This is a genomic window from Streptomyces sp. NPDC007991 (assembly GCF_042958445.1).
Taxonomy (GTDB): Bacteria; Actinomycetota; Actinomycetes; order Streptomycetales; family Streptomycetaceae; genus Streptomyces.
This window is the reverse complement of the sequence record NZ_JBIBJD010000001.1, coordinates 687321-915607: the sequence shown is the minus strand read 5'-3', so window position 1 is coordinate 915607 and position 228287 is coordinate 687321. Positions and strand designations below refer to the sequence as shown.

Here is a 228287-nt window from a genome sequence, read left to right as displayed (position 1 = left end):
GTCGTGGAAGGCGACCTGCTGCTGTTCCGGGCCGCCGACCTCGGCTTCGACCTGCGGCTGCGCCGGGTCGCGGTGGCCTTCGAGGTGACCGTGCCGGGCCCGGGCTCCCGTCGTGGCGCCCGGGCCCGGGACGTGGCGCTGGTCCGCTCCGAGTTGCTGCGTACGGTCCGCGACGTCTTCGCCGATCCGCAGGACATCGTCGCGGGAACGGCTCCCGGCTGGATCGGCGTCCTGCACCGGCTCCCGGCCCGGGCCCCGGCGGACGCCCCGGCCGCCGACTGCCGCCGCGTCACGGACGTCATCGCCGCCCAGGACGGGCTCACCGCCCGCGCGGGCATCGGCGAACCGGCCACGTCCGTCGACGGTCTGCACGACTCCTACCAGGACGCGTGTGACGCGCTGCGCCTGGGCGCCCGGGTGGACGGCGGCGCCGGCGTCCACGCCATCGGCGATCTGCGGGTCCACCAGCTCCTGGCGGCGGTGAGCCAGTCCGCCCGCACCCGGCTGCTCGACGTGACCGCCGCGCGGCTGCGGGAGCAGCCGGACTGGCCGGTCCTGCGCGACACGATCACCGCGTGGTGCGAGAGCGGCTTCAACCTCGTACGGGCCTCCGCGGCGCTGCACATCCACCGCAACACCGTCGTCTACCGCATGAACAAGATCGAGCAGCTCACCGGCCGCCCGCTGCGCGAGCACCGGACGGCCATGGCCCTGTACCTGGCGTGCCTGGCCGACCGGCTGGGCGGCCCGGACCGCTGAGGGTCCGTCTCACACCAGCCGCCTCGACGGCGGCTCGATACGCGCGCCGGTGCGGGGTCAGTCCCCGTGTCCGAGCTGGAGGTCCCGTTCGGTGCGGCCGCCTCCGGCCACCTGGAGCACGGTGGCGACGGGCGGGTAACCGGCGGCGATGACGGTGTACTCGCCGGAGGACAGGTCGACGAACCGGAACGTGCCGTCGGGACCGGTGGTGAGGGTGTCGACGACGTTGCCCGCCACGTCGAGCAGCGTGACGCGCGCGTCCTCCACGGGCCGGCCGCCGCCCGCCCGGACGGTGCCGCGCAGGATGGCGCCGCCGGCGAGTTCGATGTCCCGGCGGGTCTCGCGGGCGGCCTGGACGGTGACGGGGAGCGCGGCCGGGCGGAAGGCGGGGGCGCTGGCGGCGAGGGTGTACTCGCCGGCCACCAGATCGGTGATGAGGTAGCCGCCCTCGCGGCTGCTGCGGGTGGTGGCCACGACCTCGCCGTGCACGTTGGTGAGGGTGACGCTGGCGTCCCGTACGGGGGTGCCGTCGGCGGTGACCACGCTGCCGACGAGGTTGCCCGCGCCGCCGAGGACGATGTCCAGTTCGACGGGGCGCTCGCCGACGGTCACGGAGACCGCCTGCGGCTGGTGGCCGCCCGCGGCGGCGATCAGCACGTAGGAGCCGGGGCCCGGGGTGGCCAGCGCGTAGCGCCCGTCCTCGCCGCTCGCGCCGCGTCCGGTCTGCTGCCCGGTGACGTCGATGAGCGTGAGGGCCGCGCGGGGTACGACGGTCCCGTCGTGGTGCTGCACCGAGCCGCAGACGGGGACGCCGGCGGTGTGGGGAGCGCGGGCCTTCGGGATCGGGGTGCTCCCCGGCTCCGTGTCCGGGTCGGTGACGGATACGTGGTGGGACACCAGGGGTTTCTCCTTGAGGAAGAGGGCGATGACCAGCCCGAGGGCCAGCACCGGCACCAGGTGGAGGAAGATCCGCGGCATGGCGTCGGCGTACGCCCCGATGCAGTCGTCGCGCAGCCCCGGGGGCAGGGCGCGCACGAGCTGCGGAGTCAGGGACTCGGGGTCGGGGAGCCGGTCGCCCGCGCGCACGGGCGGGTGGTGGGCGAGGACGTCGGTGAGCCGGCCGGCGAGGAACGTGCCGAAGACGGCGGCCGAGACGCTGCCGCCGATCTGCCGGAGGTAGTTGTTGGCGCTGGTGGCGGTGCCCAGGTCGGCGGGGCGCACGGAGTTCTGCACGGCGAGGATCAGCACCGGCATCACCATGCCGATGCCGGCGCCGAGGACGGCCGTCCAGATGCCGAAGTGCAGCCGGGGCGTGCCGGCGTCGAGGCGGGACAGCAGCCACATGCCCACGGCGGACAGGGCGCAGCCCAGGATCGGGTAGGCCTTGTAGCGGCCGGTGTGGCTGATGAGCTGTCCGACGATGACGGAGGCGCCGACGATGCCCGCCGTCATGGGCAGCATGAGCAGGCCCGACTCGGTGGCGGAGACCCCGTCGACCATCTGGAGGTAGGTCGGCAGATAGCCGGCGGCACCGAACAGCCCGGCTCCGGTCACCAGGCCGACCAGGCCGGTGACGTTGAAGACGGAGTCCCTGAACAGCCGCAGCGGGATGAGGGGTTCGGCGGCGAAGTGCTCGACGACGAGGAAGAGGACGGTCGCCACGGCCGTTCCCGCGCCCAGGCCGAGGATCATCCGCGAGTCCCAGGCGTACTCGGTGCCGCCCCAACTGGTCAGCATGACCAGGCAGGTGGAGGCGGCGGTCAGCAGCAGCACGCCGAGGAGGTCCAGCCGGGCCTTGCCCGCCGGTTTCGGCAGCTTCAGCGCGAGCGCGACGACGACCAGGGTGACCAGGCCGAAGGGCACGTTGACGTAGAAGCACCAGCGCCAGGAGAGATGGTCGGTGAGGTAGCCGCCGAGCAGGGGCCCGGCCACGGAGGCGAGTCCGAAGGCGGCGCCGACCAGGCCCAGGTAGCGGCCGCGCTGCCGGGCGGGCACGATGTCCGCGGTGATCGCCTGGACACCGATCATGAGGCCGCCCGCGCCGACGCCCTGGAGGGCGCGGAAGGCGATCAGCTGGTCCATGGTCTGCGCCCGGCCCGCGAGCGCGGAACCGGCGACGAACACGACGATCGCGAACTGGAAGACGCCCTTGCGGCCGAGCAGGTCGCCGAGCTTGCCGTAGACCGGCAGGCCGACGGTCGCGGTGAGCAGGTAGGCGGTGATCGCCCAGGACATCTTGTCCAGGCCGTGCAGCTCACCGACGATCTTGGGGAGCGCGGTGGCGACGATCATCTGCTCCAGGGCGGCGAGGAGCAGGGCGAGCATGAGCGCGAGGAAGACCAACCGCACTCTGCGCGGGGTCAGTTCGGCGGCCGGGGCCGGCGGTGGCGCGGGGGGCTCGGGAGGCGCCACCGCCGGTTCGTCCTGCGCCAGAGTGATCCCGCCCACCTACCGCTCCCCTCGTCACGCTGCCGCACAAATCCCGCGTAAAAGCGACAACTACGAGCAAGCGCGACGAGTTACGGCACAGCAGCGAGCCGTAGGGAGATCACTCGAACCGGTGAGTGGCTCAACGGCCCCCGGTAATCCGAGTCTTGGGGAGGCTACTTCTCGACCTCGGCGGCGAGCCGGGCGAGCAGCGCGTCGTAGATCCGGCCGAGGCCCTTGGGCGCGAAGGTCTTCTCGAAGAAGCCGCCGATGCCGCCGGCACCGGTCCAGGTGGTGGTCACGACGACCCGGGACCTGCCGTCGCCGGCCGGGGTGACCCGCCAGGTGGTGACCATGGAGGAGTTGCGGTCCTTCTCGACCAGCTCGCCGTCGGTGGGCTCGGTGACCTCAAGGAGGCAGTCACGCACGCGCTTGCTGGTGGCCTGGAGCTTCCAGTGGACGAGGGTGCCCTCGCCGTCACCGCCCTCGCGGACCTCGTACTCGCTGAACTGCTCGGGCAGCAGCTTCGCGCGTGTGCCGCTGTAGTCGGCGAGGGCGTCGAACACCGTCTCCGCGTCCGCCGCGACGATCCGCTCCGTAGTGGCCTCGACCTGCGCCATCGCTTTCCTCCAGGACATGGTTTCTCGGGGGTTGAAGGCAAGCCAACCACCCCGCTGCCCGGCCCCCCAAATCGGGGTCGCCCAACCCGGTCGCACCCGTTCGGAAAACACCCTCGCACGATCAAGGGAACATGTGTTCTATTCTGTGGCCAGTGCTACCGAGGAGGCGTCATGCGCTGGGACAACCTCACCGAGGACTCCGAACACAGCCGGGCCGACGCCGCGCTGTTCGGCGCGGACGCCGTGACCACCCGCACCTTCGACACGCCGGAGTTCGCGGGAATCACCTTCCACGAGATCCGGGCCCGCTCGATCATCAACCGGGTGCCGGCGGTCTCCCGGATGTCGTTCCAGTGGACGGTCAATCCCTATCGCGGCTGCTCACACGCGTGTGTGTACTGCTTCGCGCGCAAGACGCACAGCTATCTCGACCTCGACACGGGCCTGGGCTTCGACTCCCAGATCGTGGTCAAGACCAACGCGCCGGAGCTGCTGCGCCGGCAGCTCGGCTCGCGCCGCTGGCAGGGCGAGCACATCGCGATGGGCACGAACGTCGACTGCTACCAGCGCGCCGAGGGGCGCTACCGCCTGATGCCGGGCATCATCGCGGCCCTGCGCGACCACGCGAACCCCTTCTCGATCCTGACCAAGGGCACGCTCATCCTGCGCGACCTGGACCTGATCAGGCAGGCCGCGCAGGTGACCGATGTCGGCATCTCCGTGTCGGTCGGCTTCACCGACTCCGAGCTGTGGCGCACCGTCGAGCCGGGCACGCCCGCGCCGGAGCGGCGCCTGGAGGTCGTACGGGCCTTCGGCGAGCGCGGCATCGGCTGCGGTGTGCTGATGGCGCCGGTGATCCCGTTCCTGAGCGACCAGCCGGAGCGGCTGCGGGCCACCGTACGGGCGATCGCTGACTCCGGCGCCACGTCCGTCACCCCCCTGGTGCTGCATCTGCGGCCCGGCGCCCGCGAGTGGTTCATGACCTGGCTGGGGCAGCACCACCCGCACCTGGTGCCCCGCTACGAGCGGCTGTACGCGGCGGGCTCCTACGCCCCGAAGTGGTACCAGCGCCGGATCACCCGTCAGGTGCACGAGCTGGCCGAGGAGTACGGCATCGGGCCCACGCGCGCGGGGATGCCGCGCCGGATCCGGCCGCCGGAGCCGGCCGGGGAACCCCCGGCGTCCGGGCCGACACAGCTCTCACTCCTTTAGGAGCGTTCGAGCGCATCCGAAGATCCATCCGGGTCATGGCAGTGACGGAATGAGCTCTTCCAGGACTCCTCTCCGGGACGATGCGGCGAGGACGGTGACCCCCGCGGTCCTCCATCCCGCCGTCCTGGGAGGACTCCATGAGAAAACGCGCAGCCGCGCTGTACGGCGCCGCCGTCGTCATGGCCGGCACCTTCACGGCCGTCCCCGCCGAAGCGAACGCCCCACACACCGCGGAGCCCGTGCACGCCGCGGCACCCACCTGGAGGAACTGCGCCACCAAGAAGTACCCGACGCTCCAGTGCGCGTCCCTGAAGGTGCCCCTCGACCACCGCAGGCCGCACGGACAGCGGATCACCCTCGCCCTGTCCCGCGTCCCGCACACCGCCAAGACGTACCAGGGCCCGCTGCTGGTCAACCCCGGCGGGCCCGGCAGCAGCGGTCTGGCGCTCGCCGGGTTCGTCGCGTCCGCGCTGCCCGGGAAAGTGGCGGCCCAGTACGACGTCATCGGGTTCGACCCGCGCGGGGTGGGCAAGAGCCGGCCCGCGCTGGACTGCCGCCCCGGCCACTTCGATCCGGTGCGCCCGGACTCCCTGCCGGCCACACCCGCGATCGAGCGGGCCAACCTCGCCCGCGCCGAGTCCTTCGCGACGGCCTGCGGCGGGAAATACGGCGGGCTGCTGCCCTACCTGAACACCACCAGCGCCGTGCGCGACATGGATGCGATCCGGCAGGCCCTGGGCGCGGAGCGGATCAACTACCTCGGCTACTCGTACGGCACCTACCTGGGCGCGGTCTACGCCAAGTTCTTCCCGGAGCGCGTCCGGCGCCTGATCCTGGACTCGGTCGTCGACCCCACGGAGGTCTGGTACGACGCCAACCTCAACCAGGACGTGGCCTTCAACGACCGCCACCGCGCCTTCCTGGCCTGGGTCGCCCGGTACGACGCGACGTACCGGCTCGGCACCGACCCAGAGCGGATCGAGGCCAGGTGGTACGCGATGCGGGCGGCCCTCGCGAAGAAGCCGGCAGGCGGCACGGTGGGGGCCGCGGAGCTGGAGGACACCTTCATCCCGGGCGGCTATCACAACGGCTACTGGCCGCGTCTGGCCGACGCGTTCGCGGCCTACGTGAACGACGGCGATCCCGAGCCGCTGGTCAAGGCGTACGAGGACCTCGGTGCGGTCGACGCCGCCGGCGCCAACGGCTACAGCATCTACACCTCGGTGCAGTGCCGGGACGCCGGCTGGCCGCGCGACTGGCGCCAATGGCGCGAGGACAACCGGGCGGTGCACGAGAAGGCGCCGTTCATGACCTGGAACAACGCCTGGTACAACGCGCCGTGCGCGTTCTGGCCGACGGAGTCGCTGAAGCCGGTGAACGTCGCCAACGGCGCGCTTCCGCCCACCCTGCTGTTCCAGGCGACCGGCGACGCGGCCACGCCGTACGAGGGCGGCGTCACGGTCCATCGGCTGCTGGCGCACTCCAGCCTGGTGGTCGAGGAGGGCGGCGGCAACCACGGCATCACACTGAGCGGGAACGCCTGTCTGGACCGGCATCTGGCGGCCTACCTCTCCAACGGCACGGTGCCGCGCGGCCACGGCGAGGCGGACGCGGTGTGCGAGGCGCTGCCCGCCCCGAAGCCGGCCACAAAGAAGGGGGCGCCGGCCGCCACGAAGGGCTCGGCACTGCACGGCCTGCTCGGCTTCCGAGGCTGAGAGCGGCCTCCCCTCTCGGATGCTCGGCCGACGTCGCTCACCTTGCACGTGAAAACCGATCGGTTTACGGTGATGCCGAAACCGATCGGTTTCTCGCTCTGGGGTGAGCCCGGACGAGACCCACCGAGACGACAGGAGTGCCGAATGACGACCGCGCGCGGGGCCGAGGCGAAGTCGGCGGATCGCAGGATTCCGGGGAAGCTGGCCGCACATCCGTCGGTGCGGGCCGTCCTCGCCCGGCGCGCGACGGGTGACGCCGCGAGCCCCCCGGCGGTGATCGACGCGGCCTGGCTGCGCGACCTGTGCCTGGCGGCCGGTGCGGACGACGCCGCCGCGGTCAGCCTCGACCACCCCGACCTGGCCGGCGAGCGCGAGCACGCACAGTCCGCGCTGCCCGGCACCCGCACCCTGATCGCGCTGGCCGTCCGGATGAACCGCGACAACTGCCGCTCCCCCGCCCGCAGCGTGGCCAACCAGGAGTTCCACCAGACCGACGAACAGGCCAACCACGCCGCCCGCAGAGTCACCCGGGCGCTGCAGGACGCCGGCCACCGCGCGCTCAATCCGTCGGTCGGCTTCCCTCAGGAGATGGACCACTTTCCCAGCGAGCGGATCTGGGTGGTGGCCCACAAGACGGTCGCGGTGGCCGCGGGCCTCGGTGTGATGGGCCTGCACCGCAACGTCATCCACCCGAAGTTCGGCAACTTCATCCTGCTGGCCACCGTCCTGGTGGACGCCGAGGTGAGCGAGTACGGGCAGGCGCTGGACTACAACCCCTGCATCGACTGCAAGCTGTGCGTCGCGGCCTGCCCGGTCGGCGCCATCAGCAAGGACGGGGCGTTCGACGCGCTGGCCTGCACCACGCACAACTACCGCGAGTTCATGAGCGGGTTCACCGACTGGGCGCAGACCGTGGCCGACAGCGAGGACGCCGCCGACTACCGCTCCCGGGTCACCGACTCCGAGAGCGCCTCCATGTGGCAGAGCCTGAGCTCTCCCCCCGGTTACAAGTCCGGCTACTGCATGGCCGTCTGCCCCGGCGGCGAGGACGTCCTGGGCCCCTACCTCGACGACCGCAAGACGTTCATGGACACCGTGCTGCGACCACTGCAGGACAAGAAGGAGACCCTCTACGTCCTGCCGGGCTCCGACGCGCGGGAATACGCCCGCCGCCGCTTCCCCCACAAGCCCGTCAAGGAAGTCACCGGCGGCTGGCAGCCGCCGGCGAAGCGAACGCCCTGATCCGCAAACCGATCGGTTTTCATTTCGTCCACCCCGGGTTAACCTCGCGGCATGACCACCGAAGTGAAGCCAAGCACCAGAGAGCGGCTGCTGGAGGCGGCGGCCACGCTCACCTACCGGGACGGTGTCGGCATCGGCGTCGAGGCGCTATGCAAGGCGGCGGGGGTGTCGAAGCGCTCCCTCTACCAGCTGTTCGAGAGCAAGGACGAACTGCTGGCGGTCAGCCTGGAGGAGCGGGCCTCCGCCTTCGTGGCGACCCTCCTGCCGCCGGCGGACGACGGCCGGTCGCCCCGCGAGCGGATCCTGCACGTCTTCGAGCAGGTGGAATCACAGGCGGGCGCACCCGAGTTCCGGGGCTGCCCGTACCTGGCCGTGCAGATCGAACTGAAGGACCGGAGCCACCCCGCGAGCCGGGTGGCCCACCGGATCAAGGCGAACCTGACGGGGTTCTTCCGTGCCGAGGCCGAACAGGGCGGAGCGAGCGACCCCGACCTGCTGGCCCGGCAGCTCAGCCTGGTCTTCGACGGCGCCAGCGCCCGTGCGGGGATCGGCGCCGACAGGCTGACGGGACTCATCGCACCCACGGTGACCACCCTGCTCGACGCGGCGGGCATGCGCTGACGCGGCGCCTTTCCGGCAGAGGGCCTTGCGCACGGAAACCGATCGGTTTACGGTAGGGGAAACCGATCAGTTTCTCAACGAGCACGGGAATCCATGATGACGACGAACCGGCCGGTGGCACTCGTGACGGGTGCGTCATCCGGCATCGGCAAGGAAACCGCGCTCGCGCTGGTCGCAGCAGGTTTCGACGTGGTCGGCACAAGCCGCGACACCTCGCGCGTCGCCCCGCTCGGCGGTGTGACGTTCCTCGACCTCGACGTGGCCGATGACGCCTCGGTCGCCGCCGCGGTCAAGCAGGTGATCGAGCGGTCCGGGCGGATCGACGTCCTGGTCAACAACGCGGGCGTCGGCTCGATGGGCGCGGCGGAGGAAACCTCCGTCGCGCAGGCCCAGGGAGTCTTCGAGACCAACGTCTTCGGGGTCATGCGCATGGTGAAGGAGGTCCTGCCGCACATGCGCGCCCAGGGCCGCGGGCGCATCATCAACCTCTCGTCCGTGGTCGGGCTCATCCCCTCGCCCTACATGGCCGTCTACGCCGCCTCCAAGCACGCGATCGAGGGCTACACCGAGTCCCTGGACCACGAGGTCCGTGAGCACGGCGTCCGAGCCCTGCTCGTCGAACCCGCCTACACCAGAACCGGATTCGAGGCCAACAGCGCCCGGCCCGACACCCCCCTGCAGGACTACGCGAAGCAGCGGCACACCTTCGACCGCCTGGTGGCGGAGGCGATCAAGGACGGCGACGCACCGGCCGTCGTCGCCAAGGTGATCGTCGCGGCGGCGACCGACGCGCGGCCGAAACTGCGCTACACCGCCGGCCCCGTGGCCGGACGCGTGAGCACACTGCGCCGCTTCGTTCCCGCCCGGGCCTTCGACAAGCAGATCCGCAAGCTCAACAAGCTGGCCGGCTGACCCCCGCCCGGAACCGAGTCCTCGACGTGGTCCACCATGGGCCCGTGCACGAGTCGACCAGGACACACGCGTTCCGGATACGTGAGATGACGCTCGCCGACTGCGAGCATGTCGCCGAGATCCGCGTCCGCGGCTGGCAGAGCGCGTACCGGGGGCTGATGCCGCAGTCGTACCTCGACGGGCTCGGTGTCGCGCAGGACGCCGAGCGCCGCCGCGGGCACCTGACACAGGCCGGCGCCGGCGTGGTGAACCTCGTCGCCGAGGACATTGGAGGCGAAGTCGTCGGCTGGGCCTGCCACGGTCCGTACCGGGACGGTCAACTCCTCACGTCCGACGCCGAGTTGTACGCCCTCTACGTCCACCCCGACCGGGTGGGCCACGGCGCGGGGCAGGCCCTCCTCGCGGAGTCCGTCACGCGCTGCGCCGCCGCGGGCCACGGCCGTATGCTCCTGTGGGTCCTCAAGGGCAACGGCCGGGCCCGCCACTTCTACGAACGGGCCGGCTTCCACGCGGACGGCGCCGAGGAGCCCTTCGAGGTGGAGGGCGTGATGGTCCCCGAGGTGCGGTACGCGCGCGCACTCCCCCGCTGATCTCACCTCTGCTTCGGAATCCGCCCCAGCGCCCGCACCGCCGCCTCCGCCAGCACCGGATGCGCGAGTGCCTCGTTCAGTACGGGTCTGGCCCGGGCGTCGCCCAGCGTGCCGAGCCCGTCCACACAGGCGAGGGCCACCCGGCGGTACGGGTCGTGCGGGCGCAGCCGCCGCTGGAGGGTGGTGATCAGGGCGGGCACGGCCTCCGGGGCGCGCAGTTCGACCAGGAGCCGGACCGGGTACAGGGCGTAGGCGACCCGCAGTTCGTTGGTGGCGAGGGCGGCGGCCGCGCGGGCGGTGCGCGGGTCGCCGAGGCGGGCAAGGGCGTGGGCGGCCGAGGCGCAGCGCGGCGGGTCACGGTGGTTGAGCAGCAGCACCAGGGACTCGAAGGCCCGCCGGTCCCCGGCGAGTCCCAGCCGGAAGGCGGCCAGCTCCCGCGCCCACAAGGGCTGCCCGAGTTCGGTCAGCACCGCGGCCAGGGCGTCGAGGTCATCGGTCGCCACGAGCCGCTCGAAGGCGGGCGAGGCCCCCGACTCCTGCCGTAAGCGCTCCGTGAGTGATCGCAACTCTTCGTCCATGACTGAGAGATTAGGGGCTTGGCGGAGCCGCGCGGGACGTACGTCACAAACACGAGGGCTGGCGCGCTCGTTACCCGCGAGTTAAGCTCAGACGAGCGAGTTACCCACTCGTATCCCCTCGCGGCGGTCTGGTGACGCGGCCACCGTGAGAGCAGTCGGTTCGGTACATCGGTACCGCAGTACGGCCCGGCCCCGGGACAGGGCCGGTCGGAACCGCCGTTCACCGGGCGTTGTGCACGCCCGGCCCGACGGCACCGGGCGTGTGCGTTCGCAGCCCGGCCAGCACCCGCATTTCTCACGCACCCGGTATGCCCGGGACCCGGCCCTGCCGGTCCGAAGTCGGCGCGCCCGGGACGCGTTCCCCGTCGTCACCCTCATCCTGGAGTCCCGCGATGGCCACTCCCCTGTCCGACCCGTCCCTGTCCCCGCTGCGCACCATCGCCGTCGTCGGCCTCGGCACGATGGGCACCGGCATCGCCGAAGTCCTCGCCCGGGCCGGCCGCGAGGTCGTCGGCATCGACATCAGCGAGGCCCAGGCCGCGAAGTGCGTGGCCGCCCTGGAGTCCTCCACCGCCCGTGGCGTCGAGCGCGGGCGGCTGACCGAGCAGGACCGCGCGCAGATCCTGGACCGCGTCCGTACCTCCACCGACCTGCGGGCCGCGGCCGACGCCGACCTGGTCATCGAGGTGGTGCCGGAGTCGTACGAGGTCAAGCAGCAGATCTTCCGCGAACTGGACGGGATCGTGCGCCCCGAGACGATCGTGGCGACCGGCACCAACGCCCTGTCGGTCACCCGGCTCGCCGCCGACTCGGCCCGTCCGGAGCGGGTGCTGGGCCTGCACTTCTTCAACCCGGCCCCGGCGATGCGGCTGGTCGAGGTCGTCTCCTCGGTGCTGACCGCGCCGGCCGCCGTCACGGCGGTCACCGACCTCGCCCTGGACCTGGGCAAGGAGCCCGTCGCGGTCGGCGACCGCCCCGGGTTCGTCGCCGACGGCCTGCTGTTCGGCTACCTCAACCAGGCGGCCGCGATGTACGAGGCGAAGTACGCCTCCCGTGAGGACATCGACGCCGCGATGCGGCTGGGCTGCGGCCTGCCGATGGGCCCGCTGGCGCTGCTCGACCTGATCGGTGTCGACACCGCGCGCACGGTCCTGGAGGCGATGTACGCCGCGTCCCGCGACCGGCTGCACGCCCCGGCGCCGATCCTCAAGCAGCTGAGCGAGGCGGGTCTGACCGGGCGGAAGGCGGGGCGCGGTTTCTACACGTACGAGGCGCCGGGCAGCGGCACCGTCGTGCGGGACGCGCTGACCCCGCTGGAGGGCGGGAACCCGGTCCCGGGCCGGGAGGTCCGCTCGGTCGGTGTCGCGGGCTCGGGCACCATGGCCTCCGGTATCGCCGAGGTGTTCGCCAAGGCCGGGTATGAGGTGGTCCTCGCCGCCCGCAGCGAGGAGAAGGCCCGGACCGCGAAGGCCCGCATCGGCACGTCCCTGTCCCGCTCGGTCGACAAGGGCCGGATGACCGCCGAGGCCGCCGCGCGGACCCTGGACCTCATCACGCCGACGGGCACGTACGACGACTTCGCGGGCGTCGACCTGGCCGTGGAGGCGGTCGCCGAGGACCTGGAGGTCAAGCGGCAGCTGTTCGCCGCGCTGGACAAGGTCTGCAAGCCGGGCGCGGTCCTGGCCACCACCACCTCGTCCCTGCCGGTCGTGGCCTGCGCCCGGGCCACGTCTCGCCCGCAGGACGTGATCGGCATGCACTTCTTCAACCCGGCACCGGCCATGAAGCTGGTCGAGGTCGTCCGTACGGTGCTCACGGCCGACGACGTCCACGCGACGGTCCGCGAGGTCTGCGGCCGGATCAGGAAGCACCCCGTCGACTGCGGGGACCGCGCGGGCTTCATCGTGAACGCGCTGCTCTTCCCCTATCTGAACAACGCGATCAAGATGGTGCAGGAGCACTACGCGTCGCTCGACGACATCGACGCGGCGATGAAGCTGGGCGGCGGTTACCCGATGGGCCCCTTCGAGCTGCTGGACGTCGTCGGGCTCGACGTCTCGCTCGCCATCGAGAAGGTCCTGCACCGCGAGTTCCGCGACCCGGGGCTCGCCCCGGCACCGCTGCTGGAGCACCTGGTGGCCGCGGGCTGCCTCGGCCGCAAGACCGGCCGTGGCTTCCGCGAATATGCCAAGCGCTGAGGGTCCCGGCGACTGGTTCCGGTCCGGCGCGGAGTGGGGCGGCCTGCTCGGCCCGGACCGGTGCCCGCCGCCCCGGGGCGGCGGCCGGGAACCAGGTCATGCGCACCGAGCTGCGCACATGCAGTACGTTCAGGGCATGTCCCAGCCCGCCAAGTCCTCACGTACACCAGCTACGGCCGACGCGCCGGAAAGTGCCGCAGGCTCTCGCGCCGCCGCCCAGCGGCTGAAGATGCGCCGGGAACTCGCGGCCGCCGCGATGGAGCTGTTCGCGACCAAGGGGTACGAGGCGACCACCGTCGACGAGATCGCGGCCCAGGCCGGCGTCGCCCGCCGCACCTTCTTCCGCCACTTCCGCTCCAAGGAAGAGGCGATCTTCCCCGACCACGACGACACCCTGGTCCGGGCCGAGGCGGTGCTCAACGCCGCGCCCGCGCACGAGCATCCGCTCGACACGGTGTGCCGTGGCATCAAGGAAGTCATGAAGATGTACGCGGCCCGGCCGGAGATCTCGGTCGCCCGCTACAAGCTGACGCGTGAGGTGCCGACCCTGCGCGAGGCGGAGATCGCGTCGGTGGCCCGCTACGAGCGCCTGTTCACCCGCTATCTCCTCGGCCACTTCGACGAGCGCGCGCACGCCGACGACGCCAACGACGACCCGCTGCTCGCGGAGGTCGCCGCGTCCGCCGTGGTCACCGCCCACAACCACGTCCTGCGGCGCTGGCTGCGGGCGGGCGGGCAGGGCGACGTGGAGGCGCAGTTGGACCACGCCTTCGCGATCGTGCGCAAGACCTTCGGCACGGGGATGGGGGCCGGGCGCTCCACGGAGTCGCAGCCGCCCGCGGCCACGGCCTCGGCGCAGGGCGAGGTGCTGGTGACCGTCGCCCGGACCGACGCCCCGCTGGACGAGGTCATGCGGACGATCGAGCAGGCGCTGAAAGAGCGCTGAGCGGCTCCCGCTCGCGTGATGACGGCCACCCCACGGGGTGGCCGTTTTGGCATGTCAGGGGTCGTTTTGCAGGTCCTTGGCGGGGCCGTTCGATCGATCATCGCTCATGTGTTACGTAAAGATTTCATTTGAGAGCAACTTCTGGCACTCAGTGCCTTGCGAGGTGACACGCGGTGTCATACGTTGAAGAGGTCCGGGCGATGTCCCAGCAAGCCCAGCGCCTGCCCGCCCGGACGCCTGCGTCACAGGCAACCTCCCGCGCCACCAGCGCTGCCGAACAGCACCACCGCCGAACCGACGGCACACCCCCGACCCTCAGCAGCACCGACGTAACCATCGGCGCCCCTCCCTCAGGGCGCTCACCGCCGGAGGCAACACCGTGACCGTGAAGGACATCCTGGCCGCGATCCAGTCGCCCGACTCCACGTCGGAGGACTTCGCCGCCCTTCCGCTGCCCGAGTCGTACCGCGCGATCACCGTGCACAAGGACGAGACGGAGATGTTCGCCGGGCTCGCCACGCGCGACAAGGACCCCCGCAAGTCGATCCACCTGGACGAGGTGCCGCTGCCCGAGCTCGGCCCGGGCGAGGCGCTGGTGGCCGTCATGGCCTCGTCGGTCAACTACAACTCGGTGTGGACGTCGATCTTCGAGCCGCTGTCGACGTTCGGCTTCCTGGAGCGCTACGGCCGCACCAGCGAGCTGGCCAAGCGCCACGACCTGCCGTACCACATCATCGGCTCCGACCTCGCCGGCGTCGTCCTGCGCACCGGACCCGGCGTCAACGCCTGGCACCCGGGCGACGAGGTGGTCGCGCACTGCCTGTCCGTCGAGCTGGAGTCCAGCGACGGCCACAACGACACGATGCTCGACCCCGAGCAGCGCATCTGGGGCTTCGAGACGAACTTCGGTGGCCTCGCCGAGATCGCGCTGGTCAAGTCCAACCAGCTGATGCCCAAGCCGGACCACCTCAGCTGGGAGGAGGCCGCCGCCCCGGGCCTGGTCAACTCCACCGCCTACCGTCAGCTGGTCTCCCGCAACGGCGCCGGCATGAAGCAGGGCGACAACGTGCTCATCTGGGGCGCGAGCGGCGGACTCGGCAGTTACGCCACGCAGTTCGCGCTGGCCGGCGGGGCCAACCCCATCTGCGTCGTCAGCAGCGAGCAGAAGGCGGCGATCTGCCGGTCCATGGGCGCCGAGGCGATCATCGACCGCACCGCCGAGGACTACAAGTTCTGGAAGGACGAGCACACCCAGGACCCGAAGGAGTGGAAGCGCTTCGGCAAGCGCATCCGCGAGCTCACCGGCGGGGAGGACGTCGACATCGTCTTCGAGCACCCCGGCCGCGAGACCTTCGGCGCCTCGGTCTACGTCACCCGCAAGGGAGGCACCATCGTCACCTGCGCCTCCACCTCGGGATACAACCACGAGTACGACAACCGCTACCTGTGGATGTCGCTGAAGCGGATCATCGGCTCGCACTTCGCCAACTACCGCGAGGCCTGGGAGGCCAACCGGCTCATCGCGAAGGGCAAGATCCACCCCACCCTGTCGAAGGTGTACTCCCTTGAGGACACCGGCCAGGCCGCCTACGACGTGCACCGCAACCTCCACCAGGGCAAGGTCGGCGTGCTGTGCATGGCCCCCGAGGAGGGCCTGGGCGTGCGCGACCACGCCAAGCGCGCCCAGCACATCGACGCCATCAACCGCTTCCGGAACATCTGAGGGCTGCTGGATGACAGAGCGTCAGAAGGACCGTCCGTGGCTCATGCGGACCTACGCCGGTCACTCCACGGCCGAGGCGTCCAACGAGCTGTACCGGCGCAACCTCGCCAAGGGCCAGACGGGTCTGTCGGTGGCGTTCGACCTGCCGACACAGACCGGCTACGACTCCGACCACATCCTCGCCCGCGGCGAGGTCGGCCGGGTCGGCGTGCCGATCGCGCACGTCGGTGACATGCGCCGGCTGTTCCAGGACATCCCCCTGGAGCGGATGAACACCTCGATGACCATCAACGCCACGGCCATGTGGCTGCTGGCGCTCTACCAGGTCGTCGCCGAGGAGCAGGGCGCGGACATCACCGAGCTCCAGGGCACGACCCAGAACGACATCGTCAAGGAGTACCTGTCCCGGGGGACGCATGTCTTCCCCCCGGGCCCCTCCCTCCGCCTGACGACGGACATGATCGCGTACACGGTCTCCCACCTGCCGAAGTGGAACCCGATCAACATCTGCAGCTATCACCTGCAGGAGGCGGGCGCCACACCGGTCCAGGAGATCGCGTACGCGATGTCCACCGCGATCGCCGTCCTCGACGCCGTGCGCGACTCGGGGCAGGTGCCGCAGGAGCGCATGGGCGATGTCGTCGGCCGGATCTCCTTCTTCGTGAACGCGGGCGTCCGCTTCATCGAGGAGATGTGCAAGATGCGGGCGTTCGGCCGCATCTGGGACCGGATCACCCGCGAGCGCTACGGCATCGAGAACCCCAAGCACCGCCGCTTCCGCTACGGAGTCCAGGTCAACTCCCTGGGCCTGACGGAGGCGCAGCCGGAGAACAACGTCCAGCGGATCGTCCTGGAGATGCTGGCCGTGACGCTCTCCAAGGACGCCCGCGCGCGTGCCGTGCAGCTCCCCGCCTGGAACGAGGCGCTCGGCCTGCCCCGCCCCTGGGACCAGCAGTGGTCGCTGCGCATCCAGCAGGTGCTGGCGTACGAGAGCGATCTGCTGGAGTACGACGACATCTTCGAGGGCTCGAAGGTCATCGAGGCGAAGGTGGCGGAACTGGTCGAGGCCTCGCTCGCGGAGATCGACCGCATCCAGGAGATGGGCGGCGCGATGGCGGCCGTCGAGTCCGGCTACCTCAAGGCGCAGCTGGTCGCCTCGCACGCGGAGCGCCGGGGCCGGATCGAGTCCGGCCAGGAGAAGATCATCGGTGTCAACGCCTTCGAGGGCACCGAGCCGAACCCGCTGACCGCCGATCTGGACACCGCGATCCAGACGGTCGACCCGGAGGTCGAGGCCCGTGTCATCGCCTCGCTCCGGAAGTGGCGCGACAGCCGCTACCAGCCGCCCTTCAACCACCCGCGGCCCTGCAAGGCCCTGGAGCGGCTGAAGGAGGCCGCCCGGGGCACCGAGAACCTCATGGAGGCCACCCTGGAGTGCGCCCGCGCCGGCGTCACGACCGGCGAGTGGGCCGGGGCCCTGCGCGAGGTGTTCGGCGAGTTCAGGGCACCCACGGGCGTCTCCTCGGCGCCGGTGGCCGTCCCCGCCGAGGAGGGCAGCACGCTGGCCCTGGTCCGCCGCACGGTGGATCTGACGGCCAAGGACCTGGGCGTGGGCAAGCTGCGCTTCCTGGTCGGCAAGCCGGGCCTGGACGGCCACTCCAACGGCGCCGAGCAGATCGCCGTGCGTGCGCGGGACGCCGGCTTCGAGGTGGTCTACCAGGGCATCCGGCTCACCCCCGAGCAGATCGTGGACGCGGCCCTCGCCGAGGACGTGCACGCGGTCGGCCTGTCCATCCTGTCCGGCTCGCACGCCCAGCTGGTGCCGGACGTGCTCGAACGGCTGCGTGTGGCCGGTGCCACAGACATCCCGGTGATCGCCGGTGGCATCATCCCGAACGGGGATGCCGAGCAGCTCAGGGCAGCCGGAGTGGCCGCGGTCTTCACCCCGAAGGACTTCGACATCACCGGAATCATCGGCCGCATCGTCGGCGAGATCCGGAAAGCGAACAAGCTCGACCCCCTGGAGGTCTCCGCATGACCACGGTCAACCGCCTTCGCCCCCGGCGTTCCTGCCTGGCGGTACCGGGCTCGAACCCCCGCTTCCTGGAGAAGGCGCAGGGCCTCCCCGCCGACCAGGTCTTCCTCGACCTGGAGGACGCGTGCGCGCCGCTCGCCAAGCCGGAGGCGCGGCACACCATCGTCAAGTTCCTCAACGAGGGCGACTGGACGGGCAAGACGCGCGTGGTGCGCGTCAACGACTGGACGACCGAGTGGACGTACCGGGACGTCGTCACGGTCGTCGAGGGCGCCGGCCAGAACCTCGACTGCATCATGCTGCCGAAGGTGCAGGACGCCCAGCAGATCGTCGCCCTGGACCTGCTGCTGACGCAGATCGAGAAGACCATGGGCTTCGAGGTCGGCCGCATCGGCATCGAGGCGCAGATCGAGAACGCCCAGGGCCTCAACAACGTCAACGAGATCGCCACGGCCTCCCCGCGTGTCGAGACGATCATCTTCGGCCCGGCCGACTTCATGGCGTCCATCAACATGAAGTCGCTGGTCGTGGGCGAGCAGCCGCCCGGCTACCCGGCGGACGCCTACCACTACATCCTGATGAAGATCCTGATGGCCGCCCGCGCCAACAACCTCCAGGCGATCGACGGCCCCTACCTGCAGATCCGCAACATCGACGGCTACCGCGAGGTCGCCCAGCGCGCCGCCGCCCTCGGCTTCGACGGCAAGTGGGTGCTGCACCCGGGCCAGGTCGAGGCGTCCAACGAGATCTTCTCGCCGTCGCAGGAGGACTACGACCACGCCGAGCTGATCCTGGACGCGTACGACTACTACACGTCCGAGGCGGGCGGCAAGAAGGGCTCGGCGATGCTCGGCGACGAGATGATCGACGAGGCCAGCCGCAAGATGGCCCTGGTCGTCGCGGGCAAGGGACGCGCCGCCGGCATGCGGCGCACCAGCACGTTCGAGATCCCGGAGGCCTGAGCGCGATGCAGTTCGGACGCACCTACGAGGAGTTCGAGGTCGGGGCGACGTACAAGCACTGGCCGGGCAAGACGGTCACGGAGTACGACGACCACCTGTTCTGTCTCCTGACGATGAACCACCACCCGCTCCACATGGACACGAACTACGCGGAGAAGACGACGGACTTCGGCAGGAACGTCGTCGTCGGGAACTACGTCTACTCGCTCCTGCTCGGCATGAGCGTGCCGGACATCTCCGGCAAGGCGATCGCCAACCTGGAGATCGAGTCGCTCAAGCACGTGGCGCCGACCTTCCACGGCGACACCGTCTACGGCCAGACGACCGTCCTCGACAAGTGGCCGTCGAAGTCGAAGAACGACCGCGGCATCGTGCACGTCGAGACCAAGGGCTACAAGCAGGACGGCACGCTGGTCTGCGTGTTCCGTCGCAAGGTCATGGTGCCGACCGAGACGTACATCAAGGAGCGCGGCGGCGAGCAGCCGGGCCGCCCCGAGCTCAGGGAGCAGGAGAAGTAGCCATGGCGCGACTCGCCCAGACCGCCGGTCTGACGGACATCCAGCAGGAGATCCTGTCCACCGTCCGGGACTTCGTGGACAAGGAGATCATCCCGGTCGCGACCCAGCTGGAGCACCGCGACGAGTACCCGCAAGCGATCGTCGACGGGCTGAAGGAGTTGGGCCTGTTCGGCCTGATGATCCCCGAGGAGTACGGGGGTCTGGGCGAGTCGCTCCTGACGTACGCGCTGTGCGTGGAGGAGATCGCCCGCGGGTGGATGTCGGTGTCCGGCATCATCAACACGCACTTCATCGTGGCGTACATGCTCAAGCAGCACGGCACGCAGGAGCAGAAGGACCACTTCCTACCGAGGATGGCGGCCGGTGACATCCGCGGCGCGTTCTCGATGTCGGAGCCGGGCCTCGGCTCGGACGTGTCGGCGATCACGTCGAAGGCGGTCAAGGACGGTGACGAGTACGTCCTGAACGGCCAGAAGATGTGGCTGACCAACGGCGGTACGTCGTCGCTCGTGGCCGTTCTGGTGCGAAGTGACGAAGGTCACCCCGAGGGCACCGCGCCCCACAAGTCGATGACGACCTTCCTCGTCGAGAAGGAGCCCGGCTTCGGCGAGGTCCGGCCCGGCCTCACCATCCCCGGCAAGATCGACAAGATGGGGTACAAGGGCGTCGACACCACCGAACTCATCATGGATGGCCTGCGGATTCCTGCGGATCGCGTACTCGGCGGGGTCACGGGCCGTGGTTTCTACCAGATGATGGACGGCGTCGAGGTCGGCCGCGTGAACGTGGCGGCGCGTGGCTGTGGCGTCGCTCAGCGTGCGTTCGAGCTGGGCGTGGAGTACGCGCAGCAGCGTCACACCTTCGGGAAGCCGATCGCCCAGCATCAGGCCATCCAGTTCAAGCTGGCGGAGATGGCTACCAAGGTCGAGGCCGCGCATGCGATGATGGTGAACGCAGCACGCAAAAAGGACTCCGGTGAGCGAAACGACCTTGAGGCTGGGATGGCGAAGTACCTCGCCTCCGAGTACTGCAAAGAGGTCGTGGAAGACGCCTTCCGGATCCACGGCGGCTACGGCTTCTCCAAGGAGTACGAGATCGAGCGCCTCTACCGTGAGGCACCGATGCTGCTCATCGGTGAAGGTACCGCCGAGATCCAGAAAATGATCATCGGCAGGCGGCTGCTCGAGGAGTATCGCTTCCAGGGCTAGATGTCCGGATACGGGGTGTTTTCTTGGAGAAGAAGATCACACCCCGTCAGCACTCTTCGGCCGCCGACTCGGCTGCCTGGCTTACCCAGTTAGGGCCCCGAGCCGCTACGATCGCCGGAAAGCCGCCGTCCCCCGTCAGAGTGCGGCATCATCCGCTACGAAGGTCATCCATGCCCCACAGCCAAACCTCTGCACCTCGCGACAGCCGGGCCGGCGTACGCCTCGCGCGCGGAGCATCGCCGTGGCTCCTTCCTACCGTCGCCACCGCAGCCCTCAGCCTGGCCCGCGCCCGCCGATCGGGCGCCGCCAAGGCCGTCGCCGTTCCCGCCACCGCGCTCGCGGCGGGGATGCTGTGGTTCTTCCGCGACCCCGAGCGCGAGATCACCCAGGGCCGGGTCATCTCGCCCGCAGACGGTGTGGTGCAGAGCATCATGCCGTGGAAGGACGGCCGCACCCGCGTCGCGATCTTCATGAGCCCGCTCAACGTCCACGTCAACCGCGCGCCGCTGGCCGGCACGGTGACGTCGGTCGAGCACGTGCCCGGTGGCTTCGTTCCCGCCTTCAACAAGGAGAGCGAGAACAACGAGCGTGTCGTCTGGCACTTCGACACCGAGCTCGGCGACATCGAGATGATCCAGATCGCCGGCGCGGTCGCCCGCCGCATCGTCCCCTACGTGCCCCAGGGCACCAAGGTCGAGCAGGGCGAGCGGATCGGCCTGATCCGCTTCGGCTCGCGGGTCGACCTCTACCTGCCCGAGGGTGTGGAGGTCGCGGTCGAGGTGGGGCAGAAGACCGTGGCTGGGGTGACTCGCATTGACCGTGATTGATCCTGACACCAAGGCCGGCTGGGTCCCGGAGGCCGACGAGGTCGACGAAGAAGAGGAGATGCCCCTCTCTTTGCGCCTCTCGATAGCGGACACCCTGACGCTCGGCAACGCCACGTGCGGCTTCATGGCGGTGTACTTCACCACCACCGGCATCCTGATCCCGGACCTCACCGGCAGCCAGGAGACCGGCATGGCGCGCAACAGCGCGGCCACGGCGGTCATCCTGATGCTCTGCGCGGCGGTCTTCGACCTGTTCGACGGCCTGGTGGCGCGCAAGCTGCGCTCCTCCCCCATGGGCGCCGAGCTGGACAACCTGTCCGACCTGATCAGCTTCGGCCTGGCGCCGGCGTACTTCGTCCTCGTCTACGGCATGGTGGCGGACGGCGCGTACCAGCGGGTCGCGGCGGTCGGGGCGATCGTGGTGCTCCTGGCGGTGGTGCTGCGGCTTGCGCGGTTCTCGTGCGTCACGGTGAAGGACGGCACCTTCCAGGGCATGCCATCACCGTTCGGCGCGCTGACGGTCGTGTCGATCGTGCTGCTGGAGCTGCCGTTCGTGGCGACGCTGCTGGCGATCCTGGGCACCGCGTGGCTCATGGTGAGCCGGGTCGAGTACCCGAAGCCGCGGGGGCGGCTCGCGGTGGCGATGCTGTCGTGGATCGTGCTGGGCATGGGCCTGATGGCGGCCTGGGCCTTCGACGCGCCGAGCGGGCAGCTGCTGCTGCAGACGGGATGCGCGCTTCAGCTGGTCATGGGGGCGGTGATCCCGCTGTTCGCGACGGCCCGGCGGGTGAACAACTTCCGTGACAACCGGCGGGAAGCCCGGGCGGCGCAGCTTCCCTGACCTCGTCCCACCACTGACGGGTGTGGCCCGAGCCTTCGAGGCTCGGGCCGCACCCGTTTCGCGTTCTGCCTCGCCGGAGCGGGCCACTGCCTGGTGTGGGAGCTTCACGAACGGCCAGGTGGAGGGCGTGAGCAGCGGCAGCTGCTCCAGGGACCCGGACGGTGAGCTGACACCCCCGCCGTGACGGCTCAGGTCAGGAAGTCCCGCCCGATCCGCTCCGCCACCCGCTCCAGGATCGGCCCCGCCTCGGCGATGCACTTCGCCACGTCCGGCTCCGCGTCCGTCAGGGGGTAGACCCGGCGGAAACCGGCCCGGCCCAGGGTCTCCGGCGGCAGGGCGAGGCGGCCGCAGACCGCGACGACCTCCTTGCCCGCCGCACGGGCCGCCGTGGCGACGCCCGCCGGGGCCTTGCCGTGGAGGGTCTGTTCGTCGAGGGAGCCCTCGCCGGTGATCACCAGGCCGGCACGGTCCAGGGCGGGGGCGAAGCCCAGGACGTCGAGCATGACCTCGATGCCGGGGCGGAAGCGGGCGCCGAGCAGCAGGGCGCCGTAGCCGATCCCGCCCGCCGCGCCCGCGCCCGGCGAGGCGGCGTACGCGGCGGCCTTCGGTCCGGCCGACTCCTCCAGCACCTTCGCGAAGTGCGCGAGGGCGGCGTCCAGGGCCGCCACGTCGTCCGGCGAGGCGCCCTTCTGCGGGCCGTAGACCGCGGGCGCGCCCTTCGGGCCGGTCAGCGGGTTGTCGACGTCGCTGGCGAGGACCAGTTCGATCTCCGTCAGGCGCGGGTCGAGGGCCGTCAGGTCGGCGGTGGCCAGATCGGCGAGGCCGCCGCCGCCCGGGGGGACCGGCTCGCCGTGCCCGTCCAGGAAGCGCGCGCCCAGCGCGGACAGCATCCCGGCGCCGCCGTCCGTGGTGGCGCTGCCGCCGACGCCGAAGACGATCGTGCGGGCGCCCGCGTCCAGCGCGGCCCGCAGCAGCTCGCCGGAGCCGTGCGTGGAGGCCGTGAGCGGGGCGAAGACCCCGGCGGGCAGCCGCTGGAGTCCGCTGGCCTCGGCCATCTCCACGACCGCGGTGCGCTCGCGCAGCGCGAACGCCGCCGTCACCTCGTCGCCGAGCGGACCGGCGACCCGTACCTCCCGGCGCTCGAACCCGGCCGCGACCGCCGCGGCCACGGTTCCGTCGCCGCCGTCGGCCACGGGCAGCGCCTCCACCTCAAGGTCCGGTACGGCCCGGCGCAGCCCGGCCGTCACCCGCGCGGCGACCTCCACGGCCGTCAGCGACCCCTTGAACTTGTCCGCGGCGACGAGCACCCGCCGCGCCTTCCGGGTATCACTCACTGCAGCGTCCGCCACTTGCACTCCCCTTGCTCTCCGGGCCCTCACGCACGTCAAGGCCAGTCGCGCCGCAGCGACCTTAACCGCAGGACGTGCCCGTCGTCAGCCTCTGCCCATCCCGTGGACCGGCTCAGGGGCGCGCCGAAAACGGGTAGACCATAACCATGCCCCCAGCGCACACCCGGACAGACCTCCCCGACCGCATCCTCGGCGGCTGGCAGGGCCGCATCGCGGGCAACATGCTCGGCAAACCGGTCGAGCAGGGCGAGGTCTGGACCCGCGACCGCATCGACCGCTACCTGCGCCAGGCCGCCGCCCTGCCGCTGACCGACTACCTCCCCGAGCCGATCAGCGAACACGACGGCTTCGAGCTGCGCCCCGAGTGGCGCCAGTGCGTGCGCGGCCGGATCCACGGCAGTTGCCGTGACGACGACGTCGACTACGCGATCCTCGGCCTGGACCTGCTGGAGACCCACGGCTTCGGTTTCAGCACCGAGCAGGTCGGCGACCTGTGGCTGCTGCGGCTGCCGTACCTGCAGACGTTCACCGCCGAGCGGGCCGCCTACCGCAACCTCGCGAACGGGCTCAAGCCGCCGCTGACGGCGACGTACGACAACCCCTACCAGGAGTGGATCGGGGCGCTGATCAGGGCCGACATCCACGGCTGGACCTGCCCGGGGGTGCCGCGCCGGGCCGCCTCGCTGGCGCGCCGGGACGCGGTGCTGTCGCACACCGGCAACGGGGTCTACGGGGCGATGTGGGCGGCGGCGCTGATCGCGGCGGCGTTCACGGCGCCCACCGTGCGGCACGCGATCGACGAGGCCCTGGCCGTGATCCCGGCGAGCAGCCGGCTGGCCCGCACGGTGCGCCGGGTCGCCTCCCTGCACGACACGCGGATGTCCTGGGAGGACACGCTCACCACGCTCACCGAGGAGACGGCCGGGATGGGCTGGATCCACACCGTCCCGAACGCCGCCGTCCTGACCGCCGGGCTGCTCTACGGCGACGGCGACTTCACCCGCACCATCGCCCTGACCGTGCGCGGCGGACTGGACACCGACTCCAACGGGGCGACGGCGGGGTCGGTGGCCGGGGTGTTCTGCGGGGCCGCGGCCATTCCGGAGCAGTGGACGGTCCCGCTGGAGGACACGGTCCGCAGCGCGGTGTTCGGCTTCGACGGGGTGCGGATCAGCGAGCTGGCGGAGCGGACGCTGCGGCTGGCGGAGCACCAGGGCTGACCGGATCGAACCGGCCATTCCCCGGCCGGGCGGGGTGCCCGAGCGGCTGTTTCCGGCCACCTGTCCGTGGTCCGACGATGTCGATCACAACCAAACGTAAGGTGATCTGGCCATTGCCCCGTCTGATCATTTCCAGTCACCTGGTTCGCGGCCCCGCGTCCCCGCGACCTCGGGTACCCGCGACCTCGCGTCCTCGCGCCCGACAGAAAGCGTCTGCTTGTCATGTCTCGTCTCAGAACCGCCCTGCGTGCCACCGCCACCGCGACCGTCCTGACCGCCGCCGTGCTCACCGCGCCGGGGGCCATGGCCGCCGAGCAGTCCGCCGCCTCGGCCTCCGCCACCGTGTGCGGCACGGGCTACACGCTGCGCAAGGCGATCCCGCTGCCTCTCGGCGTCGACCCCGACCTGCGCAAGGCGACCCTCTTCGCCTACGAGAACGGCGCCAAGGGCTGCGTCATCCTCGACAACAACGTCGGCCGCGCGCAGTACATGTCCGTGCAGATCTGCAAGGTGGACGGCACGGCCTGCGACCCCGACACGGGCACCTTCAGCGAGTACGCGGGCCCGGTGTACGTCTCCAGCTTCGCCTGCGCCCCGGTGACCGCCAAGATGGGCTCGTCCTCCGGCAGCCTCTACGTCAACTACAAGTCCAGCTACGTCTTCCCCTGCGGCTGAGCCGTCCTCGGGTGGCTACCCTGCCCCCATGACCACCTCTTCTGACTTCGCCGCCTACATCGCGTCCCTGCCCCGCGTCCTGGCCGGCGCCGCCGCGCTGTTCCGCGACGGCGAGGGCCGGGTGCTGCTCGTCGAGCCCAACTACCGGGAGGGCTGGACGCTGCCCGGCGGCACGATCGAGTCCGACGACGGCGAGACGCCGCGGCAGGGCGCGCGGCGTGAGACGGCGGAGGAGATCGGGCTGGACCGTGAGCTCGGCCGGCTGCTGGCGGTGGACTGGGTGCACGGCCCGGGGCGTCCGCCCCTGGTGGCGTATCTGTACGACGGCGGGGTGCTCGGCGAGGACGAGCTCAAGGCGATCCGCCTCCAGGAGGAGGAACTGCTGTCCTGGCGGCTGGTCCCGCGCGAGGAGCTGCCCGAGTATCTGCCGGGCGCCCTGGGCCGCCGTGTCCTGGCCGGCCTGGACGTCCTGGCGGACGGCTCGGGCACGGCGGAGCTGGAGAACGGGCACCGGGTGTCCTGACCGACCCCGCCCGTTCACCCGTCGGGACCCCGTTCGATAACCGCTCGCAGGCGTCGTACGGCCCGGCCTACCCTCGGGGACATGGCCGAGCCCCTCGTCGCGCTCCTCACCGGTGCCGGTATCAGCACGGACTCCGGGATCCCGGACTACCGCGGGCCGAACGGGCTCTGGCGGCGTGATCCGGAGGCCGAGAAGCTCGTCACGTACGAGTACTACATGGGCGACCCGGAGATCCGCCGCCGCTCCTGGCAGATGCGGCGCGAGAACCGGACCCTTCAGGCGGAGCCCAACGCCGCGCACCGGGCTGTGGCCGAACTGGAGCGGTCCGGGGTACCCGTCCGGGTGATCACGCAGAACGTGGACGGGCTGCACCAGCTCGCCGGGATGCCCGACCGCAAGGTTCTCGAACTGCACGGCACGGCCCGGAGTGTCGTCTGCACCGGCTGCCACGCCCGCGGCCCGATGGAGGACGTGCTCGCCCGGGTCGAGGCGGGCGAGGACGACCCGCCGTGCCTGGAGTGCGGCGGCGTCCTGAAGTCGGCGACGGTGATGTTCGGCGAGCGGCTCGACCCCGTCGTCCTCGGCGAGGCGGCCGCCATCAGCAAGGCCTGCCAGGTGTTCGTCGCCGTCGGCACGAGCCTCCAGGTCCAGCCCGCCGCGGGCCTCGCCGGTGTCGCCGCCGACCACGGCGCCCGCCTGATCATCGTCAACGCCGAGCCGACGCCGTACGACGACCGTGCGGACGAGATCCTCCGCGAGCCCATCGGCACGGCACTGCCGAAGCTGCTGCGCGGCCTCACGGCCGACGGGCCGCCCGCAGATCCTCCAGGCGCGTGAGTGCGTCTCGGCCCACCTCGCGCTCGGCCTCGGTGAGCCGGAGCGCGGCGGCCCGGGCGAGGACGGTCGCCGCCGCATCCTCGTCGCCGAGCCGTCCCGCGACGTCCGCGCGCAGGACGAGGAGCTGAAGCAGCTGCACGGGCGTCGGCGTCTCGTCCGCCAGGCGCAGGACACGGTCGACGACCTTGGCGGCGCCCGCCGCGTCCTCCTTGGAGTCAGCCAGGAGCGACGCGTGGTGCAGGGCCCGCGCGAAGGTCTCCTCTGGGGCCGGCCCGTGGTGTGGGTTCTCGCCGGTGCGCTGCCCGACCCGGACGCAGTTGCCGCCCGGGTCGGTCATGAGGAACTGCCGCACGCCGTACGACATGTCCTTCAGCTGTCCGACCCGCGGCAGGCCCCGGGTGGGGATCCTGCCGTACGCCGCCTTGAGCCCGGACCGGAACGCCTGGTACAGGCCGTCGACGTCGTCGGTCAGGACGTAGCAGGTGCTGATCGAGCCGGTCGGCTCGTAGTGCTTCATCGCGAAGAACTGCAGCTCGATGCCGCCGAGTTCGACGACCGCGTACGGGTTGGGGCTGCGCTGCTGGTACGTCACCTCGAAGCCGAGGGCGGTGTAGAACTCGAGGACGGGTGGGAGGGTCTGGCACGGCAGGATCGGGATCGTCTTCTCCGGCATGACCTCACTCTAGTCAAATTTGACCAATCGGAGGGCCTAAAAGAGTGCGGCTCCCCGCTCGAAGTCCAGCAGGCGCTGCTTGCGTTCCAGTCCGCCCCCGTATCCCGTGAGGCCGCCGTTCGCGCCGATGACGCGGTGGCAGGGGACGATGATGCCGACGGGGTTGCGGCCGTTGGCGAGGCCGACCGCGCGGGAGGCCGTGGGGGTGCCGAGGGCGTCGGCGAGTTGGCCGTAGGTGCGGGTCTCGCCGTAGGGGATGCGCCGGAGCCGGTCCCAGACGGCGCGCTGGAACGGCGTGCCCGTCAGGCGGAGTTCGACGGTGAACTCCTTGAGCTCGCCCGCGAAGTAGGCCTTGAGCTGCTCCTCCGTCTCGGCGAAGAGGGTGTCGTCGCGCGGGCCGAAGGTCTCCTCCGGGGGGCGGTGGCGCTGGCCGGTCATGTAGAGGCCGCACAGGACGCCGTCGTCGGCGACGAGGGTGAGGGGGCCGTAGGGGCTGTCGGTCACGCTGTGGTGCTTCATGGCACGTCCCTATACCGGTAGGAAGTTGATCGGGTGGCTGTCGGTCGCCCAGAGGTACTGGACCGCGTAGGCCCGCCAGGGGCGCCAGGCCGCCGCGCGGGCGGTGAGCCTGGCGGGCGTGGAGGGCAGGCCGAGTTCCTGAGCGGCGCGGCGGATACCGAGGTCGGTGGGGAGGAAGGCGTCGGGGTCACCGAGGGCCCGCATGGCGATGACGTCAACCGTCCAGGGGCCGAATCCGGGCAGCGCGAGGAGTTGGGCGCGGGCCTGCGGCCAGTCGCTCTCCACGCCCAGGTGGAGGTCACCGTCGGCGAGCCGGCGCACCAGGGTGGTGAAGGTGGTGCGGCGGGTGCGGGGCATCGCCAGGGTCTCCGGGTCCAGCGCCGCGAGGGCCTCGGGGGCCGGGAAGAGGTGGGTGAGACCGCCCTCGGGGTCGTCGACCGGTTCGCCGTGCGCGGTGACCAGCCGGGCCGCGTGGGTGCGGGCGGCGGCGGTGGAGACCTGCTGGCCGAGCACGGCCCGGACGGCGAACTCCGCCTCGTCCACCGTGCGCGGGACCCTCCGGCCGGGCGCCTTGTCGACCAGCGGTGCCAGGACCGGGTCCGTGCGCAGTTGCTCGTCGATCGCGACCGGGTCGGCGTCCAGGTCGAGCAGACGGCGGCAGCGGCTGATGGCGACGGTCAGATCGCGCAGGTCCCTGAGGGTGAGGCGGCAGGCGATGTGGTCGGGAGTGGGAGTGAGGGACACGATGCCGTGGCCGTACGGCAGGCGCAGGGTGCGGCGGTAGGAGCCGTCGCGCCACTCCTCCACGCCGGGTACGGCCGTGGCGGCGAGGTGGCCGAAGAGGTTGTCGGGGTTGAGCGGGGTGCGGAACGGCAGCCGCAGGGAGAGCGAGCCCGGGGTGCTCGCGCCCTGCCGCTTCGGGGCGCGGGCGCGCAGCTCGCTCGGGGCGAGGGCGAAGACCTCGCGAACGGTGTCGTTGAAGGTGCGGATCGAGGCGAAGCCGGCCGCGAAGGCGATCCGCGCCATCGGCAGGGCCGTCGTCTCGATGAGCAGCCGGGCCGTCTGGGCACGCTGGGCGCGGGCGAGCGCGAGGGGGCCCGCGCCCAGTTCGGCGACGAGCTGGCGCTCGACCTGCCGGGTGCTGTAGCCGAGGCGGGCGGCGAGGCCGGGCACGCCCTCGCGGTCCACGACACCGTCGCCGATCAGCCGCATGGCGCGGGCCACGAGGTCGGCGCGCTGGTTCCACTCCGGGGAGCCGGGGCTGGTGTCGGGCCGGCAGCGCTTGCAGGCCCGGAACCCGGCCTGCTGGCAGGCCGCCGCACTCGGGTGGAAGACCATGTTCTCCGGCTTGGGCGGCACGACCGGGCAGCTGGGACGGCAGTAGATGCCGGTCGTCAGGACTGCCGTGAAGAACCATCCGTCGAACCGGGCGTCCTTGGACTGGACGGCGCGCACGCAGCGCTCGGTGTCGGTGTGCATCCCCATCTGCATGCGTCCAGCATCGAGCACCCGACGGGGCGAGGCTGGCGAGAATCCGACATCGACGTGCCCGGCCGGCGCCGCGCGGAGACAGCCGGAACCAGGAAAGGTGAATATCTATTCATGTGTTCTTGGGTGACCGGTACGATGACGTCATGGGTCATGGAGCCGTCATCCCCGCGCAGGACGCCGCCGAGCGCGTACGCCTGGACGCGGACAACGTCGCGAAGGTCGCCACCACGCTCCAGGCCCTGTCCACGCCCTCCCGGCTGCTGATCCTGGCGCGGCTGCGGGAAGGCCCGCTGCCGGCCACCGAGTTGGCCGCCGAGGTGGGCATGGAGCAGTCGGCCTGCTCGCACCAGCTGCGGCTGCTGCGCAATCTGGGTCTGGTCGTCGGCGAGCGGCAGGGCCGTTCGGTCGTCTACGCGCTGCACGACCACCATGTCGCCGAGCTGCTCGACCAGGCGGTCTACCACGTGGAGCATCTGCGCCTGGGCATCAGCGACGCCGCCGACTGAGGCGGCGCCGCTGGCGCATCAGTCCGACTATTCGGTGGCCGTCGGCCGCCTCGACGCCGCCATCGCCTCGCTCACGCGCGTCAGCGGGCGCAGCCGGTAGGTGTACGCGTAGTCGCGGTTGGCGAGGAGCTTGAACTCGTCGTGGGTGTGGGCGCCCCAGCTGTTGTCGCCGCCCACGCCCATCTGGCGGTGGTTGACCCGGAGGACCACCGCGTCCCTGGGGTCGAGCTGGTAGTCGTGGCGGGCGCCGACCGACAGGTCCTCGGGGGTGACGTGCGAGGCGTTGACCTCCAGCAGCGGCTCACCGCAGACGAGCAGTCCGCGTCCGCTGCCGTCCGTCAGCGCGGCCCAGCGGACATCGGTCTTGTTGCCGTTCTCCTGGGGCCGCAGGTAGGAGGTCCACTGATCGGAGACGGTGCCGGAGTACAGGCCCACGTCGGTGGCGTTGTTGCGGTCCCACATGTTCTCCTCCGGGCCCCGGCCGTAGTAGTGCAGCCGGTCCAGGCGGCGGGGCAGGAACAGCAGGGTGCCGACCTCGGGGATGTACGGCAGGTTGGCCGCACCCGGGTGCAGGGTGTTGTCGACCTTGATCTCGCCGTTGCCGAAGACCGTGTACGTCGTGCTGTACGTGGACTGCGTGCTGGTGGGCAGCGTGCCGGTGACCCTGACCTCGACGGCCCGGTCGTCCAGCGGCCGGACCCGTACGTCCGCCACCTTCCGCTTGGCTCCCGCGTCGCGCCACGTCTGGTTGCGGGTGTGGTGGCCGTTGCCCCGGTCGTTGTCGGTGGGCGCCCGCCAGAAGTTCGGGACGGGGCCGGAGGTGATGAGCCGGGTGCCGCCCGCCTCGTACGAGGTGATGGTGCCGGCGCCCTTGTCGACGGTGACCGAGAAGCCCTTGCCCTCGACGGTGACGGACTCGTCCCGGTCGGTGTACCGCAGGGCGGGGACGCCGCGCAGCGGCAGGGGGGTCACGGCCGGGCTGTCCGTGTCGAGGGCGAGCTGCTGCTTGGCCACCTCGAAGCCGGCCTTCGCCCACCGGGTGGGCTCCTTGGTGGTGAAGGAGAGCTGGAGGAAGTACTCCGTGCCCGGTGCGGGCTTGGCCGGCAGCCGCACCGGCACCTTGATGTCCTTGCTGGAAAGCGGCGCGACGTTCAGCTGGTCGCGGGTGAGCCGGCCGCGCTGGACGACCTTGCCGTCGGCGATGAGGGACCAACGGCCGTCGAACTCGCGGAGGTGGGTGAAGAGGTACTCGTTGGTGAGGGTGACGGCGCCGGGGCCGCCGGAGGCCGGGGCGGCGTTGATCGCCTGGTAGATCTGCTTGACCTCGGCGGACTTGCCCGTGAGACCGCGGTCGGCGGTGATGAGGCCGTTTCCGCAGAAGTTGCCGTCGTTGGGGTTGTCGCCCCAGTCGCCGCCGTAGGCGTAGAACGTCTTGTCGCGCGGGCGCCGCTCGGCGACGCGGGCGGTGGCGGCGTCGAACCAGAAGCGCACGCCCTCGCCGTCCGGGCCGCGGCTGTCCGAGGCCAGCTCGGCGGCGCTCAGCGCGCGGGCGTAGACACGGGCCCGCCGGATGGTGCCGCTGAACTCCCGGGTCGGGTTGTCGACGTCGGTGGCGAGGGACAGGGACGCGGTGTTGTCGTCGGGGCGCCGCGTGGTGGTCCGGGTGCCGCGCACCTGGCCGTCGACGTACAGGGTGAGCGTCCCCGCGTCGGCGTCGAAGACACCGGCGACATGGTGCTCCTTGCCCGTCCAGCCGTCGGGCAGCGCCCAGCTCGCGCTGACCCACTGACCGCCGCCGTGGATGAAGAACTCCAGGTTCCTGTCGGCCTGTTTGAGCGCGTACTGGGTGTCGCCCTTGGCGAGGATGGGCTGGTGGCCGCCGGTCACGTGCGGGGTGACCCAGGCCTCCAGCGTGAGGGAGCCGGTGAGGTCCAGGCGGGGGTCGCGGGGGAAGACGGTGCCGCCGGAGACGCCCTTGGCGCGGTCGAAGGTGCCCGCGGGGGCCATGATCTCGCCGCGCAGTGCGCCCGGGCCGGACTCGGTGAGCAGCTTGCGGGCGGGGGTCGGCCGGCTCAGGGCCTGGTCGACGAAGTCCCAGATCCAGCCGCCCTGGAGGACGTCGTAGCGGCGGACGATGTCCCAGTACTTCTTGAAGTTGCCGTTGGAGTTCCCCATCCCGTGCGAGTACTCGATCATCACGTACGGACGGGTGTCGCTGGTGTCCTTGGCGCGCTGCTCGACCCGCTGCGGGCTGTCGTACATCTCGGAGCGGATGTCGCTGATGCCCGGGCGGTCGTCGCCCTCGTACTGGATGACGCGGGTGGGGTCGTAGGAGCGGATCCAGTCGTGCATGGCGTTGAAGGTGGTGCCGCCGCCCGCCTCGTTGCCGAGGGACCAGATGACCACCGAGGCGTGGTTCTTGTCGCGGTGGACCATGTTCTGGGCGCGGACCACGCATGCCTCGGTCCACTCGGGGTGGCCGCTGCCGGGGAACCTGTCGCGGATGCCGTGGGTTTCGAGGTTGGTCTCGCCCACGAGGTACAGGCCGTACTCGTCGGCGAGTTCCAGCCACAGCGGATTGTTGGGGTAGTGCGAGGTGCGGACGCTGTTGATGTTGAGCCGCTTGATGATCTCGATGTCCTCGATCATCTGCGCCCGGGTGAGCGCCGAGCCGGTCTCGGGGTGCATCTCGTGGCGGTTGGTGCCGCGGAAGGAGACCGGCTTGCCGTTGATGCGCATCAGGCCGTCCTTGAGCGCGAACTCGCGGAAGCCGACCCGGTGCGAGAGGGTCTCGACCACCTTGCCGGCCGGGTCGCGCAGCCGGAGCACGGCGGTGTAGAGGTTCGGGTGCTCGGCCGACCAGAGCTTCGGCGCGGGGACGGCTCGGGACGCCTCGGCGGTGGCCTCGTCGCCTCCGGGGACGTCGACCGGCTGGTTCAGGGGCCGGGGCCAGACGGCGTGGCCGCGCGCGTCGTACAGCTGTGTCTCGACCGTGTAGCGGCCCGCGCCCTTGCCGCCGTAGTCGCGGACGTGCGCGGTGACCTTCAGCTCGGCGGAGGTGTAGTCGTCGCCGAGCGGGGTGTCCAGCTTGAAGTCGCGCAGGTGCACGTTCGGGGTGGAGTACAGGTGGACCGAGCGGAAGATGCCGCTCAGCCGGATCATGTCCTGGTCCTCCAGCCAGTCCGCGTCGGAGTAGCGGTACACCTCGACGGCGATCTGGTTGGTGCCCGGCTTGAGGTGGGGGGTGATGTCGTACTCGGCGGAGGTGTAGGAGTCCTCGTGGTAGCCCACCAACTCGCCGTTGATCCACACGTAGTGGGCGGACTTGACGCCCTCGAAGTGCAGGAAGGTGCGCCGGCCCGACCAGTTCCGGGGGACGGTGAACGTGCGCCGGTACTGGCCGACGGGGTTGTAGCGGGTCGGGGCGGCCGGCGGCTGGGCCTCCTCGCCGCCACCGTTGGGGCCCCACCAGGGGTAGGTGATGTTGACGTAGATCGGGAAGTCGTAGCCGTGCAGCTGCCAGGCCGAGGGCACGGGGATGGTGTCCCAGCCGGAGTCGTCGACGTCGGTGCGGTGGAAGTCGGCGTCCCGGTCGTCCGGGCGGTCGGCGTAGGCGAACTTCCACGTGCCGTCGAGGCTCAGCCGGTACGGCGAGCGGGTGCGGTCGCCGTCCAGGGCCTGCTCCACGTCCGCGTACGGCATGAGCGTGGTGTGCGGCGGCTCGGTGCCCACGCGGTACACGGCCATGCCGTCGTTCCACTCCGGCGGGCCGTCCGCCGCCGGGCGCCGGCCGGCCGCGTGCGCGACGGCGGGCGACGCGGACAGGGCGAGCGCGCCGAGCACGGCGGCGCCCCCTTCGAACAGACGGCGACGGCTGACGACGGGCCGGTCGGCGGGGGACGGGAGCGGGTGCGGCATGACCGTGGCCTTCCTCGGTTCGACAGGGTGCTGCACGGACTGAGGGCACGTCAGAAAAGATCCCCAACTCCCGGAATGGGCGTTTCTGTTGGGACCCGTGCAACTGACGGTGACGGAGCAACTGCTGAGCAGGCACACCCTAGAACTCGAACACAACCGAAGCAATGATCCCGTCGGACTTTGTGCGGTCCTGGTGGTTCTGTCGTTACGCCGGCCGCACCGACCCGCGGGACCGACCCGCGATTGTTTGCCATTTCGGCGCGACAGTGTCGCTCCTCCGACCGTAATGTGACCTCATCGGACCGCCTGTGCAATGGATCTTGGCCGGACCTTTTGCCGCGCCGGAAGGAGCGGCTCGTGAACGGGTATGCGCCCTCGGACCGGGACGCCGTCACCGCCGCCCCCGGTGGGCTGCTGGACCTGCTGAAGGTCGCGGCCGTGGTCCTGGACGGCGGCGGGCACATCGCCCTGTGGAGCCCCGAGATCGAGCAGCTGCTCGGCTACACCGCCGAGGAGGCCCTGCACCAGCGCGCCGACACGCTCCTGGTCGCGCCCGAGGACCGCCCCCGGGGCAGGGAGCTGTTCGCCCAGGTCAGGTCGGGGGACCGCTGGGCCGGTGTCTTCCCGCTGCGGCACCGCGACGGCACGGAACGCGCCGTGGAGTTCCGCACGATGCGGCTCCTCGACAGCGAGGGCCGGCCCCACCTCCTGGGACTCGCCACGGACGCTACGACCGTACGGAGGGTGGAGCGGGACCTCGCACTCTCGCACAGCCTCGTCCACCAGACCCCGCTCGGTATCGCCGTCTTCGACAACGACCTGCGCTGGGTCGGGGTCAACCCGGCGCTGGAGCGCATGAACGGCGTGCCCGAGGAGGCCCTGCTGGGCCGGCGGCTCGGCGAGGTGCTGCCGGGGCTGGACGTCGAGGCGATCGAGGCCCGGATGCGGCACGTCCTCAAGACCGGCAGACCCCTGCTCGACCAGCAGACCATCGGCCGCACGGCGGCGGACGAACACGACCGCGCCTACTCGGAGTCGTACCACCGCATCGAGGGCACCGACGGCCGGGTGCTGGGTCTGGCGATGGCCGTGCTGGACGTGACCGAACGCCAGCAGGCCGCGGCCGAGGTCGCGCAGGCGCGCCAGCACCTGTCGGTGATCGCCGAGGCCGGGGTGCGGATCGGGACCACGCTGGATCTTCAGCAGACCGCCCGGGAGCTGGCCGACGTGGTGGTGTCGCACCTGGCGGACCTGGCCGCCGTGGACGTCCTGGAATCCGTCGTGGCCCGCGGCACGATCGCACCGGTGTCGGGCGGCGCGCCCGCGGAGTTCCGGGCACTGGCCGTCGCGGCGGCGTACCCGACCGACGCCATCCACGCGGCCGATCCGGTCGGCGAGCTGGCGACCTACGCCTCGTCACGGATCATCACACAGTGCGTCCGCACGGCCCGCCCGGTCCTGGTCGAGCGCGTGGACCCGACGATGATGCGGCGCATCGCCCGGGACGCGCGGGCCGCCCGGACCCTGCACGAGGCGGGCGCGCACTCCTACCTGGCGGTGCCGCTGGTGGCCCGGGGCAAGGTGCTCGGCACCCTCACCCTGTACCGCACGGTCGACGAACGCCCGTTCGACGACCGGGACCGGGTGCTCGCCTCGGAGCTCGCCGCGCGCGCCGCCATCTGCATCGACAACGCCCGCCTCTACGGGCGGGAACGCGGCACGGCCCTGACGCTCCAGCGCAGTCTGCTCCCGGCCACGCCCGCCGAGCGGGAGGGGCTCGACATCGCCGCCCGCTACCGCCCGGCGCTCAGCGAGGTCGGCGGCGACTGGTACGACGTGCTGCCGCTGGGCCCGGGACGCACCGGGCTCGTGGTGGGCGACGTCATGGGCAAGGGCGTCCAGGCCGCCGCGATCATGGGTCAGCTGAGCACGGCGACACGGGCCCTGGCCCGGCTGGACCTGCCGCCCGCCGAACTGCTGCGGCATCTCGACGACATCGCCGGCTCGCTCGGCGACGCGATCGCCACGTGCGTGTACGCGGTGTGCGACCTGCGGGCCGGGATCTGCTCGCTGTCCAGCGCCGGTCATCTGCCGCCGGTGCTCGCCGGGGCGGACGGCGGCGCGACGCTGGTCGACGTGCCCGGCGGCGTGCCGCTGGGGGTGGGCGGCGTGGAGTTCGGCACTGTGGAACTGGAGTTCCCGCCGGGCTCCCTGCTCGCCCTCTACACCGACGGGCTGGTCGAGAACCGCGGGGAGCCGATCGACACCGGCCTCACCCTGCTGACCCGCCTCCTGGAGAACCCGGGACCCAGCCTGCAGCGGGCCGGTGACAGCCTCCTCGGTGCGCTGAGCCCGGAGCCCGACGACGACGTCGCGCTCCTGCTGGTCCGCGCCCGCTCCTGAGCGACGGCACCGACGGCGACGGTACGACGCCGGGGTGCTGCGGCTGTCCGGACTGGCCTCAGGCCCTCTCCCTGCGCACGACGCACAGGGCCCAGATGATGAAGCCGGAGATCGCGATCATCACCACCGACCAGACGGGATAGGACGGCAGCGAGAGGAAGTTGGCGATGATGACGAGGCTGGCGATGCCCACGCCGGCGACCCGCGCCCACGTCGACACCTGGAACAGCCCCAGGCTGACGATCACGGCGACCACGCCCAGGCTCAGATGGATCCAGCCCCAGCCCGTGAGGTCGAACGCGAACACGTAGTTGGGGGTCGAGAGGAACACGTTGTCCTCGGCGATCGCCGAGATACCGCGCAGGATGCCCAGAATCCCGGCGACCATGAGCATGACGGCACCGAAGGCCATCAGGCCGACGGCGAACGGGCGATCGGCGGTCCGTCCGTGCGGAGGGTGTGTGGCGGTCATCCTTGTGCCTCGTTTCTGTCGGGTCCGTCGTGCTCCGCGACCGGGAGGAGGTCCGGCAATCCAGGCCCGGCTCGCTTCCCGGCTGCCCGTGTTCCCGCCCCGGGCGATGACGTAGGCGAACACCCCGGGGAAGGGCAGGACGACGCAGAACCGTCTCAGCGTGCCCGCCCACGGGACGGGGCCGCCTCACCCGCGGCGGGTGATCCGTAGCCCGCGCCGTGCCGGTGAGGTGGGGAGCACACCCCCGTAGAGACCGGAGAGAGCCGAGATGAACGATTCCGTACCGAGCCTCTCCCCGGCCTTCCGGTCACCGGCCGAGCGTGCCGCCGTGGGCCGAGCGGCGCGCCGGCGCGTCCCTCGGTCGTCCCAGAGCTGGTTCGAGGCGGGGCCGGAGCGGCCGGACCCGGTCGAGGTGGTGGAGCGGCAGTCGGCCACCCGTCTGCCGGAGCTGGTGCCGATCCGCTACGGCCGCATGCTCGAATCGCCGTTCCGCTTCTACCGGGGTGCGGCGGCGATCATGGCCGAGGACCTGGGGCGCGCCCCGGACACGGGGCTTCGGGTGCAGCTCTGCGGCGACGCCCACCTGCTGAACTTCCGGCTGCTGGCCTCGCCCGAACGCCATCTGGTCTTCGACATCAACGACTTCGACGAGACCCTGGCCGGGCCGTTCGAGTGGGACGTCAAGCGGCTGGCGGCCAGTTTCGCCGTCGCGGGCCGTGCGAACGGCTTCGGGGCCGAGGAGCAGAGCGCCGCGGTGGAAGCGTGCGTACAGGCCTACCGGCGGCGGATGCGGGAGTTCGCCGGCATGCGCAACCTGGACATCTGGTACGCCCAGGACGACGCCGACCGCCTACGGGAGCTGATGGCCGCGTCCATGGGCAAGGAGGCCAGGCACCGCACCGACGAGGCGACCGCGAAGGCCCGCACCCGCACCCACCTCCAGGCCTTCGCGAAGCTGACCCGGGTGACGGCCGAGGGGCGGCGGATCGCGCCCGACCCGCCCCTGATCACTCCGCTGCGGGACCTGGTGACCGACTCCTCGCCGCACGGGCAGGAGCAGGAGCTGCGCGCCGTCCTGGAGGGCTACGCCCGGACCCTGTCGTCCGAGCGCCGGCACCTGCTGCGCCGCTACCGGATGGTGGACATCGCCCGCAAGGTGGTGGGGGTCGGCAGCGTCGGCACCCGCTGCTGGATCGTGCTGCTGCTCGGCCGGGACGACGACGATCCCCTGCTGCTGCAGGCCAAGGAGGCGCAGGCCTCGGTGCTCGCCGCCCACACCGGGGGCGAGGGCTACGACAACGAGGGCCGCCGCGTGGTGGCGGGACAGCGGCTGATCCAGACGACGAGTGACATCCTCCTGGGCTGGACGCACGCCGTGGGCCTCGACGGACACGAGCGGGACTTCTACGTACGCCAGCTGCGGGACTGGAAGGGCATCGCACGGCCGGACACCATGGGCCCCGGCCTGTTCCGCCTGTTCGCGCGGCTGTGCGGGGCGAGCCTGGCGCGGGCCCACGCCCGCTCGGGCGACCCCATCGCCATCGCGGCGTACCTGGGCGGCGGCGACCGCTTCGACCGCGCGCTCGCCGCGTTCGCCCGGTCCTACGCCGACCGCAACGAGCGGGACTTCGCCGCGCTGGGCGCCGCCGCCCGCTCCGGCAGGATCCCCACGGCGACCGGAGCGAGCCCGGCTCACTCCGGCAGCTGACGCATCTCCACGACCCTGAGTCCCAGCGCCTGGAAGCGGGTCAGCAGCCCGTACAGATGGGCCTCGTCGACCACGGGGCCGTACAGGACCGTCTGGCCGGACATCAGCACGTGGTCCATCTCCGGGAAGGCCTTGGCCAGCGTCTCCGACATATGTCCGTCGACACGGATCTCGTAGCGCATGAACTGCTCTTCCGCCAAGGGCCTGGAACGGGCGGGGCACGCCCTTGTCCGGCGATGCTCCGCCCTGGGGGCCCGTGCGGCGTCACCCGGCGCAGGTGAACCTCACAGCAGCCGTCGTTCGCGGGCGCGGCGCACCGCGTCGCTGCGGCGGCTGACGGCGAGCTTGCGGTAGATGCTCTTGAGGTGGGTCTTCACCGTGTTCACGGACACGTGCAGGCCGGCGGCGATCTCCTCGGTCGACCTCATCTCGGCCAGGAGCCGCAGCACGTCGCCCTCGCGTGCGCTGAGTTCCTCGACGACGAGGACCGGGGGCCGGTCCGGTGTGGCGGGCCCGGGGTCCTGGTGGCCGGGGCGGGAGAGGAGCCAGCCGGCGGCCAGTTCCCGGAGCCGGCCGGTGCTCAGCAGGGGGCGCAGCCAGGGACCGGCTTCCAGGAAGGGCCGGCGCAGGTGCCCGCGCCGGCCGTCCAGCAGGGCCTGGGCGACGAGGCGGCGGGCGGTGACGGGATCGCCGCTCTCGTGGGCGGCCTGGGCGCGGACCAGGGTGGCCCGGACGGTGACCGCCGGGCCGGGCCGGTCGTCCTCCGGCAGGTTGGCGATCTTGTCGAGCGCCCCTTCGACCCGGCCCGCCGCGAGCCGGGCCCGCGCCGCCTCGACCGCGCAGGCCGTCCCGTGGTGCGCCACGCGCTCGACGACCTCCCGGGCCGCTTCGGGGTGCCCCTGGGCCAGGTGGGCGGCGGACGCGAGCAGGGCGGCGTGGTCCTCCGCCCAGGGTGAGCTCACCGCTGCCGGGACGGACGCGTCCGCCGCCGCCAGCGCGGCCCGGGCGTCCCCTCGGGCGAGGAGCAGCCGCCCCCGGGTGAGGGTCCGGCCGGCTTCCGTCACTGGGTCGTCGCCGAGGGGGCCGGAGACGGCCGCCGCGTCGAGGAGCGCCTGGGCGTCGTCGAGTTCGTCGCGGTCGATCAGGACGGCGGCCAGGACCAGCGGGGCGAGGCCGGACCCGGCCTGCGGGGGCAGGCTGTAGCGCTCCGCCTGGCCGGCCGCCGCCAGGGCCTTGTGCTCCGCCGGGCCGGGCCGGCCGTTCAGGTGGTCGATCAGCGCGAGGTGGCCGAGCGCCTCCCACCTGGGCAGCGCCATCGCCGCTGCGCCGGGGTGTCCGGCGACCGCCGACAGGACGTCGCGGGCGTCGTCGAAACGCCCGGCCCACAGGCGGGCGGAGCCGAGGTGGGTGAGGAGGAGGGCGGTGACTTCCGGGTGGTTCTCCAGGAGCTGTGCGGGGACGTCCTGGCGGAGGGCCCGCGCCTCTTCGACGGCTCGCTCCGCTCTGTCCGGAGAGCCGGTCATCCGGGCCGCCAGGGCCTCCAGCAGGGCGCGGCCGAGCAGGACCGGCGCCCGGTCGCGGCCGTTGCCGTCCAGCGCCTGCCCGGCCCGCCGCAGGTGGGGCAGGCCGTGTTCGAGATCGTGGTGGGCCAGTTCGCGGGCGGCGCGGACGAGGTCGGGTGCCGGGCCCGTGGTCTCGGGACTCATCCGTGCGAACAGGGCGGACAGCTCCTCGGAGTGCAGGCCGGTGAACAGCTGCCCGATCGCGAGGTCGTCGACGAAGGCGTCGGCGGTGAACTCCCAGTCGTCCGCTGCGGCGCCCTGGACGAGCGCTTCGTGCAGGGCCCCGGACCGCCGCAGCCACCGAGCGGCCCGGCCGCGCAGCTCCGGCTCCAGTCCGGGGCGGCGTTCGCGCAGGTGGGCGCGGAGGATCTCGGCGAACAGCGGGTGCAGGCCGTACCACGAGTGGCCGAGGTACTGGACGAAGGCGTTCTCCCGGTGCAGCGCGGCCAGGACCGGCTCGGCGTCGGTGCGCAGCGTGAGCGCGTTCACCAGGTCGGGGCAGCAGCGGTCCAGGACGCTGATGCGCAGCAGCAGGTCCTGTGTGCCGGGTGGCTGCCGGTCGAGCACCTCGGCCAGCAGGAAGTCGGCCACCGCGCTGTGGTCGGCCTCGAACTGCTTCACGTACAAGTGGGGGTCCGCGACCTGCCGAGCGGCCAGGGCGCACAGTCTGAGGCCGGCGGCCCACCCCTGGGTACGGTCCACCAGGGCCCGCACGGCGCTGTGGTTCAGGTGCAGGCCGTGCCGCGACAGCAGCTCCGCGGCCTCCCCGGCGGTGAACGCCAGCTCGGCGTCGCGGATCTCCGTCATCTCGCCCGAGGCCCGGTACCGGTGCAGCGGCAGCAGGGGTTCCGTGCGGGTGACGAGGACCAGGCGCAGGCCGCGCCCGGCGTGGTGCAGGACGAACTGCAACTGCTCCGCGATCTCGGGTGAGGTCACCCGGTCGAACTCGTCGAGCACGACGACGGTGGTGTGGTCCCGGCTCTCGAGGTCGGCGGCGAGGCGGGTCAGCGTCCGCCGGTCCACCCGGCCGGCCTCCGCCGGGCAGCCGACCTCGCCCGCCACGGGGACGCCGGCGGCGCGCAGTGCCTCCAGCAGATAGGCCCAGAAGATCCCGGGTGCCTGGTCGGCGGGGTCGGCGGTGAGCCAGACGACCGGTTCGGGCAGGCCGGCGGCCCAGTCGGCGACCAGGAGGGTCTTGCCCGCGCCGGCCGGCCCGTTGACCATCGTCAGGGGGGTCGTCAGCGCCTGGTCGAGATGGCTGACCAGGCGGGTCCGGCGCAGGAAGCCGGCGGGCCGCTTCGGCAGGGCGAACCGGGTACGCAGCATCGGGTCGCCCGTGGGGTCGGCGCCCGTGGACGCCGGCTCCGCACCAGTCTCCGCAGTCGTGGCCATGGGGCTCCCCACTGCCTGCAGTGCGCCGGATCATGAGCAGCGCTCGTGTCCTCAGGATCTCAGTGTTCACTCCCCCGCGCACACCGGCCCGGGCCCCGCCGCTCCCCCGGCAACCACCCGTGGCGGGGGATGCGGCCATCGCGGTGGCGGGGTGGGCTGGGAGCGCGCGCCGCGCCCCGGCGCGCGAGACATATCCGCACCGACACCTGGGAGCCGCACGGCATGGCCGAGGCGGCTCGGATCGGGGTGACGACCATGTGCCGCTGGCTCGCCTACTCGGGCACTCCCGTGCTGCTGGACGATGTCCTCTACCGGCCGCAGCACTCGCTGATCGACCAGAGCCTGCATGCCCGGATGGGGGTCGAGACCACCAACGGCGACGGCTTCGGCGTCGGCTGGTACGCGTGGCACCTGCGCACCCCCGCCGTCATCCGCGACACCGGCCCGGCCTGGAGCAACCGCAACCTCCGGGAGATCGCCGACCACGTCCGCTCGTCGCTGTTCTTCGCCCACGTCCGCGCCTCGACCGGGACGTCCGTGCAGCAGACCAACTGCCACCCCTTCCGGCACGGGCACTGGATGTGGATGCACAACGGGGCGATCACCGGCTTCAGCGAACTGCGCCGCGACCTCATGCTCGCCGTGGCTCCGGAGCTGTTCCCGTCGCTGGAGGGCACGACGGACTCCGAGGTGATGTTCCACGTGGCCCTCACCCTCGGGCTGGACGGCGATCCGCCGGGCGCGGTGGCCCGCATGGTGGGGCTCGTCGAGCGGCTGGGCCACGAGCACGGGGTGCCGGAGCCGCTCCAGATGACGGTCGCGGTGACCGACGGCGAACGGCTGTGGTTCTTCCGGTACTCCAGCGCGGCGGACTCGCGGTCGCTGTTCTACAGCAGCCGCGTGGAGGACCTGCGGGCCCTCCACCCCGACCTCGCGTTCCTGAACCACATCTCCGACGACACCCGGCTGGTCGTGTCGGAGCCGCTCGGTGATCTGCCCGGGGCCTGGAACGCGGTACCGGAGAGCAGCTACGGCGTCGTGCAGCCCGGCCGGGAGCTGCTGCGGCATTTCGAGCCCGAGCCGGTCTGAGCCGGTCTGAGCCGGTCGGAGCCGGTCCGAGCAGGCCGGTCAGAGGCGGTCGCGTCAGCGGAGCCGGCCGGCGAACGCCTGGTACGCCTGCTCGTCGAAGAGCACGAACCTGACCTCCTCGACCGCCGTGTCCGCTGCCCGTACGGTCTCCACCGCGATGCGGGCGCCGTCGTCCATCGGCCAGCCGTAGACGCCGGTGGAGACGGCCGGGAACGCGACCGTGCGCGCGCCGAGCTCGTCGGCGACGCGGAGGGACTCGCGGTAGCAGGAGGCGAGGAGGGCGGAGCGGTCCTCGGTGGCGCTGTGGACGGGGCCGACCGTGTGGATCACCCAGCGGGCGTCCAGGTCGCCGGCGGTGGTGGCGACCGCCTGGCCGGTGGGCAGGCCCTTGCCGTACCGCGAGGCGCGGAGCCTGCGGCACTCCTGAAGGATCGCGGGGCCGCCGCGCCGGTGGATCGCTCCGTCGACGCCTCCCCCGCCCAGCAGCGAGGAGTTGGCGGCGTTGACGATGGCGTCGACGCTCTCGCGGGTGATGTCGCCCTGGGCCAGTTCGATGGCGGTCATGGCTGCCTCAGTCGCTTCCAGACGGCCTTGGCCGCGTTGTGCCCCGACATGCCGTGCACGCCGGGGCCCGGCGGGGTCGCCGACGAGCAGATGAAGACGGCCGGGTGAGGCGTGCGGTAGGGGAACAGGGTCGGTTTGGGGCGCAGCAGGATCTGGAGGCCGGAGACCGCGCCGGAGGCGATGTCACCGCCGACGTAGTTGGCGTTGCGGGTGGCGAGTTCGGGCGGGCCCGCCGTCGCGCGGGCCAGGACGCGGTCGCGGAACCCCGGGGCGAACCGCTCCAGTTGGCGTTCGACGGCGTCGGTGAGGTCGCCGGTCCAGCCGTGCGGTACGTGGCCGTAGGCCCAGAAGACGTGCTTGCCCGCGGGGGCCCGGGTGGGGTCGGCGACACTCGGCTGGACCGTGATCAGGAACGGTTTGTCGGGGGCCCGGCCTTCCCGGGACGCCGCGCGCAGGGCCGCGCCGATCTCCGCACGGTCCGCGCCGATCTGCACCGTGCCGGCGACGCGGGCCTCCTTCGCGGTCCAGGGCACGGGGCCGTCCAGCGCGTAGTCGATCTTGAAGACGCCCGGGCCGTAGCGGTAGTCCGCGTAGTGGTTGCCGAAGCCGGCGATGCGGGCCAGGGCGGTGGGTGAGGTGTCGAAGACGTACGCGCGGGCCGGCGGCAGGTCGTCCAGGCGCTTGACCTCGTAGTCGGTGTGGACGCTGCCGCCGAGGTCGCGCAGGTAGGCGGCGAGGGCGTCGGAGATGGCCTGGGAGCCGCCGCGGGCGACGGGCCAGCCGCGGGCGTGGGCCGCCAGGGCGAAGACCAGGCCGATGGCGCTGGTGGCGAAGCCGCCGAGGGGTGCCATGACATGCGCGACGAGCCCGGCGAACAGCGCCCTGGCCGGTTCGTCGCGGAACCGGCGCGTCAGCAGCGTGGACGGGGGCAGGCCGACCAGGCCGAAGCGCGCGAGGGTGACCGGGTCGCGGGGCAGGGCCGTGAGCGGCAGGGACATGAAGTCGCGGACGAGCACGTCCCACTTGGGCAGGAAGGGCTCGACGAGTCTGCGGTACGCCCCGGCGTCGCGCGGCCCGAAGGATGCGGCCGTCTCGCCCACCGACCGGGCCAGCACGGCCGCCGAGCCGTCCGGGAAGGGGTGCGCCATGGGAAGCTCGGCGTGCAGCCATTCCAGGCCGTAGCGCTGGAGCGGCAGGGCGCGGAACGCGGGTGAGTTGATGGCGAGCGGGTGTGCCGCGGAGCACGGGTCGTGCCGGAAGCCGGGCAGGGTGAGCTCCTCGGTGCGGGCACCGCCGCCCACGGTGCCCTGGGCTTCGAACACGGCGACGGAGAATCCGCGGCGGGCCAGCTCCACGGCCGCGGTCAGTCCGTTCGGCCCCGCACCCACTACGACGGCATCGAGCATCGACGGCACCTTCGGACCCCTTCGTCAGCCGACGGCCACTGAGGATCAGGATAGGCCCGGGGACTGACGGTAACCGGCCGCGGGGGGATTCACAGGGGAAAGAGGCCCGGAGCGGCCCTTGAGCTACGGGGCGTGTACCCTCCGTGACCTTCAGTCTCCGCTCGCCAGCAGTGCCGCCACCCGGCGGGCGGTGGCCGCGTCGCGGGCCGCCGTGAAGGGGAGGTCGTTACCGCCGGTGATGCGGAACGGCTCGCCCGCGCGGGTCAGGTGGGCGCCGCCCGCCTCCTCGACCAGGAGCAGACCGGCCGCGTGGTCCCAGGCCGCTTCCCACGAGAAGGCGGTGGCGTCGGACTCGCCCCGCGCGATGGCGAGGTACTCCAGTCCGGCCGAGCCGCACGCGCGCGGGGCCACACCCTCGGTGCGCAGGCCGAGCAGGGCACGCTTCTGCTCGTCCGTCGTGTAGTCCGGGTGGGAGGTGGCCACGCGGAGGTCCCGGCCGGGCTCGGGCACACCGGCGAACAGCCGCTCCCCGTCGAGGTAGGCACCCTTGCCCCGCTGGGCGGTGGCGAGCTGGTCGCGGGCGGCGGCGTAGGTCCAGGACGCGAGCAGGGTGCCGCCGTGGGCCAGCGCGACCAGGGTGCAGAAGGTTGGTTCGCCGCGCACGAACTGCCGGGTGCCGTCGACCGGGTCGATGATCCAGACGGGGGCGTCGCCGCGTATGGCCTCGTAGGACGACGGGTTGGCGTGGACCGCCTCCTCGCCGACCACGGCCGAGCCGGGCAGCAGGGCGCCCAGCGCCTCGGTCAGGTGCAGCTCGGCCTTGCGGTCGGCGTCCGTGACCAGGTCGTGCGGGCCGGCCTTCTGGTCGACCTCGTGCGCGGCGAGCCGGCGCCAGCGCGGCATGATCTCGGCGGCGGCCGCGCCGCGGATCGCCTCCTCGACGTCGGACGCGTGCCGTGCGAGAAACTCTTCGATGGTTTCGGTGCTGTCGATCACCTCTCCATCACATCACGCGGCACTGACAATCCCCACCCGCCCGCTGCACTGCGGGTGGCCGCACGATGAACAGCGACGGGTCCGCGTGGGCTCCACAGCCGGGGGGACTGAGCGGGTTCACCGCCCGACGGCGTAGCCCTGCATGCCGCGCGGGTTCGCCGCCGCCGACAGGACGCCCGTCCGGGGGTCGCGCGCGACCGCGCACAGCCGGCCCTCCGACCAGGCGCCGCCGACGGTCACCTGGTGGCCGCGCCGCCGCAGCTCCTCGACGACGGCCGGGTCGGTGCGCGACTCCACGGTGACGCTCCCCGGGCGCATGCCGCGCGGGTAGAAGGAGCCGGGGAAGCTGTCGTTGTGCCAGTTCGGGGTGTCGATCGCGCCCTGGAGGTCCAGTCCGCCGCGCACCTGGGAGCGCAGCGCGACCGCCAGGAGGAAGTGCAGCTGCCACTGGTCCTGCTGGTCCCCGCCCGGTGTGCCGAACGCCATGACGGGCACGCCCTCGCGCAGGGCTATCGAGGGCGTCAGCGTGGTGCGGGGGCGGCGGCCGGGGGTGAGGGAGTTCGGCAGGCCCTCCTCCAGCCAGGTCATCTGGAGCCGGGTGCCGAGCGGGAAGCCCAGTTCGGGCACGACGGGGTTGGACTGGAGCCAGCCGCCGCTGGGCGTGGCCGCGACCATGTTGCCCCAGCGGTCGACGACGTCCAGGTGGCAGGTGTCGCCGCGGGTGGCACCGTCGTCGCCGACCTCCGGTTCCCCGGGCACGGGGGACGCCGGGCTCTTGGCGACGGTCGGTTCGCCGGTGCCCGGGGCGGTGGCCCCCTCAGGAGCGGTGGCCGCCACGCGCGCGTGCGCGGACAGCCGCGGGGTGCGTGCGCCGGGGCTGCCGGGCCGCAGACCGAGACCGGCCCGCTCGCCGACGAGAGCGCGCCGGCCGGTGTTGTACGCGTCGGACAGCAGGTCCTCCAGCGGCACGTCGGCGGCGTCCCCGTACCAGGCCTCCCGGTCGGCCATGGCGAGTTTGCAGTTCTCCACCAGCAGGTGGACGTAGTCGGCTGAGCCGTAGCGGGGCAGTTCGGGCGGGAGCAGGGCGAGTTGCTGGAGGAGGACCGGGCCCTGGCTCCAGGGGCCCGGCTTGCACACGGTCCAGCCGTTCCAGTCGTACGTCGCCGGGGTCTCGTAGGTCGCGGACCAGGCGGCGAGATCGGTGGCCGTGAGGGTGCCGGTGTGGTGGGCGCCGCTGGTGTCCAGGGTGGGCCGCCGGGCCTGCCGTACCAGGGCCTCGGCGATGAAGCCGGAGCGCCACACCTCCCGCGCGGCCTCGATCCGGGCTTCCCGGTCCCCGGCCCCCGCGGTCTCGGCGAGCAGGCGCTTCCAGGTGGCGGCGAGCGCCGGGTTGGCGAAGAGCTCGCCGGGGCGCGGGGCCTTGCCGCCGGGCAGGTAGACCTCCGCCGACGAGGTCCATTCCGTCTCGAACAGCTCGCGTACGGTCTCGACGGTCTCGCCGACGCGCTCCACGGGCGGGTGCCCGTGCTCGGCGTACCCGATGGCGTACTTCAGGACGTCGGCGAGGGACTTGGTGCCGTGGTCGCGCAGCAGCAGCATCCAGGCGTCGAACGCGCCCGGCACGGCGGCGGCGAGCGGCCCGGTGCCGGGGACGAGGTCCAGGCCGAGGCCCCGGTAGTGCGCGACCGTCGCCCCGGCCGGGGCGACGCCCTGCCCGCACAGCACCCGCACCTCGCCGCCGGCCGGGGCGAGCAGGATCGGCACCTCGCCCGCCGGGCCGTTGAGGTGCGGCTCGACGACATGCAGCACGAACGCGCCCGCGACGGCGGCGTCGTAGGCGTTGCCGCCGTCCTCCAGGACGGCCATGGCCGACTGCGAGGCGAGCCAGTGCGTGGAGGAGACCATGCCGAACGTGCCCTGGAGGGTGGGGCGGGTGGTGAACATGCGGTCTTTCACCTCGCTGTGCGAATCCGGGCCGGCCCAGCAGGCTATCGGTGCGGCGGGACCTGGGCCCTGCCGGGGCTTCGGTGATCCAGACGGGCTGGACCGGTTCCGAAGGGGAACGCGGGAGCGCCGCTCAGGGCAGCCGTCGTCCCGCCGTCAGCAGGTGACCGCTCGCGCCCAGCAGGGCCGGCTCGGACTCGATGCGCCGGGTCGCGGCCAGAACGGCCTCACGGCGCTCCGGGTCGTCCAGCCACCGCTCGACCCCGCCCATGAGCCAGGCGACGCCCTCGACGCCGTACTGACCGTCGACGACGAGCCCCGCCTCGGTGAACTCCCGTGGCGGCTCGTCCGGTCGGGCGAAGTACGCGGTGGTGAAGAGGCTGCCCTCCCACTGAGAAGGGTGCCGGCCGTGCTCCGAGACGGAGTCGGTCCGGGCTCGGTGGGCGGGCTCGAAGTAGCGCTCTTCACGCAGCAGGTCGTGCAGGGCCGCGTGCCGGTTGATGGTGGCCGCGACGACCAGGCCCCCGGGCCGCACCACCCGACGCGCCTCACTCAGTGCGCGGACCCGGTCGGCCCGCTCCGGCAGGTGGTAGAGCGGGCCGAGCAGCAGCACCACGTCGTACGCGCCGTCCTGCGCGGGCAGAGCCCGGGCGTCCCCGGCCCGGACCGCGACACCGGGCAGCCGCGCCGCCTGTTCCAGGTGCAAGGGCACCGGATCGACGAGTTCGACCTCGTGCCCGTCCTCGGCGAGCCACTCCGCGTGCACACCGCTGCCGCCGCCGACGTCCAGCACACGCACCGGGCCCTCGGGCAGGAGCCGCCGGAGCACGTCCTGAGTGCGCCAGAACTCCAGGCGGTTGGAGCCCTGCCGGAGGCGGGCATCCTCCTTGCCGAGGGCGTAGTAGGCGAGAATGTCCTCACCAACGACGGGATGTTGGGGCATGTCCCGACTTGTCCCCATGGGTGACGAAGGCATGACTCAAGGCTGCGCAGCGCGGCCACCCCGGCGCAAACGGTATTCCGGCCAGCGCGTTCCCGTGTCAGGCACAAACCGTTCACTCGGCTGCGAACCGGCCGAAACCCCGACCGGCGACAGTGAGTCACCGTCACCGCGCGGGCACGGAGCGAGTTCGCACTTCCGCGTCACAGGGAGTCATGTGAAACTGTCGTCCCGTCCGCCGTCCCCCACGAGAAGGGCGCCGTGCGTTCTCTCCCTCTGCCCCTGGCCCTGACCGCACGCATCTCCCCGGTGGCCGTGCTCGCCGCGGCGGGCTGGGCGCTGTCGTCCGGCCCGCTCGCCGCGCCGCAGGCCGCCGAGCACAAGCCGGCCGGCGAGAAGACCGAGACCCAGTCCGCGTCCGCCCCGTCGACATCGACGGTGTCGAAGGCCTACCCGGCCGCTCCGGCGCCGTGCGAGAGCGTCGCCAAGAAGACGGTCGAGTCGCTGGTGCCGGGTGCCAAGACGGCCGGGAAGGAGATCCCGTCCACGGACTCGAAGTTGCGCCGCACCTGCTCCTGGAACGCGCTCAAGGGGTACGACTACCGCTGGCTCGACGTGTCCTTCGAGTTGATGGAGTCGGACGAGGCCGCGGAGAAGGCGTACAAGGGACGCACCGAGGAGAACAGCGGCGGAGGCGCCGTCCCCGGGCTGGGCGACAGCGCGTACTCCATCGTCAACCTCACCACCGAGGACAAGCAGCAGACCCGCGAGGGCCAGGTGTTCGTCCGCGCGTCCAACGCTCTGGTGGTCGTCACGTACAACGGCAGCGACTTCGAGTCGAAGAAGGCGCCGAGCACGGAAACGATCAACAAGGGCGCCATCAAGGCCGCGAAGGAAGCGGTGGCCGCGCTGGAGGGCGGCAAGGGCTGACCGCCCTCCAGCGTCCGCGTCCGTAGCCGTCTCAGACGGTGGCCCGGTTGCCCCCCCGTGCCGCCATCAGCACCAGGTACAGCAGCATCGAGGTGCCCAGGCCCACCGCCCAGCCGTAGTCGGCCAGACCGGCCAGTGCCGGGATGGGGCGGCCGTCGATCAGCGGCTTGAAACTCGCGCCGCCGACGGCGAGGACACCGCCGCTGACGAAGGCGACGACGGCCCGCCAGTTCCAGCCGCCCTCGTACCAGTAGCGGCCGCCGGTGCGGTACAGGTCGGCCAGGTCGAGCCGGGAGCGGCGCAGGATCCAGTAGTCGGCGATGAGGATGCCCGCGACGGTGCCGAGCAGGCCGCCGACCAGGCCGAGCCAGGTGAAGATGTAGCCCTGCGGGTCGGAGTACAGCTTCCACGGGAAGATCAGCACACCGAGGACGCAGGTGGCGAGTGCGCCCGCCCGGAAACTGATCTTCCGTGGCGCGATGTTGGAGAAGTCGAACGCGGGTGAGACCAGGTTGGCCGCGACGTTGACGGACAGCGTCGCCACCAGGACGGTGACGAGGGCGAACAGCAGGCCCACCGTGTTGTCGGTCCTGGCCGCGAGCTGTACCGGGTCCCAGATCGCCTCGCCGTAGACGGCCTGCGAGCCGGAGGTGACCATCACGGACAGGAACGCGAACAGGGTCATGGTGGTCGGCAGACCGAGGGCCTGACCCCACGTCTGCGCCTTCTGGCTCTTGCCGTAGCGGGTGAAGTCGGGGATGTTCAGCGAGAGCGTGGACCAGAAGCCGATCATGCCCATCAGGGCGGGTGCGAACAGCTTCCAGAAGTCGGCGCCCCAGCCGAGCTTCGACGGCTGGTCGAACAGCGGGCCGAAGCCGCCCGCCTTGTCGCTCATCCACCACAGCATCACGAACGCGCCGACGAGCACGAACGGCGCCGCCCAGTTCTCGAAGCGGCGGATGGTCTCCATGCCCCGGTAGATGATGACGACCTGGAGCGCCCAGAAGATCGCGAACGACAGCCACATGGTCCAGGCGTAGCCGCCGACCTTCGCCGCGTCCGTCCAGCCGCTGCCGACGAGCTTGCCGGCCAGGAAGTAGATGGCCTCGCCGCCGATCCAGGTCTGGATGCCGAACCAGCCGCAGGCCACCAGCGCCCGTACGACGGCGGGCAGGTTGGCCCCGCGGATGCCGAAGGAGGCCCGGGCGAAGACCGGGAAGGGTATGCCGTACTTGGGTCCGGCGTGCCCGGTGAGCAGCATCGGTATCAGCACGATCACATTGGCCAGGGCGATGGTGAACACCGCCTGCTTCCAGTCCATGCCGACGGCGATGAGACCGGAGGCCAGGGTCCAGGAGGCCGTGTTGTGGGCCATGCCGACCCACAGCGCGGAGAAGTTGTACGTGGTCCAGGTGCGCTTGCCGACGGGGACCGGCAGCAGGTCCTCGTTGGCGTAGGGCCCGGTCGGTGCGGGGGCGCCCGGGGCGATCTCCACCCGGCCGTCGGCGAGGGTGACTTGGGTGGTCGGCGGTGCCGGGGGAACGGTGTCGGTCATGGGCCAGGCCAATCGGGGAGGCGGGACGGGAAAGGCCACGCGGGTGACGCCGATGGGGGGTGCGCTCGGGAGCGCCCTGGGCCCCCTTCCCGGTCCGGCGGGAAGGGGGAGATCAAAGGGGGTCGGCAGGCAGTGGCGCCGAGGTGGTCAGCCGTTGACGGCCGGGATGACCCGCGCTCCGTACGTGTCGATCACGGTTTCCTGCGCGTCGTGCATGTCGTAGACGGCGAACTGGTCCACGCCGAGCGCGCGCAGCGCGTTCAGCTTCTCGACGTGCTTGTCGACCGGCCCGATCAGGCAGAACCGGTCGACGATCTCGTCGGGCACGAACTGGGTGTCGGGGTTGTCGGCGCGGCCGTGGTGGGAGTAGTCGTAGCCCTCCCGCGCCTTGATGTACTCGGTGAGTTCACCGGGGACGGCGGCGGAGTGCTCGCCGTACTTGGAGACCAGGTCGGCGACGTGGTTGCCGACCATCCCGCCGAACCACCTGCATTGGTCGCGCGCGTGGGCGAGCGTCTCGGGCGAGTCGTCCTCGGTGACGTAGGCCGGGGCGGCCACGCATACGGTCACCGCCGAAGGGTCCCGGCCGGCGGCGACGGCCGCGTCCTTCACGGCCTTGACCATGTACTCGGTCAGATAGAGGTCGGCCAGCTGCAGGATGAACCCGTCGGCCTCCTCACCCGCCATCTTCAGGGCCTTGGGCCCGTACGCGGCCATCCACACGGGCAGTTCGGCGCCCGGCCTGATCCACGGGAACCGGACGACCGTGCCGCCGCCGAGGTCGGCCTCCCCGCCGCCGGCGAGGGCGCGGATGACCTTCATGGCCTCGCTGATCCGGGCCAGCGTGTTGGGCTTGCGGCCGGCCACGCGCATCGCGGAGTCGCCGCGGCCGATGCCGCAGACCGTGCGGTTGCCGAACATGTCGTTGAGGGTGGCGAAGGTGGAGGCGGTGACCTCCCAGGTGCGGGTGCCCGGGTTGGTCACCATCGGCCCGACCTTCAGTTTCGTGGTGTTGGCCAGGATCTGGCTGTAGATCACGAACGGTTCCTGCCACAGCACGGCGGAGTCGAAGGTCCAGCCGTACGAGAAGCCGTTCCGTTCCGCGCGTTTCATCAGGCTGATCACCCGCGAGGCCGGCGGGTCGGTCTGCAGGACGAGTCCGAAGTCCATCCGCACCACTCCTAGTTGAGGTACTGACAGGTGGAACGCGGGGTGAAGACGCCGTGCCCGGCGGTCCCGGTGTACTCCCGCTCGGTGATGACGGGCACGCCGCGCGAGAGGACCGTCTCGACCCGCCCGGTGACGCGTTTGCCCTCGTACGCCGAGTAGTCGACGTTCATGTGGTGCTCTGAAGCCGACATGACCTGCTCGGCCTGCGGGTCGTAGATGACGACGTCGGCGTCGGCGCCCGGCGCGATGGTGCCCTTCTTCGGGTAGAGGCCGAACATCCGGGCCGGGGTGGCGCAGGCGATCTCGATCCAGCGGCGGCGCGAGATGTGCCCGTCGAGCACGGCCTGGTGCAGCAGGTCCATCCGGTTCTCGACGCCCGGCAGACCGTTGGGGATCTTGGAGAAGTCGCCGCGGCCGAGTTCCTTCTGGCCGACGAAGCAGAAGGGGCAGTGGTCGGTGGAGACGACCTGGAGGTCGTTGGTGCGCAGGCCCCGCCACAGCGCGGCCTGGTGCTCCTTCGGCCTGAGCGGGGTACTGCACACGTACTTCGCGCCCTCGAAGTCCGGCTCGGCGAGGTTGTCGGTGGACAGGAACAGGTACTGCGGGCAGGTCTCGCCGAAGACGTTCAGCCCCTCGTCGCGGGCCCGGGCCAGTTCGGCGACCGCCTCCGTCGCCGAGACGTGCACGACGTACAGGGGCGCGCCCGCGACCTGCGCGAGCTTGATGGCGCGGTGAGTGGCCTCGGCCTCCAGCAGGGCCTTGCGGACCTCGCCGTGGTAGCGGGGATCGGTCTCGCCCCGGGCCAGGGCCTGTTCCACCAGGACGTCGATCGCGATGCCGTTCTCGGCGTGCATCATGATCAGGCCGCCGTTCTCGGCGGAGCGCTGCATGGCGCGCAGGATCTGGCCGTCGTCGGAGTAGAACACCCCCGGGTAGGCCATGAACTGCTTGAAGGAGGTGACGCCCTCCTCGATCAGGTGGTCCATCTCCTTGAGGGTGTGCTCGTTGACATCGGAGACGATCATGTGGAAGCCGTAGTCGATGGCACAGTTGCCCTCGGCCTTGCCGTGCCAGGCGTCCAGGCCCTCGCGCAGGCTGTGCCCGACGCTCTGCACGGCGAAGTCGATGATCGTGGTCGTGCCGCCCCAGGCGGCGGCGCGGGTGCCGGTCTCGAAGGTGTCGGAGGCGAAGGTGCCGCCGAAGGGCAGCTCCATGTGGGTGTGGGCGTCGACGCCGCCGGGGATGACGTACTTTCCGGTGGCGTCGATCGTCCGGTCCGCGGTGAAGGCCTCGGCGGCGGGGGTGCCGGAGGCTGCGAAGGCGGCGATTCGGCCGTCCTCGATCAGGACGTCGGCGTGGATCTCGTCGGATGCGGTGATGACGAGGCCGCCGCGGATGACTGTACGGCTGCTCATGTCGTGGTCGCTCCTCGCGGTGGATGCGTGCCGGTTGTCGGTGGTTGGTCGCGCCCGCGCGGCGGTAGCCGCATATCGAATACAGCCCCGCGCCCCTAGAGGTCCGTCAGCGGACCGTATGTTCCAGGCGCCCTGTCCCTGTAGAACTGCCAGCGGTCGCGGACCTCGCGGAGTTTGGCCATGTCGAGGTCGCGGACGACCAGTTCGGGCTCCTTGTCGCCGGCCACCTCGCCGACGAACTGGGCCTCCGGGTCGACGAAGTACGACGTCCCGTAGAAGTCGTTGTCGCCGTACTCCTCGACGCCGACCCGGTTGATCGCGCCCACGAAGTACTCGTTGGCGACGGCCGCCGCCGGCTGTTCCAGCTGCCAGAGGTAGCCGGACAGGCCGCGCGAGGTGGCCGAGGGGTTGAAGACGATCTCGGCGCCCGCGAGGCCGAGCGCGCGCCAGCCCTCGGGGAAGTGGCGGTCGTAGCAGATGTAGACGCCGACCTTGCCGACGGCGGTCTCGAAGACCGGCCAGCCGCTGTTGCCCGGACGGAAGTAGAACTTCTCCCAGAAGCCCTGCACCTGGGGGATGTGCGTCTTGCGGTACTTGCCGAGGTAGGAGCCGTCCGCGTCGATCACGGCGGCGGTGTTGTAGAGGACCCCGGGCTGTTCCTCCTCGTACATCGGCAGGACCAGGACGATGCCCAGTTCCCTGGCGAGGGCCTGGAAGCGGCGGACGATCGGGCCCTCGGGGATCTGCTCGGCGTACTCGTAGAAGGCCGGGTCCTGGACCTGGCAGAAGTACGGTCCGTAGAACAGCTCCTGGAAGCAGAGGACTTGGGCGCCCTGTGCGGCGGCGTCGCGGGCCGCCTGCTCGTGGACCTGGATCATCGACTCCTTGTCGCCGGTCCAGGCGGTCTGGAAGACGGCGGCACGGATCACTCGGCTCATCGGGACCTCCGGTCGCTCGGTGTGCCGTGAGCCTAGGAAGCCGGGACGCGGTCTTTGAGGTGCACCGTGTCACGTCTGCGGACGTGCGGCGTGTCACCGTGTCACTCTGCCGTGGACCCATGTTTCACCGCCGTTTTCCCAGGTGGTCGGGTGTTTCACTGCTGTTGCGCGTCGTGCGCGAGGAGTGCGATGTGCACCGAGGCGGCCTGCTCGAAGTCGTCGAGGTCCACCCCGAGGCGGGCCTGTATGGATTCCAGGCGGCGGTAGAGGGCGGGCCGCGAGACGTGGTGGAGCTGGGCGGTGCGGGACTTGTTGCGGCCGGTGGCGAGGTAGGTGCGCAGCACGGACAGCAGGTCCTCCTCGGTCTCGCACAGCAGCCCGTCCAGCTCCCGCTCCGCGAAGGACTGCACGTGCGGGTCGTCGCGCAGCAGGCGGATCAGGCCCCGCAGGTGGACGTCCCGCATGCGGACGACCGGCGGGAGGTCCAGAGCGGCGGCGGAGTCGGCGACGGCGTCCGCCACGTGCCGGGCCTCGCGCAGTCCGGCGGGGACGTCGTCCCAGGCGGCCCGGGGATCGGCCGCGGCGACGACCGTGCGGGCCGGTCCGGACTCGGTGCGCAGCCGGGTCGCGAAGTGCGCGGCGAGGGCGTCGGCGTCCTGGTCGCGCGGGAGGCTGAGCAGCACGGCGGTGGCTCCGTCGGCCAGTTCGGCGACCAGCCCGGGCAGGCCCAGCAGCCGCAGCAGCCGGTCGAGCCGGGCGGTGTCGCCGTCGCGGACGACCAGCGGCACGAACGTCCGCCGGTTGACCGGCAGTCCGGCCGCGCGCGCCCGCGGCAGCAGTTGCCGTGCCGGTACGACGCCGCTGACCAGGTCGGTCAGCAGGCTCTGCGCGGACTGCTCCTCCCAGGAGCAGGCGGCGCCGCCCAGCATGCGGTGCAGGACGAGGGCCTCGGCGGCGCGGTCGGCCAGCAGCCGCCCGGTGGCGGTGTCGCCCCGGTAGCCGCACAGCACGATCCGGCCCCAGCGCTCCCCGCGTCCGCCCAGTTCGGCCCGGATCCAGCCGTCGCCCTCGGTGCCTCCCCCAGTGCCTGAAAGGCCTGGGCGGTGCCCCCATGCCTGCCGGGCGATGCGCTCCCAGTCGCGCAGCACGTCGTCCAAGGCAGGACGCTCCCCCGCCGTGCCGAGGACGCGGTGGGCGAGGTTGGTGACGACGACCGGGCAGGCGCTGTGCCGGGCGATCTCGTCGAGCAGGCGTTGCAACGGGGCGCCCGCGGTGATGAGGGCGGTGAGTTCGGTGCGGACGGCCTCGGAGAGGCTGACGGCGGCGAACTTGCGCCGCACCAGCCGCGACTGGACCTCCTCGGTCAGCTCGGCGAAGGGGAAGGGCCGGTGCAGGACGACCATCGGCAGTCCGCACCGCTCGGCCGCCCGGCGCATCGCGGCCGGTGCGGCGGGGAAGGCGCGGCCGAGTCCGAGGACGACGGCGGCGGCGTCCGCGCGGTGCAGCGACCGGACGTACTCGGCCTGTTTCTCCTGGTCGCCGGCGAGCAGCACCCCGGTGGTGAGGACCATCTCGCCGCCGCTGAGCATCACGCCGACGTCGGCGGCCTCGGCGACGTGCACCCAGCGCACCGCCCGGTCGAGGTGGCTGGCGCCGGCCACCACCTCGGGCTCCCCGGCGAGGACCCGCTCCAGGGTGAGGACCTGCCGGACCGACAGCGCGGGTTCCAGGGAATCCAAGGTGATGGTCATGGTGCCGTTCCCTTGTTCAGTTCACTGCTACTGGATGCTCCTCAGAGCGTGCTCGAGGATCGCGGCGCCTTCCTCGGCCTCCGCGACGTTCAGGGACAGCGGCGGGGCGACGCGCAGGGCGCTGGTGTCGTGGCCGCCGCCCTTGCCGATCAGCAGGCCGCCCTCGCGGGCCGCCTCCAGGACGGCCGAGGCGGCCTGCGGGTCGGCCTCGTCGGTCCCCGGCTTGGTGATCTCGATGCCGATCATCAGTCCGCGTCCGCGCACCTCCCGTACGGCCGGCACGTGGGCGGCGGCGGACCGCAGCCGCTCGATGAGCATGCCGCCGACGCGCCGGGCGTTGCCCTGGAGGTCGTGTTCCAGCAGGTAGTTGAGGTTGGCGAGGCCCGCCGCCATGGTGATCTGGGTGCCGCCGAACGTGGAGATGCTGTTGGAGTCGAGGCAGTTCATGATCTCGGAGCGGGCGACGACACCGCCGATGGACATGCCGTTGCCGATGCCCTTGGCGAAGGTCATGAGGTCCGGCGGCCCGTTCCGCCCGTGGGCCTGCCAGCCCCAGAAGTGCTCGCCGGTGCGGCCCCAGCCGGTCTGCACCTCGTCGGCGATCCACAGGATGCCGCGCTCGTGCAGCACCTCGCGGAAGGCGGCGTACAGCCCGTCCGGCGGTGCGGTGAAGCCGCCGACGCCCTGGACGGGTTCGGCGATCAGCGCGGCCGGGGGGCGGGTGTGGCCGAGCAGGTCCTTCAGGTCGTCGACGCAGGCGGCGATGAAGTCGTCGTCGTCGAGGGAGGCGAACGGGCCGCGGGTGCGCACGCCGCCGTGGACGTACAGCGTCTGGAGCGGGGACAGGGAGGTCGGGGACCAGCCGCTGTTGCCGGTGATGCCGACGGAGCTGAAGGAGCGTCCGTGGTAGCTGTTGCGCATCGCCAGGATGGTGTTGCTGCGCCGGTACGCCGTGGCGAGCAGCAGGGCGGTGTCATTGGCCTCGGTGCCGGAGGTGGTGAAGAAGACGCGGGCGTCGGGGATGCCGCTGAGCTGGGCCACGCGCTCGGCGAGTTCGACCATCGGCCGGTTGAGGTACAGGGTCGAGGAGTGGACGATCCGCCCGGCCTGCTCGCTCACCGCCTTGGTCACCTCGGGCAGGGCGTGCGCGGTCATGGTGGTGAGGATGCCGCCGAAGAAGTCGAGGTACCGGTTGCCGTGGGCGTCCCAGACGTGGCGGCCCTCGCCGTGGGTGATCTCCAGGGGCTCCTCGTAGTAGAGGGCGAGCCAGTCGGGGAGCACGGCCCGGTGGCGGCCCAGCAGGTCGTTGGTCACGGCTGCACCAGTCCTTCGTAGGCGTCGGGGCGGCGGTCGCGGTAGAAGGCCCACGTCTGCCGCACTTCTTCGATGAGGTCGAGGTCCAGGTCGCGGATCACGAGCTCCTCCTGGCTGTCGCTGGCGACGTCGCCCACGAACTGCCCGCGGGGGTCGACGAAGTAGCTCGTCCCGTAGAAGTCGTTGTCGCCGTACTCCTCCTGTCCGACGCGGTTGATCGCGGCGATGTAGTACCCGTTGGCGACGGCCGCCGCGGGCTGCTCCAGCCGCCACAGGTGGGACGACAGGCTGCGGTGGGTGGCGGAGGGGTTGTAGACCAGCTGGGCTCCGGACAGGCCGAGCTGCCGCCAGCCCTCCGGGAAGTGGCGGTCGTAGCAGATGTAGACGCCGACCTTGCCGGCCGCCGTGTCGAAGACGGGCCAGCCGAGGTTGCCGGGCTTGAAGTAGAACTTCTCGCGGAAGCCCTTGAGCTGCGGGATGTGGTGCTTGCGGTACTTGCCGAGGTAGGTGCCGTCGGCGTCGATCACGGCCGCGGTGTTGTAGTAGAAGCCGGGCTGCTCCGCCTCGAACACCGGCGCGACGATCACCATGCCGGTCTCGCGCGCGAGGGCCCGCATGCGCCGCACGGTCGGCCCGTCGGGCACGGGCTCGGCCCAGCGGTAGTGCTCCGGCTCCTCGACCTGACAGAAGTAGGGGCTGTTGAAGACTTCCTGGAAACCGATGATCTTCGCGCCCCGGCGGGCCGCCTCGCGGGCGTGCTCCTCGTGTTTCGCCACCATGGACTCGGTGTCGCCGGTCCAGGTGGCCTGGACCAGAGCGGCACGTACGACGTTGGCCATGAGCTGCTCCTTCGACGCGACGTCAGCGCCTCTACGCCCGTAGAAGCGGGCCGTAGAGCCATGAACGTAAGCCTCTGGCACGGGCTTGCCAAGACCATCGTCGCCAACCCGCGGTACCGGGCGCCATTCGCACTCCGGTGGGTGAGTCGCCGGAGGTACGGCGTCGCCGGTCAGGCGGGGAATCCGGCGACTCGGAGGGCGTGCACGAGGTCCCGGCGGCGCTCGTCCGACATGCCCCGGGCGGCCTCCAGCAGAAGCGGTACGAGGGTCTGCGGGCCGGGCTCGGCGCTGTGGGCCGCCTCCTCGGGGGTGCGGGCCCTGACGTACGCGTCGAGCAGCACGCGCACCTCGCGGTGACGCCCCTCGGCGACGAGTCCGAGGACGGCCTCTCCGATCTCGCCCGGGGGCCGGCCGGCCCCCTGCCGCAGGATCTGCTGCCCGTCGCCCGCGCGTCCTGCCGCGCCCAGCGCGTCCGCCGCGGCGACCAGCCGACCGGCGGGCAGCGAGCCGGCCTCCCAGAGCAGGGTCTGCCAGTCCGCACCGAGCCCGGCCCGCTCCAGCTCCTGCGCGAGCAGCGGGAACCGGGCCGGGGCCCAGGACGCGGCCTCGACCAGCAGGGCATGCGCCTCGCCGCTGCGGCCCTCCTTCCGCAGCCGCGCGAGGGCCTCGACGGCCCGTACGACATCCCTCCGCTCCGCCGCACCGACGGCCGGGGGGCGCGGTTCCGCCCGCTCCTCCCCCACGTCTTCGGCGGCCCCGGCGAACCGCGCGCCCCGGGGCGTACGGCGACCGGTCACGGGGGCGGGATCAGGCAACTCGGGCACGACAGCGGACGGCACGACCACGGGTGCGGCGTCCTCCTCGACCATCCCGGCGAAGCGGGCACTGCCGCGGCGGCGTTTGCGTTGCTTGGGGACATGGGGTTCAGGGGCGGCTGACGGTTCGGGACCGGCTTGGGGTTCGGGTGTGGGTCGGGGTTGACCGGCGGCTGCTTGGTGGGCAGTTCGGGCGTGGTGGGCTCGGGGCTCGGATGCTCCTGGGGCCGGGGCGGCGAAGGCGCCGGGCGTACCGCCGGCTGCGGATTCCCGTGCGGCGGCCCAACCCGACTGGTACTCGGGGTCACGGGCATCCACGGCGCCCTCCGACGAGGCGACCCCAGCCCCCGGATACTCGCCGTCACGCCCATCAGCCCCACGATCCGAAGCCGCGAACACGTCGGGCGCACCGCCGGATGCGGCCCCCCGCGAGGCAGCCCACCGCGCCCCATACTCGCGAGCACCGGCCGCAGCCTCCCGCGAAGCGACCCCATCTACCGGATACTCGCCATCACGCCCATCAGCCCCACGATCCGAAGCCGCGAACACGTCAGGCGCACCGCCGGATGCGGCCCCCCGCGAGGCAGCCCACCGCGCCCGATACTCGCGAGCACCAGCCGCAGCCTCCCGCGAAGCGACCCCATCTACCGGATACTCGCCATCACGCCCATCAGTCCCAGGAACCGAAGCCGCGAACGCACCGGGCGCACCATCGGCCCCATCTTCCCGCGAGGCCGCACGCCCAGCCGAAAAATCGCCCTCCCGGCCCTCGGTCCGGCCCACCGCAGCCGCGAACGCGTCGGCGGCGCCGTCGGCCGTGGCCCCCCGCGAGGCCATACGCCTCACCGGAAATTCGCCCTCCCGGGCATCGGGCCGCCCGGCCGGGGCCGCCCCGGCCGCCGTATGCCGGGGGTCGTCAGGCCCGTCCGCACCCGTGACGCGTGGCGCCGGGTCGTCGTCGTGCCAGGGCGTGGCGGGCGTGCGGGGGCCGTACGGGCCGCCCGGGGCCGATCGCATACGGCCGCTGTCCGGTGCCGGGCCGTCAGGCGTGTACCCGTCGGCCCTTGCCGGCCGAGCACCGTCCGCCGCGGCACCAGAGTCTGCCCACCCGGCCGACGCTGCTCGCGAAGCCCCGTCAGCCGCCGCACCAGGGCCCGGCCCCCGGCCCGATCCTGCTCGCGAGGCCCCGTCCGCCGCGAGGCCTTCGTCGTCCGGCCTGCGGCGCCACGCGCCCGACCAGACACCGTCGTCGTCACCCGGATACCTGTGGCCGCCGCCTCCGCCCGACGCACCCGTGGGAGCCCCCGACGCGCCACCAACCCGCTCGTCGCCCCACACCTCATGGGACACACCCCGCTCACGGCGGTCCAAGTCGGCCATCCGGGCGCGGAGTTCCGCGCAGCGCGCCGTCGCGCGTTCGTGGTCGTCGTGGGCCCAGGCGAGGTCGAGGCGGAGGGAGTCGGCCTGTTCGCGGGTGGGGGCGGTGGCGAGGAGGCGGGTCAGTTCCGCCTGGCGTTCGGCCGCGTACTTCTGTTCGCGGAGCATGACGTCGAGCCGGTCCCCGAGGGCGTCACGGCCACCGGGCCGGGCGTCGTACGCGGCGAGCGCGGCGGCGTGCAGGGACCGGGCGCGTTCCGTCTCCGGGACCGCGCCCCCCGGGCCGTACTGCCCGGCGAGGTCCTGCAACAGCGCCTCGACCACGTCCCACGGCGGCAGCTCCCGTCCGTCGAGACAGGCCCGCATGCCCTCGGGGTCACGCTGCCAGAACACCGCGCACCAGCCCCCGGACGGGTCCAGGCGTGCCACCAGACCGTCCAGGTAATGCGCGAACTCCCGTACGTCACTCGGGAGTCGATCCGCCGCCATCACTCAACTCCCGCCCGACCGGAGCACTCCGCCCAGTAGGCAACACCAGTTGTGTTACAGCCGTGCTACGGGGAGTTTTCACACGGGGCGCAGGAGCCTCAGTGCCGCCTCGTCAGACCGGCACCAGCACGCACCGCCCGGCCAGCTCGTCCATCGAGAGCCCGAGCGTGCCCGCCAGCGCGGCCACGGTGAAGAAGGCGGGCGTCGGGGCCCGGCCGGTCTCGATCTTCCGGAGTGTCTCCGGGGAGATGCCGGCGCTCGCCGCGACCTCCGCCATGCTCCGGTCGCCACGCGCCGCCCGCAGCAGCCGGCCGAGCCGTTCGCCGCGTTCGCGCTCTTCGGGGGTGAGAGGGGTGCGCACCATGCCACCATTCTAATACCGGTATAGTAATTGGCATGGTTGAGCTGAAGACCGATGTGTCGATCGATGCGATGTACGAGGCGGGCCAGGTCGTGGCCCGCACCCTGACGGCCGCACAGAAGGCCGCTGACGTGGGCGTCTCCCTGCTGGAACTGGACGAGGTGGCGCACGACGTGCTGCGTGGGGCCGGCGCGACCTCGCCCTTCCTGGGCTACCGGCCGGCCTTCGCACCGACCCCCTTCCCCGCCGTCCTGTGCGTCTCGGTCAACGACGCGATCGTGCACGGCATCCCGACCCGCTACCGGCTGCGCGACGGCGACCTGGTCTCCATCGACTTCGGCGCGGAGCTGGATGGATGGGTCGGCGACTCGGCCCTCAGCTTCGTCGTGGGCACCCCGCGCCCGGCCGACCTGCGCCTGATCGAGACCGCCGAGCGGGCCCTCGAAGCCGGCATCGAGGCCGCCGTCGTCGGCAACCGCATCGGCGACATCGCCCACGCGATCGGCACCGTCTGCCGCGCCGCGGGCTACGGCATCCCGGACGGTTTCGGCGGCCACGGCATCGGCCGCCGCATGCACGAGGACCCCGGGGTGCCGAACGAGGGCAGGCCGGGGCGCGGGATGCGCCTGAGGCACGGCATGGCGCTGGCGATCGAACCCATGGTCATCGCGGGCGGTATCGACACCTTCCACCCGGCTCCCGACGGCTGGACCCTGATGACGGACGACGGCTCCCGCGCGGCCCACGCGGAGCACACGGTCGCGATCACGGACGCGGGGCCGAGGATCCTGACGGCACGCTGAGATCATCCTGACCGCACGCCGAGATATGCCGGGATTACCCAGGTGCGCCGCGAAGGTGCCCCTTGTCCGCGATCGTGCGAAGGTGTTCTAGGAGCGCGCCCCAGGTGTAACGGGCTGCCACCCGGGTTACCCGACCCCGGCACGTCGACCAGCGAGGGCGTCCCCCGCCCGCGCGCCGGGGACGCCGGGAACGGAAGGCCCATGAGCAGCGGCTTCAGCAGCCCGGAGGGCTACGGCTCGGATCCCTTCGGAGAATTCCTCGCACGCTTCTTCGGCGGACCGCGTCCCGGTCCCCGGCAGATCGACATCGGCCGGCTGCTCAGCCAGCCGGCCCGGGAACTCGTCCGCGGCGCCGCCCAGTACGCCGCCGAGCACGGCAGCCGGGATCTCGACACGGAGCACCTGCTGCGGGCGGCGCTCGCCACCGAGCCCACCCGGACCCTGCTCACCAAGGCCGGCGCGAACCCCGACTCCCTGGCGTCACAGATCGACGAGCGGTCGGGGCCGGCCCAGCACACCCCCGACGACACACCGCCGCCGACCGCGCTCTCCCTCACCCCGGCCGCCAAGCGCGCCCTGCTGGACGCGCACGACATGGCCCGGGCCCGGGGCTACGGCTACATCGGGCCGGAGCACGTGCTCAGCGCCCTGGCCTCGAACCCCGACTCGGCCGCCGGGCACATCCTCAACGCGGCCCGCTTCGCCCCCTCGGAACCCCCCGAGGCCCCGGAGGCCCCCCAGGCCGAGCGACCGCGCCCGACGAACACGCCGACCCTCGACAAGTACGGCCGTGACCTCACCGAGCTGGCCCGGCAGGGCCGTATCGACCCTGTGATCGGCCGGGACCAGGAGATCGAGCAGACCGTCGAGGTCCTCTCCCGGCGCGGCAAGAACAACCCCGTGCTGATCGGTGACGCGGGCGTCGGCAAGACCGCCATCGTGGAGGGCCTGGCCCAGCGCATCTCCGAGGGGGACGTGCCCGACGTGCTGACCGGGCGCCGCGTCGTCGCCCTGGACCTGACGGGCGTGGTCGCGGGCACCCGCTACCGGGGTGACTTCGAGGAGCGGATGAACAACATCGTCGGCGAGATCCGCACCCACTCCGACCAGCTGATCATCTTCATCGACGAGCTGCACACGGTGGTGGGCGCCGGTGCCGGCGGCGGTGACGGCGGCTCCATGGACGCCGGCAACATCCTCAAGCCGGCCCTCGCCCGCGGCGAGCTGCACATCGTGGGCGCCACCACGCTGGAGGAGTACCGGCGGATCGAGAAGGACGCCGCGCTGGCCCGCCGCTTCCAGCCGATCATGGTGCCGGAACCGACCGCGGCTGACGCGATCGAGATCCTGCGCGGCCTCCAGGACCGCTACGAGGCCCACCACCAGGTCCGCTACACCGACGAGGCCCTGGTCGCCGCCGTGGAGCTGTCCGACCGCTACCTCACCGACCGCAGGCTGCCGGACAAGGCGATCGACCTGATCGACCAGGCCGGTGCCCGGGTCCGGCTGCGCGCCCGCACCAAGGGCACCGACGTACGGGCCATGGAGCGGGAGCTGGAGCAGCTGACCCGGGACAAGGACCAGGCGGTCGCGGACGAGAGTTACGAACAGGCCACCCAGCTGCGCGACCGGATCATGGACCTGAAGCTGCGGATCACCCAGGCGGGCGGCGACGGCGAGATCGACGAGGGGCAGGACCTGGTCGTCGGGTCCGAGGCGATCGCCGAGGTGGTGTCCCGGCAGACCGGCATCCCGGTCAGCAGCCTCACCCAGGAGGAGAAGGACCGCCTGCTGCATCTGGAGGAGCACCTGCACGAGCGGGTGATCGGCCAGGACGAGGCCGTGCGGGTCGTCTCGGACGCCGTGCTGCGCTCCCGCGCCGGGCTGGCCAGCCCCGACCGGCCGATCGGCAGCTTCCTGTTCCTCGGCCCGACCGGCGTCGGCAAGACCGAGCTGGCCCGGGCGCTCGCCGAGGCCCTGTTCGGCAGCGAGGACCGCATGGTCCGCCTCGACATGAGCGAGTACCAGGAGCGGCACACCGTCAGCCGCCTGGTCGGCGCCCCGCCCGGCTACGTCGGCCATGAAGAGGCCGGCCAGCTCACCGAGGTCGTCCGACGGCACCCGTACTCGCTGCTCCTGCTGGACGAGGTGGAGAAGGCCCACCCGGACGTCTTCAACATCCTGCTCCAGGTCCTCGACGACGGCCGCCTCACCGACTCCCAGGGCCGCACGGTCGACTTCACCAACACCGTGATCGTGATGACCAGCAACCTCGGCTCCGAGGTGATCACCCGCCGCGGCGCCTCCGTGGGCTTCGCGTCGGGCGGCGCCGACGCGGACGAGGAAGCACGGCGCGAACAGATCCTGCGCCCCCTGCGCGAGCACTTCCGCCCCGAGTTCCTCAACCGCATCGACGAGATCGTCGTCTTCCGCCAGCTCAGCACGGAACAGCTCCGCCGGATCACCAACCTCCTGCTGGACCGCACCAGGTCCCTGGTGCAGAGCAAGGGCATCGCGGTCACCTTCACCGACCGAGCGGTGGAATGGCTCGCCGAGCACGGCTACCAGCCGGAGTACGGCGCCCGCCCGCTGCGCCGCACGATCCAGCGCGAGGTGGACAACGAGCTGTCACGGCTTCTGCTGGACGGCAGGGTCGAGGAGGGCGGCCGAGTGACGGTGGACGTGGAGGACGGCCGCTTGACTTTTCAGACGCCGGCAAGCGCAACGCCCTGACAGGGGCGCGGGGAGCTGCGCGACCAGCCCCCACGCACCGTCAGACGGCACTCAACGCACAGGCCGTACCACCATCGCCGCTCCCCCACCCCGCCGCACGGTCTCAGCGGCTGCCAGCCACTTCCCACCCGGCAACCGCTGAACCCCCGTGGCCGCACCGATCTCCGGGTTGGCCTTGAAGGAGTGGCCGATCGCTTCGAGCTGCTTCCTCACGCCACTGTCGAGCCCCGGTTCCAGCTCGGTCTGTGCGGCGTTGCGCTGACTGGCCCGCGGCGCCGCGATCGCGTCGACCAGCGGCAGCCCCCGGTCGAGGAACCCGACCAGCGTCTGCAGAACCGTCGTGATGATGGTCGCCCCACCCGGCGACCCCAACGCCACCACGGGCCTGTCATGCCGGTCGAGCACGATCGTCGGCGACATGGACGACCGCGGCCGCTTGCCCGGACCCGGCAGGTTCGGGTCGTGCACGGCCGGGTTCGCCGGGGTGAAGGAGAAGTCCGTCAGCTCGTTGTTGAGCAGGAACCCCCGCCCCGGCACGGTGATCGCGCTGCCGCCCGTCTGCTCGATGGTGAGGGTGTAAGAGACGACGTTCCCCCACTTGTCGGCCACGGTCAGATGCGTGGTGCTGTCGCCCTCGTACGTCGTCGGAGCGGCCGTACCACCGGAACCACACGCCTGCGGGTCGCGCGGATCACCCGGCGCCACCGGACTCTTGAGCACCGCGTCGTCCTTGATCAGGCACTCGCGCGAGTCGGCGAACCGCTGGGACAGCAGTTCCTTGGTCGGCACGTCTTCGAACGCCGGGTCACCGACCCACCTCCCCCGGTCCGCGAAGGCGATCCGGCTGGCCTCGATGTAGCGGTGCAGGTACTGCGCCTGGCTCGCCTTCGACAAGTCGGTCCGCTCCAGGATGTTGAGCGCCTCGCCGACCGTCGTGCCGCCGGAGGAGGACGGCGCCATGGAGTACACGCCGAGGCCGCGGTACGAGGACCTGGTGGGGGCCTGGAGCTTGGGGCGGTAGGCGGCCAGGTCCCGCTCGGAGAGGTCGCCGGGGCGGGCGTTCCAGCCGGAGGACGGGTCCACGGGCGGCTTGTTGACCGTGTCGACGACGTCCCGGCCGATGTCCCCGCGGTAGAGCGCGCCGACGCCCTTGCGGGCCAGCTCCGCGTATGTGCGGGCGAGGTCGGGATTCTTGAAGGTGGAGCCGACGGCGGGGAGCCGTCCGCCGGGCAGGAACAGCTCGGCGGTGTCCGGGAAGTAGCGGAAGCGGGTCTCGTTGGACGCCGTCTGCGAGCGGAAGGTCTCGTCGACCGTGAAGCCGTCACGGGCGAGCCGTTCGGCCGGCTTCAGGACGCTCGCGAGCCGCTTGCTGCCCCACTGGTCGAGCGCCGCCTGCCAGGTGGCGGGCGTGCCCGGGGTGCCGACGCTCAGGCCGCTGCTGACGGCGTCGGCGAAGGGGACGGGCTTGCCGTTCTCGACGAAGAGGTTCTTGTCGGCGGTCAGCGGGGCGGTCTCGCGGCCGTCGATGGTGCGGACGGTGCGGGACTCGGCGTCGTAGTAGACGAAGTAGCCGCCTCCGCCGACGCCGGCCGAGTAGGGCTCGGTGACGCCGAGCGCGGCGGCCGTGGCGACGGCCGCGTCGACGGCGTTGCCGCCCTGGCGCAGTACCTCGATCCCGGCGGCGGAGGCGTCAGGATCGACGCTGGAGACGGCGCCGCCGTAGCCGACGGCCAGGGGGGTCTTCTCACCGCCCGTGCGCTGCGCGGTGGGTGGCGCCGCGGCTCCCACCGACACCACCACGGCGGCCGAGACCGCCAGGACCGTCAGATTCCGTGCGACAGGGCGACGCATCCGCACCTCCAGTCAAAGGCCGTCCGCGCAGCTTAATTCATCGCCATGGCCGCGTCAGGGAGGCGTCGAACACCGGTGCGTCGGGCCGCTACCATGCGCGCCCATGAATGACGACGTGCGCAACATCGTCCTGGGGGTGGTCGCGGCGGGCATCAGCGCCGCGCTCGGCTGGGTGGCCCGCACCTACCTGTGGAGGCGCAAGCTCCGCCGGAAGCAGGCCTTCTTCGGACTGCCCGACAACTCGGAATCGCTGCTGGTGGTGAACCGGGGTGCCGGAGGGCCCGAGTTCGCCGTGATGCGCTACGACGTGTTCGCGCTGCTCGAACTCGCCGCGCTGATCAAGGACTGCAACGCCCACGCCCAGATACTCCCGCACGACACGGCACGTCAGGGATTCGGTGAGCGCACCGAGTTCTGCGTGGGCGGCCCGGCGTCCAACCGTCGTATGGCGGCGCATCTGTCCTCCCTGCTGCCGGGTGTGCGCGTGAACGTCGACGCCGAACCGAGCCCGGACCGGGGCTCGTTCCTGGTCGGCGCCGAGCGCTACCGCGTGGAGAGCGGCAAGGAGGAGTACGCGCTGCTCGCCCGGCTCACGGCGGAGCGGAGCCGGCACACCCGTCCCGTCTTCCTGTTCTGCGGCCAGACGTCGATCACCAACCAGGCCACCACCCGCTATCTCGCCCGCCATCACGAACGGTTGGCGCGCAAGTACGGCAACAACTCGTTCGTACTGCTGCTCAAGGTGATCAACTCGCAGGCGTACGGGCCGGACGTCGTCGAGATGGTGGCGGACGTGACGCGTGCGGCCCAGGCCCCGCTGCCCGCCGCGGCGACGGCGGATCCACGGGGCAGCCACCGCGCCTCCCGAAGTCCTCCACTTCTCAACAATCGTTACTGGCACGTAACTTACCGACGGGTTACCTCTGGTAAGGGGGCGAGGTTACCGTCTGGTCACTTTGCACTGACACGAGTGAGGAGTGACCCGTGGGACATCACCGCAAGGCCCTGCGCACCACCGCCGTAGGCGCCGTCTCGGCGACCCTGGTCGCCGGCACAGCCCTCGGGCTCGCCCCCACCGCACAGGCCGCGCCGAACCCGGTCCGGTTCTTCGACATCGCGGGCGACGGCGGTACCGTCCTCAAGGCCAACGTCGTCACCCCGGCCGGCGCCGACGGCACGCGCCGCTACCCGCTGCTCGTCATGCCCACGAGCTGGGGACTGCCCCAGGTCGAGTATCTGGCCCAGGCCCAGAAGCTCGCCGAATCCGGGTATGTCGTCGTCACCTACAACGTGCGCGGCTTCTGGCAGTCGGGCGGCGAGATAGAAGTCGCGGGCCCGCCCGACGTGGCCGACGCCTCGAAGGTCATCGACTGGGCGCTCGCCCACACCCCCTCGGACGCCGGGCGCATCGGCATGGCGGGCGTCTCCTACGGCGCCGGCATCAGCCTGCTCACCGCCGCGCACGACAAGCGAGTCCGCGCGGTCGCCTCGCTGAGCGGATGGGCCGACCTGATCGACTCGATCTACTCCGGGCGCACCCAGCACGTCCAGGCCGCCGCCCTGCTGGACGGCGCGAGCGTCGTGACAGGTCGGCAGAGCGCCGAACTCCGGCAGACCTTCGACGACTTCTACGCCTCCAACCTGGCCAAGGAGCCGGAGCTCGTCGCCTGGGGGAAGAAACGTTCCGCTGCGACCTATGTCGACCAGATCAACGAGAACGGCGCGGCGATCATGCTCGCCAACGCCTGGGGCGACACGGTCTTCCCTCCCAACCAGTACGCCGACTTCTACGAGAAGCTGACCGGCCCCAAGCGGCTGGAGATGCGGCCCGGGGACCACGCCACCGCCGAGCTGACCGGCCTGTTCGGGCTGCCCAACGACGTCTGGAAGGACACCGAGCGCTGGTTCGACCACTACCTGCGGGGTGAGGACAACGGCATCGACCGGGAGCAGCCCGTCCAGCTCAAGTCCCGCTCCGCGGGCGGCTACGAGGGCTACCCGGACTGGAAGTCGGCCGCCGCGACGCACCGGAAGATCGCCCTCGCCGGCACGACCACGATCCGCACGAACGTGAACTCGGGCGCCGACGGCGGAGTCGTCTTCCTGTCCAGCATCCTCGACCAGGTGGCCCAGTTGCCCCCGATGGCCTCGATCCCCCTGCTTCCCCGCCGCTGGGCCGCCGTGTGGCAGTCGGAGAAGTACGCCACGGCCCAACAGGTGCGCGGAACGGCGGCGCTGCACACGACCCTCACCCCGACCAAGGAGAGCGGCACCCTCGTCGCCTACCTGTACGACGTGGGGCCGCTCGGCCTCGGCAAGCTGGTCACCAACGCGCCGTACACCTTCCACGGGCGCACCCCCGGAAAGCCGTTCGGCGTCGACCTGGAGCTGTACTCCACGGCCTACGACGTCCCGGCCGGGCATCGCCTCGCCCTGGTCGTCGACACGGTCGACCCGCTCTACATCGAGCACAACCCGTCCGGCGCGCAGCTGACCTTCTCCTCGCCGGCGAACGACCCGTCGTACGTGTCGGTTCCGCTGCGCGAGCAGTGATCTCCGGCTGCCGCCGGACGGGCCTGGCCGATGTGAACCGCCGCCCCCGTGGCCCGACAGGGCCGTGGGGGCCGCACCCGGTGGGAATGGCCCGCAGGCCGGGCGGGCGGTCTGCTCATCCCGGGCGGGATCGGCGGAATTCGGCGAAGTCCCCCTCTCCGACAGGGATGAAGGGCACATCGTAGTCGAGGTCCGACACGATGAGCCGTCCGGTGCCTGCCCGTTCAGTGCTTGAGGATCTTGGAGAGGAAGTCCTTGGCGCGGTCGCTGGTGGGGTTGGTGAAGAACTCGTCGGGGACGCGGTCCTCGACGATCCGGCCGTCGGCCATGAAGACGACGCGGTTGGCGGCCGAGCGGGCGAAGCCCATCTCGTGCGTGACGACGATCATGGTCATGCCTTCGCGGGCCAGTTGCTTCATGGCCTCCAGCACCTCGTTGATCATCTCCGGGTCGAGGGCCGAGGTCGGCTCGTCGAAGAGCATCGCCTTGGGCTCCATGGCCAGGGCGCGGGCGATGGCCACGCGCTGCTGCTGACCGCCGGAGAGCTGCGCCGGGTACTTGTCCGCCTGGTCGGCGACGCCGACCCGGTCGAGCAGTTCACGGGAGCGCTTGTCGGCGTCCTCCTTCCGGCGCCCGCGGACCTTGACCTGCCCCAGCGAGACGTTCTGCAGGACGGTCTTGTGGGCGAAGAGGTTGAAGGACTGGAAGACCATGCCGACGTCGGCGCGCAGGCGCGCCAGGGGCTTGCCCTCGTCCGGCAGCGGCTGCCCGTCGAGGACGATCTCTCCGGACTCGATGGTCTCCAGACGGTTGATCGCCCGGCACAGGGTGGACTTTCCCGACCCGGAGGGGCCGATGACCACGACCACTTCCCCCCGGCCGACGGTGAGGTTGATGTCCTGGAGGACGTGCAGCTCCCCGAAGTGCTTGTTGACGTCACGCAGCTCGATCAGCGGATCGACGGCCATGCTCAGCCCTACTCACTCTCAGCTGTGTGGTGGTTGCCGCAACGTATCCAGGCAAGATCGGACTTGTCGGGCGACACGCACTTTTCGATCATTAGCCGTATTTACGGCGAACTTTGGGCCAAAGGTTGTGGCCATGGGGCTCACGACTCCGCGACTTCCGCGTACAGCTGGGACAGCTCGGGCACCCCGTTCGCGGCCCACTCCTGGCCGGAGTCCACGACATCGAACTCCCGGCCGGAGACGAGCCGCACGACGGGCTGCCCGTCGGGCCGGATCTCCCAGGCGGCACCCGGTACGGTGCGCACGATGACGGTGCCCAGGTAGAGCCCGGCGTCGTTCCCGAGCCAGGTCTGGGTCTCCTCGTCGTCCCGCCAGCGTGGCACGAGCTGGTCCAGCGCCTCCAGCGAGGCCGCCGAGTCGTCCAGCCGGACACCCGCCCGGGACGCCTGGGAGCGGAGCAGTTCACACTCGGCGAGGAGTTCCGCGATGCCCGCCGGGTCGGGAACCCCGAGCTTCCGGCGCCGGTTGCCCAGGAAAGGGATGTTCATACGTCCAGCGTGTCATTCGTACCGCCGTACGCACCACAGGCGCGCGGACCCGCGCTTCCTGACGAGTTCACGCCGAGTTCGCGCACGGCTCGTTGACGGGTCCCTGAAGTCTCCCTAGTTTCACCAGGCGTCGTGCGTCTCGGCTTTCGTCGTGTCTTCTGTTCCGTCCCTGCGTTTCGTCTTGGTGCCTCGTGTGTCGATGAGCGGGAGGAGTCGGCCGTGCGCCGATGTGTCCGGGGGATCCTGGTCGTCCTGTCCCTGTGCGTGTCCCTGATGCCGGCGGTCTCGGCACGGGCCGTCGAGGAGCGGCGGGCAGCGCCGGTGCCGCTTGAGCGGCTGTTCGACAACATCGCCGTCAGCGACGACGGCCGGCCCGCGCAGGCCGACTTCGACGGCGCCGGAGCCTCCCTGTCCGCGCGGGACCTCGCGGCCGCGGGCTGGACGCCCGGCCGCGGCCTCACCGTCCAGGGGACGCGGCTGACCTGGCCGCGGCGGCACCCCGGCGAGCCGGACAATGTCCGCGCCGCCGGCCAGGACGTCCGGGTCACGGGGCACGGGGACGCCCTCGCCTTCCTGGTGACGGGCACCGCCGGCACCGAGACGGGCGGCCCGGGCGTGATCACGTATGCGAACGGCACCCGCTCGGGGTACCGGCTGAACGCGCCCGACTGGCGCACCGGGCCGCTCGCCACGAAGGCGGTGGCCCTGCCGCACATCAACACACCCGGCGGGCAGCTCGCCGAGCGGGCCCGCCTGTACGTCGTGACGGTGCCGCTGGTCCCGGGGCGCCCTCTCGCCTCGGTCCGGCTGCCGGACGCGGCCGGGCTGCATGTCTTCGCGGTGTCGGTACGGACCGCGACGCGGGGCTGGACCGGCAGTTGGACGACGTCCACCGGCGGCTACACCGCCGTGGGGCCCTGGACGGACCGGACGCTGCGGCTGGTCGTGCACACCTCGGCGGGCGGGCCCCGGGTGCGGGTGCGCTTCGACAACACCTTCGCGGCGGCGCCGGTACGGATCGGCAGCGCGACCGTCGCCGTGCGGGCGTCGGGCGCGGCGGCACGCGGGACGCCGGTGCCGCTGTCCTTCGGCGGTGCTGAGAGCGTGGAGATCCCGGCCGGGGCCCAGGCGTACAGCGATCCCCTGGGCTTCGCCGTCCCCGCGGACACCGATCTGCTGGTGAGTTTCCACCTGCCCGGCACAGTGGCGGCGGCACCCGTGCACCGGCTCGCGCAGCAGCGGTCATACGTCAGCGGGCCGGGCGACCACGCGGCGGACGCCGCCGCCGACGCGTACACCTCGGTGATCACCGGCTGGCCGCTGCTCGCCGGGGTCGATGTGAGCGGCGGGCCCGGGTCCGTGGTGCTGCTCGGGGACTCCATCACCGACGGCGACAAGTCCACGGTGGACGCGAACCGGCGCTGGCCGGACGTGCTGGCCGGCCGGCTGCTGACGCAGAGCGCGGTTCCGCGCTACGGGGTGCTGAACCAGGGCATCTCGGGCAACCGTGTGGTCACCGACCGGTATCCCGGCGACGGGGTGTCCACGGACACGGCCGGGGTGAGCGCCCTGCACCGCTTCGACCGGGACGTCCTCGCCCAGCCGTCGGCGCGGACGGCGGTCGTCTTCGAAGGCGTCAACGACCTGCGGTGGGACACCTCGGCGGAGCAGGTGATCGCGGGCCTGCGGGAGCTGGCGGCACGCGGGCACGCCCGGGGCGTCAGGATGCTCGCGGCGACGATCCTGCCGTGCGAGGGCGAGGCACGCTGCACGGCCGCCGTCGACGCCGAGCGGGTCGCGGTGAACGCGTGGATCCGGGACGGCGGTGCCTTCGACGGCGTGCTCGACTTCGACGCGGTGGTCCGGGACCCGGGGCGGCCGTCCCGGATCCTGCCCGCGTACGACAGCGGGGACCATCTGCATCCGGGCGACGCGGGGCTGGCGGCCCTGGCGGACTCGGTCGACCTGCGGCTGCTCTAGGCGATGTCCGCGGAGTCCTCAGACATCGAGGTCCACGACGACCGGCGCGTGGTCCGACGCGCCCTTGCCCTTGCGCTCCTCGCGGTCCACGTACGCGTCCTTGACCGCCTTCGTGAACGGCTGGTTGGCGTACACCAGGTCGATGCGCATGCCGCGGTTCTTCGGGAAGCAGAGCTGGCGGTAGTCCCAGTACGTGAACGGGTGCTCGTACTTCAGGGGCCGCGGCACCAAGTCGGACAGGCCCGCCTCGCGCAGGGAGGCGAGGGCGGCGCGCTCGGCCGGGGTGACGTGGGTGGAGCCCTCGAAGGCCGCGCGGTCGAAGACGTCGTCGTCCGTCGGCGCCACGTTGTAGTCACCCATCACCGCGAACGGGCGGCTGCCGGACGCGTCACCGGCGACGGCGGCCTTGAGGGCCTCGAACCACTGGAGCTTGTAGGCGTAGTGCGGGTGGTCCACCTCACGGCCGTTCGGCACGTAGACCGACCAGACCCGGAGCGGGCCACACGTCGCCGAGATGGCGCGGGGCTCCACCGAGCCGTCGAACCCGGGGTCGCCGGGCAGGCCCTTGACGACGTCCTCGATGCCGACGCGGGAGAGCACCGCCACGCCGTTCCACCGGCCCGTCGCGTGGACCGCCGACTCGTAGCCCAGCTCGCGCAGCTGCTCCGCCGGGAACTGGTCCTCGGCGACCTTGGCCTCCTGGAGGCACAGCACGTCCGTGCCGCTGCTCTCCAGCCAGGACAGGAGCCTCGGCAGGCGGGCGGTGATCGAGTTCACGTTCCAGGTCGCGATGCGCATGTCCCACAACCTACCCGGCGGGTCTGACAACGCGGCCCGGTCCCCCGGAGCCCCGGATCCCGGGACTCCGGCCTCGGGCCTCAGACCTCGGCGGAGTCCCCCGGTGTCAGCCGCAGGTGCTCCGCGCCGCCGAGCTGCCCGATCTGGCGGTCGTAGACCGGCCGGGCCAGGTCGGTGAGCAGGGCGTCGTGGATGTCGTAGGCGCGCTGCGGCCTGACCTCGCGGACGTAGTCGATGACCTCCGAGATCTTGTTCCAGGGGGCCATCACCGGGAGCATCAGCGTCTCGACGCGGTGGCCGGGGACGGTGAGGGCGTCGCCGGGGTGGAAGAGCTTGCCACCGTCGACGAGGAAGCCGACGTTGGTGATCCGCGGGATGTCCGGGTGGATCACCGCGTGGAGCTCGCCGTGGACCTGGACGTCGAAGCCGGCGGCGGTGAAGGTGTCGCCGTGGCCGACGGTGTGCACGCGGCCGGGGAACGCCGAGGAGATCTTCTCGGCGACGGACTTCAGGGTCCAGATCCGCGCGGCCGGGTTGTCCTCCATCGCGGCGCGCAGCCGGAACTCGTCGAAGTGGTCGGGGTGCTCGTGGGTGACGAGGATCGCGTCCGCGCCGAGCGCGGCGTCCTCCTCGCTGAACCCGCCGGGGTCGAGAACGAGGGTCTGCCCGTCCTTTTCGAGGCGGACGCAGGAGTGCGACTTCTTCGTGAGCTTCATGATTCCATCCTGCCTCCGCACTGCCCCACCGGCTCACTCCTGGGGCGTGGTCTCCTCGCGGATGACCTGCTGGGCGACCTTGAACGCGCTGTTCGCCGCCGGTACGCCGCAGTAGACGGCCGCCTGGAGGAGGACCTCCTTGATCTCGCCCGGGGTGAGGCCGTTGCGCAGGGCGGCGCGGGTGTGGAAGGCCAGCTCGTCCAGGTGCCCGCCGGCGACCAGGGCGGTGAGGGTGACGCAGCTGCGGGTGCGCCGGTCGAGGCCGGGGCGGTCCCAGATCTCGCCCCAGGCGTAGCGGGTGATGAACTCCTGGAAGTCGCCGGAGAACTCGTCGGCCTGTGCCAGCGCCCGGTCGACGTGCGCGTCGCCCAGCACCTCGCGGCGGACCTTGAGCCCGGCGTCGTAGGGGTCGGGCCGTCCCTGGGGCTGTGGCGGCACGACCGGGGCGATCTCGGCGACGGGGCCGGTCTGGAAGGGCTGCGCGGGGGCTGCGGACAGGACCGGCTTGACGGCGGCCGCGGGCAGGGCGGTCTGACCGGTGGAGGTCTCGAAGGCGGGCTGCCAGGCGGTGGAGAAGTGCCGCACCAGCAGGTCGGTGACGGCCGCGGGCTGCTCCACCGGCACCAGGTGGGAGGCGCCGGGGACGACGGCGAGGCGGGCGTCCGGGATGCCGGCGACCAGGGTGCGGGCCTCGGCGGGGCCGGTGACCTGGTCGTCCGATCCGACGAGGACCAGCGTCGGGACGCCGACCCGCCCGAGCTCCGGCCGGACGTCGAACGAGGCGAGCGCCTCACAGGCGGCGATGTAGCAGCCCGGGTCGGTGGTGCGCACCATCTGCACGGCCCACTCGGTGATCGCGGGCTGCGCGGCGGCGAACCCGCCGGTGAACCAGCGCTCGGGCGCGGTACGGGCGATGGGGTCCAGGCCGTTCGTGCGGACGATCACGCCTCTCTGCCGGAACTCGTCGGCCGTGCCGAAGCGCGGCGAGGCGGCGATCAGCGCGAGGGAGGCGAGCCGCTCGGGGTGGCGCAGGGCCAGCTCGATGCCGACCGCGCCGCCGAGCGCGCAGCCTGCGTAGCCGAAGCGCTGCACGCCGAGCCCTTCGAGGGTGGCCAGCAGCCGGGTGGTGAGGTCGGTGACCGAGCCCGCCGGGTACGCGGGCGCGCCGCCGTGCCCGGGCAGGTCGAACCGGAAGACGCGCCACTGCTTGATCAGCTCGGGGATCTGGCGGTCCCACATGTGCCAGGTGGTGCCCAGTGAGGGACCGAGGATCAGGACGGGAGCCTCTTCCGGCCCGTCAAAGCGGTATTGCAAGGTGTTCGACGGTGTCTCACTCACGCCCCAGAGCCTCTCACGTATCACGTGATCTCACACGGCCGGGGGAAGCCGGCGGCTCTTGCGGCTGAGCCGGGGTGAGCGCGCGGTCGGGAACGAGTAACGGCCGCCCGCGCATGGTCTGCACCGCTTTCGACTTCTCGCGCCTGTCGCCCGGTCGCGTGTTGAAGCGCTTCGAAAGATAAGAACGGAAGAGGCTCGCATCGGGCCCAGCTACGAGTCAAGGACCTCTTCACATACGCATGAGCTGAATCGCTCAACACCTGGCCACAGAGGTTTAGTTGTGCCGCCTATGCGCCTTGTCGCGGAACGGCTTTGCTGTTAGCTTCAACGGTCGTTGGAGTCGAAGCGATTCGACAGAGCAGTCAAGCCGAGTCGACCGCGAACGGCCGAACAGTCATCGTGCGGCTGGAGTCGACGGCGCGTCTCACACCCGCCGCGACAGCGGTTCTCGAGAACGGCGTTCCTCACTCCTGCGCCGAACTGAGGGGGAGAGAGGACCACGTGACCACCCTTGCCGACGGGCTCCGCTTGTTGCGGACTCTCAGCTGCGCCAAGCGGTCCCACAGTTGGCTACTGGCCGTGCTGATGGGGCTGAGCAGCCTGCTCCCAGCCGCGACAGCCGTCGTTCTGGCGGTACTGGTACGGCGCTTCGAGACGGGGGGTACGACGCTGCCGCCACTGACCGCGGCCCTGGCCCCGCTGGCGGCGTTTGTCGCCGTCCTCCTGCTCGGGCACGTCATGGACACCGTTCTGGAGCCACTGGGCTTCCTGGTCCAGGCCACCATCGACGGCGTACACAGGGCGTCGATCACCGAGCTGGTTTCGTCCACCCCGACGATCGACCAGTTGGAGACGCCGCAGGCGCGCACCCTGATCCGCGCGGCCAAGGCGGATCCGGACAACTGGACCGAACACACTCCGGGTGAGGGCGCCGTGGCCGTCCTCCGCATCCTCACGGGCTTCCTCGGCGTCGCCGGATCCTGTGTGGTCCTCGCGGGGTATGCCTGGTGGCTCGTCCCTGTGGTGCTCGTGCCCGCTTTGATCAATTGGGCGCTGCGGCAGAGGCAGGCGCTGCGGTATGTCCGGACGTGGCGCTCCGGCACGGTGGAGGGCGCGAAGGCGCAGATGTGGCAGGACTCGGCGATCTCCCCGTCCGAGGGCAAGGACATCCGTGTCTTCGGGCTGGGTCGTTGGTCGGTCGAGCAGATTCAGCGGCACAGCCTGGCCATGGAGAAACCCATCTGGGCGGCGATCGGGCGGATGCTGCGCGCCGAGTGGAGCCAGCTTCTGTTGGTCGGCGTCCCGCTGTGCGCCGTGTACGCCCTGGTGGCGCACAGCGCGGTGCGGGGGGAGACGACCATCGCGGTGGAGACGGCGGTACTCGTCACTGGATGGACGGTGTTCCAGGCGCTTGGCTGGAGCGAGGAACTCAGGAGCGCGGTAGCTTCCGCCGAGTGCCTGCGCGCCACGCGGGAGCTGCGCGAGCTGCTCGCCCCAAAGGGAGCGGCGGTGCCCAGCCCCGACGGCCGGGGGGTACGGGAACCCGAGGACCGCGAGCGTCCACCGCTCATCCGGTTCGAACAGGTCTCCTTCGCCTATCCGAAGACGGAACGCCAGGTTCTGGACCGTCTGGATCTGGAGATCCGGCCGGGCGAACTGCTGGCCGTCGTCGGACTCAACGGAGCGGGCAAGTCGACCCTGATCAAACTGCTCTGCGGTCTCTACCTGCCGACAGGCGGGGCCATCACCGCGGACGGGCGGAACATCGCCACGCTTGACCCGGACGCCTGGCGCCGCCGGATCGCAGTGGCCTTCCAGGACTTCGTGCGGTACCCCCTGTCCGTCCACGGCAACGTGGTCATCGGCAGGGCGGGCGGACTCGCGGAACGGGCGGACGCCGAGGCCGCCTCCCGGGAAGCGGGGCTGGAAACGGTGCTGGCTGGTCTGCCGTCCGGCTGGGAGACCCCGCTGACCCGCGCCGCGAAGGGGGGCGTCGACCTTTCGGGCGGGCAGTGGCAGCAAGTCGTCCTGGCCCGCGTCCTCTACGCGGTGCGCCGGGGAGCGAGGATTCTGGTTCTTGACGAACCCACCGCCCACCTCGACGTACGGTCGGAGTTCGACGTCTTCGCAAGGCTCGGCGAGCGCAGGTCGGGTGCGAGCGTCGTCCTGATCTCGCACCGGCTGTCCACCGTGCGACAGGCCGACAGGATCGTCCTGCTGGAGGACGGCCGGATCACGGAGACGGGCACGCACGACGAGCTCATGGCGGCCGACGGCCGGTATGCGGCCATGTTCACGATCCAGGCCGCGAGGTTCAGTCGCGGCTTCGAGGACCGGCTGGAGGAGGACCAGTACCGATGACCGAGCTGGCCAGTGAGCAACCGATTCGCCGTCGGCGGTACTTCGCCCTCTGGTACGAATTGCTACGGCTGTCCTGGCGCCGTGCGCCGTGGCTGACGTCCCTGCAGTTCGTCATTCCCGCCCTGATGGTGGCCTCCGTCGCGGGCAACGCCCTGGCCCTGCGCGGCGCGGTGGACGCGACGCTGCGCGGAGAGGTCTGGCCCGCTGTGGCCTACGCGGCCGGGGCGGGACTCGCCGGCACCATGTTGATGGTGCTGGGGGCACTCGACTCCAACACCGCCGGCATCCTCATCGGCAAGGTCGCGGTGCTCGATGTGAATCCCGGTATCTACAGCGACATCGCGACCCTCGAAGGTCTGGAACACCTGGAGCGCACGGACTACCTCGACCGGCTGACCGTAGTACGCAACTCCGCGTGGGAACTCGTGCTCAGCCTGTGGTCGGCGACCGGTGTCCTCTTCATCGTCATCGAACTGGTCGTCACCCTGTTCCTGCTGGGCACGATCAACCCCTGGCTGCTGTTGCTGCTCGTATGCGCGGCGCTGCCGCTCTGGTTCGACCAGAAGGGCAGCAACGCCATCATCCGGGCCGAAACCGCCACGGCCGAACCCTTCCGTCTCCAGCGCAGACTCTTCGACCTCGGTACGGACGGAGCCGCGGGCAAGGAGATCCGCGTGTCGGGGGCGGGAACCGAGCTGGCCCGCAGACAGGCCGCCGCGTGGGACACAGCCATGGCCGGCCGTTACCGGGCGCGACTTGTCGCGGCGGCCTGGAAGCTCGGCGGCTGGACCATCTTCACGCTCGGCTTCGGCGCCGGTCTGGCTCTGATCGTCGTTCAGGTGCTGCGTGGGCACGGCTCGGCCGGAGACATCGTGCTGGCGATCACCGTGGCGAGCAGCCTGCGCCAGTCGGTGTTCACGGGCGTGAACTACGCGGCGAACGTCGCCCGGGCAGGACGGCTCATCGAGCCCTACTTGTGGATGCGCGACTACACCGCCTCCGCACGGTCCGACGCGGCCGGAACCACATCCCCACCCCAGGTCCTGCGCGAGGGAATCACCTTCGAGAACGTCACCTACCGGTATCCCGGCTCTCGACGCCCCGCCCTGCACGACATCAGTGTCCATCTGCCGGCGGGCTCGGTGGTCGCGCTGGTCGGCGAGTACGGTTCGGGCAAGACGACACTGGTCAAGCTGCTCTGCAAGTTCTACAGGCCCAGCGGTGGCCGAGTTCTCGTCGACGGCGTGGACCTCGCCACCCTGGACACGGAGGGCTGGCGTGCGCGGTCAAGTGCGGCGTTCCAGGACTTCGGCCGGTTCCGTACGACCTTCGGGCAGAGCGTCGGCCTGGGTGACCTGCCGCACGCCCAGGATGCCCAAAGGGTCGGCCGGGCCGTGGCGGCAGCCGACGCCGAGCAGCTGGTCGGGGCGCTTCCCGACGGACTGGAGACACAGCTCAGCCGGGACTTCGGGGGCGTCGATCTGTCCGAGGGACAGTGGCAGAAGGTCGCCCTCGCCCGGGCGTCGATGCGCCCCGGTCCCCTGCTGTTGATGCTGGACGAACCCACGGCATCTCTCGACGCCCCGAGCGAGCAGCAGATCTTTGAGCGCTACATCGCCCGTGCCCGGGAGGTTGCCGAGCGGACAGGCGCCATCACGGTGATCGTCACCCACCGGTTCTCGACCGCCACCGGGGCGGACCTCATCCTCACCCTCGACAAGGGCCGACTGATCGAGGCGGGCACCCACGACGAACTGGTCAGCATCGTGGGAGGCCGATACGCCGATCTCTACGGCATCCAGGCCGACGCCTACTCCACATGACCGACCGGCACACCGATGGAGCAGGAACCAATGACTTCTGTCAGTTCTTTCACCCACGGGGACTGCGGGGACACCTCACTGGGAACCGCGGAAGTGACGCCGGCCCCTTCGAGGCCGGCGCCCACTGCCGACGCCTTGCTTTGAAGGTCAGTAGCTCCCGTCCAGGCCTTCCTCGCCTTCGTGGTCCAGCTCTCCCAACGGGCGCTCGTTGTTGGCGACCATGGCGGTGAGCAGGTTTCGGTAGTACCGCGGAAGGCGCTCGACGAGGTCGGGATCGACGATATCGACTGCGGCATCGAATTCACACCGGAACCCGTCCGCACTATCCACGACGTTCAGCGCCAAGGGATTTCCGGTGTGTGTGATCGGCGACGAGTCGGCTTCTGAGACCGTGAGTCCGTCCATGGGGGGTACCACAACCTGGCGGTAAAACGACATTGCCGTTGTGAACAACGTGCTTCGCAGGCCCGCCCCCGGCGGCGCGAATTCCGTGATCAGATCCGCGAAGGTGTAATCCTGGCGCTCGAGCCCGGTGACCAGTTGCATCAACACGTCACCCACGTAGTCCGCGACCAACGTGTCCGCAGGTCGGCGAAGCACCAACGGCAGCAGATTCGAGCAGTATCCGACAGTCCGGTCCAGTTCCTGCGGGCGCCGGGCGGACGCGACCGGGACCAGGATTTCATCCTGCCCCGTCAGCCGCTGCAGCAAGGCCCCCCATGCCGCAACCAAGTAGGCGAAGACCGTGACCCCCTCATTGCGGGCGGCATCGCGCATCTGCCCGCAGAACTCGGGGTCGAGGAGAATACGGTGACGTACCGCGCGGTAAGGGAACTGGCTCGGCTGTCCCGACAACGGCAATTCCGGCGCGGGAACATCCTTCAGGTGAGAATGCCAGAAGTCACGGTGCTTGGCGGCGGTGGGGCCGGCAGTGACTCGCTCGTGCCAGGCGAGATAGTCCCGGAACTGCACGGCCGGGGGGAGTTCGGGACTCGTGCCGCGGCACCTGGCGTTGTACATCGCGACGAGGTCATCGAGCAGGACGCTGTAGGACCAGCCGTCCACTGCCGCGTGATGCACCGTTACCAGCAGCAGGTGCCGTCGCGGGTTGACCTCCACCACTGCGGCGCGGAACACCCCCCCGTCAACCGGGTCGAGCGGTCGTTCGGCCCAGGTCCGCAGGAAGCGGCCGAGGTCGTCCTCGTCCTCACAGGTGTACTCGGTCAGGACGTCGCTCAGAGGCATCTCCCCCACGGGATGGACGACAAGCGTGTCCCCGTCCGAACCGAACGTGGTCCTCAGAGTCTCGTGGCGGGCGACCAGGTCCTGCACGGCGGCACGCAGTGCAACGCGGTTGAGTGAGCCGTCCAGCCAGAACCCGACAGACATCTCGAAGGCGGGCACGCCGCCCCGGTCGAGGGCCCGTAGCTGCCGCTGCGCGCGGGTGCTGCGAGGCGCTGCCGCACGGGGCAGCGGACCCGCTGGTTCAGTACGGCTACCGGCGAGCATGCCGTGGTCCCGCAATTCTTCGATCGACTCACGCACCGCGGTGCGGATATGGTCAAGATCGGCCTGTTCATGCGCGGTGGAGAGGAAAAAGTTGCGCAACTCCCAGACGAACACGCCACGGTCGAGCAGATTGAAATAGAACGGATCCATGTTCGCCTGGTGTTCGAACTTGAAGATCGAGGAGAACCTGTGGGCTTCGATCGGCACTTCGAGCTCGCGGAAGTCGGCGTTCAGCTGGTCCGTGAACATCGCGGTCTTGCGGTCGAGGTTCCGTTGCAGATCAGGTCCCTCCGCACGGAGGTGGTCGAGGACCGCCTTGGCAGTCGCCATGGTGAGTGGATGCTGGTTGAACGTGCCGCCGAAGAAGGTGGATTCCACCCTCGGGCCGGTATCGTCACCGAAGTTCCAGACACCGCCGTCGATTGAGTCCATGACGCCGCCGCGTCCGGCAATCACGCCGATCGGCATGCCGCCTCCTACAATCTTGCCGTAGGTGGCCAGGTCGGCCTCGATGCCGTACAGCCCCTGAACGCCTGCCGGATGACAACGGAAACCTGTCACCATCTCGTCGAAGATGAGTTTCGTGCCGTGGGCCCTTGTGATCTCCCGGACCGCGCGCAGGAAATCAGGCTTCTGCACACCGGGAGTGCGCAGGGTCACCGGCTCGGTCAGAACTGCTGCGAGGTCCGCACCGTGCTTGTTGATGAAGTCGAGCGCCTCGTCCGTGCCGAACTCGAGTACGTACACGTTTTCCACCGCATGCGGGGAGATGCCGGGTGCGAGCGGCCGGGTGCCGAATACGCCGTTCTCATGGGCCGGCACAGCGAGCACACTGTCGAAGTGACCGTGGTATGCGGTGGAAAAGACCACGATCTTGTCGCGGCCGGTTGCTGCCCGGGCAAGCCGAACCGCAGTCATGACGGCTTCTGTGCCGCTGTTGAGGAAGGCAACGCGCTCCATTCCGGTGAGCTCGAGTACTCCGGCGGCAACTTCCTCGACCAGTTGAGTGCGCGGCCCGAGGCTGAAACCGACGTCCAGCCGCTCGCGAATAGCCGACATGACGGCCGGCGGATTATGACCGAGGAGGTGGACACCGTATCCCAGGGTGAGGTCGACGTACTCGTTTCCATCGATGTCCCACAGTCGTGAGCCCTGCCCGCGTTCGGCGACGATCGGGTACAGCATCTCTTTGATCGAGGGGCGAAAGCCGACAGTGGAACGGCTGTCCGCGACCATCGTCCGGAACCGTTGGGCAAATTCCTTCGAGCCCTTGGTGCGGGCACTGAGGCGGTCACCGAGTCTCTTCAGATAGCGGGCGCGCTCTGCCGTCTCCACGGGGCTGATCGCGCTGCTCCGGGCGCCGGGCGCGAGTGGCACCACCATTTTCGCCGAAACCGGCCGCGCCGGGGAGGGCACCACCGGCGGCGAAACACCGGCTCCGGACACGGACCCAATGGCCGGGTCAGCCGCGGCGACCGGCTCGCTGCCCGCCAGCAGCTGAAGCTGACGCTGCATGACCATGAGCTGTTCCTTGATCAGGCCGTGCACGGCCGTCGAGGCGCCTGGCGACAAGGCACTGTCCACCGACGACTCAGTTGATGGCCCTGCTGTGACCGTCGGCCGGCTGTCGATCGGCTCCGGCAGGACCGGGGCCGGCGCCGGGCTCGCTACGGCATCGGTGGTGGAGGCAGTGGTGGAGGGCGTTACGGCCTCTCCTCGCGGCAGCTTCTCCGTCGATGCGTGTGCGAGAAAATATGCAGCTAGATCAGGGAGGGTCTGGACGTCAGTGAAGAGTTGCCGTAGCGGCACTTTGCAGCCATAGCGGTCCTCCAAACGCTGCACCATGCCGAGCAGCGACATCGAGTCCCCGAGGTCCGCGAACACGAAGTCGGGGTACAGCTGTTCGGGCTGAACGTCGAAGTAGTCACCGACGATTGCGGCAATTTCCTGGAGCAGGGGTTCCACGGCGCTCTCCTCGTCCCTCGGGCTGCTGTGGACGGTCATGTGTTCTTGGCCCTTTCGTGATCGCCAGTGCGGTGCTGGCGGTGACATTCGGCGTGTACGAGGTGAAGAGTGCTTCCTGGTCCGTATCGCCGCGATGAAAAGGGCGCCCCGCCAAGACGAGAGAGGGGGCCGGCCCCGCAGGCCCCGGCCTCCCGTAACCCGGCGCCACTGACACGACAGGCGAGGCGCATGCCGACCTGGCCACCCCCACCGGGGTGAATGAAAAGGGCATCATGAGAAGGCACTTCGCAAGCCACCACCGTCAACGATCGAGACGGGGCCCAGGCTTGCCGCCAGGTGATCGATGGTCGGGTTCGCGAGGAGTTCGGCAGCCGACAGCGGCACACCAAGCTCTTCCTCGATTCGCCGGGCGAGCCTGACCACGAGCAGCTCGTCGCCACCCACGTCGAAAACGCTCACGTCGTAACGGTTGATCTCCGTCTGCAGCACTTCGGACCACAGTTTCGCCAGAGCCGCCTTCAGCCCATCCCCGCAGAGCTGCTGCCTGGGGGAGGCGAGGGCGGGGCGCACTGGGTCCGGGAGAGCCCACTGCCCCTGGATGCGGCGTTCCGGGTTGGTGAGGGACACCGAGAGCAGGGACGGCATATCGGAGCGCAGTACGAGGTCAAGGACATCAGCGCGCTGCCCTGGTGGCAGGGACTCGTCCCAGGTGACGGTGATCAGTCCGTCCACGCCCGACGCCTGTGCGTGAAGGAAGCCGTCGGCCGCCGAACGGCACAGGTCGCCTGCGCCCGGCACCGAGGTGAGTGAGGACATCATGACGCCGAAATCGACGGGGGTGCCGCCGAAGATCTCGGCCAGCACCAGCGCTCCGCGGACCCTGGGAGCCAGGGCCTGCCGCCAGGCGGCCCGGTCAGTGCGGCCGACCCGGCAAGGGGCCTGGTCGTGTGGTGCGTCGGCGCAGTGGAACCATCCGTCGATCCGGCCGAACCGCTGACGGGCGGTGTCGACCAGCCCCTGCATCGCTCCCGCGTCGGTGACGTCGGCGGATTCCGCCATGACGGTGCCGCCGAGACGTTCGACGTTGCGTATGGCCTCGATCTTTCGGCTGACCGGGTGGGCTGGTCCGTACTCGGTGATCCATCGGTCGAACTCGTCGGGTCGCGGAAGCGGGGAGTCGGTGGTGAGTACCAGCTTGGCCCCGGCGACGCGGGCCAGGTGGCCGGCGAGGGCCAGCCCCATCTGTCCAAGACCGCCGGTGACGAGGTACACGCCACCGGGCCGCAGCCGACTGGCGGGGATCGACGGGCCGGGAGCAGCCGCTGCAGGTACGAACCGTTGCGTCCAACGGCGCCCGTTCCGAAACGCGATCGGCGCCCTGGCCGGGGCGACGATCTCCGCGAGGAGGGCTTCCGGTACGAGGGCGCTCCCGCCGATGTCGATGCTTCGACAACGGAGCTCGGCGAATTGCTGGGAGATGACGTTCAGTGCGGCACCGGTCATCGCGGCGGCAGGGGAAAGGACTTCACCGCCTGTGATGTCGTGCACGTCACGGGCTACCACCCCGAGGTGCGCGCCTTTGCAGCCCGGACTGCGGCCGAGTTGCCCGGCGACGTCGAGAACGGAGAACAGCCCGAGACCGCAGGCGTGATCCAGGCGGTCGGTTGCAAGGTGCCCTGGAACGATGTCAAGAGACCAGAGGTGTACGACCCGCTCAGGAGTCAGCCCGTCCGTGGCCAGCGCTTCGAACAACTTCTCGTAGTCGCCGGAATCCATGGGATCGACGATGAAGGAAGTGGCGTCGGCTCGGCTGAAAGCACCGCCCTGACGTACCACCACCACCTCGGCGCCCTGTTCGCGCAAAGAGTTGGCCAGCGAGTCGCCGACCCCGCCGGAGTCCGCGAACAACAGCCATGGGCCGATGGGCAAGGCGCTCTGCGTGTACCCGCCCGCCCCTGGGTCGAGGCGCTGCCATGACGGTGTATACAGCCACTCGGAGGGGTTCTGCCCACGGCCCCGCTCTTCCTGGACGGAGGCAGACGGCGGTTCGAGACGGAGGAAGGTGCGCTCCAGCGGGTGCACCGGCAGGGGGACGCGGTACTGATGCCCTCCGTACCAGGAAGACCAGTCCACCGGCACGCCTTCGGTCCACAGCCGTCCCGCCGCGGTCAGCAGCCGATCCAAGGGTGCCAGGACTTGTTCATTGTCGAGGCCGGAGCCTGCCGGGAGCGCTGAGGGGTTTCCTATGGCCAACACGGCCGCACCCTCTGCTGCCCGGCCGGTGAACGCCTCGGCCAGCCGGTCGCCCTCCCATATGTCTCGGGTCCAGTGCAGCGGGTCGAGCACCCGCGACTGCGGCAGTTCGCCGCCCACGACGGCCGACAGGATGGGAATGTCTGGAACTCTCGGGCGTACCTCGGGGACGTGCGCGGCCGTTCCTGCTCGCCAGGACAGCAGTGCCAGCGCGTCAGACAGTTCGAAGACCCCGGCGAAGCAAGCTGCGAGGAGTTCACCCACCCCGGCTCCCCCGACCGCCGCCGGCCGAACGCCGGACTCCGTCCACAGCGTGGCGAGCACCCGGCTGGCGGTCAGCAGCGCCGCCGACGGGTCGTCTGCGCTCGGGACGGCACACCACCCGGTAAACCGTTCCGCTATGTCGGCGACAGCGGACAATCGTGCGGACAGCACACTGAATTCCTCGGCCGGGACGTCGCCGAACAGGAACGACACGGTCGGGGTGGCCTGTGCCACCCGTCCGCCGGTGCTCTTGCCCTCGGTGAGCGCACGCAATCCGGCCACGGCGCCCGCGTGGTCTGCCGCGGTGACGGCGTGGCGATGCGACGAGCCGCGTCGGCCGTGGCGCAGCGTGAAAGCCGCGTCCCCGAGGTCGGGCGCGTCCGGCTCCTCCAGTGCATCGGCCAACTGACGGGCCAGCTCGCGCAGCGCCGCGTCGCTGTGGGCACTCACAGCGAGTGTCTGCGGGCCGCCGGCCCTCGCCGGCCGGCCGGAGGGGGGAGGAGCCTCCTCGAGGACAACATGAGCGTTCGTGCCACCGATGCCGAACGAACTCACTCCGGCCCGACGGGGGGTTTCACCCTCGGGCCAGGCCATCGGCAGGGTGTTGATGTAGAAGGGGCTGCCCACCAGGTCGATCTGGGAGTTGGGCCGGGTGAATCCTGGGTGCCCCGGGATTTCCCGGTGCCGCAGCGCCAGCACCGCCTTGATGAAGCCGGCAATTCCCGCCGCGGCGGCGACGTGCCCGATATTCGCCTTTACCGAGCCCAAGGCGCACTGGCCCGGCCGGGCACCTCCTTCGGCGAAGGCCTCGCTCAACGCGGCGAACTCGATGGGGTCGCCCAGAGCGGTGGCGGTGCCGTGGGCTTCGATGTAGGTGATGGTGCCGGCGTCCACCTCGGCCACCGCCTGCGCTTCGGCGATCACGGCCCGTTGCCCGCCGATGCTCGGGGCGGTGTATCCGATCTTGTCGGAGCCGTCGTTGTTGATCGCCGAGCCCTTCACCACCGCGAGGATCTGATCGCCGTCCTCGATTGCCTCGGCCAGCCGCTTCAAAGCGACGAGACCAACCCCGTCACCGAATGTCGTCCCTGCTCCGTCGGCATCGAACGGTCGGCACCGCCCGTCCGGGGAGAGGATCATTCCTTCGCTGAAGACGTAGCCCGGATAGTCGTTGGCGATTACCGACACTCCACCTGCCAGGGCGATGTCACATTCACCGGTGAGAAGGCTCTGTATGGCCATATGCACCGCGACCAGTGACGTCGAACAGGCGGTCTGCACATTGACGCTCGGCCCGTTGAGGCCCAGTTTGTACGAGATCCTGGTGGTCAGGTAGTCCTTGTCGTTGGCGATCATGAGCTCGGTTCCGTCGTAGCCCAGCGGGTCACAGGAACGAGCCACGACATTTGTCAGATACGTGTTCATCGACGCACCTGCGAACACACCGATGTCCTGAGCGTCCGTTCCCCCGGAGTAGCCGATGGTCTCGAGCAGCTCCCATGCGACCTCGAGCAGGATGCGTTGCTGCGGATCGAGCAGCTTCGCCTCGCGCTTGGTGAAGCCGAAGAACTCGTGGTCGAAGTCGAACGCGTCCGGCAGGGATGCGGCTCGCTTGACATAGCCGGGATCGCGCAACACCTGCTCCGGCACCCCGGCGGCCGCGAGTTCGGCGTCGGTGAACGTGGTCAGCATGTCGTCTCCGGCACGCAGCCGGTTCCAGAACTGAGCGACACTCCCGGCGCCGGGGAACCGGCCGCACATGCCGATCACGGCCACATCATTCGGCCGAGCCGTCGGATTGACCATGCTCCCGTCAGTCATCGTTGCCCCTGTCGGTATCCAGCTGACGACGTGTCCGCGCGCGCAGGCGTGCGCTGCGGGCCGTTCCGCCCGCCAGCTGTGCCCGCCTGGTTGACGCCCGGCCTCGGTCAGGCGCCGGACCGACCCCAGTGGCGGTCTGGCCGAGGTGTCGGGCCAGACCGGCCACAGTCGGGTAGCGGAACAATTCGTTGATCTTCAGCGGAGTGCCCGTGTTTTCGTCGGCGAGCATCTCGTGCACTTGCACCAGCAGCATGGAGTTGCCACCAAGGTCGAAGAAGTTGTCATCCCGCCCGATCCCCTCGCGCCCGAGCACCTGCCGCCAGATGGCCGTGATCCGCTGCTCGATACCCCGCAGCGCAGTGCCGCTCCGAGGGGGCGCGCCGACGGACTCACGGACCGCGGCCCTGCGCCGATCGGTGCCGGGGGTGACTTCGGACGCCATCGGCAGTTCCGCCACACTGCGGCCAGGGTCAGCGAGCGCGGCTTGCAGCAGTGCCAGATAGTTCTCGGCCACCTGACGAGCCGCCTGAGCCGAGAAGACAGACTTGCGGTACTTGAGCAGCCCGACGAGCCGGTCGCCGTCGTGCACGACCTCGAGTACGAGCTCGAGCTGGTCGTCTTGCTGGTCCAGCCGGAACGGCACCGCGGTCAGCCCCGCCCAGCCGACCGGGGCCGCGCCATCGTCAGCCACGTAGAGACCGGCCAGCGCCGGGTACCGGCTGGGTTTCTGGTAGCTGAACATCGCCTGGAAGATCGGGTTACGGTCGTCCACCCGGCGCGGCGCCAGCTCGCCGACGAGCAACTCGAACGGGTAGTCCTGGTACTCGAGCGCGTCGATGACGTTGCGGCGGGTACGGTCCAGCTGCTCCCGGAACGCCACCGCGTCGCTCAGATCGGCACGCAGCACGACGGGGTTGACGAAGTTGCCGACGCACTCGGCCATCGCCGGACTGGTCCGGCCGGCGAAGGGAGACCCCACCAGGACGTCGTGCCGTCCGGTGTAGCGGCCGACGAGGACCTGAAAGACGGTCAGCAAGATGCCGTAAGGCGTGGCCCCTTCCTCCTTGGCCAGCGCGAACACACCGTCGGCGAGCTCTGGGGCGATGGGGAACACGATCGACCCGCCCCCCTCGGTATCCCGGCCGAGTTCGCAGGGGGGCCATTCGGCCGGCTCGAGCCGGCCGGCGAGCTGAGCATGCCAATAGGCACGAGCTCTGCTGCCCTTCTCCCCTTGGATCAGCTCCTGCTGATAGGCGACGAAATCGCTGTAGGGGACATTGCCTCCGGGCAGCCGGGACGGACTCCGTTCCGCCTCCGCCAGGTAGAGCTGCTCGAGTTCCGCCACCATGACACCGAGTGACCAGAAGTCGCACACCGCATGGTGCACAGCCAGCAGCACCACGGCCTCTCCTGGCGCCACCGAATACGTCCGCACCCGGACCAGTGGTCCGGTCGACAGTTCGAACGGAGCGAGATAGGCGCGGCGTATCGCGTCCTCGATCTGCTGCTGGTTCCACTGGCGGGCGTCCAGTTCGGCGACATCGGGTTCGAGCCACCCGTGCACTGTCTGGCCGTCGGTGCCCCTGAAGGTGGTGCGCAGGGCCGCGTGCCGCCCGACCAGCGACGCAACCGCGCTGCCGAACGTGGCGGAGTCGAATCCGCCGGTGAACCGGGCGGTGAACCCGACGTTGTAGGACGCGCTGTCCGGATTCATCCGATGCAGCAACACAAGCGGGCGCTGGGCGTACGAGAGAGGGTATTCGGTCCGTGCCTGACTGGCGCGCGACCGGAGTGTTGCCTCCAGCCTCTTCCGTAGGTCCCATTTCTGAATGTCGTCGGTCATGAGGGTCCGTCCTGATCGGCCAGCCAGGGCAGCAGTGCCTGGATCTGGTCCTCAGTCAGCGAGTCGAGGTTGGCCAGGAGGTGTTCCGCCTCCTCTGGTGAAAAGGGCTCCACGGCGGTCGGCGCCGCCGGGGACACGACAGCTTGGACCGGGGCGTCGAGCATCAGGCGTTCCGCCAGTTCATCGACAAGCAGGCGCAGGGCCTTGCCCTGGAGGAGACCAGTGAGCGGAAGGTCGACGTCCAGGTCGCGGAAGATCTGGCCGCGTACTTCGACAGCCACCAGGGAATCGAGCCCGGCTTCGTGGAGCAGGAGGTCCTCGTCGATGGCGGCCTCGGACATGCCAAGTCGCGTGGCCAGCATGGAGCGTAGGTATGCGAGCACCAGCTCTCGGCAACGTTCCGGCGTGGCGCCGGGCCAGTCCCGCCGCAGCCGTCTGCCCGCCTCTGCCCCGTCCCCGGCAGGCATTCCCTCGCCCATGACAACTGCTCGCCCGGTGGGAAACCGGTTCAGGTAGCGCGACCAGTCCACGGAGAAGACACCGTACTGACCACCGGGGCCGGCCAGGAGCCGGTCGAGTGCGGCGAATGCCGGATCGGCTTCCAGCGGAGTGAACCCGCCTTCCACGAGCCGGGTCTGCAGGCGTTCACTCAGTTGCGCCGCCATACCCGCCTCCCACGGCCCCCAGCCGACGCTGAGGGCAGGGAGTCCCAACCCGCGCCGGTAGTGGGCAAGTCCGTCGAGGAAAGCGTTGGCAGCCGCGTAATGGGCCTGCCCAGGCGCACCGAGCAGAGCAGCCGTGGAGGAGAAGAGGATGAAGTGCTCAAGGTCGAGATCCTCAGTGGCTCGGTGCAAGTGCCAACCACCGGCAACCTTCGGGTCCAGTACCGACCGGAAGCGGTCCCAGCTCAGCTGCGACAGCACCGCGTCATCGAGCACACCGGCCGCGTGGACGACCCCCTTGAGGCCGCCCAGTTCCCGGTGCACACGCTCGACGAGTTGGTTGACCGCGGCCTCGTCCGTGACATCCAGGCCTGCCAGGGTGACCTTCGCCCCTGACTGCTCCAGCTCGCGGATCTGCTCCTCGATCTTTGCCTCATGTGCACGCCGCGATGCGAGCACGATGTGACGTACTCCGCGCCTGGCCAGCCACGCCGCGGTACGCAGACCGAGCGCTCCGGTCCCCCCTGTGATCAGGTAGCACCCTTGGGTGCCGAGCCGGCCAGGGCGTGTCGGCAGCGCCGACGCGCGGTGCAGCGTGGGCCGGTAAAGCTGTCCGTTGCGGATCGCGGCTTCAACGCCGGGCCATTCGGGCGGGACACGAGGCGCGCCGGTGAGATCGCGTGGGTCCGCGTCGAGCAACCGCAGGTTCAGCTGAGGTGCTTCCATCGCAGTGCTCCGGCCAAGGCCCCACAGCATCGCCCCGTAAGGGTCGCTGACCTCCTCGGGCTCGTGCACGGCCACCGCTCCGCGGGTCAGCAGTACTACGGAATCAGGCGTCCAGTCCGCGCGCTCGGTGGCCTGCACGAGCGCGGGCAGGCTGCCACAGGCGGTGCGTGTGTTCTGTGCGTCCAGGCCGAGGCAATGCAGTACGCTCGCCGGCCCGGTGTCGCCGAACAGTTGCGTCAGGTGTTCCGCGTCGGCGGGATCCACCACGTATCGGTGATCGCCGAGACGGGTGAAGGCTGTTCCCACCTCGGCGATCACACACCGGCTGCCGCTTGCCTCCAGGGCTGAGACCGCGGGACGCCAGTGCCCCTGACGGTCGGCGAGCACGATCCACGTTCCGGTGGTGGGCGACGTGTCAACGGCCGCCTCGGCCAACTCCCATTCGTCCGCGTAGATCTCGGCCTCGGGCGAACGGAAGGAGACCGTTCTCAGCTGGAGGCCGAACAGCTCGAGCAGCGGGTTGCCCTCGTGGTCGGTCAGGGAGACATCGGCAAGTGCTCCCGAGGCATCGGCCTCGCGGTGCCGGATGCGCGCGACTCCTGATTCCACGGCGTTGCGGGAGGGGTGGAACACGGCCCGCTCGATCCGGAACGGCAGCAGCACGCCGTCCTCGGGGGCAGCACGGACGATCCGTGCCGCAATGGCCAGCTGAACGCAGGAGTCCAGCAGTGCCATGGTGCGCTCCCGAGGCGAGTCTGCCGCGAAGCTGAGGTCACCGGAGCTGTCCTCACCGTCCAGCCGCAGCTCTTCGATCCACCGGAACGCCGGGCCGAACCGGAAGCCCGCCACCTCGAACAGCGGGTAGAGATCAGCCGCGGAAACCGGTCGGCCTGCGAGGTAGGAAGCCGGGTCCATCGGCTGTGCGAGGGCGTCGGTCCGCTGGATCCGTCCCTCCGCGTGCACCTGCCAGGACTCGTCGGCCAGCGGATCGTCCGCGTGCGCCAGACTGAGCGATTGTGCGACAAACCTGTGGTCCCCGGCCGGGGTGAGCACAAGCTGGAGCCGGTGTGGCGCCTCGTCGACCTCCAGCGCTCGCGGGAAGACCAGATCCTCGACGATCGCAGCGGAGTCGGCGGCCACAGCCTCCACCAGGCAGGCGGTGTGGTAGGCCCCGGGCACGACGAGGCGGCCGGAAATCTCGTGATCGGCGAGCGCACGCGGAGCCCTCGCGGCCACTGTGGTCTCATAACGCCGCTGTGTGGACTGCGGCAACGCGAGTCGGCTCAGCTCGGGCAGGTCTCCGGCCGGTTGCGCGGGCAGCTCTGCGCCGGAAGGCGCCGGTGCTATCCAGTGCCGGGCCCGCGTGAAGGGATAGAGAGGAGCGGAAGCCTTGCCCGCTTGCAAGGGCGCGTAGTACTCCTCCCAGTCGACTGGTATTCCTGCCCTGTCCAGACGCGCCAGGTGGGCGAGCACCGTGACGGGATCCGGGGTCCTGCGCTCAAGCCCGGGCAACCAGACAACATCGCCGTCGGACTGAGTACGGCCAGCGGTGGTAAGCGTCCGGCCCGGTCCCATTTCGAGGAAGACCGTGCATCCCCCGCTGAGAAGTTCGCGGATGCCGGGCGTGAACTTGACCGGTGAAGTGAGCTGCCGTCCCCAGTACTCCGCACCGATCTCCGCACGGCCCGCCCACGTGCCGGTGAGGTTCAGTGCCATCGGCACGACAGGCTGCCGGTGGGTGATCCGGCCTGCGGCCTGGACGAGTGCGGGGACAGCCGGAGCGACCAACGGTGAGTGGAAGGCATGCGTCGTCTCCAGAGGGACGGTGACCCAGCCCCGCTGTCGGAACTCGGCTTCCAACTCGCCTGTCTCGGTGTCTGATCCAGAGACCGTGAACCGTTCCGGCGCGTTGTACGCGGCGACTGCCGCCGACCCGCCCTTGGCCTTGACCAGCCGTTCCAGCTCGGCCCCGTCGGTGCAGCCGACGGCGACCATCCGGCCGCTGCCAGGAACAGCCGCGAAGGCACGGCCGCGCGCGCAGACCAGCTCCAGTCCCTCTTCAACGCTGAACACGCCGGCCACGCAGGCGGCCGCGTACTCGCCGAGGCTGTGACCGACCACCGCGTCCGGCCGCACCCCGCACGAGGCCCAGAATTCTGCCAACGTGACCTGCAGGAGGAAAACCGCCGGCTGAAGCAGTTCCGCCCGCTGCTGCGCCGCGGGGTCGGCGAACACGTCGAGAGGGCCGACTCCGGTGAGGCGGCGGAAGGTTTCCGCGTGCCGGTCCAGTGCGGCGCGGAACAGCGGATGCTCACGGTGGAGTTCGACGGCCATACCGGCGTACTCGGAGCTTTGACCGGGGAAGAGGAACCCGACCCTCGGCTTGGCCCGCGCGGACTCCCCCTCGTCCGCTGCCCCGGTCCCCTGCCTCAGCCATGTTTCGACGCGCTCGGCTGCCGCATTCCCGGTGTCGGCGATCACGCTGAGCCGGTGTCGCAGCGCGCGGCGACCTACCTGACTGGTAAAGGCCAGGTCTCTCAGGGCAGCGTCCGGCTCGCGCAGGCGCTTCGCCCACCGGCCCGCCAGTTCCCGCAACGCGTCCGCGCTCTTGGCACTGATCGTGACGAGTTCGTACCCCGGACGCCGATCCGCCCGCGTGAGTTCCGGTGCCTGTTCCAGCACGGCGAAGGCATTGGTGCCGCCGATGCCGAGGGAATTGACCGCGACCCGGCGGGGAGATCCGGGCAAGGGCAGCGGCGACGTAGTGACGAACAAGCCCGTGTCGTCCAGCTTCAGCCGAGGATGCGGTGCCGTGAAATACGGGCTGGGCGGGATCTGTCCCCGATGCAGGGACAGAGCGGCCTTGATCAGGCCCGCTATGCCCGACGCCGCCTCCATATGCCCGATCAACGCCTTCACCGACCCGATGGCGCAGGGACCGGCTTGTCCGAAGACTTGCTTGAGCGCGCCGATCTCGGTGGGGTCACCGAGCGGTACCCCGGTTCCGTGCGCCTCGATGTAGCCGATCGTGGCGGGATCGACTCCGGATACCTGGAGCGCCTGACGCATCGCGGCCAACTGGCCGGACAGGCTCGCGGCGCCGTAACTCGACTTGCCGCCACCGTCGTTGTTGACAGCGGTTCCGAGGATGGTGGCGTAGACGGTGTCACCGTCTCGCAACGCGTCGGCCAGGGGTTTGAGGACGACGGCGCCCACGCCACTGCCGAAGATCGTTCCCTGCGAACTGACATCGAAGGGGCGGCAACGCCCGTCCGGCGAGAGGATGCCGCCCCGGCGGTGCCAGTACCCAGCGGCCTGGGGGAGCCTGATGTTCACGCCGCCGGCCAGGGCGGCGTCACACTCGCCGCGCAACAGGCTCTGGACGGCGAAGTGCACCGCGACCAGCGAAGTGGAGCAAGCCGTCTGCACCGTCAGACTGGGCCCGGTCAGATTGAGCTTGTACGACACCCGGGTGGCGAGAAAATCCTTGTCGGTCCCGAGCTGCTCCAGGGAGGCTGTGGGATCTTCCAGTGGCCCGGCGCTGTTCAATACCTCGGGAAGGTAACTGGTGAGAACACCGCCGCTGCCGGCAAAGACACCGACCGAAGTCCCGGTCTCGGCCGATGTGCGCAGACCCGCGTTCTCCAGAGCATGCCAGCAGGTCTCCAGGAAGATCCGCTGCTGAGGATCCATGACGGCGGCCTCGCGGCCGGAGATGTCGAAGAAGGCCGCGTCGAACAGGTCGACGTCGTCCATCGAGGCGGTCGCCTTCACGTAATCAGGGTTCTTCAGCCACTCCGGGTTCGCACCACCACGGAGCAACTCCTCGTGACCGAGGTCGCGTATCGTCTCGCGCCCGGCCAGGATTGCGTCCCAGAACTGGTCCACGTCCGTGGCTCCGGGGAAACGGGCGGCCATGCCCACGATAGCGACCGGTTGCCCGTCCGGTCCGTGCTGTGTCATGACGGCTCGCCGGCACCGAGGCGAGGCAGGACGACCGGGTCGTACGCCTGCAGCAGGTCACCGACCGTGCGCACACTGGTGATGGGCAACGTGTCGGAGAACGGGTCGGTGTCCAGCTCCATCTCCAGTACGGCGACGAGCCGCGCGAGGTGCAGCGATTCAAGACCGAGCTGATCGACGAGGAGCTGGTCCTCGTCCAGGTGCTCGACCGGGCCGGCCACCTCGTTCACGATCTCGAGCAGTGCGGCCTTGACCGTGTCCCGCTTGTTCATGGAAATCACACTCCGTTCATATGCACCACCCGGCCCCCGTAGCAGGGGTTCAGCAGGTGTAACCACCGTCGACGGTGATGGTCTGGCCGGTGATGAAACTCGCCCCGGGCGAGGTGAGAAACCTGATGACGCCGAGCACGTCCTCTACCGACCCGAGCCGGCCCAACGGCGTCCGGCGCACGATGCGGCGGCGTTGGGCCTGGCTGATGCCCGCAGTCATATCGCTGTCGAAATATCCGGGGGCGACACTGATCACCCGGACCCCGGCAGGGCCGACTTCACGGGCAAGACCCCGAGTGAGCCCGTCGAGTGCCGCTTTCGCCGCTCCGTACACGGTGACGCCGGTCTGTCCGCGCGACGCGTTGATGGAGGACAGATTGATCACCACGCCGGTCCGGCGGGCAAGCATCGGCTTGAGGCAGGCCCGAGTGAGCAGAACCGGCAGTGTCACGTTGGTCTGCAGTGCCGTGTCGATGGCCGTCGGGGCGGTCAGGGTCAGCAGGCCCTCGAGCCCGATCGCCGCGTTGTTCACCAGCACGTCGATGCGCCGGTGGCGGCGCACGGCTGCACGGACGAACTCTTCGACCGCCTCGGCGTTCGTTCCGTCGACGGAGGACCAGAACAGCGTGTCCGAAGCGGTCGACTCGGCAAGCGCGGTGAGCTCGGCGGACTCGGTCCGGCTGAAGGTCTCCACGCGGTAACCGCGCTCCAGGAAGTCGGTCACCAGAGCCAGTCCCAAACCTCGGCTGCCTCCGCTGATGACCGCCACCGGCCGCTGATCCACGGTGCGGTTCATACGGCACCTCCCATGCGCTTGAATCGCTCGCCGTGCAACGAAGCGTCCGAAACGGTGATGACGGCCGGAACTTTGTGGGGCGGTAGGTGTTCGGTACAGAACTTGCGCAGCCGACTGTTCAGTGCCCTCTTCTCCTCCGGCTCGATCAGCTCGACTGTGGCCGTGACGATCTGCCCGGTGACGGCGTTCGACCGTCCCGTCACGATGACGTCGGAGACATTGCCGGCCCGCAGCAGCACGTTCTCGACCTCGGCCGGAGACACCTTCTCTCCACCTACATTGATCAGCGTCGACAGCCGCCCGAGTACGCGGAGAGACCCGTCCTCGGCCACTTCGACCGCGTCTCCGGTATTGAGCCACCCTTCCTCGTCGAACGGGCTGGGCGCGTTGAGATACCCGAGCATGGCGCTCGGTGAGTTGATCCAGAGCACCCCGTCACGCACCTTCGTCCTGAATCCCCGCCCCCCGACGTCCATCTGCAACGAGTTCGACGAGATCGATCGCGTGGGCAGGATGCCGGTCTCGGTGAGACCGTAGGTCTGCTTGAACTGCACATGAGGGAACACTCTGGCCGCATGCGCGAGGGTGATCTCGCGCATGGGCTCCGTGCCGTAGGTGATCAGCTCGAGCGAGGACAGGTCGTAATTCCGATAAGCGCCGGAAAGCAGCAACATGTTGAGGAAGGTCGGCGTGGTCGGTAGAACCTGGACGCCATGACGGTGAATGGCCTCACACGCATGCTGAGGGGTACGCTGCGGCACGGTGACCACCGTGCCGCCGCCGACGAGCGAGCGGAACAACGTATTGACCCCACCGATGTGGTCGAGCGCCATGAACTGCAGCGTTCGCCGAGGGCGCGACGATGCGAGGAAGCCGTCGAGCAGCCGCGGAAGCGAGAGCAGGACAGCCTTGCTCTCGCCTGTCGAGCCTGAGGAGAACAGCAGCAGTCCGGCCTCTCCGCTTCTGGCGAGCTCGGCCAGAAGGCGTGGCCTTGGCGCGTCCGGATTCACTACGGTCCGAACAGTCCACTCATCAGGACCGCTGAACTCAACGACACGGGTCGCATGCGCAGCCGCGATCCGGCGTTCCCGCTGCTCCCTCGGCGGATCGGCGGGGGCGAGGGGAACCACGACAGCGCGTCGGACGGCGAGCGCCACGAAGAGCGCGACCATGTCCGGAGAGGCGTTCCCGACGATTGCCACACTCTCGCCTGCCGCTACTCCGAGCCGGGTCAGCTCGGCCAGCCAGCCTGTGGTCCGATCCGCGAGTTCGGCGTACGTGACCCTACCGCCGTGCCCGACCATGGCCTCAGCGTCAGATCGACCCTGAAGCTGCGACAACAGCCAATCCATCGCGCCTCCCCCATTGTAAATCGGAAACCTTATCTAAGCGCGTAATGGCTGCGGAGGCTACATGAAGCTGCGACTGACTCGATCACTGCAGATCAGGGCAAATCGAAATGCACACCTGCTTGACATCGGGTGGGAAACTCAACCGCTGCCGGTACTTGACGTCGGCACGCGGGGAAGCGGCATGCCGAGCCTGTCCCGCCGGCGAGACAAGCGATGAAGCTTTCCTGAGGTCATTCATCCTGCCATTGACAGGGTGCGTCAAGCCAACCCGCCGCCTGGCCGTTATAGCCCGATGGCTTGCTTCGCCTGACCCGCCGCGAAACAATCAGACTTACACGGACGGTGACTCGTCAGGCCTGGCACGCGATAAAAGACACTTCCCAGGAGAGTGTAGTGACTGACAAGGATAAGCGGCGGAACTTCCTCGATTACCTGGAAGTCCAGGAAGCATTCGACGCCAAGGTCGCCGAGATCGACCGGATCGACAAATTCGACACTTCTTTCGGGGTCGACACAAGCGCTCCCTTCGAAAGCTGGGACGCCGGCGAGGCCGACAATGTCGACTTGCTCAACAACTATCGATACTCCCCATCGCCTACCGGAACCCTAAAGGCGGTGATATCGCAGGTTCCCCTCAACTACGAGGAGGTGACGTTCATCGATTTCGGCTCCGGTAAGGGCCGTGTGCTTCTCGTGGCTTCCGAATTTCCATTCAAGAGAATTATCGGGGTCGAGCTTTCCGGACATCTCTGCAATATTGCCACACAAAATGTGACGCAATATGACTCCGCTTCAAAGAGGTGTCACAATATCGAGATACGCCACCAGAGTGCCGAAGAATTTGAAATCCCGGACGATGCAGGTGTATTTTACTTCTACGAGCCCTTCAGTTCGACTGTGGCAGAACGGGTGCTGGAAAATATCGAACGCTCCCTTCGGCGCGCCCCGCGAGCGGCCGTCATCTGCCTGGTGGGGCGGGCTCTCGTTCCCGTCGTCGAAGGCCGAGAGCTGTGGGTGCCCTTCGGCCCCGTGGTGCAATCACCAGATGACGACTATTTCGATGCGCGCCTTTTCGCGGTCCACGCCGGTGGCCCGTACCTACATGATCGTTAATCATTGGGGAACGTCAGTCAGCCGATGAACTCGACGCAGATCTCGCCGAGTTCACCAGCTACGTCTTCAAGTACCCAAGAGCGCCGGCGCCACCAGAGGCTTCGTGTGCCTGCCCAAGCGAAGGAAGTCTCAGCTCTGCGTCTTTGGCTCGTTCAGGAACAGTCGATGGCGCGCCGTAAAATCTTCGCCACCCAGGCCTCGACCGACTCACTGTCCCTCCTGGCGGCCCTCCCCATACCTGCCAGTTCATCGGCTGAGAAGTGAAGTATCAGCGAGCGAGCTTCGGCCGTGGAGGTGGCGTCACGCAGGAGCAGCGTCGAGGTGGACCCGGCTGCTGTGCGGGCGGTGCCACTTGACTCCTCGTTACTCCCGGCGCCTGACGGCGTCAACTCGCTCTGCCGCATGAGCAGACTGCTGCGAATTTCCCGACGCAGCTTGTTTCTGCTCCAGCCCAGTTCTTGCGCCTTCCGCAGCCAGTAGTCCTGTTCCGGTTCCTCCAGTGCCACAACTTCGAGGTGGTGACTGAAGCTCAGACCTTGATGCCTGCGGGACAACGGAAACGCGCGTGCAACCCAGCTGTAGTTGCGCAGAGTCTGGTAACTGAGCGACGTTCGCTTGATGGCTTCCTCGTAGCGGTCATGGAATACGGACTCTCCATAAACCAGCCAATCGGCGATCCACCAGGTGGAGGAGTCGGCAAAAGAGAACAGTTCGGTGCCGAGCTGTTCCCAGGTACTGAAGCTCTGCTTGGCCGTGAACAGCAAGCCAGACTTGTGCAGCTGAACACCTGAGCCTTGCGGCGGCCGCGCGGCTCCTGCTGCCATATGTCGCGCGGTCTGGCCTACCAAGCTGACGGTTTTACGCACTATTACCCCCTGGGCTCTCTCCGTACATCGTCCGAACTTCGGGTGTCATCCAGACCAGGGCGTTCGACCTCGCGTACAGGCAGGCGCCCCGCGCCTTCCGCCACTCGAGCTCCTGGGCGCCACCGAGCAGGCCGCCGCGAGCCGTCGACCACCAGCCCTCCAACGGCCTCGTTCTCCTTGGCCCGCAAGCGCTTGAATGCTGAATCGCAGCAAGATTCACACCGAGATTCAGGCTTGTCAAGGGAACATTGCAGGCTAAAACACCCAGTATTGCCCTGGAAGTTGAACGATACGAGCCTCAACTCTCGATCAGTGTCGAAGCGCTTCGACTACGGCATGAGAATGAGCGCTCGGACGACGGCAGCAGAGTGGCGACCGCCGCTGAAAGCTCCACCCGTCCTCCACCTGTTCGCCGAACATGCGCCGGATCCGCTGAAGGTCCACCCATCAACCGGGCCCTGGCCAAGGTACGGGCACCCGTCAATCGCCGAAGCCGTCCTCACCCTGGAGCGGCACCGCTGAAGAAGCTCAGTGCCGGCGGCGCTGCCGACGACGCGCGGCTGTGGCATTTTGCGCACGAGGGCTTGCAGGCCGACCGTCGGAGTAGTGACGTTCCATTTCCGGATCGAGAGTTTGAGCGAGTGACGAGATCGTCGGATAGGTGAAGAAGGAAGTCAGTGGGATATCGATGCCATGCCGATCACGTAGTTCCTGGCGTATCCGCACCACAAGCAGGGATGTGGTGCCGGCGTCGAAGATATTCTCCGTAGCGCTGACTCGAGAGACGTTCAGCACTTCACACCAGATCTCGTGCAGAAGATTTTGAACAGGTCCACTTGGAAGGACGTGATCCGTACTGGAAACCTGCTGTCGAGCGATGACCTTCAAGGCATTCCGGTCGGTCTTCCCGTTCGGGGTCAGAGGAAATTCCGGCAAGGTCAGCACCCGGCTCGGCACCATGTACTCGGGCAGGCTCTGCCGCAGGAAGGCTCGCGCACTGTGTTTCAGCACCTGCAGCCGAGCTCCCTGCCCAGGGTCGTTGGTCGTCGGCCCGTCGATCGTCGGCCGCTCGTGCATGAAGTGTCCGCTCCACCGGCTGCGGCGAGTGAAGCTCGTCCGAATGCGTCCTTGCTGCGGCAGGCGAGAGGACCAGGCATGCCGAGTGTCCCAGCCATGCCGAGCCGCCACTTCGTCAAGTTCCTCCGGCAAACACACGAAGTGGGGCATCTCCTCACCCGACGCGAGCTGGGCGAAGCGTGCGACGCGGGCATTCGGAATGCCGTCGACGACGACTGCGGCAGAACTCGACGCGCCGAGCAGTCCGTCCAGGCCCTCAAGGTCGGAGACCTCCTCCCAGCCGAGGTACTCACAGGGCTGCGGCCGATCCGGTACCTCCCCACCGATCTTCAGCAGGACGTCGTAGCGGAAGCGCGTCATCTCGTTGTCGTATCCGGGGGCCTTGAGCGATACCTGGATCCCGGTCACCGCAGGAAGCGCGTCTTGAAGCTCTGCGAAATACCCGGGGTCGATGAGGAGTTCATCGTCCTCCAGTGCGTGCCGAGCAGCGAGGGCGCGCAATTCCTCGACTCCCAGCCGGTCATCCATTTCCAGCACACCAATGTGGAACGCCTCTGCGAGTTTTAGGCTCCGCAGGTCGCCGACGTAAATATGTCCGCCAGGAACAAGGATCTTGCTCGCTTCGGTCAAGACTTCCGTGAGATAGTCCCGGCCAGGAAAATACTGGGCAACGGAGTTGATCACTACGCAATCGAAGCGTTCTCCGCCGGCGACGTCCCCGATCTCCAGGGCAGCTGCCGTGGCCAGCCGCACCTGGCCGGTGAGCCCTCGCCGGGCGACCGCGCTCTTCACATGGCCAATGGCTTCTGGGGAGAAATCGATACCCAGATAGCGGTCGGCCGCAGGAGCCAAGCGCAACAGCAGCAACCCGGTGCCGCAGCCGATCTCCGCGAAGGTGCGAGCGCCCGTTCCGGCGATTCTGTCAACGGTCTGCGTCACCCAGTCCCGCATCTCCGTCTCTGGCAGTGGCTGTTTGGAATAGCTGCTCTGCCAGCCCTTCAGATTCAAGTCGTCTTCTTCGGCGGGTTCGCCTTCGGCATAGGCGTTCTCCCAGATGGCACGCCAGTCTTCTGTGGTGTTATGGGCTTGATCCGCGCCCTTCTCCGGCGTCACGAAGGTGACCAACTGCTCCTCTCCTGCGGAGGTCGTCACGGCCAGCGTGCCGGCGTCCCGGACCCCAGGGCAGGCTCGGGCCACGGCATCGACTTCCCCGGGTTCCACTCGGTGCCCACGGATCTTTACCTGGTCGTCGAGACGCCCGAGATACTCGAGATTCCCGTCGGACCGCCACCTGACGAGGTCTCCGGTGCGGTAGACGGGCAACCCTTCGATCTCGACAAACCGCTGTGCGGTCAGCTCGGGGCGGCCGAGGTAGCCGAGCGCCAGCCCCGCACCGCCGATGCACAACTCTCCAGGTATCCCCATGGGGGCCTGCAGGCCGTCTTCATTGACGACGAACAGGCGAGTATTGGAAATGGGCCGCCCGATTCCGGTAACGTCGTCGAGCCGCCGCAGCACCGCACGCGTCGACCATATGGTGGTCTCCGTCGGTCCATAAAGGTTGTGCACTTCAGGCCCCATCGCGGTCAGCGCCCGGGCGAGCGAGTGCGGCAAGTGCTCGCCACCACTCCATATCTGCCGTAGCGCGGGCGGCGCGACGCGGTGGGAAGAGGCGTAGAGCTTCCAGGTCGCCGGGGTGGCCTGTACCACCGTGACCTTCTCGTCGGAGAGAAGTTTGTGCAGCCGCTCCGGGTCGCCGCCGACACCTGGCGGCCCGATGACCAGTGTTCCTCCGGCCAGCAGCGGGAGCCAGAGTTCCAGCCCTGCGATGTCGAAGGACAAGGATGTCAGTGCAAGCATCCGGTCGCGCGTACCGAACCCGGACTCGGACATGAAGTCGTCCAGAAGGTTCCCGAGGCTTTTATGGTTGACCATCACGCCCTTGGGGCGGCCGGTCGAGCCGGAAGTGTAAATCACATAGGCCACGTGGTCGCCGCATGTCACGGGGGTCGGCTTCTCGGCCGGGAGCGGGAAAGCAGGTTCGTCCAACACGAGCACTTCAGTATCCGCGGGCACGGGGATGCGGTCCGCGAGGTCGCGAGTGCTCAGCAGGACCTTGATGCCCGCGTCCTGCGTCATGTGCTCCAGCCGGGCTCTGGGGTACGCGGGGTCAAGTGGTACGTAGGATCCTCCTGCAGCCCAGACGCCGAGCAGACCTGCCGGCAGGTCGCGGCCGCGCGGAAGAGCTACGCCGACCAGATCGCCCGGCCGCAGCCCACGGGCCGCCAGCGCCGCACCGATCGCCTCTGCTCGCTCGATGAGCTGCGCGTATGTGTAGTTGCCGTCGGATGCCTTCACCGCGACGGCGTCTGGTCGACCGTGCGCGGTCTCGGACAGCCTGACAGGGAGCGCGCGGGGATCGACCGGGCGCGTGGGGCCCGTGCCCAGAGTGGAGAGCACGGCCCGCTCCTCCAGATCTGCCAGGTCGCTCCCTCCGACACTGGCATCTGGTCTGGCGGCGACAATCTCCCACAGCCGCCGCAGATGCCTGATGAACCGCTCCGCTGTGTCCTGGTCGAAGAGGTCGGTCGCATACTGAAGCCGGCAGTCCAGGCCGCCGTCGAGCGGGGTGACTTCGAGTACCAGGTCGAACTGTGAGGTTCCTGTCTGATTGTCGATCAGTTCCAGTTCGGCCTCGGGAAGTTCCGTATGCAGTACGGAGGCTTCTTCGAATGCCACCATCACCTGCACCAGCGGGTGGTAAGACAGGCTGCGCTCGGGCGCGATACCGTCGATAACATCCTCGAATGGGATGTTCTCTTCCGCTACTCTCCGGTGCACGTCGCGTACGCGCTCGAGGTACGCGGCGAAAGATGGGGCTCCAGCCATATCTGTCGGGATCACGAGGGTGTTCTCGAAGGGGCCAACCAGCCGTTCGGTCTCAGCCGACGAGCGGTTGGCTACCGGGGTCGCCACCAGTAGCCGTGACTGCCTCGACCAAAGACTCAGAACTGCCGAGAACGAAGCCAGAACCATCGTCTGGAGGGTTGCTTCGTGCTCTCGCGCCACCGTCTCGAGCTTGCGTATCAGAGATGATGGAGTACGCCAGTGCGAAGACGCCACCGCAAACGTCTGCACGGCTGGCCGAGGGCGGTCGGCCGGAAGGTCGAGCACAGCAGGGAATGCCGAAAGCTCGCGTATCTGTGCTGCCCGTCGTTCGATGGCCTGCGGCGTATTCACCCACTCACGCTGCCATGTCGCGAAGTCGACGAAGCGGGTCGGCGGCAGGTCAAGCAGGTCCGGGACGCCGTCTTCCCTGTCCTTGCGGTAAATCTCCATGACCTCACGTAGAAAGATGTCCAGAGACCGGACGTCAGCCACGACGTGGTGAAGCGCGAACACCAGAATTCTGGTGCCACTGCTGCCCTGCACCAGGCCTGCACGCACCAAAGGCGCGTCGCTCAGATCGAATGGCTCTCGGGCAAGTTCCGCTGCTTTGACGAAGACGGATTCTTCATCGGCTGCGTCAAGCTTTTGCACAGTAACTCGGGCCTCGTCCAGCACATCCTGGACGAGGGCATCATCCAGGATCCCGAATCTGGTTCTCAGGACCTCATGCCGTTCGATAACGTCGTTGACCGCGCGCTCGAGAGTCGGCACATCCAGCTCGCCGTGTACGACGAACTGCACACACAAGTTGTTCCTGGAGGTCCCGGGCAGCAACTGTTCAGTAAACCAAATCCGCTGCTGCGACAGAGAGGCCGGGTTTGCACTTACCTGGAACGTCATCAGCCGACCCGCTTTCCCGAAAGTTCCGCCGGGTCGATCCCGGGGCAATGCTCCAGCAGTGAAGGGTGCAAGTACGGGACCCGCCCGAAGGTCCGTGGCGCCATGTCGACCCGGAGTGCGTGATCGCGCTTGGCATAGGCCTGCCAGTTGATCCGCACACCCTGTTCCCAGAGAGTTCCGACAGCCTGGAGCAGCGAGCACCAGCCGTCTGAGGCTTCTCCATCGGATGCCAGGGCCACGGCAGCGTCTTCGGGTACTCCCCAACGCTGAGCGGCCTGAAGCAGATTCGTCCCGCTGTTCAGCTGCAGGTACACAGCCGCGGGATGCTCGGACACCACGGAGCGCAGGACCTCGTCGAAGGGGCCATGCTCACCCAGTTGCGCTCCCCAATACCCAGGATCACGCGCCTCCTCGCTGGTCAGCCATGCCCCCGAAACGCAGGAAAGCATCGGCGTGGTGGGAGAGTTCAGTCGTACGTCGCGCATCCGACGGGTGAAGCGGACAACGGCTTCGGCGCGTTCCGAAGCGTCTGCCATGGCCTGGCTGCGCCAGCACACCGCCCGCGCCGCTTCCTCGAACGAGAGGACACCGCTCAGCTGAGCGGCGGTGAGCTCGCCGACGCCGTGCCCCACGAGCACGTCCGGCCTGACTTCCAGGTCGCTGAGGAACGCGTGCTGTCCGAGGCCGAGCAGGTGCAGCACCGGCTGAAGCGCATTCGTCGCCATCGGATACCTACCGTGCAGGAACGCATCGCGCACGGCCGCGAACATCTCAGGAGCCAGCACTTGCTTCATGATTTCGAGGCCGTCGTCCACGGTCGACTGGAAAGCCGGCTCTGCCCGGTAGAGAGCGAGCGCCACGTCCGGCGCTCTGACCGCTTCGCCGGGAAGCACGAAGACGAGTGTCGGCGGCACTTCGGGAACCGTACGGAACTGCTCTGGCGCCGGCCACTTCCCACCCGCCGACTCGGCGTCGACTGGGATCAGCGCAGCTGCGCGTGTGGTGAGCTCCGGGCGACCGGTGCGCAGCGTGTGGCCAATGTCCTGGCGAACCTCGGCCGAGGTTCCGTCCACTGCCACACGCACAGCATCGACGGTTCCGGAAAGGCGTTCCGGGTCGTCCGCGGACAGCGGAAGCAGCTGCCAGTACCGCCCCTTGCGAGAGGCACGCCGCAACTCCCGCTCGGCATCGCCGATGATGACATGCGCATTCGTTCCGCCCAACCCGAACGAACTGACCGCTGCATACCGGCCCAGGTCCGAACGTTGCCAGGCCATCGGCGTATCTGCCAGCTTGAACGGTGTGCCTCGCAGATCGGTTGGCGGGGCTCCTTCCACCAGGGGAGCGTTGGGAGGAATCCGTCCGTGCTGAAGGGCCAGGAGACAGCCGATGATGCTTGCTGCGCCGGCCGCCGCGGTCAGATTCCCGATGTTCGCCTTGACGGAGTGGAGCCGACACTCTTCGGCACTGGCTCCAGTGGATCGAAAGGCCTGCATCGCGGCATCGATCTCCAGCGCGTCCCCGATGCTGGTGCCTGCACCGTGCCCCTCGAGCAGACCGATACTGGAGGCCCTCAACTCGGCGACGTCGAGGGCCTCTTCGATCAATTCGGACTGGCCGGCGACCCCTGGCGCCGTAAAGCCCGCACGCTCTCGGCCATCATTGTTCACCGCGGTACCGGCGATGACGCCAAGGATGGGGTTGCCCGCGGCCAACGCCACATCCAACCGTCGCAAGAAGAGGACAGCGACGCCATTGCCCTCCACGGTGCCGTCGGCTGAGGCCATGTACGGCTCGCACCGACCTCGTGGTGAGTAAATTCCGCCTGAGGTGAACGTATAGCCCGCGTCCGTTGCGTCCAAAGCGACACCGCCCGCCAGCGCCGAATCGCACTCGCCCGCAAGGATGGCCTGGCAGGCGAGATGCACTGCCACGCTCGAGGACGAACAGGCGGTCAGGACAGTCATCGATGGACCGGTAAGACCGTAGGTATAGGAAATTCTGCTGGACAGGTAGTCGGGATCGTTCCCTATGGCAAGCCGGGCGAGATCCACATTTCTGCCGGCTGAGGCTGAGAGGTATTCGATCTGTGTACCGTAGCCACTCTTCCGTGATCCAACGAATACCCCGACGCGATCAGGCAGTGACCCGATGAAACATCCTGAACTTTCCACTGCCCGGTAACAGGCTTCCAACACTGCGCGATGCTGTGGGTCGGTCAGCTCTGCATCAGATCGACCGAATCCAAATGCTTGGGGATCGAACCCGAGGGCATCTTCCATGGAATACGTGACAGGCACATACGCTGGATCTTCATATTTGCGACTCGGAACCCGTCGCCGCTTCAATTCCGAGGAGTCGATCTCACGCCGTCCGGAACGCCCTGTGATCATGAGACGCCAAAAGTCCGCCGCGCTCTGCACCTTGGCCGCGCGAATCGACATTCCGACCACGGCAACACGATCAGACATTGAACTGCCACCTCACACATAGCATCGACCAGATTGGCTATACGGACAACTGGTCCGTCCGGCTTGCGAGCGAGCCTGTCTCGCCAGCGAGACAAACGCAATAATCATCCCGCCGGGGAGCGCGGGTCGGGATAGCCACACCTGTGCCCCATTTCGACGCTTTGCCGCCATTGCGTCGCCGAGGTCACCGCACAGAAAGGCGTCGGGAACATGACGAACGACAACGAGTTCCGCAACCCTATGGACGCATTGGTGGTCGACAGCGTTCGGACCTTGACGGGCAACGCCGACATCGGCCTCGATGACAACTTCTTCGACGTGGGTGGCGACTCCATCATCGCCATCCGGCTCGCGCGCACCTTGAGCGAGGAGCTCGGGACAGGCCGTGACGTCCGCGTTGTTTTCAGGAATCCAGTACTCAGAGACCTCAGCGAAGCCCTGGGCAGGCACGGCGGGCAGGCGGCCACAGGAGCCGGTCAGGCCTGATGTGTGGGCCATGAGCAAGACGTTGATTCCTGTCGGCAGTACGTATGCGTTCCTCGCTGCGGTGTTGACAGTGTCTGCCAGGAAACGTTCCATGGTGCCTGAATAAATTCTTTCGCTAATCGACTGTCCACCCGTGATTTGGAGACCGACATGGAAGAACGTCACTCAGTTAACCTGCCCGACACGATCCGCACTTTCACGAAAGAACTCTGGGATCACGTACTGGCCAGCGACATATCGATCTCCGAGCTGTCCTCGAGTGTGCCACAGCTGACATATCTCATGGAGCTGGTCCATACAGCCGAGGTGCGCACCGTCATCGAGATAGGATTCAATGTCGGCTTCTCCAGCCACGCCTTCCTGTCCGCCTCGGACAACGTTCAGGTAGTGTCCTTCGATTTGCCGGACAACAAGGCGGCATTGATAGGAAAGGAATTCATCGACCAGCGGTTCCCCGGCCGCCATCAGCTGATCGTGGAGGACTCCCGCACCGCCTTGCCGAAATTCATCGCGGAGCACGGTGAGTCCCTGTTCGACCTTGCTTTCGTCGACGGCGGGCACGAGTACGACGCCGTCAAGTCCGACATCGACCACTGCCGTGTGCTGTGCCGCCCCGGAAGCCTCATCGTCGTGGACGACCTCACCCCCTGGGTGCCGTGGGGGACGGGCCCCACCCGCGCCTGGACCGAGGTGCTGGAGACCGGGGACATCAAGCAGGAGAAGATCTACCGGGACGGCATCCTGACCGACCGCATCGAAGGCCCCGGCGACCGTGTCTGGGCTCAGGGCCGTGTCAGGTAGGCAGGAGGCGCAAGAGTGGATTCGGCCGGCGGGGAGACATGGTGACTGAAACCGACAGCGACATCCGCGGCACCGTCGAGGAGGCGTGGTACGCAGCACTCGGAGCGCAGGCCGCCGGTGGCGAGGGAAACTTCTTCGCGCTCGGTGGCACATCGCTGTCCGCAGTCGAATTCATGACCCGTGTGGAATCGCGCCTGGAGATCGACTTCCCTCTGGAACTGCTGTTCCGCAGACGGGCCTTGTCCGAGATCATCGACGAATGCACGTGCAGATACCGTGACCTCCATTCCCGTCGTGGCTCCTCTTCCTGACGCAGAGTCTCGCCGACTGCCGGGGGCGCCCGATCTTGGGTGGACGCACACAGTCGGCGGGCCCCCGCCAAGCGACCGGCGGAGCGCCAACTTTTCCTGCAGTCAAAGCCTCGACGCCACGAAAGGAAGGTCATCCGGCTGTCGCGTCCGCCCGTGTTGCAGGGGTTCGTCAGACGACGGTGCTCCCGGGCCTCCGGCAGGGCCAGGACAGCGGTGGGGTCATACGCCGGGCCAGGTGGACTTGGTGGTACCGGTCAGAGCATGCAGCACGGCCTCCGTCAACGCGATCAGCCAGAGACCACCTGAGCCACACGGTCAGGCCACAGCAACACGGAGATTGCCCCCCCCATACCACCCTCCGGCTTCCAGTCACTCCTGACGGCGGTGCAACCGTCGGCCCAGACTGCGCAAGGACATCGGCAGGGTGAAGTCGTGCGGCCCGAGGCCGGTGTAGCCCTGTTCGGCGAGGTGATCGATGATCGCGGGGACGGCGCCCAGCGCGCCGCCGCTCTCCGCGTAACCCTGGCCTTCGTCGGCCGTGGACATCCCGTTGACTTCCAGGACCGCGGCGACCAGGGCGAGGACCGACGGCTCGGTCCGGCCGGCTCCCTCTTTCGCCTGGCCCTCGATCAGGAACCGATGAGGGGCCACCATCGCCGCCCCGGGCCGCACCTGGCAGAGCAGATGCTCCCTCAACTCGGCGTCGGTGAATGGCTCTCCGGCCCCAGGTTCGCAGATCACCCGGCACTCGAGCCCCACCGTGCCATCGGTGCCGGGGGTGACGGTGGTCGAGGAGGCCCGCACCGCGCGGTGCGAGACGAGCGCCTCGTCGACCCGCTCGGGCAGCACCAGATCGACCCCCACAGCGGGGACGGCGGGCGGCACCGGCGCGTAGGGGTCGCCGCTATGGGCAATCCGGCATATCCCTTCCCAGTCGAGGTCTCCTTGCAGGTGGGCGGCGAGCAGCTGTTCCGGGCCTATCAGCAAGGCCCGCATCTGCGGAGCGGTGAACACCGCGCCGTTGAAAGTGGCGGAGGTCACCGCGACGCCATCGCTGATCCGGGTCATGAGATAGCTGTCCAGCCCTCGGTGGTCGGGCATGGTTTCGTTACGGCCCATCAGCAGTTCGAGTTCACCGACGGCGCCGGCGGCCGCCGCCATCAACTCCTCCTCGGAGCTGCGCTGCAGAGACGCGAAACCTTCATCGAAGGAGAAATTGACAATGGTGCCATCGGCGATGGCAACACCTCGTCGACGTTCTTCCGCCGAGATGAGCTGTCGAAGGGTCAGATAACCGATCCGGTAACGGCTCTGAGCGCGCAGCGTCTGTATGGCCACCCGTCCGATGAGCGCGCCGAAACCGGGCCGGTCGGAGGTCGCCACGACCACGGGCAGGATGCAGTGAAAGCAGCCGATGGTCTCCGCCTCGTCCTCCGTCCGGCCGACGAAGTGACAACGCACGACACTGTGCGGGGCAGCGGAGAGCGCGGCGAGCAGCGCGTGCACGGTGGCGGCGTGGACGACGGCCGGGGTGGTCCGATGGCGCCTCGCGGCGAGTGCCAGTAGCGGTGCCAGGCGGTCCGTGCGGTACGTCGCCCCGTAGTGGTGCATCAGGTCGTCCTGGGCCGGGACGAACATACGGTTCGGTATCTCACGAACAGCCCTCGCCCAATGGGCAGTCGAGGCGGCTCGATGCTGCGTGAACGGTCCGCTCTGCTCGGCGAAGGCAGAGTCGAGCGGCTGGTGCCGAGGGCGGGACGCTGCCGGCTCCGCGCCCAGTGCAACCTCGCGGACGGCGAGCGCGAACTCCGCCTGGAGCAGCGGGATGCTGTGTCCGTCGAAGACACAGTGGGAGATCACAAAGAGGAGTTCGGTCACCCACTCCCCTGCGCGCACCGCCCCGACTCTCAGCGGGCCCTCCTGGGACAGGTCGAACTCGGTCTCGCCGATGGCGAGTTCGAGGCTCCTGCGGCCGTCGGCCGCTTCGTCCAGGACATGGAGCCCGTCCGGCGCAGGCGCATCGGTCCGCTGCTCGGGCATGCCGTCGGGGCCTCGGACGATCAGCGTACGGAAGGCCTCGTGGCGATGGACCAGAAGTTCGACGACTCGGCGGGCCTGGCCGAGATCAAGGGGGCATTCGGGCGCCAGCCAGACCAGGGCGTTCGACCCCGCGCGCAGGCGGGTATCCTGCATTTTCCACCATTCAAACTCCTGCGCGCCACCGAGCGGGCCCCTGCGAGCCGTCGACTTCCCACCGTCCAACGGTCCCGCTCCCCTTACCGCGCAAGCGCTTCAACAGTGAATCGGTGCAAGATTCACACCGAGATTCAGGCATGTCAAGGTGGAATTCCATGCCGCCCTCCCTGTTAAGGCCAGCAAGTTGACCGATAAAGGCCTCAATTATCGATCTGCGTCGAAGCGCTTAGATACCGGACTGTACGCCGCCGAGGGCCGAGAGCGGCGCGAGGCAAACGAGACACGTGATCAGGCAGGACACCGAGAGCGCAGCACCTCCACGCGGCCCCGCGGGAGAGGCGTGTGCACAGCCTCGATCGCCCAGTCCGTCACCCGCAGTTCGACGGGCGTGTGCCACCGGGCCCCGCCCCGGTCCGTGACGAGGTGTCCCGAACTCCACTGGTGCTCGACCGAATGCCATGCGGTGGCGCCGGGCTCCAGCAGGAACCGGCGGCCCCGGTTCTGCTCGTCGACGAACTGCATGGGGGCTCCGTCCGTACGGACTGCCTGCGCAGCTGGCCGGTGATCATTCCCCACATGGCGCCTCCATCGGCGTCACGCCGGGGAGCGGCCATACATGGGCGATAGGCGACGCCGGCGGCATCGGAATCTCGACGGGTGGGCGGAGCCGGACGGCGACGCTTCGTGGTGCGCGGCGCGCATGTCAGCCACCGATGAGTTTCCGGCGGTCGTGCGGTCTACCCGTCGACGAAGGGAGCGCACCATGCGCAAGATCATTGTTTGCACGTTCCTGACGCTGGACGGCGTCATGCAGGCTCCGGGCGGTCCGGACGAGGACACCGGAAGCGGCTTCGAGCACGGCGGCTGGCAGAAGCCGGCGACCGATGACGAGGTCGGCGCGGCCATCGCCGGCTGGTACGAGGACTCCGACTCGATGCTGCTCGGCCGCAAGACGTACCAGATCTTCGCGGCGTACTGGCCGAACGCCGATCCCGGCAACCCGTTCACCGAACGGATGAACAGCATGCACAAGTACGTGGCGTCTCGGACCCTGACGTCCGTCGAGTGGCAGAACTCCACGCTGCTGGAGGGCGACACCGTCGATGCGGTACGCGAGCTGAAGGCGTCCGACGGCGGCAACATCAACGTCGTCGGCAGCGGCGACCTCGCCCAGACCCTCATGGAACACGACCTCGTCGACGAGTACCGGCTGACCATCCATCCGGTGATCATCGGCACCGGCAAGCGGCTGTTCGCCGACGGAGCGGTCCCCACCGCGCTGGAGCCGGTCAGCGTCTCGACGACGAAGGGCGGCACCGTCGTCGGCGTCTACCGCCCGAAGGGCAAGCCCAGTTACGACAGCTACTAGGTGTGGGGCTCGGGCTGCGTCCAGGTGTGCCGCACTGTGCCGCACCTGATCCCTCAATCCCTCGGTGGCCTGTCCGTCGCGGGCCGCAGCGCGTCTGCCACGAGATCCAGCAGCCGTTCCGTCAGTTCCGGGCTGTTGCCGGCCGTCGTCGACATGAATACTCCGAGAAGCATCATGGTGGCTTCCTCCGGTTCCACGTCCGCCCGGAGGGAGCCGGTTTTTCGCACCGGCGTCGAGGATCTCACCGATCGCCGAAGTGATCCGTTCCCGGGTGGCCGGTGTCGCGATGGTGCCGCGCTTACTGACCTTCAAAGCGTGGTGTCGTAGGGGCTGACGCCTCATGATCCCTGCGGTACGCCGACCGTATGAGGTATACGCAAGGGGGCGGACTGACCGACGAACGGCGGGCCTTCCGCGAGAAGTTGAGGATGGAGGCGGCCGAGCGGTTCAGGCAGGGCGACGAGAACCCAGTCATCGCTCACGATCTGCGGGTCAGCGTCCGGTCAGTTCAGCGGTGGCGCAGAGCCTGGTCGCAGAACGGGTCCCGGGCCCTGGCCTCCAAGGGGCCGGCATCGCTGCCGCTGCTCAGTGACGAACTGTTCCCCGTGCTCGAGCGGGAGCTGGCCAAGGGGCCGGTGGCACACGGCTGGCCGGACCAGACTTGGACCCTGTCGCGGATCAAGACGCTGATCGGGCGCCGCTTCCACAAGAGCTACACCGTGCAAGGGGTGGCCGCCCTGCTCAAGCGGCACGGCTGGAGCTGCCAGGTCCCTGCCCGGCGGGCGATCGAGCGGGACGAGAACCTGGTGGCGGGTGAAGGAGACCTGGCCAAGCGTGGAAGGACCGTGGCGGCGCTCGACGCCTGGCTTGTCTTCGAGGACGAGGCCGGATTCTCGATGACGCCGCCGACCACCCGCAGCTGGTCCCGCCGCGGCCACACCCCGGTGATCCGCGTGCGGGGCCGCTCCCGCCGCCGCTTATCGGTGGCCGCCCTGGCCTGCTACAAGGCCGGCAAACCCTCGCGGCTGATCTACCGGGCCTGCCCGGACGCCCGGCCTGACGGGCGCAGAAGCTTCTCCTGGGAGGACTACCGCGACCTGATCCAGACCGCCCACCGGCAGCTCGGCGGCCCGATCGTGCTGGTCTGGGACAATCTCAACACCCACCTGACGGCCGGCATGCGCCGCTACATCGCTGACCGCGACTGGCTCACCGTCTTTCAACTGCCGCCCTACACACCTGACCTCAATTTGGTCGAAGGCATCTGGTCCGTCCTGCGACGCACCGCCACAGGCAACCGCGCCTTCGCCGACCCCGACGACCTCATCACCGCTGTCCGGCACGGCCTTCACCAACTCCAGTACCGCCCCGACGTCCTAGACGGCTGCCTCACGGGCACCGGACTCCGACGCCAGCCTCCATGACAACATCACGCATTCAAGGTCAGTAGCGACAGACGGTGCCCAAGCAGCCGCTCATGTGGGAGGCGAAGCAAGTGCCATGGAATGATGCGTCGTTGTGACTACCAACCAAGCCACGTCACGATCACGCTTTGACCAACTCACCCATGATCTGCACCGCCTGGGTGTGAACCGTCGGCCTTCAGGGCGTGTGCGAGTTGCGATCCACCGCCGCGCCCAACTGAAAGGCTGGTTTCTCCAGGTCACAATATCTATCACACTGGCTCTTACAATTTCGATCGTCTTGATTCAATTTATTGACGCCCCCACGCGTGAAGAAGTAACACGGATGAACGAAATGTTCCCTAAATACAAGCCCTCGGAAAGGGAAATCGAGTTCTGGACGACATTTCCGGATTGGCCCATGATTCCAATCCTGACCGCGTTCTTCATGCTTGCAACAGGTGAAATGTCGAAAAAATTGCGAGGAGGACACCCTTGGTTCATCAAAAACATCGACTCCTTTAGGGCTGCACGCCGCTATGCGCCCGTGATGGTAATCACAGACGCCATATCCGCTTGCGCGGACGCCTACGGGTCAGATCGCGAAGACAGGGCACCTGCTCTCCGCCAGGTGTCACGCCGTCTCGGCGCTGTCACTCGTTCACTGCGAACGGCCTATAAACACCGCAGCTCGGTCCCCCGCCGTTCTCACCGTCGCAAAATTCTGGATAGTCATGCCCGGCAAGTGATTGCGGCTATTCGCAAGTCTGAAGAGCGGCTGGACCGCGATCCACAAGCTGCCCTCCAAGAATTAGGTGGCATTCTATTAACTATTTCTGATCGCTACTGCGAGGCTCGTGTCGGTGCCCTACTAGACAATGAGCAGATCGAGGGGGCGCAACCCGGCCATGATTACGAGTGGCTGAGGATCGTCGCATGGGCAGCGCTTTCCGCTGGGGCTGTGATTTCCATTTCGAAGTTGGACCTTTCTGAAGGGCCCGAGTCTATCGTGACGATCTTCGCAGTTCTCGCTATTATGGCAATCATCTGGAACCGAAAGGTACGTCAAGCCTTCGACCTGTTGAATATCGTCACCGGCGGGCCCTGAGATTGTATAAATCTCCTGCTCTGCGTCCCGCACCTGCGCGCGGCCACCCCCAGCCCAATGTCTTTCCTCCAGCCTCGCGGAAGGCCCGCCGTTCGTCGGTCAGTCCACCCCCTTGCGTATACCTACGGTCGGCATACCGCAGGGATCATGAGGCGTCAGCCCCTACGACACCACGCTTTGAAGGTCAGTAGCCGCGAAAAACGCACTCGCCCAGCGCGTCACGGGTGGGGAAGTGACGGTAGAGCGTCGAGGGTGGCCTTGCCGTCGGTCGCGGTGAAGGCGTCGCGGGCGACGGTGAGCAGCCGTTCGCGGTTGCGCCGCGCATCGACACGGACCGGGGACTGCGCCGGGCCCTCCCGGCCGGCATCGCCTGCGTGCAGAACGCCTACCGTCTGGTGACGCGCGACGACGAGCACATGGCGCGGCTCTTCCTCGCCGAGGGCATCGCCTGGGTGCCGTACTTCCCGCTCGGCGGCGCCGCCGCGGGCCTGCCGAAGGTCACCGACGAGCCCGCCGTCATCGCCGCGGCGCGGGCACTGGGCGTCTCCCCCGCACAGCTCAGCCTGGCCTGGCTGCTCCACCACACGCCCCACACGCTCCTCATCCCCGGCACCGCCGACGCGGAGCACCTGCGGGCGAACGTCGACGCGGGCGCGATGCAACTCGACGCGGCGACGGTCGACTCCGTCCCCACGCACTCCGGCACCATCGAGGCCGACCGACTGCGCAACACGCCGTGACACTTCCGCCGGCGATATGACCCGTGCCCGGATCCGCGCCGAGTCGTGGATCACCACGTTCCGGGTGGACGGGCTGCCCTGGCGCGACACGCTTATGGCGGGCTTGGGCGGGAACACGGAGTCATGCCCGAAAAGGGCAACGAATGGAAGGAGTTGTCGTGTCGTTTCTGTGGGCGATCATCGCCGGGCTCGTCATCGGTCTGCTGGCCAAGCTCGTTGTTCCCGGACGTCAGCCCATCCCCCTGTGGCTGACGGTCCTGATGGGCATCGTCGGCGCCGTCGCCGGCAATGCGCTCGCCACCGCGTTCGGCGTGCGCGACACCGGCGGTATCGACTGGATCCGCCACGTCTTCCAGGTCGGCATCGCCGCCGTCCTCATCGCATTCGTCACCCCGCTGTGGGCCCGGCGACGCGCCTGACCGCGCCGGGGCACTGTGGTCGAGTCCGGTCGGTGTCCGGGCCTGACGAGGCGACGGCCCGCGGGTGCGCCCCAACGCTCGTGCCATGCGCGGGCGTTCGCCGGCACTCTGCCGCTCGGGCCCGTCAGAGGTCGCTCGGTATGCCCAGGCCCGTCAGGGCTCCGACCGGGTCGAGGTCGGGGGTGCCTCGGGGCCACCAGTCCTCGTGGCCCGGCTCGGACTCGTAGGCGTACCACAGGCCGTCGCGTCCCAGGCGGAGCTGGACATGGCCCTGGGGATGGGTGAGGTGGTTGCGCCAGGGGCGGAAGGCGGGCAGGTCGGCGGCGAGGAGCAGCGGACGGGCCCGGTCGAACCGGCCGGCCGGCGGATCCCACGGCTCCTCCAGTACGGCGAGGCCCTCCGGCCCGCCCTGGCGCCAGGCGGCGACCGCGCGGGCCAGGTCGGACGGGGTGCGGCCCGCCGCGGAGGCGAGGGAGGAGTAGAGAGCCCGGGTGCCCGCGGTGAGCCCCGAGCCGGGGCGGGCCGCGGCCAGGCGGACCGCGTCCTCCCAGAGCGTCAGCTGTCCGACCGGGTCACGGCCCGTCGTGAGCAGGGCGTGGGCCCGCGCGGCCGCGTCCGTGGCCAGTTGGTCCAGCGCGAACGGGTCCGGGCCGCCGGGGGCCGCCGGGTAGGCCGGGGGCTGCTCGGGGTGCGGGGGCGGAGGCAGCGGCGCCGGCAGGGGCGGGAGGGTGCGAGGGGTGACGACGTCACCGGCCCGCACGCCGGGGAGCCGCGCCGGTCCTCTGTCCTGGGCGGCGCGCGCCGCACGGGTCGCGCTCAGCCGGGACAACGCGTCGAGCAGCTCGCGTTCACCCCGGCCGCGCAGCAGGAGCAGGACGAAGGGGTCGGCGTCGAGGAGCCGCGCGGTCTGGTAGCAGAGGGCGGCGGCGTGCTTGCAGGGGTGGCCACGGTCGGGGCAGCTGCACCGCGGCTCCAGATCGCCCGGGCCCGGCAGCAGGGGCACGCCGCAGTCCGCGAGGGACTGGGGCATCTCCTTGTCGAGGAGTGCCGCGATGTGCCCGGGCCGGTCGGCGGCGGCGTCCAGGAAGCGCTCCCAGTCGGAGTCGTCGAGTGTGCGCAGCCGTACCTGCACGCGGTACGGGCGCGGACGGCTGCCCCGCACGTACGCCAGCACCAGGCCGGGCGTCACGGTGATGGCGTCGACATGCCCCTGTCCGGCGTAACCCCGCCCGCGCTCCAGCCGCTTGGCGTCCAGCGCGCCCTGCTCCAGCGCGGCGACCCATGCGTTGCCCCACCAGCTCTCGGCGAAGCCCTTGCCGTCCCCGCCTTCCCGGGGCGGGAACGCGGGGAAGGTACGGCGGAGCTCGGTGTCGCGGTCGGGGGCGGCCATGGACTGAGGGATCCGAGGTGTCTCGGGGCGGGTGGTTGCGGAAGTGGTGGTGGGGGTGGGCTCGGTGGGGCTTCGCCTGTGCGTGTGCGGCGAGTCGGGCATGCCCAGGGACGAGCGCTCCTGGGTGGCTTTGCCAGGACTCTCGGGTGCCGCGTCCAACTCGTCCGTGTCCGCGGGCATTCGGAAGGCGTCGGCCAGCAACTTCCGTACGTCCCGCACTCCCCCGCCGGCAGCGAACCCGCCGGTCTGCCGACCGGCCCTGGGCCGCGCGTCCCCACGGCTGCGCCGCGACCGGCGTCCCGCACTCTCGGCCTCCTCCCGGGCCCGCCGCGCGTCCTGCCGCGCCGCGCGCAGTGCCTCACGCGCGACGTCCGCCGCGCGCGGCCCCGGGCCTGTGTCGTCACCGGCGGCCGGGGTGTCCGCCGGTGCGGCGGAGGGCTGGTCCTGCGCGGCAGCGGGAGCATGGGCGGAGGTGATCCGGGCCGGGGACTCCCCCGGGGGTCGGGAACGGTCCGGCCCTGCGTGGGCGCCGGAGCCGTCCGGCCGGTCCGGGGCACCGGAGCCGTCCGGCTCACCCAGGGCGCCGGGCTCCTCCGACCGGCCCGGGGCGCCGGAACCCTCCGATCCACTCGCGGTGACGTCATCCGGACGGCCCGAAGCACCAGAACCCCCCAATCCACCAGGGGCACCGGCATCATCCGGACAGTCCGACGCACCAGAATGGCCCGCCGCACCGGAACCGCCCGACCCACCCAAGGCGCCAGAACCCTCCGACCAGCCCAGAGCATGGGAAGCGCCCGAATCACCCGAGGTGCCGGGACCCTGCACCCCACCCCGGCCGTCGACACCGTCTGACCCGGTCGAGGCGCCGGACCCCTCCGGCCCGCCCCGGGCACCGGCCCCGTCCACTACGTCCGGCTCACCGGAGACACCGGAGGAGACACCGGAAACGCCCGACCCACCGGCGGCGGCACCAGAGCCGTCCGGCCCACCGGCACCAGCGCCCCTCGCCCCGCCCGCCTCACCGGCCCCCTCCCCGGCCGGCCCCGCTCTGCCCACCGAGGTACCCGGCATCTCGCCGCCTCCCGCCGCGCCCGCGTCGCTCGCCGGTTCCTCGGCACGGCGGTGTTCGGAGATCGCCCTGCGCAGTGCCTCGCGGGCCGCGTCTGCCGGGCGGGGTGTCTCCTCCTGGCCGGTGGGCCGCTCGGCCGGTTGGGGAGCGGAGGGCGTGTCCGGGGGGCGGTGTGCCTGTGCCCGGGCCGCTCGTAGGGCCCGGCGGGCCTCGTCGGCCGGGCTGGGCGTCATGGTGTCCTCCGCAGGGAGACCAGGTCGGACAGCTCACGGTCCGTCAGTTCGGTGAGGGCCGACTCTCCGGAGCCGAGGATCGCGTCGGCGAGGGCGCGCTTGGCCTGGAGCATCTCGGCGATGCGATCCTCGATCGTGCCCTCGGTGATGAGCCGGTGGACCTGGACGGGCTGGGTCTGGCCGATGCGGTAGGCGCGGTCGGTGGCCTGTTCCTCGACGGCCGGGTTCCACCAGCGGTCGAAGTGCACGACGTGACCCGCGCGGGTGAGGTTGAGGCCGGTGCCCGCCGCCTTGAGGGACAGCACCAGGACCGGGGTCGAGCCGGCCTGGAAGCGGTCGACCATGCGCTCCCGCTCCGGTACCGGTGTGCCGCCGTGGAGGAGGTCGACCGGGACCGCGCGGGTGGCCAGGTGGGAGGTGATGAGTCGGGCCATCCCGACGTACTGGGTGAAGACCAGGGCGGATCCGTCCTCGGCGAGCAGCGTGTCCAGCAGCTCGTCCAGCAGGGCGAGTTTGCCGGAGCGGGCGGCGAGCCGGTCGCCGCCGGCCCGGGCGGGCTCCTCCTTCAGGTACAGCGCCGGGTGGTCGCAGATCTGCTTCAGCGACGTCAGGAGCTTCAGCACCAGGCCCCGGCGTGCCATGCCCTCGGCGGTCTCGATGGCGAGCAACGACTCGCGCACCACCGCCTCGTACAGCGCGCCCTGTTCACGGGTGAGCGGCACCGGGTGGTCGGTCTCCGTCTTGGGCGGCAGCTCGGGCACGATGCCCGGGTCGGACTTCTTCCGGCGCAGCAGGAACGGCCGGACCAGACGGGCCAGGCGCTCCACCGCCTCCTCGTCCTCGCCGTTCTCCACGGCCCGGGCGTGCCGGGCGCGGAAGGACTTCAGCGGGCCGAGGAGACCCGGGGTGGTCCAGTCGAGCAGCGCCCACAGCTCCGAGAGGTTGTTCTCGACGGGTGTGCCGGTCAGGGCCACGCGCGCGGGGGACGGGATCGTGCGCAGCGCCTTGGCCGTGGCCGAGTAGGGGTTCTTGACGTGCTGCGCCTCGTCGGCGACGACCATGCCCCACGCCTGCCCGGCCAGGACGGGGGCGGCGGAGCGCATCGTGCCGTAGGTGGTGAGGACGAAGCCGCCGTCCATGTCGTCCAGGCTGCGGTCCTGGCCGTGGAAGCGGCGGACGGGGACGCCGGGGGCGAAGCGGGTGATCTCCCGCTGCCAGTTGCCCAGCAGCGAGGCGGGGCAGACCACCAGGGTCGGTTCGCGGCGGGCCCGCTTCAGGTGCAGGGCGATGAGCGTGACGGTCTTGCCGAGGCCCATGTCGTCGGCGAGGCAGCCGCCGAGGCCGAGGGAGGTCATCAGGTCGAGCCAGGCCAGGCCCCGCAGCTGGTAGTCGCGCAGCGTGGCGTGCAGGCCGGGCGGCGGTGCGGCCGGGCGCACTCCCGCGGTGAGGCGGTCGCGCAGGGTGGCCAGCGCGCCCGCCGGTACGGCCTCGACCGTCTCGCCGTCCACGTCGGCGGTGCCGGTGAGGGCGACGGACAGCGCGTCGACCGGGTCGAGCAGCCCCAGGTCCCGCTTGCGGGCCTTGCGGACGAGGGCCGGGTCGACCAGCACCCACTGGTCGCGCAGCCGGACGACCGGGCGGTGGGCCTCGGCGAGGGCGTCCATCTCGCTCTCGGTGAGGGGGTCGCCGCCGAGTGCCAGCTGCCAGCGGAACTGGAGCAGGTCCTCGCTCTCGAAGAAGCCGGTGCCGTCGGTCGCCGAGCCGGGGGCCGGCCGGACCACCGCGGCGGCCGAGAGGTCCTGGGCCAGGTCACGGGGCCAGTGCACGGCGACACCGGCCGCGGCGAGCCGGGTGGCCGCGACTCCGAGCAGGTCGCTCAGCTCCTCCTCGGTCAGGGCCAGCACGTCGGGAACGTCCTGGTCGGCGAGCCGGTCGAGCGGAGGCCAGACGCGGGCCGCGCGGCGGACGGCGAGAGCCGCGTCCACCCGGGCGCGTGGGCCGAAGGCGTCGTCCGCCTCGCCCGCCCACAGCGCCGCCGCGTCGGCGACGAGGGTGGGGTCGGCGAGGCTGTGCACCTGGACGACCGCGGCGCCGGCGCTGCGGGCGCCGCCGTCGAAGGCGTCGTCGAACAGGTCGTACGCCGAGAGGTCCAGCCGGAGTGAGATCCGCACGCCGGCGTCCATGCCGGCGGCGACCTCGGCGGCCCAGTCGTGGGCCGCCGGCAGGTGCTGGGCGTCGCGGGCCGCGAAGGGCCTGCCGGTGGCGTGGGGTGCGGCCGGGGTGCGCGGCAGGGTGTCGGCGACCGCGTCCAGGAAGGCGCGCACCAGCGCTTCCGGTTCGGGGAGGCGGATCGGGCCCGGGCCGGTCAGCGGGACGGCGTGTCCCTCGTAGGGCAGGGCGGCGGCGACCGCGCGCAGGTGCGCGATGTCGTCCGGGTCCAGCGGGCCGGCGCGCCAGGCGTCGTGACCCGCGGGGGTCAGGCCGGGCAGCAGCCGGCCGCGCGCGGTCAGCCGCAGGGCGTGCAGGGCGGCGGCGCCCCAGCAGGCGGTGGCGGGGTGGGCCGCGGGGTCGTGCCGGGCGCGCACCAGGAGCGGCAAGGCCTCGTCCAGCGGGAGGGTCAGCGCCGGGGTGGTCCGCCGCCGGATCGCGGCGCCGTGCCGTCGAACGACCGTGAGCTCGGTGTCCTCCGCGAGTTCGGTGACCTCGGCGGGCAGGGGCTCGCCCGCGGGGTCCCAGAAGGCGATGCGTCCGTCGCGCGGGAGGGGGGCGGGCAGGAAGACGGCCGGGAGCCGGACCGGGACCGTCGCGTCCCCCGGCCGCTCGGCCACCGCAGCCATGTCACCCATACGTCCTGTCACCTCCCGCCCGCGTGTCGGATCAGTTGTCTCCGACTCTACGGGCGGGGTCTGACAACCGGCCCCGGCGGCCGGGCCGCCCGAGCCGGGCCGCGGGTCAGGGCACGGTCCGGGAGACGACGTACACCCAGGGGTACGCCGGGTTGGACAGGTCCACCACCACGTCGTGCGTGGGTGCGGGGTTCTTCTGGCGATGGACGAAGCCGTACCACCCGTCGCCCCCGGGGAACTTCCAACCGGTGATCTTGCGGTCGCGGGCGCCGATGGTGATGTGGTCCTTCTCCAGGTCGGCCCGGGTCACGCCCAGGCCCGTGAGATAGGCGTCCAGACCGGCCGCGTTGGTCTCGAACTGGGCGTACAGGCGGCTGGTCTTCCAGTTGTTGGTCTCGTAGTACGCCACGTGCCAGGCCGGGTGCGGGACGGGCACCTGGTAGATCCGGCGCTGGAGCTTGGAGGGCCAGCCCTCGGTCAGGCCGGTGGCCGAGTACTTCGCCTCCTTGTCCTTGCCGCTGTCCCGGCTCTGGTTCGCGGAGATCACCAGGTAGCCGGCCGGAACGCCGATGAGCAGCACGATGATCAGCAGGGTGAGCGCCCTGCGGCGGATCATGTGGCGGTGGTCCTCGGCCGGGCGTTCCTGCCCGTCCGGCCATGAGCCCTGGTGCGGCAGGGAGGCGGTCACGGCGTCTCCTGGGTACTGCGGAGGGACTGCGCGTAGCGCTCGTAGCGCTCGTAGCGCTCCACGCGGCGGCGCTTGGCGCGCCGGAAGCGGCGGGCGACCAGCCGGGCCAGGTCGGCGGCGCCGACCATGCCGGCCTCGGGGCCGAGCTGGGCCCGGGCGATACGCGCCTCGGGGCGGTAGCCGCGCCCGGTCAGATGCCTGCGGAAGGCGTCCCGCGCGGGGCCGATCAGCAGGTCGTCGGCGGCCGAGACGCCACCGCCGATGACGAAGCAGGAGGGGTCGAGGGCGGCCGCGAGGTTGGCGATGCCGACGCCGAGCCACTGGCCGATGTCCTGGAGCAGCTCGATGCACATGGCGTCGCCCTCGCGGGCCAGCTCGGTGATCATCGGGCCGGTGATGTCGGCGATGTTGCCCTTGACGTGCTCGATGATCCCGTACGCCACCGGCGAGTCGGCCGCGGCCAGCTCGCGCGCCTCGCGGACCAGGGCGTTCCCGGAGCTGTACTGCTCCCAGCAGCCGCGGTTGCCGCACGGGCAGCGATGGCCGCCGGGCACGACCTGCATATGCCCGAACTCGCCGGCGACGCCGTACTTGCCGCGCTTGACCTGCCCGTCCTCCAGGATGGCACCGCCGATGCCGGTGCCCAGCGTGATCATCACGAGGTGGTCCTCGCCGCGGCCGGCGCCGAAGCGCCACTCGGCCCAGGCGGCGGTGTTGGCGTCGTTGTCCACGAGGACCGGTACGGAGAGCCGGCCCGAGAGGCGGTCGCGGAGCGGTTCGTTGCGCCAGGACAGGTGGGGGGCGAACAGCACGCGGTTGCGGTCGGCGTCGACCCAGCCGGCCGCGCCGATGCCGACGGCGTGCACGTCGTGCCGGTCCGAGAGGTCCAGGACCAGCTCGGCGATGGTGTCCTCGACGACCTTGGGGCTCTTGGACTTGTCCGGCGTCTCCGTGCGGACCTTCTCCAGGATGTTGCCGTCGGCGTCGACGACGCCCGCCATCACCTTCGTACCGCCGATGTCGATACCGACCGTCGGTACGCGGGGTGCCGTCAGGTGTGAGCGGCGCTCCCGGGTGCCGACGGTGCGGAGCACGGTGGCACGGCGGGAGCCGATGGGGGCGGTGAAGTCGCGGTAGGTGCTCATCGCCGCCGATTCTGCCTCACGGGGAGGCAGGGTGCGGAGCGGGGGAACAACCCACCGTTGCCGTGTGCGGGTGCTTGGGGGCTGATCGCGCAGTTTCCCGGGCCCCCGGAAAACGCGCCGCCCTCAGGTCCTCACAAGAAGCTGGAACTCGAACGAGTAGCGCGTCGGGCGGTAGGTGTGTGTGCCGTATTCCACCGCGCGGCCCGTGTCGTCGAACGTGACGCGTTGCATGGTGAGCAGTGGGGCCCCTGCCTCTTCCGCGAGGCGTTCCGCCTCCGCCGCCGTCGCGGCGCGGGCGCCGATCGACTGGCGGGCGCTGTGGAGGGTGATGCCCGCCGCGCGCATCAGGCGGTACAGGCCCGTGGTCTCCAGTTGGGCGGTGTCGAGGTCGATGAGGCCTTGGGGCAGGTAGTTGCAGAGGTAGGCCATGGGCTCGCCGTGGGCGAGGCGGAGGCGTTCCACGCGGTGGACGTCGCTGTCCTCGGCGACGCCCAGTGCTGCGGCGACCTCGGCGGAGGCGGGGACGAGGGTGTTGACGAGGACCTTGGTGGCCGGGCGCTGGCCCGCCGCCTCCAGGTCGTCGTAGAGGCTGCTGAGCTCCAGCGGGCGCTTGACCTGGCTGTGCACGACCTGGGTGCCCACGCCGCGGCGGCGGACGAGGAGGCCCTTGTCGACGAGCGACTGGATGGCCTGGCGGACGGTCGGCCGGGACAGGCCGAGCCGGGCGGCGAGTTCGATCTCGTTGCCCAGCAGGCTGCCGGGGGTCAGCGTGCCGTGCTCGATAGCGGCCTCCAGCTGCTGGGACAGCTGGAAGTACAACGGCACGGGAGAGCTGCGGTCCACACTCAGCTCGAGCTGCACGGTCGGGTCCACTTCTGGTTTCGGCACGGGCCGAGCGTAGCTCTGTGCGTTGTTGACGGGAAGTTGTGTAGTCAGATTGTCCGGACATGCAGATTGACAGGGGCGGGCTGTGCACGCACTTTGTTTCCATGCGCATCGGCGTCATCGGTACGGGCCGCATCGGCAGGATCCACGCGAACACGCTCAGCCGGCACCGCGACGTGGGCTCCCTGATCCTCACGGACGCGGATGTCTCGCGGGCCCAGGAACTGGCGCACCGGCTGGGTGAGACGGCCGCGCCGGGCGTGGAGGAGATCTTCCGCTGGGGGGTCGACGCCGTGGTGATCACGACGGCGACGTCGGCCCACGCCGAACTGATCGGTCGGGCAGCACGCTCGGGCCTGCCGGTGTTCTGCGAGAAGCCCATCGCGCTGGATCTGCCGGGGACCCTGAGCGCGATCGCCGAGGTGGAGACGGCCGGGACGGTGCTCCAGATGGGCTTCCAGCGCCGCTTCGACGCGGGCTACCGGGGCGCCCGGGAGGCCGTGCGCTCCGGCAGGCTGGGGCGGCTGCACACCGTGCGGGCGCTGACCAGTGACCAGACGCCGCCGCCCGCGGCGTGGCTGCCGCTGTCCGGCGGGCTGTACCGGGACACGCTGATCCACGACTTCGACGTACTGCGCTGGGTGACGGGCCGGGAGGTGGCGGACGTCTACGCCGCCGGGTCGGACGCCGGTCCCGCGATGTTCCGCGAGGCGGGCGACGTCGACACCGGTGCCGCGCTCCTCACCCTCGACGACGGCACGCTCGCCACGGTCACCGGCGCCCGGCTGAACGGGGCCGGTTACGACGTGCGCATGGAGCTGGCCGGGGAGCTGGACCAGATCGTGGTCGGCCTGGACGACCGTACGCCGATCGCGTCCACCGAGCCGACCGGGCCGCCCGCCGCGGACAAGCCCTGGACCGGCTTCCTGGAGCGTTTCGGCCCTGCCTACGAGGCGGAGCTGAACGCGTTCGTCGAGGTCGTGCGGGGCGAGCGGGCCAACCCCTGCGACGGGCGCGAGGCCCTTCAGGCGCTGCGCGTCGCGGAGGCGTGCGAGGTGTCGCGCCGGGAGCGCAGGCCGGTGCATCTCGCGGAGATCCCCGGCGGGACCGCCTCCGCCTTCGGGTGACGGCGGGCCGGCAGGCCGGTCAGTGTCCCTCCTGTTCCTCCTCCAGGAGGCCGGCGTCGTACGCCAGCAGCGCGATCTGCACGCGGTTGTTGAGGTCGAGCTTGGCCAGGATGCGGGAGACGTGCGTCTTGACCGTGGCGACGCTCATGAAGAGGCCGGTGGCGATCTCGGCGTTGGACAGGCCCCGGCCGACCGCGACGGCGACCTCGCGCTCGCGGTCGTTGAGGGCGCCCATGCGTTCACGCGCACGTGCCCGGCGGGTGTCGGCGGCGGTGCCGACCGCGTGCCGCATCAGCTGCCGGGTGACGGTGGGCGACAGGACCGGGTCGCCGGCCGCGACCCGGCGTACCGCCGCGAGGATCTCGGCCGGCGGGGTGTCCTTGAGGACGAATCCGGCGGCGCCCGCGCGCAGCGCCCGCAGGACCTGTTCGTCGGCGTGGAAGGTGGTGAGGACCACCACCTGCGGGGCGTCCTTGCGGGCGCGCAGCAGCTCCGTGGCCGTGAGGCCGTCCACCGTCGGCATCCGGATGTCCATGAGCACGACGTCCGGGCGGGTGCGGTCCACGAGTGCCTCCACCTCGCCGCCGTCGGCCGCCTCGCCGACGATCTCGATGTCGCCGGCTCCGCCCATCATGAGGGACAGCCCGGCCCGCACCAGCGGATCGTCGTCGACGAGGAGCAGTCTGATCGCAGTCATGGACTTACGTAATCACGGTCGGGGCGGATGTGGGACGCGGACGCCAACGCCTGGTGAGCGGTGGTGAGTTGACGGGCCGCAGGCGGCCGGGCCGCGTCTCAGCCCCACGGCAGCCACGCCCGTACCTCGAACCCGCCCTCCGGCGTGTGGCCGTGCTCCAGGCGGCCGCCGGCCAGGGTCGCTCGTTCCGTGAGGCCGATGAGGCCCTGGCCGGAGCCGGGGACGTGCGGTACCTCGCCCTCGGGGGCCGGATTGTGCACGGAGACCGTGAGTCCGCTGCCCGGCGCGCCGGTGACGGTCACCGTGACCTCCGTGCCGGGCGCGTGCTTGCGGGCGTTGGTCAGGCCCTCCTGGGCGATCCGGTACGCGGTGCGGCCGACGGAGGGCGGGACGGCGGCGGCGTCGTCGACCCGATGGCCGAGGGCCACCTTCATGCCGGCCGCCCGCGACTCGGCGACCAGCGTGTCCAGCGCCGCCAGCGTCGGCTGCGGCCGCCCCGTGTCGTCCGGCTCCCCCGCCCGCAGGACGCCGATGATCTCGCGCAGGTCCTGGAGGGCCTCGTGCGCGCTCTCCCGGATCACACCCGCCGCCCGCGCCGTCTCGGCCCAGGGCGCGTCGGGCCGGAACTCCAGGGCGCCCGCGTGCACGCTCAGCAGGGTCAGCCGGTGCGCGAGCACGTCGTGCATCTCCCGCGCGATGGCCTCACGGGCGAGCCGCTGCGCCTGCTCGGCCCGCAGCCGCGCCTCCGTCTCGGCCCGCCGGGCCCGGTCCCTGAGACTCACCATGAGCTGCCGCTTGGACCGTACGAACATGCCCCAGCCGACGGTCGCCACGGTGAGCAGCACGGCGAACGGCACACTCACCAGGTAGGGGAGGTCCGGGTCCGGGCGCACCCAGTAGTACAGCGGGACCATGGCCGCGTTGACGCCCCCCACCCAGGCCACGTACCGGAAGGGGCGGTGCACGGCGAGGGTGAACAGGGCGATCAGCCCCGCCCCGCCCGCCGTGTCCGAGACGAAGGTGACGGCGGTCATCGCCACGGCCAGCCCCAGCGGCCAGCGGCGGCGCAGCCAGACGGCCGCGCAGGCCAGCGCCCCGATCAACTGGTCCACGACGGCCAGCCCTTCCGGGACATGGCGGTTGTGGCTGAGCGCGTCCGCGGCGAGCGCGCCCACGAGCACGGCCAGCAGGAAGCAGGAGAAGTCGACGACCCAGTCGCGGGCGGTACGCCGGGGCCGTCGCCCGGCCCGTGCGGCGTCGGGGTCGAGTTCGTGCAGCAGAGCGGAGGGGATGAACCATCTGCGCCCGGTGAACAGCGCGGGTGTCCCGCCCGTCGGCACCGGCGGGGCCTGCCCCGCGTTGTCACCACTCACGGTCGACAAATCTACGCAGGACAGGGCCTCTTCACCGCGCCCCGGCCGGAATCGTCGACCAAAGTCACCGCGGCGCGGACTTTCGACGGGGCCTACCTGGTCCGGACGGGGACTTCCGTCCGACGCGGGCTCGCCCCGCGGCCGATGTGCGTGGGGGGTGCGCGGGGCGAGGCTGTCGTCCATGAAGCAGGTGCTGGAGATTCTCGGCTTCCTCGCCCTCGTACAGGGCGTGGCGGGCCTGGTACACGAGTTCACCGACTGGAACTGGGGCGTCGTGCAGCGACTGGGGTTCCTCGACGGCTACGAGATCTACGCGAGCGTCGCCCTGCTGGTGCTGGGCGTCGCCCTGTTCGCGGCGGCCGGGAGCCGGAAGTCCGTCTGAGCACCCGGGCGGACTTCCGGCCGGCGTTCGCGCGGGTGGCCGCCCGGCTCAGCAGCCGTAGTCGACCAGGTCGAACGACTCGTAGTGGTCGGCCGTGTAGTAGTCCTCCCGGTTCTCCTCACCGGTGACGATGCGCCGCGCACCGCGCGTGGAGGAGCCCGGGGTGATGACCGTGTACTCGTGGTAGTAGCCGGTCGACTGGCTCGGCAGGATGCCTTCCCGGTTCTGGAAGACGGTGCCGTCCTGCTCGAACGGGAAGGGCCCGCCCTGTTCGATCAGGTCGAGCGTGTCGTGGGCCTGGGACGGCAGGTCGCCGTAACAGATGGTGCCGACGGCGGTGGGGGCCGCGTCGGCCGTGGTGGCGGAGACGGTACCGCCGACGAGGAGGGCGGACACAAGGGCGGCTGCTGCGCCGAGCCGTGAGGCGCGTGGGGGGAAATTCATGCGCCCATGATGACGCGCGTAGACAGTGGCATGTCAATGACAAGCTCGCAGATTTTCCCTTCAAGTCCCATGAGTTGGGGGGAAGTTAACCTGCCCTTCGGCGTCGCGGCTACGCGTTCTCCGGCAGCGTGTACTCGCCGTACTGCGGGCGGCCCGCCACGTCGTACGTCCGGATCGAGACGCCCTTGCCGGTGACGCTCTCCCCGGCGTGCCGGAACGCGGTCGGTACGGCGCCCTCCGGGAACAGCCGGAACCCGGTGCCGAGCACGACCGGGAAGGTCAGCAGATGGAGCGAGTCGACGAGGCCGAGCGCCAGCAGGGATCCGACCAGGGCGCCGCTGCCGTGCACCTGGATCTCGCCGTCGGTGCGCTCCTTCAGAGCCGTGACCTCCTTGCCGAGGTCGCCGGTCAGCACGGTGGTACCCGCCCAGCCGGGGTCCGTGAGCGTGGAGGACGGGACGTACTTCGGCAGTGAGTTGAGTTTCGAGGCGACAGGATCTGCGGGGTCGGTCACCTTCGGCCAGAACGTGCTGAAGATGTCGTACGTCCGGCGCCCGAGCAGGAAGGCGCGCGGACGGGCGAAGACCTCGCCGATGAACCGGCCGAAGTCCTCGTCGGCGTACGGGAAGCTCCAGCCGCCGTGGGTGAAACCCCCGCGGGTGTCCTCGTGCGGGCCGCCGGGGGCCTGGTAGACGCCGTCGAGGGTGACGAAGAGGGTGGAGACGAGCTTGCCCATGGCGGGTGCCCTTCTTCTGGGACGGTCGGGGTCTGTTGCCATCGGTTCAGACCCCGTGCGCACCCGCAACTCATCGCTCGGCCGTACGGCTCCCTCCGGCGCGCCCACCTCGACGTCCGTTCACCGCCAGCACCGGGGCCGTCCCGGCGCTGGGATGGACACATGACTTCTCAAGGAAATTTCGCTACTTCTCAGGGCACTCTCGACGGCAAGGCGGCTCTCGTGACCGGCGCGAGCCGTGGCATCGGCGCGGCGACGGCCCTGCGGCTGGCCCGGGAGGGCGCGGACGTGGCGGTCGGCTATGTGAACGGCAAGGAGGCGGCCGAGGAGGTCGTACGGACCGTGGAGGCTCTGGGGCGCCGCGCGGTGGCGGTACGCGCGGACGCGGCCGACGCAGGCGAGGCGGCCGGGGCCGTGACCGCGGCGGCCGAGGCGCTGGGCGGCCTCGACGTCCTGGTGAACAACGCGGGCGTGGGGGTGCTCGGGCCGCTGGAGACGCTGTCGCTCGCGGACGTGGACCGGGGCCTCGCCGTCAACGTGCGCGGAGTCTTCCTGACGTCCCAGGCCGCCGCCGCGCGCATGCCCAACGGCGGGCGGATCATCACGATCGGCAGTTGCATGGCCCAGCGCGTGCCCGGGCCCGGCGGGACGCTCTACGCGACGAGCAAGGCGGCCCTGGCCGGTCTGACCAAGGCCCTGGCCAGGGAACTGGGCGCGCGCGGGATCACGGCGAACCTCGTCCACCCCGGGCCGATCGACACCGACATGAACCCGGCGGACGGGCCCTACGCGGCCGGCCAGGCGGCGATGACGGCGCTGGGGCGGTTCGGGACGGCGGAGGAGGTGGCGTCGATGGTGGCGTATCTGGCGGGGGCGACGTACGTCACCGGCGCGGAGTTCGCCGTGGACGGCGGGCACGCGGCGTGAGGCAGGGGGTGTGAGGTCAGGGGGCGCACCGGTGCTGTCAGGCAGGTGCGCCCCCTCGGGCGGGGCCCGGCTCAGCGGCACGTACGCCTCCTCGGGCAGGGCCCGGCTCAGCGGCACGTACGCCTCCCTCGGGCGGGCCGGCCCAGCGGCGGCACCCCCTGGGGCGCGGCCGGCCCGGCGGACAGGCACGCCCCTTCGACGGAGGGCTGACTCAGCGGGCAGGTGCAACTCCTGGGACGCGCCCCAGCAGGCGGGCACACCCCCGGAACACGACCGGCGCACCGGCCGTACACCCCCAGGGGCGCACCCGCCCAGCATGCAGGCACACCCCTGGGACGGGAGTCGGCTCAGCCGCCCAGTTCCTGATGGCGTGCCGCGAGGCGTCGTGCGCCGTCCTCCGTCAGGGAACCGAACAGCCGCAGCCGGGAGATGCCGCCGTCAGGGAAGATGTCCACGCGCGCGTGCGTCCCGAGGGCCGGGGCCGGGAGGACGAAGCGGTGATTGGTGTCGGGCTGGAGGCGCGTGCGCGGCAGGATCTCCCGCCACTCGCCGTCCTCCCCATCGCGCACGGACACCGAGGCCCAGCCGGCGCTGTTGCCCTTGAGGTACGCGGTGTCGATCTCTATGGAGCGGATCCGGGACTGGGCGGCCAGCCGGTAGCTGATCCAGTCGTGTCCCTGGTCGCGGCGGCGCCGGGTCTCCCAGCCGTCGTCCATCTTGCGGGAGCGGCCCGGCTGGATGGTGTTGGTGGCGGGCGAGTAGAACAGGTCGGAGGCGTCCTCGACCTGGCCGCCGTTCTCCAGGGCGACGACGTCGAAGGTGCCAAGCACCTCCAGCCACACGGGGTCGGGGACGACCTCGCCGTGGACGCGCAGACGGGCGATGCCGCCGTCGGGGTGCTGGTTGACCCGCAGGTGCGTGAAGCGCTGCTCGACGGCGACGGCGAAACCGTTCGCCGCGTGGCCGCCGACCGGGGTCCGCGGCACCAGGGTCGTCCACTTCACGTCGTCCCCGAGGAGCCCCTCGGGCGACGGGGAGCCCGGCACGCAGGTGCCCTCGACGGAGACGGCCTGCGGGTAGTTGCCGCGGAAGTGCGCGGTGTCGACGATGATCCCCCGGACCACGCCGGGGGCGCCGAGGCGGACCAGCGCCCAGTCGTGGTCCTCGGCGGTCGGCCACGGGTGCTCGCCCGACGCGCCCCGGCGCCGCCGCGTCTCCCAGCCGTCCATGATCTTGCCCTTGTGCCCGAAGTGCTCGGGATCGAACTCGGCGCGCCCGGGCACCAGCAGGTTCTCGCGCTGGGCGAAGAACTCGTCGTTGGCGGCGATGACACCGGCACCGAGGCGCCGGTCGGCGAGGTCGGCGTACTGGGTGAAGGGGAAGTCGGCGGTGCGGTAGTCCGCGTACGGGTCGCCGCCTCCGTAGGGGTTCGCGTCGCCGGTGAAGCTGGGAATCGCCGTCACGATGATCAGATCTGCCTTTCGGGGTCCGGGTCGGGATTCAGTCGGTCCGGGTGAGGAGCCGCCCCTTCGGTTCGGTGAACTCGCCGTCCGCGACGATGCGCTGCCCGCGCAGCCAGGTGGACTTCACGACGCCGTACAGGGTCTTGCCGGCGTAGGCCGTGACGCGGTTGCGGTGCTGCAGGGAGGCCGGGTCGACGGTGAAGGTCTCGTCGGGGGCGAGGACGGCGAAGTCGGCGTCGCGGCCGGGCGCGATGGCGCCCTTGCGGTGGTCGAGCCCTACGAGTTGGGACGTCCGCGCGGACATCCAGCGGACCACGTCCTCCAGGCCGTGCCCGCGCCCGCGCGCCTCGGTCCACACCGCCGCCAGGCTCAGCTGGAGTCCGGAGATCCCGCCCCAGGCGGTCGCGAAGTCGTCGGTCTTCAGGTCGGCGGTGGACGGGGAGTGGTCGGTGACGACGCAGTCGATGGTGCCGTCGGCCAGCGCCTGCCAGAGCAGGTCCTGGTTGGCGGCCTCGCGGATCGGCGGGCAGCACTTGAACTCGCTGGCGCCGTCGGGGACTTCCTCGGCGGTGAGGGTCAGGTAGTGGGGGCAGGTCTCCACGGTGATGCGGACGCCCTCCGCCCGCGCCTCGGCGATCATCGGCAGGGCGTCGCTGGAGGACAGGTGCAGGACGTGCACGCGCGCGTTCAGCGCCTTGGCCTCGCGGATGAGCCGGGCGATGGCGGTGTCCTCGGCGTCCCGGGGGCGGGAGGCGAGGAAGTCGGCGTACCGGGGGCCGGGCCGCTGGGGAGCCGAGGCGAGGCGGTGGGGGTCCTCGGCGTGCACGATGAGGAGGCCGTCGAAGGCGGCGATCTCGGCCATGGCGCGGGCGAGCGGCTGTCGTTCGAGGTGCGGGAACTCGTCGACGCCGGACGGCGACAGGAACGCCTTGAAGCCGAAGACGCCGGCCTCGTGCAGCGGGCGCAGGTCCTTGACGTTGCCGGGCAGGGCGCCGCCCCAGAAGCCGACGTCGATGTGCGCCTTGTCGGCGGCGACCTGCTGCTTGGTCCGCAGGTGCGCGACGGTCGTGGTCGGCGGCAGGGAGTTGAGGGGCATGTCGACGAGGGTCGTGATGCCGCCGGCCGCGGCGGCGCGGGTGGCGGTCCAGAAGCCCTCCCACTCAGTGCGGCCGGGGTCGTTGACGTGCACGTGGGTGTCGACCAGGCCGGGCAGCAGGACATGGTCGCCCAGGTCCTCCAGGCGGGCGGTCTCCGGTACGGGTGCGTCGTACGGGAGGACGGCCGTGATCGTGCCGGCGGCGACCGCGACCGATGCGGCGCGGGTTCCCTCGGGAGTGATGACACGCGTCGAGCGAAGCACCAGTTCAGCGTCGGACACCCGGACCCCTTACTTCCACTTCAACTTTCTGTTGAAGGAGTCTTCACTCCCTCTCCCACCTCGTCAAGGGCACACTGGACTCGTGCGCCCGCCACGCGGCCACTCATGGACGTTTCCACAAAGCGGAATTACACTTCCAGCACGCAGAACGTAGCTACGTACAAGCGGGGAGTCAACCGACTGCCGGGTAGGCTTCAGCTCTTCCGCCAGTCCCGAAAGGAACGCGCCGTGCCGACGTCCAGCGCCAGCACCACCGACTCCGCCCGGTCCTCCGCCAACGGCGGGGTCCAGTCCCTGGAGCGCGCCTTCGACCTGCTCGAACGGATGGCGGACGCGGGCGGCGAGGTCGGCCTGAGCGAACTGTCCGCGAGCAGCGGACTGCCCCTGCCGACGATCCACCGTCTGATGCGCACGCTGGTGGCCTGCGGATACGTACGGCAGCAGACCAATCGCCGGTACGCGCTCGGCCCACGCCTGATCCGCCTCGGCGAGTCCGCCTCCCGGCTGCTGGGCACCTGGGCGCGGCCCTATCTCGCCCGGCTGGTCGAGGAGACCGGCGAGACGGCGAACATGGCGCTGCTGGACGGGGACGAGATCGTCTACGTGGCACAGGTGCCGTCGAAGCACTCGATGCGGATGTTCACGGAGGTCGGCCGGCGCGTGCTGCCGCACTCCACGGGCGTGGGCAAGGCCCTGCTCGCCGGTTTCCCGCCGGAGGAGGTGCGCGCCCTGCTGAACCGTACGGGCATGCCCGCCGCGACGGAGAAGACCATCACGACGCCCGACGGGTTCCTCGCGGCGCTGGAGGAGGTACGCCGCCAGGGCTACGCGATCGACGACAACGAGCAGGAGATCGGCGTCCGCTGCCTGGCGGTCTCGGTGCCCGACTCCCCCACGGCCGCGGCCATCTCCATCTCCGGCCCGGCGGGCCGGGTCACGGAAGCGGCGACGGAGAAGATCGTGCCGGTGCTCCAGCAGGTCGCCGGCGAACTCTCCGGGGCCCTGGCCACCCAGAGCCCCGCGTAGCGGCCTGACGCGCCTGCCCGGACGGTTTCCGAGGCCCGTTACGAGGCCGACGGCGCCGGCGCGGGCTCCTGGGGGCCCGAGCGGGCCACCGGCGGCACTCCGCGCAGCGCCTCACGACACGGCCAGGCGGACGCCCGCCGCGCACGCCCGCCACCGGACCGTGCGGACGCCGCCGCGCACGCCCGCCGGACCGTGCGGACACCGGCGCCCGCGCTGGCGCCGGCGCCGTCGGCCTCCGCGACACACGACGGCACAGCCACCGCACACCGCAATCGCCACGCGGCCCGACCGTGCGAACGAAGGATCACCGCGCGACACGGCAAGTCGGACGCCGGAGCACCCCGCGACACGGCAAGGCCGACGCCGGAGCACCCCCACCAACAGGCCCTCCGCGGCGCCTCGCACCTACACGGCCACCACCGCACGCGGCGATCGGCGACGGGGCGGCGGAGCGATCGAGGACCGGCTGCGCGGTGCCGTCCCCGCCGGCCCTCGCACACCGGGGCCGTCCGGGCGCCGTGCCCCCGCCGACCCTTCGCGCCCTGTCGGCGCGGTGGCGCGGGCTGCGCATGCCAGGCCCGCCCGACGGACGCGCCCCACCGGCCATCCGGAGAGCGAAACGCCCGGCCCCGCCCTACCCCTGCCCCCGCACCGGTCCTCCGAAGAGGTCGACCGCGTGGCGGACCTCCGTCAGTTCCGGGGAGAGCGCGCTCACCGAGCCGATCGCGCCGGCGATCAGCAGGAGGGAGCGGCGCAGCCGTGGTACCTCGGGAGTGCCGTCGGCCGCCATCGCGTCCAGCGCGGCCAGTTCCTCCTCGGCTATGGTCCGGTCGGCGAACTCGCCGGGATGCGCGGCGAGCCGGCGGCGCAGCCGGGCGACGGCGGAGCGCAGCTCCGTCACGCGCGGATCCTCGCCGCCGCTGGTCACAGGCCCCTGCCGCCTCTGCTCAACGCTCCGCAACACAGTCCTCCCCCCTCGCACTGGGTCGTGCGCGTGCCCTTCCGACGCGAAGTCCCCCACACCGGGCGCCGGTCGGCCGCCCGGCCGGTCGGTGCGGGCGACAGTAAACGACGCGGGCCACCAGGCGCCAGTCCATTGCGTCATCGACTTGTTTCGCTGCGTGACTTCTCGGCCGACGTCGTGCGGTATGCAGGGTTCATGACGACAGGGAAGACGGGAAACAGGACGGGTGCGGTTGCGGGGGTCCTGCTGGCCGCCGGGGGCGGGCGGCGGCTCGGCGGGCATCCCAAGGCACTGCTCACCCACCGGGGACGCCCCCTCGTGGAGCACGCGGTGCGGGTGTTGCGCGAGGGCGGCTGCGAGCGGATCCACGTCGTGGTGGGCGCACAGGCGGACGAGGTCCGGGCCCGGGCCGTACTGCCGGGGTGCGTGCTGATCGGCAACCCCGACTGGGAACAGGGCATGGGGACGTCCCTGCGGGCCGGGCTGGACTCGCTCGCCGGTACGGGCGCGACGGCCGCCCTGGTCTCGCTCGTCGACCAGCCCGGCATCGGCCCGGAGGCGGTGGCCCGGGTGCTCACGGCGTACGAGGACGAGGGGTCACTGGTGTCGGCCGCGTACGACGGGGTGCGCGGCCATCCCGTGCTGTTCGGCGCGGCCCACTGGGCCGGCATCGCGGCGACTGCGACCGGGGACCAGGGGGCACGCGCCTATCTGAAGGAGCACGAGCCGGGGATCACGCTCGTCGAGTGCGGGGACGTGGCCCGGCCTTTCGACATCGACACGGCGGCCGATCTGGCCCACCTTGAGTGAGCGGCTTGGCACGGAGCGCCACCTTTCCTCGACCCGGAGAGTCTCGACATCAACAGACGATTGAACTTCCACCATGAGGAAACTAGTATCCACTGTTCAGAAGCGCTCGAGGCCCCCGCGGGCGCTGCGCGCCGTATCCGGGAAGACTGGCACCCGGTGCCGAACCGCCGGCTCGTCTTCACAGCTCGCTGAAGGAAGTGACCGTTCATGTCCGCACCAGCGCCGTCCCCGCTGGCCATCGTCGACGCCGAACCCCTGCCCCGGCAGGAGGAGGTCCTCACCGAAGCGGCGCTCGCCTTCGTGGCCGAGCTGCACCGGCGGTTCACGCCCCGGCGTGACGAACTCCTCGCCCGCCGCGCCGAGCGCCGTGCCGAGATCGCCCGCACCTCCACCCTCGACTTCCTCCCGGAGACCGCCGCGATCCGCGCCGACGACTCCTGGAAGGTCGCCCCGTCCCCCGACGCCCTGAACGACCGGCGGGTCGAGATCACCGGCCCCACCGACCGCAAGATGACCATCAACGCCCTCAACTCGGGCGCGAAGGTGTGGCTCGCGGACTTCGAGGACGCCTCCGCGCCGACCTGGGAGAACGTGGTCCTGGGCCAGCTCAACCTGATCGACGCCTACACGCGGAACATCGACTTCACGGACCCGACGTCGGGCAAGTCGTACGCCCTGAAGGCGAACCAGGAACTCGCCACCGTCGTCATGCGACCGCGCGGCTGGCACCTGAACGAGCGTCACCTCGTCGACGCGGACGGCACCCCGGTGCCCGGTGCCCTCGTCGACTTCGGCCTGTACTTCTTCCACAACGCCAAGCGCCTGCTGGGCCTGGGCAAGGGCCCGTACTTCTACCTGCCCAAGACGGAGTCGCACCTGGAGGCCCGCCTCTGGAACGAGATCTTCGTCTTCGCGCAGGACTACCTCGGCATCCCTCAGGGCACCGTGCGCGCGACCGTGCTGATCGAGACGATCACGGCCGCGTACGAGATGGAGGAGATCCTCTACGAACTGCGTGACCACGCCTCCGGGCTGAACGCGGGCCGCTGGGACTACCTGTTCTCCATCGTCAAGAACTTCCGGGACGGCGGCGCCAAGTTCGTCCTGCCGGACCGCAACGCGGTGACGATGACGGCCCCGTTCATGCGCGCGTACACCGAACTCCTCGTCCGCACCTGCCACAAGCGCGGCGCCCACGCGATCGGCGGCATGGCGGCGTTCATCCCCTCCCGCCGGGACGCGGAGGTCAACAAGGTCGCCTTCGAGAAGGTCCGCGCCGACAAGGACCGCGAGGCGAACGACGGTTTCGACGGCTCCTGGGTCGCCCACCCCGACCTCGTCCCGATCGCCATGGAGTCCTTCGACAAGGTCCTCGGCGACAAGCCCAACCAGAAGGACCGGCTGCGCGAGGACGTCGACGTCAAGGCATCCGACCTGATCGCGATCGACTCGCTGGACGCCAAGCCGACGTACGCGGGCCTGGTGAACGCCGTGCAGGTCGGCATCCGCTACATCGAGGCCTGGCTGCGCGGCCTCGGCGCGGTCGCGATCTTCAACCTGATGGAGGACGCCGCCACCGCCGAGATCTCCCGCTCCCAGATCTGGCAGTGGATCAACGCGGGCGTCGTCCTCGACAACGGCGAGCAGGTCACCGCCGACCTGGCCCGCAAGGTCGCCGCCGAGGAACTGGCGAACATCAAGGCCGAGATCGGCGAGGAGGCCTTCGCGGCCGGCAACTGGCAGCAGGCGCACGACCTGCTGCTGACGGTCTCCCTCGACGAGGACTACGCCGACTTCCTGACGCTGCCGGCGTACGAGCAGCTCAAGGGCTGACCACTCAGTCCGCGGACGGCTCGGCGGACGGCTTGTCCGAGTGGCCCAGGGGCTTGCCCGGGGCCACTCGGTCGCGTACGGCCCGCTTCACGGCCGTCGGCTCGGGGAAGCCCTGCTCGCGACGGTCCCAGACGACTTCGTCGCCGACGCGTACGACGAACACCCCGCCCGTGCCGGGCTTCAGCGCCAGCTCCGTCACCTCGGACTCGAAGGTCGTGAGCAGCTCCTGCGCCAGCCAGGCCGCGCGGGGCAGCCAGCGGCACTGGGTGCAGTACTCGATCTCGACACGGCCACTCATCCGAGGTGCACCGCCCCATCCTGTTCGACCGCGGGCTTGCCGTGCAGGTCGGGGACCTGACGGAGCCACGCGGGGCGTCCTTGCAGGTTACGCGCCGCCCGGCGGGCCTCCTCGGCGGCGAGCTCCTCCCGGCCGGGGAAGTCGGTGGGCAGCCAGGCCCCGGAGGCCCCCGCGCGCGCGTGGAGGTACGTCACGTACGCCTCGCGTGCCTCCTGCGGTCCGGCGAAGCCGGGCTCGTTTGCGAGCCAGGCGTCCGGGACCTCCGCGAGGATCCCGCGCAGCAACTCCTCGGTCACCCGGCCGGCGAGTTCCGCGTCGGCGGCCCGGACGTCGGGCCCGTAGTGGCCGAGGGCGTGGTGCCGGAAGTCGTAGGCCTTGGCGGGGTCGGCACCGTCCCAGCGGTGGTGGAAGACGAGGGCGGCACCGTGGTCGATCAGCCACAGGCGCGGGGGCGCGACACCCAGCGTGGGCCAGACCATCAGGTTGGAGCTGTGCACCGTGCGGTCGACGTTCACGGTCAGGGCGTCGAGCCAGACGATCCTCCCCGCCTCCAGGGGATCGACGGGGAAGACCCGCGCGATCTCCGGCGTGAAGTCCCGGGCGCCCGGCAGGTAGTCCATGCCGAGGTTCACGCCCGCGCTGGCCGCGTGCAGGTCCCGCACCTCCTGGTGCGGCTCGTTCCGCGCGATCACCGGGTCGAAGCGCACCAGCACCAGCTCGGGGAAGCGCAGCCCGAGGGCCCGCGCCAGTTCCCCCACGATCACCTCGGCGACCAGTGCCTTACGGCCCTGCGCGGAGCCGGTGAACTTCACGACGTACGTGCCCAGGTCGTCGGCCTCGACGACGCCGGGGACGGAGCCGCCGGAGCGCAGGGGCTCGATGTAGCGGGTTGCGGTGACCTCTCTCAGCATCTTCCAAGGCCCCACAGCTTGACTGCCTTACATTTCACGGCCAGCTCCAACGCGGTGCAATCCGGGAAAGCCCCGTTCAACCCTGGGGAGCATCTGGGGAGTTTCGGCTGGCATCCAGTCCGTCAATGGCGGTGCGCCCCTTGCTTCCGGCCTCCGGCATGAAGTGAGCATAGTAACCAAGCGTGACAGCCGGGGACGAGTGCCCGAGCCATCATGCCAGCGTCACCACGGACTCCCCCGCCTCCAGCATGATCGAGGCGTAGGTGTACCGCAGCACATGGAAGCCGTCCTTCGGCGCCGCCTCCCACTGCCCGAACGACGCTGCGGGGAGTTGCTGGCACGTGCAGCCCGCCGTCGCTACGAACACGATCGCCGCCAGCACCGCATCACCCCCAGTCCTCCTCCTCGCCGCCGCGCATGTGACGCCACTGCTGGACGACCTCCCGCGCACGGCGTGCCAGCTCGGCGTAGTGCGCCGGGCATTCCCACAGTTCGCGGGCCGAGAGCTCGACGGGCACCGGAGTGTCCGGGTGGTCCTCGGGCGCGTACAGATGCACCACCGCCTCATACCGGGAGTCCACGTGCGTGGTCGCGGACCAGGGGTGCTGGGGGTGCTCACACGAGGCGTCCGGGCCGATGGTGTCCAGGGCCGCGACCAGAACGCGGGCGTAGGAGGGGGGCAGGCCCTCGTAGGTCTGGGCGATGCCCATCCACAGGGACAGGAACAGGCCGATCCGTTCCTCGTCACGCACCTGCCCGGCCAGCCAGCGGCGGGCGGACCACAGCGCGACGGGGCCGGTGTTGTTCTCCCAGGAACGCCGGATCGCCTCCTGCAGGGCGACGATGTCGATCCCGCCGTCGTCCCGGAGGAACCGCGCGTCGAGGTGGGAGACGTCCACACTGCCGAAGAGCTCCTCGTGGGCCTCGCGCATGCGGTCGGCGGCCCCGTCGGCGAGGCCGGCGAGGAACGCCTCGCAGTCGAACACCGCCAGCTCCTCGCCCTCCAGCCCGTACTCCTCAGCGAACACGGCACGGCCGGCCTCGGACAGCATGCTCACCCCGGCCTCGACGCCGTACTCATCGTCCACGTCCGTGGGGTGGGCTCCGGCCGGGCAGGTGCAGGACGCCGGGTCGAGCGTGGCCCGCAGCCCTTCCAGGGCTTGCGTGTACGACGCGAAGAGGGACTTGCTGAAGACGCGTGCGGCGACGTACCAGCACGTGGTGTGGAGCAGGATCGTGTACCCGGTCCGTTCCCGGCGCCCCTGCGGGGTGCCGATGCGGTCGAGCGCGTCCGCCGCGTCGTCGGCTAGCAGGCCGAGAGTCGCCGCCGGGCTCCCGTAGGGGTAGTCGCTGACGATCCCGCAGAGGTCGGAGATCAGTTCTTTGTGGTCATCGGGCAGGGTGGGGGTCACTTCAGTCACGTCGGTAATCGACGACGCATCGGGCCGGCCGGTTCCCGCGGCGCAGGTCAGGGACTCGGCCGACATCGTTGGACCATCGAACGGACCATGTCCTGGCTCGCCGTCGGCCGCCGCCTCCATCGCCGCTACGGGGAACGGGGAGGCGGAGGGCGCGACGGAAAGCGGAGCGGCGGTAAATGGGTGGCGGAGTGTGGTCTATTTCAACAACCCCTGTCCGGGTAGCCTCACCTGTGGCCAGTAGCGCACCAAACCCCCCACCCCCCAGGTTTGCGTGCGGGTGTGGACGACACCCACCTATCTCTGCCCCTAGCAGCCGGGTGATCTCCCCCGTTCGCCGCCTCCAGGAGGATCACGGTGAAAGTTCGCACCAGAAGCTCGGCGCTCATCGGCACCCTCTGCCTCGTCGCTTCCCTCGCTTTGACCACGGCGTCTGCCGGCGAGTTCAACGCCCCACGTCAGGCAGCGAAGGTCGTGCTCAAGAAAGTGGCCACGGCCCAGAATCCAACCGCCGGCGCCGCCGGTCCGGGTGGCACGGTCTGGATAGCCGAACGCGCAGGCAAGGTAAGGGTTTTGGACGATGAGGGGCTCGGCGAGCCCGTCCTCGACATATCCGGCGAGACCACCGCCGACGGCGAACGCGGCCTGCTGGGCGTCGCGTTCGACAAGGAGTTCGCGCACTTCTACATCTCGTTCACGAACCGCGAAGGCACCAGCACCGTGGACGAGTTCGCCGTGCGGGACGGCAAGATCCAGCCGGACACCCGGCGCACCGTCCTCACCCAGACACAGCCCTACGCCAACCACAACGGCGGCGACATCGCGTTCGGCCCCGACGGATACCTCTACATCGCGCTCGGCGACGGCGGCTCGGGCGGCGACCCGCACGGCAACGGGCAGAACCTCGACACGCTGCTCGGCAAACTACTGCGGATCGACCCGAGCGGCGGCAAGCCGTACGCGATCCCGCCGGGCAACCCGTTCGTGGACGACCCGAACGCGAAGGACGAGATCTGGGCGTACGGGTTGCGCAATCCGTGGCGGTTCTCCTTCGACGCAGGCACGGGCGACCTGCTGATCGGGGACGTCGGCCAGAGCGCCTGGGAGGAGATCGACTGGGCCCCGGCAACCAGCAAGGGCGGCGAGAACTACGGCTGGTCCCAGATGGAGGGCAACCATCCCTTCCGGGGCGGCACGGAGCCCGCGAACCACGTGCCGCCGATCCACGAGTACGACCGCAACGGGCTGGGCTGCTCGGTGACCGGCGGATACGTATACCGAGGCGAGGCGATCCCGGACCTCAAGGGCCAGTACGTGTTCAGCGACTACTGCGACGGCACCGTTCGTGCTCTGCAGATGGAGAACGGCAAGGTGACCGGCGTGAGCAACCTCGGAGTCGACGGCGGCCGGGTCGCCTCGTTCGTACAGGGAGGCAATGGCGAACTGTACGTGCTCGATCTGCGTGGCAGCGTCTCCCGCATCGACCCGGCGTAACATGCAAAAAGGCCCAGGTCGCTGACCTGGGCCTTGATCATGGAGCGGGTGACGAGAATCGAACTCGCGCTCTCAGCTTGGGAAGCGACGGCGCTTTGGTGGCCGAATGGCCGCTGACCTGCGGATTCGCCGTGTCGGTACCGTTGCGCGGGCCCGTCGTCGCGGTCGCCGTCGGCCTGCTCCAGCGCTTGGTGCAGGCGGCGGATGAGGCGCCGGCCGCTTGGCGCGCTTCTGTGGCTTCATGGCCTCTGCCCGGCGGATCAGGGTGACGGCCCGGTCGAGGGCGCGCTCGCGGATGATCCGTTCGGCGTCCGCGTCCCGGTCCGCGATCCCCAGGCGGGCCGGCAGGCGTTCGCGTGCCTGCCGGACCAGGACGGCGGTCAGGCTGCGGGAGGCGGAGTGCGGGCTGCGGTTGCGCAGTTCGATGCCCATGGCCAGGTGCCACAGCATCGCCGCCAGGACCGGGCCGACGAGGCACGCACGGTTCCACCGACGGCCCCGAGCATGCCAGTGCCCAAGCCTGGATCCACGCCCTCACCTCGTCGCCGGGCCTGAACCAGATCCAGGAGAGGCACGGACCTTCGTCTCCGGCACCGGCGTTCAGTCAGCGATGTCGACGCCGTATCTGCGTGCGAGGGCGTCGAGACCGTGGTCGTAGCCCTGGCCGACGGCTCGAAGGCGCCACATCGGACCTCTGCGGTAGACCTCCGCGAGCAGCATGGTGCGTTCGGTGGTGGCGGCGTCCAGGGTTGCCCGAGCGAGCGGTGCCCCGCTACTACCGGGGGCGGCACCGATCTGGATCGCACCGACCGTCCCGAAGGTGGCGGTGCCGTCGATGGCCGCGGCGACGACGACCTTGCGCGTCGCGGGCGGCAGGGAGGCCAGGTTGAGGGCGATGGTCTGTTCGGCAGGGCCGCCGGTCAGCAGTCGCACGGTTCCGGCGGGGCTCTCGGGAGCGCCGTAGAAGATGAAGTCCTCGTCGAAGGTGACCTGTTCGTCCTCGTCGAGGAGGAAGGCGACGACGTCGATCTCGTAGCCGGACTGCGGGGCCCAGCCGGCGGTGACGTACCACTCCGGCGCGGGGCTGCCGTGCGGCATGGGCAGGTCGATGACACCGCCTCTCGGCATCACGTGCGGCTCCTGAGTCCGGAGGGCCGACGCGACCGGGGCGGTGGCGGCCGGAGCGGTGAGCCAGTGGAGGTCGTGCACGGGGAGTTCGAGGGCGGTGATGCGGCTCATGCGCCGGTCGCCCAGCCCTCCCTCCAGGAGTACGACGTCGGTGACGCTGGCGGACAGGTTGACCGCCGCGGACCCGCCCAGCTCGACGATGCGGGTACGGGCCGCCGCGGCATCGGCATGGGCACCGCCGAGCACCAGCACGCGACGCCCGGCCAGAGGCGTGACCAAGGTGCCGATGGAGGGCGCTGGTCGACGCGGAGCGGGTACCCCCACACCGGGCGCGGCCGTGGGGAGGGCTACGGTCTCCGGGACGGGTACGGCAGAGGTCGTGGTGGGCGCCAACTCCACAGGGCCGACGACGGGTTCTGTTTCCGGCTCGGCCGCCGGGGTGGCAGCGACGGCTTTCGCCTCATGCGCTGTGCCCGGTCGTACGTCGGCCAGCAGTCGCAGGAAGGTGTGCTCGTCGATGACCGGAACGCCTTCGGCGAGTGCGCGTCGGGCCTTTGCCGAACCGGACGCCGGTTCATTGGTGACCAGTACGCTGGTGTGCCGGCTCACGGAGGTCATCATGTTCAGCCCGGCGGCGACCGCCCGCCCCACCAGCTCCGCCCGGGCATGGGCGGTCTCACCGGTGATCGCGACCTTCATCCCCTGCTGGAGGGGTTCGCCGGGAGTCAGCCGTCCCGGATTGCGGTAGGCGCAGGGAGTCTTTGGCGGCTTCGGTGTGAACTGCGACTCTGCCCGGGGCGGGCAGGTCACGAGCGGCAGGGGCAGATCGAGCCGCGCTGCCTCGCGCAGTGACGCCCGCAGGATCCCGGCCAGGACACGAGTGTCGTCCAGCGCATCGTGAGCACGCTGCTGGGGGACGCCGTAATGGGCGGCGAGGGTGCCGAGCTTCATGTCGTCCGTCGGCGGATCCACCTGGCGATTCAGAGCCAGAGTGCACAGCCGCTGCGACACCGGCAGCCACATCCGCGCACGGGCGAACTCGTAGGCCAGGAAGTCGTAGTCGAACTGGGCGTTGTGGGCGACCAGCACCCGGTCCTGAAGCATCGCCCCGATCCGCCCCGCGACCTGGTCGAACGTCGGCGCACCCTGCAGTCGCTCAACGGTCAGCCCGTGCACCTCCACCGGTCCCGGATCACACCCCGGATCGAGCAGTGTCGAGAACTCCCCGGTCTGCTCGCCGTCGGGGCCGATCGTGATCACCGCGACGGACAGCACGCGATCTCGCCGGGCCATGAGACCCGACGTCTCCACATCGACCAAGGCCCAGTCGTGTGCGTAGTCGCCCATGTCGGGCACATCGAAGGAGGTGGAGACGAGACTCATGGCGGCAAGGATGATCTGATATCCAGCGCTCCTTCAACCTGTATGTCGATTTGCCATTGTTTGGGACGCTGCGACGAGGCGGTCCTGCGACGTCAAACGCTGAACCGGCGGGTGTCGTCACTCTGCTTGGAACGTCTCGCTTGCAGAAACGCCGGAGAGTCATCGCTCTGCGGTCGCGCCTCTTGGCGTGCGCGAGTGCCTGAGACTCGCCTTCGAGGAGCGCGCTGAGGCTGTCCATCAGACCGGTGCCCGCCAGGAAGTGGGCGAGTGGTGCTACCGACGCAGCCGCCCCTGGTGTGGCAGGACCACCGTGGGCGAGTGAATTGCGCACGGATCGCAGGCGATTGAGGGCGCGCGACCAGCGGTCATCGAGCTCCTCGTACCAGGTGCGCATGCCCTCGCCTCCTGCGACTGCGAAGCCGACGGCGTCGCGGGCGGGATCTGAGCGACACACCGCAATCGGCATGGGAGATCATGCAGGGTATGACTGCCGAACTGATCACCTGGCTGCGCGAGCAGGTCGACGCCGACGAAGTGGCAGCCGCAGACCAGCCACCCATGTCATGGCTTCCCGAAGGGCTGTCCCCCGACAACCCGCTTGCCGCGCTCTACTCACCGGCCCGCACCATCGCCATGCGCCGCGACTTGCTCGCCGCCTGGCGCGACCCGGAACACACCGCTACCCAGGACCACGACCGCCACAGCATCGATTGGTCGCTGCGGGTCCTCGCAGCAACCGCCTACTCCGATCGCCCGGGATACCGCGAAGAGTGGGCCCCTGCCGACGACGAGCCGGCCTGACACCGTCGACTCCGCCAAGCTGAGCATCCAGCGGCATGCGGCTGCTGGCAGACGCGACAGACGAAGCCGCGGAGCTCCTTCCCGTCCCGGCGATCCGCGCGCTGGCCGATCTCGCCAGGACGTGTGCAGACGCGGACGCGCGGTACTTGGTCCGCATACACGACCGCATCGGGCTGTGCACGACGGTGCACCGGGACGAGCCGGGTGTACCTGCTCACGCCGCCATGGCCCTCGGCACCGCCCGCCCGCGCGTGGCGGTCGGCCTCGCGCGGCAGGCGTTACGGGACGCCGAAGCCTCCCTCCTGGACGTGAGGCCCGGCGGACTCCTGGAGTGCGAACGCCTGGTCATCGACGCCGTGCGTGCCCTGGCCCACAGCGGTGACGCAGATGCTGCGGAAGACCTGATGCTGCGTGCCCGGCGCATCCTGGAACCGTTCGGGGATTTCGCGGCTCTGACGGACCAGGGGTGGTTTGCGATCGCGCTCGCCCAGGCCGGCAAGGGCCGCCTGGTCAAGGCGTGGGACGCGACCGTACGCGTGTGGGAGTGCAGGGAAGAGCTGCGGCCGTTCGGCCCGCTGCCCCGCCACGCGTTCGCCGCGCCCGTCGTGGACGTCCCGGAAGCTGTCCTGGGCGCGGAGGAACTGCTCTCGGCGATCCGGGCAACGGCCGACGCTCATCCATGGCTGGCGGCCGAGGGACTGGCCGCACTCGCCGACCGTCTCGCGGTACACGCCCCGGACCAGGCGATGGCCCTGGTGGCGGAGGCCGAGCAGGTGGCCGCCCAAGCCGAGCGCGACAAGTCCTGGCGGAGCAGGGACCTGTGTCTCGGTGAGCTCGTGATCGGGCTCACTGCCACCGGCGACAGTGCCGACGCCGAGCAGCTTCTCGGCGCCGTCGAAAGCCGCCTGGTCCGCACGCTGGCGGCATCCACTGTGGGTGCGGCACACACCGCCGACGACCCCGCACGCGCTACGGATCTCCTGAGAGCTGCCGTCAGCGGCACGCCGGACCCCGCCGAGTCCAGCCGGTTCATCTACGTGATAGCGGAGGCCCTCGCCACGATCGGGGATACCGAAGAAGCGCGAGCGCTTCTGGAACGCCATCCCCTGGACCAGAACGCCTGGGTGGGCAGCCTCCTCCTGGACGGTCAGGCGATGTCCGCAGTCGTCGGCCTCGTGTGCCGGTCCGATGGGCCTGGGGCCCTGGCGCTGGCCCACAAGGTGGAGAAGCAACTCCTCGGTCTCGGCTCGCAGGGCGCGCCGTTCCTGGCACGCCGGTCGACCGGGGCCGAGCCGGCTCGAAGCACCATCAGATCACCCCGCGCCTCGCCCGGCGCGGCACCGGGCACGGCTCCGGTCTGGGGGTGCACCGCTGGGTCGTGGAAGGAGCGATCGCGCTGCTGCACTGGTTCCGCCGCCTGCGCATCCGCTGGGAGATCCGCGACGACATCCACCACGCGTTCGTCACCCTCGGCTGCGCCGTCATCTGCCGGCGACGACTGCGCACCGCACTTTGTTGAGAGTAAGGGCAGGCGATCGCCCAGGGGATGGCCTGCTCGATGCGTCACAACGCATTCCGTAGCAGTCAGGTCCGCACGGCCTCACATCCGGGATCTCAGCACGTCGACCTCACAGCCTGGCGCGAAGGGGTCGAAGCCGTGCTCGATCAGCGAGCGAACTATCAGCAGGCTTCGCAGTGACCACCACGCGTGGATCACGTCGAGGTCGACGTCGGTGCCGTAGCCGGCGATGACGTCGTCGAGGTGCTCCTCGTGTCCGAGCGTGAAGGTGGCGAGGTCGTACACGGCATCACCCTGGCCCGCCTCGGACCAGTCGATGATGCCCGTGACCTCGTCGCCGTCGACGAAGACGTGCGCGATCTGCAGGTCGCCGTGCGTGAACGCCGGAGTCCACGGCCGGAGCGCGGCCTCGGCGACCTGGCGGTTGCGGGTGACCAGGTCCGCGGGCAGGACGCCGTTCGTCACGAGCCACTCGCACTCGTCGTCGAGTTCCGCCACCAGCGAGACGATGCTCCGGCCGGCCCGGCCGGGCCGGGGTGGCAGCGGCGCCTCGTGCAACTTCCGGATGGCGGCGCCCGCCGCGGCCCATGCCGTCGGCGACCCGGTCGACGGCCCGCCGAGGCGTCCAAGCGTCGTCCCTGGGAGTGCGGCGGTCGCGAGCACGGGCGGCTTGCGCCACAGGACCTGCGGGGTTGGGACCGGCGCGAGGGACATCGCCTCGACCTCGACGTCGATGCGCGCCTGATCGGCGTCCACCTTCAAAAACACATCGCCGACGCGCAGGGTCGCGCGCTCGGAATGGGCGACGACGACTTTGACTCCATCCATGGGCGACCAGTATCCCGGGGGTGATCGCCGATGTCGCCGGGTTTATCGCATGCGATGACGCGGCTGACCGCGTCCCGCTACCCGGCGGCCTCGTGCCCGCAACCGACCTCTCAGCAGGTCAAGCCCACCACCTCGGCGTCACCCTCGACCCCGACGACTTCACCCTCGCCGCCTGATGCCCCACGACCCCGAACCCGACGAAGACGACCTCGACGCCATCGCACCGCCCCAGCCGGTGTTCCACGTCGAGCAGGCCCTCCAAATCGCCGAAGCCGAGAGGGAAGGCTGGCTCGTTTGTCACCCCCGGGTACACATCGGCATGCATGAGCCCGTGCGTTGGCAGGGGTGGGGCGCGAACGATGCCGAGCCGTCTCTCCTAAACCGATTTGGCAGGGCGTCAGACCGGCCGCGCACCATCCAGGCGAGGCCCCCGAAGTCCCACCGCCCGCTGGGACTTCGACGAGCCCGGCGGCACGGTCGTCCGCGTCGTCACCGCCAAGGGCCCCGGCAAGCCGGCCCCCGCCCAGGGCCTCGCCATCGACGCGTGGATCGCCCCCCACGCCTACGGGCACGGCATCGACGGCAAGCCCCAGGCCGGATCGTCTTCCAACTCGGCTTCGCACCGACCTGATCGAGGTCGAGGGAGCCCAGGACCAGCCGGCCGCCAGGGGTCGGTGGACTCACGTCGCCGCCAGGTACGACCCGGCCGCACACCAGCTGCGGCTCCACCGCGACGGCCGCATCGTCGGCACCGCCACCCAGCGGGAGCACGCCGAGAGGGTCGCCGCGCTCGTCGAGCGCCCGGACGCGGCGTTCGCCGGTCTCGGGTCATGGCGGTGGCGACGGCACATCCGGCACCTGTTCGGCATGACGGCGGGCAGCGGAGCGGCCTGTGTCCGATGCGGCGGGCGGGTCATCCGCCCATCCCGTCCTCGCCTGTTCGGTGGCGGGGACGCACGCCGGCCCCGCCGGTGGGTGCGCTGCTTGCGGCCCCCCAGTGGAGCAGCGCGAAGCCCAGGGCGAAGCCGAGCATCGTCCATACGCCGCGTGGCCAGAAGATATGGCTGTCGAGGAAGGACCAGCCGGCCGCGAGGAGCACCAACGTGCCGGGAAGTATTCGGGCGCCGTGCTTCGGGAGCAGCGCGACCGCCGTGGCCGCGATGGCGCCGATGAGGGCGTAGGCGCCGGCCTGCCCGAGCGCCTCGCCCGTCTCGTAGAGCGGGCGCTTGACCGGCCCGAGGCTCGCTGTCTCGCCGGCGTGCTCGACAGCGGTTCCGGCAGCGATGCCGGCGACCGCGTCGAGGCCGGTGTAGAAGGCCGCGTAGACGAAGGTGCCCACCCAGGCCACGACGGTGGCGAAGCCCGCGAGGCCGAGTCGGGGCCGCTGCCGCAAAGGGACCAGGAGACCGACCGTGAGCAGCGGAAAGACCGGCAGCAGTGCGATGTGCAGCTGTGTCCAGTCCGAGGCTGTCGACCGGGACAGCCCGTGCGGATGCGCGATGCCCGCCGCAGCCAGCAGGAGAGGGGCGGCAGTGACGAGGGCGATGCTTCGGATGGTCAACACGTCTGCGAGCGTAGGCCCGCGATGGCATCCGATACGGCCGCGTAAGGCTTCCGTAAGACTCATTGCCTCCGCGTCCGCGCCGCCCTGCCAAGAGCCCAACGGCACTCGCTGGATTCGTCGCCCGCCGCCAGAGTCCCTGGGGAGAGTCTGACGCGACCGCTGTTCCAGATCGGCACACCGTCTCAGCGACCAGCCGTTCCATTCGACGGTCCGGAGCTGCCCCCCTCGTGTGTGTGCTGTGCACTGCCGGCCGGTTGTCCGGGCTTCGCGCCCTCCTCAACCACGACGAACTGCCCCATCATGCCCTGGTCCTCGTGGGAGAGGAGATGGCAGTGGTACATGTACGGGGTGTTCGGGTCGGCCGGGCCGTCGAAGCGCATCGCGAGCTTCATCGTCGTACCGTTCGGCAGGAAAACCGTGTCTTTGCGGCCCCGCAGCTGCGGCGGCGGCGTCCTTCCGTTCACCTCCAGTACGCGGAACTGCACGTCGTGTACGTGGAAGTTGTGCGGCATGCCGTTGTTGTTGCGGACGGTCCAGGTCTCGGTGACGCCCCGGGTGATCGTCTCGTCCACCCGGTCCATGGCCATCTTCCGTCCGTTGATCCCGGACTTCTTCAGTTCGAAGAAGCGGGCGCGTGTGGCGTCCGAACCGTCAGGCACCTCCAGCGCCCCCAGCCGCTTCGGTAGCGCGGGCGAGGGGCGTAGCGTCGCCGCGGCCCGGAGCTGCAGGATGTCGAAGGAGTCGTCGCCCCCGCCGAAGCGGGTGTTCCAGGCGTCCCCGTAGTCCTGCGGAAAACTGCGGAGGGTGGTGCGCTCGCCGGGTCGTACTCGTACGACGATCTCGGCGCGCTCTCCCGGCGACAACTGCAGACGGTCGGTCTGCACGGGGCGTTCGAGGAGTCCGCCGTCGGTCGCTATCTGCGCATAACGCCGGTTGTCGTCGAAGCCGAAGGAGTACACCCGGGCCGTCGAGGCGTTGAGCAGCCGCAGCCGCACCAGTTCGTCACGGACCTCCCGGTAGGGGTCGAGGGTGCCGTTGACCATGGTGCGGTCGCCGAGGAATCCGACGCTCTGCATCAGGCCGTGCTGGTAGTCGAACTGAGCGCCATCGAACTTCACGTCCTGGACGATGACGGGCAGGTCGTCAACGCCGTACCTCTTCGGCAGCGGAAGGGAGGAGGACTTCTTGTCGTCGACGAGGAACATCCCGGCGAGGCCGCGCTGCACGTGCCTTTCCGTCCGGCCGTGTGGATGCGGGTGGTACCAGAGGGTGGCGGCGGGCTGGTCGATGGTCCAGTGCGGGCTCCATACGCCGCCCGGGTCGACCATCTGGTGCGGGCCGCCGTCCATCCGCGCGGGCAGGTGCATGCCGTGCCAGTGCACGGTCGACGGCTCGTCGAGTGAGTTGCGCACCCTCACCTCCACCTTGTCACCACGCTCGGCACGCAGGGTCGGGCCGAGGTAGGCGCCGTTGAAGCCCCAGGTCCTGGTGGGCTTGCCCGGCCTGAACTCCCTTTCACCGGCTCTCATGTCGAGGTCGAAGACCTTGGTGCCGTTCGCCTTGACCCGAGTGGGTTCGGCGAGCGAGGGGATGACGAGCTCGTTGGTGAAGGAGCCCTTTCCGACCGTGCTGACGTCGGCACCGGTCCACAGCCACGCGAACCCCCCGCCGACGAGGGCAATCACCACGGTCACCACCGTGCCGAGGGCGACCAGGACCCGCTTGAGGGTGCGACTCCCCTTGGATCGTCCCGCCCAGCGCCCGGTTGCCCCTGCCTCACCCTGCCCGGTCGCGACGATCGCGTTCGTGCTCCTCAGTGCATTCGTCTTCCTCATGCCTCGACGATCCCGGGCCAGAGGCAGCTGGGGATCCGGGAACCGCCCTGAACCGCACCCCACCGGTCCCCTAAGGGGCTCCGGTCAGACTCATCGGGGCCCGCCGAAGCCGGGTCAGCCGCGCAGGGTGACGCCGAAGCGGGTCCTCATCCGCCGCAGTTCCCACAGCGAGACAGCGGTCACCGACAGCGGCCCGCCCAACGTGGAGCAGAACTGGACGATCGGCGGGCCTCCCGGCATGCCGTCGCCGATCAGGCTGAAGGCCGCGAACACCCACACCAGCGTCAGGGTGAGGACCGGCGGCAGCATCGGGTGGACCTGGGCGCTGTTGAAGGCACTGCGGGCCGAGTACAGCGACGCCAGGAAGAAGAAGGGAACACCCCACACGATCACGACCAGCGCGGCGACGGCCAGTGCGTACTCCCACCAGTCCTTCCCGTCGTCGGCGTCGACGACCCGGCCGACCGCGAAGAGGAATCCGCCCATCACGACCAACGTCAGCACGTACCAGCCGACCGCCTTGAGCGGAGCGCGCAGCCGGGAGCGCAGCTGCGGCCGCAGGTGCGGGGGCGCGTAGTTGATGAATCCCATGATGACCAGGGGCGCGGCGATGATCAGCACGAACGGGGCGAGGATGAGTTGGGCGGCACCGCCCCACGCCGCGTCCTCCCAGCGGTTCGGATCCACGTTGTAGGCCAGGATCAGGCCGATGGTGGCGGCGGCACCGAGCACCGTGCGGGCCAGCTGCACGCGGTCGACGGTGCGGTCCTCGATCCGGCCCTCACCCTCCTGCCGGAAGAGCCTGGTGGCAACGCGGTGCGCGGAGCGCAGGATCGCGCCGACGAGCCCGAAGCGGGAGCCGAACGACAGGCAGCCGCGGCGGCGCCGGGCGGCGGGCCTCGTGGGCTGGGGGCCGTAGGGGTACGGAGGCTGGTTCGGGTACGGGCCCGGATGCGGTGGTGGCGGACCGTACGGGCCGCCCTGCGGTGCTCCGTAGGGAGCGCCCCAGCCGCCCTGCCCTCCCGGTGGGTTGCCGCCAGGCTGACCCGGGCCGTTTCCCGGCCGCCATCCCCCGGTAGCCATGCCGTTCCCCGTTCGCTTTCGGCCAGTTGGTGGTGTGTCCGTGCCGGGCGCAGTGTAGCGGCACATCAGGTGAGGCTACGAAGACCGGTATTCAACCGCCGCGACCCCGTCGGCGAGCAGCCCATGTTCGGCGGTGAGCGTGTCACGGAGCTCGGCGAGCTTGAGCGGGTTGGCCTCGGCTCCGGTGGTGAGGGTCTGGGCCTCGGCCGTGTAGTGGTCGTCGATCAGCGCGGCCGGCTCGGTGTCGTTCATGGGAGTTGAGCGTGAGAGAGGTGCGCGGTGAGATCCGGCGGCGTTGCCGCTCAGGCGGCGCGGTCCCCTGCCCGGAGCGCGGTGTCGGACGATGCGCTCCCGCGGGGACCGGGGCCGCCGGCATCCAGCGGTCCGGCGTCATCGCCCGTGCGAGATTCGCTCGGCCCGGGCAGCGCGGGTTCATCCGGGAAGAGTCGGTGCAACGGTCGTACGATCAGGCAGGTCATGCCCCAGGCGACGAGCAGCGCTCCCACCGGGACGACGAGGCGCAGCAGTCCGCCGGCAGGTGCCGGAGGCGCCAACACATCAAGCACCACCGCCGCCCCCACGCTCAAGGACCAGGCGAGCAGCGTCAGCACCGAGAAGGCGACCGCCACGGGCACCCCACTCAGACGCCACGCCCGCAGGTCCACGTCCGTGTCGAAGCTGTCGACGTCGGCAACGCCCACGGCGGCCAGGAGCCAGAAGCAGACGACCACGACGAGCGCAGCGGTCAGCGGGATCGTGGGCAGGCCCGTGGCCGCTGCCAGAAATGTCCGCATCTCCCCGTCGCCCCTCTCCGCACGCGGCGCGCATCAGTCGTCTTCGACGGCGCACGCCCGTTCCGGGCCCCGGTGCCGGCACCTGCCGGTGTCCGGCACCGGGGCCATCCGCCGTGCTCCCCGCGCCCCATGCTGCACGATGCGATCCCGGCCGCGCATTGCCGGTTCCCGGCAGTGTTCACTAGGGTCTGCATGCCGGTTGCCGTTAAAAGACCGTCACGGGCGCGTCGGGAATCCGGGGGGCGACCTGACAGACCGGGAACGCCGCGCCCTGGGCGAGCGGGCCGCCGAGGCAGGCCACGGGCTGCGCGCCCTCGTCAGCGCGCATCTGGCCGCTGCCCGCACGGCCTGGCCCGGTTCGCCCGGCTCCGCCGACGGCGCGCTTGCCGCCGTGCAGCAGGTCGTCGACGCCTTCACCGAGGGCTGTGAACGGGCCCAACTCGTCGCCGTGCGCCAGGAACAGGCCGCCCGCCGGGAGTTCATCGACGACCTCCTCTACGGCCGCAGCGACCTCGGCCGCCTCGCCGAACGTGCCGAGCGCTTCGGCCTGCGCCTGTCCCACGCCTGTGCGGTCGCCGTCGCGCAGGGCCCCGCCGCCTACGAAGAGGGCGGCTCAGTGCCCCGGCAGGTGGAGCGGGCGCTCATCTCCCGTGTCGGCGACCGTACCGTCCTGCTCACCACCAAGGACGGCCGACTGCTGTGCATCGCCCCCGGCCACCAGAACGAGGTCCCGGAAACCGGGCGGCTCCGGTGTTCCGCCGCGCCCGCTGATACGGCATGACCGGACGGCCCGGCTACGCCGCCCCGAGCGCCTCAAGGGCCCCGGTCACGGTCCTTGTCAGCTCACGGGCATCAGCGCCCGCACGGGAGCGCAGATTCACGCCGTAGGCGAGCAGGACCAGAGCCTCGGCCACAGCCCCGGCATCGGTACCGGGTTTGAGCTGCCCCTCGTCCTCGGCGGTGACGAGCGCCGTGCGCAGCGCCTCCCGCAGCCGCTGGTGGTGCCGGTCGAGGGCAGCCCGGACCTCGGGGTCACTGTTCTCGCCCCCGGCGTGCGCGTTGGAGACCATGCAGCCCCAGCGGGCGTACGCACCGGAGCAGCGCGCCTCGATCAGCGAGGCGAAGAAGTCGTGGACAGCGGGCAGGCCACGGCCGTCTCCGGCCAGGCGGCTGAACGCCGGCTCGGAGCGCTGCCCCACGTACCGTCGCAGCGCGGCGCGGTACAGCTCCTGCTTGCCGCCGAAGGTGGCGTAGAGGCTGGAGCGGTTCAGGCCGGTCGCCGTCACGATGTCCTGGATCCCGGTCGCGGCCACGCCCTGGCGCCAGAACAGGCGCATCACCGTGTCCAGGGCCGTGTCCGGATCGAAGTGTTTGACGTCCGGCATGTCGCAGTCCTCAGCATCTTGAAATGAGGGTTCCAAGATACCTCGCCGCCCGCTATCTTGAAACGGCCGTTCCAAGATGATGGTGCGGCGCACGGACGGCCGACGACCCAGGAGGAACCTTCCGATGACCCTCGACGCCGAGCTGCACGCCTTCTACACAGCCCGCCAACAGCAGATCCCCGCCGAGATACGGCAGATCATGCGGCGGGCCGGCCAGGAGCTCGCCGACTCCGGTCACGCCGACCGCGCACTGACCGTCGGCGCGCAGGCCCCCCGCTTCCGCCTTCCCTCCGCGACCGGCGAGTCCGTGAGCCTTGCCGGTCTGCTCGCGGCCGGCCCCGTCGTCCTGACGTTCTACCGTGGCGCCTGGTGCCCGTACTGCAACATCGCCCTGCGCGCCCTCCAGCAGCACCACGCCGAGATCAGCGCACGCGGCGCCGCCCTCGCCGCCGTCTCCCCGCAGATACCCGACGAATCCCTCTCCCTGGCCGACAAGCACCGGCTCGCCTTCAGCGTCCTCAGCGACGTCGGCTCCGACACCGCCAAGCAGTACGGCCTCGCCTTCGACCTCCCCGACGACCTCGCGGCCGTCTACGACCGGCTCGGCTTCGACCTCCAGCGCGTCAACGGCGGCCACGCCCGCACCCTGCCGCTGCCCGCCACCTATGTCATCGACCGGGAGGGCGTCATCCGCTGGGCCTTCGTCGACGCGGACTACACCCGGCGCGCCGAACCCACCGACATCCTGGCCGCCCTCGACGCCCTGGGCTGAGTCCCGGTCAGGGCCGCCGTCAGACCCGGGCGAGCTCGGCGGCGCCGAACGACACGTCGAAACGGTCGCACCAGATGGTCACGCTGCCGTAGCCCGACGGATCCACCTCAGCGGGCAGGGCGTAGTTCTGACTTCCCTTGTTGCCCTTCAGTTTGCCGAGGCTGACGTACTTCCCGTCGTCGAACACATGCCACCCTGCCTGCCCCTGCTTCACCGGCGCGTCGGTCAGCCAGACGCGCAGGTCCGGTCCGTTGCTGGTGTTCAGGTTCTCCAGCCGGAGGACATGGGATCCGTCGGCCAGCCGTACGAGCTTCACCGTGCCCGATGTCGCGTGCTCGTGGCTGATCAGTTCACCACTGGCCAGCGTCTGCGGGCCGGCGGCCGGGGAGGGCCGCTCGGAGGGCTCGTCCGAGGGCGCCGCGGCAGGAGGAGCGGAGTTCTCCACCACCCCGGGCAGCGCCTCCTGGACGGTCTCGTCCTGCCACAGCTTCCACGGCTGGAACCAGTACAGCCCGAAGCCGACGCCGCCGACCACCACCACCAGCACCGCGACAGCCAACGGCCCCGTCAATGCCTTGCGCACGCGCCCCATCCCCACTCGCCTCCTGAGACTTTCCCGTTGCTCTCCCATTCAACGGAGCCCGGCGACCCGGCTGCACCCCCTGCCTGATGACGGAATCCTTACGCCGCATCCGGGGAGGGAACGCTTCGACGCCTACGGGACCTGTGACGCGGCGAGCAACTGCAGCGCGCGCTCCTTCAGTTGCGGACTGGCCTCGGCGGCGCTCCCGGAGTCGAAGGGGGGTTGGGGGTCGTATTCGACGGCGAGTTGGATGGCCTTCGCTGTCTCGTCGTCCGCGATCAGGGACGCGAGGTACAGGGCCATGTCCACTCCCGCCGACACGCCGGCCGAGGTGATGATCTTTCCGGAGCGTACGTAGCGCTGCGGCAGGTAGGTGACGTCGAAGGTGGACCGGAGGTAGTCGGCGGAGGCCCAGTAGGTCGTCGCCTCCCGGCCGTCCAGCAGGCCGGCCGCGGCGAGGACGATGCTGCCGGTGCAGACCGAGGTCGTCCACCGGGTGTGGCGGTGGATCATGCGGATCCAGCGCAGCAGCGCCTGGTTGTTCATCGCCCCGACGGTGCCTCGGTTGCCCCCGCCCGGCACGAGGAGCACGTCGAGACGGTCGACCTCGGTGATGGAGCGCTCGGCGACCACGGCCACGTCCGCGGTGTCCGTGCGGACGGCTCCGCGTTTCTCGGCGATCATGGTCACGGTCGCGTCCGGCAGCCGCGACAGGACCTCGGCCGGGCCGGTGGGGTCCAGCAGGCTGTAACCGTCGTACAGCAGGATGCCGATGTTCGGGCCCGTGCCGCCGCCGAGCGGGGCGGCGTGCGCCGCTTCGGTAGGGGCGGCTGCGGCCGTGGCCGCGAGCACGGCGGTGGCCGCGCTACCGCGCAGGACGTTTCTGCGTGTCGTGGATTGGCTCATGGGCCAGGAGTCTTCTGTCTCGCTGCGGCCTGTGGGGGTGGCATGTCCGGCATCCTGCGAAGGATGTCCCCCGTGACCCCGTAGTGGTCGAGGAACGCCTGCCGCAGCGTCTGTGCCGACCGGAAACCGCAGCGCCGGGCGATCGCCGCCATGGACAGTGCGCTGGACCGTACGAGGTGCGCCGCCGCTTCGGTGCGGGCCGCGCGTACGGCCCGCGCAGGAGTGGTACCGAGGTGCGCGGTGAACAGGCGGGTCAGGTGCCGGGGGCTGACCCCCGCCCGGGCCGCCAGGGCGGCGGGGCTGATGTCCTCGGCCAGATGGCCGGCGATATGGCCCATCAGGTCGCGTACCAGCCGGTCTTGTGGCGGTGGTGCGGCGAGGAACATGGAGATCTGGGCCTGGTCGGCGGGCCGGTGCAGATGAGTGACCAGTTCGCGGGCGACGGTCCGGGCGAGTGTCGGACCGTGGTCGTCCTCGATCAGGGCCAGCGTCAGGTCGAGGGCGCTGGTGACCCCGGCCGAGGTGTAGACGTTGCCGTCGCGGATGTAGAGGGGACTTGCGTCCACTGCCACGGCCGGATGGCGCTCGGCGAGCCGGCCTGCCCATCCCCAGTGGGTCGTCACCCGTCTGTGGTCGAGCAGTCCGGCGGCGGCCAGTACATACGCGCCGGTGCAGACGGAGGCCACACGCCGGCTGTGTGCGGCCAGCCGGCGCACCTGGCCCAGCAAGCGCTGGTCCGCCGCCGCGTCTTCGCAGCCGATGCCGCCCACGACGATCAGCGTGTCCAGGTGTCCCGTGACCGCCTCCAGGCTCTGCCCGGCCGCCAGCGCGATCCCGGCCGAGCTGCGGGCAGCCCGGCGGCCGAGGGTGCCCAGTTCGACGGCGTAGGGCGGCTGTGCGCCGTACCGGTTGGCGATGTCCAAGGCGCCGCTGGGACAGGCGATGTCGAGGATCTGCGCGTCGTCGTAGGCGACGATGACAACGCGCCGCCGGCGCTCGTGCACGCTCCCGCCCTGATTCAAGAGCACACCCCGCAGCATCACTTCTCTCGTCGGGCGCCCCAAGGGGCGTGCCTCGTGCGGGCCTGGTCGCTCCGCAGCTAGGGCCTGTTGCGAAAGTGGCGTCGTCGCCCGAAGGGCGGCCGCGCGGCGTCCGGTGCGTGCTCTCGGCGTGCCGGCCGGAAGCCCTCGTACTGGGCGTACTCGGGCTTTCGGCCGGTGCGGCGAGAGTGCGTGCCGGGCGTCGCGCGGCAGGCGGCACTTTCGCAACAGGCCCTAGGTGAACCGGGTCGCTGCCGCCCGGGCCGGGGCCGGGCGGCAGCGGCGTACGCGCGGTCAGGCAGCGGCGGGCACCGGCGCGCCGCGTTCGGCATCGTCCAGGCACTCGATCAGCGCGGTGCGGGCACGGGCGACCCGTGAGCGCACCGTCCCCACCGGGCAGCCGCTGACACCGGCTGCCTCCGCGTAGGGCAGGCCCACGAGCTGGGTGAGGACGAATGCCTCGCGGCGGTCGTCCGGGAGCGTGTCCAGCAGCTCGGCGAGGGCGATGCGGTCGTCGAAGCCGGGCAGACCGCGCGGCTGGGCACGTTCGGCGGCCGACTGCCAGTCGTCGGTGTCCGCCAGGCGCGGGCGGGTGGAGCTGTAGCGGATGCTGTCGATCACCGCGCGGCGGGCGATGGACAGCAGCCAGGTGCGGGCCGAGGAGCGGCCTTCGAACCGGTGCAGGCTGCCCAGGGCGCGCAGGAACGTCTCCTGGGTCAGGTCGTCGGCGCTCTGGCGGTCGGCTCCGAGGAACGTCACGTAACGGCGGACGTCTCGGTGCAGGGCACGGACGAAGAGGTCGACGGCGCCGGGGTCGCCGCTGCGGGCGGCCAGTGCCCAGGCCGTGACCGAGTCGTCCCTCGGCCCGTCTTCCGGTTCTTCGCGCGTCGCGGACAGGGACAGGGCAGGAGTGAGCACCTGGTGTCTCTCCATCTCGGGAATCCAGGGGCCGGTGTCCGGGCCGGCGCGCACTCAGCAGTGCGAGCGGCACGGCGGTACCGGTGGAGGAGTGAGGGGGTGAACGGCCGGGCGCGGGTGTGCCGCGGCCGATGCCCGAGGCGGGGAGCCGACCGTTCGTCGTCTCCGTGCCCGGCCTCGGGACGCCGGCTGTCGTCAGGCGACAGCGGTCCCCCTGGGCGGACCCCGAGAAGTGATCGCGTGGGTGGGAAGGAACTGCCGCGGCCCGCGCTCCGCATCGCCCCGGCGGGCGCGGACGCGTGGCCGGTGCGGCGGCACGGGCAGCCGCAGGATCAGGCGCAGCGGAGCGACGAGCCGGCCGACGAGAGCCCGCAGGACGCGGAACGCGGCGCGCTCGCCGTGGGCGAGCCACAGGCCGCACAGCAGGGCGGCCAGCAGGTGGGCGGCGAGCATGCCGGTCGAGGACATGCCTCCCATGCCGTGATCCAGGGGATGCGTGGCCCCCATGTGGTCCATCGACCCCGAGGAGTGCATGGCACCCATGCCGTGGTCCATGGAGCCCATGGACGTCGCCATGGCGTCATGCTCCGCGCCCGGCCCCGAGGGGGCACCGCACAGCAGGTAGCCCAGCCACTGCTGGACGAGCGACGTGCTGCCGGTCGGCTCCGGGTGCGCGAGCGCCTGGGCGAACGAGAACGACGTGTGGAGTACAGCCTGGGCGGCGACCGTGAAGGCGCCGACCGGGACCGGCCCGCGTTCCCGGCCGGCCAGCTGCCAGGCTGTGCCACCGGTCACCACCGCCCCGGCGGCCAAGGCCCACCAGGGCACCGCGGTCCCCGTCGTCATGACGTGCCCCAGGGCGGCGAGCAGCACACAGACGGCCGCGAACACCGCGGCCCTGAGCGTGCGAGAACACCACCCAACGGTCATGGCGCCTCATCCTCGCAGTCCGGATCTCACGGGTCACGGGAGGGTACGGAGCCGCCCCCGGTGGCCGACTCAATCCAGCCGCCGTGATCCACGCCACAGCAACAACAGGGGCAGCGCCGACTTCGACAAGGACGAGCAGCCCGTGGTCCGCGAGGCGTGCTGGACGCTTCACCGTCCCTAGGACCGGGTGCCTCGGGCCCTGCGGTCACGCCGGTGTCATCGTCGTCCAGCCTCCTCCGCCGGACGGGCGACGAACCTCCCTGGACGTCCCTGCCGAGAACCCGGGGAGTATCCGTGCCGGTGGGGAGCGCTGCCTTCGGTCAGGCCGGGTACTCGGGAGCGGCAGGCGGAGAGCCGCGCGGCGCGACCGGACGTCGCGCACGGCCGGCGGCTCGGGAAGGTGGTTCATCCGATGACACGCACCCCTTTCGACGCCTCCGGGGCGGACGTGGACGGGCTGGCTGCGGCGCTGCGTGAGGAGGTGGACGCCGAGGTCAGGTTCGACGCGGGCAGCAGGGGCGCGTACTCGACCGACGGCTCCAACTACCGGCAGGTGCCGATCGGCGTGGTGGTGCCCCGTACGGTGGAGGCCGGCGCGCGGGCCGTGCGGGTGTGCGCCCGCTTCGGCGCCCCGGTCCTGTCGCGGGGCGGCGGCACCAGCCTCGCGGGCCAGTCGGCGAACACGGCCGTGGTGATCGACTGGAGCAAGTACTGCACCCGGCTGGTCTCCGTTGATCCCGACGCGCGGACCTGCGTGGTCGAGCCGGGGATCGTCCTGGACGTGCTCAACCAGCGCCTGGCCGGCCACGGGCTGCAGTTCGGGCCGAAGCCCTCGACGCACAGCCACTGCGCCCTGGGCGGCATGATCGGCAACAACTCGTGCGGCGCGTCCGCGCAGGCGTACGGCAAGACCGTCGACAACGTGCGCCGCCTGGAGGTGCTCACCTACGACGGCGTCCGGATGTGGGTCGGGCCGGCCTCACGGGCCGAGCGGGAGCGGATCGCCGCGCAGGGCGGCCGGCGCGCCGAGCTGTACGCCGGCCTGGACGACATCGTCACGCGGTATCTCGGCGACATCCGGCGCGGCTACCCGAAGATCCCGCGCCGGGTCTCCGGCTACAACCTCGACTCACTCCTGCCCGAGAACGGCTTCGACGTGGCCCGGGCCCTGGTCGGCAGCGAGGGCACCCTGGTGACCGTGCTGCGCGCCGAGCTCGACCTGGTGCCGGTCCCGGCGTACCAGTCGCTGCTGGTCCTCGGCTACGACGACATCTGCACGGCCGCCGACGACGTCCCCCGCCTGCTGGAGCACTGCTCCCCCGGCCAGCTGGAGGCCCTGGACGGGCGCATGGCCCAGCTGATGCGCGAGGAAGGCGCCTACCTGCAGTCCCTGGACACCCTGCCGGAGGGCGACAGCTGGCTGTTGCTGCAGTTCTTCGGCGACAGCCAGGACGACGTCGACGAGCAGGCGCATGCCCTGCTGCGCGCCATCGGCCGGTCCGAGAAGGACCGCGCCGTCGCCTTCTCCGACGACCCGGAGCGCGAGCAGCGGATGCTCAAGGCCCGTGAGGCCGGGCTCGGCGTCACCGCCCGTCCGCCCGACGACCGGGAGACGTGGGAGGGCTGGGAGGACTCGGCCGTCCCGCCCGAGCGGCTCGGCGACTATCTGCGGGACCTGAAGAAGCTGTTCGGGGAGTTCGACTACGACCACCCGTCCCTGTACGGGCACTTCGGGCAGGGCTGTGTCCACACCCGCATCCCGTTCGGGCTCCGCACCGCCGAGGGCGTGGCCGGCTTCCGGCGCTTCGTGGAGCGGGCCGCCGACCTCGTCTCCTCCTACGGCGGCTCCCTGTCGGGCGAGCACGGCGACGGCCAGTCCCGGGGCGAACTGCTCACCCGTATGTTCGGCGAGCGGCTCGTGACCGCGTTCGGCGAACTGAAGGCACTCTTCGACCCGGACAACCGGATGAACCCGGGCAAGGTCGTCGACCCCAACCCGGTCGACGGGCAGCTGCGCCTCGGCTCCTCCTGGCATCCGGCCGCACCGGCGACGCACTTCGCCTTCCCGGAGGACGACCACTCCTTCGACCGGGCCGTGATGCGCTGTGTCGGCATCGGCAACTGCCGCAGCCATTCCGGCGGCGTCATGTGCCCCTCCTACCGGGCCACGAGGGAGGAGGAGCACTCCACCCGAGGCCGCGCCCGGCTGCTGTTCGAGATGCTCGGCGGGCACGCCGACTCCGCCGTCACGGACGGCTGGCGCTCCACCGAGGTGCGCGATGCCCTCGATCTGTGCCTGGCCTGCAAGGGCTGCAAGTCGGACTGCCCGACCGGCGTCGACATGGCCACCCTCAAGGCGGAGTTCCTCTCGCACCACTACGAGGGGCGGATGCGCCCCGCGGCCCACTACTCCCTGGGCTGGCTGCCCGTGTGGGCGCGCCTGTCCCGGATCGCCCCCGGGCTGGTCAACAGTGCCCTGCAGGCGCCCGGTCTGGCCCGGGCGGGCAAGCGGCTGGCCGGCGTGGACGAGGCCCGTGAGGCACCCGTGTTCGCCCGGCAGTCCTTCCTCCAGTGGTGGCAGCGGCGCGGCAGCGAGGAGCCCGACCCGGCCGATCCGCGCACCGTGCTGCTGTGGCCCGACACCTTCAGCACCTACTTCCACCCCTCCGTCGCCATCTGCGCCGTGCGCGTGCTGGAGGACGCCGGTTTCCGCGTCGCCGTGCCCACCGAGCCGGTGTGCTGCGGCCTGACCTGGATCTCCACGGGCCAGTTGCCGCGCGCGCAGAAGGTGCTGCGCCGCACCCTCGACACACTGCGGCCGTATCTGGAGGCGGGCACCCCGGTCATCGGCCTCGAACCGTCCTGCACCGCCGTCTTCCGCGCCGACGCCCCCGAGCTGATGCCCGCCGACCAGGACGTGCGGCGGCTGGCCGGACAGGTCCGCACCTTCGCCGAGCAGCTCGTCCACCACGCGCCCGACCACTGGCAGCCCCCTCGGCTGGCCCGGCGGGCGACGGTGCAGACCCACTGCCACCAGCACGCGATCATGAAGTTCGACGCCGACCGGGAGCTGATGCGCCGCGCCCATCTCGACGCCGACGTCCTCGACGAGGGCTGCTGCGGCCTCGCCGGCAACTTCGGTTTCGAACGCGGCCACCACGAGGTCTCGCTGGCCGTCGCGGAACAGGGCGTCCTGCCCGCCGTCCGCGAGGCGGCTCCCGGCAGTCTGCTGCTCGCCGACGGCTTCAGCTGCCGCACCCAGATCGAACAGGGCGACACCGGACGGCGCGCCCTGCACCTGGCCGAAGTACTGGCCCTCGGCCTGGAGGGCACCCTCCCGTCCGAACACCCGGAACGCCTGGCCGTGCGGCCCGACGGGCCCTCCCGCACGGCCCGGTGGACGACCACCGCCGGCGCCACCGCCCTCACGGCGACCGCCGCGACGGCCGCCGGCCGGGCCGCCCTGCGCTCGCTGCGGCGCGCTTCGTCCTAGGGCCCTGGCCGGGCCCCTGTTCTGCGTAATGCCGGGCATGGGCGCGAGGGGGTGCGCATAGTCGCTCAAGGCGCGGGTACCGAGGGAGCGTGCACATGCTGTTCCGGAAACGGATGGCGAGGCTGGAGGTCAGGACTCGGCAGGCGGGGGTGACGGGATACGTCGGTGTGGACGGTCGCGCACCGGTGTCCGAGGCGGGGCGGCAGTTGCTGCGCAAGGCGTTCCCGGACCACTGGTCGTTCCTGCTGGGCGAGATCGCTCTGTACAGCTTCATCGTGCTGGTGCTGACCGGCATTTATCTGACGCTGTTCTTCGATCCCAGCATGACCGAGGTCATCTACCGGGGATCCCATGTGCCCCTGCAGGGCCTCCAGGTCACGAAGGCGTACGAGTCGACGCTCCACATCAGCTTCGATGTGCGGGGCGGCCTGCTGATCCGGCAGATGCACCACTGGGCCGCGCTGGTCTTCGTCGCCGCCATCGGCGTCCATCTGCTGCGGGTCTTCTTCACCGGCGCGTTCCGCCGGCCGCGTGAACTGAACTGGACGGTGGGGGTCACGCTCTTCCTGCTCGCGCTCCTGGAAGGGTTCGGCGGGTATTCGCTCCCCGACGATCTGCTGTCCGGCACCGGGTTGCGGACCGCGAACACCATCGTGTTGTCCATCCCCTTCGTCGGCACGTACCTGAGCTTCTTCATCTGGGGCGGACCGTTCCCCGGGCACGCGCTGATCCCCCGGTTGTACGTCGTGCACGTGCTGTTCGTCCCCGGGCTGCTCATCGCCCTGATCGCCGCTCATATCCTGCTCGTGGTCTACCTGAAGCACACGCAGTGGTCCGCGCCCGGGAAGACCAACCGCAACGTCGTCGGGCAACCGATGTTCCCCCACTTCACCGCCAAGTCCTCCGGCCTGTTCCTGATGGTCTTCGGCGTCATCGCCGCGCTCAGCGGCCTGGCCCAGATCAATCCGGTCTGGGCGTACGGTCCGTACCGGGCCGACCAGTCGTCGACCGGCTCGCAGCCGGACTGGTACGTGGGCTTCCTCGAAGGCGCTCTGCGGCTGATGCCACCGTGGGAGAACACCGTGGCAGGACACACCATCATGTGGAACGTCCTCCTCCCCGCCGTGGTGCTTCCCGCCCTGCTGTTCCTGGTCCTGTACCTCTACCCCTACTTCGAGAAGTGGGTGACGGGGGATCCGAGGGAGCATCATCTGTGTGACCGGCCCCGCGACCGGCCCACGCGGACGGGCCTGGGGGTCGCCGCCCTCTTCTTCTACGCGGTCCTGCTGACGGCTGCGGGAAACGACGTGATCGCCGCCGGCTTCCGGATTTCGGTGGAGGCGCTCACCTGGATCTTCCGGGTGGCCGTGGTGATCGGTCCGGTCCTCGCCTTCATGGTCACCAAGCGCGTGTGTCTCGCCCTGCAGGCCCACGACCGCCGGTTGCTGGAGGAGGGCGAGGAGACGGGCAAGGTCAGCCAGAACGTCAGCGGCGGGATCAGCGACAGCCACCGGCCCGTCGACGCGACGCGGCGCTACCGCCTTCTGGTGCGGGACATGCCGGTTCCGTTGCCGCATCCCGGCGAGCGGGCACCACGCCGGCGCCGGCTCCGGGCCAGGCTGAGCGGCTGGTACTACCGCGACCGGGTGGACATGCCCGCCACCGCGGAGGAACGCCGGGAGATCTCGGGCAAGACCCTGGATCCGATCGCGGGACAAGAGGAGAAGTAGGTATCGCCGACGTCGGCGTCACCACCAGGTCCGTCAGTCGTCCCGCCCGGCGAACTGGAAGACCATGCCGAGGACTCCGGCCATCGTGATGCCGAACCCGATGAGGAACAGCCACAGTCCGTAGACGACGCCGACGGCCAGCAGGGCGATTCCGAAGCCGGTCACCGGGGGGTAGCCGCTGTGCGGCGGGAAGAAGTCCAGCGGGCCGGAGCGCTCGCGGATCTCGGAGTCCGGACGGTCCTCGGGACGTTCCCCCTTGCGGCGGTAGTTCACCATGCAGAAGAACGCGATGACGGCGGCCATGCCGAAGGAGACGGTGAGTGCCGCGATCCCCGCCGGTTCGCGGGCGAACCAGATGTAGGCGACGTCGGTGACGAGGAAGAACGCGGCGACGCCCGCGAAGAGATACGCCTCGGACTTCATTCGCTCTGCCCTCCGAGGGTGTCCGGTGTGGCCGTGATCTGGCCGCTTTCACCCGGGTGGATCATCCGCACGTCCGGATGGTGCAGGTCGAACGCGGGAGAGTCGGAGCGGATCCGGGGCAGCGCGTCGAAGTTGTGCCGCGGCGGAGGGCAGGACGTCGCCCACTCCAGTGAGCGCCCGTAACCCCACGGGTCGTCGACCTCCACCTTCTGCCCGTATCTGCCGCTCTTGAAGACGTTGTAGAGGAAGGGCAGCGTGGACAGGCCGAGGAGAAAAGCGCCGATCGACGAGATGGTGTTGAGGGCGGTGAAGCCGTCGGCCGGCAGATAGTCGGCGTAGCGGCGGGGCATGCCCATCTCGCCGAGCCAGTGCTGGACCAGGAACGTGGTCTGGAAGCCGACGAACAGGCTCCAGAAATGGATCTTGCCGAGGCCTTCGTCGAGCATTTTGCCGGTCATCTTCGGCCACCAGAAGTAGAAGCCGCCGAACATGGCGAAGACGATCGTGCCGAACAGCACGTAGTGCAGGTGAGCGACGATGAAGTACGAGTCCGTGAGGTGGAAGTCCAATGGCGGCGACGCGATCAGGACACCACTGAGACCGCCGAGCAGGAACGTGACGAGGAAGCCCATGCACCACAGCATCGGCGTCTCGAACGACAGGCTCCCCTTCACCATGGTGCCGATCCAGTTGAAGAACTTGACACCGGTCGGCACCGCGATGAGGAACGACATCAGGGAGAAGAACGGCAGCAGGACCGCGCCCGTGGCGAACATGTGGTGGGCCCAGACGGTGGCCGACAGCATGGTGATGGCGATCGTCGCGCCGACCATGCCGACGTAACCGAAGACCGGCTTCCGGCTGAAGACCGGGATGATTTCGCTGATGACGCCGAAGAACGGCAGGGCGACGATGTAGACCTCGGGATGGCCGAAGAACCAGAACAGGTGCTGCCAGAGGATCGCACCGCCGTTGGCCGGGTCGTAGATGTGCGCACCGAACTTGCGGTCCGCCTCCAGGGCCAGCAGGGCCGCCGTGAGGACGGGGAAGGCCAGCAGGGCGAGGATGGAGGTGAAGAGGATGTTCCACGTGAAGATCGGCATCCGGAACATCGTCATGCCCGGGGCCCGCAGGGTGATGATGGTGGCGATGAAGTTCACCGATCCCAGGGTGGTGCTGAGCCCGGCCACGGCCAGCCCCATCGTCCACAGGTCCCCGCCGGCTCCGGGGGTGTGGACGGCGCTGTTCAGCGGGGCGTAGGCGAACCAGCCGAAGGAGGCGGCACCGCCCGGAACGGCCAGCCCGGAGACGACGATCAGACCGCCGAAGAGGAACAGCCAGTACGTCAGCGCGTTGAGGCGGGGAAAGGCCACGTCCGGTGCGCCGATCTGCAACGGCATGATCGCATTGGCGAACCCCGCGAAGGTGGGGGTCGCGAAGAGCAGCATCATGATCGTGCCGTGAACGGTGAAGAGCTGGTTGTACTGCTCCTTGCTGACGATCTGCAGTCCGGGCCGCGCCAGTTCGGCCCGCATCAGCATGGCGAGGACGCCTGCCAGGAGGAAGAACGCGAAGGCGGTGACCAGATACATGTTGCCGATCGTCTTGTGATCGGTCGTGGTCAGGTAGTTCCTGATCCTGCTGCCCGTGAGGACGCGGGGGTTGGGGGAGTCGTCCGGCGTCCCTTGACGCCGCCCCTGCTCCAGCTGCGACATGAGTCCTCCGAGGACACTGGCCAAGCCCGAAGAAATTCCCTGTACCCCGAAGAATTCCCTATAAGGGTTTGTAGCCGATGTGCAGCGGTTAACGGAGTCGCGAAACACCCGGGCAGTGACCTGAGCGTCACGGAACAGAGGGAAGGGTGCCTGTGAGCGGAACGCCGGCTGAGCGGCAGGAGCGCGACGGGGGGACCGGGCCGGAGCCGCTGCGCCATTACGCGTTGCTGGCCGACGGTGAGCGGGGGATCCTGGTCGGCCCGTACGGTGACTTCGTCTGGATGTGCGCGCCGCGATGGGACTCCGACGCGGTCTTCTCGAAGCTCATCGGGGGTCGCGGTGGCTACACGGTCACTCCGGTGGGCCGCTGTGTGTGGGGCGGCTACTACGAGGAGGGGTCGCTGATCTGGCGCAGCCGCTGGGTCACCGATGACGGCGTCGTGGAGTGCCGTGAGGCGCTCGCCTTCCCGGGGGATCCGCACCGCGCGGTGATCCTGAGGCGGGTCGTCGCCCGCGACACCACCGCCCGGGTGGCCGTACGGCTGGAGCCGGGCGCCGGATTCGGCCGTCACCCGCTGCGTGACGTCACCCGCCACGACGACGGGTCGTGGACCGGCAGGGCGGGAGACCTGCGGCTGCGCTGGTCGGGCTGGCCTACGGCGCGTCAGGCGGGAGCGCGCGGAGGGGCACTGGCGATGGACCTGACCGTCGAGGCCGGGGACCACCACGATCTGGTGCTGGAGATCAGCGACCGGCCCCTGGGCGACCGGCCGCCCGACCCGGCGGCCGTCTGGCGGTCGACCGAGGCGGCGTGGCGCCGGGAGGTGCCCGGTCTGCACAACACCATCGCGCGCCGGGACGCGCGCCAGGCCTACACGGTGCTGCGGGGACTGACCGGTTCGGCCGGGGGCATGGTCGCGGCGACCACGACCAGCCTTCCCGAGCGTGCCGAGGAGGGCCGCAACTACGACTACCGGTACGTGTGGATCCGGGACCAGAGCTACGCGGGGCAGGCCGCGGCCGTCGCGGGCGGTGAGACCGTGCTGGACGGGGCGGTGCGGTTCACCACGGCGCGTCTGCACGAGCACGGACCGCGGCTCGCGCCCGCCTATACGGTCGACGGCCGCCGGATCCCCGACCAGCGCACGCTGGATCTGCCCGGCTACCCGGGCGGCTTCAACCGGGTGGGCAACCAGGTCAACGAGCAGTTCCAGCTCGACGGGTTCGGCGAGGCCCTGCTGCTGCTGGCCGCGGCGGCCCGTCAGGACCGGCTCGACGCGGACGCCTGGCAGGCCGCGGAGATCGCCGCCGACGCGATCGCCCAGCGCCACCAGGAGCCCGACTCCGGCGTCTGGGAACTCGCGCCCCGGCGCTGGGCCCACAGCCGGCTGGCCTGTGCCGCCGGGCTGCGGGCCATCGCGCAGGCCGGGGCGCCGGCGGCTCACTCCGGCCGGTGGGTGGCGCTGGCCGACCGGCTGGTCGCCGACACCGCCGCCCAGTGCCTGCATCCCACAGGGCGCTGGCAACGCTCCCCCGAAGACCCCGGGCTGGACGGCGCGTTGCTGCTGCCGCCCCTGCGCGGGGCGGTGCCGGCCGACGACCCCAGGACCGTCGCCACGCTGCACGCGTACACCGAGGAACTGACGGACGATCACTTCGCCTACCGCTTCCGGCACGACGAGCGGCCGCTCGAGGCGGCCGAGGGCGCGTTCCTGCTGTGCGGCTTCGTCATGTCGCTCGCGGAACACCAGCAGGGCCGGGCCGTGGCCGCACACCGCTGGTTCGAGCGCAACCGGGCGGCGTGCGGGCCTGCCGGGCTGTACGCCGAGGAGTACGACGTCTCGCAGCGACAGCTGCGCGGCAACCTCCCCCAGGCGTTCGTGCACGCGCTGATGCTGGAGTGCTCGGTCCGCCTGGCGGAACCCTGGCCCGGGCCATGAACCGGGGCTCCACCTTCCGCATCGGCCACGTTACCCTCGGTTACCGGCGGCGGTGAAGGAGCGCCCGCACCTCCCCTGCCCACGGGCCTGGCCGGCGTCGACTCGCGGTGGTCGCTGCACGGATTTACCTTGGCGACACGGCATGAAGCGAAAGCAGGCCACAACGGCACGGGCAGCCGCGTTCACGCGCGGCCAGTGTCTGGGAGGATCATCATGGCCGTCGAGATCCAGCCCCTTCTCAAGCCCTCGCGGCTCAGGCGCCGCGGCGGCTTGTGGGGCGAATGCCTTTCGGAGTTCCTGGGGACGTTCGTCCTCATCTCCTTCGGTTGCGGCGTGGTCGCGATGGCGGTCGCGGCGCTGCCCGGCTCGGGGCGTACCGAGGGACCCACCACGTTCTTCCTCGGTGCCGGGGACTGGTTGCTGATCACCTGGGGATGGGCGATGGCCGTGATGCTCGGCATCTATGTGGCCGGCGGGGTCAGCGGCGCGCATATCAATCCGGCGGTGACCCTGGCCTTCGCCGTGCGCCGCAAGTTCCCGTGGGTGAAGGTCGTCCCCTACTGGGTGTCCCAGGTGCTCGGCGCCCTGGCCGGCGCGGCACTGGTCCTGGGCGTGTACCACGACGCCATCGACACCTTCGACGCCGCCATGAAAGGGCCGAAGACGGGCGGGCACACTCTCGCCTCGTTCTCGATCTTCGCCACCTTCCCGGCGCCGTACTTCCACGGTGGTATCTGGGGTCCGCTGATCGACCAGGTGGTCGGTACGGCCTTCCTGGTCATGCTGGTGGTGGCGATCATCGACCTGCGGAACACGGCCGTGAAGGCGAACCTCGGCCCCCTCGTGATCGGGCTCGTCGTGGCGGCCATCGGCATGTCCTACGGGGCGAACGCGGGCTACGCGATCAACCCGGCCCGCGACTTCGGCCCACGGCTGCTCACCTGGTTCGCGGGCTGGAAGGATCTGGCGTTCTCCGGCAGCTTGTCGGGGGCGTTCAGCGCCTACTGGTGGATCCCGATCGTCGGACCGCTCGTCGGCGGGGTGATCGGGGTGCTGGTGTACGACCTGTTCATCGGCGACGTGCTGCACATCCGGGCACAGGAGGGCGAGGCCCCGGAGCCCGGCCGGACCCGCCCCACCACCTCCGACGACGAGTGAGCACCTGCCGCAGGCTCTCCAGCACGGCCGGGTCGGGCTTCTCCGTACGGGACGGGTCCTGGCGGCGGCGGAGCTGATGATCCACCGAGGAGCACAGTAAGGGGCAGGGGAGGAGGGCGTGGCATACACCGGGTGTGACGGTAGGTATGCTCGCCGCCATGTCCACCCCTGCCCTCCGTTCCATCGCGCTGTGCGCGAGCGAGGCGGCGCGGGCCCTGTCGGGGCGTTTCCTGTTCGCGCTCGACGACAGACGCGGGAACGTGGCCGGCCCCGATGCCGATGTGACGGTACGGGCGGCGGCGGACGGCGGAGCCCAACTCGTCCTCGGAGCGGCAGGGGAACTCGGCCTTGCCGAGGGCGAGTCGCCCGGTGCCGTCGGCGGGCGGCCGACAGCCGGGGGCATCCGCCACGAGTGGCGGAGCCGGGAGACCGGCCGCGCGGACGGCCCGCGCCCGGGGGTGGTCGGTGACGGCCTCTGCGTGCACGTCCTCCTGGGGCGGCTCTCGGCGCGGCAACGGCGGCGACCGACGTACGTCGCCGCCGGTGAGCAGCGTCTGACGCCGTGGCGTGGTGTGGTGCTTCCCACCCGGGGGCCACGCGGACGAGGTACTCGCCCGGCTGCGCCACGTCGCAGACGGACGTGCGGACCGACGCGGCCGCATCCCTCGACGCACTCGGCCGGCACGGCCTGCACCACGATGAGCGGCCCCGCCCGACTCGCCGCCGCCCTGGCGGAGATCACCTCATAACCACCGCTACGACGACCGAGAGCAGCGAGAAGACCACCGTGACCACATACGACTACGAGAAGGACGGCGCGGCCATCTACCGCCAGTCCTTCGCCACCATCCGCGCGGAGGCGGACCTCGCGGCCCTGCCCGCCGACATCAGCCAGGTCGCGGTCCGGATGATCCACGCCTGTGGGATGGTCGACCTCGTGCGGGACCTGGCCTACACGCCGGCCGTGGTCGCCAGGGCCCGTGCGGCCCTGCGCGCGGGCGCACCCGTCTTCACCGATGTGCAGATGGTGGCCAGCGGGGTGACGCGCAAGCGGCTGCCCGCCGGCAACGAGGTGCTCTGCACGCTCTCCGACCCGTCCGTGCCGGAGCTGGCCGCGAAGCTCGGCACCACGCGCAGCGCCGCCGCGCTGGAGCTGTGGCGGGAGAGGCTGGAGGGCTCGGTGGTGGCCGTCGGCAACGCGCCGACCGCGCTGTTCCGGCTGCTGGAGATGATCGAGGAGGGGGCTCCGCGCCCGGCCGCCGTGATCGGTGTGCCGGTCGGCTTCGTCGGGGCCGCCGAGTCCAAGGACGCCCTGGCCGCCCATCCGTCCGGTCTTGAGCACCTGGTCGTGCGCGGGCGTCGCGGGGGCAGCGCCATGGCCGCCGCCGCGCTCAACGCAATCGCGAGTGAGGAGGAGTGAGCGGCGAGCAGTCCACAGCGGGGCGGCTGTACGGGGTCGGGCTCGGCCCCGGTGACCCGTCCCCGATGACCTGTGGGCCGTGGAGGTCATCGCCGAGGCGGACGTGATCGCGTACCACAGTGCCCGGCACGGCCGGTCCATCGCCCGGTCCATCGCCCGCTCGATCGCGGCCAAGCACATCGCCGCTGTCCGGAGGCGGGACAGAGCGACGGCGGGCTCACTCCCGCCTCGGGAACAGGTCCGGCCACGGACCGGCCGGGCCTGCCACCTTTGGCCAGGCCGGTTCTCAGCCGGTCGCCGGGAACCCCCTCCCCCGCGACCACTCCCCGACCCACCGGGCCGCCTCCTCCGGCCCGGGTACGAGCGGGACGCCCTCGGGGGCCGGGGGGCGGCGGATCACGAGGACCGGTAGTGCGGCCTCCCGGGCCGCCGTCAGTTTCGGGGCGGTGGCCGCTCCCCCGCTGTCCTTGGTCACCACGACGTCGATACGGTGCCGGCGCAGCAGCTCGCGTTCGCCGTCGAGGGTGAACGGGCCCCGGTCGAGCAGCACCTCCATGCGGGACGGGTGCGGGGCCTCGGGCGCGTCCACGGAGCGGACCAGGAACCACAGGTCGTCCAGGCCGGCGAACGCGGCGAGGCCCATGCGCCCGGTCGTGAGGAACACGCGCCGGCCCAGCGCGGGCAGCAGCCGCGCGGCCTCCTCCAGGGAGCCGGCGTCGTGCCAGTCGTCTCCCTCGACGGGGACCCAGCCGGGGCGCCGCAGGGCGAGCAGGGGAACATGGGCGGTGGCGGCGGCCCGCGCCGCGTGGAAACTGATCGTCCCGGCGAAAGGGTGGGTGGCGTCGATGAGCACGTCCACCCGGTGCTCGCGCAGCCACGCGGTCAGTCCCTCCACCCCGCCGAAGCCGCCGATCCGGACCTCGCCCGGGGGCAGTCGGGGGCCGGCCACGCGCCCGGCGAGGGAGCTGGTCAGGGTCAGGCCGGGCGTGCCGTGGAGCAGTTCGGCGAGGCGGCGGGCCTCCGCGGTCCCGCCGAGTATCAGTACGCGCATGGAAGTCCAGGTCCGTTCATGAGCAGTGAAGTGAAGGGCGGCCGCAGGGCCCAGCTGGAGCGCACCGGCCTGCGACCCGGCTGGACCACCGGCGCCTGTGCGACGGCGGCCACGACGGCGGCGTACACCGCCCTGCTGACCGGCGAGTTTCCCGACCCCGTGACCATCACCCTGCCGAAGGGGCAGACGCCGTCGTTCGCTCTGGCCGTCGAGGAGCTGGGCGACGGGCACGCGACGGCGGGGGTCGTGAAGGACGCCGGTGACGACCCGGACGTCACGCACGGCGCGCTGGTCCGGGCCACGGTACGACCGCTGCCCGCCGGGTCCGGGGTGGTGTTCAAGGCAGGCCCGGGCGTCGGCACCATCACCCGCCCGGGCCTGCCACTGCCCGTCGGCGAACCGGCCGTCAACCCGGTCCCCCGCCGGATGATGCGCGAGCACGTCGCCGACGTCGCCGCCCGGCACGGCGCCCCGGGCGACGTCGAGATCACCGTCTCCGTCGACCACGGCGAGGAGATCGCCCGCTCGACCTGGAACCCCCGGCTCGGCATCCTGGGCGGCCTGTCCATCCTGGGCACGACCGGCATCGTCGTCCCGTACTCCTGCTCGGCGTGGATCGACTCCATCCGGCGGGGCGTGGACGTCGCCCGGGCGGCGGGGCGTACGCATGTCGCCGGCTGCACCGGGTCGACGTCGGAGAAGACCGTCGTGGCCGAGTACGGGCTGCCCGAGGACGCCCTGCTCGACATGGGCGACTTCGCGGGCGCCGTGCTGAAGTACATCCGCCGCCACCCCGTCGGCCGCCTGACGATCTGCGGCGGCTTCGCCAAGCTGTCCAAGCTCGCCGCCGGCCAACTCGACCTGCACTCGGGCCGTTCCCAGGTCGACCAGGGCTTCCTCGCCCAACTGGCCCGGCGCGGCGGCGCGGACGAGGCGCTGGCCGCCGAGGTGGCGGACGCCAACACCGGGCTGGCCGCGCTCCGGTCGTGCCTGGCCGCCGGGGTGCCGCTCGGCGACCTGGTCGCCACGACCGCCCGCGACGAGGCCCTCGCCGTGCTGCGCGGGGCGCCGGTCGTGGTCGACGTGATCTGCGTCGACCGGGCGGGGACGGTGGTGGGGCGCAGCGCGCCGGCCTGACCGCAGGAGCCGCTCACCGCCGTCAGCACACGTGGCGTTCCCGTTCCGGCGGGTACAGGTGGCTGTCCCGGAACTGTTCCAGGGCGGTGGCCCGGTTGGCGACCCGGGTGAGGATCACGGTCTGTCCGACGGTCGGCTCGGTCAGTTCCCGCTTCAGGGCGGCCGCCGCCGCGTACACGGTCATCTGTCTGCTCCTGAAGGCGTGTCGGGCGTTTTCCCTACGGCCCACTGGGTCACGGGCATCGCCTGCCGCCACCCGGTGAAGCCGCCCACCGGCACGGCGTGTGCCACCGCGAGCCGCACCAGTTCGCCGCCGTGGCGCCGGTGGGCGTCGGCGAGCAGCGCCTCGGACTCCAGCGTCACGGTGTTGGCGACCAGCCGCCCGCCGCCGGGCAGCGCCTCCCAGCAGGCGTCGAGGAGGCCGGGCACGGTGAGCCCGCCGCCGACGAACACGGCGTCGGGAGGCGGGAGTTCGGCGAGGACGGCGGGTGCGTCGCCGGTGACGACCCGCAGTCCGGGCACGCCGAGCCGGTCGGCGTTGCGGGTGATCCGCTCGGCGCGCGCCGGGTCCCGCTCCACGGTGACGGCGCGGCACGAGGGGTGGGTGCGCATCCACTCGACGGCGATCGAGCCGGAGCCGCCGCCGATGTCCCACAGGAGTTCGCCGGGTGCGGGGGCGAGCACGCCGAGTGTGGCGGCGCGGATGTGCCGCTTGGTGAGCTGCCCGTCGTGCTCGTACGCCTCGTCCGGGAGCCCGGGCACGGCGCCGAGGCGCAGGGCGTCGGGGGCGCGGCGGCACTCCACGGCCACGAGGTTGAGGGGGTCGCCGGGCGGCTGCGCGGCGGGCCAGTCGTCGGCGGTGGACTCGGCGGTCACGCGTTCCCGGTCGCCGCCGAGCTGTTCGAGGACGCGCATCCGGCTGGGCCCGAAGCCCCGGCCCCGCAGCAGCGCGGCGACCTCGCCGGGGGTGGTGGCGTCCGCGCTGAGGACGAGGAGCCGCCGGCCGTCGTGCAGGGCGGCGGCGAGGCGGGCGGTGGGCCGGCCGACGAGGGTGACGACCTCCGCGTCCTCCAGCGGCCAGCCGAGCCGGGCGGCGGCGTAGGAGACGGAGGAGGGGTGCGGCAGGACGCGCAGCGCGCCGGTCTCCTCGGCGAGGGCGCGGCCGATGCCGTAGAACATGGGGTCGCCGCTGGCCAGTACGGCGATCCGGCGGCCGGCGTGTGCGGCGAGGAGGCCGGGGACGGCGGGGCGCAGCGGCGAGGGCCAGGCGACGCGCTGACCGGCGCACTCCGGGGGCAGCAGATCCAGCTGGCGGGGCCCGCCGACGAGGACCTCGGCCTCGCGCAGTGCGGCGCGGGAGGCGTCGGGCAGTCCCGCCCAGCCGTCGGCCCCGAGCCCGACGACGGTCACGGCGGCGGTCTGTGCGGGGGGTGCGGGGGTCACTGCGGTACCTCGGTGCTCGGGGGACGACAGAGGGGACGACAGAGGCGCACTCTACTGGGCGCTGACCAGCGCGCCTGTGCTCGGGGGCACAGGCCCTCAAGGGCGCTCCGGCTCCCGGGTCAGGAGGGGTCCGGGCGCCGTCGCGCGCGGGGGCTGAAGACGTACAGGTCGAGGATGTCGGGCCGCGGGGCCACGCCCGGGCCGCCCTCGCGGACCCAGGAGACGATGTCCTCGGTCGCGGCCGGGTCGTTGACCAGCCCGAGCCACACCGGGCGGCCCCCGGCGGCCCGGCCCTCGGCGGACGGCTGGACGACGATGACGTTTGCCTGGTCGCAGACGTCGAGGCACGCGGAGACCCGCACCGGCCCCGCCGCGCGCAGCCGCTCGGTCTGGGCCCCGTGATCGACGCCGGTCACCTTGCCACTGCCACAACAGCAGTCCCGGCACACGACGATGCGGCAGGGAGCCGGACCGGTTGCGGTTGCGGTTGCGGTTGCGGTTGCGTCCAGGGGATCGTCGCTCACACCGGCTTCCTCGTCGTTCCGCCTTCACCTTGCGGCTGATCATCATTCCATGGGGCTGTCGGACCGGATCGCGGGTGTGTGTTCGGATACCGTGCGGACGGGGTCCCGCGAGGGGTCGGGATCCTTCGAGGGGTGGGGAGACGGCATGGGGGCGGGCAGACGGCAGGCGCCGGGGAGCGTGGTGTGGCTGCTGATGGGGGTCGTGACGCTCGTCGTGGGAGTGGCCATGGCGCTGGAGGTCCGCGGGGCACTGGACCGGGAGCGGGAGTTCCGTGCGGCGCCGCCCTGCGCCTCCGTCCCGGTGAAGGCGTCGGGGTGCCGGTGGGAGCAGGAGTTCACCGTCCGTCAGGCCGCCACGAACCGTGGGAAGCGCAACGCCTCGCCGGAGGCGGAGCTGCTGCTGCCCTCGGGCACGTCCTGGGAGGTCACGTTCCCGCACGCTGATCCGGTGGTGTCGGAGCTGGAGCCGGGCGAGAAGGTCGTCGGCCTGATCTGGCGCGGGCAGGTCGTCGAGGTGCGGGACGCCGATGGGCGGCGGCAGCAGACGTCCGACGGGCCCGTGGGCCGGCCCGCTGACCGGCTCGGCGGCGCGCTCATCTGTTTCTCGTTCGGCCTGCCCGCCCTCGTCGGCGGGGTGTGGCCGCTGTTCGCGCGGGGCGACCGGCGGCGTGCGAAGGCGGCGGTCGTGGTGCGGTGGCACGGCGTCTGCCTGGCCGTCGTGGCCCTGTTCACCTTGTGGGCGCAGGCGGCGGGCGGCTGGCCGCTGTGGGCGATCCCGGCGATCTGGGGGCCGTTCGCGCTGGTCGGCCTGGCCTCCATGACGGCCTTCGTCATCGCCGCCCTGCGCGGCGACATGGACGAAGACCCCGTCCCGGAGCCGGCCCCGGCGGCACCGGCGTCAGGTCACTCCTGACCCCGGACGCCGTCGGCGAGCCGCGCCCCGTCGCACGGTGACGCGCTGCCGCAGGCGGCGGCCCCGGCCCGGAGGGGGACGCCGTTTCTGCGCAGCACCTCGCGGACGTCGAGGATCAGCGGGAAGACCTCGTGGTTGCGGTCCTCGCCCTGCTCGTCCCAGGCCCGCTGCTCGGCTTCCACGGCCATGCGGTCCTCGGCGAACACCCGCTCGGTGAAGCGCCTGATGAACGGCCAGGCCACCTGGAGGAGGCCGGGGATACCGGGCTTCTCGATCATGAGCAGGCCGAAGGCGTGACAGGTGCGCTGCTCGGCGTCCTCGGGGACGTAGGCGGCCCAGAGGCGGAAGGCCGGGCGTTCGGCGTTCTCCGGGACCAGGTCGAGCGTCTGGTAGGGGTAGTCGGTGCGGATCGTCATGACGTCGGCGGTGCCGCCCCCGATGCCCTCGGCGGCCAGCAGTCCGGCGCTGCGGTTGCGCTTTCCCCCGGTGTGGGTGAACAGGTACCGGGCCTCCACGGACCGCTCGTCGGCCTCGTATCCCAGCAGTTCGGGGTGGAGCCTGCCGACGACGCCCCGGTGCAGGAACTGGTGGTTCATGTCGAGGAGGTTCTCGTGCATGAACGAGTAGTGGCAGCGCACGGTCCGGGAGTACGTCATGGTCCGGTACCGGGGCGAGCCGAAGGCGGGCAGGTGCGGCAGCGGGGTGGCCGCGGCTCGGCCCGGGTCGCCCGGGAAGACGAAGACCAGGCCGTACGCCTCGCGCACGGGGTAGGCGCGCACGCCGCGCGGCGGCCGGCGGTCGCCCTTGGCCAGGTACGGGATCTGTGAGATGCGGCCGTCGCCGCGATAGGCCCAGGCGTGGTAGCGGCAGCGTAGCGTCTCGCCCTCCACGACGCCCATGCTCAACGGCACCTGCCGGTGGGCGCACCGGTCCTCCAGCGCGTGCGCGGTGCCGCTCTCTCCCCGGAACAGGGCGATGCGCTCACCCGCGAACGTGGCCGCCAGCACCTTGCCGGGGCGCACCCGGCGGGACAGGGCGACCGGATACCAGTGGTCCGGGTGCGCGCCCACCCTGCGCAGATCGGCCTTGGCGGGATCCGGCTCGGTGTGCTCCGAGGGCTCGGCGGCGAGGGCGGTGGCCCTGTCGGTCTCGGTCATACCTCTCCTCGCAGGGGGACACGGCACGGACAGCCACCCTCACCCTGACCGCGGCCCCGCGCCGGTGCCCTGCCGGAGGGTCCGGACGGGTGAACGGCCCTCTCAGGCGCCGCGCAGCGGGTTGGGCAGCGGCAGGTAACGCGCGTCCGCGCCGTCCGCGCCGGTCCAGCGCAGGAGCAGGTTCGTCTTGCCGGGGAGGGTGGGTGAGGCGAGCAGGGCGGGGATCTCGGGGACGGCGTGGCGGGCGAGTTCACGGCGGGCCGCGGGCCAGGGGTCGAAGCCGGGGTGGCGTGCCGCGAGGGCGCCGGCGATCTCGCTGAGGTGGTTGACGACCAGGCAGTACACGAGCCGCTCCCACCCGGCCGCGCGCGAGACGTCCGGCAGCAGTTTCACGCCCTCGGCGTCCCGGTACAGCGCCTGCACGGGCATGCCACCGGCGTCCACGGCGACCAGCGTGTTCTGCAGGTGCGCCTCGATGACGACACCGTGCCGGGCGAAGGCCGTCAGGGCCGGGGGCACCACGCGCGCCAGGTACGCCGCCCACCACGCCCCCGGGTCGGCGGCCCCGTCGAGCGGGCTGCCGTCGAAGCCCTCGACGAGTCCGGCGGCGAGCAGCGGGGTCGCGCCGGGCAGCAGACGGCCGCCGAAGCCGTCCCGGACGAGGACGGCCAGGGCCTCGAAGGCGAAGTCGGCGGTGCGGTACCCGCGGTCGCTCAGCCAGGCCGGGGGGCCTTCGACGGTGTCGAGGGCGGCGCGCACGGCCGCGTCGGTGCGGCGCAGGGCGAGCAGGTCGTGACGCCACAGCCGGCGGATGTCGTTGGTGATGCGCACGTCCAGGCTGAACTTCAGGAAGAGGTCGTGCCCGGGCGCGTAGAGCGTGCGGATCGCGGCGGTGGGCCAGGTGTCGAAGGCGGTCGTGCCGAGCCGGAGAAGTCTGCCGTCCGCGAAGGCGTCGGCGAGCTCGGCGCCGGCCAGGTCGAGCTGCCAGGGGTGGGCGGGCAGCAGCCGGTAGCCGGGCGGGGCCGTGCCGAGGGCGTCGAGGGCCGAGGTGTCGCCCTCCTCGACGACGGTGTCCTCGCGCAGCCCGAGCAGGGCCAGCGGGAAGCGGGCGTACGCCTCGGGGGCGTAGGGCAGCCAGCCGGCGGCGGGGCCGCCACCGCGCGCCTTGGGGGCCGGGTGGTGGGTGTGGCCGGTCAGGAGGCACTGCTCGGAGCGCCGATAGGGGTCCTCGGGCGGGGTCGCCCGGGTGCGGGCGGCCAGCAGTGCGGCGACGGCGTCCCGGCTGTCGATCATCTCGGCGGGCAGTTCGTGGTTGGACAGGCCGGTGTACCGGCGCAGTTCCTCGGCGACGAGTTTGACCAGCTCGGTGTGGCCGATGCGGTGCCAGCCGCCGGCGGTGCGGATCTCGGGCTCGGCGGGCCGCCGGGTGCCGCGCACACGCAGCAGGCGGTCCCCGCCGGGCAGGCGGTGGACCCGGTGCTCGCCGGTCTCGCTCACCGGCCGCGCCACCTCCCGCAGCAGGCAGTTCAGCAGCGGCACGGCGGCGTACGCGTCGGCCCGTCCGGCGAGGCCGCCGGTGACCGGGTCCTCCTGGACGGAGGCACCATGGACGGCGTCACCATGGGCGCAGTCGTCGCCGTCGGGCGGGGGCATGAGGTCCACGCGTTCCACTCGTTCCCTGCGGTCCTTGAAGGATTTCCGGACTTCCGGGCGGAGATGATCAGTATGCGTGCCGTCGTCATCCCGCCGTGACGCCCTATTCGTACCCGAGGAGCCCGCCCGTGCACCGTTCCCCCACCGCCGAGGCCGAGGTCGCCGAGGAACTGGCCGTCGTGCGGCCCGGTCTCCTGCCGGGGTACGCGGCCGGACTGCCCTGTGCCCGGGCGGCCGTGCTGTCCCGTCTGTGGCGCGGTCTCGCCCATGATCCGCTGCCCTGGGTCGCCCGCCGCGCGCAGGGCCGGGACGGGCTGACCCTGCACCTGTCGGACGGCCGCCGGCTGCACGGCCCGCGGCCGGATCCGTACGCGACCGGCGCGTACGTCACCGTCGTACGGCTCGACGCGGCGGAGTACGACGATCCGGCCCGGCTGGTGACGGACCTCGCCGTACCGCACTCCGCGTCCTTCGCCGCCGAACTCGGGCACAGCGTCGCCTCGTTGGCGCTGTCGAGAGCGGGGCAGGAGGGGCGCGGCACGGACGGGTGGCCGGAGCGCGACTGGGAGTGGGAGCAGCGGATCGTCGACGGGCATCCGTTCCACCCCACGTGCCGGTCGCGGCCCGGTTTCTCGGTGGCGGAGCAGCTCGCCTACGGGCCCGAGCACCGGCCGCTGGTGGGGCTGGGGCTGGTGCCGGTGCGGGCGCGGGAGTGCCTGGTGACGGGGGCGTGGCCGCGGGAGCTGCGGGACGGGGAGCGGGTGGTGCTGCCGGTGCACCCCTGGCAGGCGGCGCATGTGCTGAAGCGGACGTGCGAGGAGCGGCGCGCCGGGCATCCCCTGATGGCGCTGCGGACGCTGGCGCTGCCCGGCGGGCCGCACGTCAAGACCTCGCTCAGCGCCCGGCTGACGTCCTCGGTGCGGGACATCTCGCTGGCCTCGGTCGCCGCGTCCGCGGTGCTGTCGGACTTCGCCGAGGCGCCGGCGTCGCACACCGACGGCCTGCTGCACATGACCCGCACCCTGGGCGCGGCGGCGGCCGGCTCCCCCGACTTCGCGGCTGTGCTGCGCGAGCCCCCGCAGACATACGCGGCGCCCGGCGAACGAGTCCTGCCGGTGGCGGCACTCGCCACCACCGGGCTGCCCCGCTCCCCCGCCTGGCTGGCCGGTTTCGCGCGCCTCGCCCTCACCGCCTGTCTGCGGCTGCTGGAGCTGGGCGTGGCCCTGGAGGCGCACGGCCAGAACCTCCTGGTGATCCTTTCGCCGGCGGGCGATCCGCTGCGGCTGGTCTACCGCGACCTGGCCGACATCCGTGTCAGCCCGGCCCGTCTCGCCCGGCACGGCATCACGGTGCCCGACCTGCCCGCCCGGATGGTCACGGACGACGAACGCGCGCTGCGGCGCAAGCTGTTCGGCTCGCTGGTGGCGGGCGCGCTGGCCGGCACGGCGGGGTCGGGGGCGGCGCTCGCGCAGGCGCTGGAGACGGCCGTACGGGATCTGCCCCGCACCCCGGACCTCGCGGCGCTGCGCGCGGAGCCGCTGCCGGCGAAGGCGCTGACCCTGATGCGGCTCTCGCCGCAGGCGCCCGGCGACCAGTGGGCCGACCTGCCCAATCCCCTTGCCTGAGCCTCGTTTTGGAGCACGGCACCCGGGATCAATAGGATCCGCCGATGATCACAAGAAAACGGCTGGCGGCGGGCGTCTGTGCCCTGCTCGCCGCGTTGACGGCCGGGCTCGCCCTCCCGGCCGGAGCGGCCGCCGGTGAACCCACCGGCCAGGACTCCCCCAAGGTCGACCTCGTCCTGGATGTCAGCGGCTCGATGCGGGCCCGGGACATCGACGGACAGTCGCGGATGGCCGCCGCGAAGCAGGCGTTCAACGAGGTGCTCGACGCGACGCCCGAGGAGGTCGAACTCGGCATCCGCACCCTCGGCGCGAACTACCCGGGCGACGACCGGAAGACGGGCTGCAAGGACACCGCGCAGCTGTATCCGGTCGGCCCGCTGGACCGCACCGAGGCCAAGACGGCCGTCGCCACACTCAGCCCGACCGGCTGGACGCCGATCGGCCCGGCCCTGCTGAAGGCGGCCGGCGACCTGGACGGCGGCGACGGCTCCAAGCGCATCGTGCTGATCAGCGACGGTGAGGACACCTGCGCCCCGCTCGACCCGTGCGAGGTGGCGCGCGAGATCGCCGCCAAGGGCATCGGCCTGACCATCGACACGCTGGGCCTGGTGCCGACCGCCAAGCTGAGCAGGCAGCTCAGCTGTATCGCCGAGGCCACCGGCGGCACCTACACCTCGGTGGAGCACCAGGACGAACTCACCGACCGGGTCAACCAGTTGGTGGACCGGGCGGCCGATCCGGTGGTGACGCCGGTGCCGGTGGAGGGCGCCGAGGAGTGCGCGAAGGCACCGGCGCTGAAGTCCGGGCTGTACACGGACCGGGAGGAGTTCGGGCAGCAGCGCTGGTACCGGGTGGACGTGCTGCCGGGCCAGGAGCTGCGGGCCTCGGTGAGCGTGGCGGCCGACCGGGCAGTGAACCCCAACCACGGGGTGCTCCTGCGGGCGGTCACGACGCACGGCCGGGAGATCGTGCGCGGCGAGGCGGCGGGCGACGGCCGTACGGACGTGATCTCGACGGGGCTCAGATACCCCGAACCCGAGCGTGACGACTCCGACGGGGACAAGCCGGCCGCGGAAAGCGTGTGCCTGGCGGTCAGCCACTCCTTCTCGGCGGCCTCCGGAGTGAAGACCACGCCCGGGCTGCCGCTGGAGCTGACGGTCGACGTCGTGGACGGCCCGGGCCCGGCGGGCGACGTGGCCTCCTTCGGCCTCGGCCGCGGCTGGTGGCTGCTCGGCGCGCTGATTCTCACCGGCTTCCTCGCCGGTCTCGTCTGGGGCTGGCTGTCGCGCTGGCGGGTCGCGGTCTGGAGGACCAACTGATGCGAACTGTACGTACGCTGAGCGCCGCGCTGCTGACCCTCGGGCTGGCGGCCGCGCCGGCCGCGGCCGACCCGTGGCCGAGCGCGTCACGGGACGGAGCGAGCGCGCCCCAGCGGGCGGGCACCTCGTTCCGTACGGCGACGGAGATCGAGCAGGGGCAGCAAGCCACGGCGAACGGCTCCACGGGCGACTACCTGTACTGGTCGTTCCCCGCCGACACCGGACAGCGCCCCACGGTCAGGGCGACGGTGAAGCTGCCGGACACCCATGCCGCGCAGACCTGGCAGATCGACGTGTACGACGGCCTGCGCCGCCGCCAGGCCTGCCAGTACGGGGCGCAGACCCGCACCGCGGCGGCTGACACGCCCTCCGTGGAGCTGGCCTGTGTGCTGCGCACGGTCCGCGCGTGGTCGGAGCCATGGGCGAACGACCCGCTGCCCGGCACCTACTACATCCGGCTGACGGCGACCGGCGTCCCCACCTCCGACCTGGGCCTCCCGGTCGACACCGAGGTCCGCGCCGACTCCAAGGACATCGGCGGCGCGGCGGCGGTGGACGGCTCGCTGGCCGAGCCGCTGGTGCCGGGTATCGCGACGGCGTCCGAGGACCAGCGGGAGAACGCGGCGGTGCTGGCGGGCCTGCAGCCCGAGGACGGCTGGGCGTCCGGCTGGTGGTCGGACCGGTGGGTGTGGACGGGGGTGGGTGGCGTGCTGGCCGCGCTGGCGGGGGTCGCCGGGTACGCGCTGACACGCGGTCCGGGACGGCCGTCACGGGTGCCGCCCGGGGCCTGAGACAGGATCAGGCCAGAGCCTGCCACACCCTCAGAAGGCCCGCTTCGTGCGGGCCTTCTGTCATCCCTCGCGCAGTGCCTTGGCGAGCGTGCCCTCGCCGCTCACCTCGACCCGGCCCTCCCGTACCGCCCGGGTCAAGCTCAGCTCCCCCCGGCTGAGCGCCGTACACGTGCCGGTGTCCAGTACCAGCCGGGCGTCCGGCTCCCCGGGGGCGGGTCCGTCGCCGTACACGGGCCCCTCCTCGGCACCGGCGCGCAGATGGAACCGCCCCTCCTCCAGGCGGACTTCGACCAGACCCTCCCCGTCCAGCAGGCGCAGCAGGGGCAGGGCGAACCAGTGCGCCCGCACCGCGTCCGTCGGCCGCCGCTCCCCGAGCTCCGCCCGGCCCCACTCCCCCAGCGCCTGGAGCACGGGCAGCAACTCCCGCCCCCGGGAGGTGAGTTCGTACACATACGCGGCGCCGGGCGGAGGCAGCCGGCGGCGGGTCGCGAGGCCGTCGCGCTCCATGTCCCTCAGCCGCGAGGCGAGTACGTCCGTGCTGACGCCGGGCAGGTCCGCGTGCAGGTCGGTGTAGCGGCGGGGACCGGCGAGGAGCTCCCGGACGATCAGGAGGGTCCAGCGGTCGCCGACGACGTCCAGGGCGCGGGCGGCGGAACAGTACTGGTCGTAGCTGCGGCGAGGTGGCATGCGACGCAGTCTAGACAAGTTGTTGGACTTTCCAAGCAGCTACTTGGTAAAACCAAGCAACACAGTTGGCGAGGGGAAGCAGCACATGGAGTTCCGGCAGTCGAGCAAGCTGAGCGAGGTCTGTTACGAGATCCGCGGCCCGGTGATAGAGCACGCCAACGCACTGGAGGAGGCCGGCCACAGCGTGCTCCGCCTGAACACCGGCAACCCGGCCCTCTTCGGATTCGAGGCGCCGGACGAGATCCTCCAGGACATGATCAGGATGCTGCCGCAGGCGCACGGCTACACCGACTCGCGCGGCGTCCTCTCCGCCCGCCGCGCGGTCGCCCAGCGCTACCAGACGCTGGGCCTGGAGGTCGGTGTCGACGACGTCTTCCTCGGCAACGGCGTCTCCGAACTGGTCTCGATGGCCGTGCAGGCGCTGCTGGAGGACGGCGACGAGATCCTCATCCCCGCCCCGGACTTCCCCCTCTGGACGGCCGTGACGACCCTCGCGGGCGGCAAGGCGGTCCACTACCTCTGCGACGAGCAGGCCGACTGGTACCCCGACCTGGACGACATGGCGTCGAAGATCACGGACCGCACGAAGGCCGTGGTCATCATCAACCCCAACAACCCCACCGGCGCGGTCTACCCGAAGGAGATCGTCGAGGGCATCCTGGACCTCGCCCGGCGGCACGGCCTGATGGTGTTCGCCGACGAGATCTACGACCAGATCCTCTACGACGACGCCGTGCACCACTCGGCCGCCGCGCTCGCCCCCGACCTGGTGGTGCTCACCTTCTGCGGCCTGTCGAAGACGTACCGCGTGGCGGGCTTCCGCTCCGGCTGGCTGGTGGTGACGGGCCCGAGGCAGCACGCCAAGGACTACCTGGAGGGCCTCACCATGCTGGCCTCCATGCGGCTGTGCGCCAACGCGCCCGCCCAGTACGCCATCCAGGCCGCCCTCGGCGGCCGTCAGTCCATCCACGACCTCACCGTGCCGGGCGGCCGGCTGCGCGAACAGCGCGACGTCGCGTGGGAGAAGCTCAACGAGATTCCCGGCGTGACGTGCGTGAAGCCGAAGGGGGCGCTGTACGCGTTCCCGCGTCTCGACCCCAAGGTGCACAAGATCCACGACGACGAGAAGTTCGTCCTGGACCTGCTGCTGCGGGAGAAGATCCAGGTGGTCCAGGGCACCGGCTTCAACTGGCCCGCCCCCGACCACTTCCGCATTTTGACCCTCCCGTACGCCGACGACCTGGAAGCGGCGATCGGGCGGATCGGGCGGTTCCTCGGCGGGTACCGCCAGTAGGCGCGATTGTCAGTGGCGGGTCGTAGCCTTCCAGCAGGTGGGGCGAGTGCCCCGGGGCCTGTCCCGTGCCGGAGAGGAGCGCGCCGTGAGCCGACCGCCGACCGCCGCGCAGCGGCGGGTCATCGACGCCGCCGACCCGGTGACCGGCCGGCTGCGGGGTACGGAGGCACAGCTCGCCGCGCTGGTGAAGCGGGGGCTCGCCTTCCGGCATCCGCGGCCGCCGCACGATCACTTCCTGACGCCGGAGGGGCACCGGGTACGGCAGGGCGTCACCCAGGTGCCCGGGCCCGCTGCCGAGGCCCCCGCCACCGCAGGTGTGTTCGCCGCGCGCGTCGGCGGCGCGGAGGCGGCGCCAAAGAGCGGGCCCGCGCGGCGCCGTGAGGTGCACAGCGCCTGGCAGGGGCTGCTGGAGCTGCGCCGGATGACCAATCCGGACGGTGCGGCGGACCGGCCGTGCGGCTGGGAGCGTACGCATCTCGTGCAGGCCGCCGCACTCGCGCTGGAAGCGGCCGGACACCCCCCGGCCGGGCGGGATGGCGGGGGCTACCGGGTGCGGGAGACACCGCAGCCGGAGGCCGTCGCCGTGTACGAGCCGGACGGCGAGGCCCTGGGGACCTGCGCGGCCACCCTGGAACAGGCAGGCTGGCAGGTGAGCGAGCATCGCGAGCCGCGCACCGGGACGCGCTATCTCCTGGCCTCGCCCCGCCGGGCGTGATGGGCATGCCAAGATCGGTGGGTCGTTGCGTACGCCACGCGTGCCCGGTGTGAGAGGGGAAGCCCATGAGCGAGCCGTTTTCCGTCCCGGTGACCGTCCGCGGTTACGAGACCGACGTGCAGGGTCATCTCAACCAGAGCGTGTATCTGAACTACGCGGAGCACTCCCGCTGGTCGTTACTGCGGGCCGCGGGGATCAGCCAGTCCGCCCTCGTCGGCAGCGGCGTGGGCCCGGTCGCCCTGGAGACGACCCTCCGCTACCAGCGCGAGCTCGTAGCGGGCGACGAGGTCGAGGTGACCTGCGCCTTCGCCTGGGGCGAGGGCAAGACCTTCCGCATCGAGCAGACGGTCCGCAAGACGGACGGCACGGTGGCGGCCGAGATCACGGCGGTCCTCGGCCTGCTGGACCTGAAGACCCGCAAGCTGGTCCCGGACCCCCGGGACCAGTTCAGGAGGCTGGCGTCGGACCCGGGCCTGTTCGGACTCTAGGGGGAGCCCCCTCAGGCCGCCTTCTTCCAGACGGTCATGTCCACCATGAGGGAGGCGAGCTCCGGCAGCGCGGTCGACTTCGTCTGGACCACGAGCAGGGCGATGTCCCCGGAGGGGTGCCTGACGCAGATCTGGCTGCCGGCCGCCACCGAGGCCAGCGTCCAGCGGTGGCGGTCGGCAGCACCGAGCAGGAGCCGGCACTCGTCGAGGGAAACCGCCTCGTCGGTGAACATCTGGACGAACACGCTGGTGTCGCTCTCCAGCTCGCAGCTCGGGTTCTCACAGTTGAGGCGGATGTCTCCCTTGCGGTCGTCGCGCCAGAGCGGCTTGTCGAAGCTGAGCGAAGTCTTCGCGTTCAGCAGCAGTGGCGCCTGCGTGATGACCTGCGGTGACGTGGACGCGGCCGGGGACGGACGGGACGCTTCCGGAGTTCCGCCGCCCGCTTCCGCATCAGCCTCCGCTCCCGACGCGGGCCCGGAGCCCGAGCGCGCCCCCTTCGACGACTCCGGCGCGGCCGACCGTCCGGACTTCTCCGGGCCGGGCGTCGACGGTGCGCCCGCCACCCAGTCCCGGAATCCGTTCCCCGCGTCGGCGACCGTCCAGACCAGTCCGGTCAGCACCAGCGCCCCCGCGGTCACGGCCCCGGTCGTGATCAGGGCGGTGCGCCGTCTGCGCGCCCGTCCCTCCTGCGGTCCCGGCGGCCGCGTCTGCGGCTGTGTGACGACCAGCGGCTGCCTCTGCACCCGCGTCGGGTCGAGGGGTGCCGGGGAGACCCAGGTGGCGTCGAGGTCCGCCGGGGAGGGGACCGTCACCTCCGGCCCCATGACGTCCCGCCAGACGGCCGGGCCCGCGCCCGCGTCGGCGTCCGTGCCCAGCCCCTGCCGGCACCTCTCGACGATCTCCGCCAGAGCGGCCCGCTCCTCCGGGGCGGCGGCCAGGCACCGGGCGATCAGCGGACGGAGCTGCTCGGGCAGCAGGGACAGGTCGGGCTCGTCGTGGACGATCCGGTACAGCACCCCCACCGCGGAGCCGTCCCCGTACAGCGGCCGGCCCAGCGCCGCGAAGGCAGCCGTCTGCCCCAGCGCGAAGACGTCGGTCGCCGCCGTGACCTCGCCCCCGGACGCCTGCTCGGGAGCCATGAAGTGAGGAGTGCCGACGGTGGCGCCCGTGGCGGTGTGCGAGGTGAAGTCGGCGGCCAGCGAGATGCCGAAGTCGATCACTCGCGGCCCGTCGGCGGCCAGCAGCACGTTCGACGGCTTGAGGTCCCGGTGCACGATGCCCGCCCCGTGGATGGCCTGCAGCGCCTCGGCCACCCCCGCCATCAGCCACAGCACCGCGGGCACCGGCAGCGGCCCGCCCCGGGCGACGGCCTCCGTCAGGGACGGGCCGGGCACGTACAGCGTGGCCGCCCAGGGCGGTGCGCCGTCCGCGTCGGCGTCGATCAGCTCGGCCGTGTACGCGCCCCGGACCCGCCGGGCCGCCTCGACCTCCCGTCGGAACCGGCGCCGGAAGGCCGGGTCGTCGGCCAGCTCCGGCCGCACCACCTTGATCGCCACCGGCCGGCCGCCCTGCGTGTGCGACAGGTAGACCCGGCCCATGCCGCCCGCGCCGAGCCGGGCGGCCAGGCGGTATCCGGCCACCACGGGCGGATCGTCCGCCTGCAACGGCTGGAACACCTCGGTCGCGTGGTTCATCGGTCCGTCTCCCCCTCGTCCCCTGCCCCCCGGTCAACGGTGAGTTGACCGAGGCAGAAGCCTAAGCGGAGTCCGGAGCTGTTTTCGCCGGTCTCACGGTGCGGCCGGGGACCGGGGGACTCCCGTGATCTGCTCGCCCGCCTCCATCGGATGGGTCACGTCGTGGGCGTCCCGGTCGCGCGGGCCGAGGTGGTGGAAGACCAGGTTCAGCAGGACCGCCGCGACGCAGCCCGTCGAGATGCCCGAGTCCAGGACGATCCGCGCCGTCTGGGGGAAGGCGTGGTAGAACTCCGGCGCCGTGATCGGGATGATGCCGACGGCCAGGGAGACGGCCACGATCAGGACGTTGTCGTCCTTCTCCAGGCCGGCCCGCACCAGGGTCTGGATGCCGCTGGCCGCGACCGAGCCGAACAGGACCACGCCCGCCCCGCCGAGCACCGGGCGCGGTACGACGGCGATCAGCGAGGCGGCCATCGGGCACAGGCCCATCAGCACCAGGAACCCGCCCCCGGCCGCGACGACGTACCGGCTGCGGATCCGCGTCATCGCGACCAGGCCGATGTTCTGCGCGAAGGCGCTGCACATGAAGCCGTTGAACAGCGGGCTGATCGCCGAGCCGAGGGTGTCGGCGCGCAGACCGGCCGCGATGGTCTTCTCGTCGGCCGGGCGGTCGACGATCTCGCCCAGCGCCAGCATGTCGGCGGTCGACTCGGTCATCGAGACCACCATCACCACGCACAGGGAGAGGATCGCGGCGAGCTGGAACTGCGGGGCGCCGAAGTGGAAGGGCGTGGGGAAGCCGATGACCGCCGCGTCCGTGACCGGGCCGAAGTCCGTGGCGCCGAACGGAATCGCGATCAGCGTGCCGGCGACCAGGCCGAGCAGCACGGCGATCTGCTTGACGAAGCCCCGGGTGAAGCGCCGCAGCAGCAGGACGATCACGAGGGTGCCCGCGGCCAGCCCCAGGTTGGTCGCCGACCCGTAGTCGTGCGCCGCCGGGTCGGGACCCTGCGCCCAGCCGAAGGCGACCGGGAGCAGGGAGACGCCGATCAGGGTGATGACCGTGCCCGTCACCACCGGCGGGAAGAAGCGGACCGCCTTGCAGAAGACGGGGGCGGCTATGAAGCCCAGGAGTCCGGCGACGATCACCGCGCCGAAGATGAGCGGCAGGGCGTCGGACTTGTCCTCGGTGGAGGCGACGATCGCGGTCATCGGGGCGACACCGGCGAAGGTGACGCCGTTGACGAACGGCAGCCGGGCGCCGATCTTCCAGATGCCGAGGGTCTGGAGGAGCGTGGCGAGGCCCGCGGTGAACAGGCAGGCGCCGGTGAGGAAGGTCAGGTCGCCGGCGGTCAGGCCGATGGCCGCGCCGACGATCAGAGGTGGGGCGACGACTCCCGCGTACATGGCGGCCACGTGCTGCAGGCCGGTCGTCGCCATCTTGAGCGCGGGGAGTTTTTCGTCAACGGGGTGGTCGGCCACGGCGGCTTCCCTCCGGTCGGTTACACGGCTGCGCCGGATGACGGCCGTGGGTGTCAAGGAGGTGGTGCTGGTGGTCGTGCGGGACCGGACATGCGGCGGACGGGGTGGCCGTTCCGGGGCGCGCGCGTGCGCGCGCCCCGGAGAGGCCGCCGTGGACCCCGCTCGGGTCCGCGGCCACCGGCCGGGAGCCGTCCCTCCCGGCCGGAGTCATCGGGGGGTTCAGGCCTGCGCGGCGATCCTCGCCAGCCGCCGGGCCTCGTCCCGCGTGGCGCGGGCGATGGCGTCCTCGTCGGCCGTGAGCAGCCGCCCGTCCTCGACGATCTGCCGGCCGTTCACGAAGGAGGCGGTGACCGGGGCCGCCGCGCCGAAGACCAGGGCGGTGACCGGGTCGGCGATGGAGGCGTGGGCGAGGGTGTCCAGCTTCCACAGCACGAGGTCGGCGAGCTTGCCGGGCTCCAGGGAGCCGGTCTGCGCCGCCCGGCCCAGCACCTGGGCGCCGCCGTAGGTGCCCAGGCGCAGCGCCTGGCGGGCGTTCAGCGCGGCCTCCTTGTGCGCGCCGAGGCGGTTGATGAGGAGGGCGTTGCGCAGCTCGGTGTGGAGTTCGCCGGACTCGTTGGAGGCGGTGCCGTCGACGCCGAGGCCTACGGGGACGCCGGCCGCGAGCATGTCGGGGACGCGGGCGATACCGGCGGCGAGGCGGGCGTTGGAGGAGGGGCAGTGCGCGACGCCGGTCCCGGTGCGGGCGAAGGCGGCGATGTCGGAGTCGTTCATGTGGACGCAGTGCGCCATCCACACGTCCTCGCCGAGCCAGCCGGTGGACTCGAAGTAGTCGGTCGGGCCCATGCCGAACAGTTCGTGGCAGAACTTCTCCTCCTCCACGGTCTCCGAGCCGTGGGTGTGCAGCCGTACGCCGAGGCGGCGGGCCAGCTGGGCGCCGTCGCGCAGCAGTTCGGTGGAGACGGAGAAGGGCGAGCAGGGCGCGACGGCGACCTGGGTCATCGCGTCGAAGGAGGAGTCGTGGTGCTGCCGGACGGTCTCCTCGGTGGCGGCCAGGGCGCCGTCGAGGGTCTCGACGGCGAAGTCCGGGGGCAGGCCGCCGTTCTTCTCGCTGCGGTCCATGGAGCCGCGGGCGAGGGTGAAGCGGACGCCCATGTCGCGGGCGGCGCCGATGATCGCGGCGGACAGGTCGCCGGAGCCGTGCGGGAAGACGTAGTGGTGGTCCATGGCGGTGGTGACGCCGCCGCGGGCCATCATCGCGAGCGAGCCCTGGGCGGCCGCGCGCACCATCGGCTCGTCGATGCGCGCCCAGACCGGGTACAGCGCGACCAGCCAGTCGAAGAGGTTGTGGTCGGTGGCCAGACCGCGGGTGATCCACTGGTAGAAGTGGTGGTGGGTGTTGATCAGTCCGGGGGTGACGAGGTGACCGGAGGCGTCGATACGGCGTACGACGTTCTCCAGGCCCTCGGGGGCCTTGCCCGCGCCGAGCGACTCGATGCGGTTGCCCGCCAGGACGACGTGCCCGCAGGCGTACTCGGTGTCGTCGTGGTCGACGGTCGCGATCGCACAGTTGTCGATGACGATGCGCTGGGCTGCTGCCATGGTTCGTCCTTTGCGCTGGGATGGAAGGGGCACGGCAGGACCCTGGGGGTTTGAGTGCCGTGGCCGGGAAAAGGGTTCCCCGGCCACGGGTGCCGAAAGACGGAACGTCAGCAGGGACGTCAGAGGTTGGTGAGGTCCACGGGGATCCTCGCCTCGCAGCCGTCGCGCAGGACCGTCGCCTCGATCAGGCCGTAGGGCCGGTCGGCCGCGAAGTACACCTCGTTGTCGTTCTGCAGTCCGAACGGCTCCAGGTCCACCAGGAAGTGGTGCTTGTTCGGCAGCGAGAAGCGGACCTCGTCGATCTCGTCGCGATGGTCGATGATGCGCGCGCCCATCTGGTAGAGCGTCTGCTGGAGCGAGAGGGAGTACGTCTCGGCGAAGGCCTGGAGCAGGTGCTGCTTCGTCTGCTCGTAGGACGCGTCCCAGTCGGGCATCCGCTGCTCGTCGGCGGACCAGTTGAAGCGCCAGCGGCCGGTGACGGAGGTCGCGAGAATCCGGTCGTACGCCTCGGGGAGCGTGGTGTACTTGTCCTTCACGTAGCCCCAGAACTCGGAGTCGGTCGAGTTCAGCACGGTCAGGTCCGTGAGGCCGGAGACGACCTCCCAGGTGTCCGAGTCGTACGTGATCTGGGCGAGCCGGGTCTCCTGGCCCTTGCGGACGAAGGAGTGGGCGCCGGCACCGGGGGTCTCGATCCGTTCCCAGGTGTACTCCTCGATGCGGATCCGGGCCCTCCTGATCGGCTCCTGCGAGGTCACGAAGTGGCGGGCGAGGTGGATTCCGAACTGCTCGGCGGACTCGATGCCGTGCTCCTTGGCGAACGCGTACACCGTGTTCTTGGTGGTGTCGGTGGGCAGGACGTTGGCGTTCGAGCCGGAGTAGTGGACCTCGTCCATGTCGCCGCTCAGCGACACGGAGACGTTCAGGTCCTTGATGTGGTGGGTGGCGCCGTCCCGCGTGATCCTGACGACTCGGTTCTCGGCCTTGCCGTACTGGTTCTGTCCCAGAATGGTGGGCATGAGTAGCTAGCTCCCTCGGTATACGGAGTAGCCGAACGGGTTGAGCAGCAGCGGTACGTGGTAGTGCTCCCCGGGCGTCACGGCGAAGGTGACCGCCACCTCGGGGAAGAACACGGCACCGCTGTCCCGATTCGCGGGGGCGTCCTGCTGCGCATCGGCTTGTTTCTTGTCGAAGTACGGCTCCACCGCGAAGTCGAGCCGTACATGGGTGGTCCCCTCCGGCAGGGCCGGGAGGTCCTTGCACCGGCCGTCCGGGTCGGTCGCGGAGCCGCCGAGCGCCTGCCAGCCGGCGTCGCGCCCCGAGCGGGCGAAGAGGCGGACGGCGACGCCCCCGGCGGGGCGGCCGACGGACGTGTCCAGGATGTGGGTGGACACGGACGCGGTGGCGGAGGTGCTCATGCTGCTGTCAGTCCTCTTCGACGAGTCGGGCCAGACGGATGCGGTTGATCTTCCCCAGTTCCGTGCGGACGATCTCCCGCTCCCGCTCCGGCGTGTTGCCGAGCCGTTCCCTGACCGCATCGCGCATCTGCTCGCCGGTCCGGCCGGTGGCGCAGATCAGGAAGACATGGCCGAACTTCTCCTGGTAGGCGAGGTTCAGCTCCAGCATCTGAGCCCTGAGCTCGCCGGAGGCGCCGGCCATGCCGCGCTGCTCCCGGGCCGAGGCGGAATCGCCCGGTTTCGGGCGGCCGATGGGCGGGTGACCGGCCATCGCCTCCGCGAGGTCCCGCGCGGTCAGCTCCGCCATGGCGGCGTCGCTCGCGGCGTACAGGGCCTCGGGGGTGGCGAAGGGCCGGGCGGCGAGCAGGCGCTTCGCCCACGCCGTGGAGGCGCACGCCTCGTGGAGCGCGGTGAAGGCCGCGTGCTCCTCCAGGGCGTTGAACCGGGCCAGGCCCGGCGGCATGGAAGTGGACGTCACGGGAGCCTCCGTGGCCGGTACGGCCTTCGTGCTGAACGGGCGTGCCGACAGCTAACGCCCTCCCACGACAGCGCGTCAACAGTTTGTTGAAAATTCCGCGTGACGAAACCCGCGGGCGGCGAGAGAGGGCGCGGGCCCGGTCAGGTCCCCTTCTCGCGGTTGAGGTAGTTGTAGACGGTGAAGCGGCTGACACCCAGGGCGCTCGCCACGGTCTCCACCCCGTGCCGCACGGAGAAGGCGCCGCGCGCCTCGAGTATCCGCACGACCTCCTGCTTGGCCTTGCGGTCCAGGTCGGCCAGGGGCATGCCCTTGCGGCGCTCCATGGCGGCCAGGATGTGATCGAGGGAGTCGGCGAGCTGCGGCAGCCGCACGGCGACGGCGTCGCGGCCCTCCCAGGAGAGGACGACGTCGTCGGGGCCGGCCTCGTCGGGCGGGATCAGTTCGCCGCCCATGGCGTCCACCAGGGGCTTCACGGCCGCGATGAACGGCTCGTCCCCGGTGCCGCTCATGCCCCGCCCTCCTCGATCACGTTGACCTGGAGGGTGACGCGGGTGGCGCCCGCCTCCAGGGTCCTGCGGAGCAGCGCGTCCACGGCGGTGAGCACCGCGTCGGCACCGCCCTCGGCGGTGTTGCCGAACGGACCGACGTCCACGGCGTCGAGTTCGGCGGCCTCCACGACCTCACGGGCCACCAGCGCGTGCGCGGGCGCCTCGTCGAGGTCGAAGGGCTCGGTCGTGAACTCCACTCTCAGTCGCATGCTGCCCCCAGAACCGTCGTGACCTGAGCGACCCTAGCGCCTCCACTCCCTTGACAAGCCACGACACCAACGGCAGTCTTCCGGTAGACAGAAAACAACTTCCACGATACGAAATAAAGCGGAAGGGAGCGCGGCCCGATGGGATTCGCAGACCAGCGCTTCAACGTCAACCTGTCGATCCTCTTCACGGAACTCCCGCTCCTGGAGCGCCCCGCGGCCGCCGCCGCGGCCGGTTTCACGGCGGTCGAGCTGTGGTGGCCCTGGATCGACTCGCCCACCCCTAAACGGTCGGAACTCGACGCGCTGAGGAAGGCCGTCGAGGACGCGGGCGTCCGGCTCACGGGCCTCAACTTCTACGCCGGCCGGCTGCCCGGCCCCGACCGCGGCGCCCTGTCGGTCCCGGGCGAGGAGTCGGAGAGGTTCCGCGCCAACGTCGACGTGGCGGCCGACTTCGCCGCCTCCCTCGGCTGCACGGCGCTCAACGCCCTGTACGGCAACCGAGTCGAGGGCGTGGACCCGGCCGAGCAGGACGCGCTCGCGCTGGAGAACCTGGCGCTCGCGGCCCGGGCCGCCGACCGGATCGGCGCGATCCTGCTGATCGAGGCGCTCAACCGGCCCGAGTCGCCGTCGTACCCGCTGGTGTCGGCACCGGCCGCGGTCGGCGTCGTCGACAAGGTCAACGACGCGACGGGGCTGGGCAACGCCCGCTTCCTCATGGACCTCTACCACCTGTCCATGAACGGCGAGGACCTGCCGCGGGCGATCGAGCGGTACGCCGCGAGGACCGGCCACGTACAGATCGCCGACAATCCCGGCCGCGGCGCCCCCGGGACGGGCTCGCTGCCCCTCGAAGACCTCCTCGACCAGCTGAACAAGGCGGGCTACGACGGCTGGGTCGGCCTCGAGTACAAGCCGGGTGACCGCCCGAGCGCCGAGGCCTTCGACTGGCTGCCCCGCTGACCCCCGCACCGAAAGGCATCCCCACCATGACCACCACCGCCCTGCCCAAGATCGCCTGGATCGGCCTCGGCATCATGGGCTCCCCCATGTCCGAGAACCTCGTCAAGGCGGGCTACGACGTCACCGGCTACACGCTGGAGCGGGAGAAGCTGGACCGCCTCGCCGCCGCGGGTGGCACCGCCGCCGGTTCGATCGCCGAGGCCGTGCGGGACGCCGACGTCGTCATCACGATGGTGCCGGCCTCCCCACAGGTCGAGGCCATCGCCTACGGCCCCGACGGCATCCTGGAGAACGCGAGGTCCGGCGCCCTGCTGATCGACATGTCCTCGATCACCCCGCAGACCTCCGTCGACCTGGCGAAGGCGGCCGGCGACAAGGGCATCCGCGCCCTGGACGCCCCCGTCTCCGGCGGAGAGGCCGGCGCGATCGAGGCCGTGCTGTCCATCATGGTCGGCGGCGAGCAGGCCGACTTCGACCGGGCCAGGCCGATCTTCGAGGCGCTCGGCAAGACCATCGTGCTGTGCGGCCCGCACGGCTCCGGCCAGACCGTGAAGGCCGCCAACCAGCTGATCGTCGCCGTGAACATCCAGGCGTGCGCCGAGGCCGTGGTCTTCCTGGAGAAGTCCGGAGTGGACCTGAGGGCGGCCCTGGACGTCCTGAACGGCGGCCTGGCCGGCTCGACCGTGCTGACCCGCAAGAAGGACAACTTCCTCGGCCGGGACTTCAGGCCGGGCTTCCGGATCGACCTGCACCACAAGGACATGGGCATCGTCACGGACGCCGCCCGCGATGTCGGCGCGGCCCTGCCGGTCGGCGCCGTGGTCGCCCAGCTGGTCGCGTCCCTGCGCGCGCAGGGCGACGGCGGCCTGGACCACTCGGCGCTGCTGCGGGCCGTGGAGCGGCTCTCCGGCGCCCCGGTCTGACCTCGCGGATCCCGGGTTCACCCCCCTACCCCGGGCGGCGCCGCCGCTGACATGTCCTGTCGCGCCCAAAGGGGCGGCGCCGCCCGGCCCAGCCATGCCCGCATCGCACGTCCACGCCGTCGGCCCGGAGGTCGGGCGGCGCGTGGAGGAGGCGGGCCGCGGCGGAGTGTGAGCCAGTGCGGTGGTGAAGGACCCGGGCGGGCTTCTCGACCTGAGGGAGGCCCGTCGCGGACTCCGTCGCACCCGCCGCGGTCCTCGTACCGGCACCCCACCGGCCCCGTCCGGCGGCGCGAACGTCCTGTCGCGCCCAGCCTCGCGCCGTCGGACGGCCGGCCCGCCCCGGGGTGCGGAACCGGCCCTGCCGCAGCAGCCTGAAGGCATGGCACCTCCCACCGAGCACCCGCATGTAGTGGTCCATCCCCCCGCGCTGGACGGATCCCGCCGGGTCACCCTGGGCGAGGAGCCCCTGGGCGTCGCCACGCACGCCGACGACGTCGCCGAGATCCTGCGGCTGGCGGACCTGTACGTCACCGACGTCGCGGAGAGCGACCTCGTCGAGTGGCAGGGCGGCGGCCCGGACGACTGGCCGGGGCTGTCGGAGCACCACGAGGCGTGAAACGGCCCCGCACTCCTTTGGCCGGCGCGCGTACGGCACCGGTCGTACCTCGTGTACGGAACCCTCAAATGAACCTCTGAACCCGGCCCCGGGGGCTTCAACCGCCCCCGGGGCCGGGCACATTCTCGGCACACGGGCCCGCCGGCACGGGGGCGGCGGGCCCCGGCACGGGGGTGAAGCCATGGGTGACGGTACGGCGGTCCGGCTGGAGCCGCACGAGATCGCGCTGCTGGGGGACGGCCCCCGGGCCGCCGTCACCGTCACCGTGGTGGATCTGCATCTGCGGGGCCTGGTGGTGGCGGACCGGCCGGGGACGATGCGGGCGGGTGTCGCGGACGCCGTGAGCGCGCAGCGGCCGCCGTCTCCCCTGGCCCGGGAGGTGCATTCCCGTCTCCACGAGCCCGCCGGTCTGCGGACGCTGGTCAAGGACCCGGGCGTACGGCTCGCGGTGGCCCTGATGCGCGTCCCGCTCGCGGAGGCGGGCCTGCTGCGCTATCCGCTGCTCGGTCCGACGCGCGGTGCCCGCCGTCATGTGCGGGAGCTGCGGCAGCGCCACCCGCTGCCGGCCGGCAGGCGCGGCCTCACCGACCAGGACCGGCTGCTGGCCATCGCCCTGCACGGCGAGGCGGCCCTCAGGCTGCTGGTGCCGCGCTTCGCCCTGCGGGCCGGGCTGGTCCGCAGGGCCGAGGTGGGCGGCAAGGGCCTCCTCAAGCACTCGCCGCGCGGCACGGGCGGGGGCGCAGGGGGCTACTACTCCTGCGGTGGAGGCGGAGGCGGCGGGGACTGACGTCGGGTCCGGTGTGCGGGAACGCGGCAGGGGCGGCCCCTCCTTTCGGACGGGCCGCCCCTGTGCTGTGCGGGGATCAGACCTTCAGCGGCTTGATCGAGGTCGGCGCGTGGCCGGGCTCGGTGGCCGGCTCCTCGAACTCCACGACGTTGCCGATGTCGTTCGTCGTCGACATGGAGATGTTGGTGACGCGTTCCAGGATCGCCTCGACGACGACCGGGACCCGGTACTGCGCGGCGAGCTTCTTGGCCTGCTCGAAGGCGGCGCCGAGTTCGGCGGGGTCGGTCACCCGGATCGCCTTGCAGCCGAGGCCCTCGGCGACCTTGACGTGGTCGACGCCGTAGACGCCGAGTTCCGGCGCGTTGATGTTCTCGAACTCCAGGTTGACCTGGAAGTCGATGTCGAAGGCCCGCTGCGCCTGGCGGATCAGGCCCAGGTAGGAGTTGTTGACCAGGACGTGGACGTACGGGATCTTGTGCTGCGCGCCGACCGCCAGCTCCTCGATCATGAACTGGAAGTCGTAGTCGCCGGAGAGCGCGACGACGGACGCCTCCGGGTCGGCCCGGGCGACGCCGAGCGCGGCCGGGACGGTCCAGCCGAGCGGGCCGGCCTGGCCGCAGTTGATCCAGTGGCGAGGCCGGTAGACGTGCAGCATCTGGGCACCGGCGATCTGCGAGAGGCCGATGGTGGAGACGTAACGGGTCTCCCGGCCGAAGGCCTTGTTCATCTCCTCGTAGACGCGCTGCGGCTTGATCGGGATGTCGTCGAAGTGCGTACGGCGCTGGAGGGTCGCCCTGCGCTCCTGCGCGGCCTCGGCCCACGCCGAGCGGTCGGGCAGGGTGCCGGCCGCCTTCAGCTCGCGCGCCACCTCGACGAACAGTTCCAGCGCGGCCCTGGCGTCGGAGGCGATGCCGTAGTCGGGGGCGAAGATCCTGCCGATCTGGGTGGGCTCGATGTCGACGTGGACGAAGGTCCGTCCGGCCGTGTAGACGTCGAGCTTGCCCGTGTGGCGGTTGGCCCAGCGGTTGCCGATGCCGAGGACGAAGTCGGACTCCAGGAACGTCGCGTTGCCGTAGCGGTGCGAGGTCTGCAGGCCCACCATGCCGGCGTTCAGCTCGTGGTCGTCGGGCAGGACGCCCCAGCCCATGAGGGTGGGGACGACCGGTGTGCCGGTCAACTCGGCGAACTCGACGAGCAGTTCGGCGGCATCGGCGTTGATGACCCCGCCACCGGCGACGATCAGCGGCCGCTCGGAGGCGTTCAGCATCCCGAGCGCCTTCTCGATCTGGGCGCGGGTCGCGGCGGGTTTGTAGACCGGGAGCGGCTCGTACGTCTCCGGGTCGAACTCGATCTCCGTGAGCTGGACGTCGATCGGCAGGTCGATGAGGACCGGGCCGGGGCGGGCCGAGCGCATCAGGTGGAAGGCCTGCTGGAAGACGCCCGGGACCTGCGCGGCCTCCAGCACCGTCACGGCCATCTTGGTGACCGGCTTGGCGATCGAGGCGATGTCGACGGCCTGGAAGTCCTCTTTGTGGATCACGGCGGTCGGGGCCTGGCCGGTGATGCACAGGATCGGGACGGAGTCGCCGGTCGCGGAGTACAGGCCCGTGATCATGTCGGTGCCGGCCGGGCCGGAGGTGCCGACGCAGACGCCGATGTTCCCCGCGCGGGTGCGGGTGTAGCCCTCGGCCATGTGCGAGGCGCCCTCTACATGGCGGGCGAGGGTGTGGTGGATGCCGCCGGAGGCCTTGAGCGCCGCGTAGAAGGGGTTGATCGCCGCGCCCGGGACACCGAACGCGTCGGTGACGCCCTCGCGCTTGAGGATCTCAACTGCCGCGCGGGCAGCGGTCATTCGAGCCATCGAGTACTCCTGCTTCGGCCGTCGGATTCGCACTCCCGTCGCGCCCCGCGGTGAGCTATTCCGTAATATGGAAACTAACTTCTACTATCTGGAATGAATGTATGCGCGGCGGATGAAGGGCGTCAAGAGACGGGCAAGCGGCGGACAGCCGGGGGTTCGCGGGCGCACGATGGACGCGCTGTCCCGATGTGACGCCGTACGGGAGTGGTGATGGCCGAGAGCGTTCCGGTGCGCTGTCCGTCCTGCCGACGGGAGCACCACTTCACGGCCCCGGCGTATCCGTGCGTGTGCGGAGCGCCCGTCGCCCCGCTCCTCGATCCGGACGGCACGGTGACGCCCGTCTCCCATCGCGTCTGGCAGGACGACTGGGTGACGGTACGGTGCGCCTCCTGCGGACGGCACGGGGAGTGGCCGCGGCCGGAGGCGGGGTGCCCGTGCGGAGTGGTGCTGCGGGTGCCGCTGAGGGGCGGTTCGACTGGCCAGGACCCGAGAAGCTCTGACGGGAGGACCCGGGACACGACGGCCGACGAGGGCCCCACGGCGGGCGGCGCGACCGGCCAGGGCACGGCGGCCGACGGGGGTCTCAGCTCCGACCGGGGCCTCCCGGTCGACGCCGGCGCCGAGGCCGGCAGGCAGGCCGCGCCAGGCCCGGGCGGGGCGACCGGGCCGCGCGATGCGGCAGCCCCCGGCGAGCGGCCCTCCGCCTCAACCGCCTTCGACGACACCGCCGCCCCACCGGACGCCGAGCGAACCGCCGCGTCACCGGGCGGCGAGCGGGCCCTTGCCTCGGCCGACGGCGAGCGGGCCCTCGCCCCTTCCGATGCCGGTGCCGGTGCCGGTGCCCCCGACGGTGCCGAGGCCCCTCGGCCGCCCTTCCACTCCGTCACGATCCGTACCGCGCTCGACGCCGTCACCGCCGCCGCGCTGTATCTGCGCTGGCTCGGCTACGAGGGCGTCCGGCGGGCGGATCAGCGGCCGCCGTCCGGGATCGGTCTCGCCGCCCGCGGCGTCGTCGCGCTGGTCGACCCGGCCGTGCGCCCCGCGACCCTGCGGGACGTGGAGTGCCTGTGGCTGACGGCCATGACGGAGTCGGCGGACTGCCTCTGCTTCTCCCTCGCCGGGTACGCGGACGACGCCCGGGCCGGCGCCGACGCCCTCGGCGTCCCGCTGTTCGTCCTGGACCTCACCGGCACTCCCCGGCCGGTGAACGCCCCGGCCGGGGCTCTGACCGGTCCTGGTCCTGCTCCTGGTCCGTGAGCGCCGCCGCGGTGACGCGGGCGAAGGCCTCCGGATTGTCCAGCATGATGTTGTGTCCGCAGTCCGGGACCGCGACGACGGACACCCCGGACGCGGTCAGCGCGTCGGTGCCCGGCAGCGGGCCGTCGGCCTCGGGCAGCAGGAAGGTCCGGGGGATCTTCAGGTCCAGCAGGAGTTCCCGCATGGTGGGGACGGTGCCGCGGACGAGGTGGACCGCGCTGCGGTGCAGGGCTTCCCGGCCGGCCAGACGCATCGTGGACCACCAGTGGGCGCCGACCCGGTCACGGACCTCTTCCCACCCCCCGTCCAGGAACTGCCGCTCGGTGTAGGCGGCGATCCCGCTGCTGCCCGGCGAGCCGGGGGCGCGCGGTATCGGGTCGAGGTTGGCGTCGACCAGGACCAGCCGGGAGACCAGACGGGGGTGCCGGGCGGCCAGGACGATCGCCACCGAGCCGCCCATGCTGTGCGCGATCAGCTCCGCCCCGGTGACGTCCGCGGCGGTCAGCGCGGCGGCGAGGGCGTCGGCGTGTGCTTCCAGGGTGTAGTCGAAACCCGTGGGCCGGTCGCTGATGCCGTGCCCCAGCAGGTCGACGAGCAGCGAACGGTGACCGGCCAGCAGGGGATGGACCGCGATCGGCGTGAAGTAGGCGGGCGACGTGGCGCCCAGCCCGTGCACGTAGACGCGTGGCGGTTCCCGTCCCGGCAGTTCGACCCAGCGGATCCGATCGCCCTCGGGCGTCACGGCGGTGTCGCGCACGGTCTGCTCCCCCTCGCGGTTCCAGTCGGTGTGGAGGGACGAGGGTAGCCACAGGGTCCCGGTGGGCACCGCGCCGCATACTCACCCCATGCGCATCCGACCCGCGACCGCCGCCGAACTCCCCGCCCTCCAGGACATCGAGCGTGCCGCGGGTGCCCCGTTCCGCGACCTCGGCATGCCGGAGATCGCCGACGACGAACCGCCCACGCTGGACGTACTGGAGCGCTACCGCGCGGCGGGCCGCTGCTGGGTCGCGGCGGACGAGCGGGACCACCCGGCCGCGTACCTCCTCGCCGAACCCGTGGACGGCGCCCTGCACATCGAGCAGGTCTCGGTCCATCCGCGCGCCGCGCGCCGGGGCGTGGGCCGGGATCTCCTCGCGTACGCCGCCGAGCGCGCCCGCGAGGAGGGCCTGCCCGCCCTGACCCTGACCACCTTCACGGAGGTCCCCTGGAACGCCCCGTACTACGCCCGCCTCGGCTTCCGCACCCTCGCGGAGACGGACCTCACCCCCGGCCTGCGCGAGATCCGCGCGGCGGAAGCCGCACACGGCCTGGACCGCCGGCCCCGCGTGTGCATGCGCGCACCACTGTGACCGTCCCGGGAGCCGCTATCCCCGCCCGCCCGCGAACCTCTCCCGCAGTTCCACCTTGCGTACCTTCCCGGACACCGTCATCGGGAAGGAGTCGAGGAGCTGAAGCCTGGTCGGGATCTTGTAGTGGGCCAGGCGGTCCTGGCAGAAGGTCTGGAGTTCGTCGAGGGTGAGCGGGTCGGCGGGGTCGCCGGGGATGACGCAGGCGAGGACCTCCTCGCCGTAGCGGTCGTGCGGGACGCCCACGACCTGGACGTCCTGGATCTTGGGGTGGGCGTAGAGGAACTCCTCGATCTCGCGGGGGTAGATGTTCTCCCCGCCACGGATGATCATGTCCTTGATGCGGCCGACGATCTCGACGTAGCCGTCCTCGCGCATCACCGCGAGGTCGCCGGTGTGCATCCAGCGGCCCGCGTCGATCGCCTCGGCGGTCTTCTCCGGCTCGTTCCAGTAGCCGAGCATCACGCTGTAGCCGCGGGTGCACAACTCGCCCGCCGTGCCGCGCGGCTGGGTCACGCCCGTCGCGGGGTCGACGATCTTCACCTCGATGTGCGGCAGGACGCGGCCGACCGTGCCGGTGCGGTGCTCCAGGTCGTCGTCCATCCGGGTCTGGAGCGAGACCGGGGACGTCTCGGTCATGCCGTAGCAGATGGAGACCTGCCGCATGTGCATCTCGGCGACCACCCGCTTCATCACCTCCACCGGGCAGGGCGAGCCCGCCATGATGCCGGTGCGCAGGGAGGAGAGGTCGTACGAGGCGAAGCCGGGGAGGTTCAGCTCCGCGATGAACATGGTCGGGACGCCGTAGAGCGAGGTGCAGCGCTCCTGCTGGACCGCCTCCAGCGTGGCCTTGGGGTCGAAGGACGGGGCCGGGATCACCATGCAGGCGCCGTGCGAGGTGGCGGCGAGGTTGCCCATGACCATGCCGAAGCAGTGGTAGTAGGGCACCGGGATGCAGATCCGGTCCTGCTCGGTGTAGGCGATCAACTCGCCCACGAAGTAACCGTTGTTGAGGATGTTGTGGTGGGAGAGGGTGGCCCCCTTGGGGAAGCCCGTCGTGCCCGACGTGTACTGGATGTTGATCGGGTCGTCGCAGGACAGGCCGTCGACCGTGATCCGGGCGCCGGGAGTGCCCCGCCCGAGCAGCGAGTCCCAGCTCGGATCGCCGATGTAGACGACCTCGCGCAACTCGGGGCATCTGCCCCGCACGTCGTCGACCATCGCCCGGTAGTCGCTGCTCTTGTGGCTGAGGGAGGCGAACAGGAAGGAGATCCCGGCCTGGTTGAGGACGTACTCGACCTCGTGGGTGCGGTAGGCCGGGTTGATGTTCACCATGATCGCGCCGATGCGGGCGGTGGCGTACTGGACCAGGACCCACTCGGGACAGTTGACCGCCCAGATGCCCACCCGGTCGCCCTTGACGACCCCGGAGGCGAGCAGGGCGGAGGCCAGCTCGTCGACGGCCGCGCCGAACCGCGCGTACGTCCAGCGCCGCCCGGACTCCACGTCGACCAGCGCCTCACGGTCCGGCCAGGCGGCCACGGCCCGGTCCAGATTGGCCCCGACGGTGTCGCCGAGCAGAGCCGTCCCGCTGGTCCCATGGCTGTACGACGTCATCGGAAGTCCTCCTCCCGGTATTCGGCGTCCGACCCGGCCGCCGTCGCCTCGCGCAGCTCGATGCGGCGGATCTTGCCCGAGACGGTCTTGGGCAGGGCCCCGAACTCCAGGCGGCGGATGCGCTTGTAGGGGGCGAGGGCCTGACGGGAGTGCTCGAACAGCACCTTCGCGGTGTCGGGGCCGGGCTCCCAGCCCTCCGCCAGGACGATGTACGCCTTCGGCACCGCGAGCCGCAGTTCGTCCGGCGCGGGCACCACGGCCGCCTCGGCCACCGCCTCGTGCTCCAGCAGCGCGCTCTCCAGCTCGAAGGGGCTGATCTTGTAGTCGGACGCCTTGAAGACGTCGTCGGCGCGGCCGACGTAGGTGATGTAGCCGTCCTCGTCCCGCGCGCCGATGTCGCCCGTGCGGTAGTAGCCGCCGGCCATCGCCTCCGCCGTGCGGTCCGCGTCGCCGTGGTAGCCGGTCATCAGGCCGACGGGGCGGTCCGACAGGTCGAGCGCGATCTCGCCCTCGCGCGCGCCCGGCGCACCCGAGACGGGGTCCAGCAGCTCGACGCGGTAGCCGGGGCTCGGCCGGCCCATCGAGCCGGTCTTGAGCGGCTGGCCGGGGCTGTTGGCGACCTGCACGGCCGTCTCGGTCTGGCCGAAGCCGTCCCGGATGGTGACGCCCCAGGCCCGGCGGACCTGCTCGATGACCTCCGGGTTGAGCGGCTCACCGGCGGCGACGACCTCGCGGGGCCGGGTGCGCAGCTGCGTCAGGTCGGCCTGGATCAGCATGCGCCAGACGGTGGGCGGGGCGCAGAAGGTGGTGACCTGGGCCCGATCCATCTCGGCCATGAGCCGGGCGGCGTCGAACCGCGTGTAGTTGTACAGGAAGACGGTCGCCTCGGCGTTCCAGGGGGCGAAGAGGTTGGACCAGGCGTGCTTGGCCCAGCCGGGTGAGGAGATGTTCAGATGCACGTCGCCGGGCTTGAGGCCGATCCAGTACATGGTCGACAGATGCCCGATCGGATACGAGGTGTGGGTGTGCTCGACGAGTTTGGGCCGGGCGGTGGTGCCCGAGGTGAAGTACAGCATCAGCGGGTCGTCGGCCCGGGTCGGGGCGTCGGGTGTGAAGCGGGCGGGGGCGCCGTAGGCGTCGTCCAGCGGCAGCCAGCCCTCGGGCACGGTCCCCGCGCCGGTCGCCGCGATACGGGTGTAGTCGCCCGGGACCTCGGCGAACTTGCCGGTGTCCTCGGGGCGCGCGATGACGTGCCGGACCCGGCCGCGGTCGACGCGGTCGCGCAGGTCGGCGGGGCCGAGCAGCGGGGTGGCCGGGATGACCACCGCGCGCAGTTTCATCGCCGCGAGCGCGGTGATCCACAGTTCGGCCTGGTTGCCGAGCATCACGAGGATCCGGTCCTCGGCGCGCACGCCCCGGGCGCGCAGCCAGTTGGCGAACTGGTCCGAGCGTACGGACATCTCCCCGAAGGACAGCTGTGTCTCGCGGCCGTCCTCCTCGACGATGTGCACAGCGGTGCGGGCGTTGCCGTCCGCGATCTCGTCGAACCAGTCGAGCGCCCAGTTGAAGTAGTCGGGACGGGGCCAGCGGAAACCCTCGTAGGCCGTGCCGTAGTCCTCGCGGTGTTCCAGCAGGAAGTCCCGGGCGCTGCGGAACGCCTCCGTCGCCGATGTCATGTGTCCTCCTTGGTACCGGACCGTTGCCGGGCGGCTCCGAGCCATCGTGTAATCCGTGATGCGGGTCTCACTACCCCCGAACGGGGGGTGCGCCCGCACAGGAGCCGTCGTGAAGGGGCGAGCAGGTGACAGCAGACGCGTCCGAAGTGGTCGAGGTACGGAACGCGCTGCTGCGTCTGCGGCGCGCCACCGGCCTTCCGGTCGCCTTCGGCGGCCTGATGGAGGCCGGGCAGCACATGCGCATCAGCGAACTGAGCGGCACGGCGACGCACGCCCTGCGTTCCCTGGTGGTGACGTCGGGAAACGGGCTGGGCGGCAAGACGCTGGTGCTGGCGCGGCCGTGCGTGGTGACGGACTACTCGGTGTCACGGCAGATCAGCCACGAGTACGACGCCCCGGTGGCGGTGGAGGGGCTGCGCTCGGTGCTGGCCGTGCCGGTGGTGGTGCGGCACTCGGTGCGCGGGGTGCTGTACGGGGCGCTGCGGACGGCCCTGCCGCTGGGCGGGCGCATGCTGGACGAGGCCGTCGAGGCGGCGCGGGACGTGGAGCGGGCGCTGGTCGTGCGCGAGGAGGCCCGCACGCTCGCCGCCGAGGGCGGGGCCGGCGCGGGACGGGAGCAGGTGCGGGAGGCGCACGCGGCGCTGCGGGCACTGGCTCCGAAGATCGCGGATCCGCGGCTGCGGGCCGAGCTGCTCGACGCGTGTGCCCTGCTCACGGCCGACACCACACCGTCGGACCGGGTCCGGCTGACGCCGCGCGAGGTGGATGTGCTGGCGTGCGTCGCCGCGGGGGCCACGAACGCGGTCGCGGCCGAGCGGCTGGGGGTGACGCCCGAGACGGTGAAGGGGTATCTGCGGTCGGCCATGCGGAAGCTGCGGGCCCGGACCCGGGGCGAGGCCGTGGTCGCGGCACGCCGGGCGGGATGGTTGCCGTAGGTTTGTGATGTTTTTCCGTTACCCCCGCCGTTCGCTGTGCCGACGGGTTCCCGACCGGTTGCCGCCGCCGTGTTCCGCCGCATTCGGGAGACCGATGAATTCACGCACGGACCTGCGTTGTTATTTCCCTCACCAGTCCGTCTGTCCGAAATTCAAAGAGCTGTTGCCTAATATTGGCCAGGACACGCCACACGGAGGGGAGCGGTGACCGTGCCACGGGACTTCCAGGAGCCTCCCAGGAGCCGCCCCGACGTGGTCATCGGCCGGGAGGACCTGTTCACGTCGGCGCGTGAACAGCTCGGCCGAGGCGGCAGTGTGCTGCTCCACGGCCCCGCGGGAATTGGAAAGTCGACGGTCCTGCGGGCGCTGGCCGCCGATGACGCCGGTGGCGCCCGGACCGTGTTGCGCTGCTCGGCCACCGAGTCCGAATCCCATCTGCCCTTCCTGGCGCTGGCCGACCTGTTCGGGCTGGTCCTGGACGACATCTCCGGCGCGCTGCCCGCCGCCCAGCGCACCGCCCTGGAGTCCGCGCTCACCGGGCGCGGCGAATCCACCCTCCAACGCGACGGCCTCGCGCTGCGCCTCGCCGTGCTGTCGGCGCTGCGTGCCCTCGCCGCCCGGGGCCCGGTGCTGGTCGTCGCCGACGATCTGCAGTGGCTGGACGCGGCCAGCGCCGAACTGCTCGGTTTCGCCGCCCGCCGGCTGGGCGACACGCCCGTGCAGATGCTGTGCGCGGTGCGGACCGAGGGGCAGGAGTACGACCGTCATCTACGCGCGTCTCCACCGGACACGCTCGCCGTCCGGCTGGGCCCGCTGTCCCGTACCCAGGTCTCCGCACTGCTCGACCACCGCGGCTACACCCCGCTGTCCCGCTCCACGATCCGCGACATCCACCGCACCAGCGGCGGCAATCCCCTCTTCGCGCTGGAACTGGGCCGCGCCCTCGCCGAGAGCCCGACCCGGCCCCGGCCCGGCGAGCCGCTGCCCGTGCCCACCTCACTGCGGGCGCTGGTGCTGAGCCGGCTGGAGATGCTGTCCGACGAGGCGCGCCGCACCCTGCTCGTGGCCAGTGCCGGTGCCCGTCCCACGCTGGCGCTGCTGCACGCGGCCGGCCGCGAGCACGCCGAGGCCGAGACCGCCCAGGCCGCGGCGCTGGGGCTGCTCGCGACCGAGGGAGAGGGTCCCGCCCTGCGGTTCGCGCATCCGCTGATCTCGGCGGCGCTGTACGCGGAGGCCCCGGCGCACGAGCGGCGGGCCGTGCACGCCGCGCTGTCCACGGCGGCCTCCGATCCGATCGAGCGGGCCCGGCATCTGGCCCTGGCGACCACGGGCACCGACCCGGAGGTGGCGGCCAAGCTCGCCGAGGCCGCCGCGCTGGCCCGGGACCGCGGGGCGCCGTCGGTGGCGGCCTCGCTCGGGCTGCTCGCGGCGCGGCACACCCCGGCGGACAGCGCGCCCGGCCCGGACGAGCGGCGGCTCCAGGCCGCGGAGGACGCGATCACCGCCGGTGAGGCCGATCTCGCCCGGGACATCGCCCGGGACGTGCTGACCCGGGCCACCGTGCCGGCGGAGCGGGTGCGGGCCTGGATGGTGGTCATCGAGGCGGCCGGGCAGGCGCTCGGCGACGTCGACGCCGTCTTCCCGCAGGTCCTGGCCGACGCGGGCGACGACCCGGGGCTGCTCGCCCTGGTCCACTACCAGCTGGCCTGGCGCGGCCTGGTCGTCGAGGGCGACTTCGCCGAGGCCCGGCAGGAGGCCGCGCACGCGGCGGAGCTCGCCGCCCGCGGCCAGGACCGGCGCACCGAGCTGATGGCGCTGTCCTTCCAGGCCTCGACCGAGACCCTGATGGGCCACCCGGACGCCCCCGCGACCGTCGAACGGGCGCTGAAGGAGCCGCAGGACCCGTATGTGGCCTGCCATCACAACGGCGCCGGCTCGGCCCGGTTCCGCTGGCTGATCATGAGCGACCAGCTGCCCGAGGCGCGGGCGACCATCACCGCGCTGCTGCGCGAGGTGCGCAGGCGCGGCATGGTCGAGAGCGAGGTGCACTTCCTGCGCTTCCTCGCCGACACGGAACTGCGCTCCGGGCACTGCGGCCGGGCCCTGGACCTGGCCCGCGAGAGCCTGCGGCTCGCCCGGGACGCCGGGATCGGCGAGGGCGCCTCCGCCATGCTCGCCTCCCTCGCGGAGGCCTCCGCCGGGGACGTCGACCGGGCGCTGGCGCTCGCCCGGGAGGCGGCCGACCACGCCGAGGTCGACGGCGACCAGATGTACCTGTCCCGTGCTCTGGCGGCCCTGGGCTACGCCCAGTTGGTGGCCGGGGACCCGGCGGCCGCGGTGCGTTCGCTGCGCCGGGTGCGGGAGCTGGAGCTGAGCCTCGGCATCAACGACCCGGCGCGCGGCCGCTGGCACGGCGACCTCGCCGAGGCGCTGGTCCGGGTCGGCGAACCGGGCGAGGCCCAGGACGTCATCGACACGGCACGGGTGCACGCGCTGCGGCTGGGCCGGGAGAGCGTGCTGGCCGTCCTCGACCGGGCCGAGGCGCTGGTGCGGGCGGCACGCGGCGAACACGAGGCCGCCCTGGTCCGGCTGGCCTCCGTCCAGGACCGGCTCGGCCGGCTGGGCTACGGCCTGGAGGAGGCCCGGGCCGCCTTCGCGCTGGCCCGGCTGCGCCCTCGGGCCGCCGCCTCTCCCCGCGCCGGCGGCACTCCCCTGCCCGGACCGGCGTCCTACGACGAGGCCGCCCGGCTGTTCCGGCGCTGCCGGGCGCTGCCCTGGCTGCGGCAGGTCGACGCGGCCGCCGCTGCCGGGCCGGCGGCGGCGGAGCCGGCCTCCGTCGCACCGCCCGTCGCGCTCGACGCGCTGGAGGGCCTCGCGGCGATGGAGCGTCAGGTCGCCTCCCTGGTGATGGAGGGCGCGACCAACCGGGAGATCGCGGCCCGGCTTTTCATCAGCGTCAAGACCGTGGAGGCGACCCTGACCCGGGTCTACCGGAAGCTGGGGATCCGGTCCCGGGTGGACATCGTCCGGCTGGCGGCGGGCCGCCGTACGACCTGACGCACCCGCGTCCACCAGGCCCGTTCGGCCCGACCGAGGGTTTTCCCTGCCCAACTCCCTTAGGGGGTTCCCTCATTGGGAGCCGGCCCGTCCGGGCTCTAGCTTTGTCGCGTGCCGCTCGCCGGGCACACGGAGATCCGAACAACGGCGTCAGGGTCACCGTGCACCACCACCCGCGCGACCCCCCACCGGCAACTCCCCGAGGAGACCCATGTTCGGGTTCGACCGTGCCAGAAAGGCCGCCGCCGTCGCCACCGCGGCCGCTGCCGCCGCCGCGACCGCGCTGCTCGCCGCTCCCTCCGCCGTCGCCGCGCCCCAGCCGATCGTCGGCGGCACCACGACCACGACGACCGCGTACCCGTTCGTCATGCAGATCACGGACGCCTCGCAGAGCCAGTTCTGCGGCGGCACGCTGGTCTCGCCCACCAAGGTCGTCACCGCCGCCCACTGCATGGTCGGCGAGACGGCCAGCAGCGTGCGCGTCGTCGGCGGCCGCACCTACCGCAACGGCACCAACGGCACGGTCGGCAAGGTCAGCAAGATCTGGATCCACCCGAACTACACCAGCGTCACCGACGGCGACGACGTGGCCGTGCTGACGCTGTCGACGTCGATGCCGTACACGCCGGCGAAGTACGTCTCCTCCTCGCAGACCTCGGTGTACGCGGCCGGCACCACCGCCCGCATCCTCGGCTGGGGCACCACCTCCGCGGGCGGCAGCGCCTCCAACCAGCTGCGCACCGCGACCGTACCGACCGTGTCCGACTCCGGCTGCGCGAGCTCCTACGGCTCCGACTTCGTGCAGAGCGACATGGTGTGCGCCGGAAAGACCTCCGGCGGCGTGGACACCTGCCAGGGCGACAGCGGCGGCCCCCTGCTCATCGGGGGCGTCCTGGCAGGCATCACTTCCTGGGGCGAGGGCTGCGCCCAGGCCGGTTTCCCCGGCGTCTACACCCGGCTGACCACCTTCTCCAACCTGGTCACGACACAGGTCAACTCCTGACCGGGCAAAGCTCCTGAGTACCCCTCAGGTGACATACCAGGGGGCGTTGCGGGCCTCCACGAGCGGCCCGCAACGCCCCCTCTCCATGTGCCGGTGATCGGTGAAGCTGGAGACGGTGGCGGTGACGGGCCGGGGGGACTGAGCCAGCGCTGCGATCAGCCCCGTACGGCACCGAAGCGGATGTCGTACGACGTCTCCGGGTGCATCGTCCGCAGCATCCGTTCCCCCTCGGCGGTGACCTCCTCGCGCTGGGCCCTGGTGAGCCGGCCGAAGGGCTCGACGACGAGGGCGTGCTCGTCCAGTCGCCACAGGCCCGCGAGGAACCCGTCGACGAGCAGGGTGCGGTGGGCGATGTTGCCCTGCCAGGCGCGGCCCCGGTACTCGGGCGGGACGACGCGGGTGCGGTCGGCGTGGGAGAGCAGCAGGTTGTCGAACTCGGGCAGGAAGCGCGGCGCTGCCGGGGTGTCCGGGTCGGGGCGGGGGGCGCCCGGCAGGTCGAAGAGCTCGACGCCGCCCTCGTCCCGGAAGGTGACCAGTCGCGGGCGGAGACGTTCGAAGGCGTCGCGCAGGCGGGTCAGTCCGGCCCAGGTCTGCATGTCCCGCACGGAGGCCGGGCCGAAGGCGGCGAGGTAGCGCAGCACCACCGCCTCGGGCGTGGCGGCCGGTGCGGCGGGGCGGCCCAGCCAGTGCTCGGCCGTGGTCAGACGGACCTGCCCGCTGCGGCCCCACAGGCCGCGCGGGGTCACCTGCACGAGCGGCAGCCGGCACCGGGCGGCGACGGCCAGGGCCTGCGGGTCGGCGTCGGGCCACTCCTTGAGCAGGGCCTCGCGCAGCTGCTTCATGGTGCGGGGCTCGGTCTCGACGAGGTCGCGGGCGAGGGCGGCGAGCCGGTCGAGATCGACACCGGCGAGTCCCTTGCGGAAGTTCGTCAGCTCCCGGTCCCGGGCGGGCTGCACCAGCGGACGCAGGGTCAGGCAGTCGTCCGCGGTGTGGGTGTGGATGGTGGAACGCACCGTGACGATCCGGACGACCTCGCGGTCGGCCATCAGCCGGGACAGCGCCTCGGGAGCGAATCCGTCGAGGCGGGCGGCGAGCGCGTAGTACGGAGGCTTGACGTTCTGCGCCTGGAGGCCGACCAGGTGCTCGACGGCCGCGGCGGCACTGATCCGGGCCGGCCGCAGGAGCAGCTGCCGGTCGAGGGTGGCGCGGTTGAGGGCCCGGATACCGAGACGGGGTGCCGTGACGCTCCGCTGGGTGTTCGTCATGGGAAGCACGGTAACGACAGTCGCGGACAGGTTCTGGCCGCAACGGGGAGGGGGTCAGAAGGTGATGAGCGCCTTGAGGACGCGGCGGTCCGCCATCGCCCGGTAGGCGTCCGGGGTCTGGTCGACGGCGTAGCTCCGGTCGAAGACGCGGCCCGGTTCGATGGTGCCGTCCAGGACGTCCGGCATCAGCTCCTCGATGTAGGCGCGGGCCGGGCTCGCGCCGCCGGTGAGGGTGATGTTCCGCATGAACGTGGCCGGGCCGAGGGGCCCTTCCTCGTACTGCGGGACGCCCAGCCGGCTGATGGTGCCGCCGTCCACGACCGCCGCCAGGGAGGTCCGGAGCGTCTGGAGGGTGCCGACGGCCTCGATGACCTTGTCCACGCCGTCGCCGCCGGTCAGTTCGCGGACGCGGGCGACACCCTCCTCGCCGCGCTCGGCGACGACGTCGGTGGCGCCGAACTCGCGGCCCAGGGCGGTGCGGGCCTCGTGCCGGCCCATCAGGACGATCCGTTCGGCGCCCAGCCGCCTGGCGGCGATGACCGCGCACAGGCCCACCGCGCCGTCCCCGACGACCAGGACCGAGTCGCCGCGGCCGACGCCGGCGGTGACGGCACCGTGGTGGCCGGTGCCCATCACGTCCGAGAGTGTCAGCAGCGAGGGCAGCAGCGGTGAGCCGGCGTCGACCGGCAGCTTGACCAGGGTGCCGTCGGCCTGGGGGACGCGCACGGCCTCGCCCTGGCCGCCGTCCACGCCGTCGAAGCCGTACCGGCCACCTCGCCGGCACGAGAAGTGCAGGCCCCTGGCGCAGTAGTCGCAGGTGTTGTCGCAGTACGTGAACGGCGCGACGACCAGGTCACCGGGTTCCAGGGCGGACACGTCGGAGCCGGTCTCCTCGACCACGCCGAGGAATTCGTGCCCCATCGGGCGGCCGGTGCCGGTGGCGGGCAGGGCCCCGTAGGGCCACAGGTCGCTGCCGCACACGCACGACAGGACGGTGCGCACGACGGCGTCGGTGGACTGCTGGATCGCCGGGTCGGGACGGTCCTCGGTCCGGACGTCACCGGCGCCGTACAGAACGGCTGCGCGCACAGCTTTCTCCTCTTCCTCGACAGGGTGTGACGTCATCCACCGTGCGGCCCCGCACGACCTCCAGGGAGGCCGGGCCCTGCCGGGGGGTGCGCAGCGGTGGGTATGACAGGGCCCCCCTCGCGGATACCGCCCTGGTGGCGGCGTTGCGACACTGGGTCCATGGCACCGGAGCAGCACACCAGCGGCAACGAACTGGGGCGCTTCCTGCGCGCCCGCCGCACCCAGACCAGCCCCGAGAGCGTCGGCTTCACCCCGGGCGCGGGAGTCCGCCGCACGCCCGGTCTGCGCCGCGAGGAGCTGGCCGCCCTCGCCGGGGTCAGCATCGACTACTACGTCCGGCTGGAACGCGGCAAGGAGACCCGGCCGAGCCCCGGCGTCGTCGACTCCCTCGCCCGGGCGCTGCGCCTCGACGACGAGGAGCACCACCATCTGCGCGAACTCGCCGCCCGGGCCGCGAACTACGCGCCCGAACCCCCTCCCCCGCCCAGCCGGACCGTCCGGCCCCACCTGAAGCTGCTCCTGGAGACGATGCGGCCGAACCCCGCCTACATCGTCAGCCGCAGCATGGACCTGCTCGCCTGGAACCCCGGCGGCCTCGCCCTGTACGCCGGCATGGCCGACTGGCCCGTCAAGCGGCGCAACCTCGCCCGCTACCTCTTCCTGCACCCCCTGGCCCGCGAGCTGTTCCCCGACTGGGAGCCCCTGGTCCGCTCCTGCGTCGCCCGGCTCCGCGCCCAGGCCGGCATCAGCCCCGACGCCCCCGACCTGGCCGGTCTCGTCGGCGAACTCGTCCTCAAGAGCCCCGACTTCGCCAGGCTGTGGGACCGCTACGAGGTCATCGGCCGCAAGGAGGTGCGCAAGACCTTCCACCACCCCGAGGTCGGCGTCCTGACCCTGAACGGCCAGAACATGCACCTCGAAGGCACGCCCGGGCAGCGTCTGGGCGTCTACAGCGCCGAACCCGGCACCCCCGACCACGACGCGATGCTCCTGCTCGACATGACGCCGGCACCCGCCACCCGTGAGTCGGCGGCCGGACAAGCCTGACGCCCTGCCCCGCCCAGGGAGATCGCGATCACAGAAACGGGGAGGGCAAGGTCACAGCCGTGCCCACTGCTGCTCCTCTGTGTCCGTGTCCTAGCATCCGAGCATGACGGTCCTGCCTGACGACGGGCTCGAGCTGGCCGGCGACTTCCCTGATGTGCCCCATGAGCAGTGGCAGCGCCTTGTGGCGGGTGTGCTGCGCAAGTCGGGCAAGGAAGTGGAGGGCGCCGAGGCCGAGGAAGCCCTGTCCACCGCGCTGGAGGACGGGCTGCGCACCCGGCCTCTCTACACCGCGCACCACACCGCGCCCGAACCGGGCCTGCCCGGCTTCGCTCCCTTCGTGCGGGGCGGCCGGGCCGAGGGGAACACGCTCGGTGGCTGGGACGTGCGGCAGCGGCACACGGTGGCCGACAACTCCGCGGTGCTCGCCGACCTGGAGAACGGCGTCACCTCCCTGTGGCTGGCCTTGGGGGAAGGCGGCATCCCGGTGCCGGAGCTCGGCCGGGTTCTCGACGGTGTCCATCTCGACCTCGCCCCCGTCGTCCTCGACGCGGGTGGTGAACCCGGGTCCGCCGCACGGGAGTTGCTGCGGCTGCACGAGGAGCGCGGTGTCGCCCGGGAGGCTGCGCGCGGCAATCTGGGCGCGGATCCGCTGGGGCACGAGGCCCGCAGTGGACAACCGGGCGACACGGCTGCGGCGGCGGAGCTCGCGCGGCTGTGCGCCGAGGAGTACCCGGGGCTGCGGGCCCTGACCGTGGACGCGCTGCCGTACCACGAGGCGGGTGGTTCGGCCGCCCAGGAGCTGGGCTGCTCGCTGGCCACGGGAGTGGCGTATCTGCGGGACCTCACCGAGGCCGGGCTGAGCGTCGAACAGGCCTGTGGGCAGCTGGAGTTCCGGTACGCGGCGACCGCCGACCAGTTCCTGACGATCGCCAAGCTGCGGGCCGCGCGCCGGCTGTGGGCGCGGGTGGCCGAGGTCTGCGGGGCGCCGCGCGCGGGGGCACAGCGCCAGCACGTCGTGACGTCTCCGGTGATGATGACGCGCCGTGACCCGTGGGTGAACATGCTGCGCACGACCATCGCCACGCTGGCGGCCGGGGCGGGCGGCGCCGACGCGGTCACCGTGCTGCCCTTCGACCACGCCCTCGGCCTGCCGGACGCGTTCGCCCGCCGTATCGCCCGCAACACCTCCATGATCCTCATCGAGGAGTCGCATCTGTCCCGGGTGATCGACCCGGCGGGCGGCTCCTGGTACGTGGAGCGGCTCACCGACGAACTCGCCCACGCGAGCTGGGAGTTCTTCCGGCGGATCGAGCGGCTCGGCGGCCAGGCGGCGGCTCTGCGGTCGGGGGACCTCGCGCAGGACCTGGCCGGCACCTGGCAGGCGCGCACCGCGCGGCTGGCCACGCGGCGCGAACCCGTCACGGGCGTCAGCGAGTTCCCGTACCTCGCGGAGAAGCCGGTCGTCCGCGAGGCCGCGCCCGAGCCGCCGTCCGGCGGGCTGCCGCGGGTGCGCCGCGACGAGGCGTACGAGGCGCTGCGCGCCCGCTCGGACGCCCACCTCGCCGCGACCGGCTCCCGCCCCCGGATCTTCCTCGCCGCGATCGGCCCGGCCGCCGCCCACACCGCACGCCTCACCTTCGCGTCGAACCTCTTCCAGGCGGGCGGCATCGAGCCCGTCACGGACGGCGCCTTCGCGGACAGCGGCGCGACGGAGGCCGTGCTGTGCTCCAGCGACGCGCTGTACGAGGAGCAGGCCGAGGCCACCGCCCGGAGCCTGAAGGCCGCCGGCGCGCGGCATGTGTTCCTCGCGGGCCGTCCCGGGCGGTACGCCGGTGTCGACGCGTACGTCTTCGCGGGCTGCGACGCCGTGGCCGTGCTCTCCGCGACCCTCGACCGCATGGGAGTCTCCCGATGACCGCCCCCTTCGACCGTTCCGTCCCCGACTTCTCCGGGATCGAGCTGGGGACCCCGGCCTCCGGCGGCGGCCCCGACGAGTGGCGTACGGCGGTCAAGAACGCCTCCGGCGGTGACGACCTGCTGTGGGAGACCCCGGAGGGCATCGCGGTCAAGCCGCTCTACACCGGGCGTGACCTGGAGGGCCTGGACTTCCTGGAGACGTATCCGGGCGCGGCGCCGTATCTGCGGGGCCCGTACCCGACGATGTACGTCAACCAGCCCTGGACGATCCGTCAGTACGCCGGTTTCTCCACGGCCGAGGAGTCGAACGCCTTCTACCGCCGCAACCTCGCGGCCGGGCAGAAGGGTCTGTCGGTCGCCTTCGACCTGCCCACGCACCGGGGTTACGACAGTGACCACCCGCGCGTGACCGGTGACGTCGGCATGGCCGGCGTGGCGATCGACTCGATCTACGACATGCGGCAGCTGTTCGACGGGATCCCGCTGGACAGGATGACGGTGTCGATGACGATGAACGGCGCCGTGCTGCCCGTGCTGGCGCTGTACATCGTGGCCGCCGAGGAACAGGGCGTGCCGCCCGAGAAGCTGGCCGGGACCATTCAGAACGACATCCTCAAGGAGTTCATGGTCCGCAACACCTACATCTATCCGCCGAAGCCGTCGATGCGGATCATCTCCGACATCTTCGCCTTCACCTCGCAGCGGATGCCGCGCTACAACTCCATCTCCATCTCCGGCTACCACATCCAGGAAGCGGGCGCGACGGCCGACCTGGAGCTGGCGTACACGCTCGCGGACGGCGTGGAGTACATCCGGGCGGGCCGGGAAGCGGGCCTGGACGTGGACGCGTTCGCGCCCCGGCTGTCGTTCTTCTGGGCGATCGGCATGAACTTCTTCATGGAGGTCGCCAAGCTGCGGGCGGCGCGCCTGCTGTGGGCGAGGCTGGTGAAGCAGTTCGACCCGAAGAACGCCAAGTCCCTGTCCTTGCGCACCCATTCGCAGACCTCCGGCTGGTCGCTGACCGCGCAGGACGTGTTCAACAACGTGACGCGCACCTGCGTCGAGGCGATGGCGGCGACGCAGGGGCACACGCAGTCGCTGCACACCAACGCCCTGGACGAGGCGCTGGCCCTGCCCACGGACTTCTCGGCGCGCATCGCCCGCAACACGCAGCTGCTGCTCCAGCAGGAGTCCGGCACGACCCGCGTCATCGACCCGTGGGGCGGCAGCGCCTACGTCGAGCGGCTGACGTACGACCTGGCCCGGCGGGCCTGGCAGCACATCCAGGAGGTCGAGGCCGCGGGCGGCATGGCCAAGGCCATCGACGCGGGCATCCCCAAGCTGCGCATCGAGGAGGCCGCGGCCCGCACGCAGGCCCGGATCGACTCGGGCCGGCAGCCGGTCATCGGCGTCAACAAGTACCGGGTGGAGACCGACGAGCAGATCGACGTCCTGAAGGTCGACAACTCCTCCGTGCGCGCCCAGCAGATCGAGAAGCTGCGGCGGCTGCGCGCGGAGCGGGACGAGCGGGCCTGCCAGGACGCGCTGGACGCGCTGACCCGGGCCGCCGCCGGCGAGGGCAACCTGCTGGAGCTGGCGGTGCACGCGGCCCGCGCGAAGGCGACCGTCGGGGAGATCTCCGACGCCCTGGAGAAGGCGTACGGGCGGCACGCGAGCCAGATCCGTACGATCTCCGGCGTGTACCGCAACGAAGCAGGGGAGTCCCCGTCCGTGGACCGCACCCGGGCCCTGGTCTCCGACTTCGAGGAGGCCGAGGGCCGCCGCCCGCGCATCCTGGTCGCGAAAATGGGCCAGGACGGCCACGACCGCGGCCAGAAGGTGATCGCGACCGCCTTCGCCGACCTCGGCTTCGACGTGGACGTCGGCCCGCTGTTCCAGACCCCGGCCGAGGTGGCACGGCAGGCCGTCGAGGCGGACGTGCACATCGTCGGCGTCTCCTCGCTGGCGGCCGGTCACCTCACCCTCGTCCCGGCCCTGCGCGAGCAGCTCGCCGAGGAGGGCCGCGAGGACATCATGATCGTGGTCGGCGGGGTGATCCCGCCGCAGGACGTGCCGACGCTGCTGGAGATGGGCGCGGCGGCGGTCTTCCCGCCGGGGACGGTGATCCCGGACGCGGCGTACGACCTGGTGAAGCGGCTGTCGGACGGACTCGGGCACGACCTGTGATCGATGTCGACGCGTATGTGAAGGGCGTACTCGACGGGAAGCGGGCGATCATCGCCCGGGCCATCACGCTCGTGGAGTCGACCCGCCCGCAGCACCGGGTGCTGGCCCAGGAGTTGCTGACTGCGCTGCTGCCGCACGGCGGCAGGGCCCGGCGGATCGGGGTCAGCGGGGTGCCGGGCGTGGGCAAGTCGACGTTCATCGACGCGTTCGGTTCGATGCTGACGGGGCTCGGGCACCGGGTGGCGGTGCTCGCCGTCGACCCGTCCTCCAGCCGTACCGGCGGCTCGATCCTCGGCGACAAGACGCGGATGGAACGGCTGGCGGTGGACCCGGCGGCGTTCGTCCGCCCCTCCCCCACCGCGGGCACGCTGGGCGGGGTCGCCAAGGCGACGCGTGAGTCGATGGTGGTGATGGAGGCGGCGGGCTACGACGTGGTCCTGGTGGAGACGGTCGGCGTCGGCCAGTCCGAGACCGCGGTCGCGAACATGGTCGACTCCTTCCTGCTGCTGACCCTCGCCCGCACGGGCGACCAGCTCCAGGGCATCAAGAAGGGCGTCCTGGAACTGGCCGACGTGATCGCCGTGAACAAGGCGGACGGGCCGCACGAGCGGGACGCCCGGGCCGCCGCGCGGGAACTGGCGGGCGCGCTGCGGCTGATGCACGGCAAGGACGCGTTCTGGACCCCGCCCGTGCTCAGTTGCAGCGCGCGGGAGTCGAGCGGCCTGGGCGCGGTGTGGGAGCGCCTGGAACAGCACCGCACGCTGCTGGACTCCACCGGCCGCCTCACCGCCAAGCGCCGTGACCAGCAGGTCGACTGGACCTGGACCATGGTCCGCGACGAACTCCTCGGCCGGCTGCGGGCCGACCCGGCGGTGCGGGCCCTGGCTCCGGTGCTGGAGCAGCGGGTCAGGGAGGGCGAGCTGACGCCGACCCTGGCCGCCGAGCGGATCCTGGACGCGCTCGGGGGCTCCGAGGCAGCGGGTTCCTGAACCGGAAGCAACCGGAACGGCGAATTCGCACACCCGGCTTGCATGACTATGCAAAGTGATACATACTCTTTCTATGTCCAAGGTCCTCACCTCCCTGCCCGCCGGCGAGCGCGTCGGCATCGCCTTCTCGGGCGGTCTCGACACCTCCGTCGCGGTCGCGTGGATGCGCGACAAGGGCGCCGTCCCGTGCACCTACACCGCCGACATCGGCCAGTACGACGAGCCCGACATCGCGTCGGTGCCCGGCCGTGCGAAGACCTACGGGGCCGAGATCGCGCGTCTGGTCGACTGCCGTGCCGCGCTGGTCGAGGAGGGCCTGGCCGCGCTGACCTGCGGGGCGTTCCACATCCGCTCGGGCGGGCGGGCGTACTTCAACACCACGCCGCTCGGCCGTGCCGTCACGGGCACGCTGCTGGTCCGGGCGATGCTCGAGGACGACGTCCAGATCTGGGGCGACGGCTCGACCTTCAAGGGCAACGACATCGAGCGGTTCTACCGCTACGGCCTGCTCGCCAACCCGCACCTTCGGATCTACAAGCCCTGGCTGGACGCGGCCTTCGTCACCGAACTCGGCGGCCGCAAGGAGATGTCGGAGTGGCTGCTCGCCCACGGGCTGCCCTACCGCGACAGCACGGAGAAGGCGTACTCCACCGACGCCAACATCTGGGGCGCCACCCACGAGGCCAAGACCCTGGAGCACCTGGACACCGGCGTCGAGACCGTCGAGCCGATCATGGGCGTGAAGTTCTGGGACCCCGAGGTCGACATCGCCACCGAGGACGTGACGATCGGCTTCGAACAGGGCCGCCCCGTGACGATCAACGGCAAGGAGTTCTCCTCCCCCGTCGACCTGGTCATGGAGGCCAACGCCATCGGCGGCCGGCACGGCCTCGGCATGTCGGACCAGATCGAGAACCGGATCATCGAGGCCAAGAGCCGCGGCATCTACGAGGCCCCGGGCATGGCCCTGCTGCACGCCGCGTACGAGCGTCTGGTCAACGCGATCCACAACGAGGACACCCTCGCCCAGTACCACTCCGAGGGACGGCGGCTCGGCCGGCTGATGTACGAGGGCCGCTGGCTGGACCCGCAGGCGCTGATGATCCGCGAGTCGCTCCAGCGCTGGGTCGGCGCCGCCGTGACCGGCAAGGTGACGCTGCGGCTGCGGCGCGGTGAGGACTACTCGATCCTCGACACGACGGGCCCGGCGTTCAGCTACCACCCGGACAAGCTCTCCATGGAGCGCACCGAGGACTCCGCGTTCGGCCCGGTGGACCGGATCGGCCAGCTCACCATGCGCAACCTGGACATCGCCGACTCCCGCGCCAAGCTGGAGCAGTACGCCGGCATCGGCCTGATCGGCACCGGCAGCCCGACCATCGGCGCCTCCCAGGCGGCCGCGACCGGGCTGATCGGCAGCATGCCGGAGCTGCCGCAGGGCGGCGCCGAGGCCATCGCCTCCCGCGGCGAGGTCTCCGACGAGGACGCGTGGCTGGACCGCGCCGCGATGGACTCCGGCACGGACTGACCGGTTCGGGCGCCCTGCGAGACGGGGCACAGAAGACAAGGCAGGCCCGGCACCCACAGTGCCGGGCCTGCCCGTTGTCCGCCGTGCGGGGCCGGTACGGACCGGCCGCCCTTCAGCGGGTGGTTCCGGCCATCTCCTTCACCGGCGTGTCGAGGGCGTCGAGGCTGCGCAGGATGTCCTCCACGCGCTGCTTGGCGTCGCCGAAGAGCATCTGGCTGTTCTCCCGGAAGAACAGCGGATTCTGCACACCCGCGTACCCGGCGGCCATCGACCGCTTGAAGACGACCACGTTGGCCGCCTCCCACACGTGCAGCACGGGCATTCCGGCGATGGGGCTGGCCGGGTTGTCGGTGGCGGCCGGGTTGACCGTGTCGTTGGCGCCGATGACCAGGACGACCGAGGTGGCGGCGAAGTCGTCGTTGATCTCGTCCATCTCCAGGACGATGTCGTACGGCACGTTCGCCTCGGCGAGCAGCACGTTCATGTGCCCGGGCAGCCGGCCGGCGACGGGGTGGATGCCGAAGCGCACCTCGACGCCCCGCTCGCGCAGCTTGCGCGCCAGCTCGGCGACCGGGTACTGGGCCTGGGCGACCGCCATGCCGTAGCCAGGCGTGATGATCACCGAGGAGGCGTCGCGCAGGAGTTCCGCGGTCTCCTCCGCGCTGATCTCCCGGTACTCCCCGTGCTCACCGTCGTCGGCGACCGCCGCCGGGGTGCCGAAGCCGCCCGCGATCACCGAGATGAAGGAGCGGTTCATCGCCTTGCACATGATGTACGACAGATAGGCACCGGAGGAGCCCACCAGTGCGCCGGTGACGATCAGCAGGTTGTTGGCCAGCAGGAAGCCCGAGGCGGCGGCGGCCCAGCCGGAGTAGCTGTTGAGCATGGAGACGACCACCGGCATGTCACCGCCGCCGATGGAGGCGACCAGGTGGGCGCCCAGGGCGAGGGCGATGACGGTGACCGCGATGAGGAGACCCAGGTTCGGGCGGGCCACGAACGCGATGGTGAGCCCGACGAAGGCGACCAGGGCGCCGATGTTCAGGACGTGCTTGCCGGGCAGCGTGAGCGGGCGGGAGTCGATGCGTGCCGAGAGCTTCAGGTACGCGACGACGGAACCCGTGAAGGTGACGGCGCCGATGAACACCCCGATGAACACCTCGGCGTGGTGGATGCCGAGCAGCGAACCGCTGAGCTCGGCGTCGACGTCGAGGTAGCCGTTCCAGCCGACGAACGCGGCGGCGAGGCCGACGAGGCTGTGCATGATGGCGATCAGCTCGGGCATGCCGGTCATCTCCACGACCCGGGCCCGCCACAGTCCGATGCCCGCGCCGATGGCGGTGGCGACGGCGATCAGCACGAGCCCTGTGGCGGTGATGTCCTTCGACGCGAGGCCGACGGTGGCGGCCAGGGCGACGGCCATGCCCGCGATGCCCCAGACGACTCCCGAGCGGGAGGTCCGGTGCTGCGAGAGCCCGGCGAGGCTGAGGATGAACAGCAGCGCGGCGACGACGTAGGCGGCTTCTGAGGCCGTGACTGTGGTCATCCGTGATCAGCCCTTCGAGAACATGCCGAGCATGCGGCGCGTGACGGCGAATCCGCCGAAGATGTTGATGCTCGCCAGCAGGATCGCGGCGAACGACAGCACGGTGACGGCGGTGTCCCCCTGCCCGATCTGGAGCAGCGCGCCGACCACGACGATCCCGGAGATGGCGTTGGTGACCGACATCAGCGGGGTGTGCAGGGCGTGGTGCACGTTGCCGATGACGTAGAAGCCGATGACGATCGCCAGCACGAACACCGTGAAGTGGCCGATGAGTTCGCTCGGCGAGAAGGCCGTCACCAGGAACAGCGCGAGCGCCCCGGCGCCGACGAGGGCGTAGGAGGACCACGCGGGGCGTGCGGGCTTCGCCTGCGGTGTGGCGGGCGTGGCCGGTTCCGTGCCGGCGGCGGGGGCGGGTGCGGGCGCGGCGGACACCTGGACCGGGGGCGGCGGCCAGGTCTTCTCGCCGTCGCGGACCACGGTCATCGACCGCTGCACCACGTCGTCGAAGTCCAGGACGAGCCGGCCGTCCTTGCCCGGCGTGAGCAGCTTCATCAGGTTGACGACGTTGGTGCCGTACAGCTGCGAGGCCTGGGCGGGGAGCCTGCCGGGCAGGTCGGTGTAGCCGATGATCGTCACGTCGTTGTCGGTGACGACGGCCTTCCCGGCGACCGTGCCCTCGACGTTGCCGCCCTGGGCCGCCGCCATGTCGACGATCACGCTGCCGGCCTTCATCCGGGCGACGTCCTCGGCGGTGATCAGCCTGGGCGCCGGGCGGCCGGGGATGAGCGCGGTCGTGATGATGATGTCGACGTCGGCGGCCTGCTCGGCGTACAGCTGCGCGGCGAGCCGGTCGTAGTCCTCGGAGGTGGCCCGCGCGTAGCCGTCGGTGCTCACCTCCTGTTCGACGCCCACCGTCAGGAACTCCCCGCCCAGCGAGCGGACCTGCTCGGCGACCTCGGGACGGGGATCGGTGGCGCGGACCACGGCGCCGAGGCTGCGGGCCGCTCCGATCGCGGCGAGTCCGGCCACCCCCGCACCGGCCACCAGCACCTTGGCGGGCGGCACCTTGCCGGCGGCGGTCACCTGGCCGGTGAAGAACCGGCCGAAGGCGTGCGCGGCCTCGACCACGGCCCGGTATCCGGCGATGTTCGCCATCGAGCTGAGCACGTCCAGGGACTGGGCGCGCGAGATGCGCGGCACGGCGTCCATGGCGAGGACGGTGATCGGGCGCCGCGCCAGTTCGTCGACCAGTTCCGGGTGCAGCGCGGGACCGATGAGGGCGATCAGCGTCGCCCCGTCCCGCAGCCGGCCGATCTCCTCGCCGGAGGGGCCGTTCACCTTGAGCACGATCTCCGCCTGCCAGGGGTCGCCGAGCCGGGCGCCCGCCTCCTCGTAGGCCGCGTCGGAGAAGCGGGACGAGGCTCCCGCCCCCGGTTCGACCACCACCTCGTAGCCGAGCGCGGCAAGTCTGCCCACGGTGGCCGGCGTCGCCGCCACCCTGGTCTCGCCCGCAGTGGACTCGGCGGGAATGCCGATCCGCTGGGGTTCCGGTTCCGCTGGGACCATCGTCTGCCTCTCCGTCGTTAGAGTGCCTGTCCTCCTTGGTGCCCGCATCCTGCACGTTCGACGCCGGGTCCGCGGCGGGCCGTGGTCACATGGCCGACGAGGTCGTCCTCACATCGCCGAGGGGTTGCCGTGAGATGCATTCGGGAGTAATGGTGTGCCGCCCGGGGCGGAAACACTCTCCCGGGACTGGAAGAGTCTTCTGATGCGACGCGCCGCCACCGGACGCAGACTGAATTCCGTGAGCAGCACGCGCCCGGGGCGCGGCGGGACCGCGCCCCTGTCCCGAACGCCGCCGCAGCAGCAGACGGTGGCGCTGGCGGCGATGATGTGCGCCGTCGCCATGACCTTCATCGACCAGACCATCGTGTCCATCGCGGCACCGGACATCGTCCGCGAACTGGGTCTGTCGTCGTCCGGCATGCAGTGGGTGGTGAACGCCTATCTGCTGTCCCTCGCGGCGTTCTTCGCCCTCGGCGGCCGCCTCGCGGACCTGTACGGGCCCCGCCGGATCGTCGTCATCGGCACGGTGGTGTTCGTCGTGTCGTCGGTACTGTGCGGCTGTGTCCCGGCGGGCGGCGCCGCGCAGACCTGGCTGATCGTGTTCCGCGCCACGCAGGGAGTCGGAGCCGCCCTGCTCTTCCCCGCGGCACTCGCGGTGGTCGTGGCGGTCTTCCCGGTCGAGCGACGCGGACGCGCCCTCGCCCTGTTCTTCGGTGTCTCCGGCGCGCTGACCGCCCTCGGGCCGCTGCTGGGCGGCTGGCTCACCGGCTGGACCTGGCGGGCCGTCTTCTGGGTCAACGTGCCGGTGGCGGTCGTGGCGCTGGTCCTCACGGCCCTGGCGCACCTGTCCGACCGGCGGCGGTCCGGCACCCTGGACGTCCCCGGTGCCGCCCTGGTCGCGGCCGGCATGGGCCTGAGCGTCCTCGGCTTCCAGCAGGCCTGGTCCTGGGGCTGGGACAGCTGGGCGACCTGGGTGTGCGTCGCGGGCGGCCTGGCGGTGCTCTGCGCCTTCGTCCGGTTCGAGCGCCGCGTGCGGCATCCGCTGATCGACCTGCGGGTCTTCCGGGACCAGGCGTTCACCGTGGACGCGGCGGTGCTCTTCTTCGCGATGCTGGCGTTCGTCCCGGTGTTCTTCTTCAGCTCGGTCTACGCCCAGGTGTCCCTGAGCGCCTCGCCGAACCAGGCGGCCCTGTTCCTGCTGTACTTCTTCGCGGGCTTCGCGATCGCCTCGCAGTGGGGCGGCCGGATCCTCGACAAGCAGGGCGCCCGGCCGGCCCTGAAACTGGGCACCGCGCTGGGCTGCGCCGGGTTCGCCCTGTGGGCCAACAAGCTCACCGACCTGTCCATGCACGACCAGTGGCCCTACGCGGCCCTCGCCGGGGCGGGTATCGGGCTGGTCCTCGCGCCCGCCTCGACCGACGCCGTCAACCGGGCCATCGGCGCCTCGTACGGCGAGGTCACGGGCATCACCCAGACCGTGCGCAACTACGCGGCGAGCGTGGGCCTGGCCGTCTACGGCACCGTCCTGACACACGTCACGACCGGCAACGTGGCGGGGACCCTGCGCTCGCGCGGCGTGCCCTCCGGCGACGCGGACGCCGTGGCCCGTGACATCACCGAGTCGATCACGGGCAACGGCGACTCTCGGCCGCCCACGGGCACCGGCCCCGCGGCCGAGGCGACACGGGACGCCATGAGCGCCGTCCGCATGGACTTCGCCGAGGCCAACCAGTGGGTGTTCTACGGCATGGCCATCGCCCTGGGCATCGGCTTCCTGTGCGCCCTGCGCCACCCGGGCGGCCGGGTGGCCACCGCGGCGGCGGAGGAGGGCGAGCCGGTCGCGCGGACCCGCTGACCACCGTACGGCGAACCCGTCAGCCGAACAGCTCGGTCGTACGCTGCTGGATCTCCTGCGGGGTCAGCTCCTCGATCGTCTGGGAGATCATCCAGAGATGGCCGAACGGGTCGGCGAGACGGCCGGCGCGCTGCCCGAAGTGCTGGTCGGCGACCGGGTACACCACGCTCGCCCCGCCGCGCAGCATGGCCTCGGCGACGGCGTCGGCGTCGGACACGTGCAGGGCCATGATCACCGGGCTGCCGCCGGGCGAGTCGGGCGCGCGGTCGCTCGCGTCGGCGTCCTTGACCGCGATCACGCCGTCGCCGAGCCGCAGCATGGCGTGCACGATCTTCCCCTCGGGATCGGTGTACCGCTCGATCTCCTCGGCGCCGAGCGCGGTCCGGTAGAACTCGATCGCCCGTGGCCCGTCGGAGACCACGAGCCGGGCGTAGAGGCGGGTGTGGGCCGGCTGGCCGGTTGTGTTCGTCATAGCTCCACGATCGCCGGTTCGCCGGTCCGGGCAGTAGCGGACCGCGGAAAACGGCCGCCCGGGCGGGACCTGTCATCCGCCCAGCGGAACAGGGTGGCGTTTCCGGGCGAGCGCGGCGCGCACGCGGCCGGTCGATCAGGCCGGTTCGTGCGGCACCGGGTGACCTTCGTGCGGCACCCGGTAACCAAGGAGCGTTTGCCCGTAATGCCCTGATTGTCTTTCCGGTGCGCGGGCACTCAGGGCATGTGCACACTCAAAACGGCATGCGACCGCGCAGGGTTCTGCTGACCGGGTGGTTCAGCTTCCGGGACGGGGAGGCGACCGCCGGGGCCGTGCTGGCGCTGCGCCGGGTGGAAGACGTACTGCTGGGCACGGGCATCCCCTACGACGTCGCCTGGAGTCCCGGCTTCCGTCCTGAGGCCCTGCATCTGGACCGGCTGTGGCCGGAGGACTACTCCCACCTGGTGTTCGTGTGCGGTCCGCTGCACGGGCCGCAGATCGAGGAACTGCACCGGCGGTTCGCGCACTGTGTGCGGATCGCGGTCGGCACCTCGGTGATCGACCCCGCCAGCGCGGCCGTGACGGGCTTCCACCGGGTGCTGCCCCGGGACGCGCCGGACAGCGAGCCGGTGGAGGACCTCGCGGCCCGGGCCCCGGACGCGCCCGCCCGGCCGGTCGTCGGGGTGATCCTCACGCACGGCCAGCGGGAGTACGGGGAGTTGCGGCGGCACGCCCAGGTCGCCGAGGAGGTGACGCGCTGGCTGGCCGGGAAGGACTGCGGCCGGCTGGAGCTGCAGACGCGGCTCGACACGCACGACTGGCATCTCAGTGCCACGCCCGCGCAGCTCCAGTCCGTGCTGGCCCGGCTGGACCTCGTCGTCACCGACCGGCTGCACGGGCTGGTCATCGCCCTGCGGGTCGGCACCCCGGTGCTGGCCGTCGACCCGGTCGAAGGCGGCGCGAAGATGACCGCGCAGGCCCGGGCCTGCGGCTGGCCCGCACTCGTGCCCGCCGAGCGGCTGGACGTGCGGCAGCTGGACCGCTGGTGGGACTGGTGCCTGACCGGCGGCCGGGTGGCCGCACGGCAGATCCGGGACGGGTTCCGCGAGGGCACCGTGCCGGACAGCGCGGACCGGCTCGTCGAGGCGCTGGCGCGGCCGGTCCCCGGTTAGTTCCCGGGTTTCACGGGGCACCCGCTGGTACGTCCGCCGCTGTACGTCCCGTCGCACGTCCCCCGCCTGTACGTCCCGTCGTACGTCCCCCAGGGAGGAGAGACGGTCCGGCCGCCCGGAAGGAGAAAGCGCGTGTCCATCGGCCGACTTCCCGAGAACGAGCAGCGCATCCTCGACGAGATGGAACGCGCGCTGCGCCGCGACCGCCGCCTCGACCGCCGGCTGCGCACCCTGCGACTGAGCCGCCGCCCCGACCCCGCCCCGATACTGGCCCGCCTCGGCTCCTACCGCCCCCGCGTCTGGACCGTCGCGGTCCTGCTCGCGGTGTCGGCCGGGCTGTTGGTGGCCGGGGTCGTCACCTCTGAGCCCGGAGTGATCTGGGCCTTCGCCGTCCTCTGGCCGCCGACGCTGTTCGCCCTGTTCCGGCTGATGTGCCGGTGGTGCGGGGGCTGAGCGTCCGCCGCTGATCCGAACCGACGGCGAGACGTCTCCTCGCCGCCCAGCCATAGCCGCGGATGGGGGCAGCCAACCGGGCCCGGGGACGGGCGGGTTGCGCAGTTCCTCGACGATCGGGTCGTCGGTGCCGTCCGGTTCGACGATCCGGGCCGTGACCGAGCCCAGCGCGGATACCGGTCGAGCAGGTCGGCGGCCCCCTCTGCGAGGGCGGCGCAGCGGTTGCGGGCGGCGATGACGACGCCGACGGGCGGGGCGTCGGACCGCGGGACGGTCATCGTGCGGTGCCCCCTCTCAGTGTCGGATACCGGGCAGTTCGTCGACGGCGCGCAGGACGTCGTCGGGGGTGATGCGCAGTAGCGCGGGGTCGGGGCGGCGGCCGTGCGGGTCGCCCTCGGGGCCGTACCACAGCGCGCGGTGGCGTGGGCCGGGCGGCGGTCCCCAGCGGCTCGGTGCGACCGGGCCGAAGAGGGTGACGGAGGGCGTGGCGTGGGCGACCGCGAGGTGGGCGATGCCGGTGTCGCCGCTGATCACGGCGTACGCGTCGGCGACGAGCGCGGACAGTCGGCCGAACGGGAGGCCGCCGCCGAACACGTCGGTGTCGGGCAGGCCGGCCTGCTTGGCGAGCCGGGCCACGAGGTCGCTCTCGTCCGCGCCGCCGGTCACCACGACCCGCAGGCCTCGCGCGCGCAGCCCGTCCGCGACGGCCGCGTACCGCACGACGGGCCAGCAGCGGGCGGGTGACCCGGCGCCGGGGTGCAGCACGACCGCGCCGGGTGCCGGGGAGGCGGTGCGCGGCGGGGGCAGGCGCAGGTCGGCCGGGTCGGCGTCGATGCCGTACGACCGGAGCAGCCGGCACCAGCGGTCGCGTTCGTGTTCCTCCGCGTACCAGGGCGGGCCGTCGATCCCGGGCGTGTCCGGGTGGGCGAAGGCGAGCAGCTTCAGCGGGCGCAGCCCCATGAGGAGCCGGTGACTGGGCGGGCCGTTGCCGTGCAGGTCGACGGCGACGTCCGGCGGCGGACCGCTCCAGTCGAGGGTGTGCGGCACGCCCCGGCCCGGCGCGGAGGCGGGCAGCAGCCGGTCCACGGCCCCCGTCGCCTCGGCGACCGGACCCAGCTCGGCGGGCGCGGCCAGGACCAGCTCGTGCCCGGGGTAGGCCCGCCGCAGGGCACGCAGCGCGGGGACCCCGGCGAGGAGGTCGCCGAGGCCCAGGGCGCGCAGGACGAGGAGGCGGGCTGGCGTCGGTTCGGGTGCCGTGTCCGGTGTCATGCCAGCAGCCTGCCGCGCGCCCGCCGGGTGCGCCCCCGCAACCCGGCCCATCGAGTGCCGGCCCGTCATCGTGCTCCTTGCGCCGCCCGTTCCATGAGGGCCGTCGAGGAGCGGCCGTCGAGGTAGGGCAGGAGGACCGCCTGGCCGGCCCACGTCTGGAGGAGAGCGGCTTCGGGCAGGTCGGCGGCCGCGTAGTCGCCGCCCTCGCCCCGAGGGCGCGTCCCACACGAGGACGTCGTCGACGCCCGGGAGCAGCCGGGCGGCGGGCGCGCCGGGAGGTCCGCACGGCAGGGTGACGGTGTCGGCGCGGGCCGCGACCGCGCGGGTCCGGCGAGCAGGACGTCGCCGAAGCTGTCGAGCCGGGTGACAAGTGCCGTCACCCGTCCCTCTCCTGCCTCGGGGCGGCCGTGTAGGCCTCCTGGATGGGGCGTTCGTCGGCGAGGACGCGGCCCTTGGGCGGTCCGTCCAGGACGGCCCGGACGGCGGTCAGCAGGTCCGGGGCGACATGGTCCGCGTCGGCGATCTCCTCGGGCCGGGTCTGCGCGGTGGGGACGAGGATGCCGTGGGCTCCGGCGCGGCGGGCGGCCTCCACGTCGGCGCCGATGTCGCCGATGACGACGAGGTCGGCGGGGCTGGTGCAGATCCGCCCGGCCGCCCACAGCACCATGCCGGGCTGGGGTTTGCGGCAGTGGCAGCCGTCGTCGGGGCCGTGCGGGCAGACGGCGAACACCTCGAAGGGGCCGAGGAGTTCGTCGACGCGGTGGTTGACGCGGCGGACGTCGGCGTCGGTGAGCAGTCCGCGCGCGACACCGGACTGGTTGGTGACGACGCCGGTGCGGATGCCGCGTGCGCGCAGGCGGGCGAGTGCCTCGCGGGCGCCCTCGACGGGGCGCACGCGGTCGGGGTCGGCGTTGTAGGGGACGTCGTGGACGAGTGTGCCGTCGCGGTCGAACAGCACGGCCTTGACGGGGCTCATCGGGCCACCTCCTGCCAGGAGGGGGCGTGGCGGTGCCGCAGGGCGCCGGTGAGCCGGTGCCAGGTCGCGGCGGGCGGGATGAGCACGCTGGTCGCCAGCATGGTCGTCACCTCCTCGCGGGTGCGCGGGCCGGGGGCGATGCGGGCCCGGGCGAACTCCGCCGTGCCGGCCGCCCAGCCGAGGGCGCAGGCCGCGGCGGCCCGGCCGTGTCCGGTGGCGGCGAGGGCGCACGCGGCGACGCCCGCGGTGGTGATCGCCGCGTGCTTGCGGATCCGGCCGCGCGGCGCGATGGCCTTGTCCCACCAGTCGGGTCCGTGCAGCTGCCGCATGAGGGCGTCGTCGGCGTTGCCGCGCTGCTGGCGCACGGACACCCAGCGCGAGGCGGGGCGTACGGGGTGGCGGGTGGTGCGGCGGCCCTGCCGGATGCGCCAGCCCGCGTCGAGGATGCGCAGCGCGAGGTCGGCGTCCTCGCGGAAGGCGCGCCGGAAGCGCTCGTCGAAGCCGCCGGCCTGCTTGAGCGCCTCGGTGCGGTAGGCCATGTCGGCGGTGATCCAGTGGGCGCGGGCAAGTCCGGCGGTGCCGCGTTCCCAGTCGGTGGGGCGGCGTTCGCCGGGCAGCGGGACGGTGATGTCGCCCTGGACGCC

General features: G+C 71.1%; 181 protein-coding genes and 10 pseudogenes (2 of these 191 cut by a window edge). 86 read left to right on the top strand and 105 right to left on the bottom strand.

Annotated features, from left to right (window positions below; all coding sequences use genetic code 11):
- Positions 1–759: the 3' portion of a sugar diacid recognition domain-containing protein gene (locus ACFZDA_RS03865; RefSeq protein ID WP_391074338.1), read on the top strand. It extends 423 nt beyond the left edge of the window; only the last 759 of its 1182 coding nucleotides appear in the window; the start codon falls outside the window, past its left edge; its stop codon occupies positions 757–759.
- 57 nt (positions 760–816) lie between these two features.
- On the opposite strand, the gene ACFZDA_RS03860 is transcribed toward ACFZDA_RS03865, so the two are convergent.
- Both ACFZDA_RS03860 and ACFZDA_RS03855 read right to left on the bottom strand, forming a co-directional pair.
- Positions 817–3207, bottom strand: a complete 2391-nt coding sequence (locus tag ACFZDA_RS03860; protein ID WP_391074335.1) for a DHA2 family efflux MFS transporter permease subunit — start codon at positions 3205–3207, stop codon at positions 817–819.
- 155 nt (positions 3208–3362) lie between these two features.
- A complete protein-coding gene (locus ACFZDA_RS03855; RefSeq protein WP_391074333.1) occupies positions 3363–3806 on the bottom strand; it encodes an SRPBCC family protein in 444 nt (147 codons plus the stop codon).
- Positions 3807–3977: 171 nt separating this feature from the next.
- Here ACFZDA_RS03855 and ACFZDA_RS03850 point away from each other — a divergent pair, with 171 nt between their 5' ends.
- The 6 genes from ACFZDA_RS03850 to ACFZDA_RS03825 all read left to right on the top strand — a co-directional run bounded on the left by ACFZDA_RS03850 (position 3978) and on the right by ACFZDA_RS03825 (position 10098).
- Positions 3978–5018, top strand: coding sequence for an Rv2578c family radical SAM protein (locus ACFZDA_RS03850; RefSeq protein WP_391074330.1), 1041 nt, complete (start codon positions 3978–3980; stop codon positions 5016–5018).
- 137 nt (positions 5019–5155) lie between these two features.
- Entirely contained in the window at positions 5156–6733 is a 1578-nt protein-coding gene (locus tag ACFZDA_RS03845; protein ID WP_391074327.1) for an alpha/beta fold hydrolase, read from the top strand.
- A gap of 144 nt (positions 6734–6877) precedes the next feature.
- Positions 6878–7975, top strand: a complete 1098-nt coding sequence (locus ACFZDA_RS03840; protein WP_391074324.1) for a 4Fe-4S binding protein — start codon at positions 6878–6880, stop codon at positions 7973–7975.
- A gap of 51 nt (positions 7976–8026) precedes the next feature.
- The gene (locus tag ACFZDA_RS03835; protein WP_391074321.1) at positions 8027–8596 is read left to right on the top strand and encodes a TetR family transcriptional regulator; all 570 of its coding nucleotides are present in this window, start codon (positions 8027–8029) and stop codon (positions 8594–8596) included.
- 96 nt (positions 8597–8692) lie between these two features.
- Complete coding sequence (locus tag ACFZDA_RS03830) at positions 8693–9508, top strand: oxidoreductase (RefSeq protein WP_391074609.1); 816 nt, start codon at positions 8693–8695, stop codon at positions 9506–9508.
- An 86-nt stretch (positions 9509–9594) separates the two neighbouring features.
- Positions 9595–10098, top strand: coding sequence for a GNAT family N-acetyltransferase (locus ACFZDA_RS03825; RefSeq protein WP_391074606.1), 504 nt, complete (start codon positions 9595–9597; stop codon positions 10096–10098).
- Positions 10099–10100: 2 nt separating this feature from the next.
- On the opposite strand, the gene ACFZDA_RS03820 is transcribed toward ACFZDA_RS03825, so the two are convergent.
- Positions 10101–10676, bottom strand: coding sequence for an adenylosuccinate lyase (locus ACFZDA_RS03820; RefSeq protein WP_391074318.1), 576 nt, complete (start codon positions 10674–10676; stop codon positions 10101–10103).
- Positions 10677–11068: 392 nt separating this feature from the next.
- On the opposite strand from ACFZDA_RS03820, the gene ACFZDA_RS03815 reads away from it, so the two are divergent.
- From ACFZDA_RS03815 to pssA, 9 genes are all read left to right on the top strand, one after another.
- On the top strand, positions 11069–12874 hold the full coding sequence (locus tag ACFZDA_RS03815; protein ID WP_391074315.1) for a 3-hydroxybutyryl-CoA dehydrogenase: 1806 nt from the start codon (positions 11069–11071) through the stop codon (positions 12872–12874).
- Between the two features lie 136 nt (positions 12875–13010).
- Positions 13011–13820 (top strand): TetR family transcriptional regulator, encoded by an 810-nt coding sequence (locus ACFZDA_RS03810; protein WP_391074312.1) that lies wholly within the window; start codon positions 13011–13013, stop codon positions 13818–13820.
- A gap of 385 nt (positions 13821–14205) precedes the next feature.
- Positions 14206–15543 (top strand): crotonyl-CoA carboxylase/reductase, encoded by a 1338-nt coding sequence (gene ccrA, locus ACFZDA_RS03805; protein WP_391074603.1) that lies wholly within the window; start codon positions 14206–14208, stop codon positions 15541–15543.
- Positions 15544–15553: 10 nt separating this feature from the next.
- Positions 15554–17581 carry a methylmalonyl-CoA mutase family protein gene (locus tag ACFZDA_RS03800; protein ID WP_391074309.1) on the top strand — a complete coding sequence of 676 codons (2028 nt, stop codon included), beginning with the start codon at positions 15554–15556 and terminating at the stop codon, positions 17579–17581.
- Positions 17578–18540, top strand: a complete 963-nt coding sequence (locus ACFZDA_RS03795; RefSeq protein ID WP_391074306.1) for an aldolase/citrate lyase family protein — start codon at positions 17578–17580, stop codon at positions 18538–18540. Before ACFZDA_RS03800 ends, ACFZDA_RS03795 begins: the two co-directional genes overlap by 4 nt.
- A gap of 5 nt (positions 18541–18545) precedes the next feature.
- A complete protein-coding gene (locus ACFZDA_RS03790) occupies positions 18546–19058 on the top strand; it encodes a MaoC/PaaZ C-terminal domain-containing protein (RefSeq protein ID WP_391074303.1) in 513 nt (170 codons plus the stop codon).
- 2 nt (positions 19059–19060) lie between these two features.
- On the top strand, positions 19061–20266 hold the full coding sequence (locus ACFZDA_RS03785) for an acyl-CoA dehydrogenase family protein (protein ID WP_391074300.1): 1206 nt from the start codon (positions 19061–19063) through the stop codon (positions 20264–20266).
- 170 nt (positions 20267–20436) lie between these two features.
- Complete coding sequence (locus ACFZDA_RS03780; protein WP_010038789.1) at positions 20437–21093, top strand: phosphatidylserine decarboxylase; 657 nt, start codon at positions 20437–20439, stop codon at positions 21091–21093.
- A gap of 58 nt (positions 21094–21151) precedes the next feature.
- Complete coding sequence (pssA, locus tag ACFZDA_RS03775) at positions 21152–21934, top strand: CDP-diacylglycerol--serine O-phosphatidyltransferase (protein ID WP_338784158.1); 783 nt, start codon at positions 21152–21154, stop codon at positions 21932–21934.
- Between the two features lie 188 nt (positions 21935–22122).
- Here pssA and ACFZDA_RS03770 read toward each other — a convergent pair whose 3' ends face one another.
- Positions 22123–23241, bottom strand: a complete 1119-nt coding sequence (locus tag ACFZDA_RS03770; RefSeq protein WP_391074599.1) for a glycerate kinase — start codon at positions 23239–23241, stop codon at positions 22123–22125.
- Positions 23242–23429: 188 nt separating this feature from the next.
- Here ACFZDA_RS03770 and ACFZDA_RS03765 point away from each other — a divergent pair, with 188 nt between their 5' ends.
- The 4 genes from ACFZDA_RS03765 to ACFZDA_RS03750 all read left to right on the top strand — a co-directional run bounded on the left by ACFZDA_RS03765 (position 23430) and on the right by ACFZDA_RS03750 (position 26538).
- Positions 23430–24503, top strand: coding sequence for an ADP-ribosylglycohydrolase family protein (locus tag ACFZDA_RS03765; protein ID WP_391074296.1), 1074 nt, complete (start codon positions 23430–23432; stop codon positions 24501–24503).
- A gap of 222 nt (positions 24504–24725) precedes the next feature.
- Positions 24726–25178, top strand: coding sequence for a hypothetical protein (locus ACFZDA_RS03760; RefSeq protein ID WP_391074294.1), 453 nt, complete (start codon positions 24726–24728; stop codon positions 25176–25178).
- Positions 25179–25206: 28 nt separating this feature from the next.
- The gene (locus ACFZDA_RS03755) at positions 25207–25701 is read left to right on the top strand and encodes an NUDIX domain-containing protein (protein WP_391074291.1); all 495 of its coding nucleotides are present in this window, start codon (positions 25207–25209) and stop codon (positions 25699–25701) included.
- Between the two features lie 81 nt (positions 25702–25782).
- Positions 25783–26538, top strand: coding sequence for a Sir2 family NAD-dependent protein deacetylase (locus ACFZDA_RS03750; protein ID WP_391074288.1), 756 nt, complete (start codon positions 25783–25785; stop codon positions 26536–26538).
- Here ACFZDA_RS03750 and ACFZDA_RS03745 read toward each other — a convergent pair.
- Genes ACFZDA_RS03745 through ACFZDA_RS03735 form a run of 3 tightly spaced genes read right to left on the bottom strand, consistent with a single transcriptional unit; the run spans position 26498 to position 29209 of the window.
- The gene (locus ACFZDA_RS03745) at positions 26498–27211 is read right to left on the bottom strand and encodes a bleomycin resistance protein (RefSeq protein WP_391074285.1); all 714 of its coding nucleotides are present in this window, start codon (positions 27209–27211) and stop codon (positions 26498–26500) included. The two genes, ACFZDA_RS03750 and ACFZDA_RS03745, sit on opposite strands and share 41 nt — an antisense overlap.
- A 36-nt stretch (positions 27212–27247) precedes the next feature.
- The gene (locus tag ACFZDA_RS03740) at positions 27248–27730 is read right to left on the bottom strand and encodes a methylated-DNA--[protein]-cysteine S-methyltransferase (protein WP_391074282.1); all 483 of its coding nucleotides are present in this window, start codon (positions 27728–27730) and stop codon (positions 27248–27250) included.
- A 9-nt stretch (positions 27731–27739) separates the two neighbouring features.
- Positions 27740–29209: an AlkA N-terminal domain-containing protein gene (locus ACFZDA_RS03735; RefSeq protein ID WP_391074597.1), complete on the bottom strand. Its 1470-nt coding sequence runs from the start codon at positions 29207–29209 to the stop codon at positions 27740–27742.
- A gap of 155 nt (positions 29210–29364) precedes the next feature.
- On the opposite strand from ACFZDA_RS03735, the gene ACFZDA_RS03730 reads away from it, so the two are divergent.
- Positions 29365–29727, top strand: a complete 363-nt coding sequence (locus tag ACFZDA_RS03730) for a metalloregulator ArsR/SmtB family transcription factor (protein ID WP_307178473.1) — start codon at positions 29365–29367, stop codon at positions 29725–29727.
- Between the two features lie 27 nt (positions 29728–29754).
- Here the strand turns inward: ACFZDA_RS03730 and ACFZDA_RS03725 are convergent, their stop codons facing one another.
- Positions 29755–33645 carry a glycoside hydrolase family 2 TIM barrel-domain containing protein gene (locus tag ACFZDA_RS03725; RefSeq protein ID WP_391074278.1) on the bottom strand — a complete coding sequence of 1297 codons (3891 nt, stop codon included), beginning with the start codon at positions 33643–33645 and terminating at the stop codon, positions 29755–29757.
- 357 nt (positions 33646–34002) lie between these two features.
- Between ACFZDA_RS03725 and ACFZDA_RS03720 the strand changes: the two genes are divergently transcribed.
- Positions 34003–36048, top strand: coding sequence for a SpoIIE family protein phosphatase (locus tag ACFZDA_RS03720; protein WP_391074275.1), 2046 nt, complete (start codon positions 34003–34005; stop codon positions 36046–36048).
- Between the two features lie 58 nt (positions 36049–36106).
- Here ACFZDA_RS03720 and ACFZDA_RS03715 read toward each other — a convergent pair whose 3' ends face one another.
- Positions 36107–36520 (bottom strand): hypothetical protein, encoded by a 414-nt coding sequence (locus ACFZDA_RS03715; RefSeq protein ID WP_391074272.1) that lies wholly within the window; start codon positions 36518–36520, stop codon positions 36107–36109.
- Between the two features lie 268 nt (positions 36521–36788).
- Between ACFZDA_RS03715 and ACFZDA_RS03710 the strand changes: the two genes are divergently transcribed.
- Positions 36789–38228, top strand: a complete 1440-nt coding sequence (locus ACFZDA_RS03710) for a DUF2252 family protein (protein ID WP_391074270.1) — start codon at positions 36789–36791, stop codon at positions 38226–38228.
- Here the strand turns inward: ACFZDA_RS03710 and ACFZDA_RS03705 are convergent.
- Positions 38213–38410: a hypothetical protein gene (locus tag ACFZDA_RS03705; RefSeq protein ID WP_391074268.1), complete on the bottom strand. Its 198-nt coding sequence runs from the start codon at positions 38408–38410 to the stop codon at positions 38213–38215. The two genes, ACFZDA_RS03710 and ACFZDA_RS03705, sit on opposite strands and share 16 nt — an antisense overlap.
- Positions 38411–38512: 102 nt before the next feature.
- Positions 38513–41182 carry a LuxR C-terminal-related transcriptional regulator gene (locus tag ACFZDA_RS03700; protein WP_391074265.1) on the bottom strand — a complete coding sequence of 890 codons (2670 nt, stop codon included), beginning with the start codon at positions 41180–41182 and terminating at the stop codon, positions 38513–38515.
- A gap of 255 nt (positions 41183–41437) precedes the next feature.
- Here ACFZDA_RS03700 and ACFZDA_RS03695 point away from each other — a divergent pair, with 255 nt between their 5' ends.
- On the top strand, positions 41438–42271 hold the full coding sequence (locus ACFZDA_RS03695) for a class II glutamine amidotransferase (RefSeq protein ID WP_391074594.1): 834 nt from the start codon (positions 41438–41440) through the stop codon (positions 42269–42271).
- 54 nt (positions 42272–42325) lie between these two features.
- Here the strand turns inward: ACFZDA_RS03695 and ACFZDA_RS03690 are convergent, their stop codons facing one another.
- The 5 genes from ACFZDA_RS03690 to ACFZDA_RS03670 all read right to left on the bottom strand — a co-directional run bounded on the left by ACFZDA_RS03690 (position 42326) and on the right by ACFZDA_RS03670 (position 48124).
- Entirely contained in the window at positions 42326–42835 is a 510-nt protein-coding gene (locus tag ACFZDA_RS03690) for an O-acetyl-ADP-ribose deacetylase (protein WP_391074262.1), read from the bottom strand.
- Positions 42832–44241 (bottom strand): FAD-dependent oxidoreductase, encoded by a 1410-nt coding sequence (locus tag ACFZDA_RS03685; RefSeq protein ID WP_391074259.1) that lies wholly within the window; start codon positions 44239–44241, stop codon positions 42832–42834. The genes ACFZDA_RS03690 and ACFZDA_RS03685 overlap by 4 nt, the downstream gene beginning before the upstream one ends.
- Positions 44242–44391: 150 nt before the next feature.
- On the bottom strand, positions 44392–45237 hold the full coding sequence (locus ACFZDA_RS03680; RefSeq protein WP_391074256.1) for an inositol monophosphatase family protein: 846 nt from the start codon (positions 45235–45237) through the stop codon (positions 44392–44394).
- Positions 45238–45354: 117 nt separating this feature from the next.
- Positions 45355–47181, bottom strand: a complete 1827-nt coding sequence (locus ACFZDA_RS03675) for a gamma-glutamyltransferase (protein WP_391074253.1) — start codon at positions 47179–47181, stop codon at positions 45355–45357.
- 133 nt (positions 47182–47314) lie between these two features.
- A complete protein-coding gene (locus tag ACFZDA_RS03670; RefSeq protein ID WP_391074250.1) occupies positions 47315–48124 on the bottom strand; it encodes a methyltransferase domain-containing protein in 810 nt (269 codons plus the stop codon).
- 258 nt (positions 48125–48382) lie between these two features.
- Between ACFZDA_RS03670 and ACFZDA_RS03665 the strand changes: the two genes are divergently transcribed.
- Positions 48383–49051 (top strand): hypothetical protein, encoded by a 669-nt coding sequence (locus ACFZDA_RS03665; protein WP_391074247.1) that lies wholly within the window; start codon positions 48383–48385, stop codon positions 49049–49051.
- 31 nt (positions 49052–49082) lie between these two features.
- On the opposite strand, the gene ACFZDA_RS03660 is transcribed toward ACFZDA_RS03665, so the two are convergent.
- The 8 genes from ACFZDA_RS03660 to ACFZDA_RS03625 all read right to left on the bottom strand — a co-directional run bounded on the left by ACFZDA_RS03660 (position 49083) and on the right by ACFZDA_RS03625 (position 58902).
- Positions 49083–50606 (bottom strand): NCS1 family nucleobase:cation symporter, encoded by a 1524-nt coding sequence (locus tag ACFZDA_RS03660; RefSeq protein ID WP_391074245.1) that lies wholly within the window; start codon positions 50604–50606, stop codon positions 49083–49085.
- Positions 50607–50753: 147 nt separating this feature from the next.
- Positions 50754–51776: a TIGR03842 family LLM class F420-dependent oxidoreductase gene (locus ACFZDA_RS03655; protein WP_391074242.1), complete on the bottom strand. Its 1023-nt coding sequence runs from the start codon at positions 51774–51776 to the stop codon at positions 50754–50756.
- Between the two features lie 11 nt (positions 51777–51787).
- Positions 51788–53191, bottom strand: coding sequence for a dihydropyrimidinase (gene hydA / locus ACFZDA_RS03650; protein WP_391074239.1), 1404 nt, complete (start codon positions 53189–53191; stop codon positions 51788–51790).
- A 95-nt stretch (positions 53192–53286) separates the two neighbouring features.
- Positions 53287–54129 carry a nitrilase-related carbon-nitrogen hydrolase gene (locus tag ACFZDA_RS03645; protein ID WP_391074236.1) on the bottom strand — a complete coding sequence of 281 codons (843 nt, stop codon included), beginning with the start codon at positions 54127–54129 and terminating at the stop codon, positions 53287–53289.
- A gap of 155 nt (positions 54130–54284) precedes the next feature.
- Positions 54285–55880 (bottom strand): PucR family transcriptional regulator ligand-binding domain-containing protein, encoded by a 1596-nt coding sequence (locus tag ACFZDA_RS03640; RefSeq protein WP_391074233.1) that lies wholly within the window; start codon positions 55878–55880, stop codon positions 54285–54287.
- Between the two features lie 27 nt (positions 55881–55907).
- Positions 55908–57194 carry an aminotransferase class III-fold pyridoxal phosphate-dependent enzyme gene (locus tag ACFZDA_RS03635; protein ID WP_391074230.1) on the bottom strand — a complete coding sequence of 429 codons (1287 nt, stop codon included), beginning with the start codon at positions 57192–57194 and terminating at the stop codon, positions 55908–55910.
- Positions 57191–58033: a nitrilase-related carbon-nitrogen hydrolase gene (locus ACFZDA_RS03630; RefSeq protein WP_020277068.1), complete on the bottom strand. Its 843-nt coding sequence runs from the start codon at positions 58031–58033 to the stop codon at positions 57191–57193. Before ACFZDA_RS03630 ends, ACFZDA_RS03635 begins: the two co-directional genes overlap by 4 nt.
- 170 nt (positions 58034–58203) lie before the next feature.
- On the bottom strand, positions 58204–58902 hold the full coding sequence (locus tag ACFZDA_RS03625) for a hypothetical protein (RefSeq protein ID WP_391074225.1): 699 nt from the start codon (positions 58900–58902) through the stop codon (positions 58204–58206).
- Between the two features lie 1287 nt (positions 58903–60189).
- Here ACFZDA_RS03625 and ACFZDA_RS03620 point away from each other — a divergent pair.
- The gene (locus tag ACFZDA_RS03620) at positions 60190–60753 is read left to right on the top strand and encodes a hypothetical protein (RefSeq protein ID WP_391074222.1); all 564 of its coding nucleotides are present in this window, start codon (positions 60190–60192) and stop codon (positions 60751–60753) included.
- Positions 60754–60826: 73 nt separating this feature from the next.
- On the opposite strand, the gene ACFZDA_RS03615 is transcribed toward ACFZDA_RS03620, so the two are convergent.
- Positions 60827–61078, bottom strand: a complete 252-nt coding sequence (locus ACFZDA_RS03615; protein ID WP_307178452.1) for a helix-turn-helix domain-containing protein — start codon at positions 61076–61078, stop codon at positions 60827–60829.
- 32 nt (positions 61079–61110) lie between these two features.
- Here ACFZDA_RS03615 and map point away from each other — a divergent pair, with 32 nt between their 5' ends.
- Both map and ACFZDA_RS03605 read left to right on the top strand, forming a co-directional pair.
- A complete protein-coding gene (map, locus tag ACFZDA_RS03610; protein ID WP_391074219.1) occupies positions 61111–61878 on the top strand; it encodes a type I methionyl aminopeptidase in 768 nt (255 codons plus the stop codon).
- A gap of 201 nt (positions 61879–62079) precedes the next feature.
- Positions 62080–64611 (top strand): AAA family ATPase, encoded by a 2532-nt coding sequence (locus ACFZDA_RS03605; RefSeq protein WP_391074217.1) that lies wholly within the window; start codon positions 62080–62082, stop codon positions 64609–64611.
- Between the two features lie 51 nt (positions 64612–64662).
- Here the strand turns inward: ACFZDA_RS03605 and ggt are convergent, their stop codons facing one another.
- Complete coding sequence (gene ggt, locus ACFZDA_RS03600) at positions 64663–66462, bottom strand: gamma-glutamyltransferase (protein WP_391074215.1); 1800 nt, start codon at positions 66460–66462, stop codon at positions 64663–64665.
- A gap of 103 nt (positions 66463–66565) precedes the next feature.
- On the opposite strand from ggt, the pseudogene ACFZDA_RS03595 reads away from it, so the two are divergent.
- Positions 66566–67327: pseudogene (locus ACFZDA_RS03595) on the top strand (hypothetical protein); the annotation flags it as partial.
- 119 nt (positions 67328–67446) lie between these two features.
- Positions 67447–69015 (top strand): CocE/NonD family hydrolase, encoded by a 1569-nt coding sequence (locus ACFZDA_RS03590; protein ID WP_391074212.1) that lies wholly within the window; start codon positions 67447–67449, stop codon positions 69013–69015.
- A 224-nt stretch (positions 69016–69239) separates the two neighbouring features.
- Here ACFZDA_RS03590 and ACFZDA_RS03585 read toward each other — a convergent pair whose 3' ends face one another.
- Positions 69240–69983, bottom strand: a complete 744-nt coding sequence (locus ACFZDA_RS03585) for an ATP-binding cassette domain-containing protein (RefSeq protein ID WP_391074209.1) — start codon at positions 69981–69983, stop codon at positions 69240–69242.
- A gap of 140 nt (positions 69984–70123) precedes the next feature.
- Positions 70124–70531: a DUF6278 family protein gene (locus tag ACFZDA_RS03580; RefSeq protein ID WP_391074206.1), complete on the bottom strand. Its 408-nt coding sequence runs from the start codon at positions 70529–70531 to the stop codon at positions 70124–70126.
- A gap of 273 nt (positions 70532–70804) precedes the next feature.
- Between ACFZDA_RS03580 and ACFZDA_RS03575 the strand changes: the two genes are divergently transcribed.
- Complete coding sequence (locus ACFZDA_RS03575) at positions 70805–72511, top strand: GDSL-type esterase/lipase family protein (protein ID WP_391074591.1); 1707 nt, start codon at positions 70805–70807, stop codon at positions 72509–72511.
- 18 nt (positions 72512–72529) lie between these two features.
- On the opposite strand, the gene ACFZDA_RS03570 is transcribed toward ACFZDA_RS03575, so the two are convergent.
- From ACFZDA_RS03570 to pcaC, 3 genes are all read right to left on the bottom strand, one after another.
- Complete coding sequence (locus tag ACFZDA_RS03570; protein ID WP_391074203.1) at positions 72530–73309, bottom strand: exodeoxyribonuclease III; 780 nt, start codon at positions 73307–73309, stop codon at positions 72530–72532.
- A gap of 80 nt (positions 73310–73389) precedes the next feature.
- On the bottom strand, positions 73390–74025 hold the full coding sequence (locus ACFZDA_RS03565; protein WP_391074200.1) for an MBL fold metallo-hydrolase: 636 nt from the start codon (positions 74023–74025) through the stop codon (positions 73390–73392).
- A 33-nt stretch (positions 74026–74058) separates the two neighbouring features.
- Entirely contained in the window at positions 74059–75363 is a 1305-nt protein-coding gene (gene pcaC / locus ACFZDA_RS03560) for a 4-carboxymuconolactone decarboxylase (protein ID WP_391074197.1), read from the bottom strand.
- 501 nt (positions 75364–75864) lie between these two features.
- Here pcaC and ACFZDA_RS03555 point away from each other — a divergent pair.
- Together ACFZDA_RS03555 and ACFZDA_RS03550 are read left to right on the top strand one after the other, a co-directional pair.
- Positions 75865–77724, top strand: a complete 1860-nt coding sequence (locus ACFZDA_RS03555; RefSeq protein WP_391074194.1) for an ATP-binding cassette domain-containing protein — start codon at positions 75865–75867, stop codon at positions 77722–77724.
- Entirely contained in the window at positions 77721–79547 is a 1827-nt protein-coding gene (locus ACFZDA_RS03550) for an ATP-binding cassette domain-containing protein (RefSeq protein ID WP_391074190.1), read from the top strand. The genes ACFZDA_RS03555 and ACFZDA_RS03550 overlap by 4 nt, the downstream gene beginning before the upstream one ends.
- A 147-nt stretch (positions 79548–79694) precedes the next feature.
- Here the strand turns inward: ACFZDA_RS03550 and ACFZDA_RS03545 are convergent, their stop codons facing one another.
- From ACFZDA_RS03545 to ACFZDA_RS03515, 7 genes are all read right to left on the bottom strand, one after another.
- Complete coding sequence (locus ACFZDA_RS03545; protein ID WP_391074182.1) at positions 79695–83021, bottom strand: aminotransferase class III-fold pyridoxal phosphate-dependent enzyme; 3327 nt, start codon at positions 83019–83021, stop codon at positions 79695–79697.
- A gap of 270 nt (positions 83022–83291) precedes the next feature.
- Positions 83292–87344 carry a beta-ketoacyl synthase N-terminal-like domain-containing protein gene (locus ACFZDA_RS03540; RefSeq protein ID WP_391074179.1) on the bottom strand — a complete coding sequence of 1351 codons (4053 nt, stop codon included), beginning with the start codon at positions 87342–87344 and terminating at the stop codon, positions 83292–83294.
- A gap of 7 nt (positions 87345–87351) precedes the next feature.
- The gene (locus tag ACFZDA_RS03535) at positions 87352–89202 is read right to left on the bottom strand and encodes a condensation domain-containing protein (RefSeq protein WP_391074175.1); all 1851 of its coding nucleotides are present in this window, start codon (positions 89200–89202) and stop codon (positions 87352–87354) included.
- Positions 89199–94553 carry an SDR family NAD(P)-dependent oxidoreductase gene (locus tag ACFZDA_RS03530; RefSeq protein WP_391074172.1) on the bottom strand — a complete coding sequence of 1785 codons (5355 nt, stop codon included), beginning with the start codon at positions 94551–94553 and terminating at the stop codon, positions 89199–89201. Before ACFZDA_RS03530 ends, ACFZDA_RS03535 begins: the two co-directional genes overlap by 4 nt.
- Positions 94550–94825 (bottom strand): acyl carrier protein, encoded by a 276-nt coding sequence (locus tag ACFZDA_RS03525; RefSeq protein WP_086558383.1) that lies wholly within the window; start codon positions 94823–94825, stop codon positions 94550–94552. The genes ACFZDA_RS03530 and ACFZDA_RS03525 overlap by 4 nt, the downstream gene beginning before the upstream one ends.
- A gap of 49 nt (positions 94826–94874) precedes the next feature.
- A complete protein-coding gene (locus ACFZDA_RS03520) occupies positions 94875–95621 on the bottom strand; it encodes an SDR family oxidoreductase (RefSeq protein ID WP_391074168.1) in 747 nt (248 codons plus the stop codon).
- Positions 95618–96973, bottom strand: coding sequence for an AMP-binding protein (locus ACFZDA_RS03515; RefSeq protein WP_391074165.1), 1356 nt, complete (start codon positions 96971–96973; stop codon positions 95618–95620). Before ACFZDA_RS03515 ends, ACFZDA_RS03520 begins: the two co-directional genes overlap by 4 nt.
- Before the next feature lie 393 nt (positions 96974–97366).
- Here ACFZDA_RS03515 and ACFZDA_RS03510 point away from each other — a divergent pair, with 393 nt between their 5' ends.
- Positions 97367–98086, top strand: coding sequence for a methyltransferase domain-containing protein (locus ACFZDA_RS03510; protein ID WP_391074162.1), 720 nt, complete (start codon positions 97367–97369; stop codon positions 98084–98086).
- 152 nt (positions 98087–98238) lie between these two features.
- Here ACFZDA_RS03510 and ACFZDA_RS03505 read toward each other — a convergent pair whose 3' ends face one another.
- From ACFZDA_RS03505 to ACFZDA_RS03495, 3 genes are all read right to left on the bottom strand, one after another.
- A complete protein-coding gene (locus ACFZDA_RS03505) occupies positions 98239–98952 on the bottom strand; it encodes an LmbU family transcriptional regulator (RefSeq protein ID WP_391074159.1) in 714 nt (237 codons plus the stop codon).
- A gap of 528 nt (positions 98953–99480) precedes the next feature.
- A complete protein-coding gene (locus ACFZDA_RS03500; protein ID WP_391074156.1) occupies positions 99481–103818 on the bottom strand; it encodes an amino acid adenylation domain-containing protein in 4338 nt (1445 codons plus the stop codon).
- The gene (locus ACFZDA_RS03495) at positions 103818–106289 is read right to left on the bottom strand and encodes a beta-ketoacyl synthase N-terminal-like domain-containing protein (protein ID WP_391074153.1); all 2472 of its coding nucleotides are present in this window, start codon (positions 106287–106289) and stop codon (positions 103818–103820) included. The genes ACFZDA_RS03500 and ACFZDA_RS03495 overlap by 1 nt, the downstream gene beginning before the upstream one ends.
- A 210-nt stretch (positions 106290–106499) precedes the next feature.
- Here ACFZDA_RS03495 and ACFZDA_RS03490 point away from each other — a divergent pair, with 210 nt between their 5' ends.
- From ACFZDA_RS03490 to ACFZDA_RS03480, 3 genes are all read left to right on the top strand, one after another.
- On the top strand, positions 106500–106775 hold the full coding sequence (locus ACFZDA_RS03490; RefSeq protein WP_391074150.1) for a phosphopantetheine-binding protein: 276 nt from the start codon (positions 106500–106502) through the stop codon (positions 106773–106775).
- A 150-nt stretch (positions 106776–106925) separates the two neighbouring features.
- Complete coding sequence (locus ACFZDA_RS03485; RefSeq protein ID WP_391074147.1) at positions 106926–107576, top strand: class I SAM-dependent methyltransferase; 651 nt, start codon at positions 106926–106928, stop codon at positions 107574–107576.
- A 38-nt stretch (positions 107577–107614) separates the two neighbouring features.
- Positions 107615–107887, top strand: a complete 273-nt coding sequence (locus ACFZDA_RS03480; protein ID WP_391074144.1) for a phosphopantetheine-binding protein — start codon at positions 107615–107617, stop codon at positions 107885–107887.
- A gap of 369 nt (positions 107888–108256) precedes the next feature.
- Here the strand turns inward: ACFZDA_RS03480 and ACFZDA_RS03475 are convergent, their stop codons facing one another.
- Both ACFZDA_RS03475 and ACFZDA_RS03470 read right to left on the bottom strand, forming a co-directional pair.
- A complete protein-coding gene (locus tag ACFZDA_RS03475; protein WP_391074141.1) occupies positions 108257–110080 on the bottom strand; it encodes a condensation domain-containing protein in 1824 nt (607 codons plus the stop codon).
- Positions 110081–110371: 291 nt separating this feature from the next.
- On the bottom strand, positions 110372–110605 hold the full coding sequence (locus ACFZDA_RS03470; protein WP_391074138.1) for a hypothetical protein: 234 nt from the start codon (positions 110603–110605) through the stop codon (positions 110372–110374).
- A 241-nt stretch (positions 110606–110846) separates the two neighbouring features.
- Between ACFZDA_RS03470 and ACFZDA_RS03465 the strand changes: the two genes are divergently transcribed.
- The 6 genes and pseudogenes from ACFZDA_RS03465 to ACFZDA_RS03440 all read left to right on the top strand — a co-directional run bounded on the left by ACFZDA_RS03465 (position 110847) and on the right by ACFZDA_RS03440 (position 115122).
- A complete protein-coding gene (locus tag ACFZDA_RS03465; RefSeq protein ID WP_391074136.1) occupies positions 110847–111452 on the top strand; it encodes a dihydrofolate reductase family protein in 606 nt (201 codons plus the stop codon).
- A gap of 365 nt (positions 111453–111817) precedes the next feature.
- A pseudogene (locus tag ACFZDA_RS03460) lies at positions 111818–111940 on the top strand (transposase); the annotation flags it as partial.
- A complete protein-coding gene (locus ACFZDA_RS03455) occupies positions 111938–112876 on the top strand; it encodes an IS630 family transposase (RefSeq protein ID WP_391074588.1) in 939 nt (312 codons plus the stop codon). The pseudogene ACFZDA_RS03460 and the gene ACFZDA_RS03455, both read left to right, overlap by 3 nt.
- A 94-nt stretch (positions 112877–112970) precedes the next feature.
- Positions 112971–113963 (top strand): hypothetical protein, encoded by a 993-nt coding sequence (locus tag ACFZDA_RS03450; protein ID WP_391074133.1) that lies wholly within the window; start codon positions 112971–112973, stop codon positions 113961–113963.
- Between the two features lie 338 nt (positions 113964–114301).
- Positions 114302–114703 (top strand): annotated as a pseudogene (locus ACFZDA_RS03445) (aldo/keto reductase); the annotation flags it as partial.
- Between the two features lie 158 nt (positions 114704–114861).
- Positions 114862–115122, top strand: a complete 261-nt coding sequence (locus ACFZDA_RS03440; protein ID WP_391074130.1) for a GlsB/YeaQ/YmgE family stress response membrane protein — start codon at positions 114862–114864, stop codon at positions 115120–115122.
- Positions 115123–115246: 124 nt separating this feature from the next.
- Here ACFZDA_RS03440 and ACFZDA_RS03435 read toward each other — a convergent pair whose 3' ends face one another.
- The 5 genes from ACFZDA_RS03435 to ACFZDA_RS03415 all read right to left on the bottom strand — a co-directional run bounded on the left by ACFZDA_RS03435 (position 115247) and on the right by ACFZDA_RS03415 (position 123357).
- On the bottom strand, positions 115247–117187 hold the full coding sequence (locus tag ACFZDA_RS03435) for an SWIM zinc finger family protein (protein ID WP_391074127.1): 1941 nt from the start codon (positions 117185–117187) through the stop codon (positions 115247–115249).
- 626 nt (positions 117188–117813) lie between these two features.
- Positions 117814–120663 carry an SNF2-related protein gene (locus tag ACFZDA_RS03430; RefSeq protein ID WP_391074123.1) on the bottom strand — a complete coding sequence of 950 codons (2850 nt, stop codon included), beginning with the start codon at positions 120661–120663 and terminating at the stop codon, positions 117814–117816.
- A 106-nt stretch (positions 120664–120769) separates the two neighbouring features.
- The gene (locus ACFZDA_RS03425) at positions 120770–121351 is read right to left on the bottom strand and encodes a sugar kinase (protein ID WP_391074120.1); all 582 of its coding nucleotides are present in this window, start codon (positions 121349–121351) and stop codon (positions 120770–120772) included.
- Positions 121348–122496, bottom strand: coding sequence for an ROK family glucokinase (locus tag ACFZDA_RS03420; protein WP_391074117.1), 1149 nt, complete (start codon positions 122494–122496; stop codon positions 121348–121350). Before ACFZDA_RS03420 ends, ACFZDA_RS03425 begins: the two co-directional genes overlap by 4 nt.
- Before the next feature lie 123 nt (positions 122497–122619).
- Positions 122620–123357, bottom strand: coding sequence for a UTRA domain-containing protein (locus tag ACFZDA_RS03415; protein ID WP_391074586.1), 738 nt, complete (start codon positions 123355–123357; stop codon positions 122620–122622).
- 128 nt (positions 123358–123485) lie between these two features.
- On the opposite strand from ACFZDA_RS03415, the gene ACFZDA_RS03410 reads away from it, so the two are divergent.
- Positions 123486–124508: a Gfo/Idh/MocA family oxidoreductase gene (locus ACFZDA_RS03410; RefSeq protein ID WP_391074584.1), complete on the top strand. Its 1023-nt coding sequence runs from the start codon at positions 123486–123488 to the stop codon at positions 124506–124508.
- Positions 124509–124527: 19 nt separating this feature from the next.
- Here the strand turns inward: ACFZDA_RS03410 and ACFZDA_RS03405 are convergent, their stop codons facing one another.
- Together ACFZDA_RS03405 and ACFZDA_RS03400 are read right to left on the bottom strand one after the other, a co-directional pair.
- Positions 124528–125205 (bottom strand): response regulator, encoded by a 678-nt coding sequence (locus ACFZDA_RS03405; RefSeq protein ID WP_391074114.1) that lies wholly within the window; start codon positions 125203–125205, stop codon positions 124528–124530.
- A gap of 98 nt (positions 125206–125303) precedes the next feature.
- The gene (locus tag ACFZDA_RS03400; protein ID WP_391074111.1) at positions 125304–126578 is read right to left on the bottom strand and encodes a histidine kinase; all 1275 of its coding nucleotides are present in this window, start codon (positions 126576–126578) and stop codon (positions 125304–125306) included.
- A gap of 181 nt (positions 126579–126759) precedes the next feature.
- Between ACFZDA_RS03400 and ACFZDA_RS03395 the strand changes: the two genes are divergently transcribed.
- The gene (locus ACFZDA_RS03395; protein ID WP_391074108.1) at positions 126760–126960 is read left to right on the top strand and encodes a hypothetical protein; all 201 of its coding nucleotides are present in this window, start codon (positions 126760–126762) and stop codon (positions 126958–126960) included.
- Positions 126961–127008: 48 nt separating this feature from the next.
- On the opposite strand, the gene ACFZDA_RS03390 is transcribed toward ACFZDA_RS03395, so the two are convergent.
- Positions 127009–127404, bottom strand: coding sequence for a ribonuclease domain-containing protein (locus tag ACFZDA_RS03390; protein WP_391074105.1), 396 nt, complete (start codon positions 127402–127404; stop codon positions 127009–127011).
- 109 nt (positions 127405–127513) lie between these two features.
- On the bottom strand, positions 127514–128140 hold the full coding sequence (locus ACFZDA_RS03385) for a dihydrofolate reductase family protein (protein WP_391074102.1): 627 nt from the start codon (positions 128138–128140) through the stop codon (positions 127514–127516).
- 162 nt (positions 128141–128302) lie between these two features.
- Between ACFZDA_RS03385 and ACFZDA_RS03380 the strand changes: the two genes are divergently transcribed.
- Complete coding sequence (locus ACFZDA_RS03380; protein ID WP_391074100.1) at positions 128303–129067, top strand: SDR family oxidoreductase; 765 nt, start codon at positions 128303–128305, stop codon at positions 129065–129067.
- A 347-nt stretch (positions 129068–129414) separates the two neighbouring features.
- Here ACFZDA_RS03380 and alc read toward each other — a convergent pair whose 3' ends face one another.
- Positions 129415–130530, bottom strand: a complete 1116-nt coding sequence (gene alc, locus ACFZDA_RS03375; protein WP_391074097.1) for an allantoicase — start codon at positions 130528–130530, stop codon at positions 129415–129417.
- A gap of 37 nt (positions 130531–130567) precedes the next feature.
- Entirely contained in the window at positions 130568–131908 is a 1341-nt protein-coding gene (allB, locus tag ACFZDA_RS03370; protein ID WP_391074094.1) for an allantoinase AllB, read from the bottom strand.
- 228 nt (positions 131909–132136) lie between these two features.
- On the opposite strand from allB, the gene ACFZDA_RS03365 reads away from it, so the two are divergent.
- A complete protein-coding gene (locus tag ACFZDA_RS03365) occupies positions 132137–132934 on the top strand; it encodes an IclR family transcriptional regulator C-terminal domain-containing protein (protein ID WP_391074091.1) in 798 nt (265 codons plus the stop codon).
- A gap of 634 nt (positions 132935–133568) precedes the next feature.
- Here ACFZDA_RS03365 and ACFZDA_RS03360 read toward each other — a convergent pair.
- Positions 133569–133835 carry a DUF5955 family protein gene (locus tag ACFZDA_RS03360; protein ID WP_391074088.1) on the bottom strand — a complete coding sequence of 89 codons (267 nt, stop codon included), beginning with the start codon at positions 133833–133835 and terminating at the stop codon, positions 133569–133571.
- A 258-nt stretch (positions 133836–134093) separates the two neighbouring features.
- Here ACFZDA_RS03360 and ACFZDA_RS03355 point away from each other — a divergent pair, with 258 nt between their 5' ends.
- Positions 134094–134708: an NTP transferase domain-containing protein gene (locus ACFZDA_RS03355; protein WP_391074085.1), complete on the top strand. Its 615-nt coding sequence runs from the start codon at positions 134094–134096 to the stop codon at positions 134706–134708.
- Between the two features lie 207 nt (positions 134709–134915).
- Complete coding sequence (aceB, locus tag ACFZDA_RS03350) at positions 134916–136541, top strand: malate synthase A (RefSeq protein ID WP_391074082.1); 1626 nt, start codon at positions 134916–134918, stop codon at positions 136539–136541.
- Between the two features lie 4 nt (positions 136542–136545).
- Here aceB and ACFZDA_RS03345 read toward each other — a convergent pair whose 3' ends face one another.
- The 4 genes and pseudogenes from ACFZDA_RS03345 to ACFZDA_RS03330 form a co-directional block, all read right to left on the bottom strand.
- On the bottom strand, positions 136546–136839 hold the full coding sequence (locus ACFZDA_RS03345) for a SelT/SelW/SelH family protein (protein WP_391074079.1): 294 nt from the start codon (positions 136837–136839) through the stop codon (positions 136546–136548).
- Positions 136836–137750 carry a HipA family kinase gene (locus ACFZDA_RS03340; RefSeq protein ID WP_391074076.1) on the bottom strand — a complete coding sequence of 305 codons (915 nt, stop codon included), beginning with the start codon at positions 137748–137750 and terminating at the stop codon, positions 136836–136838. The genes ACFZDA_RS03345 and ACFZDA_RS03340 overlap by 4 nt, the downstream gene beginning before the upstream one ends.
- 76 nt (positions 137751–137826) lie before the next feature.
- Positions 137827–138066, bottom strand: a pseudogene (locus ACFZDA_RS03335) (site-specific integrase); the annotation flags it as partial.
- A 70-nt stretch (positions 138067–138136) separates the two neighbouring features.
- A complete protein-coding gene (locus ACFZDA_RS03330) occupies positions 138137–139171 on the bottom strand; it encodes a hypothetical protein (RefSeq protein WP_391074073.1) in 1035 nt (344 codons plus the stop codon).
- Positions 139172–139525: 354 nt separating this feature from the next.
- Between ACFZDA_RS03330 and ACFZDA_RS03325 the strand changes: the two genes are divergently transcribed.
- Positions 139526–140662, top strand: coding sequence for a PQQ-dependent sugar dehydrogenase (locus ACFZDA_RS03325; RefSeq protein ID WP_391074070.1), 1137 nt, complete (start codon positions 139526–139528; stop codon positions 140660–140662).
- Between the two features lie 158 nt (positions 140663–140820).
- Here ACFZDA_RS03325 and ACFZDA_RS03320 read toward each other — a convergent pair.
- Positions 140821–141162, bottom strand: a pseudogene (locus ACFZDA_RS03320) (hypothetical protein); the annotation flags it as partial.
- Between the two features lie 100 nt (positions 141163–141262).
- Complete coding sequence (locus tag ACFZDA_RS03315) at positions 141263–143173, bottom strand: DEDDh family exonuclease (protein ID WP_391074067.1); 1911 nt, start codon at positions 143171–143173, stop codon at positions 141263–141265.
- 483 nt (positions 143174–143656) lie between these two features.
- Here ACFZDA_RS03315 and ACFZDA_RS03310 point away from each other — a divergent pair, with 483 nt between their 5' ends.
- Positions 143657–143974, top strand: a complete 318-nt coding sequence (locus ACFZDA_RS03310; RefSeq protein WP_391074064.1) for a DUF6221 family protein — start codon at positions 143657–143659, stop codon at positions 143972–143974.
- 278 nt (positions 143975–144252) lie between these two features.
- On the opposite strand, the gene ACFZDA_RS03305 is transcribed toward ACFZDA_RS03310, so the two are convergent.
- Positions 144253–145077 carry a hypothetical protein gene (locus tag ACFZDA_RS03305; RefSeq protein ID WP_391074061.1) on the bottom strand — a complete coding sequence of 275 codons (825 nt, stop codon included), beginning with the start codon at positions 145075–145077 and terminating at the stop codon, positions 144253–144255.
- 149 nt (positions 145078–145226) lie between these two features.
- On the opposite strand from ACFZDA_RS03305, the pseudogene ACFZDA_RS03300 reads away from it, so the two are divergent.
- Positions 145227–145493: pseudogene (locus ACFZDA_RS03300) on the top strand (IS5/IS1182 family transposase); the annotation flags it as partial.
- Between the two features lie 81 nt (positions 145494–145574).
- Here ACFZDA_RS03300 and ACFZDA_RS03295 read toward each other — a convergent pair.
- Complete coding sequence (locus tag ACFZDA_RS03295) at positions 145575–146321, bottom strand: phosphotransferase (RefSeq protein ID WP_391074059.1); 747 nt, start codon at positions 146319–146321, stop codon at positions 145575–145577.
- 20 nt (positions 146322–146341) lie between these two features.
- Here ACFZDA_RS03295 and ACFZDA_RS03290 point away from each other — a divergent pair, with 20 nt between their 5' ends.
- Positions 146342–146497 carry a hypothetical protein gene (locus tag ACFZDA_RS03290; protein WP_391074056.1) on the top strand — a complete coding sequence of 52 codons (156 nt, stop codon included), beginning with the start codon at positions 146342–146344 and terminating at the stop codon, positions 146495–146497.
- Between the two features lie 737 nt (positions 146498–147234).
- Here ACFZDA_RS03290 and ACFZDA_RS03285 read toward each other — a convergent pair.
- The 5 genes from ACFZDA_RS03285 to ACFZDA_RS03265 all read right to left on the bottom strand — a co-directional run bounded on the left by ACFZDA_RS03285 (position 147235) and on the right by ACFZDA_RS03265 (position 151597).
- A complete protein-coding gene (locus tag ACFZDA_RS03285; RefSeq protein WP_391074053.1) occupies positions 147235–147885 on the bottom strand; it encodes a hypothetical protein in 651 nt (216 codons plus the stop codon).
- A gap of 182 nt (positions 147886–148067) precedes the next feature.
- Entirely contained in the window at positions 148068–149720 is a 1653-nt protein-coding gene (locus ACFZDA_RS03280) for a multicopper oxidase domain-containing protein (protein WP_391074050.1), read from the bottom strand.
- Positions 149721–149834: 114 nt separating this feature from the next.
- Positions 149835–150803, bottom strand: coding sequence for a hypothetical protein (locus tag ACFZDA_RS03275; RefSeq protein WP_391074047.1), 969 nt, complete (start codon positions 150801–150803; stop codon positions 149835–149837).
- Between the two features lie 75 nt (positions 150804–150878).
- Complete coding sequence (locus ACFZDA_RS03270) at positions 150879–151055, bottom strand: hypothetical protein (protein ID WP_391074044.1); 177 nt, start codon at positions 151053–151055, stop codon at positions 150879–150881.
- A 50-nt stretch (positions 151056–151105) separates the two neighbouring features.
- Positions 151106–151597, bottom strand: a complete 492-nt coding sequence (locus ACFZDA_RS03265) for a hypothetical protein (RefSeq protein WP_391074041.1) — start codon at positions 151595–151597, stop codon at positions 151106–151108.
- Positions 151598–151859: 262 nt separating this feature from the next.
- On the opposite strand from ACFZDA_RS03265, the pseudogene ACFZDA_RS03260 reads away from it, so the two are divergent.
- A pseudogene (locus ACFZDA_RS03260) lies at positions 151860–152327 on the top strand (PucR family transcriptional regulator); the annotation flags it as partial.
- Positions 152328–152391: 64 nt separating this feature from the next.
- On the opposite strand, the gene ACFZDA_RS03255 reads toward ACFZDA_RS03260, so the two are convergent.
- Entirely contained in the window at positions 152392–152982 is a 591-nt protein-coding gene (locus ACFZDA_RS03255; protein WP_391074038.1) for a TetR family transcriptional regulator C-terminal domain-containing protein, read from the bottom strand.
- A gap of 124 nt (positions 152983–153106) precedes the next feature.
- On the opposite strand from ACFZDA_RS03255, the gene ACFZDA_RS03250 reads away from it, so the two are divergent.
- Entirely contained in the window at positions 153107–153754 is a 648-nt protein-coding gene (locus tag ACFZDA_RS03250; RefSeq protein ID WP_391074035.1) for a redoxin domain-containing protein, read from the top strand.
- A gap of 19 nt (positions 153755–153773) precedes the next feature.
- Here the strand turns inward: ACFZDA_RS03250 and ACFZDA_RS03245 are convergent, their stop codons facing one another.
- From ACFZDA_RS03245 to ACFZDA_RS03225, 5 genes are all read right to left on the bottom strand, one after another.
- Positions 153774–154346, bottom strand: coding sequence for a DM13 domain-containing protein (locus ACFZDA_RS03245; protein ID WP_391074032.1), 573 nt, complete (start codon positions 154344–154346; stop codon positions 153774–153776).
- A gap of 123 nt (positions 154347–154469) precedes the next feature.
- Complete coding sequence (locus tag ACFZDA_RS03240) at positions 154470–155243, bottom strand: DJ-1/PfpI family protein (protein ID WP_391074029.1); 774 nt, start codon at positions 155241–155243, stop codon at positions 154470–154472.
- Positions 155240–156271, bottom strand: a complete 1032-nt coding sequence (locus tag ACFZDA_RS03235; protein ID WP_391074026.1) for a DJ-1/PfpI family protein — start codon at positions 156269–156271, stop codon at positions 155240–155242. The genes ACFZDA_RS03240 and ACFZDA_RS03235 overlap by 4 nt, the downstream gene beginning before the upstream one ends.
- 306 nt (positions 156272–156577) lie before the next feature.
- Entirely contained in the window at positions 156578–157201 is a 624-nt protein-coding gene (locus ACFZDA_RS03230) for a sigma-70 family RNA polymerase sigma factor (RefSeq protein ID WP_391074582.1), read from the bottom strand.
- A 195-nt stretch (positions 157202–157396) separates the two neighbouring features.
- Complete coding sequence (locus tag ACFZDA_RS03225; protein WP_391074023.1) at positions 157397–158131, bottom strand: hypothetical protein; 735 nt, start codon at positions 158129–158131, stop codon at positions 157397–157399.
- 412 nt (positions 158132–158543) lie between these two features.
- Between ACFZDA_RS03225 and ACFZDA_RS03220 the strand changes: the two genes are divergently transcribed.
- A complete protein-coding gene (locus ACFZDA_RS03220) occupies positions 158544–161624 on the top strand; it encodes an FAD-linked oxidase C-terminal domain-containing protein (RefSeq protein WP_391074020.1) in 3081 nt (1026 codons plus the stop codon).
- 95 nt (positions 161625–161719) lie between these two features.
- Complete coding sequence (locus tag ACFZDA_RS03215) at positions 161720–163354, top strand: cytochrome b N-terminal domain-containing protein (RefSeq protein ID WP_391074017.1); 1635 nt, start codon at positions 161720–161722, stop codon at positions 163352–163354.
- Between the two features lie 33 nt (positions 163355–163387).
- Here ACFZDA_RS03215 and ACFZDA_RS03210 read toward each other — a convergent pair whose 3' ends face one another.
- Positions 163388–163777 (bottom strand): cytochrome c oxidase subunit 4, encoded by a 390-nt coding sequence (locus ACFZDA_RS03210; RefSeq protein WP_391074014.1) that lies wholly within the window; start codon positions 163775–163777, stop codon positions 163388–163390.
- The gene (gene ctaD / locus ACFZDA_RS03205) at positions 163774–165492 is read right to left on the bottom strand and encodes a cytochrome c oxidase subunit I (protein ID WP_391074011.1); all 1719 of its coding nucleotides are present in this window, start codon (positions 165490–165492) and stop codon (positions 163774–163776) included. Before ctaD ends, ACFZDA_RS03210 begins: the two co-directional genes overlap by 4 nt.
- Before the next feature lie 152 nt (positions 165493–165644).
- Between ctaD and ACFZDA_RS03200 the strand changes: the two genes are divergently transcribed.
- The 4 genes from ACFZDA_RS03200 to ACFZDA_RS03185 all read left to right on the top strand — a co-directional run bounded on the left by ACFZDA_RS03200 (position 165645) and on the right by ACFZDA_RS03185 (position 170010).
- Positions 165645–167432: a glycoside hydrolase family 15 protein gene (locus tag ACFZDA_RS03200; protein WP_391074008.1), complete on the top strand. Its 1788-nt coding sequence runs from the start codon at positions 165645–165647 to the stop codon at positions 167430–167432.
- A gap of 213 nt (positions 167433–167645) precedes the next feature.
- Positions 167646–168590 carry an MIP family channel protein gene (locus ACFZDA_RS03195; protein ID WP_391074005.1) on the top strand — a complete coding sequence of 315 codons (945 nt, stop codon included), beginning with the start codon at positions 167646–167648 and terminating at the stop codon, positions 168588–168590.
- A gap of 158 nt (positions 168591–168748) precedes the next feature.
- Positions 168749–169339: a hypothetical protein gene (locus ACFZDA_RS03190; protein ID WP_391074002.1), complete on the top strand. Its 591-nt coding sequence runs from the start codon at positions 168749–168751 to the stop codon at positions 169337–169339.
- A gap of 38 nt (positions 169340–169377) precedes the next feature.
- Positions 169378–170010 (top strand): precorrin-8X methylmutase, encoded by a 633-nt coding sequence (locus ACFZDA_RS03185; RefSeq protein WP_391074000.1) that lies wholly within the window; start codon positions 169378–169380, stop codon positions 170008–170010.
- Positions 170011–170296: 286 nt separating this feature from the next.
- Here the strand turns inward: ACFZDA_RS03185 and ACFZDA_RS03180 are convergent, their stop codons facing one another.
- Positions 170297–171061 (bottom strand): cobalt-precorrin-6A reductase, encoded by a 765-nt coding sequence (locus tag ACFZDA_RS03180; protein ID WP_391073997.1) that lies wholly within the window; start codon positions 171059–171061, stop codon positions 170297–170299.
- A gap of 18 nt (positions 171062–171079) precedes the next feature.
- Between ACFZDA_RS03180 and ACFZDA_RS03175 the strand changes: the two genes are divergently transcribed.
- Entirely contained in the window at positions 171080–172198 is a 1119-nt protein-coding gene (locus ACFZDA_RS03175; RefSeq protein ID WP_391073994.1) for a cobalt-precorrin-5B (C(1))-methyltransferase, read from the top strand.
- Positions 172199–172262: 64 nt separating this feature from the next.
- Here ACFZDA_RS03175 and ACFZDA_RS03170 read toward each other — a convergent pair.
- The 3 genes and pseudogenes from ACFZDA_RS03170 to ACFZDA_RS03160 form a co-directional block, all read right to left on the bottom strand.
- Positions 172263–172370 (bottom strand): annotated as a pseudogene (locus ACFZDA_RS03170) (precorrin-4 C(11)-methyltransferase); the annotation flags it as partial.
- 8 nt (positions 172371–172378) lie between these two features.
- The gene (gene cbiE / locus ACFZDA_RS03165) at positions 172379–173641 is read right to left on the bottom strand and encodes a precorrin-6y C5,15-methyltransferase (decarboxylating) subunit CbiE (RefSeq protein ID WP_391073991.1); all 1263 of its coding nucleotides are present in this window, start codon (positions 173639–173641) and stop codon (positions 172379–172381) included.
- Between the two features lie 119 nt (positions 173642–173760).
- Positions 173761–174165, bottom strand: coding sequence for a (2Fe-2S) ferredoxin domain-containing protein (locus tag ACFZDA_RS03160; RefSeq protein WP_391073988.1), 405 nt, complete (start codon positions 174163–174165; stop codon positions 173761–173763).
- 145 nt (positions 174166–174310) lie between these two features.
- On the opposite strand from ACFZDA_RS03160, the gene ACFZDA_RS03155 reads away from it, so the two are divergent.
- The gene (locus ACFZDA_RS03155; RefSeq protein WP_391073985.1) at positions 174311–175078 is read left to right on the top strand and encodes a hypothetical protein; all 768 of its coding nucleotides are present in this window, start codon (positions 174311–174313) and stop codon (positions 175076–175078) included.
- Here the strand turns inward: ACFZDA_RS03155 and ACFZDA_RS03150 are convergent.
- On the bottom strand, positions 175069–176235 hold the full coding sequence (locus ACFZDA_RS03150; protein WP_391073982.1) for a Rieske 2Fe-2S domain-containing protein: 1167 nt from the start codon (positions 176233–176235) through the stop codon (positions 175069–175071). The two genes, ACFZDA_RS03155 and ACFZDA_RS03150, sit on opposite strands and share 10 nt — an antisense overlap.
- A gap of 102 nt (positions 176236–176337) precedes the next feature.
- A complete protein-coding gene (locus ACFZDA_RS03145; RefSeq protein WP_391073978.1) occupies positions 176338–177906 on the bottom strand; it encodes an IucA/IucC family protein in 1569 nt (522 codons plus the stop codon).
- A 110-nt stretch (positions 177907–178016) separates the two neighbouring features.
- Between ACFZDA_RS03145 and ACFZDA_RS03140 the strand changes: the two genes are divergently transcribed.
- Genes ACFZDA_RS03140 through ACFZDA_RS03130 form a run of 3 tightly spaced genes read left to right on the top strand, consistent with a single transcriptional unit; the run spans position 178017 to position 181623 of the window.
- Positions 178017–179513, top strand: coding sequence for an IucA/IucC family protein (locus ACFZDA_RS03140; RefSeq protein ID WP_391073976.1), 1497 nt, complete (start codon positions 178017–178019; stop codon positions 179511–179513).
- A 44-nt stretch (positions 179514–179557) separates the two neighbouring features.
- Complete coding sequence (locus ACFZDA_RS03135) at positions 179558–180832, top strand: VWA domain-containing protein (RefSeq protein ID WP_391073974.1); 1275 nt, start codon at positions 179558–179560, stop codon at positions 180830–180832.
- Entirely contained in the window at positions 180832–181623 is a 792-nt protein-coding gene (locus tag ACFZDA_RS03130) for a hypothetical protein (RefSeq protein ID WP_391073972.1), read from the top strand. The genes ACFZDA_RS03135 and ACFZDA_RS03130 overlap by 1 nt, the downstream gene beginning before the upstream one ends.
- A 60-nt stretch (positions 181624–181683) precedes the next feature.
- Here ACFZDA_RS03130 and ACFZDA_RS03125 read toward each other — a convergent pair whose 3' ends face one another.
- Positions 181684–182310: a winged helix-turn-helix transcriptional regulator gene (locus ACFZDA_RS03125; protein WP_391073970.1), complete on the bottom strand. Its 627-nt coding sequence runs from the start codon at positions 182308–182310 to the stop codon at positions 181684–181686.
- An 85-nt stretch (positions 182311–182395) separates the two neighbouring features.
- On the opposite strand from ACFZDA_RS03125, the gene ACFZDA_RS03120 reads away from it, so the two are divergent.
- From ACFZDA_RS03120 to ACFZDA_RS03110, 3 genes are all read left to right on the top strand, one after another.
- Positions 182396–183604, top strand: coding sequence for an aminotransferase class I/II-fold pyridoxal phosphate-dependent enzyme (locus tag ACFZDA_RS03120; protein ID WP_391073967.1), 1209 nt, complete (start codon positions 182396–182398; stop codon positions 183602–183604).
- A gap of 85 nt (positions 183605–183689) precedes the next feature.
- Positions 183690–184319, top strand: a complete 630-nt coding sequence (locus ACFZDA_RS03115) for a hypothetical protein (RefSeq protein ID WP_391073964.1) — start codon at positions 183690–183692, stop codon at positions 184317–184319.
- Positions 184320–184384: 65 nt separating this feature from the next.
- Positions 184385–184807, top strand: a complete 423-nt coding sequence (locus ACFZDA_RS03110) for a thioesterase family protein (protein ID WP_391073961.1) — start codon at positions 184385–184387, stop codon at positions 184805–184807.
- A gap of 11 nt (positions 184808–184818) precedes the next feature.
- Here ACFZDA_RS03110 and ACFZDA_RS03105 read toward each other — a convergent pair whose 3' ends face one another.
- The 8 genes from ACFZDA_RS03105 to ACFZDA_RS03070 all read right to left on the bottom strand — a co-directional run bounded on the left by ACFZDA_RS03105 (position 184819) and on the right by ACFZDA_RS03070 (position 192271).
- Positions 184819–186501 carry a protein kinase gene (locus ACFZDA_RS03105; RefSeq protein WP_391073958.1) on the bottom strand — a complete coding sequence of 561 codons (1683 nt, stop codon included), beginning with the start codon at positions 186499–186501 and terminating at the stop codon, positions 184819–184821.
- 93 nt (positions 186502–186594) lie between these two features.
- Positions 186595–187983 (bottom strand): solute carrier family 23 protein, encoded by a 1389-nt coding sequence (locus tag ACFZDA_RS03100; RefSeq protein WP_391073955.1) that lies wholly within the window; start codon positions 187981–187983, stop codon positions 186595–186597.
- 219 nt (positions 187984–188202) lie between these two features.
- Positions 188203–189582 (bottom strand): 8-oxoguanine deaminase, encoded by a 1380-nt coding sequence (locus tag ACFZDA_RS03095; RefSeq protein WP_391073953.1) that lies wholly within the window; start codon positions 189580–189582, stop codon positions 188203–188205.
- 119 nt (positions 189583–189701) lie between these two features.
- A complete protein-coding gene (gene pucL / locus ACFZDA_RS03090) occupies positions 189702–190598 on the bottom strand; it encodes a factor-independent urate hydroxylase (RefSeq protein ID WP_391073950.1) in 897 nt (298 codons plus the stop codon).
- Positions 190599–190604: 6 nt separating this feature from the next.
- Positions 190605–190997 carry a hydroxyisourate hydrolase gene (uraH, locus tag ACFZDA_RS03085; protein ID WP_391073948.1) on the bottom strand — a complete coding sequence of 131 codons (393 nt, stop codon included), beginning with the start codon at positions 190995–190997 and terminating at the stop codon, positions 190605–190607.
- Positions 190998–191004: 7 nt separating this feature from the next.
- Positions 191005–191514: a 2-oxo-4-hydroxy-4-carboxy-5-ureidoimidazoline decarboxylase gene (uraD, locus tag ACFZDA_RS03080; protein WP_391073945.1), complete on the bottom strand. Its 510-nt coding sequence runs from the start codon at positions 191512–191514 to the stop codon at positions 191005–191007.
- Positions 191515–191654: 140 nt separating this feature from the next.
- Positions 191655–192023: a helix-turn-helix domain-containing protein gene (locus tag ACFZDA_RS03075; protein ID WP_391073942.1), complete on the bottom strand. Its 369-nt coding sequence runs from the start codon at positions 192021–192023 to the stop codon at positions 191655–191657.
- Positions 192020–192271, bottom strand: coding sequence for a hypothetical protein (locus ACFZDA_RS03070; RefSeq protein ID WP_391073940.1), 252 nt, complete (start codon positions 192269–192271; stop codon positions 192020–192022). The genes ACFZDA_RS03075 and ACFZDA_RS03070 overlap by 4 nt, the downstream gene beginning before the upstream one ends.
- A 138-nt stretch (positions 192272–192409) precedes the next feature.
- On the opposite strand from ACFZDA_RS03070, the gene ACFZDA_RS03065 reads away from it, so the two are divergent.
- The 4 genes from ACFZDA_RS03065 to ACFZDA_RS03050 all read left to right on the top strand — a co-directional run bounded on the left by ACFZDA_RS03065 (position 192410) and on the right by ACFZDA_RS03050 (position 195557).
- Entirely contained in the window at positions 192410–193231 is an 822-nt protein-coding gene (locus ACFZDA_RS03065; RefSeq protein ID WP_391073937.1) for a TIM barrel protein, read from the top strand.
- Positions 193232–193257: 26 nt separating this feature from the next.
- Positions 193258–194154 carry a 2-hydroxy-3-oxopropionate reductase gene (locus ACFZDA_RS03060; protein ID WP_391073934.1) on the top strand — a complete coding sequence of 299 codons (897 nt, stop codon included), beginning with the start codon at positions 193258–193260 and terminating at the stop codon, positions 194152–194154.
- A 379-nt stretch (positions 194155–194533) separates the two neighbouring features.
- Complete coding sequence (locus ACFZDA_RS03055; RefSeq protein ID WP_391073931.1) at positions 194534–194770, top strand: hypothetical protein; 237 nt, start codon at positions 194534–194536, stop codon at positions 194768–194770.
- 181 nt (positions 194771–194951) lie between these two features.
- Entirely contained in the window at positions 194952–195557 is a 606-nt protein-coding gene (locus tag ACFZDA_RS03050) for a TIGR04222 domain-containing membrane protein (RefSeq protein ID WP_391073929.1), read from the top strand.
- 76 nt (positions 195558–195633) lie between these two features.
- On the opposite strand, the gene gcl is transcribed toward ACFZDA_RS03050, so the two are convergent.
- The gene (gcl, locus tag ACFZDA_RS03045) at positions 195634–197418 is read right to left on the bottom strand and encodes a glyoxylate carboligase (RefSeq protein ID WP_391073926.1); all 1785 of its coding nucleotides are present in this window, start codon (positions 197416–197418) and stop codon (positions 195634–195636) included.
- 210 nt (positions 197419–197628) lie between these two features.
- Here gcl and ACFZDA_RS03040 point away from each other — a divergent pair, with 210 nt between their 5' ends.
- Complete coding sequence (locus ACFZDA_RS03040) at positions 197629–198675, top strand: hypothetical protein (RefSeq protein WP_391073924.1); 1047 nt, start codon at positions 197629–197631, stop codon at positions 198673–198675.
- Here the strand turns inward: ACFZDA_RS03040 and ACFZDA_RS03035 are convergent.
- The gene (locus ACFZDA_RS03035) at positions 198602–199432 is read right to left on the bottom strand and encodes an alpha/beta fold hydrolase (protein WP_391073921.1); all 831 of its coding nucleotides are present in this window, start codon (positions 199430–199432) and stop codon (positions 198602–198604) included. The genes ACFZDA_RS03040 and ACFZDA_RS03035 overlap by 74 nt on opposite strands.
- An 88-nt stretch (positions 199433–199520) precedes the next feature.
- On the opposite strand from ACFZDA_RS03035, the gene ACFZDA_RS03030 reads away from it, so the two are divergent.
- Positions 199521–200027 carry a GNAT family N-acetyltransferase gene (locus ACFZDA_RS03030; protein WP_391073918.1) on the top strand — a complete coding sequence of 169 codons (507 nt, stop codon included), beginning with the start codon at positions 199521–199523 and terminating at the stop codon, positions 200025–200027.
- A 15-nt stretch (positions 200028–200042) separates the two neighbouring features.
- Here ACFZDA_RS03030 and ACFZDA_RS03025 read toward each other — a convergent pair whose 3' ends face one another.
- Both ACFZDA_RS03025 and ACFZDA_RS03020 read right to left on the bottom strand, forming a co-directional pair.
- Positions 200043–201641 (bottom strand): AMP-binding protein, encoded by a 1599-nt coding sequence (locus ACFZDA_RS03025; protein WP_391073915.1) that lies wholly within the window; start codon positions 201639–201641, stop codon positions 200043–200045.
- Positions 201638–203317 carry an AMP-binding protein gene (locus ACFZDA_RS03020; RefSeq protein ID WP_391073912.1) on the bottom strand — a complete coding sequence of 560 codons (1680 nt, stop codon included), beginning with the start codon at positions 203315–203317 and terminating at the stop codon, positions 201638–201640. Before ACFZDA_RS03020 ends, ACFZDA_RS03025 begins: the two co-directional genes overlap by 4 nt.
- Positions 203318–203442: 125 nt before the next feature.
- Here ACFZDA_RS03020 and ACFZDA_RS03015 point away from each other — a divergent pair, with 125 nt between their 5' ends.
- The 3 genes from ACFZDA_RS03015 (at position 203443) to ACFZDA_RS03005 (ending at position 208312) form a co-directional block, all read left to right on the top strand.
- Positions 203443–204252, top strand: a complete 810-nt coding sequence (locus ACFZDA_RS03015) for a LuxR C-terminal-related transcriptional regulator (RefSeq protein ID WP_391073908.1) — start codon at positions 203443–203445, stop codon at positions 204250–204252.
- A gap of 204 nt (positions 204253–204456) precedes the next feature.
- Positions 204457–207309: an AAA family ATPase gene (locus ACFZDA_RS03010; RefSeq protein ID WP_391073906.1), complete on the top strand. Its 2853-nt coding sequence runs from the start codon at positions 204457–204459 to the stop codon at positions 207307–207309.
- 211 nt (positions 207310–207520) lie between these two features.
- Positions 207521–208312 carry a trypsin-like serine protease gene (locus ACFZDA_RS03005; RefSeq protein ID WP_391073903.1) on the top strand — a complete coding sequence of 264 codons (792 nt, stop codon included), beginning with the start codon at positions 207521–207523 and terminating at the stop codon, positions 208310–208312.
- 155 nt (positions 208313–208467) lie between these two features.
- Here ACFZDA_RS03005 and ACFZDA_RS03000 read toward each other — a convergent pair whose 3' ends face one another.
- Complete coding sequence (locus tag ACFZDA_RS03000) at positions 208468–209577, bottom strand: DNA glycosylase AlkZ-like family protein (RefSeq protein ID WP_391073900.1); 1110 nt, start codon at positions 209575–209577, stop codon at positions 208468–208470.
- Between the two features lie 54 nt (positions 209578–209631).
- Positions 209632–210666 (bottom strand): zinc-binding dehydrogenase, encoded by a 1035-nt coding sequence (locus ACFZDA_RS02995; protein WP_391073897.1) that lies wholly within the window; start codon positions 210664–210666, stop codon positions 209632–209634.
- A 159-nt stretch (positions 210667–210825) separates the two neighbouring features.
- Here ACFZDA_RS02995 and ACFZDA_RS02990 point away from each other — a divergent pair, with 159 nt between their 5' ends.
- The 5 genes from ACFZDA_RS02990 (at position 210826) to argG (ending at position 218334) form a co-directional block, all read left to right on the top strand.
- Complete coding sequence (locus tag ACFZDA_RS02990; protein ID WP_391073894.1) at positions 210826–211713, top strand: helix-turn-helix domain-containing protein; 888 nt, start codon at positions 210826–210828, stop codon at positions 211711–211713.
- Positions 211714–211816: 103 nt separating this feature from the next.
- Entirely contained in the window at positions 211817–213628 is a 1812-nt protein-coding gene (locus ACFZDA_RS02985; RefSeq protein ID WP_391073891.1) for a methylmalonyl-CoA mutase family protein, read from the top strand.
- Positions 213625–215817, top strand: a complete 2193-nt coding sequence (gene scpA / locus ACFZDA_RS02980) for a methylmalonyl-CoA mutase (RefSeq protein ID WP_391073888.1) — start codon at positions 213625–213627, stop codon at positions 215815–215817. The genes ACFZDA_RS02985 and scpA overlap by 4 nt, the downstream gene beginning before the upstream one ends.
- On the top strand, positions 215814–216806 hold the full coding sequence (gene meaB / locus ACFZDA_RS02975; protein ID WP_391073885.1) for a methylmalonyl Co-A mutase-associated GTPase MeaB: 993 nt from the start codon (positions 215814–215816) through the stop codon (positions 216804–216806). Before scpA ends, meaB begins: the two co-directional genes overlap by 4 nt.
- Positions 216807–216879: 73 nt before the next feature.
- Entirely contained in the window at positions 216880–218334 is a 1455-nt protein-coding gene (gene argG, locus ACFZDA_RS02970; protein ID WP_391073882.1) for an argininosuccinate synthase, read from the top strand.
- 112 nt (positions 218335–218446) lie between these two features.
- Here argG and pntB read toward each other — a convergent pair whose 3' ends face one another.
- Positions 218447–219880, bottom strand: coding sequence for a Re/Si-specific NAD(P)(+) transhydrogenase subunit beta (gene pntB, locus ACFZDA_RS02965; protein WP_391073879.1), 1434 nt, complete (start codon positions 219878–219880; stop codon positions 218447–218449).
- A 6-nt stretch (positions 219881–219886) separates the two neighbouring features.
- Complete coding sequence (locus tag ACFZDA_RS02960) at positions 219887–221446, bottom strand: Re/Si-specific NAD(P)(+) transhydrogenase subunit alpha (protein ID WP_391073876.1); 1560 nt, start codon at positions 221444–221446, stop codon at positions 219887–219889.
- 322 nt (positions 221447–221768) lie between these two features.
- Between ACFZDA_RS02960 and ACFZDA_RS02955 the strand changes: the two genes are divergently transcribed.
- Positions 221769–223301, top strand: a complete 1533-nt coding sequence (locus ACFZDA_RS02955; protein WP_391074579.1) for an MFS transporter — start codon at positions 221769–221771, stop codon at positions 223299–223301.
- Between the two features lie 19 nt (positions 223302–223320).
- On the opposite strand, the gene ACFZDA_RS02950 is transcribed toward ACFZDA_RS02955, so the two are convergent.
- On the bottom strand, positions 223321–223773 hold the full coding sequence (locus ACFZDA_RS02950) for a VOC family protein (protein ID WP_391073873.1): 453 nt from the start codon (positions 223771–223773) through the stop codon (positions 223321–223323).
- A 263-nt stretch (positions 223774–224036) separates the two neighbouring features.
- Here ACFZDA_RS02950 and ACFZDA_RS02945 point away from each other — a divergent pair, with 263 nt between their 5' ends.
- Together ACFZDA_RS02945 and ACFZDA_RS02940 are read left to right on the top strand one after the other, a co-directional pair.
- Entirely contained in the window at positions 224037–224945 is a 909-nt protein-coding gene (locus tag ACFZDA_RS02945; RefSeq protein ID WP_391073871.1) for a polysaccharide pyruvyl transferase family protein, read from the top strand.
- A gap of 132 nt (positions 224946–225077) precedes the next feature.
- Positions 225078–225398, top strand: coding sequence for a hypothetical protein (locus ACFZDA_RS02940; protein WP_391073868.1), 321 nt, complete (start codon positions 225078–225080; stop codon positions 225396–225398).
- A gap of 294 nt (positions 225399–225692) precedes the next feature.
- On the opposite strand, the gene ACFZDA_RS02935 is transcribed toward ACFZDA_RS02940, so the two are convergent.
- The 5 genes and pseudogenes from ACFZDA_RS02935 to ACFZDA_RS02915 form a co-directional block, all read right to left on the bottom strand.
- The gene (locus ACFZDA_RS02935) at positions 225693–226667 is read right to left on the bottom strand and encodes a glycosyltransferase family 9 protein (protein WP_391074576.1); all 975 of its coding nucleotides are present in this window, start codon (positions 226665–226667) and stop codon (positions 225693–225695) included.
- A gap of 65 nt (positions 226668–226732) precedes the next feature.
- Positions 226733–226873 (bottom strand): annotated as a pseudogene (locus tag ACFZDA_RS02930) (D-beta-D-heptose 1-phosphate adenosyltransferase); the annotation flags it as partial.
- Positions 226874–226880: 7 nt separating this feature from the next.
- Positions 226881–227047 (bottom strand): annotated as a pseudogene (locus ACFZDA_RS02925) (glycosyltransferase family 9 protein); the annotation flags it as partial.
- Positions 227044–227643 carry an HAD-IIIA family hydrolase gene (locus ACFZDA_RS02920; protein WP_391073866.1) on the bottom strand — a complete coding sequence of 200 codons (600 nt, stop codon included), beginning with the start codon at positions 227641–227643 and terminating at the stop codon, positions 227044–227046. The gene ACFZDA_RS02920 and the pseudogene ACFZDA_RS02925, both read right to left, overlap by 4 nt.
- A protein-coding gene (locus tag ACFZDA_RS02915; protein WP_391073864.1) for a glycosyltransferase crosses the window boundary here: on the bottom strand, positions 227640–228287 show its 3' portion. It continues 351 nt past the right edge of the window; the window shows 648 of its 999 coding nt (coding positions 352–999); its start codon lies off the right edge, out of view — the gene reads right to left on this strand; its stop codon occupies positions 227640–227642. Before ACFZDA_RS02915 ends, ACFZDA_RS02920 begins: the two co-directional genes overlap by 4 nt.

What these genes read in the sequence shown, in the direction of transcription:
- ACFZDA_RS03855 (WP_391074333.1), bottom strand. Translation starts at nt 3,806, where the DNA reads ATGGCGCAGGTCGAGGCCACTACGGAGCGGATCGTCGCGGCGGACGCG.
- ACFZDA_RS03850 (WP_391074330.1), top strand. Translation starts at nt 3,978, where the DNA reads ATGCGCTGGGACAACCTCACCGAGGACTCCGAACACAGCCGGGCCGAC.
- ACFZDA_RS03845 (WP_391074327.1), top strand. Translation starts at nt 5,156, where the DNA reads ATGAGAAAACGCGCAGCCGCGCTGTACGGCGCCGCCGTCGTCATGGCC.
- ACFZDA_RS03840 (WP_391074324.1), top strand. Translation starts at nt 6,878, where the DNA reads ATGACGACCGCGCGCGGGGCCGAGGCGAAGTCGGCGGATCGCAGGATT.
- ACFZDA_RS03835 (WP_391074321.1), top strand. Translation starts at nt 8,027, where the DNA reads ATGACCACCGAAGTGAAGCCAAGCACCAGAGAGCGGCTGCTGGAGGCG.
- ACFZDA_RS03830 (WP_391074609.1), top strand. Translation starts at nt 8,693, where the DNA reads ATGACGACGAACCGGCCGGTGGCACTCGTGACGGGTGCGTCATCCGGC.
- ACFZDA_RS03825 (WP_391074606.1), top strand. Translation starts at nt 9,595, where the DNA reads ATGACGCTCGCCGACTGCGAGCATGTCGCCGAGATCCGCGTCCGCGGC.
- ACFZDA_RS03820 (WP_391074318.1), bottom strand. Translation starts at nt 10,676, where the DNA reads ATGGACGAAGAGTTGCGATCACTCACGGAGCGCTTACGGCAGGAGTCG.
- ACFZDA_RS03815 (WP_391074315.1), top strand. Translation starts at nt 11,069, where the DNA reads ATGGCCACTCCCCTGTCCGACCCGTCCCTGTCCCCGCTGCGCACCATC.
- ACFZDA_RS03810 (WP_391074312.1), top strand. Translation starts at nt 13,011, where the DNA reads ATGTCCCAGCCCGCCAAGTCCTCACGTACACCAGCTACGGCCGACGCG.
- ACFZDA_RS03800 (WP_391074309.1), top strand. Translation starts at nt 15,554, where the DNA reads ATGACAGAGCGTCAGAAGGACCGTCCGTGGCTCATGCGGACCTACGCC.
- ACFZDA_RS03795 (WP_391074306.1), top strand. Translation starts at nt 17,578, where the DNA reads ATGACCACGGTCAACCGCCTTCGCCCCCGGCGTTCCTGCCTGGCGGTA.
- ACFZDA_RS03790 (WP_391074303.1), top strand. Translation starts at nt 18,546, where the DNA reads ATGCAGTTCGGACGCACCTACGAGGAGTTCGAGGTCGGGGCGACGTAC.
- ACFZDA_RS03785 (WP_391074300.1), top strand. Translation starts at nt 19,061, where the DNA reads ATGGCGCGACTCGCCCAGACCGCCGGTCTGACGGACATCCAGCAGGAG.
- ACFZDA_RS03780 (WP_010038789.1), top strand. Translation starts at nt 20,437, where the DNA reads ATGCCCCACAGCCAAACCTCTGCACCTCGCGACAGCCGGGCCGGCGTA.
- pssA (WP_338784158.1), top strand. Translation starts at nt 21,152, where the DNA reads ATGCCCCTCTCTTTGCGCCTCTCGATAGCGGACACCCTGACGCTCGGC.
- ACFZDA_RS03765 (WP_391074296.1), top strand. Translation starts at nt 23,430, where the DNA reads ATGCCCCCAGCGCACACCCGGACAGACCTCCCCGACCGCATCCTCGGC.
- ACFZDA_RS03760 (WP_391074294.1), top strand. Translation starts at nt 24,726, where the DNA reads ATGTCTCGTCTCAGAACCGCCCTGCGTGCCACCGCCACCGCGACCGTC.
- ACFZDA_RS03755 (WP_391074291.1), top strand. Translation starts at nt 25,207, where the DNA reads ATGACCACCTCTTCTGACTTCGCCGCCTACATCGCGTCCCTGCCCCGC.
- ACFZDA_RS03750 (WP_391074288.1), top strand. Translation starts at nt 25,783, where the DNA reads ATGGCCGAGCCCCTCGTCGCGCTCCTCACCGGTGCCGGTATCAGCACG.
- ACFZDA_RS03745 (WP_391074285.1), bottom strand. Translation starts at nt 27,211, where the DNA reads ATGCCGGAGAAGACGATCCCGATCCTGCCGTGCCAGACCCTCCCACCC.
- ACFZDA_RS03740 (WP_391074282.1), bottom strand. Translation starts at nt 27,730, where the DNA reads ATGAAGCACCACAGCGTGACCGACAGCCCCTACGGCCCCCTCACCCTC.
- ACFZDA_RS03735 (WP_391074597.1), bottom strand. Translation starts at nt 29,209, where the DNA reads ATGCACACCGACACCGAGCGCTGCGTGCGCGCCGTCCAGTCCAAGGAC.
- ACFZDA_RS03730 (WP_307178473.1), top strand. Translation starts at nt 29,365, where the DNA reads ATGGGTCATGGAGCCGTCATCCCCGCGCAGGACGCCGCCGAGCGCGTA.
- ACFZDA_RS03725 (WP_391074278.1), bottom strand. Translation starts at nt 33,645, where the DNA reads ATGCCGCACCCGCTCCCGTCCCCCGCCGACCGGCCCGTCGTCAGCCGT.
- ACFZDA_RS03715 (WP_391074272.1), bottom strand. Translation starts at nt 36,520, where the DNA reads ATGACCGCCACACACCCTCCGCACGGACGGACCGCCGATCGCCCGTTC.
- ACFZDA_RS03710 (WP_391074270.1), top strand. Translation starts at nt 36,789, where the DNA reads ATGAACGATTCCGTACCGAGCCTCTCCCCGGCCTTCCGGTCACCGGCC.
- ACFZDA_RS03705 (WP_391074268.1), bottom strand. Translation starts at nt 38,410, where the DNA reads ATGCGCTACGAGATCCGTGTCGACGGACATATGTCGGAGACGCTGGCC.
- ACFZDA_RS03700 (WP_391074265.1), bottom strand. Translation starts at nt 41,182, where the DNA reads ATGGCCACGACTGCGGAGACTGGTGCGGAGCCGGCGTCCACGGGCGCC.
- ACFZDA_RS03695 (WP_391074594.1), top strand. Translation starts at nt 41,438, where the DNA reads ATGTGCCGCTGGCTCGCCTACTCGGGCACTCCCGTGCTGCTGGACGAT.
- ACFZDA_RS03690 (WP_391074262.1), bottom strand. Translation starts at nt 42,835, where the DNA reads ATGACCGCCATCGAACTGGCCCAGGGCGACATCACCCGCGAGAGCGTC.
- ACFZDA_RS03685 (WP_391074259.1), bottom strand. Translation starts at nt 44,241, where the DNA reads ATGCTCGATGCCGTCGTAGTGGGTGCGGGGCCGAACGGACTGACCGCG.
- ACFZDA_RS03675 (WP_391074253.1), bottom strand. Translation starts at nt 47,181, where the DNA reads ATGTTCACCACCCGCCCCACCCTCCAGGGCACGTTCGGCATGGTCTCC.
- ACFZDA_RS03670 (WP_391074250.1), bottom strand. Translation starts at nt 48,124, where the DNA reads ATGCCCCAACATCCCGTCGTTGGTGAGGACATTCTCGCCTACTACGCC.
- ACFZDA_RS03660 (WP_391074245.1), bottom strand. Translation starts at nt 50,606, where the DNA reads ATGACCGACACCGTTCCCCCGGCACCGCCGACCACCCAAGTCACCCTC.
- ACFZDA_RS03655 (WP_391074242.1), bottom strand. Translation starts at nt 51,776, where the DNA reads ATGGACTTCGGACTCGTCCTGCAGACCGACCCGCCGGCCTCGCGGGTG.
- hydA (WP_391074239.1), bottom strand. Translation starts at nt 53,191, where the DNA reads ATGAGCAGCCGTACAGTCATCCGCGGCGGCCTCGTCATCACCGCATCC.
- ACFZDA_RS03645 (WP_391074236.1), bottom strand. Translation starts at nt 54,129, where the DNA reads ATGAGCCGAGTGATCCGTGCCGCCGTCTTCCAGACCGCCTGGACCGGC.
- ACFZDA_RS03640 (WP_391074233.1), bottom strand. Translation starts at nt 55,880, where the DNA reads ATGACCATCACCTTGGATTCCCTGGAACCCGCGCTGTCGGTCCGGCAG.
- ACFZDA_RS03630 (WP_020277068.1), bottom strand. Translation starts at nt 58,033, where the DNA reads ATGGCCAACGTCGTACGTGCCGCTCTGGTCCAGGCCACCTGGACCGGC.
- ACFZDA_RS03625 (WP_391074225.1), bottom strand. Translation starts at nt 58,902, where the DNA reads ATGGTCGAGGAGGACGCCGCACCCGTGGTCGTGCCGTCCGCTGTCGTG.
- ACFZDA_RS03620 (WP_391074222.1), top strand. Translation starts at nt 60,190, where the DNA reads ATGGGACACACCCCGCTCACGGCGGTCCAAGTCGGCCATCCGGGCGCG.
- ACFZDA_RS03615 (WP_307178452.1), bottom strand. Translation starts at nt 61,078, where the DNA reads ATGGTGCGCACCCCTCTCACCCCCGAAGAGCGCGAACGCGGCGAACGG.
- map (WP_391074219.1), top strand. Translation starts at nt 61,111, where the DNA reads ATGGTTGAGCTGAAGACCGATGTGTCGATCGATGCGATGTACGAGGCG.
- ACFZDA_RS03605 (WP_391074217.1), top strand. Translation starts at nt 62,080, where the DNA reads ATGAGCAGCGGCTTCAGCAGCCCGGAGGGCTACGGCTCGGATCCCTTC.
- ggt (WP_391074215.1), bottom strand. Translation starts at nt 66,462, where the DNA reads ATGCGTCGCCCTGTCGCACGGAATCTGACGGTCCTGGCGGTCTCGGCC.
- ACFZDA_RS03585 (WP_391074209.1), bottom strand. Translation starts at nt 69,983, where the DNA reads ATGGCCGTCGATCCGCTGATCGAGCTGCGTGACGTCAACAAGCACTTC.
- ACFZDA_RS03580 (WP_391074206.1), bottom strand. Translation starts at nt 70,531, where the DNA reads ATGAACATCCCTTTCCTGGGCAACCGGCGCCGGAAGCTCGGGGTTCCC.
- ACFZDA_RS03575 (WP_391074591.1), top strand. Translation starts at nt 70,805, where the DNA reads ATGCCGGCGGTCTCGGCACGGGCCGTCGAGGAGCGGCGGGCAGCGCCG.
- ACFZDA_RS03570 (WP_391074203.1), bottom strand. Translation starts at nt 73,309, where the DNA reads ATGCGCATCGCGACCTGGAACGTGAACTCGATCACCGCCCGCCTGCCG.
- ACFZDA_RS03565 (WP_391074200.1), bottom strand. Translation starts at nt 74,025, where the DNA reads ATGAAGCTCACGAAGAAGTCGCACTCCTGCGTCCGCCTCGAAAAGGAC.
- ACFZDA_RS03550 (WP_391074190.1), top strand. Translation starts at nt 77,721, where the DNA reads ATGACCGAGCTGGCCAGTGAGCAACCGATTCGCCGTCGGCGGTACTTC.
- ACFZDA_RS03540 (WP_391074179.1), bottom strand. Translation starts at nt 87,344, where the DNA reads ATGGTCAATCCGACGGCTCGGCCGAATGATGTGGCCGTGATCGGCATG.
- ACFZDA_RS03535 (WP_391074175.1), bottom strand. Translation starts at nt 89,202, where the DNA reads ATGACCGACGACATTCAGAAATGGGACCTACGGAAGAGGCTGGAGGCA.
- ACFZDA_RS03530 (WP_391074172.1), bottom strand. Translation starts at nt 94,553, where the DNA reads ATGACACAGCACGGACCGGACGGGCAACCGGTCGCTATCGTGGGCATG.
- ACFZDA_RS03525 (WP_086558383.1), bottom strand. Translation starts at nt 94,825, where the DNA reads ATGAACAAGCGGGACACGGTCAAGGCCGCACTGCTCGAGATCGTGAAC.
- ACFZDA_RS03520 (WP_391074168.1), bottom strand. Translation starts at nt 95,621, where the DNA reads ATGAACCGCACCGTGGATCAGCGGCCGGTGGCGGTCATCAGCGGAGGC.
- ACFZDA_RS03515 (WP_391074165.1), bottom strand. Translation starts at nt 96,973, where the DNA reads ATGGATTGGCTGTTGTCGCAGCTTCAGGGTCGATCTGACGCTGAGGCC.
- ACFZDA_RS03500 (WP_391074156.1), bottom strand. Translation starts at nt 103,818, where the DNA reads ATGACGTTCCAGGTAAGTGCAAACCCGGCCTCTCTGTCGCAGCAGCGG.
- ACFZDA_RS03495 (WP_391074153.1), bottom strand. Translation starts at nt 106,289, where the DNA reads ATGTCTGATCGTGTTGCCGTGGTCGGAATGTCGATTCGCGCGGCCAAG.
- ACFZDA_RS03490 (WP_391074150.1), top strand. Translation starts at nt 106,500, where the DNA reads ATGACGAACGACAACGAGTTCCGCAACCCTATGGACGCATTGGTGGTC.
- ACFZDA_RS03485 (WP_391074147.1), top strand. Translation starts at nt 106,926, where the DNA reads ATGGAAGAACGTCACTCAGTTAACCTGCCCGACACGATCCGCACTTTC.
- ACFZDA_RS03480 (WP_391074144.1), top strand. Translation starts at nt 107,615, where the DNA reads ATGGTGACTGAAACCGACAGCGACATCCGCGGCACCGTCGAGGAGGCG.
- ACFZDA_RS03475 (WP_391074141.1), bottom strand. Translation starts at nt 110,080, where the DNA reads ATGCAGGATACCCGCCTGCGCGCGGGGTCGAACGCCCTGGTCTGGCTG.
- ACFZDA_RS03470 (WP_391074138.1), bottom strand. Translation starts at nt 110,605, where the DNA reads ATGCAGTTCGTCGACGAGCAGAACCGGGGCCGCCGGTTCCTGCTGGAG.
- ACFZDA_RS03465 (WP_391074136.1), top strand. Translation starts at nt 110,847, where the DNA reads ATGCGCAAGATCATTGTTTGCACGTTCCTGACGCTGGACGGCGTCATG.
- ACFZDA_RS03430 (WP_391074123.1), bottom strand. Translation starts at nt 120,663, where the DNA reads ATGGGTGACATGGCTGCGGTGGCCGAGCGGCCGGGGGACGCGACGGTC.
- ACFZDA_RS03420 (WP_391074117.1), bottom strand. Translation starts at nt 122,496, where the DNA reads ATGAGCACCTACCGCGACTTCACCGCCCCCATCGGCTCCCGCCGTGCC.
- ACFZDA_RS03410 (WP_391074584.1), top strand. Translation starts at nt 123,486, where the DNA reads ATGCGCATCGGCGTCATCGGTACGGGCCGCATCGGCAGGATCCACGCG.
- ACFZDA_RS03405 (WP_391074114.1), bottom strand. Translation starts at nt 125,205, where the DNA reads ATGACTGCGATCAGACTGCTCCTCGTCGACGACGATCCGCTGGTGCGG.
- ACFZDA_RS03395 (WP_391074108.1), top strand. Translation starts at nt 126,760, where the DNA reads ATGAAGCAGGTGCTGGAGATTCTCGGCTTCCTCGCCCTCGTACAGGGC.
- ACFZDA_RS03390 (WP_391074105.1), bottom strand. Translation starts at nt 127,404, where the DNA reads ATGAATTTCCCCCCACGCGCCTCACGGCTCGGCGCAGCAGCCGCCCTT.
- ACFZDA_RS03385 (WP_391074102.1), bottom strand. Translation starts at nt 128,140, where the DNA reads ATGGGCAAGCTCGTCTCCACCCTCTTCGTCACCCTCGACGGCGTCTAC.
- ACFZDA_RS03380 (WP_391074100.1), top strand. Translation starts at nt 128,303, where the DNA reads ATGACTTCTCAAGGAAATTTCGCTACTTCTCAGGGCACTCTCGACGGC.
- ACFZDA_RS03355 (WP_391074085.1), top strand. Translation starts at nt 134,094, where the DNA reads ATGACGACAGGGAAGACGGGAAACAGGACGGGTGCGGTTGCGGGGGTC.
- aceB (WP_391074082.1), top strand. Translation starts at nt 134,916, where the DNA reads ATGTCCGCACCAGCGCCGTCCCCGCTGGCCATCGTCGACGCCGAACCC.
- ACFZDA_RS03345 (WP_391074079.1), bottom strand. Translation starts at nt 136,839, where the DNA reads ATGAGTGGCCGTGTCGAGATCGAGTACTGCACCCAGTGCCGCTGGCTG.
- ACFZDA_RS03340 (WP_391074076.1), bottom strand. Translation starts at nt 137,750, where the DNA reads ATGCTGAGAGAGGTCACCGCAACCCGCTACATCGAGCCCCTGCGCTCC.
- ACFZDA_RS03315 (WP_391074067.1), bottom strand. Translation starts at nt 143,173, where the DNA reads ATGAGTCTCGTCTCCACCTCCTTCGATGTGCCCGACATGGGCGACTAC.
- ACFZDA_RS03310 (WP_391074064.1), top strand. Translation starts at nt 143,657, where the DNA reads ATGACTGCCGAACTGATCACCTGGCTGCGCGAGCAGGTCGACGCCGAC.
- ACFZDA_RS03305 (WP_391074061.1), bottom strand. Translation starts at nt 145,077, where the DNA reads ATGGCGTTCCAGAAGCGCTCGCGCTTCTTCGGTATCCCCGATCGTGGC.
- ACFZDA_RS03295 (WP_391074059.1), bottom strand. Translation starts at nt 146,321, where the DNA reads ATGGATGGAGTCAAAGTCGTCGTCGCCCATTCCGAGCGCGCGACCCTG.
- ACFZDA_RS03280 (WP_391074050.1), bottom strand. Translation starts at nt 149,720, where the DNA reads ATGAGGAAGACGAATGCACTGAGGAGCACGAACGCGATCGTCGCGACC.
- ACFZDA_RS03275 (WP_391074047.1), bottom strand. Translation starts at nt 150,803, where the DNA reads ATGGCTACCGGGGGATGGCGGCCGGGAAACGGCCCGGGTCAGCCTGGC.
- ACFZDA_RS03270 (WP_391074044.1), bottom strand. Translation starts at nt 151,055, where the DNA reads ATGAACGACACCGAGCCGGCCGCGCTGATCGACGACCACTACACGGCC.
- ACFZDA_RS03265 (WP_391074041.1), bottom strand. Translation starts at nt 151,597, where the DNA reads ATGCGGACATTTCTGGCAGCGGCCACGGGCCTGCCCACGATCCCGCTG.
- ACFZDA_RS03255 (WP_391074038.1), bottom strand. Translation starts at nt 152,982, where the DNA reads ATGCCGGACGTCAAACACTTCGATCCGGACACGGCCCTGGACACGGTG.
- ACFZDA_RS03250 (WP_391074035.1), top strand. Translation starts at nt 153,107, where the DNA reads ATGACCCTCGACGCCGAGCTGCACGCCTTCTACACAGCCCGCCAACAG.
- ACFZDA_RS03245 (WP_391074032.1), bottom strand. Translation starts at nt 154,346, where the DNA reads ATGGGGCGCGTGCGCAAGGCATTGACGGGGCCGTTGGCTGTCGCGGTG.
- ACFZDA_RS03240 (WP_391074029.1), bottom strand. Translation starts at nt 155,243, where the DNA reads ATGAGCCAATCCACGACACGCAGAAACGTCCTGCGCGGTAGCGCGGCC.
- ACFZDA_RS03225 (WP_391074023.1), bottom strand. Translation starts at nt 158,131, where the DNA reads ATGACCGTTGGGTGGTGTTCTCGCACGCTCAGGGCCGCGGTGTTCGCG.
- ACFZDA_RS03220 (WP_391074020.1), top strand. Translation starts at nt 158,544, where the DNA reads ATGACACGCACCCCTTTCGACGCCTCCGGGGCGGACGTGGACGGGCTG.
- ACFZDA_RS03215 (WP_391074017.1), top strand. Translation starts at nt 161,720, where the DNA reads ATGCTGTTCCGGAAACGGATGGCGAGGCTGGAGGTCAGGACTCGGCAG.
- ACFZDA_RS03210 (WP_391074014.1), bottom strand. Translation starts at nt 163,777, where the DNA reads ATGAAGTCCGAGGCGTATCTCTTCGCGGGCGTCGCCGCGTTCTTCCTC.
- ctaD (WP_391074011.1), bottom strand. Translation starts at nt 165,492, where the DNA reads ATGTCGCAGCTGGAGCAGGGGCGGCGTCAAGGGACGCCGGACGACTCC.
- ACFZDA_RS03195 (WP_391074005.1), top strand. Translation starts at nt 167,646, where the DNA reads ATGGCCGTCGAGATCCAGCCCCTTCTCAAGCCCTCGCGGCTCAGGCGC.
- ACFZDA_RS03190 (WP_391074002.1), top strand. Translation starts at nt 168,749, where the DNA reads ATGTCCACCCCTGCCCTCCGTTCCATCGCGCTGTGCGCGAGCGAGGCG.
- ACFZDA_RS03180 (WP_391073997.1), bottom strand. Translation starts at nt 171,061, where the DNA reads ATGCGCGTACTGATACTCGGCGGGACCGCGGAGGCCCGCCGCCTCGCC.
- ACFZDA_RS03175 (WP_391073994.1), top strand. Translation starts at nt 171,080, where the DNA reads ATGAGCAGTGAAGTGAAGGGCGGCCGCAGGGCCCAGCTGGAGCGCACC.
- ACFZDA_RS03155 (WP_391073985.1), top strand. Translation starts at nt 174,311, where the DNA reads ATGGGGGCGGGCAGACGGCAGGCGCCGGGGAGCGTGGTGTGGCTGCTG.
- ACFZDA_RS03150 (WP_391073982.1), bottom strand. Translation starts at nt 176,235, where the DNA reads ATGACCGAGACCGACAGGGCCACCGCCCTCGCCGCCGAGCCCTCGGAG.
- ACFZDA_RS03135 (WP_391073974.1), top strand. Translation starts at nt 179,558, where the DNA reads ATGATCACAAGAAAACGGCTGGCGGCGGGCGTCTGTGCCCTGCTCGCC.
- ACFZDA_RS03130 (WP_391073972.1), top strand. Translation starts at nt 180,832, where the DNA reads ATGCGAACTGTACGTACGCTGAGCGCCGCGCTGCTGACCCTCGGGCTG.
- ACFZDA_RS03125 (WP_391073970.1), bottom strand. Translation starts at nt 182,310, where the DNA reads ATGCCACCTCGCCGCAGCTACGACCAGTACTGTTCCGCCGCCCGCGCC.
- ACFZDA_RS03120 (WP_391073967.1), top strand. Translation starts at nt 182,396, where the DNA reads ATGGAGTTCCGGCAGTCGAGCAAGCTGAGCGAGGTCTGTTACGAGATC.
- ACFZDA_RS03110 (WP_391073961.1), top strand. Translation starts at nt 184,385, where the DNA reads ATGAGCGAGCCGTTTTCCGTCCCGGTGACCGTCCGCGGTTACGAGACC.
- ACFZDA_RS03105 (WP_391073958.1), bottom strand. Translation starts at nt 186,501, where the DNA reads ATGAACCACGCGACCGAGGTGTTCCAGCCGTTGCAGGCGGACGATCCG.
- ACFZDA_RS03095 (WP_391073953.1), bottom strand. Translation starts at nt 189,582, where the DNA reads ATGGCAGCAGCCCAGCGCATCGTCATCGACAACTGTGCGATCGCGACC.
- pucL (WP_391073950.1), bottom strand. Translation starts at nt 190,598, where the DNA reads ATGCCCACCATTCTGGGACAGAACCAGTACGGCAAGGCCGAGAACCGA.
- uraH (WP_391073948.1), bottom strand. Translation starts at nt 190,997, where the DNA reads ATGAGCACCTCCGCCACCGCGTCCGTGTCCACCCACATCCTGGACACG.
- ACFZDA_RS03075 (WP_391073942.1), bottom strand. Translation starts at nt 192,023, where the DNA reads ATGAGCGGCACCGGGGACGAGCCGTTCATCGCGGCCGTGAAGCCCCTG.
- ACFZDA_RS03070 (WP_391073940.1), bottom strand. Translation starts at nt 192,271, where the DNA reads ATGCGACTGAGAGTGGAGTTCACGACCGAGCCCTTCGACCTCGACGAG.
- ACFZDA_RS03065 (WP_391073937.1), top strand. Translation starts at nt 192,410, where the DNA reads ATGGGATTCGCAGACCAGCGCTTCAACGTCAACCTGTCGATCCTCTTC.
- ACFZDA_RS03060 (WP_391073934.1), top strand. Translation starts at nt 193,258, where the DNA reads ATGACCACCACCGCCCTGCCCAAGATCGCCTGGATCGGCCTCGGCATC.
- ACFZDA_RS03055 (WP_391073931.1), top strand. Translation starts at nt 194,534, where the DNA reads ATGGCACCTCCCACCGAGCACCCGCATGTAGTGGTCCATCCCCCCGCG.
- ACFZDA_RS03050 (WP_391073929.1), top strand. Translation starts at nt 194,952, where the DNA reads ATGGGTGACGGTACGGCGGTCCGGCTGGAGCCGCACGAGATCGCGCTG.
- gcl (WP_391073926.1), bottom strand. Translation starts at nt 197,418, where the DNA reads ATGGCTCGAATGACCGCTGCCCGCGCGGCAGTTGAGATCCTCAAGCGC.
- ACFZDA_RS03040 (WP_391073924.1), top strand. Translation starts at nt 197,629, where the DNA reads ATGGCCGAGAGCGTTCCGGTGCGCTGTCCGTCCTGCCGACGGGAGCAC.
- ACFZDA_RS03030 (WP_391073918.1), top strand. Translation starts at nt 199,521, where the DNA reads ATGCGCATCCGACCCGCGACCGCCGCCGAACTCCCCGCCCTCCAGGAC.
- ACFZDA_RS03025 (WP_391073915.1), bottom strand. Translation starts at nt 201,641, where the DNA reads ATGACGTCGTACAGCCATGGGACCAGCGGGACGGCTCTGCTCGGCGAC.
- ACFZDA_RS03020 (WP_391073912.1), bottom strand. Translation starts at nt 203,317, where the DNA reads ATGACATCGGCGACGGAGGCGTTCCGCAGCGCCCGGGACTTCCTGCTG.
- ACFZDA_RS03005 (WP_391073903.1), top strand. Translation starts at nt 207,521, where the DNA reads ATGTTCGGGTTCGACCGTGCCAGAAAGGCCGCCGCCGTCGCCACCGCG.
- ACFZDA_RS03000 (WP_391073900.1), bottom strand. Translation starts at nt 209,577, where the DNA reads ATGACGAACACCCAGCGGAGCGTCACGGCACCCCGTCTCGGTATCCGG.
- ACFZDA_RS02990 (WP_391073894.1), top strand. Translation starts at nt 210,826, where the DNA reads ATGGCACCGGAGCAGCACACCAGCGGCAACGAACTGGGGCGCTTCCTG.
- ACFZDA_RS02985 (WP_391073891.1), top strand. Translation starts at nt 211,817, where the DNA reads ATGACGGTCCTGCCTGACGACGGGCTCGAGCTGGCCGGCGACTTCCCT.
- scpA (WP_391073888.1), top strand. Translation starts at nt 213,625, where the DNA reads ATGACCGCCCCCTTCGACCGTTCCGTCCCCGACTTCTCCGGGATCGAG.
- argG (WP_391073882.1), top strand. Translation starts at nt 216,880, where the DNA reads ATGTCCAAGGTCCTCACCTCCCTGCCCGCCGGCGAGCGCGTCGGCATC.
- pntB (WP_391073879.1), bottom strand. Translation starts at nt 219,880, where the DNA reads ATGACCACAGTCACGGCCTCAGAAGCCGCCTACGTCGTCGCCGCGCTG.
- ACFZDA_RS02960 (WP_391073876.1), bottom strand. Translation starts at nt 221,446, where the DNA reads ATGGTCCCAGCGGAACCGGAACCCCAGCGGATCGGCATTCCCGCCGAG.
- ACFZDA_RS02955 (WP_391074579.1), top strand. Translation starts at nt 221,769, where the DNA reads ATGATGTGCGCCGTCGCCATGACCTTCATCGACCAGACCATCGTGTCC.
- ACFZDA_RS02950 (WP_391073873.1), bottom strand. Translation starts at nt 223,773, where the DNA reads ATGACGAACACAACCGGCCAGCCGGCCCACACCCGCCTCTACGCCCGG.
- ACFZDA_RS02945 (WP_391073871.1), top strand. Translation starts at nt 224,037, where the DNA reads ATGCGACCGCGCAGGGTTCTGCTGACCGGGTGGTTCAGCTTCCGGGAC.
- ACFZDA_RS02935 (WP_391074576.1), bottom strand. Translation starts at nt 226,667, where the DNA reads ATGACACCGGACACGGCACCCGAACCGACGCCAGCCCGCCTCCTCGTC.
- ACFZDA_RS02920 (WP_391073866.1), bottom strand. Translation starts at nt 227,643, where the DNA reads ATGAGCCCCGTCAAGGCCGTGCTGTTCGACCGCGACGGCACACTCGTC.